The organism is Sphingomonas adhaesiva, from assembly GCF_002374855.1.
Taxonomy (GTDB): Bacteria; Pseudomonadota; Alphaproteobacteria; order Sphingomonadales; family Sphingomonadaceae; genus Sphingomonas; species Sphingomonas adhaesiva.
Genome location: NZ_NWVC01000001.1, coordinates 1 through 222,060 on the forward strand (window position 1 = coordinate 1; position 222,060 = coordinate 222,060).

The 222,060-nt window shown below is 69.2% G+C and carries 228 protein-coding genes, 2 tRNA genes, 1 other RNA gene and 1 pseudogene (1 of these 232 only partly in view); 102 read left to right on the forward strand and 130 right to left on the reverse strand.

Translation table 11 applies throughout. The features are described 5' to 3' along the window. Window positions 1-340, reverse strand: a pseudogene (locus COA07_RS00005) (IS21 family transposase); the annotation flags it as partial. 187 nt (window positions 341-527) lie between these two features. Between COA07_RS00005 and COA07_RS00010 the strand changes: the two are divergent. Together COA07_RS00010 and COA07_RS00015 are read left to right on the forward strand one after the other, a co-directional pair. Further along, the gene (locus tag COA07_RS00010) at window positions 528-1,019 is read left to right on the forward strand and encodes a hypothetical protein (protein WP_066709131.1); all 492 of its coding nucleotides are present in this window, start codon (window positions 528-530) and stop codon (window positions 1,017-1,019) included. A gap of 597 nt (window positions 1,020-1,616) precedes the next feature. Further along, complete coding sequence (locus COA07_RS00015) at window positions 1,617-2,747, forward strand: hypothetical protein (RefSeq protein ID WP_141396447.1); 1,131 nt, start codon at window positions 1,617-1,619, stop codon at window positions 2,745-2,747. Between the two features lie 238 nt (window positions 2,748-2,985). Here COA07_RS00015 and COA07_RS00020 read toward each other — a convergent pair. The 7 genes from COA07_RS00020 to cysS all read right to left on the reverse strand — a co-directional run bounded on the left by COA07_RS00020 (window position 2,986) and on the right by cysS (window position 9,077). After that, window positions 2,986-3,061, reverse strand: a tRNA-Glu gene (locus tag COA07_RS00020). Between the two features lie 183 nt (window positions 3,062-3,244). Next, window positions 3,245-4,618 (reverse strand): class II 3-deoxy-7-phosphoheptulonate synthase, encoded by a 1,374-nt coding sequence (locus COA07_RS00025; RefSeq protein WP_066709135.1) that lies wholly within the window; start codon window positions 4,616-4,618, stop codon window positions 3,245-3,247. A 70-nt stretch (window positions 4,619-4,688) separates the two neighbouring features. After that, window positions 4,689-5,468: an SDR family oxidoreductase gene (locus tag COA07_RS00030; RefSeq protein ID WP_066709138.1), complete on the reverse strand. Its 780-nt coding sequence runs from the start codon at window positions 5,466-5,468 to the stop codon at window positions 4,689-4,691. A gap of 114 nt (window positions 5,469-5,582) precedes the next feature. Beyond that, a complete protein-coding gene (locus COA07_RS00035) occupies window positions 5,583-6,086 on the reverse strand; it encodes a hypothetical protein (RefSeq protein ID WP_245841931.1) in 504 nt (167 codons plus the stop codon). A 205-nt stretch (window positions 6,087-6,291) separates the two neighbouring features. Further along, complete coding sequence (locus COA07_RS18125) at window positions 6,292-6,432, reverse strand: hypothetical protein (RefSeq protein WP_157085189.1); 141 nt, start codon at window positions 6,430-6,432, stop codon at window positions 6,292-6,294. A gap of 168 nt (window positions 6,433-6,600) precedes the next feature. Continuing rightward, window positions 6,601-7,539 (reverse strand): D-2-hydroxyacid dehydrogenase, encoded by a 939-nt coding sequence (locus COA07_RS00040; protein ID WP_066709144.1) that lies wholly within the window; start codon window positions 7,537-7,539, stop codon window positions 6,601-6,603. Between the two features lie 107 nt (window positions 7,540-7,646). After that, window positions 7,647-9,077 carry a cysteine--tRNA ligase gene (cysS, locus tag COA07_RS00045; protein ID WP_066709147.1) on the reverse strand — a complete coding sequence of 477 codons (1,431 nt, stop codon included), beginning with the start codon at window positions 9,075-9,077 and terminating at the stop codon, window positions 7,647-7,649. Between the two features lie 68 nt (window positions 9,078-9,145). Here cysS and COA07_RS00050 point away from each other — a divergent pair, with 68 nt between their 5' ends. The 3 genes from COA07_RS00050 to COA07_RS00060 all read left to right on the forward strand — a co-directional run bounded on the left by COA07_RS00050 (window position 9,146) and on the right by COA07_RS00060 (window position 10,943). Then, complete coding sequence (locus COA07_RS00050) at window positions 9,146-9,979, forward strand: carbon-nitrogen hydrolase family protein (RefSeq protein ID WP_066709150.1); 834 nt, start codon at window positions 9,146-9,148, stop codon at window positions 9,977-9,979. A 103-nt stretch (window positions 9,980-10,082) separates the two neighbouring features. Beyond that, window positions 10,083-10,289: a 30S ribosomal protein S21 gene (rpsU, locus tag COA07_RS00055; protein ID WP_007404630.1), complete on the forward strand. Its 207-nt coding sequence runs from the start codon at window positions 10,083-10,085 to the stop codon at window positions 10,287-10,289. Between the two features lie 105 nt (window positions 10,290-10,394). Beyond that, on the forward strand, window positions 10,395-10,943 hold the full coding sequence (locus COA07_RS00060; protein ID WP_066709154.1) for an FKBP-type peptidyl-prolyl cis-trans isomerase: 549 nt from the start codon (window positions 10,395-10,397) through the stop codon (window positions 10,941-10,943). Window positions 10,944-11,198: 255 nt separating this feature from the next. Here the strand turns inward: COA07_RS00060 and COA07_RS00065 are convergent, their stop codons facing one another. The 3 genes from COA07_RS00065 to COA07_RS00075 all read right to left on the reverse strand — a co-directional run bounded on the left by COA07_RS00065 (window position 11,199) and on the right by COA07_RS00075 (window position 13,548). Beyond that, the gene (locus COA07_RS00065) at window positions 11,199-12,221 is read right to left on the reverse strand and encodes a DUF2268 domain-containing putative Zn-dependent protease (RefSeq protein WP_066709157.1); all 1,023 of its coding nucleotides are present in this window, start codon (window positions 12,219-12,221) and stop codon (window positions 11,199-11,201) included. Between the two features lie 150 nt (window positions 12,222-12,371). Next, window positions 12,372-12,617, reverse strand: coding sequence for a hypothetical protein (locus COA07_RS00070; RefSeq protein ID WP_066709160.1), 246 nt, complete (start codon window positions 12,615-12,617; stop codon window positions 12,372-12,374). A gap of 169 nt (window positions 12,618-12,786) precedes the next feature. After that, on the reverse strand, window positions 12,787-13,548 hold the full coding sequence (locus COA07_RS00075; protein ID WP_066709163.1) for a metallophosphoesterase family protein: 762 nt from the start codon (window positions 13,546-13,548) through the stop codon (window positions 12,787-12,789). A 149-nt stretch (window positions 13,549-13,697) separates the two neighbouring features. Between COA07_RS00075 and galU the strand changes: the two genes are divergently transcribed. Next, the gene (gene galU, locus COA07_RS00080; protein WP_066709166.1) at window positions 13,698-14,567 is read left to right on the forward strand and encodes a UTP--glucose-1-phosphate uridylyltransferase GalU; all 870 of its coding nucleotides are present in this window, start codon (window positions 13,698-13,700) and stop codon (window positions 14,565-14,567) included. 22 nt (window positions 14,568-14,589) lie between these two features. On the opposite strand, the gene COA07_RS00085 is transcribed toward galU, so the two are convergent. The 8 genes from COA07_RS00085 to COA07_RS00120 all read right to left on the reverse strand — a co-directional run bounded on the left by COA07_RS00085 (window position 14,590) and on the right by COA07_RS00120 (window position 21,141). Then, a complete protein-coding gene (locus COA07_RS00085) occupies window positions 14,590-15,354 on the reverse strand; it encodes a HesA/MoeB/ThiF family protein (protein ID WP_066709170.1) in 765 nt (254 codons plus the stop codon). Continuing rightward, window positions 15,351-15,725, reverse strand: coding sequence for a hypothetical protein (locus COA07_RS00090; protein WP_066709173.1), 375 nt, complete (start codon window positions 15,723-15,725; stop codon window positions 15,351-15,353). The genes COA07_RS00085 and COA07_RS00090 overlap by 4 nt, the downstream gene beginning before the upstream one ends. Further along, entirely contained in the window at window positions 15,722-16,168 is a 447-nt protein-coding gene (gene dut / locus COA07_RS00095) for a dUTP diphosphatase (protein WP_066709176.1), read from the reverse strand. The genes COA07_RS00090 and dut overlap by 4 nt, the downstream gene beginning before the upstream one ends. A gap of 24 nt (window positions 16,169-16,192) precedes the next feature. Beyond that, the gene (locus COA07_RS00100) at window positions 16,193-16,576 is read right to left on the reverse strand and encodes a VOC family protein (RefSeq protein WP_066709182.1); all 384 of its coding nucleotides are present in this window, start codon (window positions 16,574-16,576) and stop codon (window positions 16,193-16,195) included. Between the two features lie 69 nt (window positions 16,577-16,645). Then, window positions 16,646-17,833, reverse strand: coding sequence for a bifunctional phosphopantothenoylcysteine decarboxylase/phosphopantothenate--cysteine ligase CoaBC (gene coaBC / locus COA07_RS00105; protein WP_066709179.1), 1,188 nt, complete (start codon window positions 17,831-17,833; stop codon window positions 16,646-16,648). Next, a complete protein-coding gene (locus COA07_RS00110) occupies window positions 17,830-18,861 on the reverse strand; it encodes a hypothetical protein (RefSeq protein ID WP_141396448.1) in 1,032 nt (343 codons plus the stop codon). The genes coaBC and COA07_RS00110 overlap by 4 nt, the downstream gene beginning before the upstream one ends. 13 nt (window positions 18,862-18,874) lie before the next feature. Beyond that, on the reverse strand, window positions 18,875-20,413 hold the full coding sequence (ubiB, locus tag COA07_RS00115) for a 2-polyprenylphenol 6-hydroxylase (protein WP_096640311.1): 1,539 nt from the start codon (window positions 20,411-20,413) through the stop codon (window positions 18,875-18,877). Continuing rightward, window positions 20,410-21,141: a class I SAM-dependent methyltransferase gene (locus COA07_RS00120; protein WP_066711191.1), complete on the reverse strand. Its 732-nt coding sequence runs from the start codon at window positions 21,139-21,141 to the stop codon at window positions 20,410-20,412. Before COA07_RS00120 ends, ubiB begins: the two co-directional genes overlap by 4 nt. Window positions 21,142-21,187: 46 nt before the next feature. On the opposite strand from COA07_RS00120, the gene mutM reads away from it, so the two are divergent. The 3 genes from mutM to dnaA all read left to right on the forward strand — a co-directional run bounded on the left by mutM (window position 21,188) and on the right by dnaA (window position 24,232). Beyond that, window positions 21,188-22,003: a bifunctional DNA-formamidopyrimidine glycosylase/DNA-(apurinic or apyrimidinic site) lyase gene (gene mutM / locus COA07_RS00125; protein WP_066711189.1), complete on the forward strand. Its 816-nt coding sequence runs from the start codon at window positions 21,188-21,190 to the stop codon at window positions 22,001-22,003. A 97-nt stretch (window positions 22,004-22,100) separates the two neighbouring features. Continuing rightward, the gene (gene rpsT, locus COA07_RS00130) at window positions 22,101-22,364 is read left to right on the forward strand and encodes a 30S ribosomal protein S20 (protein WP_066711187.1); all 264 of its coding nucleotides are present in this window, start codon (window positions 22,101-22,103) and stop codon (window positions 22,362-22,364) included. A 488-nt stretch (window positions 22,365-22,852) separates the two neighbouring features. Then, window positions 22,853-24,232, forward strand: coding sequence for a chromosomal replication initiator protein DnaA (dnaA, locus tag COA07_RS00135; protein WP_245841932.1), 1,380 nt, complete (start codon window positions 22,853-22,855; stop codon window positions 24,230-24,232). A gap of 15 nt (window positions 24,233-24,247) precedes the next feature. Here the strand turns inward: dnaA and COA07_RS00140 are convergent, their stop codons facing one another. From COA07_RS00140 to secB, 5 genes are all read right to left on the reverse strand, one after another. Continuing rightward, the gene (locus COA07_RS00140) at window positions 24,248-24,538 is read right to left on the reverse strand and encodes a PspC domain-containing protein (protein WP_066711183.1); all 291 of its coding nucleotides are present in this window, start codon (window positions 24,536-24,538) and stop codon (window positions 24,248-24,250) included. Window positions 24,539-24,712: 174 nt separating this feature from the next. Then, window positions 24,713-25,255, reverse strand: coding sequence for a DUF922 domain-containing protein (locus tag COA07_RS00145; RefSeq protein WP_083956874.1), 543 nt, complete (start codon window positions 25,253-25,255; stop codon window positions 24,713-24,715). A gap of 5 nt (window positions 25,256-25,260) precedes the next feature. Continuing rightward, on the reverse strand, window positions 25,261-26,268 hold the full coding sequence (trpS, locus tag COA07_RS00150) for a tryptophan--tRNA ligase (protein WP_066711195.1): 1,008 nt from the start codon (window positions 26,266-26,268) through the stop codon (window positions 25,261-25,263). 5 nt (window positions 26,269-26,273) lie between these two features. Then, window positions 26,274-27,863, reverse strand: a complete 1,590-nt coding sequence (gene murJ, locus COA07_RS00155; RefSeq protein ID WP_066711180.1) for a murein biosynthesis integral membrane protein MurJ — start codon at window positions 27,861-27,863, stop codon at window positions 26,274-26,276. 27 nt (window positions 27,864-27,890) lie between these two features. Further along, window positions 27,891-28,400 (reverse strand): protein-export chaperone SecB, encoded by a 510-nt coding sequence (gene secB, locus COA07_RS00160; protein ID WP_066711178.1) that lies wholly within the window; start codon window positions 28,398-28,400, stop codon window positions 27,891-27,893. A 157-nt stretch (window positions 28,401-28,557) separates the two neighbouring features. On the opposite strand from secB, the gene COA07_RS00165 reads away from it, so the two are divergent. From COA07_RS00165 to COA07_RS00180, 4 genes are all read left to right on the forward strand, one after another. Continuing rightward, the gene (locus COA07_RS00165) at window positions 28,558-29,202 is read left to right on the forward strand and encodes a Tim44/TimA family putative adaptor protein (RefSeq protein ID WP_141396449.1); all 645 of its coding nucleotides are present in this window, start codon (window positions 28,558-28,560) and stop codon (window positions 29,200-29,202) included. 33 nt (window positions 29,203-29,235) lie between these two features. After that, window positions 29,236-30,552: a murein transglycosylase A gene (gene mltA, locus COA07_RS00170; protein ID WP_096640313.1), complete on the forward strand. Its 1,317-nt coding sequence runs from the start codon at window positions 29,236-29,238 to the stop codon at window positions 30,550-30,552. A 121-nt stretch (window positions 30,553-30,673) separates the two neighbouring features. Then, window positions 30,674-31,081, forward strand: coding sequence for a Smr/MutS family protein (locus tag COA07_RS00175; RefSeq protein WP_342747635.1), 408 nt, complete (start codon window positions 30,674-30,676; stop codon window positions 31,079-31,081). 70 nt (window positions 31,082-31,151) lie between these two features. Continuing rightward, window positions 31,152-32,795, forward strand: coding sequence for a putative bifunctional diguanylate cyclase/phosphodiesterase (locus COA07_RS00180; RefSeq protein ID WP_169924214.1), 1,644 nt, complete (start codon window positions 31,152-31,154; stop codon window positions 32,793-32,795). Here COA07_RS00180 and dapE read toward each other — a convergent pair. Together dapE and COA07_RS00190 are read right to left on the reverse strand one after the other, a co-directional pair. Then, window positions 32,770-33,894 (reverse strand): succinyl-diaminopimelate desuccinylase, encoded by a 1,125-nt coding sequence (gene dapE / locus COA07_RS00185; RefSeq protein WP_066709047.1) that lies wholly within the window; start codon window positions 33,892-33,894, stop codon window positions 32,770-32,772. The genes COA07_RS00180 and dapE overlap by 26 nt on opposite strands. Further along, complete coding sequence (locus COA07_RS00190) at window positions 33,894-34,556, reverse strand: glutathione S-transferase family protein (RefSeq protein WP_066709044.1); 663 nt, start codon at window positions 34,554-34,556, stop codon at window positions 33,894-33,896. Before COA07_RS00190 ends, dapE begins: the two co-directional genes overlap by 1 nt. Window positions 34,557-34,725: 169 nt before the next feature. On the opposite strand from COA07_RS00190, the gene COA07_RS18130 reads away from it, so the two are divergent. Beyond that, window positions 34,726-34,893: a hypothetical protein gene (locus tag COA07_RS18130; protein WP_157085187.1), complete on the forward strand. Its 168-nt coding sequence runs from the start codon at window positions 34,726-34,728 to the stop codon at window positions 34,891-34,893. A 24-nt stretch (window positions 34,894-34,917) separates the two neighbouring features. Here COA07_RS18130 and yihA read toward each other — a convergent pair whose 3' ends face one another. From yihA to COA07_RS00220, 6 genes are all read right to left on the reverse strand, one after another. After that, window positions 34,918-35,532, reverse strand: coding sequence for a ribosome biogenesis GTP-binding protein YihA/YsxC (gene yihA, locus COA07_RS00195; protein ID WP_245841995.1), 615 nt, complete (start codon window positions 35,530-35,532; stop codon window positions 34,918-34,920). A gap of 68 nt (window positions 35,533-35,600) precedes the next feature. Then, window positions 35,601-37,304, reverse strand: coding sequence for a membrane protein insertase YidC (gene yidC / locus COA07_RS00200; RefSeq protein ID WP_066709041.1), 1,704 nt, complete (start codon window positions 37,302-37,304; stop codon window positions 35,601-35,603). Between the two features lie 19 nt (window positions 37,305-37,323). Then, the gene (gene yidD, locus COA07_RS00205; RefSeq protein ID WP_066709037.1) at window positions 37,324-37,536 is read right to left on the reverse strand and encodes a membrane protein insertion efficiency factor YidD; all 213 of its coding nucleotides are present in this window, start codon (window positions 37,534-37,536) and stop codon (window positions 37,324-37,326) included. Continuing rightward, the gene (gene rnpA, locus COA07_RS00210) at window positions 37,533-37,892 is read right to left on the reverse strand and encodes a ribonuclease P protein component (RefSeq protein ID WP_066709035.1); all 360 of its coding nucleotides are present in this window, start codon (window positions 37,890-37,892) and stop codon (window positions 37,533-37,535) included. Before rnpA ends, yidD begins: the two co-directional genes overlap by 4 nt. Window positions 37,893-37,918: 26 nt before the next feature. Further along, on the reverse strand, window positions 37,919-38,053 hold the full coding sequence (gene rpmH / locus COA07_RS00215; protein WP_028056723.1) for a 50S ribosomal protein L34: 135 nt from the start codon (window positions 38,051-38,053) through the stop codon (window positions 37,919-37,921). Window positions 38,054-38,138: 85 nt separating this feature from the next. Continuing rightward, window positions 38,139-38,417 carry a hypothetical protein gene (locus COA07_RS00220; RefSeq protein ID WP_066709063.1) on the reverse strand — a complete coding sequence of 93 codons (279 nt, stop codon included), beginning with the start codon at window positions 38,415-38,417 and terminating at the stop codon, window positions 38,139-38,141. 99 nt (window positions 38,418-38,516) lie between these two features. Here COA07_RS00220 and COA07_RS00225 point away from each other — a divergent pair, with 99 nt between their 5' ends. Then, window positions 38,517-40,025: a YifB family Mg chelatase-like AAA ATPase gene (locus COA07_RS00225; protein WP_066709032.1), complete on the forward strand. Its 1,509-nt coding sequence runs from the start codon at window positions 38,517-38,519 to the stop codon at window positions 40,023-40,025. Window positions 40,026-40,203: 178 nt separating this feature from the next. Here COA07_RS00225 and COA07_RS00230 read toward each other — a convergent pair whose 3' ends face one another. Both COA07_RS00230 and COA07_RS00235 read right to left on the reverse strand, forming a co-directional pair. Further along, window positions 40,204-41,526 carry a dicarboxylate/amino acid:cation symporter gene (locus tag COA07_RS00230; protein WP_066709028.1) on the reverse strand — a complete coding sequence of 441 codons (1,323 nt, stop codon included), beginning with the start codon at window positions 41,524-41,526 and terminating at the stop codon, window positions 40,204-40,206. Between the two features lie 109 nt (window positions 41,527-41,635). Next, window positions 41,636-42,538, reverse strand: a complete 903-nt coding sequence (locus COA07_RS00235) for a hydrogen peroxide-inducible genes activator (protein WP_066709025.1) — start codon at window positions 42,536-42,538, stop codon at window positions 41,636-41,638. Between the two features lie 155 nt (window positions 42,539-42,693). On the opposite strand from COA07_RS00235, the gene COA07_RS00240 reads away from it, so the two are divergent. Continuing rightward, a complete protein-coding gene (locus tag COA07_RS00240) occupies window positions 42,694-43,239 on the forward strand; it encodes a peroxiredoxin (protein WP_066709022.1) in 546 nt (181 codons plus the stop codon). Between the two features lie 150 nt (window positions 43,240-43,389). After that, entirely contained in the window at window positions 43,390-43,911 is a 522-nt protein-coding gene (ahpD, locus tag COA07_RS00245) for an alkylhydroperoxidase, AhpD family (RefSeq protein WP_066709060.1), read from the forward strand. A gap of 12 nt (window positions 43,912-43,923) precedes the next feature. Here the strand turns inward: ahpD and COA07_RS00250 are convergent, their stop codons facing one another. Next, window positions 43,924-44,694 (reverse strand): sulfite exporter TauE/SafE family protein, encoded by a 771-nt coding sequence (locus tag COA07_RS00250; protein WP_066709057.1) that lies wholly within the window; start codon window positions 44,692-44,694, stop codon window positions 43,924-43,926. Between the two features lie 180 nt (window positions 44,695-44,874). On the opposite strand from COA07_RS00250, the gene epsC reads away from it, so the two are divergent. After that, window positions 44,875-45,570, forward strand: a complete 696-nt coding sequence (epsC, locus tag COA07_RS00255) for a serine O-acetyltransferase EpsC (protein WP_066709020.1) — start codon at window positions 44,875-44,877, stop codon at window positions 45,568-45,570. Then, on the forward strand, window positions 45,570-45,914 hold the full coding sequence (locus COA07_RS00260; protein WP_066709018.1) for a DUF2794 domain-containing protein: 345 nt from the start codon (window positions 45,570-45,572) through the stop codon (window positions 45,912-45,914). Before epsC ends, COA07_RS00260 begins: the two co-directional genes overlap by 1 nt. Here the strand turns inward: COA07_RS00260 and COA07_RS00265 are convergent, their stop codons facing one another. From COA07_RS00265 to COA07_RS00310, 10 genes are all read right to left on the reverse strand, one after another. Further along, the gene (locus COA07_RS00265) at window positions 45,915-47,132 is read right to left on the reverse strand and encodes a serine hydrolase domain-containing protein (protein ID WP_083956788.1); all 1,218 of its coding nucleotides are present in this window, start codon (window positions 47,130-47,132) and stop codon (window positions 45,915-45,917) included. Then, entirely contained in the window at window positions 47,132-48,031 is a 900-nt protein-coding gene (locus tag COA07_RS00270) for an SDR family NAD(P)-dependent oxidoreductase (RefSeq protein WP_066709015.1), read from the reverse strand. The genes COA07_RS00265 and COA07_RS00270 overlap by 1 nt, the downstream gene beginning before the upstream one ends. Before the next feature lie 87 nt (window positions 48,032-48,118). Next, on the reverse strand, window positions 48,119-48,568 hold the full coding sequence (locus COA07_RS00275; RefSeq protein ID WP_096640317.1) for a hypothetical protein: 450 nt from the start codon (window positions 48,566-48,568) through the stop codon (window positions 48,119-48,121). Window positions 48,569-48,706: 138 nt separating this feature from the next. Further along, entirely contained in the window at window positions 48,707-49,399 is a 693-nt protein-coding gene (phoB, locus tag COA07_RS00280) for a phosphate regulon transcriptional regulator PhoB (protein ID WP_066489380.1), read from the reverse strand. Beyond that, a complete protein-coding gene (phoU, locus tag COA07_RS00285) occupies window positions 49,399-50,085 on the reverse strand; it encodes a phosphate signaling complex protein PhoU (RefSeq protein ID WP_066708770.1) in 687 nt (228 codons plus the stop codon). Before phoU ends, phoB begins: the two co-directional genes overlap by 1 nt. 22 nt (window positions 50,086-50,107) lie before the next feature. Further along, window positions 50,108-50,854, reverse strand: coding sequence for a phosphate ABC transporter ATP-binding protein PstB (pstB, locus tag COA07_RS00290; RefSeq protein WP_096640319.1), 747 nt, complete (start codon window positions 50,852-50,854; stop codon window positions 50,108-50,110). Between the two features lie 20 nt (window positions 50,855-50,874). After that, on the reverse strand, window positions 50,875-52,152 hold the full coding sequence (pstA, locus tag COA07_RS18385; protein ID WP_066708776.1) for a phosphate ABC transporter permease PstA: 1,278 nt from the start codon (window positions 52,150-52,152) through the stop codon (window positions 50,875-50,877). Then, a complete protein-coding gene (gene pstC / locus COA07_RS00300; protein WP_066708778.1) occupies window positions 52,145-53,521 on the reverse strand; it encodes a phosphate ABC transporter permease subunit PstC in 1,377 nt (458 codons plus the stop codon). The genes pstA and pstC overlap by 8 nt, the downstream gene beginning before the upstream one ends. Then, window positions 53,521-54,573 (reverse strand): substrate-binding domain-containing protein, encoded by a 1,053-nt coding sequence (locus tag COA07_RS00305; protein ID WP_066708788.1) that lies wholly within the window; start codon window positions 54,571-54,573, stop codon window positions 53,521-53,523. Before COA07_RS00305 ends, pstC begins: the two co-directional genes overlap by 1 nt. A 73-nt stretch (window positions 54,574-54,646) precedes the next feature. Then, entirely contained in the window at window positions 54,647-55,876 is a 1,230-nt protein-coding gene (locus tag COA07_RS00310) for an ATP-binding protein (RefSeq protein WP_066708791.1), read from the reverse strand. Between the two features lie 123 nt (window positions 55,877-55,999). Between COA07_RS00310 and COA07_RS00315 the strand changes: the two genes are divergently transcribed. From COA07_RS00315 to COA07_RS00330, 4 genes are read left to right on the forward strand one after another with little or no spacing between them, the layout of a single operon-like run. Beyond that, complete coding sequence (locus tag COA07_RS00315) at window positions 56,000-56,413, forward strand: hypothetical protein (RefSeq protein ID WP_066708795.1); 414 nt, start codon at window positions 56,000-56,002, stop codon at window positions 56,411-56,413. Window positions 56,414-56,417: 4 nt separating this feature from the next. After that, window positions 56,418-56,708: an HPr-rel-A system PqqD family peptide chaperone gene (locus tag COA07_RS00320; protein ID WP_066708798.1), complete on the forward strand. Its 291-nt coding sequence runs from the start codon at window positions 56,418-56,420 to the stop codon at window positions 56,706-56,708. Window positions 56,709-56,722: 14 nt separating this feature from the next. Beyond that, window positions 56,723-57,559: an HprK-related kinase A gene (locus COA07_RS18390; protein WP_373853877.1), complete on the forward strand. Its 837-nt coding sequence runs from the start codon at window positions 56,723-56,725 to the stop codon at window positions 57,557-57,559. Further along, window positions 57,544-58,575, forward strand: coding sequence for a nucleotidyltransferase domain-containing protein (locus tag COA07_RS00330; protein ID WP_066708804.1), 1,032 nt, complete (start codon window positions 57,544-57,546; stop codon window positions 58,573-58,575). Before COA07_RS18390 ends, COA07_RS00330 begins: the two co-directional genes overlap by 16 nt. Here COA07_RS00330 and COA07_RS00335 read toward each other — a convergent pair. Together COA07_RS00335 and COA07_RS00340 are read right to left on the reverse strand one after the other, a co-directional pair. Further along, the gene (locus COA07_RS00335; RefSeq protein ID WP_066708807.1) at window positions 58,538-58,891 is read right to left on the reverse strand and encodes a VanZ family protein; all 354 of its coding nucleotides are present in this window, start codon (window positions 58,889-58,891) and stop codon (window positions 58,538-58,540) included. The two genes, COA07_RS00330 and COA07_RS00335, sit on opposite strands and share 38 nt — an antisense overlap. After that, window positions 58,888-59,556: an HAD-IA family hydrolase gene (locus COA07_RS00340; RefSeq protein ID WP_066708809.1), complete on the reverse strand. Its 669-nt coding sequence runs from the start codon at window positions 59,554-59,556 to the stop codon at window positions 58,888-58,890. Before COA07_RS00340 ends, COA07_RS00335 begins: the two co-directional genes overlap by 4 nt. Before the next feature lie 63 nt (window positions 59,557-59,619). Between COA07_RS00340 and glmU the strand changes: the two genes are divergently transcribed. Genes glmU through COA07_RS00360 form a run of 4 tightly spaced genes read left to right on the forward strand, consistent with a single transcriptional unit; the run spans window position 59,620 to window position 64,853 of the window. Beyond that, entirely contained in the window at window positions 59,620-61,005 is a 1,386-nt protein-coding gene (glmU, locus tag COA07_RS00345; RefSeq protein WP_066708827.1) for a bifunctional UDP-N-acetylglucosamine diphosphorylase/glucosamine-1-phosphate N-acetyltransferase GlmU, read from the forward strand. A gap of 1 nt (window position 61,006) precedes the next feature. Next, on the forward strand, window positions 61,007-62,830 hold the full coding sequence (gene glmS, locus COA07_RS00350; RefSeq protein ID WP_066708812.1) for a glutamine--fructose-6-phosphate transaminase (isomerizing): 1,824 nt from the start codon (window positions 61,007-61,009) through the stop codon (window positions 62,828-62,830). 6 nt (window positions 62,831-62,836) lie between these two features. After that, entirely contained in the window at window positions 62,837-63,511 is a 675-nt protein-coding gene (locus tag COA07_RS00355; protein ID WP_066708814.1) for a response regulator transcription factor, read from the forward strand. Window positions 63,512-63,521: 10 nt separating this feature from the next. After that, window positions 63,522-64,853 (forward strand): sensor histidine kinase, encoded by a 1,332-nt coding sequence (locus COA07_RS00360; RefSeq protein WP_066708816.1) that lies wholly within the window; start codon window positions 63,522-63,524, stop codon window positions 64,851-64,853. A gap of 49 nt (window positions 64,854-64,902) precedes the next feature. Here COA07_RS00360 and COA07_RS00365 read toward each other — a convergent pair whose 3' ends face one another. After that, on the reverse strand, window positions 64,903-67,380 hold the full coding sequence (locus COA07_RS00365; RefSeq protein WP_096640321.1) for a TonB-dependent receptor: 2,478 nt from the start codon (window positions 67,378-67,380) through the stop codon (window positions 64,903-64,905). A gap of 238 nt (window positions 67,381-67,618) precedes the next feature. After that, complete coding sequence (locus COA07_RS00370) at window positions 67,619-68,083, reverse strand: Lrp/AsnC family transcriptional regulator (RefSeq protein ID WP_066712841.1); 465 nt, start codon at window positions 68,081-68,083, stop codon at window positions 67,619-67,621. Between the two features lie 94 nt (window positions 68,084-68,177). Between COA07_RS00370 and putA the strand changes: the two genes are divergently transcribed. Beyond that, on the forward strand, window positions 68,178-71,807 hold the full coding sequence (putA, locus tag COA07_RS00375; protein WP_096640323.1) for a trifunctional transcriptional regulator/proline dehydrogenase/L-glutamate gamma-semialdehyde dehydrogenase: 3,630 nt from the start codon (window positions 68,178-68,180) through the stop codon (window positions 71,805-71,807). Between the two features lie 7 nt (window positions 71,808-71,814). Here the strand turns inward: putA and COA07_RS00380 are convergent, their stop codons facing one another. Next, window positions 71,815-72,360 (reverse strand): (2Fe-2S)-binding protein, encoded by a 546-nt coding sequence (locus tag COA07_RS00380; protein WP_066706197.1) that lies wholly within the window; start codon window positions 72,358-72,360, stop codon window positions 71,815-71,817. A gap of 107 nt (window positions 72,361-72,467) precedes the next feature. Here COA07_RS00380 and COA07_RS00385 point away from each other — a divergent pair, with 107 nt between their 5' ends. Continuing rightward, a complete protein-coding gene (locus COA07_RS00385; protein WP_066706200.1) occupies window positions 72,468-73,757 on the forward strand; it encodes a sugar MFS transporter in 1,290 nt (429 codons plus the stop codon). A gap of 33 nt (window positions 73,758-73,790) precedes the next feature. Here the strand turns inward: COA07_RS00385 and COA07_RS00390 are convergent, their stop codons facing one another. From COA07_RS00390 to COA07_RS00405, 4 genes are all read right to left on the reverse strand, one after another. Next, window positions 73,791-74,912 carry a CaiB/BaiF CoA transferase family protein gene (locus COA07_RS00390; protein WP_066706031.1) on the reverse strand — a complete coding sequence of 374 codons (1,122 nt, stop codon included), beginning with the start codon at window positions 74,910-74,912 and terminating at the stop codon, window positions 73,791-73,793. A gap of 76 nt (window positions 74,913-74,988) precedes the next feature. Then, window positions 74,989-75,402, reverse strand: coding sequence for a PilZ domain-containing protein (locus tag COA07_RS00395; protein ID WP_066706033.1), 414 nt, complete (start codon window positions 75,400-75,402; stop codon window positions 74,989-74,991). Between the two features lie 36 nt (window positions 75,403-75,438). Further along, a complete protein-coding gene (locus COA07_RS00400; protein ID WP_066706035.1) occupies window positions 75,439-75,789 on the reverse strand; it encodes a DUF6285 domain-containing protein in 351 nt (116 codons plus the stop codon). Further along, complete coding sequence (locus tag COA07_RS00405) at window positions 75,783-76,793, reverse strand: phosphotransferase family protein (protein WP_066706038.1); 1,011 nt, start codon at window positions 76,791-76,793, stop codon at window positions 75,783-75,785. The genes COA07_RS00400 and COA07_RS00405 overlap by 7 nt, the downstream gene beginning before the upstream one ends. Window positions 76,794-76,862: 69 nt before the next feature. On the opposite strand from COA07_RS00405, the gene COA07_RS00410 reads away from it, so the two are divergent. Both COA07_RS00410 and COA07_RS00415 read left to right on the forward strand, forming a co-directional pair. After that, window positions 76,863-78,224 carry an acyl-CoA dehydrogenase family protein gene (locus tag COA07_RS00410; RefSeq protein WP_083956642.1) on the forward strand — a complete coding sequence of 454 codons (1,362 nt, stop codon included), beginning with the start codon at window positions 76,863-76,865 and terminating at the stop codon, window positions 78,222-78,224. A 79-nt stretch (window positions 78,225-78,303) separates the two neighbouring features. Beyond that, window positions 78,304-79,299, forward strand: a complete 996-nt coding sequence (locus COA07_RS00415) for an NAD(P)H-dependent flavin oxidoreductase (protein WP_066706041.1) — start codon at window positions 78,304-78,306, stop codon at window positions 79,297-79,299. A gap of 257 nt (window positions 79,300-79,556) precedes the next feature. On the opposite strand, the gene COA07_RS00420 is transcribed toward COA07_RS00415, so the two are convergent. The 3 genes from COA07_RS00420 to COA07_RS00430 are packed head-to-tail and all read right to left on the reverse strand — an operon-like array spanning window position 79,557 to window position 81,184. Beyond that, a complete protein-coding gene (locus COA07_RS00420; RefSeq protein WP_066706044.1) occupies window positions 79,557-80,012 on the reverse strand; it encodes a cytidine deaminase in 456 nt (151 codons plus the stop codon). Then, window positions 80,009-80,686 (reverse strand): glycoside hydrolase family 25 protein, encoded by a 678-nt coding sequence (locus COA07_RS00425; protein ID WP_066706046.1) that lies wholly within the window; start codon window positions 80,684-80,686, stop codon window positions 80,009-80,011. The genes COA07_RS00420 and COA07_RS00425 overlap by 4 nt, the downstream gene beginning before the upstream one ends. A gap of 15 nt (window positions 80,687-80,701) precedes the next feature. Further along, on the reverse strand, window positions 80,702-81,184 hold the full coding sequence (locus tag COA07_RS00430; RefSeq protein WP_066706049.1) for a UPF0262 family protein: 483 nt from the start codon (window positions 81,182-81,184) through the stop codon (window positions 80,702-80,704). 107 nt (window positions 81,185-81,291) lie between these two features. Here COA07_RS00430 and COA07_RS00435 point away from each other — a divergent pair, with 107 nt between their 5' ends. Further along, on the forward strand, window positions 81,292-82,779 hold the full coding sequence (locus tag COA07_RS00435) for a replicative DNA helicase (RefSeq protein WP_066706052.1): 1,488 nt from the start codon (window positions 81,292-81,294) through the stop codon (window positions 82,777-82,779). A 62-nt stretch (window positions 82,780-82,841) separates the two neighbouring features. On the opposite strand, the gene COA07_RS00440 is transcribed toward COA07_RS00435, so the two are convergent. From COA07_RS00440 to COA07_RS00455, 4 genes are all read right to left on the reverse strand, one after another. Beyond that, window positions 82,842-84,278 (reverse strand): DUF4403 family protein, encoded by a 1,437-nt coding sequence (locus COA07_RS00440; RefSeq protein ID WP_245841933.1) that lies wholly within the window; start codon window positions 84,276-84,278, stop codon window positions 82,842-82,844. A gap of 97 nt (window positions 84,279-84,375) precedes the next feature. Next, the gene (locus COA07_RS00445) at window positions 84,376-85,311 is read right to left on the reverse strand and encodes a DUF808 domain-containing protein (RefSeq protein WP_066706058.1); all 936 of its coding nucleotides are present in this window, start codon (window positions 85,309-85,311) and stop codon (window positions 84,376-84,378) included. A 36-nt stretch (window positions 85,312-85,347) separates the two neighbouring features. Continuing rightward, entirely contained in the window at window positions 85,348-86,757 is a 1,410-nt protein-coding gene (astD, locus tag COA07_RS00450; protein WP_066706060.1) for a succinylglutamate-semialdehyde dehydrogenase, read from the reverse strand. A 19-nt stretch (window positions 86,758-86,776) separates the two neighbouring features. Next, window positions 86,777-88,159 (reverse strand): protein adenylyltransferase SelO family protein, encoded by a 1,383-nt coding sequence (locus COA07_RS00455; protein WP_066706062.1) that lies wholly within the window; start codon window positions 88,157-88,159, stop codon window positions 86,777-86,779. A 71-nt stretch (window positions 88,160-88,230) separates the two neighbouring features. Between COA07_RS00455 and COA07_RS00460 the strand changes: the two genes are divergently transcribed. From COA07_RS00460 to COA07_RS00480, 5 genes are all read left to right on the forward strand, one after another. Next, on the forward strand, window positions 88,231-89,109 hold the full coding sequence (locus tag COA07_RS00460; protein ID WP_066706064.1) for an alpha/beta fold hydrolase: 879 nt from the start codon (window positions 88,231-88,233) through the stop codon (window positions 89,107-89,109). 39 nt (window positions 89,110-89,148) lie between these two features. Beyond that, on the forward strand, window positions 89,149-90,285 hold the full coding sequence (locus COA07_RS00465) for a glycoside hydrolase family 130 protein (RefSeq protein WP_066706067.1): 1,137 nt from the start codon (window positions 89,149-89,151) through the stop codon (window positions 90,283-90,285). 50 nt (window positions 90,286-90,335) lie between these two features. Further along, window positions 90,336-91,472 carry a glycosyltransferase gene (locus COA07_RS00470; protein ID WP_066706202.1) on the forward strand — a complete coding sequence of 379 codons (1,137 nt, stop codon included), beginning with the start codon at window positions 90,336-90,338 and terminating at the stop codon, window positions 91,470-91,472. Between the two features lie 76 nt (window positions 91,473-91,548). Continuing rightward, window positions 91,549-92,952, forward strand: a complete 1,404-nt coding sequence (locus COA07_RS00475) for an NAD(P)H-dependent flavin oxidoreductase (RefSeq protein WP_066706070.1) — start codon at window positions 91,549-91,551, stop codon at window positions 92,950-92,952. Next, on the forward strand, window positions 92,952-93,383 hold the full coding sequence (locus tag COA07_RS00480) for a hypothetical protein (protein ID WP_066706072.1): 432 nt from the start codon (window positions 92,952-92,954) through the stop codon (window positions 93,381-93,383). Before COA07_RS00475 ends, COA07_RS00480 begins: the two co-directional genes overlap by 1 nt. A gap of 166 nt (window positions 93,384-93,549) precedes the next feature. Here the strand turns inward: COA07_RS00480 and COA07_RS00485 are convergent, their stop codons facing one another. From COA07_RS00485 to COA07_RS00495, 3 genes are all read right to left on the reverse strand, one after another. Then, entirely contained in the window at window positions 93,550-93,867 is a 318-nt protein-coding gene (locus COA07_RS00485; protein WP_066706075.1) for an STY0301 family protein, read from the reverse strand. A gap of 78 nt (window positions 93,868-93,945) precedes the next feature. Continuing rightward, a complete protein-coding gene (locus tag COA07_RS00490) occupies window positions 93,946-94,137 on the reverse strand; it encodes a hypothetical protein (RefSeq protein WP_066706078.1) in 192 nt (63 codons plus the stop codon). Between the two features lie 91 nt (window positions 94,138-94,228). Then, window positions 94,229-95,227, reverse strand: coding sequence for a 2-hydroxyacid dehydrogenase (locus COA07_RS00495; RefSeq protein ID WP_066706081.1), 999 nt, complete (start codon window positions 95,225-95,227; stop codon window positions 94,229-94,231). A gap of 94 nt (window positions 95,228-95,321) precedes the next feature. Between COA07_RS00495 and COA07_RS00500 the strand changes: the two genes are divergently transcribed. The 4 genes from COA07_RS00500 (at window position 95,322) to COA07_RS00515 (ending at window position 97,848) form a co-directional block, all read left to right on the forward strand. Further along, window positions 95,322-95,801: an SH3 domain-containing protein gene (locus COA07_RS00500; protein WP_066706084.1), complete on the forward strand. Its 480-nt coding sequence runs from the start codon at window positions 95,322-95,324 to the stop codon at window positions 95,799-95,801. After that, window positions 95,798-96,643: a carboxylating nicotinate-nucleotide diphosphorylase gene (gene nadC / locus COA07_RS00505; RefSeq protein ID WP_066706087.1), complete on the forward strand. Its 846-nt coding sequence runs from the start codon at window positions 95,798-95,800 to the stop codon at window positions 96,641-96,643. The genes COA07_RS00500 and nadC overlap by 4 nt, the downstream gene beginning before the upstream one ends. A gap of 72 nt (window positions 96,644-96,715) precedes the next feature. Continuing rightward, a complete protein-coding gene (locus COA07_RS00510; RefSeq protein ID WP_066706089.1) occupies window positions 96,716-97,141 on the forward strand; it encodes a hypothetical protein in 426 nt (141 codons plus the stop codon). Continuing rightward, window positions 97,138-97,848, forward strand: a complete 711-nt coding sequence (locus tag COA07_RS00515; RefSeq protein ID WP_066706091.1) for a ribonuclease T2 family protein — start codon at window positions 97,138-97,140, stop codon at window positions 97,846-97,848. The genes COA07_RS00510 and COA07_RS00515 overlap by 4 nt, the downstream gene beginning before the upstream one ends. Window positions 97,849-98,061: 213 nt before the next feature. Here the strand turns inward: COA07_RS00515 and COA07_RS00520 are convergent, their stop codons facing one another. The 8 genes from COA07_RS00520 to COA07_RS00555 form a co-directional block, all read right to left on the reverse strand. Beyond that, on the reverse strand, window positions 98,062-99,240 hold the full coding sequence (locus COA07_RS00520; RefSeq protein WP_066706094.1) for a vWA domain-containing protein: 1,179 nt from the start codon (window positions 99,238-99,240) through the stop codon (window positions 98,062-98,064). Window positions 99,241-99,302: 62 nt separating this feature from the next. Continuing rightward, the gene (locus COA07_RS00525; RefSeq protein ID WP_083956645.1) at window positions 99,303-99,839 is read right to left on the reverse strand and encodes a CHAP domain-containing protein; all 537 of its coding nucleotides are present in this window, start codon (window positions 99,837-99,839) and stop codon (window positions 99,303-99,305) included. Between the two features lie 65 nt (window positions 99,840-99,904). Beyond that, a complete protein-coding gene (locus tag COA07_RS00530) occupies window positions 99,905-100,912 on the reverse strand; it encodes an AraC family transcriptional regulator (protein WP_066706100.1) in 1,008 nt (335 codons plus the stop codon). Window positions 100,913-100,976: 64 nt separating this feature from the next. After that, complete coding sequence (locus COA07_RS00535; protein WP_066706103.1) at window positions 100,977-101,831, reverse strand: AAA family ATPase; 855 nt, start codon at window positions 101,829-101,831, stop codon at window positions 100,977-100,979. A gap of 74 nt (window positions 101,832-101,905) precedes the next feature. Continuing rightward, window positions 101,906-102,598, reverse strand: a complete 693-nt coding sequence (locus tag COA07_RS00540) for a DUF6975 family protein (protein ID WP_245841934.1) — start codon at window positions 102,596-102,598, stop codon at window positions 101,906-101,908. 257 nt (window positions 102,599-102,855) lie between these two features. Then, window positions 102,856-104,883 carry an RNA polymerase sigma factor RpoD gene (rpoD, locus tag COA07_RS00545; protein WP_066706106.1) on the reverse strand — a complete coding sequence of 676 codons (2,028 nt, stop codon included), beginning with the start codon at window positions 104,881-104,883 and terminating at the stop codon, window positions 102,856-102,858. Next, window positions 104,883-106,778: a DNA primase gene (gene dnaG / locus COA07_RS00550; protein WP_066706109.1), complete on the reverse strand. Its 1,896-nt coding sequence runs from the start codon at window positions 106,776-106,778 to the stop codon at window positions 104,883-104,885. Before dnaG ends, rpoD begins: the two co-directional genes overlap by 1 nt. Window positions 106,779-107,015: 237 nt before the next feature. Further along, on the reverse strand, window positions 107,016-107,468 hold the full coding sequence (locus tag COA07_RS00555) for a GatB/YqeY domain-containing protein (RefSeq protein ID WP_066706111.1): 453 nt from the start codon (window positions 107,466-107,468) through the stop codon (window positions 107,016-107,018). A 107-nt stretch (window positions 107,469-107,575) separates the two neighbouring features. Here COA07_RS00555 and carA point away from each other — a divergent pair, with 107 nt between their 5' ends. The 5 genes from carA to COA07_RS00575 all read left to right on the forward strand — a co-directional run bounded on the left by carA (window position 107,576) and on the right by COA07_RS00575 (window position 113,639). Beyond that, window positions 107,576-108,742 carry a glutamine-hydrolyzing carbamoyl-phosphate synthase small subunit gene (gene carA / locus COA07_RS00560; RefSeq protein WP_066706113.1) on the forward strand — a complete coding sequence of 389 codons (1,167 nt, stop codon included), beginning with the start codon at window positions 107,576-107,578 and terminating at the stop codon, window positions 108,740-108,742. Further along, the gene (locus COA07_RS17660; protein ID WP_141396450.1) at window positions 108,742-108,966 is read left to right on the forward strand and encodes a methionyl-tRNA formyltransferase; all 225 of its coding nucleotides are present in this window, start codon (window positions 108,742-108,744) and stop codon (window positions 108,964-108,966) included. The genes carA and COA07_RS17660 overlap by 1 nt, the downstream gene beginning before the upstream one ends. Further along, window positions 108,966-112,298, forward strand: a complete 3,333-nt coding sequence (gene carB / locus COA07_RS00565) for a carbamoyl-phosphate synthase large subunit (protein ID WP_066706115.1) — start codon at window positions 108,966-108,968, stop codon at window positions 112,296-112,298. Before COA07_RS17660 ends, carB begins: the two co-directional genes overlap by 1 nt. A 76-nt stretch (window positions 112,299-112,374) precedes the next feature. Next, window positions 112,375-112,851 (forward strand): transcription elongation factor GreA, encoded by a 477-nt coding sequence (gene greA / locus COA07_RS00570; RefSeq protein WP_066706117.1) that lies wholly within the window; start codon window positions 112,375-112,377, stop codon window positions 112,849-112,851. An 11-nt stretch (window positions 112,852-112,862) separates the two neighbouring features. Beyond that, window positions 112,863-113,639, forward strand: a complete 777-nt coding sequence (locus COA07_RS00575; protein ID WP_245841998.1) for an APH(3') family aminoglycoside O-phosphotransferase — start codon at window positions 112,863-112,865, stop codon at window positions 113,637-113,639. A 36-nt stretch (window positions 113,640-113,675) separates the two neighbouring features. Here COA07_RS00575 and COA07_RS00580 read toward each other — a convergent pair whose 3' ends face one another. The 5 genes from COA07_RS00580 to COA07_RS00600 form a co-directional block, all read right to left on the reverse strand. Then, window positions 113,676-113,906 (reverse strand): DUF4170 domain-containing protein, encoded by a 231-nt coding sequence (locus COA07_RS00580; RefSeq protein WP_066488252.1) that lies wholly within the window; start codon window positions 113,904-113,906, stop codon window positions 113,676-113,678. A 208-nt stretch (window positions 113,907-114,114) separates the two neighbouring features. Continuing rightward, window positions 114,115-114,564 (reverse strand): hypothetical protein, encoded by a 450-nt coding sequence (locus COA07_RS00585; RefSeq protein WP_066706208.1) that lies wholly within the window; start codon window positions 114,562-114,564, stop codon window positions 114,115-114,117. A gap of 11 nt (window positions 114,565-114,575) precedes the next feature. Beyond that, window positions 114,576-114,890: a DUF3618 domain-containing protein gene (locus COA07_RS00590; protein ID WP_066706121.1), complete on the reverse strand. Its 315-nt coding sequence runs from the start codon at window positions 114,888-114,890 to the stop codon at window positions 114,576-114,578. Further along, the gene (locus COA07_RS00595) at window positions 114,887-115,216 is read right to left on the reverse strand and encodes a phage holin family protein (RefSeq protein WP_066706123.1); all 330 of its coding nucleotides are present in this window, start codon (window positions 115,214-115,216) and stop codon (window positions 114,887-114,889) included. The genes COA07_RS00590 and COA07_RS00595 overlap by 4 nt, the downstream gene beginning before the upstream one ends. A 3-nt stretch (window positions 115,217-115,219) precedes the next feature. Continuing rightward, complete coding sequence (locus COA07_RS00600; protein WP_066706126.1) at window positions 115,220-115,711, reverse strand: hypothetical protein; 492 nt, start codon at window positions 115,709-115,711, stop codon at window positions 115,220-115,222. A gap of 149 nt (window positions 115,712-115,860) precedes the next feature. On the opposite strand from COA07_RS00600, the gene eno reads away from it, so the two are divergent. Both eno and COA07_RS00610 read left to right on the forward strand, forming a co-directional pair. After that, window positions 115,861-117,144: a phosphopyruvate hydratase gene (gene eno, locus COA07_RS00605; RefSeq protein ID WP_066706129.1), complete on the forward strand. Its 1,284-nt coding sequence runs from the start codon at window positions 115,861-115,863 to the stop codon at window positions 117,142-117,144. Further along, window positions 117,144-117,503 (forward strand): FtsB family cell division protein, encoded by a 360-nt coding sequence (locus COA07_RS00610; protein WP_083956643.1) that lies wholly within the window; start codon window positions 117,144-117,146, stop codon window positions 117,501-117,503. The genes eno and COA07_RS00610 overlap by 1 nt, the downstream gene beginning before the upstream one ends. A 53-nt stretch (window positions 117,504-117,556) precedes the next feature. On the opposite strand, the gene rpoH is transcribed toward COA07_RS00610, so the two are convergent. Next, window positions 117,557-118,459, reverse strand: a complete 903-nt coding sequence (gene rpoH / locus COA07_RS00615) for an RNA polymerase sigma factor RpoH (RefSeq protein ID WP_066488244.1) — start codon at window positions 118,457-118,459, stop codon at window positions 117,557-117,559. Between the two features lie 72 nt (window positions 118,460-118,531). Continuing rightward, window positions 118,532-119,479 (reverse strand): RluA family pseudouridine synthase, encoded by a 948-nt coding sequence (locus COA07_RS00620; RefSeq protein WP_066706221.1) that lies wholly within the window; start codon window positions 119,477-119,479, stop codon window positions 118,532-118,534. Window positions 119,480-119,501: 22 nt separating this feature from the next. Between COA07_RS00620 and COA07_RS00625 the strand changes: the two genes are divergently transcribed. The 10 genes from COA07_RS00625 to COA07_RS00670 all read left to right on the forward strand — a co-directional run bounded on the left by COA07_RS00625 (window position 119,502) and on the right by COA07_RS00670 (window position 127,584). Further along, window positions 119,502-119,957 (forward strand): M67 family metallopeptidase, encoded by a 456-nt coding sequence (locus COA07_RS00625; protein ID WP_083956646.1) that lies wholly within the window; start codon window positions 119,502-119,504, stop codon window positions 119,955-119,957. Between the two features lie 8 nt (window positions 119,958-119,965). Then, window positions 119,966-120,616, forward strand: coding sequence for a histidine phosphotransferase family protein (locus tag COA07_RS00630; RefSeq protein WP_066706132.1), 651 nt, complete (start codon window positions 119,966-119,968; stop codon window positions 120,614-120,616). 97 nt (window positions 120,617-120,713) lie between these two features. Continuing rightward, complete coding sequence (locus COA07_RS00635; RefSeq protein WP_066706135.1) at window positions 120,714-123,026, forward strand: chemotaxis protein CheA; 2,313 nt, start codon at window positions 120,714-120,716, stop codon at window positions 123,024-123,026. After that, complete coding sequence (locus tag COA07_RS00640; protein ID WP_066706138.1) at window positions 123,023-123,466, forward strand: chemotaxis protein CheW; 444 nt, start codon at window positions 123,023-123,025, stop codon at window positions 123,464-123,466. The genes COA07_RS00635 and COA07_RS00640 overlap by 4 nt, the downstream gene beginning before the upstream one ends. Window positions 123,467-123,545: 79 nt before the next feature. Further along, the gene (locus COA07_RS00645) at window positions 123,546-123,911 is read left to right on the forward strand and encodes a response regulator (RefSeq protein WP_066706141.1); all 366 of its coding nucleotides are present in this window, start codon (window positions 123,546-123,548) and stop codon (window positions 123,909-123,911) included. Between the two features lie 75 nt (window positions 123,912-123,986). Continuing rightward, window positions 123,987-125,015 carry a chemotaxis protein CheB gene (locus COA07_RS00650; protein ID WP_066706142.1) on the forward strand — a complete coding sequence of 343 codons (1,029 nt, stop codon included), beginning with the start codon at window positions 123,987-123,989 and terminating at the stop codon, window positions 125,013-125,015. Window positions 125,016-125,017: 2 nt separating this feature from the next. Continuing rightward, on the forward strand, window positions 125,018-125,896 hold the full coding sequence (locus COA07_RS00655) for a CheR family methyltransferase (RefSeq protein WP_342747636.1): 879 nt from the start codon (window positions 125,018-125,020) through the stop codon (window positions 125,894-125,896). A 78-nt stretch (window positions 125,897-125,974) separates the two neighbouring features. Beyond that, on the forward strand, window positions 125,975-126,664 hold the full coding sequence (locus COA07_RS00660) for an N-acetylmuramoyl-L-alanine amidase (RefSeq protein ID WP_066706147.1): 690 nt from the start codon (window positions 125,975-125,977) through the stop codon (window positions 126,662-126,664). Between the two features lie 43 nt (window positions 126,665-126,707). Continuing rightward, an RNA gene (gene rnpB / locus COA07_RS00665) (RNase P RNA component class A) lies at window positions 126,708-127,105 on the forward strand. 158 nt (window positions 127,106-127,263) lie between these two features. Further along, the gene (locus COA07_RS00670; RefSeq protein WP_066706150.1) at window positions 127,264-127,584 is read left to right on the forward strand and encodes a hypothetical protein; all 321 of its coding nucleotides are present in this window, start codon (window positions 127,264-127,266) and stop codon (window positions 127,582-127,584) included. 20 nt (window positions 127,585-127,604) lie between these two features. Here COA07_RS00670 and COA07_RS00675 read toward each other — a convergent pair whose 3' ends face one another. Continuing rightward, the gene (locus tag COA07_RS00675) at window positions 127,605-128,441 is read right to left on the reverse strand and encodes a 23S rRNA (adenine(2030)-N(6))-methyltransferase RlmJ (protein WP_066706153.1); all 837 of its coding nucleotides are present in this window, start codon (window positions 128,439-128,441) and stop codon (window positions 127,605-127,607) included. Then, window positions 128,438-129,022 carry a pseudouridine synthase gene (locus COA07_RS00680; protein WP_066706156.1) on the reverse strand — a complete coding sequence of 195 codons (585 nt, stop codon included), beginning with the start codon at window positions 129,020-129,022 and terminating at the stop codon, window positions 128,438-128,440. The genes COA07_RS00675 and COA07_RS00680 overlap by 4 nt, the downstream gene beginning before the upstream one ends. 110 nt (window positions 129,023-129,132) lie before the next feature. Between COA07_RS00680 and COA07_RS00685 the strand changes: the two genes are divergently transcribed. From COA07_RS00685 to COA07_RS00720, 8 genes are all read left to right on the forward strand, one after another. Then, window positions 129,133-129,681, forward strand: coding sequence for a J domain-containing protein (locus COA07_RS00685; protein WP_066706161.1), 549 nt, complete (start codon window positions 129,133-129,135; stop codon window positions 129,679-129,681). Continuing rightward, window positions 129,678-129,998: a hypothetical protein gene (locus COA07_RS00690; RefSeq protein WP_066706164.1), complete on the forward strand. Its 321-nt coding sequence runs from the start codon at window positions 129,678-129,680 to the stop codon at window positions 129,996-129,998. The genes COA07_RS00685 and COA07_RS00690 overlap by 4 nt, the downstream gene beginning before the upstream one ends. A gap of 60 nt (window positions 129,999-130,058) precedes the next feature. After that, window positions 130,059-131,099, forward strand: coding sequence for a COX15/CtaA family protein (locus tag COA07_RS00695; RefSeq protein WP_066706167.1), 1,041 nt, complete (start codon window positions 130,059-130,061; stop codon window positions 131,097-131,099). Window positions 131,100-131,119: 20 nt separating this feature from the next. Beyond that, window positions 131,120-131,851: a hypothetical protein gene (locus COA07_RS00700; protein ID WP_066706171.1), complete on the forward strand. Its 732-nt coding sequence runs from the start codon at window positions 131,120-131,122 to the stop codon at window positions 131,849-131,851. Between the two features lie 131 nt (window positions 131,852-131,982). Continuing rightward, on the forward strand, window positions 131,983-132,462 hold the full coding sequence (gene rplM / locus COA07_RS00705; RefSeq protein ID WP_082741059.1) for a 50S ribosomal protein L13: 480 nt from the start codon (window positions 131,983-131,985) through the stop codon (window positions 132,460-132,462). Continuing rightward, window positions 132,462-133,010, forward strand: coding sequence for a 30S ribosomal protein S9 (gene rpsI / locus COA07_RS00710; RefSeq protein ID WP_083956644.1), 549 nt, complete (start codon window positions 132,462-132,464; stop codon window positions 133,008-133,010). Before rplM ends, rpsI begins: the two co-directional genes overlap by 1 nt. A 235-nt stretch (window positions 133,011-133,245) precedes the next feature. Continuing rightward, window positions 133,246-133,881: a class I SAM-dependent methyltransferase gene (locus COA07_RS00715; RefSeq protein ID WP_245841935.1), complete on the forward strand. Its 636-nt coding sequence runs from the start codon at window positions 133,246-133,248 to the stop codon at window positions 133,879-133,881. After that, the gene (locus tag COA07_RS00720; RefSeq protein WP_245841936.1) at window positions 133,878-134,522 is read left to right on the forward strand and encodes a hypothetical protein; all 645 of its coding nucleotides are present in this window, start codon (window positions 133,878-133,880) and stop codon (window positions 134,520-134,522) included. The genes COA07_RS00715 and COA07_RS00720 overlap by 4 nt, the downstream gene beginning before the upstream one ends. A 148-nt stretch (window positions 134,523-134,670) precedes the next feature. Here the strand turns inward: COA07_RS00720 and COA07_RS00725 are convergent, their stop codons facing one another. After that, a complete protein-coding gene (locus tag COA07_RS00725; protein ID WP_066706179.1) occupies window positions 134,671-136,329 on the reverse strand; it encodes an aminotransferase class III-fold pyridoxal phosphate-dependent enzyme in 1,659 nt (552 codons plus the stop codon). Between the two features lie 65 nt (window positions 136,330-136,394). On the opposite strand from COA07_RS00725, the gene asd reads away from it, so the two are divergent. Then, window positions 136,395-137,249, forward strand: coding sequence for an archaetidylserine decarboxylase (gene asd / locus COA07_RS00730; protein WP_245841937.1), 855 nt, complete (start codon window positions 136,395-136,397; stop codon window positions 137,247-137,249). On the opposite strand, the gene COA07_RS00735 is transcribed toward asd, so the two are convergent. From COA07_RS00735 to COA07_RS00760, 6 genes are all read right to left on the reverse strand, one after another. After that, a complete protein-coding gene (locus COA07_RS00735; protein WP_066706185.1) occupies window positions 137,221-139,053 on the reverse strand; it encodes a family 43 glycosylhydrolase in 1,833 nt (610 codons plus the stop codon). The genes asd and COA07_RS00735 overlap by 29 nt on opposite strands. A 2-nt stretch (window positions 139,054-139,055) precedes the next feature. Next, window positions 139,056-139,733: a DUF6445 family protein gene (locus COA07_RS00740; RefSeq protein ID WP_066706188.1), complete on the reverse strand. Its 678-nt coding sequence runs from the start codon at window positions 139,731-139,733 to the stop codon at window positions 139,056-139,058. A 58-nt stretch (window positions 139,734-139,791) separates the two neighbouring features. After that, the gene (locus tag COA07_RS00745) at window positions 139,792-142,818 is read right to left on the reverse strand and encodes a TonB-dependent receptor (RefSeq protein ID WP_245841938.1); all 3,027 of its coding nucleotides are present in this window, start codon (window positions 142,816-142,818) and stop codon (window positions 139,792-139,794) included. A gap of 259 nt (window positions 142,819-143,077) precedes the next feature. Continuing rightward, window positions 143,078-144,610, reverse strand: a complete 1,533-nt coding sequence (locus COA07_RS00750; protein ID WP_066706231.1) for a tryptophan halogenase family protein — start codon at window positions 144,608-144,610, stop codon at window positions 143,078-143,080. Further along, a complete protein-coding gene (locus tag COA07_RS00755; RefSeq protein ID WP_096640327.1) occupies window positions 144,607-146,028 on the reverse strand; it encodes a glucoamylase family protein in 1,422 nt (473 codons plus the stop codon). The genes COA07_RS00750 and COA07_RS00755 overlap by 4 nt, the downstream gene beginning before the upstream one ends. Window position 146,029: 1 nt before the next feature. Continuing rightward, window positions 146,030-146,986 carry a LacI family DNA-binding transcriptional regulator gene (locus tag COA07_RS00760; protein ID WP_245841939.1) on the reverse strand — a complete coding sequence of 319 codons (957 nt, stop codon included), beginning with the start codon at window positions 146,984-146,986 and terminating at the stop codon, window positions 146,030-146,032. A gap of 195 nt (window positions 146,987-147,181) precedes the next feature. Between COA07_RS00760 and COA07_RS00765 the strand changes: the two genes are divergently transcribed. After that, window positions 147,182-149,485 carry a glycoside hydrolase family 3 N-terminal domain-containing protein gene (locus tag COA07_RS00765; RefSeq protein WP_066710986.1) on the forward strand — a complete coding sequence of 768 codons (2,304 nt, stop codon included), beginning with the start codon at window positions 147,182-147,184 and terminating at the stop codon, window positions 149,483-149,485. A 42-nt stretch (window positions 149,486-149,527) separates the two neighbouring features. Here COA07_RS00765 and COA07_RS00770 read toward each other — a convergent pair whose 3' ends face one another. The 4 genes from COA07_RS00770 to COA07_RS00785 all read right to left on the reverse strand — a co-directional run bounded on the left by COA07_RS00770 (window position 149,528) and on the right by COA07_RS00785 (window position 154,604). Beyond that, complete coding sequence (locus COA07_RS00770; protein WP_066710985.1) at window positions 149,528-150,313, reverse strand: SDR family NAD(P)-dependent oxidoreductase; 786 nt, start codon at window positions 150,311-150,313, stop codon at window positions 149,528-149,530. Window positions 150,314-150,324: 11 nt separating this feature from the next. Further along, entirely contained in the window at window positions 150,325-151,506 is a 1,182-nt protein-coding gene (locus tag COA07_RS00775) for a zinc-dependent alcohol dehydrogenase (RefSeq protein WP_066710983.1), read from the reverse strand. Then, window positions 151,503-152,069, reverse strand: a complete 567-nt coding sequence (locus COA07_RS00780) for an SRPBCC family protein (RefSeq protein WP_066710981.1) — start codon at window positions 152,067-152,069, stop codon at window positions 151,503-151,505. Before COA07_RS00780 ends, COA07_RS00775 begins: the two co-directional genes overlap by 4 nt. A 498-nt stretch (window positions 152,070-152,567) precedes the next feature. Beyond that, a complete protein-coding gene (locus COA07_RS00785) occupies window positions 152,568-154,604 on the reverse strand; it encodes an NAD(+) synthase (RefSeq protein ID WP_066710979.1) in 2,037 nt (678 codons plus the stop codon). Between the two features lie 75 nt (window positions 154,605-154,679). Between COA07_RS00785 and COA07_RS00790 the strand changes: the two genes are divergently transcribed. Continuing rightward, window positions 154,680-157,562, forward strand: a complete 2,883-nt coding sequence (locus COA07_RS00790; protein ID WP_141396451.1) for a PAS domain S-box protein — start codon at window positions 154,680-154,682, stop codon at window positions 157,560-157,562. 243 nt (window positions 157,563-157,805) lie between these two features. Here COA07_RS00790 and COA07_RS00795 read toward each other — a convergent pair whose 3' ends face one another. From COA07_RS00795 to COA07_RS00805, 3 genes are all read right to left on the reverse strand, one after another. Then, entirely contained in the window at window positions 157,806-159,422 is a 1,617-nt protein-coding gene (locus COA07_RS00795) for a choline dehydrogenase (protein WP_066711733.1), read from the reverse strand. Window positions 159,423-159,483: 61 nt separating this feature from the next. Beyond that, the gene (locus tag COA07_RS00800; RefSeq protein WP_066711732.1) at window positions 159,484-160,446 is read right to left on the reverse strand and encodes an NADPH:quinone oxidoreductase family protein; all 963 of its coding nucleotides are present in this window, start codon (window positions 160,444-160,446) and stop codon (window positions 159,484-159,486) included. Continuing rightward, the gene (locus COA07_RS00805; RefSeq protein WP_096640487.1) at window positions 160,443-161,024 is read right to left on the reverse strand and encodes a TetR/AcrR family transcriptional regulator; all 582 of its coding nucleotides are present in this window, start codon (window positions 161,022-161,024) and stop codon (window positions 160,443-160,445) included. Before COA07_RS00805 ends, COA07_RS00800 begins: the two co-directional genes overlap by 4 nt. A gap of 83 nt (window positions 161,025-161,107) precedes the next feature. Here COA07_RS00805 and COA07_RS00810 point away from each other — a divergent pair, with 83 nt between their 5' ends. From COA07_RS00810 to COA07_RS00830, 5 genes are all read left to right on the forward strand, one after another. Beyond that, window positions 161,108-162,367 (forward strand): acetyl-CoA C-acetyltransferase, encoded by a 1,260-nt coding sequence (locus COA07_RS00810; RefSeq protein ID WP_066711730.1) that lies wholly within the window; start codon window positions 161,108-161,110, stop codon window positions 162,365-162,367. A gap of 65 nt (window positions 162,368-162,432) precedes the next feature. Further along, on the forward strand, window positions 162,433-164,022 hold the full coding sequence (locus tag COA07_RS00815) for an acyl-CoA synthetase (RefSeq protein WP_211280939.1): 1,590 nt from the start codon (window positions 162,433-162,435) through the stop codon (window positions 164,020-164,022). Window positions 164,023-164,132: 110 nt separating this feature from the next. After that, the gene (locus COA07_RS00820; protein WP_211280932.1) at window positions 164,133-165,113 is read left to right on the forward strand and encodes an RcnB family protein; all 981 of its coding nucleotides are present in this window, start codon (window positions 164,133-164,135) and stop codon (window positions 165,111-165,113) included. A 58-nt stretch (window positions 165,114-165,171) separates the two neighbouring features. Then, entirely contained in the window at window positions 165,172-165,879 is a 708-nt protein-coding gene (locus COA07_RS00825; protein ID WP_066710801.1) for a prolyl hydroxylase family protein, read from the forward strand. Beyond that, window positions 165,837-166,547, forward strand: a complete 711-nt coding sequence (locus COA07_RS00830; protein ID WP_066710798.1) for an HPP family protein — start codon at window positions 165,837-165,839, stop codon at window positions 166,545-166,547. Before COA07_RS00825 ends, COA07_RS00830 begins: the two co-directional genes overlap by 43 nt. A 15-nt stretch (window positions 166,548-166,562) precedes the next feature. On the opposite strand, the gene COA07_RS00835 is transcribed toward COA07_RS00830, so the two are convergent. From COA07_RS00835 to COA07_RS18135, 9 genes are all read right to left on the reverse strand, one after another. Then, the gene (locus tag COA07_RS00835) at window positions 166,563-167,237 is read right to left on the reverse strand and encodes a hypothetical protein (RefSeq protein ID WP_141396452.1); all 675 of its coding nucleotides are present in this window, start codon (window positions 167,235-167,237) and stop codon (window positions 166,563-166,565) included. A 412-nt stretch (window positions 167,238-167,649) separates the two neighbouring features. Continuing rightward, window positions 167,650-168,096, reverse strand: coding sequence for a SufE family protein (locus tag COA07_RS00840; RefSeq protein ID WP_066710790.1), 447 nt, complete (start codon window positions 168,094-168,096; stop codon window positions 167,650-167,652). A 41-nt stretch (window positions 168,097-168,137) separates the two neighbouring features. Then, window positions 168,138-168,383: a hypothetical protein gene (locus COA07_RS00845; RefSeq protein WP_066710788.1), complete on the reverse strand. Its 246-nt coding sequence runs from the start codon at window positions 168,381-168,383 to the stop codon at window positions 168,138-168,140. 37 nt (window positions 168,384-168,420) lie between these two features. Next, window positions 168,421-168,675 (reverse strand): hypothetical protein, encoded by a 255-nt coding sequence (locus COA07_RS00850; RefSeq protein WP_066710785.1) that lies wholly within the window; start codon window positions 168,673-168,675, stop codon window positions 168,421-168,423. Between the two features lie 29 nt (window positions 168,676-168,704). Next, window positions 168,705-168,992, reverse strand: coding sequence for a hypothetical protein (locus COA07_RS00855; RefSeq protein WP_066710782.1), 288 nt, complete (start codon window positions 168,990-168,992; stop codon window positions 168,705-168,707). Between the two features lie 27 nt (window positions 168,993-169,019). Further along, window positions 169,020-169,400, reverse strand: a complete 381-nt coding sequence (gene pspC / locus COA07_RS00860; protein WP_066710779.1) for an envelope stress response membrane protein PspC — start codon at window positions 169,398-169,400, stop codon at window positions 169,020-169,022. Next, a complete protein-coding gene (gene pspB / locus COA07_RS00865) occupies window positions 169,400-169,684 on the reverse strand; it encodes an envelope stress response membrane protein PspB (RefSeq protein WP_066710774.1) in 285 nt (94 codons plus the stop codon). Before pspB ends, pspC begins: the two co-directional genes overlap by 1 nt. 5 nt (window positions 169,685-169,689) lie before the next feature. Continuing rightward, a complete protein-coding gene (gene pspA, locus COA07_RS00870; RefSeq protein ID WP_066710771.1) occupies window positions 169,690-170,352 on the reverse strand; it encodes a phage shock protein PspA in 663 nt (220 codons plus the stop codon). A gap of 87 nt (window positions 170,353-170,439) precedes the next feature. Beyond that, window positions 170,440-170,586: a hypothetical protein gene (locus COA07_RS18135; protein WP_169803521.1), complete on the reverse strand. Its 147-nt coding sequence runs from the start codon at window positions 170,584-170,586 to the stop codon at window positions 170,440-170,442. Between the two features lie 167 nt (window positions 170,587-170,753). Between COA07_RS18135 and pspF the strand changes: the two genes are divergently transcribed. The 3 genes from pspF to COA07_RS00885 all read left to right on the forward strand — a co-directional run bounded on the left by pspF (window position 170,754) and on the right by COA07_RS00885 (window position 174,538). After that, entirely contained in the window at window positions 170,754-171,842 is a 1,089-nt protein-coding gene (gene pspF, locus COA07_RS00875; protein ID WP_066710768.1) for a phage shock protein operon transcriptional activator, read from the forward strand. A gap of 84 nt (window positions 171,843-171,926) precedes the next feature. Next, window positions 171,927-172,538: a superoxide dismutase gene (locus tag COA07_RS00880; protein WP_066710765.1), complete on the forward strand. Its 612-nt coding sequence runs from the start codon at window positions 171,927-171,929 to the stop codon at window positions 172,536-172,538. Window positions 172,539-172,711: 173 nt separating this feature from the next. Beyond that, window positions 172,712-174,538, forward strand: a complete 1,827-nt coding sequence (locus COA07_RS00885) for a methyl-accepting chemotaxis protein (RefSeq protein WP_066710764.1) — start codon at window positions 172,712-172,714, stop codon at window positions 174,536-174,538. 28 nt (window positions 174,539-174,566) lie between these two features. On the opposite strand, the gene COA07_RS00890 is transcribed toward COA07_RS00885, so the two are convergent. The 3 genes from COA07_RS00890 to COA07_RS00900 are packed head-to-tail and all read right to left on the reverse strand — an operon-like array spanning window position 174,567 to window position 177,396. Further along, entirely contained in the window at window positions 174,567-175,283 is a 717-nt protein-coding gene (locus tag COA07_RS00890) for an inner membrane-spanning protein YciB (RefSeq protein WP_066710762.1), read from the reverse strand. Continuing rightward, entirely contained in the window at window positions 175,280-176,215 is a 936-nt protein-coding gene (gene ftsY, locus COA07_RS00895; protein WP_066710760.1) for a signal recognition particle-docking protein FtsY, read from the reverse strand. Before ftsY ends, COA07_RS00890 begins: the two co-directional genes overlap by 4 nt. Continuing rightward, window positions 176,212-177,396, reverse strand: coding sequence for a MiaB/RimO family radical SAM methylthiotransferase (locus tag COA07_RS00900; protein WP_096640331.1), 1,185 nt, complete (start codon window positions 177,394-177,396; stop codon window positions 176,212-176,214). Before COA07_RS00900 ends, ftsY begins: the two co-directional genes overlap by 4 nt. Before the next feature lie 16 nt (window positions 177,397-177,412). Here COA07_RS00900 and COA07_RS00905 point away from each other — a divergent pair, with 16 nt between their 5' ends. From COA07_RS00905 to COA07_RS00935, 8 genes are all read left to right on the forward strand, one after another. Beyond that, window positions 177,413-177,967 carry a DUF924 family protein gene (locus tag COA07_RS00905; RefSeq protein ID WP_066713393.1) on the forward strand — a complete coding sequence of 185 codons (555 nt, stop codon included), beginning with the start codon at window positions 177,413-177,415 and terminating at the stop codon, window positions 177,965-177,967. Window positions 177,968-178,122: 155 nt separating this feature from the next. Next, the gene (ffh, locus tag COA07_RS00910) at window positions 178,123-179,631 is read left to right on the forward strand and encodes a signal recognition particle protein (protein WP_096640333.1); all 1,509 of its coding nucleotides are present in this window, start codon (window positions 178,123-178,125) and stop codon (window positions 179,629-179,631) included. Window positions 179,632-179,749: 118 nt separating this feature from the next. Continuing rightward, window positions 179,750-180,175 carry a 30S ribosomal protein S16 gene (gene rpsP / locus COA07_RS00915; RefSeq protein WP_066713501.1) on the forward strand — a complete coding sequence of 142 codons (426 nt, stop codon included), beginning with the start codon at window positions 179,750-179,752 and terminating at the stop codon, window positions 180,173-180,175. A gap of 57 nt (window positions 180,176-180,232) precedes the next feature. Further along, the gene (locus COA07_RS18500) at window positions 180,233-180,382 is read left to right on the forward strand and encodes a hypothetical protein (RefSeq protein ID WP_245841940.1); all 150 of its coding nucleotides are present in this window, start codon (window positions 180,233-180,235) and stop codon (window positions 180,380-180,382) included. A 13-nt stretch (window positions 180,383-180,395) separates the two neighbouring features. After that, window positions 180,396-180,839, forward strand: a complete 444-nt coding sequence (gene rimM, locus COA07_RS00920) for a ribosome maturation factor RimM (protein WP_066713504.1) — start codon at window positions 180,396-180,398, stop codon at window positions 180,837-180,839. A 70-nt stretch (window positions 180,840-180,909) separates the two neighbouring features. Beyond that, a complete protein-coding gene (locus tag COA07_RS00925) occupies window positions 180,910-182,121 on the forward strand; it encodes an MFS transporter (protein WP_096640335.1) in 1,212 nt (403 codons plus the stop codon). Further along, complete coding sequence (locus COA07_RS00930) at window positions 182,112-183,845, forward strand: sensor histidine kinase (RefSeq protein ID WP_245841941.1); 1,734 nt, start codon at window positions 182,112-182,114, stop codon at window positions 183,843-183,845. Before COA07_RS00925 ends, COA07_RS00930 begins: the two co-directional genes overlap by 10 nt. After that, complete coding sequence (locus COA07_RS00935) at window positions 183,842-185,170, forward strand: sigma-54-dependent transcriptional regulator (RefSeq protein ID WP_096640336.1); 1,329 nt, start codon at window positions 183,842-183,844, stop codon at window positions 185,168-185,170. Before COA07_RS00930 ends, COA07_RS00935 begins: the two co-directional genes overlap by 4 nt. On the opposite strand, the gene COA07_RS00940 is transcribed toward COA07_RS00935, so the two are convergent. Both COA07_RS00940 and COA07_RS00945 read right to left on the reverse strand, forming a co-directional pair. Next, entirely contained in the window at window positions 185,171-186,937 is a 1,767-nt protein-coding gene (locus COA07_RS00940) for a M14 family metallopeptidase (RefSeq protein ID WP_066713015.1), read from the reverse strand. A 5-nt stretch (window positions 186,938-186,942) separates the two neighbouring features. Next, window positions 186,943-188,808: a gamma-glutamyltransferase family protein gene (locus COA07_RS00945; protein ID WP_096640338.1), complete on the reverse strand. Its 1,866-nt coding sequence runs from the start codon at window positions 188,806-188,808 to the stop codon at window positions 186,943-186,945. Window positions 188,809-188,942: 134 nt separating this feature from the next. Between COA07_RS00945 and COA07_RS00950 the strand changes: the two genes are divergently transcribed. The 3 genes from COA07_RS00950 to COA07_RS00960 are packed head-to-tail and all read left to right on the forward strand — an operon-like array spanning window position 188,943 to window position 192,065. Further along, on the forward strand, window positions 188,943-189,680 hold the full coding sequence (locus COA07_RS00950) for a hypothetical protein (protein ID WP_066713966.1): 738 nt from the start codon (window positions 188,943-188,945) through the stop codon (window positions 189,678-189,680). A gap of 41 nt (window positions 189,681-189,721) precedes the next feature. Then, window positions 189,722-191,059: an ABC1 kinase family protein gene (locus tag COA07_RS00955; protein WP_096640340.1), complete on the forward strand. Its 1,338-nt coding sequence runs from the start codon at window positions 189,722-189,724 to the stop codon at window positions 191,057-191,059. Between the two features lie 10 nt (window positions 191,060-191,069). Further along, window positions 191,070-192,065, forward strand: a complete 996-nt coding sequence (locus tag COA07_RS00960) for an MBL fold metallo-hydrolase (RefSeq protein ID WP_066713240.1) — start codon at window positions 191,070-191,072, stop codon at window positions 192,063-192,065. Between the two features lie 195 nt (window positions 192,066-192,260). Here COA07_RS00960 and COA07_RS00965 read toward each other — a convergent pair whose 3' ends face one another. From COA07_RS00965 to COA07_RS01000, 8 genes are all read right to left on the reverse strand, one after another. Then, window positions 192,261-192,932: a spermidine synthase gene (locus COA07_RS00965; RefSeq protein ID WP_066713231.1), complete on the reverse strand. Its 672-nt coding sequence runs from the start codon at window positions 192,930-192,932 to the stop codon at window positions 192,261-192,263. After that, entirely contained in the window at window positions 192,933-193,295 is a 363-nt protein-coding gene (locus COA07_RS00970; protein ID WP_096640342.1) for a DUF6481 family protein, read from the reverse strand. Between the two features lie 102 nt (window positions 193,296-193,397). Then, window positions 193,398-193,473, reverse strand: a tRNA-Lys gene (locus COA07_RS00975). Between the two features lie 104 nt (window positions 193,474-193,577). Then, window positions 193,578-194,684 carry a rod shape-determining protein RodA gene (rodA, locus tag COA07_RS00980; RefSeq protein WP_066711667.1) on the reverse strand — a complete coding sequence of 369 codons (1,107 nt, stop codon included), beginning with the start codon at window positions 194,682-194,684 and terminating at the stop codon, window positions 193,578-193,580. Then, on the reverse strand, window positions 194,681-196,810 hold the full coding sequence (gene mrdA, locus COA07_RS00985) for a penicillin-binding protein 2 (RefSeq protein WP_066711666.1): 2,130 nt from the start codon (window positions 196,808-196,810) through the stop codon (window positions 194,681-194,683). The genes rodA and mrdA overlap by 4 nt, the downstream gene beginning before the upstream one ends. Then, window positions 196,810-197,352, reverse strand: a complete 543-nt coding sequence (gene mreD / locus COA07_RS00990; RefSeq protein ID WP_307718172.1) for a rod shape-determining protein MreD — start codon at window positions 197,350-197,352, stop codon at window positions 196,810-196,812. The genes mrdA and mreD overlap by 1 nt, the downstream gene beginning before the upstream one ends. Next, window positions 197,349-198,263, reverse strand: coding sequence for a rod shape-determining protein MreC (mreC, locus tag COA07_RS00995; protein ID WP_066711665.1), 915 nt, complete (start codon window positions 198,261-198,263; stop codon window positions 197,349-197,351). Before mreC ends, mreD begins: the two co-directional genes overlap by 4 nt. A gap of 21 nt (window positions 198,264-198,284) precedes the next feature. Then, a complete protein-coding gene (locus COA07_RS01000) occupies window positions 198,285-199,325 on the reverse strand; it encodes a rod shape-determining protein (RefSeq protein WP_066711664.1) in 1,041 nt (346 codons plus the stop codon). 146 nt (window positions 199,326-199,471) lie between these two features. Here COA07_RS01000 and mutL point away from each other — a divergent pair, with 146 nt between their 5' ends. The 3 genes from mutL to COA07_RS17665 all read left to right on the forward strand — a co-directional run bounded on the left by mutL (window position 199,472) and on the right by COA07_RS17665 (window position 202,004). Next, the gene (mutL, locus tag COA07_RS01005; RefSeq protein WP_096640343.1) at window positions 199,472-201,280 is read left to right on the forward strand and encodes a DNA mismatch repair endonuclease MutL; all 1,809 of its coding nucleotides are present in this window, start codon (window positions 199,472-199,474) and stop codon (window positions 201,278-201,280) included. A 103-nt stretch (window positions 201,281-201,383) separates the two neighbouring features. Beyond that, the gene (locus COA07_RS01010; RefSeq protein ID WP_066711052.1) at window positions 201,384-201,575 is read left to right on the forward strand and encodes a hypothetical protein; all 192 of its coding nucleotides are present in this window, start codon (window positions 201,384-201,386) and stop codon (window positions 201,573-201,575) included. A gap of 48 nt (window positions 201,576-201,623) precedes the next feature. Next, a complete protein-coding gene (locus COA07_RS17665) occupies window positions 201,624-202,004 on the forward strand; it encodes a hypothetical protein (RefSeq protein ID WP_141396453.1) in 381 nt (126 codons plus the stop codon). A 149-nt stretch (window positions 202,005-202,153) separates the two neighbouring features. On the opposite strand, the gene COA07_RS01015 is transcribed toward COA07_RS17665, so the two are convergent. After that, a complete protein-coding gene (locus COA07_RS01015) occupies window positions 202,154-202,678 on the reverse strand; it encodes a GAF domain-containing protein (protein ID WP_169924215.1) in 525 nt (174 codons plus the stop codon). 96 nt (window positions 202,679-202,774) lie between these two features. On the opposite strand from COA07_RS01015, the gene COA07_RS01020 reads away from it, so the two are divergent. Next, window positions 202,775-202,999, forward strand: a complete 225-nt coding sequence (locus tag COA07_RS01020; protein ID WP_141396454.1) for a hypothetical protein — start codon at window positions 202,775-202,777, stop codon at window positions 202,997-202,999. A gap of 133 nt (window positions 203,000-203,132) precedes the next feature. Here the strand turns inward: COA07_RS01020 and rplI are convergent, their stop codons facing one another. Genes rplI through rpsF form a run of 3 tightly spaced genes read right to left on the reverse strand, consistent with a single transcriptional unit; the run spans window position 203,133 to window position 204,376 of the window. Further along, the gene (gene rplI / locus COA07_RS01025) at window positions 203,133-203,726 is read right to left on the reverse strand and encodes a 50S ribosomal protein L9 (RefSeq protein WP_066711057.1); all 594 of its coding nucleotides are present in this window, start codon (window positions 203,724-203,726) and stop codon (window positions 203,133-203,135) included. A 12-nt stretch (window positions 203,727-203,738) separates the two neighbouring features. Next, window positions 203,739-203,963 carry a 30S ribosomal protein S18 gene (gene rpsR, locus COA07_RS01030; protein WP_007403456.1) on the reverse strand — a complete coding sequence of 75 codons (225 nt, stop codon included), beginning with the start codon at window positions 203,961-203,963 and terminating at the stop codon, window positions 203,739-203,741. Continuing rightward, complete coding sequence (gene rpsF / locus COA07_RS01035) at window positions 203,963-204,376, reverse strand: 30S ribosomal protein S6 (RefSeq protein WP_066711059.1); 414 nt, start codon at window positions 204,374-204,376, stop codon at window positions 203,963-203,965. The genes rpsR and rpsF overlap by 1 nt, the downstream gene beginning before the upstream one ends. 217 nt (window positions 204,377-204,593) lie before the next feature. On the opposite strand from rpsF, the gene fabD reads away from it, so the two are divergent. From fabD to COA07_RS01070, 7 genes are all read left to right on the forward strand, one after another. After that, complete coding sequence (fabD, locus tag COA07_RS01040; protein ID WP_066711061.1) at window positions 204,594-205,553, forward strand: ACP S-malonyltransferase; 960 nt, start codon at window positions 204,594-204,596, stop codon at window positions 205,551-205,553. After that, complete coding sequence (locus COA07_RS01045; protein ID WP_245841942.1) at window positions 205,553-206,011, forward strand: GxxExxY protein; 459 nt, start codon at window positions 205,553-205,555, stop codon at window positions 206,009-206,011. Before fabD ends, COA07_RS01045 begins: the two co-directional genes overlap by 1 nt. A 1-nt stretch (window position 206,012) precedes the next feature. Beyond that, window positions 206,013-206,756: a 3-oxoacyl-[acyl-carrier-protein] reductase gene (gene fabG, locus COA07_RS01050; protein WP_066711063.1), complete on the forward strand. Its 744-nt coding sequence runs from the start codon at window positions 206,013-206,015 to the stop codon at window positions 206,754-206,756. 201 nt (window positions 206,757-206,957) lie between these two features. After that, complete coding sequence (locus COA07_RS01055; protein WP_066486348.1) at window positions 206,958-207,194, forward strand: acyl carrier protein; 237 nt, start codon at window positions 206,958-206,960, stop codon at window positions 207,192-207,194. Between the two features lie 162 nt (window positions 207,195-207,356). Then, on the forward strand, window positions 207,357-208,613 hold the full coding sequence (gene fabF / locus COA07_RS01060) for a beta-ketoacyl-ACP synthase II (RefSeq protein ID WP_066711065.1): 1,257 nt from the start codon (window positions 207,357-207,359) through the stop codon (window positions 208,611-208,613). A 12-nt stretch (window positions 208,614-208,625) separates the two neighbouring features. After that, complete coding sequence (gene mltG / locus COA07_RS01065) at window positions 208,626-209,594, forward strand: endolytic transglycosylase MltG (RefSeq protein ID WP_066711067.1); 969 nt, start codon at window positions 208,626-208,628, stop codon at window positions 209,592-209,594. A gap of 50 nt (window positions 209,595-209,644) precedes the next feature. Beyond that, complete coding sequence (locus COA07_RS01070; protein ID WP_169924216.1) at window positions 209,645-210,037, forward strand: NUDIX domain-containing protein; 393 nt, start codon at window positions 209,645-209,647, stop codon at window positions 210,035-210,037. Here the strand turns inward: COA07_RS01070 and eda are convergent. From eda to COA07_RS01110, 8 genes are all read right to left on the reverse strand, one after another. Further along, window positions 210,034-210,618 (reverse strand): bifunctional 4-hydroxy-2-oxoglutarate aldolase/2-dehydro-3-deoxy-phosphogluconate aldolase, encoded by a 585-nt coding sequence (eda, locus tag COA07_RS01075; protein ID WP_066711075.1) that lies wholly within the window; start codon window positions 210,616-210,618, stop codon window positions 210,034-210,036. The genes COA07_RS01070 and eda overlap by 4 nt on opposite strands. A 17-nt stretch (window positions 210,619-210,635) precedes the next feature. Further along, the gene (glk, locus tag COA07_RS01080; RefSeq protein WP_066711071.1) at window positions 210,636-211,604 is read right to left on the reverse strand and encodes a glucokinase; all 969 of its coding nucleotides are present in this window, start codon (window positions 211,602-211,604) and stop codon (window positions 210,636-210,638) included. A gap of 56 nt (window positions 211,605-211,660) precedes the next feature. After that, the gene (gene edd / locus COA07_RS01085) at window positions 211,661-213,490 is read right to left on the reverse strand and encodes a phosphogluconate dehydratase (RefSeq protein WP_096640344.1); all 1,830 of its coding nucleotides are present in this window, start codon (window positions 213,488-213,490) and stop codon (window positions 211,661-211,663) included. 110 nt (window positions 213,491-213,600) lie between these two features. Next, the gene (pgl, locus tag COA07_RS01090) at window positions 213,601-214,305 is read right to left on the reverse strand and encodes a 6-phosphogluconolactonase (RefSeq protein ID WP_066711926.1); all 705 of its coding nucleotides are present in this window, start codon (window positions 214,303-214,305) and stop codon (window positions 213,601-213,603) included. 140 nt (window positions 214,306-214,445) lie between these two features. Continuing rightward, complete coding sequence (zwf, locus tag COA07_RS01095; RefSeq protein WP_066711924.1) at window positions 214,446-215,909, reverse strand: glucose-6-phosphate dehydrogenase; 1,464 nt, start codon at window positions 215,907-215,909, stop codon at window positions 214,446-214,448. Window positions 215,910-215,935: 26 nt separating this feature from the next. Further along, entirely contained in the window at window positions 215,936-216,865 is a 930-nt protein-coding gene (argC, locus tag COA07_RS01100; RefSeq protein WP_066711921.1) for an N-acetyl-gamma-glutamyl-phosphate reductase, read from the reverse strand. Further along, window positions 216,862-217,155: an SH3 domain-containing protein gene (locus tag COA07_RS01105; RefSeq protein ID WP_245841943.1), complete on the reverse strand. Its 294-nt coding sequence runs from the start codon at window positions 217,153-217,155 to the stop codon at window positions 216,862-216,864. The genes argC and COA07_RS01105 overlap by 4 nt, the downstream gene beginning before the upstream one ends. Before the next feature lie 10 nt (window positions 217,156-217,165). Next, a complete protein-coding gene (locus COA07_RS01110) occupies window positions 217,166-217,489 on the reverse strand; it encodes a MarR family transcriptional regulator (protein WP_066487590.1) in 324 nt (107 codons plus the stop codon). Window positions 217,490-217,753: 264 nt separating this feature from the next. Between COA07_RS01110 and secG the strand changes: the two genes are divergently transcribed. Both secG and COA07_RS01120 read left to right on the forward strand, forming a co-directional pair. After that, on the forward strand, window positions 217,754-218,137 hold the full coding sequence (gene secG / locus COA07_RS01115; RefSeq protein ID WP_066487581.1) for a preprotein translocase subunit SecG: 384 nt from the start codon (window positions 217,754-217,756) through the stop codon (window positions 218,135-218,137). Window positions 218,138-218,222: 85 nt separating this feature from the next. Continuing rightward, window positions 218,223-219,857, forward strand: coding sequence for a CTP synthase (locus COA07_RS01120; protein ID WP_066712493.1), 1,635 nt, complete (start codon window positions 218,223-218,225; stop codon window positions 219,855-219,857). A gap of 421 nt (window positions 219,858-220,278) precedes the next feature. On the opposite strand, the gene COA07_RS01125 is transcribed toward COA07_RS01120, so the two are convergent. Further along, window positions 220,279-220,746 (reverse strand): Hsp20 family protein, encoded by a 468-nt coding sequence (locus COA07_RS01125; protein WP_066712495.1) that lies wholly within the window; start codon window positions 220,744-220,746, stop codon window positions 220,279-220,281. A gap of 200 nt (window positions 220,747-220,946) precedes the next feature. On the opposite strand from COA07_RS01125, the gene COA07_RS01130 reads away from it, so the two are divergent. After that, window positions 220,947-222,060 carry the 5' portion of a TonB-dependent receptor gene (locus tag COA07_RS01130; protein WP_096640345.1) on the forward strand. It continues 1,358 nt past the right edge of the window, so only the first 1,114 of its 2,472 coding nucleotides appear in the window; the start codon lies at window positions 220,947-220,949; its stop codon lies off the right edge, out of view.

Genomic DNA, 222,060 nt, shown 5'->3' on the forward strand with positions numbered 1-222,060 from the left:
GACGTCGCGCCTGCCGCCAGCGGGACGCATAACGCCGCACCGCGTCGTACGAGCCGTCGAACCCCTCGCGTAGCAGCAGGTCGTGGATGCGCGTGAGGCGCAGCTTCTCGCGCCGCGGTCGTGCCTCATCTTCCTCCAGCAACGCATCCAGTCGCGCCTGAAACGGCCCCAGCTTCGGCAGCGGCTGCACCTCCCGTCGGTAGCCCATGTCCGCCTCCGGCGCCCGGATCGCCTTGCGCACCACCTTGCGCGACAGGTGCAGGTCCCGCGCTATCGCCTTGATGGCCTTCCCCGACGCGTGCTCGCGCCGGATCCTCAACACCGTCTCCAATACCAGCATCCCGATCTCGCCGCCTGACACACCGCCAAGCGAACAGCCTAGACCACCGGGATGAGGGGTCCCTTTTCGACGCCGATCACCCCGTTACCGGGGTCCCTTTTCCACGCCGATCCACAACCCGCGTCGTCTGCTCGCGGCATTTCGTCAGGCGCTATACCGTTGTGGGGCTCGCGACGCTGAAGGTTGGTTGATCGCCTTCATCGACGGTGACTTCGACCGCGACACCGAGCGTTTCCAGTTGCATCTCCACATCGCGGTCGCTGGCGAAATGCGAGAGGTCCTGCGCAGTGTAGGGCGTAAGGGCAAGTTTCGCAGCGAGCGGCCAGGAGGTCGTAAGCAGGGCCCGATCTACCAGAAGGTCCAGGTGACCTCGAAGCCGCTGTATCAGTCGGCTTATGCACTGACGTATCTGCTGAAGAGCATGTGGTCGTTGACGCGGGTAGGGGTCGACGGGGACCTCGGTGGTCAGCAGGCGGTCGATGACGAGGGGGATTCCCAGAGTCCCCGATGTACCCGCCACCGTATGCCGGGTCGTATCCCCGAGCCGTATCACAGTGTGATGTTGCTGTGGCTGAATCGCCAGCGGCTCCAGGACATCACGTTGCTGGTCAAGTTGAGCGTGGCTAAAAAGGGTCTGACGCTCACGAAACCGGCAAAGCCGCGTAAACGAAAGCGGTGAAGTGGTGATGAGTTACCACCACTGTCACCCTCCGTAGAGGATGAAATAGCCCATATACGACCAGTAGCCTGTAAACACTGGTTAGGCATGTCTTACTCATACGCAGGTGCCAATATGAAAGCCCGACATGCCGGGTGCATAGGGGACTCTGCGTGCAAAACGGAATATACCACGATGTCGTTCATACAAGATGTAAAATTTGCCTATAGCGGCAGTGATGACAGTAGTGATGAGAAATACTATCGCTTTGCTACCTCTACCAGTGGGTTCTGGCTCTCATACGCTATCGCCAATGGACCGGAGGCCCAGCTGGGGCGTGCGCTCGCGAACGAGGGTGTCGACATTAGCGATAGTGGGAGTCGCCGAGAAGTAATGGGATTGATTGGGCAGGCACGGCTTTACGCTGGGCCTCCGCCTATTGACCGGTGCGGGTGGGCAGGCGCTCACTTTGCATTTTCGGACGGGGTCCTCGTTTCCCCTGCGGGAGAGCCGGCCGGGCCCTTCCTGCGCTCACACTCCAACATCGAACGGCTCTGCGGCACGTTTAATGATTGGAAAGTCGCGGTGAGAGAGGGGCTAAGCCACCAGAGCTTGCCCGTGGTTGTCATCATCTTGGCACTCGTCGGTCCGGTAATGAAGCTCGGCCTGTTGCGCAGTCCTGTCATCTTCGAGATCATCCTGCCGTCCGGCCGGGAGGCTCATACCCTTCTTGCACTCCTCCGCTCGGCCATGGGCCAGATGTCCCGGCAGGCAGCAGGTGGCGCGCTGCAGTTCAAAGATGTACTGGACCAGACCTCGTCCAATGGGGATGCTTACAACGATTTGGTGCACCCAATCATCGATAGCGATCTAGCTCTGTCGGCGGTCGGTGCAACCGCTCGCGCGGCGCTCATCGCACGCTTCCTTTCGGCGGCCAATCAGCGCTCCGTGCCCCAGGTCTATATGATCTTCAGTACGAAATCGCTCGCCGAACTCGCCGGGGTCGATAGTGACATCGCTGCACTTGCTGAAGCTCGTACTGTCACGTTGACGGTGGGCGATGATCGACCGCTTGGCATCTTCGATTGCCTGCCCGAAGGAGATACCCTGTCAACGTTCACGCATCGGATTGAGGCCGAGGCTGAGCGCAATCAGGGCCACTTGCTGCATCAGTTCGTATCGAACTTGACCCAGGAGCTCGCGGACGACGAAGGCCGGCTGCGCGCTGTGCTCCGGAAGCGCATGAGCGACTTCAAGCGTCGGGCAGGGGGCGATGACGGGAACGCCTGCGCCCATGCCAACGAAGAGGTATTCGCGCTGATCTACGCTGTCGGTCGGCTGGCCAAGGATTGGGGCTTGCTCCCCGGCACTATTGTCGTCGGACGCGCGGTTGAAGGCTGTTACAGGCACTTTTTGCAAACGCCACCGCCGCGGCTCTCGTTTGATGAGCTGCTCACCTCCTTGGCGGATGCTCCCGATACGGTGCACCTCGGATACAAGCAGGCTTATCGCGACGCTGAGGACGTCAAAGCGGCGAACGTCGTGGTGAGGCATCACAAGGCCAAACGCGAGCTCATGGTGCGCGTCAGCGCGATCGAGCGGGTCATCCCGCACTGGTCAGCCCGTCGCACGATGCCGGAGGTCATGGAGCGGCTGGTTCGTGAGGAGAAGCGCCTCCAGGTGAAGCGCCGCCTGGTAACTGGTCAGAAGCCGGAGCTGGTCTACTGCTTCAAGCTTCCGAGCCACTAACGGGGTCAAGCCGGCGGGGTGCACCCCGCTGGCTCTATTCGATGGCCGGCGGACTCTGAGGTCGTTTGTCGCCGAAGCGCAGCGGATGCCATGATCCTAGACGGGCTGTGCAACGCCACGGCATTCGACTCGAACATTGGTCACGAACTGTGCGCCAAAATCCGCCGGCTTCCGCGACCGTATATTTGACCGATATTTGATGATCCGACCGCTCCCTAACCTAAGCCGTTAAAAAGTCTGGTGACCCCTACGGGACTCGAACCCGTGTTTTCGCCGTGAGAGGGCGACGTCCTAGACCGCTAGACGAAGGGGCCGTGTGCGGTGTGGAGGCGCGCTGTTAGGGGGTGGGGCGGGGGGCGTCAAGCGGTTTGCGGGGGGTGGGGCACGTCCCCGATACCCCGGGCGCGACATTCATGCGCGGTGCGTACGAGGAGGGGCACGAAAACGGCCGCGGTGCGGACGCCTTTCGTGCCCCTGGATCGCGCGATCGGTGGCGGTCAGGCGGCGGCCTTGCGGCGTTCCGCCATCTCCGCATTGAGCATTTCGGCGAGGAGGAAGGCCAGCTCGAGGCTCTGCCCGGCGTTGAGCCGCGGATCGCAATGCGTGTGGTAGCGGTCCGCCAGGCTCTGTTCCGTGACGTCGATCGCGCCGCCGGTGCATTCGGTGACGTTCTGCCCGGTCATTTCCGCATGGATGCCGCCGGCATGGGTCCCCTCCGCACGGTGCACCGCGAAGAAGCCGCGCACCTCCGCCAGGATGCGGTCGAAGGGGCGGGTCTTGTACCCGGTCGCAGCCTTCACCGTATTGCCGTGCATCGGATCGCACGACCAGATCACCGGATGCCCTTCGCGGGTCACCGCGCGTACCAGCCGCGGCAGATGCGCCTCGATCTTGTCATAGCCGTAGCGGGTGATGAGCGTCATCCGGCCCGGCACGCGCCCCGGATTGAGCGTGTCGAGCATCCGCAGCAGCGCGTCGGGTTCCAGCGATGGCCCGCACTTGATGCCGATCGGGTTGCCGATGCCGCGCAGGAACTCGACATGCGCCGACCCGTCGAAGCGGGTGCGATCGCCGATCCACAGGAAGTGCGCCGACGTATCGTACCAGTGGCCGGTCAGCGAATCCTGCCGCGTCATCGCCTGTTCGAACGGCAGCAGCAGCGCTTCGTGGCTGGTGTAGAAGGTGGTCTGCGACAGCTGCGGCACGGTATCCGGGTTGATCCCGCACGCCGCCATGAAGTCCAGCGCCTCGCCGATGCGATCGGCAGTCTCGGCATATTTCGCGGCCCACGGGCTGCGGCCCATGTAATCGTGGGTCCAGCGATGGACCTGGTGCAGGTTCGCATAGCCGCCCTGCGCGAAGGCGCGCAGCAGGTTGAGCGTGGCCGCGGCCTGCGAATAGCCGCGCAGCATCCGTTCGGGATCGGGCAGCCGCGATTCGGCGGTGAAGCCGATGTCGTTGACATTGTCGCCGCGGTAGCTGGGCAGCTCCACGCCGTCGATCGTCTCGGTCGGAGCCGAGCGCGGCTTGGCGAACTGGCCCGCCATGCGGCCGACCTTCACCACCGGCAGCTTCGAGGCATAGGTGAGGACGACCGCCATCTGGAGGATGACGCGGAAGGTGTCGCGGATGTTGTTGGGGTGGAATTCGGCAAAGCTTTCCGCGCAGTCGCCGCCCTGGAGCAGGAAGGCCTGCCCCTCCGCCACGCGCGCCAGATCGGCGGTGAGGTTGCGCGCCTCACCCGCAAACACGAGCGGCGGATAGGACGACAGTCGCTGCGTCGCCTGCGCCAACGCGGCGGCGTCGGGATAGTCGGGGAGCTGGCGCGCCTCTGCCGCGGTCCAGCTGTCGGGGGCCCAATTCGTGGCCATGCGTCATCTTCCTTACCAATGCGGGCGCCGCCATGAACGAATCGTGCGCGCCGCGCAAACAAGTTCCGGTTTATAGAACCCCCGGAAATGCCCCGCCATCGACCAGCAGGCTTTGCCCGGTGATGAACCCGGCCTGCGCCGAGCACAGGAAGGCGCAGGCGTCGCCGAATTCGGCCGGATCGCCGAACCGCCCGGCGGGGATGCGCGCGCGGGCGCGCTGTTCGGCTTCCTCGACGCTGATCCCCTGCGCCTTGGCGGTGAAGGCGTGGACGCCCTCCAGCCGGCGGGTCGCGAACAGGCCCGGCAGCAGGAAGTTGATCGTGACGTTCGCGCCCGCCGCCTGCCGCGCCACGCCGGCCAGAAAGCCGGTCAGCCCGATGCGCGCGCCGCTCGACAGGTCCAGCCCCGCCACCGGCGATTTCACCGATCCGGAGGTGATGCACACGATGCGGCCGAAACGGCGTTCGATCATGCCGTCGATCACCTTTTGCACCATGCGGATCGGGACGACCATGTTGGCATCCAGGCCGGCGTGGATCGCGTCGGCATCCAGCTGCCGGAAATCGCGCAGCGGCGGGCCGGCATTGTTGTTGACGAGGATATCGGGCGCACCACCCGCGGCATCGACCAGCGCACGCTGCACGCCGTCGTCGGCGATATCGCCCGCGACCGTCTCCACCTTGATCCCGGTCGCGCGAAGATCGTCCGCGGCGGCGCCGAGTGCAGCGGCATCGCGGCCGTTGAGCACCAGATCGCACCCCGCGGCGGCAAGCGACGTGGCACAGGCGCGGCCCAGCCCGTGGCTGGAGGCGCAGACGATCGCGGTGCGGCGGGCGAGGCGAAGATCCATGGCGGTCGGTGGCTCCGGTGGGATGGGTGAGGGCGGTTTACGCCAGGATGCGGGGGAGAAGAAGGCTGGATGGGGTTACACGGTCCCGATCCCTGGGCGGATCGAGAACATGCCCTAGAAGAGCAACGGGGCGATATCCGGTTCCACCCAGTTCCGGCGGGCTGGCACACCGAACAGCAGATCGCGGCTCCAGTGGCTGAGGAGCCAGCCCGGATCACCGTAGCGGGACGCCATCAGGGCCGAATGCACGACATGGAGAGGCGCGTCGCGCGAATAGCCGGCGAGATGGTCGGCCGCTCCGCGCATCGAGGCCAGCGTGATGGTGTGGTGATAGCCGCCGGTGTCGGTGTTCGCGGTACCGGTGGCGTCGTTGTAGCGGGAAATGAGCGTCCGTATCGCGTCCGCTTCGGTCAGGTCGGGCCGATGGCGGCACAGCCACAGGGCGGCGGCGAAATGCCCCGCATGGGTCCATTCGCGCTTCGGCAGGGTATGATCGATCACGCCCAAGGCGATCCGCTCGATCGCGGCGTCATCCGGCATATCCATTGTCCAGTCGTCCTCATGAACAGGCCCGACCGGCACAAAAAACCCCGCCGATCGGGCGGGGGTGGTCGTCAACAGGCTGACGGGGGCGGTTCCTAGCCGTCCCGTGAGCCGAGCGCGCGCACCGACACCGCCGCAGGATGACGGCGTTGTTGCTTGGTGGGCGCGACGCTGCGGGTCATGTGGGGGTCGTAACAGGGCGCATCGTGGCGCTCAAGCCGCGCCCGCTTCATGGCGACAGCGATGGTGCGCGCGCCCCTTGCGGACGGGTTCCCGCGGCCTAGCGGCGCTGGTCGAGCTTGATCCCGCGCATCCGCAGCCGCCGGGCCGCGCGGCGGCGCTGGGACAGGATCAGGCCCACGGCGGTCGCCACCACCAATACCGCCAAGATCGTGTAAGCGATGACCAGTCGCAGTTCCACCATGCACTCCCACTCGGTCGTCCCGTACCGCGTCGCTATGGCAGCGCGATCCCGGCGTTTCAATCGACGTGGGCGGTGCGATTGCCCGGATAGATGAAAAGCGGATGATGCGTGGGCGACGTGCGACGGGCCGTGCCCGCGCCGGACGATGCCGGCAATAACATGCGTTCAATAGCCCGCGTCGAGATCGGCGACATTCTCCATCGCGGTGCCCGCGCGGAACGCCGCCAGGTTGCGCAGGAACAGCGCGGCGGCGCGCTGGAACATCTTCGTCTGCGCGCGCCCGGACAGGTGCATCGTGACGATCGCGTTGGGGGCGTCCCACAGCGGATGGTCGGCGGGCAGCGGTTCGGGTGTGGTCGGATCGAGGAAGGCGCCAGCGATCGTGCCGTCGGCCAGCGCGGCGATCAGCGCGTCGTCGTCGATCATGTCGCCGCGCGCGATGTTGATGAGCCAGGCGCTGCGCTTCATCGCGGCCAGTTCCGCCGCGCCGATCATCGCCTTGGTCGCGTCGGTGGAGGGGGCCGCCAGGATCACCCAGTCGAACTCGCCCAGCCGCGCGCGCCACGCATCGGGGGCGATCGTGCCGTCGCGCGCGGAGCGGGTGACGCCGGTCACCTCCACCCCGAACGCCGCCAGCCGATCGCCGATCAGCCGCCCGATCGCGCCATAGCCGACGACCAGCGCGCGCGATTCAAGCAGCTCCACCTTGCCGGGGGCGTCGGCGAGCCATTCGTGCCGGTCGTGCGCGCGCAGCACCGTGTCGAACCGCTTCGCCCCGACCAGCACCCCCATCACGGCATATTCGGCGACCGCGATGGCGTTGATCCCCGCGCCGTTGGTGACGATCGCGCCGCGCCGCCGCAGGTCGTCGAGCGGGAAGGCGTCCAGCCCGGCATAGAGCGTCGATACCCATTTGAGCTGCGGCCCGGCGCCGCGAATCGCGGTTCCTATATGCGTGGCCGGCGACATGTCGATCCACGCGATATCGGCGTCCGCGATCATCGCGGCGGCATCGCCGGGCGTGCGGAACCATGCGACGTCGAGGTCGGCGGGCAGCGCCGGTTCCAGCAGCGGGCGGGCAAGCGCGGGCAGCACGGCCTTCATCGGCGCGTCGCCTTCGTCCGGGGCATGATGCGTGCGGCCATGGCGCCTCTCCTGTTCATCGTCGTCCGGCCTTTACCGACCGGTACGACCATCTGCCTTTACGTCATTCAGATCGCGAGTTTCCAGTCCCAGCCGAGCGGATCGCCGTCCATCACCTCCACCCCCGCGGCGGCCAGTTCGTCGCGGATCGCGTCGGACCGGGCGAAGTCCTTCGCCGCGCGCGCCTCGCGCCGGTCGGCGAGCCGCGCGGCGATCGCTTCCTCGTCGATCGTCGCATCGGCGGGGCGGACGCGCAGCGCCTCGCGCGACAGCGTCAGCAGGTCGAGGCCGAGGACGGCATCGAAATCGGCCAGCGCCGCCAGCCGGTCGGCGGGGGGCAGCTTCTTGTCGGCCAGCAGCGCGTCGAGCACCGGCAGCGCGCGCGGCGTCGCCAGATCGTCCGACAGCGCGGCGTCCAGTTCGGCGCGATAGGCCGACGCATCCTTGCCGGTCGGCGCCTCGGCACGGGCCTTCAGCGCGGTGACGGCGTGGACCATCCGCTTCAGCCGCACCTGCGCGGCCGCCAGATTGTCCCAGGAGAATTCCAGCTCGCTGCGATACTGCGCCTGAAGGCACATCAGCCGGTAGGCGAGCGGGTGGAAGCCGCGGTCGACCAGCCGTTGCAGCGTCAGGAACTCGCCCGACGACTTGCTCATCTTGCCGGTACGATCGACAAGGAAATTGTTGTGTATCCAGAAGGTTGCGCCGGTATCCTCACACTCGCAATACGCTTGGTTCTGCGCGATTTCATTGGGGTGGTGGATCTCGCGGTGGTCGATCCCGCCGGTGTGGATGTCGAACGCCGCGCCCAGATACTTGCGGCTCATCACCGAACATTCCAGGTGCCAGCCCGGCGCGCCGCGGCCCCAGGGCGAATCCCATTCCATCTGGCGCGTCTCGCCCGGCGGGGTGGTGCGCCAGATCGCGAAATCCTGCGGCTGGCGCTTGCCCGCCACCGCGTCGATCCGCGCCTGCGCGGCATCGTCCGCCGCGCCCGCCAGCCGGCCGTAATCGGGGACGGTGCTGGTGTCGAAATACAGGCCGTCGGGCAACAGATAGCAATGGCGCTCGGCGATCGCGACGCCCCATTCGATCATCTGTGCCACATGATCGGTCGCCAGCGGCATGTGGGTGGGGCGGCGGATGTTCAGATCGTCGAGGTTGCGCGTGAAGGCATCGGTGTAATGCCGTGCGATCGCCCAGATATCCTGGCCGCTGCGCCGCGCCGCCGCCTCCATCTTGTCATCGCCCGCATCGGCATCCGATGTCAGGTGGCCGACGTCGGTGATGTTGATGACATGCGTCAGTGGCCACCCCTTCCACGTCAGTACGCGCGACAGCGTATCGGTGAAGACATAGGCGCGCAGATTGCCGATATGCGCGTAATGATAGACGGTCGGCCCGCACGAATAGACGCGGACGTTGGCGGGATCGATCGGGCGGAACGGCTCCAAACGGCGCGTCAGGCTGTTGTAGAGGACGAGCGGGGTCGAGGTCATGGCTCGCGTCATGCGAGCGCGGGCGGACCGGCGCAACCCCGCACGATATCGGGAAGGGTCAGAGCAGAGTGCACGTAACGAAGATCGCCGTCGTCCAGACCACCACCGGTATCGACCCCACCGCCAACGCCGCCGCACTGGTCGCCGCGATCCGCGAGGCGGCGGCGAACGGCGCGGCGATGGTGTTCACGCCGGAAATGTCCGGGCTGCTCGACCGCGACCGCGCGCGCGCCGCGGCGCATCTGGTCAAGGAGGACGAGGATCGCGTGCTGCTGGCGGTGCGCGAGGCGGCGGCCGAGGCGGGGGTGTGGGTACACCTGGGGTCGCTGGCGCTGCGCCGCAACGATCCGCGCATGGCCAACCGCGGCTTCGTGATCGACGCGCAGGGGCATATCCGCGCGCGCTACGACAAGATGCATCTGTTCGACGTCGACCTGCCGACCGGCGAAAGCTGGCGCGAATCGGCCGCCTACGCCGGGGGCGACCGCCCGGTGCTGGTGACGACGCCGCTGGGCGCGATGGGGCTGTCGATCTGTTACGACATGCGCTTCCCGGACCTGTATCGCGCGCTGAGCGACGCGGGCGCGCGGGTGTTGTCGGTGCCGTCGTCGTTCACGCGGCCGACCGGCGCCGCGCACTGGCACGTCCTGCTGCGCGCACGGGCGATCGAGGCGGGCGCCTATGTCGTCGCGGCGGCGCAGACCGGGGTGCACGCGGACGGGCGCGCCACGTTCGGCCATTCGCTGGTTGTCGATCCGTGGGGCGAGGTGGTGCTGGACATGGGCGAGGCGCCGGGCATCGGTTATGCCACGGTCGACCCCGCGCGGGTGGACGAGGTGCGCGCCCGCGTCCCTGCGCTGCGCCACCGCCGCGCGATCCCCGCGCCCAAGCTGGTCGGCTGACGTGTGGGTTGCGATGCGGACGGGTTGCTGTTAGAGGCGGTTCGTTCGGCGCGGGCCATGCCCGCCGCCGCTTTACCTGTTTTACCCGGAGTGTGACGGTTTTATGCAGATCATCGTTCGCGACAATAACGTCGACCAGGCCCTTCGCGCGCTCAAGAAGAAGCTGCAGCGCGAGGGTGTGTATCGCGAAATGAAGCTGCGCCGTCACTACGAGAAGCCGTCGGAAAAGCGCGCCCGCGAGCGTGCGGCTGCGGTGCGTCGTGCCCGCAAGCTGGAGCGCAAGCGCGCCGAGCGCGACGGCGCACGGTAAGACCCGTGCCCTGCCGGCCGCCGTGTTGAGGGTGGCCGGCGACGATCCCTTCCCACTGCCGACCGGCGGCCGATGCCGGCCGCGCCAACCGGGGTTTGCCGCACCATGTCGACCGTGACCGCCGTTCCGCTCCAGCCCGTGAAGCGGGCCTATGTGTTGTGGCTGGTCGTGGGGCTGGTGCTGGCGGCGATCGCTGGGGTAGCGCTGGCGCGCGCCGGTGACACGGGGGTCGTCAGCACCCCGTCGGGACTGCGGTACAAGGTCGTCGTGCCCGGCGACGTGACCGGCGCCAGGCCGACCGACGCCGATGTCGCGCTCATCAATTACGAAGGCAAGTTGATGGACGGCACCACCTTCGACAAGTCGCAGCAGCCGACGCCGCTGCCGGTCGCGGGCGCGGTGCCGGGCTTCTCCGAAGGGTTGAAGCTGATGCACAAGGGCGCGAAGTACCGCTTCTGGATTCCGCCGAACCTGGGGTATGGCGCGAAGGCGAACGGCCCGATCCCGGCCAATTCGACGCTGGTGTTCGACGTCGAGCTGCAGGACTTCATCCCCGAGGCGACGCTGCGCCAGCTGCAGATGCAGCAGCAGATGATGGGCGGGATGCCGCCGCGCGGTGCGCCGGGCGCGGGAGCACCGCCCGCCGGGAACTGAGCCGACCGCATTGCGATGCGGATCGCGGGAAATGGGGCGCTGCCGATCGGATCGGCGGCGCCCTTTTTCGTCGTCAGGCGCGTGCGGTGAGAGAATGGTGCGCGACGCCGGCTGGGCATTGCTACCGGGGCGGCGTGGCGACGCCGACGATCGTCGCGATGATCCGGCAGCATTGCCACACATCAAGCATCGCTGCCGCGATACCGGGACGCGCGGCCGACGACTGCCGCCACGCGACGGGTGCGGCGCATGTCGCTACCGGCCGGAGATCGCGCCGCGATATCCGCTGGTGCGCAGGATCAGTTCGGGATCGTGCCAGATCAGCATGTCGGCGATCGCACGATGCTTGTCAGTGGCTTTGGCATAATATGACGTCCAGATCCGCATGCCGACCCAATAGCCGGCCTCCCCCGGCCACCCCGGCGGTGCCGACTTGTAATTGTGCAGCCATCTGTTGACCGCCTCGACCGCTTTGGCGGATGGCTTGTCCCCAACGCTCGCACGGCTGACGGGCATGTCCTTGCGGAACTGGTCCCAGAGCATTTTCTCACGCGGCAGTGCCCATCGCGCGCGTTCCGGCTCCGGCATTTCGCCCGTCACCAGGGCTGCGATGAAGTCCGCCGCTCCCTCGACCAAGGCTTCGCCCAGCAGGGGGGAGGTTTCGATCCCGGAAACATCCTGCTGGAAGGTGTGGACGGTTTCGTGCGCGAAGAAGCGGCGAAGCGCCATCCTGAACCCCGCGGGAGAGGGGTTTTCCCGGCACAGCACCTCCAGGCCGATCACCTGGGCACCGGGACCGGCGGTCCCGCCCGAATTGCCGGCGCCGATCACGACATAGATGTGCGGCAGCGGCCGGTCGGGCAGCAATCCGTGCAGCGCGAGGTAGATCGCGCGCAGATCGGCCGTGGCGGTCTTCACGCGCGGGAGGCATTCGCTGACCGCGCGACGGTACAGGTCGGGGTCGGCGCGAACCTTGTCGGCGAGCCGGGCTGCATCGCCAATCCGTCCGGGCGTGAAGATCGCCACGCCACGCGACGCATTGTCCAGATAGCCGCGCTGCACGTCGGACGCGCCTGGTTTCCCGTTGGTCGCCGACAGCAATCGGGCAAACCGTTCGGCATCCTCCACATGTATTTCCGCCGTCAGCGGATCGACCCCCGCGGTCGTCGCTGATCGACCGGGCGGTGGCGTGTCGGCGGGTTCGGCATGGGCCATCGGCCCGAGGCCGGACATCGCCAGAAGCAGCGTGACGATTCGGCGCATTCGTCTGGTGGGCATCTTCCGCTCCGGGTTGTCGGCCAGGGCCCCGCCGGGTAGCGCGCGACGGCGGGCGATGCGGTGAACGTTCGTCGTCGCCGATCCCGTGCAGGCAAAAAAATAGCGGCCCTGGGGCCGCTATTCCTTCGTCCCGGAGGAACGGAGCAACTCTTAGTTGCTGTCCGCCTTCGAGTCTTCGTCAGCGACGACGACGATGCCGGCGACAACCGCGGCAGCCGCCAGGATCGCGACGATCACGCCGCCACCGGCGACGTCGTTCTTCTTGGCCGACGCGGACGAGGCGCGAGCCGACTTGGCGACCGACAGGCTGGCGGCGGGGTTGGCCGGAGCGGCCATCGCCGGGGCAACCGCCATGGTGGCGGCGGCGGCGGCGAGCATGTACTTCGCAAGACGCATGTGAAACTCCCTTTGCATTCGAGCTTCCTCTTACCCCGAAAGTATTAAAGATCAATAGTGCGCGGTGCGCCCAAGCCACGAAAATCGGCCGGTTCCGCTGCCTTTTCGTACAGTATCGCTGACATGAAACCGTAACGATCGCGGCGTTCCGCGCCGTTGCCATGGTGGTTCAGGTGTTAAGTACCCAGCTTTCCGTTCCTTCCAGCCCCAGCGCGGACAGGCGCCCGGTGGAATAGGCGCCGGTATCGACGCCGATCCGGTTGGGCTGGCGATCGACCTCCTCCGAAATGGTGTGGCCGTGGACGATCATCTTGGGATGCGCGTTGCGATAGGAAAGGAAGCTGCTGCGGATCCAGCGCAGTTCCGCGGCATGCTGCTGTTCCAGCGGGACGCCCGGGCGGACCCCGGCGTGGACGAAGGCATAGTCGCCCGAGAGGACCATGTCCTCGAACGCGGTCAGGAAATCGCGATGTGCGGCGGGCACGATCGCCTCCATCCGCGCGGCCAGTTCGGGATAGTCGAGCCCGTCATATTCGGCGCCGCCGAGGCCGTAGCTTAGGATCGTCTCGCGCCCGCCGATCCGGCAGAACAGCCGCAGTGCCTCCATATCGCCGTCCAGCGCGCGCAGGAAGATCTCTTCGTGATTGCCCTTGAGAAAGCGCGTGTCGGGGCGGGCATGCGACAGGTCGAGCAGCCGGGTCACCACCCCGGCGGAATCCGGCCCGCGATCTACTAGGTCGCCCAGGAACACCAGCTGCGTCTGAGCGCCGGCGCCACGGGCGGCATCATCGTCGTCGATCATCGCCAGCAGCTGGTCGAGCTGCGTCAGGCAGCCGTGGATGTCGCCGATGGCGTAGACGCGCATCCCCTCCGCAACGGCGGGCATGGCGAGTGGGGGGGCGCGGCGCGCGCGCAGGAATTTATTGAACATGGATGAGTGGCCGCAACGATCGAGCGAGGCGCCGGTTCCTACCTGTCGCGCCGCGCCGCGGCAAGCAGCGGATGCTGCGGTGCACAGCGGAAGCAATTGCAGCCTATCATCACTATGGGTATTGAGCCGCCGCCACACAGGAGGGACGAATGACGATCAAGCCGATCCGCAAGGCCGTGTTCCCCGTCGCGGGGCTGGGCACGCGCTTCCTGCCCGCCACCAAGGCGATGCCGAAGGAAATGCTGACCGTCGTCGACAAGCCGCTGATCCAATATGCGGTCGAGGAAGCGCTGGAAGCGGGGATCGAGCAGATCATCTTCGTCACCGGACGCGGCAAGGGGGCGTTGGAGGACCATTTCGACATTTCGTTCGAACTGGAAACCACGATGCGCGCGCGCGGCAAGAGCCTGTCGGTGATCGAGAATATCCGCCAGCAGCCCGGATCGCCGGTGTACGTCCGCCAGCAGGAGCCGCTGGGGCTGGGCCATGCGGTGTGGTGCGCGCGCGAGATCGTCGGCGACGAACCGTTCGCGGTGCTGCTGCCCGACGAACTGATGGTCGGCACCCCCAATTTCCTGGCGCAGATGGTGGCGGCCTATAACGAGGTCGGCGGCAATGTGATCGGTGCGCTGGAAGTCGCGCCCGAGGATACCGACAAATACGGCATCATCTCGCCGGGCGCGCGCAACGGCGCGCTGACCGAGGTGGCGGCGCTGGTCGAGAAGCCGGCGAAGGGCAGTGCGCCGTCGAACCTGATGATCCCGGGCCGCTACATCCTGCAGCCCGAGGTGATGCAGATCCTGGACGCCAAGGAAACCGGCGCGGGCGGGGAGATCCAGCTGACCGACGCCATGGCCAAGCTGATCGGCAAGCAGCCGTTCCACGGCTTCACGTTCAACGGCGAGCGGTTCGACTGCGGCGACAAGACCGGGTTCATCATGGCGAACCTGGCGCTGGCGCTGGATCGCGCGGACATCGGCCCGGCAGTGCGCGCGTTCGCGAAGGCGCGGGTCGGCTGAGCGAGGCGGGCTGGGCGCGCGGTCAGTCCGCCCCGGCGCCGCACGCGCGGCAACCCGGGTCCTTGGGCAGCGCCAGCGTGCGGAAACGCAGCGACAGGAAGTCCATCAGCACCAGCCGCCCCGCGCTGTCGTCGCCGAACGGCGCGATCTGGCGGATCGCCTCCAGCGCGGCGAGGCTGCCGAGGATGCCGGTGACCGGGCCGAGCACGCCTTCCTCCGCGCACGTCAGCCCCTCGCGCGCTGGGGCGTCGCCGACGAAGCAACGGTAGCAGGGGCGGGACGATTCCCAACCGCGGAACACGCCCAGCTGCCCCTCGAACCGGCCGACCGCGGCGGATACCAGCGGGACCCGCGCCGCCAGCGCGGCGTCGGCGACGGCCAGCCGCGTCTCGAAATTGTCGCAGCCGTCGATCACCACATCGGCATCGCGCAGCAGCGCGGGGGCGGTGGCGGCGTCGATGCGGACCGCGTGCGGCACGACGTCGACATGCGGGTTGAGGCGCGTCAGAGCGGCGGCGGCGGCGGCGACCTTCGCGGTGCCGGCATCGGCGGTGGCGAACACCGTCTGGCGTTGCAGGTTGCTCGCCTCGACCCGGTCGTCGTCGATCACGGTCAGCCGTCCGACACCGGCGGCGGCGAGATACTGGAGCACCGGCGAGCCGATGCCGCCCGCGCCGATCACCGCGACATGCGCGCGCCGAAGCCGCAACTGCCCGGCCCCGCCGATTTCCGGCAGGACGATATGGCGGGCATAGCGCGCCAGCTCGTCGGGGGAGAGCGGGGTCACCAGGCGAAGTCGACGGAGGTGCGGTACCAGGTGTCGGCACCCGGCGCGCGCAGCGCCGCGCGGGTCAGGTTGAGTGCGATGCCCGAGGCATATTGTTCGACCGTCGCGCAGCCGATCGCACGCGGCACGATGCGGCGTACCTGACCGCCGGCGCCGACCAGCACCGCCAGATCGACCGACAGGGCATGGCCGCGCGCCGTCGCCATCGCGGCGGTGCAGCGGCCGGCGGCGACTTCGTCACGGACGAATTGCGACAGCGCGGGGGCGGGCGCGGCCGGGCGCTGGATCGGCAGCGGGGCCAGCGTGCTCCAGTCCGCCGGCGGGTTGATCGCGGCGGTGACCGCCGCCTGGGCGAAGAGCGCGGCGATCATCGGCCGGTCGACCCGAACCCGCCCGCGCCGCGCGCGGTATCGTCGAGCGAATCGACCTGCGCCAACGTCGCGCGCAGCACCGGGGCGGGCACCAGTTGCGCGATTCGTTCGCCGCGCACCACCGTGAACGGCGCGGTGCCCAGATTGGCGAGGATCACCTTCACCTCGCCGCGATAGTCGCTGTCGATCGTGCCGGGGGTATTGAGGCAGGTGATGCCGTGCTTGAGCGCAAGGCCGGAGCGCGGGCGCACCTGCACCTCATAGCCGTCGGGGATCGCCATCGCGAAGCCGGTGGCCACCGCATGGCGCGCACCCGGGGCGAGCGTCACGTCCTCCGCCGCCACCACGTCCATCCCCGCGGCACCGGCGGTGGCATAAGCGGGAAGCGGCAGGCCGGCGCCATGGGGCAGGCGCCGGATCGCGATCGTCATCGATTGGGTCATGGCGCGCAATCTAGTGCACGATCATCACGTATTGAAGACGATCGCGAGTTTGTTGCCGTCGGGATCGCGGACATAGGCCGCGTACCAGCCCGGCCCGTAATGGTCACGCGGCCCCGGCGCGCCTTCGTCGCTGCCGCCATGCGCCATCGCGACGGCGTGGAAGGCGTGGACCTGATCGGTCGAGGTGGCGGCGAAGCCCACCATCGTGCCGTTCCCCGCAGTGGCGGCGGCGCCGTCGAACGGCGTCGCCAGCCACAAGGTCAGCCCGGTGCCGGCGCCCCCGGCCGAATAGGCGCGCCAGCCCGGAAACTGCATGTGCGACGACCAGCCGATCGTGGCCAGCGTCGCATCGTAGAAGCGCGCCGCCGCGTCCGCGTCATTCGTGCCGAGCGTGATGTAATGGTCCACCGTCATCCCTCCGTCCGTGCGGGAACGGGATGCCCGGAAAATGAGAACATTAAAAGAACAAAATGTCGTTCAGCCCAGCGTGGCGGCGATCCGGTCGGCGAGCCGTGCCGCCACTTGGTTCTTGGGGAGCAATTCCCAGCTTTCGACGCCATCGGCGGTGACGACGTGGACAGTATTGGCGTCGCCGCCCATCACGTCGCCCGATACGTCGTTGGCGACGATCCAGTCGGCGCCCTTGCGCGCGCGCTTGGCAGTCGCGTGCGCGACGATCTGTTCGGTTTCCGCCGCGAAGCCGATCAGCAGCGCGGGGCGCCGCGGGCTGCGTGCCAGCGTGGCGAGGATGTCGACATTCTCGACCAGCCGCAGCGGCGCGGGCGGTTCGCCGGGACGCTTCTTGATCTTCTGCCCGGCGGCATCCTCCGCGCGCCAGTCGGCGACCGCGGCGACCATCACCGCCGCATCGGCGGGCAGCGCGGCGGCGACCGCATTCGCCATGTCCTGCGCCGATTCGACGTCGATGCGATCGACCCCGGCGGGGGTGGGGAGCAGGACCGGCCCGGCGACGAGCGAGACGCGCGCGCCCAGCGCCGCCAGCGCGCCGGCGATGGCGAACCCCTGTTTCCCCGACGAGCGGTTGGCGATGTAGCGCACGGGGTCGATCGGCTCGTGCGTAGGGCCGGCGGTGACCAGGATATGACGCCCCGACAGTGGCTTGGCGACACTTCCTGCCAGCACCTGCTCGATGCGTGCGACGATGACGTCGGGTTCGGGGAGGCGGCCGGGGCCGAACTCGCCACAGGCCATCGCCCCTTCATCCGGCTCCATCACGGTCACGCCGTCGGCACGCAGCTGTTCGACGTTGCGGCGGGTGGCGGGGTGCTGCCACATCCGCACGTTCATCGCCGGCGCCGCCAGCACCGGCTTGTCGGTGGCGAGCAGCAAGGTGGTGGCCAGATCGTTCGCCAGCCCGCCGGCCATGCGCGCCAGCAGGTCCGCGGTGGCGGGCGCGATGACGACCAGATCGGCTTGGCGACTGAGCTGGATATGCCCCATCTCCGCCTCGTCCTTCAGATCCCAAAGGGTGGTGAAGACCTGATCCTCGCTGAGCGCGGCGAGCGTCATCGGGGTGACGAAATGGCTGCCGCCCTCGGTCAGGACGCAGCGTACGGCATGGCCGCGGCGGCGCAGCGTGCGGACGATCTCGCACGATTTGTACGCGGCGATGCCGCCGCCGACGATCAGGAGGATGCGGCTCATCGCGGGAACCTTGTCACGGTGAAGCGGCGTCTGTCGAGCGCGCCGCGGTAGAGATCCGCCACCGCATCGGGCGCGAGCGCGAGGCCGGGCGCGACGAGCAGCGTCGCCAGTGTCGCGGTGCCCGCGCCGAACACGCCGTCGCACGCCACGCCCGCCGCCAGGATCGCCAGCACACGCAGCCCCAGCGGTCGCGACAGCGCACCCCAGCCGAGCGCGGCGAGCAGCAGCAGCGGCGCGGCGAGCGCGGCGGGGACGCCCGGCAGCGCGGCGGCGATCAGCCGCGCGGCGCCGCCGATGTGCAGCGAGGCCCATTCCTCCGACAGCGGCAGGCCGAGCCGCACCAGCGCGAACAGATGCGCGCCCAGCACGGCCAGCGCCAGCACCCCGGCCGCGGCCCAGCCCGCCGCCTCGCGCCGCGACCCGTCGAACAGCGCGATGAACGCGAGGATCCCGCTGGCGAGGATCGCAGCGGGATCGACGATCGCCGCCAGCGCGCCCAGCGCAGCGGCGCCGACCCAGCGATCGTTGCGCCGCACCAGCACTGCGAGCGCGACCAGCAGCGCGGCCCAGCCGGCGTGCGGCGAATCGGCCCACAGCAACGCGCCGGCGATCGCGCCGAGGGCGAGCAGCGCGATCGCCAGCGCCTGCGCGCCCCCGCGCGCGAACAGCGGGACGAGGCGCAACATGCCGATCCACAGCCATCCGGTCAGCGTCGCCGCCAGCAGCAGCATCGTCGTCCAGCCGGGCAGCGTCGAATCGACCACCGCGAGCGCGGGCGGGAACAGCCCCATCGGGCGCGCGGCCGGATCGGCGCGCAACAGGTCGGACAGCCCGTCGTAGAAACCGCTGCCGTAGCGCATCCCCGACAGCAGCGCGGCATAGAGCGGCTCGCCCGCCGCATCGTCGCGCGGGGCGGCGATGGCGGCCAGCAGCAGCATCACAAGCAACGCCAGCAGCGCCCAGCGCCGCTGGCGCGCGGGCAGCGCGGCCAGCCGCGTCGCTCCCGCCTGCCACAGGGGCGCCGTCACGCCGCCCGGCCCGTTACCGCCAGAGCGCGGCGAGCGCGCCGGCGACGCCCGCGGCCACCCCCAGCATCCCGACGAGGGCATAGCGCCAGCCGCCGCCGACGCGGACGACCTGGATATCGCGCAGCGGCGGGGCGGGCGGCGCGCCGCCGGGGGCGGGGAAGCGCGCCTCGATCCGGCGGACCAGTTCGGGCAGGCGCGCGAGCGTGCGCATGTCGGTGACCAGCCGGTCGGCGATCGCCGCCTCCGGCCCCAGTTCGGTGCGGATCCAGTCCTCCACCAGCGGCGCGGCGGTGACCCACAGGTTGATGTCGGGATCGAGCGCGGTCGCGACGCCCTCCACCATCACCATCGTCTTTTGCAGCAGCAGCAGGTGCGGCTGCGTCACCATGTCGAAATCGCGGGTGATGCCGAACAGCCCGTCCAGCATCATGCCGATCGACATGTCCTTCACGGGAAGGCCGCGCATCGGCTCCCCGACGGCCCGCAGCGCGGTGGCGAATTCCTCCACGCTGTGGTGCGCGGGGACATATTGCGCCTCGAAATGGATTTCGGCGACGCGGCGATAGTCGCCGGTGATGAGGCCGTAGAGGATTTCCGCCAGCCACACCCGCGCGCGCCGGTCGATCCGCCCCATGATGCCGAAATCGATTGCGGCGACGCGGTTGCCCGGCAGCGCGAACAGATTGCCCTGGTGCATGTCGGCGTGGAAGAAGCCGTCGGCGATCGCCTGCCGCAGGAAGGCGTGGACCAGCGTCTGGGCGAGCGCGGGCAGATCGTAGCCGGCGGCGACCAGCGCCGCACGGTTCGACAGCTTGATCCCGTCGATCCATTCGATCGTCAGCACGCGGCCCGTGGTACGCGCCCAGTCGACCGCGGGGACGACGAAGTCCGGCTCCGACGTCATCGTCTCGGCCAGTTCGGACGCGGACGCGGCCTCGCGCGTGAAGTTCAGCTCGCGCGCGGTCCAGCGCTTGAACGTTTCGATGACCAGCCGCGGCTGGAGGCGCGCGATCTCGCCGCCCATCGGTTCGACCTGCGCCGCGGCCCATTCGTAGGTGGCGATGGCGCGCGCGAAATCATCCTCGACGCCGGGGCGCAGCACCTTGACCGCGACCTGCCGGCCGTCGGTGGTGATCGCGCGGTGGACCTGTGCGATCGAGGCGGCGCCGACCGGCTCCTCCTCGATCTGCGCGAAAAGCGTGTCGAGCGGGCGGCCGAAGCTTTGCTGCATCACCGCGCGGATCGCCGCGAACGGGACCGGCGGCACCGCATCCTGCAACCGCAGCAGGTCGCTGGCCGCCGCCTCGCCGACGATATCGGGGCGGGTGGCGAGCGTCTGGCCCAGCTTGATCGCGGCCGGGCCGAGCGCCTCGAACGCATCGGCGTAGCGCGGCACGTCGGGAACGCGCGCGCCCAGCCGCGCCAGCCGCAGCAGCCGGCGCAGGTTGGCGGGCGTGTGCGGATCGCGCTCGATCCCGCGCAGCGCGCCGTGGCGCGCCAGCGTACGGCCCCATTTCAGGAGCCGCCAGGTGTGGACGATCGGGGAGGTCAAATCTTCCAGCCGCTGTGGATCGCGACCAGCCCGCCCAGCATCGGTTCGACGCGCGTCTGCACGAAGCCGGCATCCTCGATCATCCGCTTGAACGTCGGCATGTCGGGGAAGCGGCGGATCGATTCGACCAGGTAGCGATAGCTGTCGGCATCCTGCGCCAGCAGCTGCCCCAGCTTCGGGACCAGCCGATGCGAATAGGCGTCGTACACCTCCGCGAAGCCGGGCCATAGCGTGGTGGAGAATTCGAGGCAGAAGAACCGCCCGCCGCGCCGCAGCACGCGATGCGCCTCACGCAGGGCGGCGGGAATGTCGGTCACGTTGCGGATGCCGAACGCGATCGTATAGGCATCGAAGAACCGGTCGGGGAAGGTCAGCACCTCGGCATTCGCCTCGGTCCACACCAACCCATCGATGCCGCGCTGCTGCGCGCGGCCGATGCCGACCTCCAGCATCTCCGGGTTGATGTCCGCGACCGTTACCGATGCGCCGCCCGCCGCCAGCCGGAACGCGATGTCGCCGGTGCCGCCGGCCATGTCGAGGATCTGTTCGCCCTCGCGCGGCTTCACGCGGCGGACGAACCGGTCCTTCCACAATCGGTGCATCCCGCCCGACATGGCATCGTTCATCACATCGTAGCGGCTGGCCACGCTGGAAAAGACACCGCGCACGCGCGCGGTCTTTTCCGTGGGGGAGACATCTTCGTAACCGAAGGAGACAGTATCGCTCATGACCGGTGCTCTAGCGAGGCGCGGGCCGAGCGGCTAGGGGGCGGGGATGCCGGAATTGCCAGAGGTGGAAACGACCGTGCGCGGGCTGGCCCCCGTGCTCGACGGTCAGGTGCTGACGCTGGTCGAGCCGCGACGCGGCGACCTGCGCCGGGCGTTCCCCGCGGACCTGCGCCAGCGGTTGACGGGTGCGCGCGTCACCGCGCTGTCGCGGCGCGCCAAATACGGGCTGATCGCGACCGATCGCGACGATACGATGATCTTCCATCTGGGCATGTCGGGGCGCTGGCGCGTCGACCCGGGCGAGATCCTGCCGCACGACCATCTGCTGATCGAAACGGCCGCAGGGCGACGGCTGGCGCTGAACGATCCGCGGCGGTTCGGATCGGTGGACCTGTGGCCGACCGCGCAGCTGGCCGGCTTTCCCGCCTTCGCCGCGCTGGGGCCGGAACCGCTGGGCGCGGACTTCACCGCCGCGCATCTGGTGCGGGTGCTGGCGGGCAAGAGGGTGTCGATCAAGCTGGCGCTGCTGGACCAGCGGATCGTCGCGGGGCTGGGCAATATCTACGTCTGCGAGGCGCTGTACCATGCGCGAATCGCGCCGCAGCGCGCCGCCGGGGAGATTTCGCGCGCGCGGCTGGAACGGCTGGTCGCCGCGGTGCGCGACGTCCTGCTGTCCGCGATCGAGGCGGGCGGATCGAGCCTGCGCGACTATGCCCGGCCCGACGGCGAACTGGGCTATTTCTCCAAGCAGTTCGCGGTCTACGGGCGGGAAGGCCAGCCGTGCGGATGCGGCGGCACGGTGGCGCGTTATGCCGAGGGCGGGCGCTCCACCTTCTGGTGCCCGGCGTGCCAGAAGCGTTGACGCGCGACGCCAGTCTCGCTATGGGCGGCGCCTTCGAGGGCCAACGGGTCATCCGCTGCGCCCCTTTTCATCGTTTCGAACAGATCAGAGGACGTTCATGGCGAATACGCCGCAAGCCAAGAAGCGCATCCGTCGCAACGAGCGTCGGGCCGAAATCAACGGTATCCGTGTCGGCCGTATCCGCACCTTCGTGAAGAAGGTCGAAGCGGCGCTGGCGTCGGGTGACAAGGCGGCGGCGGCGAGCGCGCTGCAGGCGGCCCAGCCGGAGCTGGCGCGCGGCGTGGCCAAGGGCGTGCTTCACAAGAACACCGCCTCGCGCAAGTTCGCGCGGCTGACCAAGCGCCTGTCCGCGCTGGCCTGATCCGTCGTTACTGACGGTGGAAAACGCCCGCCGGGTTCGTCCCGGCGGGCGTTTTTGCGTGTGTGCCATGTGGCCATCGGGGACGCGTCGGATGGTGTTCGGCGGAACAAAATGGGACCTGTTGGAAAGCATTGGAAATCCCGCGATTCGCGATTGGGGATGATCGGGCGGCAGCGATATTATGTCGATAAAACAGGTGCTTATAAGAAATTCGACGCATTTGTGCGGCTGATGGCGAGTCAATGCGCTTTATTTCGTTTTTGTGTCCGCCAGCGGGCTTGATCGACTCATGCCGCTGTTCCTAATCCTGTGCTCCCGACGACGACCGTCGTTCCGGGAACAGGGTAACGTCTGATGACGACCGCGATGCATTCGCGGGCCGGGGGAAGATTGTTTTGTCGACGTGGCACGACGCAGGCAGGGGGCTTGCGCCGGCGGGAGAGTAATGCGTGGCGTCAGGGCGGGATCAGGGTGGCGGGACGAGCGCCGTGGCACAGGCATGGGCCTGTGTCCGCGCGAACCTGCGCCTGTCCGCCGGTGCGCGGCTGTTCGACCAGTGGCTGGCGCCGATCGCGCTGGTCGATGGCGAGGACGTCCAGGACATCCGCCTGACGCTGCCGTCCGCGTTCATGACCACCTGGGTCAAGAGCCACTATGCCGACCGGCTGCTCCACGAATTCCGCGCCGTCCTGCCGGGCGTGCGCAGCGTCGAGATCGATACCGCGCCGCGCGTCGCGCCGGTACAGGTGATCGCGGCGCCGGTGGTGGAGGCTGCCCCGGCCCCGGCTGTCGTGGCGCCAGTCGCCGCCCCGATCGCGTCGCAGGACGGCGGCGAGGCGGCCGAGCGCCCCGCGCTGGACCCACGGCTGACGTTCGACCGGTTCGTCGTCGATCCGTCGAACATGGTCGCGCTGAACGCCGCACGCGCGCTGGCACAGCCCGGGCCGGTACGGTTCAGCCCGCTGTTCCTCCATGGCGGCACCGGGCAGGGCAAGACCCACCTGATGAACGCGATCGCGCATGATTTCCTGGCATCGCACCCGAACGCGCGGGTGATGCTGATGTCGGCGGAGCGGTTCATGTTCGAATTCGTCGCGGCGATGCGCGCGCGCGACACGTTCGCGTTCAAGGCGCGGCTGCGCAGCTGCGACCTGCTGCTGATCGACGACCTGCAGTTCATCGCCGGCAAGGACGCGACGCAGGAAGAGTTCTTCCACACCGTCAACGAGATCATGGCGGCGGGCAAGCGGCTGGTGATCGCCGCCGATCGCGCGCCACAGGCGCTGGACGGGGTCGAGCCGCGCATCCTGGGCCGGCTGTCGGCGGGGCTGGTGGCGGATATCCGTCCGTCCTCGCCCGAGCTGCGCCATGCGGTGCTGATGCGCCGCATCGCGGACATGCCCGACGTGAAGGTGCCGGGCGAGGTGATCGAGATGCTGGCATCGCGCATCACCAGCAGCATCCGAGAGCTGGAAGGCGCGCTGACCCGCGTCACCGCCTATGCCATGCTGACCGGCGAGACGATCGACATGGCGTTCGCGCAGGCGACGCTGGGCGACATGCTGCGCGGCGCGCAGCGGCGCGTGACGATCGACCAGATCCAGAAGGCGGTCGCCGACCATTTCGAGATGAAGCCGCTGGACCTGGTCTCGGCCCGCCGCGCCCGTGCCGTCGCCCGCCCGCGGCAGATCGCGATGTATCTGGCCAAGCGGCTGACCACCCGCTCGCTGCCCGAGATCGGCCGCAAGTTCGGCGGGCGCGACCATTCGACGGTGATCCATGCGGTGCGCCGTATCGAGGAACTGCGCGACACCGATCGCGACGTCGACGGCGCGGTCCGTGTTCTGCTGGGCCAGCTGGAAGGCTGACCCGGCCTGCGGCGGCTAGGCCGCCTGGCGATATTTCGGCGCCGGCAGCGGCGCGTGATCGACGACGGGCGCGGAGGTGGACGCCTCGACAGCGTGCCCGCGGCGCCGCGACGGGACGATCAGGCGGCTGACCAGCACCAGCAGCCCGAGCGCGGCATAGGCCATCAGCACATGTTCGAGATCGAACAGCAGCGCGATCGCGAAGCCGATGCGCAGCCATAGCGGATCGAAGCCGAAATCCTCCCCCAGCGCGGCACACACGCCGAACAGATGATCCTTGGGGGCAGGGTGGGTGGTGGCGGTCATGATGGCGAACTCCGTTGCTGAGCGTCGCTAAGCAGGCGGCGTGCCAATTTCGTTAAGTGACGGAATTACCTTGCGTTGTCCCGGACGGGCGGGAGATGGCGGGTCGCCGATCGGCGCAACTCGCCAGATGTTGGCGAGCCGCGCGGCGCTTTCCGCCGAACCGGCCGGGACCGCTCAGCCGAACGGCGGGATGATATCCGCGCCATGGCGGGTCGTCTTGTCATAGGCGGCGTCATGCTCGCCGATCCGGCGTAGCACGGCCATGCCGGCGTCGTTGATCCGATCGCAACCGGCGGCATTCATTACCGCGACCACCTCACCGCGATGGTCCCACGCGTAGCGGACGTGACCGTCCTCATGCGCGAGCAGCGTCGCGCGGAACCGGTCGAATTGCGCGCGAACGCCGGCGGGCACGTCAGGGTCGGAAAGGCGCGGCACGGTGACGACGGCGGAGAACGTGATCGCGTCCAGCGTGGTCGTGCAGGTGCCCGCCGCATCACGCCGCCAGCGCCAGTTGATGTTCCAGCGCGTCAGGCCATCGACTCGCTGGTGGTCATTCGGATCGGTCGGCCGCGCGGCGTCGATCGAGTGGCGGATCGCCGCGACGCTGCGGCCGCTGACGGGATAATCCTCGATCCGCACATTGGGGATGCCCGCGAACGGCGTGGTCGCGCCTTGCAACGCGAGGAGAGTAGCGGCGGTGATGGCGGTCCGCATGGATCCTAGACCAGCAGCCCCATCGCCTCCTGCGTCCGGCGCAGCATCGGCGTGGCAAGCGCGGCGGCCTTCTCCGCGCCGTCGCGCAGAATCGCGTCGATCGCGCTGCGATCCGCCAGCAGGCGCAGCATCTCGTCGCGGATCGGCGCGAGCCTCGCGACCGCCAGGTCGGCGAGCACGGGCTTGAACTGGCCGAAGCCCTTGCCGGCGAACTCGCCCAGCACGTCGTCGGCGGTGCGATCCGCCAGCGCCGCGAAGATGGTGACGAGGTTGCGAGCCTCGGCCCGGCCCTCCAGCTCCGTTATGGTCGCGGGCAGCAGGTCGGGATCGGTCTTGGCCTTGCGGAACTTGTCGGCGATCGTCTCGTCCGAATCGACCAGCTTGACCAGCGACTGTTCCGACGGGTTCGACTTTGACATCTTCGCCGACGCATCGCGCAGCGACATGATGCGCGGCGCGGCGGCGCTGACCAAAGGTTCGGGCAGGGTGAACAGCTCGGTCGCGTAATCGTTGTTGAACTTGGTCGCGATGTCGCGCGCCAGTTCCAGATGCTGCTTCTGGTCCTCGCCCACCGGGACATGCGTGGCGTTGTAGAGCAGCACGTCGGCGGCCATCAGCACCGGATAGTCGTACAGGCCGACGCTGGCGCCCTCGCGGTTCTTGCCCGCCTTGTCTTTGAACTGCGTCATGCGGTTCAGCCAGCCGACCCGCGCGACGTTGTTGAGCAGCCACGACAGCTCGCTGTGCGCGGGCACGCGCGCCTGGTTGAACAGGATCGAGCGCGCCGGGTCGATCCCGGCGGCGACCAGCGTCGCGGTCATCTCGACGGTATTGTCGCGCAGCTGGTCCGGGGCGATCCACTCGGTCAGGCCGTGGAGATCGGCGATGAAGTACATCGTCTCGCCGCCCGATGCCTGGATATCGTCCTGCATCGCCACCCACTGCTTCACCGCGCCCAGGTAATTGCCCAGGTGGAGGTTGCCGGTCGGCTTGATACCGGAAACGACGCGCATGTTGGTCATCGGGAAGAGGCTCTGCGACGAAGGAGGGAACGAAGGTCCGCCACGCGGAACGCGCCGGTGGCGAAGCAGGCGAGCACATAGATGGCGACGCCCGCGCCGACCAGCCCCGCGAGCGCCGCGCCGCGCCGCACCAGCGAGCCGGTCAGGAACGGATCGACCCAGGGCGTGACGAGCAGCAGCGACGCGCCCATCAGCAGCGCGGCCAGGATCAGCCGCGGCACCTTGCGCTTCACCTGCGGATCGAGCGCGAAATGGCCGCGGCGCGACAGCACGACATAGAGCGACGCCACGTTGACCGTGGAGGCGAGCGCGGTGGCGAGCGGCGGGCCGATCTGCCCGATGTTCCAATGCGCCAGCGTGGGTATGAGGATGAGGTTGCCGACCAGGTTGATCGCGACCGACCAGAGCGCCAGGCGCACCGGCGTCTTCGTGTCGGCGCGCGCGTAGAAGCCGGGGGTCAGCACCTTGACCAGCACATAGCTGGGCAGCCCGATCGAGAAGGCGGCCAGCGCCTGCGCCGCGCGGGTCGTGTCGGCGGGGCCGAACGCGCCGTGCTGGAACAGGCCGCGCACGATCGGTTCGGCGGCGAAGACGAAGGCGGCGGTCGCCGGCAGGGTAAGGAACAGCGCCAGTTCCAGCCCGCGGTTCTGCGTCTCCATCGCCTCCGCGTCCTTGCCCTCCGACAACAGGCGCGAGACGACCGGCAGCAGGATCGTGCCCAGCCCGATCCCGATCAACCCGAGCGGCAGCTGGTTCAGGCGATCGGCATAATAGATCGCCGAGATCGACCCCGCCGACAGCAGCCCGCCGGCGAGCGCGGTGGAGATGGCCAGATTGATCTGCGCCGCGCCCGCGCCGGTGGCGGCGGGGACGATCAGCTTGAGCATCTGCTTCACGTCGTCGTCGATGCGCGGGCGTCGGAGCTTCAGGCTGACGCCGGCGCGGCGGCACGCCCACCACAGCCACGCCAGTTGCAGGACGCCGCCGACGGTGACCGAGATCGCCTGCGCCCGCGCGGTGGCGTAAGGGTCACCGCCGTGGAAGAAGATCAGCGCGCCCACCATCGCGACGTTGAGCAGGATCGGCGCGGCGGCATTGACCCAGAAACGGTGCAGCGAGTTGAGGATCCCGCCCAGCAGCGAGACGAGCGAGATCAGCAGCAGATAGGGGATGGTGAAGCGCGACAGCATCACCGCGAAGGCGAATTGCTCCGCGCTGGGATGCTGGCGTTCGAACCCGCCGGACAGCGCCCAGGTGATCGGCCAGGCGGCGATCAGCATCCCGGCGGTGAAGACCAGCAGTACCGGCAGCAGCAGCGCCAGCGCGCGCTCGGCGAAATCGACCCCCGCCGCCGTCCCGCCGCCTTCGGCCACCTTGCGGTTGAACAGCGGGATGAACGCGGCGGAAAAGGCGCCCTCCGCGAACAGCGCGCGGAACATGTTGGGCAGCCGGAACGCGACGAAGAAGGCGTCGGACGCGAAGCCCGCGCCGACATAGCTTGCCTGCAGCGTGTCGCGGACGAGCGCGAGCACGCGGCTGGCGAGCGTCAGCCCGCCGACCGAGCCGAGCGCCTTGACGAGGTTCATGCCGTGCGCCCGCCGCGACGATCGCGATCAGGCGTGGCCGACCTCGTCACCGAACTGGATGCCCTGGGCCTGCGCCTGCTGGAGGAACAGCGCGTTGAAGTCGATCGGCTCCAGCAGCAGCGGCGGGAAGCCGCCGTCGCGGATCGCATCGGCGACGACGCGGCGCGCGAACGGGAACAGCAGCCGCGGGCCTTCGCCCAGCAGGAACGGCTGGATATGTTCGGCCGGCACGTTGCGCAGCCCGAACAGCCCGGCATAGGACAGTTCGGCGATGAACGCGGTCTTCCCCGCGGAGGTCGCGCGTACCTCGATCTTCAGCGTCACTTCGTGCACTTCGTCGCCGACCTGAGCGGCGGCGATATCGAACTGGACGTTGATTTCCGGGGGCTGCTGTTCCTGGAAGACCGCCGGGGCGTTCGGGTTCTCGAACGACAGGTCCTTCACATATTGCGAGATCAGCCCGGCCGCCGGTGCGGTGTCGGCGCCGTTCGCCAGCGGTTCGCCGCCGGTGGCGTTCGGATTGCCCTGTTCGTCCATTTCCTGTCCCTTCGCATGGCGGCACGCCCGGTCCGGCGGGCGGCGCGTAAGTGACGGGCGGTTAGCAGCGCGATCGGCGGGATACAATGCGAGCGTCGATGATTTGAAAGTCAGCGCTTCGACGCCTATGTGATACGTTCAGCATAGTGGAGTTGCCGTGTTCTACGTTGTCCTACTCGCCATGGTCGCGGCCTTCCTGGCGCTGCGCCTGTATTCGGTGCTGGGAAAGCGCGGTGGGCACGAGCAGCCGCTGCCCCGCGCCGCGGAGGACCGCGTGCCGGCGCCGGCGATGCCGCGCCCCGTCGATGCCGCACCCGAGGTCCGCGAGCCGGCCGTCCGTCCGTTCGAGGGCGCGGCGGAATCCGGGTTGCGCACGATCGTGCAGGCCGAGCCGGGGTTCGACGTCGCGCGCTTCGTAGAAGGGGCGAAGGGGGCGTACCGGATGGTGCTGGAAGCGTTCTGGCGCGGCGACGAACAGGCGCTGCGGACGTTGGTGACCGATGACGTCTTCGCCAGCTTCTCTCAGGCGATTGCCGACCGGCGAGAAGCGGGGCACGTTCTGGACAACCGCCTGGTCACGATCGAGCGGGCGATGATCTCCGCCGCGTCGGTCCAGAATGGCGAGGCGCGGATCACGGTGCGGTTCGATGCGGACATTGCCGCGGTGACGCGCGATGCCGAGGGGCAGGTGATCGCCGGTTCGACCAGCGACGCGATCGAGACGCATGACGTGTGGACGTTCGTGCGAACCGTGCGCAGCAGCGATCCCAACTGGCTGCTCGCCGACACCGACGAGGCGTAATTTCGCCTGCGGGTGGGCGATCAAGGGGGTTCGATGACGAGAAGCGGCATGATCGCGCTGGCGGGGGCGCTGGCGCTTGGCGCGTGCGTCGGTCCCGGGCGTCTACCCGATACCGCGGGGCACCGGCCGCCGTCGCGTCCCGGCACGACGGCGCCGTGGACGCCGTCCCATCCGCCCGCCCGGCAGCCGACCCCATCGGTCCCGCTGCCGCCCGTGGCGGGCGGCGTCGTGCCCGCTGGTGCGGCGAATGCCACGGCGGCAGGACTGGTGCGCGGGCCCGATGCGCTGAGCCTGCCGTTCGATTCGGCGCAGGCCGCCGGTGCGTTGGCAGCGTTTCGCGTCAGCTGCCCCAGCCTGATCCGCCGCGCCGACACGTCGGGGCTGGCGAACGGCGCCGACTGGCAGCCGGCCTGCACCGCCGCGGCGCAGACCGCGCCGCGCGATGCCGCCACCTTCTTCCAGCGGTGGTTCGAGCCGGTGCAGGTCGGCGACGGCCGCGCCTTCGCCACCGGTTACTATATCCCAGAGATCGCCGGATCGCGTGAACCGCGCGCCGGCTATGCGCCGGTCTATGCGCGGCCGGACGATCTGGTCGATGTCGACCTGGGCACCTTTTCCCCGGCACTGGCGGGAAAGTCGATCCGCGGGCGTGTGGAAGGCCGCAAGCTGGTGCCCTATTACGATCGCACAGCGATCGAGGAAGGCGCGCTGAACGGGCGTGCCCGCATTCTTGGCTATGCCGTCGATCCGGTCGAGCTGTTCTTCCTGCAGGTGCAGGGATCGGGGCTGGTGCGGATGCCGGACGGGTCGATCCTGCGCATCGGATACGACAGCCAGAACGGCCGCGACTATACCGGCATCGGTGCGCTGATGAAGAGCCGCGGGCTGCTCCAGCCCGGGCAGACGTCGATGCAGGGGATCGTCGCCTGGCTGCACGCCCATCCTGAGGAAGGGCGCGCGATCATGCGCGAGAACAAGAGCTACGTGTTCTTCCGCGAATTGTCCGGCGCGCCGCTGGGCGCGCTGGGCCTGCCGGTCAGCGGCGGGGCGACGGTCGCCGCCGACCCGGCGTTCATCCCGCTGGGCGCGCCGGTGTTCCTGTCGATGGACCGCGCCGACGCCAACGGGGTGTGGATCGCGCAGGATACCGGCGGGGCGATCAAGGGCGCGAACCGTGTCGATACCTTCTGGGGCGCGGGCGAGGAGGCACGCGCGATCGCCGGCGGGATGAGCGCGCGCGGCACCGCGTTCGTGCTGCTGCCGATCGGCAGTTATGACCGCTGGCTGGCGCGGGGCGCAAGCGCGGCGGCAACCGGGGGCCGCGGTGGCGGGTCGACGCCTCGGCGCTGACGAGGAGGCGCTGTGGGCGCGGGTACGCGCGACGGTGCGCGCCCTGCCGGGACGCCGTAGCGGCGACGCGGCAACGCCGGCCCCGGCGGCGCCCGTTCAGCAGCCCTTGCGGGGGCCGCGGGTGGCGGCGCCCGCCGCGATGCCGACCGTGTCCTTTCCCGCGCGCGCGCCGGGCCACACGCTGGACGGCGGCTGGGACCGGCGCCTGGCGAGCGGCGTGGTCGCGCCGGACCGGACCATCGACCTGCACGGCCATACGCTGTCGTCCGCGCATGCCGCGCTGGACCGCGGCGTGGCGCAGGCGATCGCGCATGGCGACCGCGTGATCCTGCTGGTGACGGGCAAGCCGCCGCGCCCCGAAAGCCACCGCCCGCACGCGCGCGGCGCGATCCGCGCGTCGATCGAGGACTGGCTGCGGCTGTCGCGCCATGCCGGGGCGATCGCGGCGATCCGCGGCGCCCATCCCCGTCACGGCGGGACGGGCGCGCTGTACGTTATCCTTCGCCGGCAGCGCGCGACCAACTCTTAACCTTTCGCTGTCAAACCCCTGCGCCACTACCAGCAAGGTTGATGACGAGGGGGTCGCGACGTCGATGGCGATGGCCGGGCACAAGAAGGTGAGGCTGCTCGGCCTGGCGACCGCGGGCGCGCTGGCCACGCCGCTGGTGGCGGTGATCGCGGTGCCGCGACTTCGCCTGGAAAGCCTGCTGATCGCGACGCTGCCGTGCCTGGCGATCGGGTGCCTGCTGGCGACCTACTGGCTCATTCGCGTCCGCGTGGCGATTTCCGCCGCGGTCGAGCGGCTGGAGAGCGCATCGCGCGGCGACCTGGCGGCGCCGATCCCACCCGAATCGACCGCGGTGACCCCGCGGCTCGCCTATGCGATCGACACGCTGTTGGCGCGGCTGCGCGACGATCTGTCGCAGGCCAATGACAGTGCGGCGCGCGATGCGCTGACCGGGCTGGCGAGCCGTGCCCACTTCCTGCGCCAGGCCGAGGAGACGATCGCGCGGATGCCGGCCGATGGCGCCGCGGCGCTGTTCTTCGTCGATCTGGACCGGTTCAAGGCGATCAACGACACGCGCGGCCATGCGTGCGGCGACCGCCTGCTGGCGAAGGTGGCGGACCGGTTGCGCGCGATCACCTCCACCGTCTGCCCGGACGGATCGCTGATCGGGCGGCTGGCGGGCGACGAATTCACGCTGATGTGCCCCACGCTGGACGACGACGCGACCATCGACACCATCGGGCAGGCGATCCTGACGACGCTGGAGGCGCCGTTCGCGATCGACGGCGCCTCGATCGCGGTGGGGGCGTCGGTGGGCGTGGCGTGCTACCCCGATCACGGCGTGACGTTGCGCGACCTGATGGCTGCGGCCGATGCGGCGATGTACCATTCGAAGGCCGGCGGGCGCGCGCGCGTGTCGCGCTATGACGCGAAGCTGGCGTCCGAGCTGGACGAGCGCAACCGGCTGGACCGCGAGCTGCGCGCCGCCGTCCGCCACGAACAATTCGCGCTGGCGTTCCAGCCGCAGATCGCGCTGGCCGATGGCGCGTTGCTGGTCAGCGAGGCGCTGCTGCGCTGGCGCCATCCGACGCAGGGGCTGCGCCCCGCCGCCGAATTTCTGTCGCGTGCCGAGATAACCGGGCAGATGGGCGCGATCAGCGACTGGGTGGCGCACCATGCGGCGATCACCGCCGCGCGCTGGCACCGCGAAGGGCGGGCAGGGCGGCTGGCACTGAACGTCGGGCGCCAGCAGGTGGACGACACGACGTTCCTGGCGCGGTTGATGGAGGCGTTCGCCGACGCCCGCGCCCCGCTGGAGCGGCTGGAGGTGGAATTGCCCGAAAGCGTCGCCATGTCCTGTTCGCCGGCGGCGCTGGCGATGCTGGCGACGCTGCGGCGCGCGGGTGCGCGGATCACGATCGACGATTTCGGGATCGGCGAATCGAACGTCCAGCGGTTGCGCGCGCTGCCGGTCGATCGCATCAAGCTGGACCGCGTGCTGGTGCGCGACGTGGCGGTCGATCACGGCGCGCGTACGATCCTGCACGCGCTGGTCGGGCTGGTCCACGGGCTGGGATGCGACGCGGTGGCCGAGGGTGTTGAGACCGACGCGCAGATCGACGTGCTGCGCGTGATGGGGTGCGATGCGGTCCAGGGCTATGCGATTGCGCGCCCGATGGAGGATGAGGCGCTGGCGCGGTGGATCGGCGTCAACGCGGCGCGAGCGCGCGCGTGATGATGCCGGCGTAGATCCGGGTCAGCTGTTCCAGATCGGCGATCGCCACCGCTTCGTCGGCCTTGTGCATCGTCGCGTTGAGGAGGCCGAATTCCACCACCGGGCAGACCGCGCGCAGGAAACGCGCGTCGGACGTGCCGCCGGTGGTCGACAGTTCGGGCACGATGCCGGTCTCCGCCTCGATCGCGGCGGATACCAATGCGGACAGCGCGCCCGGCTCGGTCAGGAATGCCTCGCCGGAGATGCGGGGGGTGACGACCGCCTCGGGCGCGTGCGCGTGGACGATCGCGGCGACCCGCTGCGCCAGACCCGCGCCGCTATGCCGGTCGTTGAAGCGGATGCTGATCCGCGCGCTGGCCCGCGCCGGAATGACGTTGGTGGCCGGATTGCCGACGGTGATGTCGGTGATCTCCAGGTTCGACGGCTGGAACCAGTCGGATCCGTCATCCAGCACCAGCGCGTCCAGATCGCGCAGGATCGCCACCAGCCGCGGGATCGGATTGTCGGCCAGATGCGGATAGGCGACGTGCCCCTGCCGCCCGGGCACCTCGATCCAGATGTTGACCGACCCGCGCCGGCCGACCTTCACCATATCCCCCAGCGCGGCGACGCTGGTCGGTTCGCCGACGACGCACATGTCGGGGGCAAGCCCGCGCGCGCGCATCCGCTCGATCAGAGCGACGGTGCCGAACGTCGCCGGCCCTTCCTCGTCACCGGTGATGATGAGCGTCAGGCGCCCGGTCGCGGGGGCGTGCGGGATGGCGGCGACGAAGGCTGCGATCGCCCCCTTCATGTCCACCGCGCCGCGCCCGTGGAGCATTCCGCCGCGCACGTCGGGAACGAACGGCCCGGCGGTCCAGCCCTCGCCCGGCGGGACGACGTCTACATGCCCCGCGAAGGCAAGGTGCGGGCCGGTGTCGCCGCGGGTCGCCAGCAGGTTCTCGACCGGGCCGTCGGGCGCGTCGCCGACGACGAACCGCTCCACGGCGAAGCCGAGCGGGACGAGCGCGGCCTCCAGCACGTCGAACACCTGCCCGCGCGCGGGCGTGACGCTGTCGGCGGCGATCAGATCGCCGGCCAGCCGGAGGACGTCGAGCATCAGGCGACCGGCTGTTCGAACTTCTCGATCACCCATTCCTCCTCCTGCGCGGCGGCGATCCAGTCTTGCAGGAAGGGGTGGCCCAGCACCGCGGAGATATAGGCAACGGCGAAGCGCGGGGCGGGCAGCGAATAGGTGACGATGCGCGTGCACACGGGCGCGAACATGATGTCGGCCGCGCCGAACGTGCCGAACAGGAAATCGCCCTCGCCGCCGAACCGTGCGCGCGCCTGCGCCCACAGTTCGAACAGGCGCGCAAGGTCGGCGCGCACGTCGGCATCCGGGGGCACCGGATCGAACGCGCGGCGGATGTTCATGCTGTGCTTGCGGCGCAGCGCGACGAAGCTGGAATGCATTTCCGCGGCCATCGACCGCGCCATCGCGCGCGCCGCTTCGTTCGCGGGCCAGAAACGGTCGCGTCCGACCTTGTCGGCGAGATAGTCGACGATCGCCAGACTGTCCCACACCACCGCGTCGCCGTCCCACAGGATCGGCACCTTGCCGGATGACGGCGCGAACTCGGCCCCTTCGCGGCGGCGGTCCCATTCCTCGTCGTACAGAGGGACGACGACTTCCTCGAACGACAGCCCCGACTGGCGACATGCGAGCCAGCCGCGCAGCGACCAGGAGGAATAGGCCTTGTTGCCGATGATGAGCTTCATGCGCCGTGGTTAGGCGGTGGCGCGCGGCAGGGCAACATTCCGCGCATCGTCAAATCGGGTAGCGGCGGGGGTGGTGAGGCGCGCGTTAACCGCGCTTCTCCATCGGGCGGAAGCGGGGTCGGCATAGGTTAGGGCTGTCATCGGGACCAATGAGGGGGACGATCCTGCCATGCTGAATGCGACCAACGACACCATCGCCTGCACCGCATCGCTGTCTTCGCGTGCGCCCGCGTTCCTGCGGGAACCCAGCTTCGTGTTCGAACGCCCGCTGCCGGTGCCGAGCCGTTCGGAGCAGCTGCGCGCGCAGATCGTCGCGGCGCAGCAGACGCGCCGCTGATCCCGGCCGGCCCGGGCGCGGTCGTCAGCTGATCGCGTCGAGGACCGCGGCGCGCAGTTCGGGGATGCCCATCCCCAGCTCGCTCGACGTCGCGATGATTTCCGGATGCGCGGCGGGGTGCTTGCGCGCCTCGTCCGCGGTCGCCTGCGTCACGGCGGCCAGATCGGTCGCCTTGACCTTGTCGGCCTTGGTCAGGACCAGGCGGTAGCCGACGGCCGCCTTGTCCAGCATTTCCAGCACCTCGCGGTCGACATCCTTGATGCCGTGGCGGCTGTCGATCAGCACCAGTGCGCGCTTGAGCACCTGCCGCCCGCGCAGATAGTCGTTCACCAGGAAGCGCCACTTCTTGACCATGTCCTTGGGCGCCTTGGCAAAGCCGTAGCCGGGCATGTCGACGAGACGGAAGGCGAGCGGCGCGCCGACGTCGAAGAAGTTCAGCTCCTGCGTACGCCCCGGCGTGACCGAGGTGCGCGCCAGCGCCTTGCGCCCCGCCAGCGCGTTGAGCAGCGACGACTTGCCGACGTTCGAGCGGCCCGCGAAGGCCACTTCCGGCGCGTCGGGCGCGGGCAGGAATTGCAGCGCGGGCGCCGACTTCAGGAAGTCGATCCGGCCCGCGAACAGCCGGCGCCCGGCCTCGATCCGCGCCGCCGCGGCGGCGGGATCATGATCGGGGGCGGGCGTGGACGCGGGCTGGGGGATATCCTCGGTCACTTGGCGGCCGCTTCCTTAAGCTGCGGATGGCGGCTGTACAGGAACTTCTGCTGCGCGATCGAGACGCAGTTGGTGGTGATCCAGTAGATCTGCAGCCCGACCGCGAACGGCGCCATCACGAACATCAGCACCCACGGCAGGATCGCGAACACCTGCTGCTGGGTCGGGTCCATCTGCTGCGGGTTCAGGCGGAACTGGAAGAACATCGAGATGCCCAGCAGCACCGGCACCACGCCGATCGCCAGGATATGCGGCAGCGTGATCGGGATATAGCCGAACAGGTTCAGGATCGTCGCGGGATCGGGCGCGGACAGATCCTTGATCCACAGGATGAACGGCTGGTGGCGCATCTCGATCGTCAGCATCAGCGCCTTGTACAGCGCGTAGAAGATCGGGATCTGGATCAGCGTCGGCAGGCACCCGGCCAGCGGATTGACCTTTTCCGCCTTGTACAGCGCCATGATCTCCTGTTGCTGGCGCTGCTTGTCGTCCTTGTAGCGTTCCTGGATCGCCTTCATCTTCGGCTGGAGCGCGCGCATCGCCGCCATGCTGGCGAACTGGCGCTGCGCGATCGGGAAGACCAGCGCGCGGATCGTCAGCGTCAGGATGATGATCGCGACGCCGAAGTTGCCGATCAGGCGGAACAGCCAGTCGAGGTAATAGAAGATCGGCTTTTCGACCAGACGGAACCAGCCCCAGTCGATCGCATAGTCCAGCTTCACCACCGCGCCGGTGTCGGTGTAGCGGTCGAGCAGCTTCACTTCCTTGGCGCCGGCGAACATCTTCGCGGTCTGCGTTACCTGGCGACCGGGCGGCAGCAGCTGCGCGGCGCTGGTGAAATCGGCCTGATAGGCGTTGTTCGCCCCGGCGCGGAACTGGCCGTCGAAGGCGCGCGACTGATCGGGGACCAGCGCGGCGAGCCAGTATTTGTCGGTGAAGCCCAGCCAGCCGCCGGTGGTGGTGAAGCTGGTCGGCGCCTCGTCAACATCCTTGAAGTTCGGATTGTAGTGCGCCGCGCCGTTGCTGACCGACATCGGGCCGGTGTGGATCGTCCAGCTGTCCGGATCCTTCGACACGCCGATCCGGTTGACGAGGCCATAGGCCGCGACCGGGACCGGCGCATTGCCGGCGTTGGCGACGGTCTGCTTCACGGTGAACAGGTAGTCGTCGTCGACCGCGATCTGGATCGCGAAGGTCTGGCCCTTGCCGTTCGACGCCGTCAGCGTGACCGGCGTGCGCGGGGTCAGCACCGGGGCGGAGGCGGTCCACACGGTGTCGGCGGTGGGCGGGGCCAGCCCGGCGTCGCGCCAGCCGAACGAGGCGAAATAGGCATCGGGCGCGCCGGCGGGCGAGAACAGCCGGATCGGCGGCGAATCCTTCGCCACCGTTTCCTTGTACCGGGTCAGCACCAGATCATCGATCCGCGCGCCGCGCAGGTTGATCGACCCCTTCAACGCGGGCGTGTCGATGCGCACGCGCGGCGTTTCGGCCAGCACGACCTGGCGGCTGCGAATCGCGGCGGGCGCGTCGGCGGTTGGATCGGCCGCCGGATTGGCGACGGGCTTGTTCTTGCCGTCGACCATCTTCGTCGCCGGCGGATTCGCCGTCGGGAAGAAGCGGTTCTGGACCAGCGGCCATCCGAACAGGATCAGCGCCGCGATCACCGCGAACAGCACGAAATTCTTGGTCTCGTCCTTCACCTGGACCCCAATTCTGTTGTCACGGCACCGGATCGTGGCCGTGCCCGCCCCATGGATGGCATCGCGCGATGCGCCGCGCCGCCAGCCATCCACCCTTTACCGCGCCATAGCGGCCAAGCGCCTCGATTGCATAGGCGGAACATGACGGCTGGAACCGGCACGACGGCGGCAGGACCAGTGACGGCCCCAGTTGCCAAGCCCGCGCGACGAGGATCATCAGCCGGGCGATCATCGCCGGCGCGCGCCGGGCGGGCGACGCGGCGGCAGATCGCCGGAGATCGCGCGCGCCAGCGCCTTATCGAGATCGGCGACCAGCGCGGACCAGTCGCGATCCAGTGCGGGCGCACGGCCGATCAGCACATGATCCGCCCCCGCCATGCCCGCGGCCGGCAGCACTTCACGCGCCAGCGCGCGGAACCGCCGCTTGATGCGGTTGCGCACCACGGCATTGCCGATCTTCTTGGTGACGGTGATGCCGATGCGCATCGCGGGATCATCGTCCTCGCGCGGGCGCACCAAAAGTACGAAGCCGGGCATCGGAGACCGACGCCCGGCATTCGCGGCCAGATAATCCGATCGCTTCGTCATCCGGCCGATCACGGCCGGACGCCGAATTACGCCGACAGCTTCTTGCGGCCGCGCGCGCGACGCGCCCGGATCACCGCACGGCCGCCGACCGTCGCCATCCGCGCGCGGAAGCCGTGACGGCGGGCGCGCACCAGATTGCTCGGCTGAAAGGTCCGCTTCATGGTTCATATCCCGAATTCAAATGTCAAAAGGCCGCCACAAGGACGGCCCGTAGATGGCGGCGCCTAAGCGATGCACGCCCCAAAGTCAACGTGCCGCCGCCGCCCGATCGCGCGCGCGCCGGCGCAGCGCGCTGCGCCGGCGCATCGCGGTATCCGCCAGCCGCCCGGCGCGCGGCCAGCGCCGCTTGATCCGCGCGAACCGCACCCGCGCGGCGTGCGAATTGCGCAATACCAGCACCAGCCCGCCCGCGAAGGCCAACGTTCCCGCCGGCCCCGGCAACGGCGCGACGACCGGCGCGGCCAGCATCAGCAGGATGCCGGCGGACAGTTGCGCGTAGCGGGAGGCGGGGTGGCGAACGGCCATGGGCTCCATGTGGGGCACGTGTGTTAAACCCGCAAGACACTACGGGCGACATTCCCAACCCTGCCAAAGCGGCTATGAACGGGCGGTGACGGGGGGAACATGGTCGCGATCGTATCGACGGTAGCCTATCTGGGGCTGGAGGCGCGCAGCGTCGAGGTGCAAGTGCAGCTGATCCCCGGCCTGCCGGCGTTCAACGTCGTCGGGCTGGCGGACAAGGCGGTCGGCGAAAGCCGCGAGCGGGTGCGCGGCGCGATCGCGTCGATGGGGCTGTCGCTGCCGCCCAAGCGGATCGCGGTGAACCTGTCGCCCGCCGACCTGCCCAAGGAAGGATCGCATTTCGACCTGCCGATCGCGCTGGGGCTGCTGGCGGCGATGGGCGTGGTGGATGCCGAGGCGCTGGCCGATTACGTGATCGTCGGCGAACTGGGGCTGGACGGGCGGCTGGCGCCGTCGCCGGGCGTGCTGCTGGCCGCGATCCACGCCGGGGCGGAGGGCAAGGGGCTGATCTGTCCCGCGGCGCAGGGGCCGGAGGCGGCGTGGAGCGGCGGGATCGAGGTGGTCGCCGCGCCCGACCTGCTGGGACTGCTCAACCACCTGAAGGGGCAGGGGCTGCTCGCCGCGCCGCAACCGGGCGAGGTGAACGAGCGCGCGGGCGGGCCGGACCTGCGCCAGGTGAAGGGACAGGAGGTCGCCAAGCGCGCGCTGGAGATCGCCGCGGCCGGATCGCACAATCTCTTGATGGTCGGGCCGCCGGGGGCGGGCAAGTCGCTGATGGCGGCATGCCTGCCGGGCATCCTGCCGCCGCTCGACCCCGCCGAGGCGCTGGAAGTGTCGATGGTCCAGTCGGTCGCTGGCGCGCTGCCCGGCGGCACGCTGACGCGCACGCGACCGTTCCGCAGCCCGCATCATTCCGCCAGCATGGCGGCGCTGACCGGCGGCGGGCTGAAGGTGAAGCCGGGTGAGGTCAGCCTGGCGCATATGGGCGTGCTGTTCCTGGACGAGCTGCCCGAATTCCAGCGCGCGGTGCTCGATTCGCTGCGCCAGCCGCTGGAGACGGGGACGGTCAGCGTCGCGCGCGCCAACGCGCACGTCACCTATCCGGCGCGGGTGCAGTTGATCGCGGCGATGAACCCGTGCCGTTGCGGGCATCTGGGCGATGCCTCGCTGGCGTGCGCACGAGCGCCCAAATGCGCGGCGGATTATCAGGCGAAGGTTTCGGGACCGCTGCTGGACCGCATCGACCTGCATGTCGAGGTGGCGGCAGTGAGCGCGGTCGACCTGACGCTGCCGCCGCCCGCGGAAGGATCGGCCGAGGTCGCGGCGCGCGTCGCGGCGGCGCGCGCGGTGCAGGCAGCGCGGCTGGTGGGCACAGGGGCGCGCACCAATGCGGAGCTGGAGGGGGAAGTGCTGGAACGGTTCGCCTCGCCCGACGAGGCGGGGCGTGCGTTGCTGGCGCAGGCGGCGGCGACGATGAAGCTGTCGGCGCGGGGGTATATGCGCATCCTGCGCGTGGCGCGGACGATCGCGGACCTGGCGGGCGCGGAGGCGGTCGGGCGGATTCATGTCGCCGAGGCGCTGGGGTATCGGCGGCAGCCGCCGCGGAATTGAATGCGCGCGAAGACGCGAAGACGCGAAGAAGTCGGTTCATGCGGAGGCGCGGAGGTGTTGTGAGCGGTGGCGCGTAGCGCCCTTTATTCTCCACGCGGAAAATTGATGAGCCGCCCGTGGCGGCTCGGGACATCGCGGCGGGCGCGACGCCTCCGCGTCTCCGCGCCTCCGCGTGAACCTACGGCTTGCGGAAGCTGTCGACGTCGCGCGCCGGGCCGGCGCCCGATGGGGCCGCGGGTGGTTCGATTGCGACGGGTTCCTTCGTGTCGAACCCGCCCTCCCATTTCGCGATTACGGCGCTGGCGACCGCGTTGCCGATCACGTTGGTGGCGGTGCGGCCCATGTCGAGGAAGTGGTCGATCGCCAGGATCAGCAGCAGCCCCGCTTCCGGCAGGTTGAACATGGGCAGCGTCGCGGCGATCACCACCAGGCTGGCGCGCGGTACGCCGGCGATCCCCTTCGACGTGACCATCAGCACCAGCAGCATCGTCACCATCTGCCCCAGCGACATGTCGATGCCATAGGCCTGGGCGATGAAGATCGACGCGAAGGTCATGTAGATCATCGACCCGTCGAGGTTGAACGAATAGCCCAGCGGCAGCACGAAACTGGCGATGCGCGGCGGTACGCCGAACCGGTCGAGCGCCTCCAGCATCCGCGGATAGGCGGCCTCCGACGAGGCGGTGGAGAAAGCGACCAGCAACGGTTCGCGCACATAGCGGATCAGCTCGCGGATGCGCGGCCCGATGAACAGGAAGCCGATCGTCAGCAGGATCGCCCACAGGCAGAGCAGGGCGAGGTAGAAGCTGCCCATGAAATAGGCCAGCTGCCCGATCACCGCCGGCCCGCGCTCCGTCAGCGTGCCCGCCACCGCGGCGAAGACGGCCAGCGGGGCGACGCGCATGACGTAATCGGTCACCTGCAGCATCACATGCACCAGCGCGTCGACCGCGCGGACCAGCGGCGCGGCCTTTTCGCCCACCGCGGTGATCGCGACGCCGACGAAGACGGACATGACGACGATCTGCAGGATCTCGTTCTTCGCCATGGCATCGACCATCGATGCCGGGACGATATGCGCGAAGAAATCCTTCAGGTTGAAGGCCGCGGTTTCCAGCCCGGCCGAACTGTTGGCGGCCGGCAGCGCCAGCCCCAGCCCGACGCCGGGCTGCAACAGGTTGACCATCAGCAGCCCCAGCGAGAGCGACAGCAGGCTGGCGGCGATGAACCAGCCCAGGCTGCGCGCCCCGATCCGGCCCAGCGCGGCGGTATCGCCCATCTGCGCGATGCCCGACACCAGCGTCGCAAACACAAGCGGCGCGATGATCATCTTGATGAGGCGCAGGAAGATCGTGGTGACGATCGAGAAATAGCCCGCGATCCGCGTCACCAGTTCCTTGCCCGCAGGAGAGCCGTCGTCGAGCCAGCCGTTGAGGATGAGGCCGGTGACGAGGCCGAGCGCCAGCCCGGCAAGGATATACAAGGTCAGCCGCTTGGCCATTCGATGCTCCCGCTTGATGCGTGCGAGGGAAAGGAGATTGCGCGGGCGCGGTCAAGCGCCTGTTGACCGATTACCGCCCGTCATCATGACGCGGGGGCGGCGCGGCCCCTCACGCCGCGGCCGTCAATACCTCGCCCAGCAGCCGGAAATCACGTTCGCGCGGGGAGGCGCGGCGCCACACCAGCGCCAGCGTTCGGCTGGGATGATCGGCATCGAGCGGGCGGGCAACGACGTTGGTGTGGTCGAGGATGCCGGCGTCGAGCGCGATCTTGGGCAGCATCGTCACCCCCAGCCCGTTGTCGACCATCTGCACCATCGTGTGCAGCGAGGTGCCGAGCATCGTGGCCTCGGCGCGCAGTTCGGCGCGGTTGCACGCCGCCAACGCATGTTCCTTCAGGCAATGGCCATCCTCCAGCAGCAGCAGCCGGGTCTCGTCGATGTCGGCGGGGCGCACCGGGGCGGGGTCGGCGGGCATCTCGCCTTCGGGGAAGGCGAGGAACAGGTGATCGTCGAACAGCTTCATCGCGGTCACCTCGCCGCACGCATAGGGCAGCGCGAGCAGCACGCAGTCGGTGCGGCCGTTGTGGAGCGACTCGCACGCCGGGCCGCTCGGCTCCTCGCGCAGGAACAGCTTCAGGTCGGGATAGTCGCGGCGCAGGCGCGGCAGGATGCGCGGCAGCAGGAACGGCGCGATCGTGGGGATGACGCTCATCCGCATTTCCCCAGACAGCGGGCGCCCGGCGGCACGCGCCATGTCGCCCAGTTCCTCCGCCTCGCGCAGGACGACGCGCGCCTTGGCGGCGATCTGCTCGCCGAGCGGGGTGAAGCGGACGACGCGGCGCGTGCGCTCCACCAGCGTCACGCCGATCAGCGTCTCCAACTCGCGCAACCCCGCCGACAGGGTGGATTGCGTGACGAAGCACGCCTCCGCCGCGCGGCCGAAATGGCCGTGATCCTTCAGCGCGACCAGATATTGCAGCTGTTTCAGGGTAGGCAGGTAGGTCGCAGCCATTCATCGCTCCGGTCGATCACTAGTCTTGTCATAGTCGATTGGATCAATCACGCCAAACGCCTATATTCGTCGTCACAGCATGGATGGCGCCGCACGAACGGCAGCCGCCTGCGGAGAGGATGGCTGGAAAACCCATTTCCAAGAGGAGCCATTCGATGCTGACCATCGGCGATACCTTCCCCGCCATCACCGTTCCCGTCCAGCAGGGCACCGACGCGCTGCCGGCCGGCGAGACGCTGGACCTGACCACCGCCTATCCGGGCAAGTGGAAGGTGCTGTTCTACTGGCCGAAGGACTTCACCTTCGTCTGCCCGACCGAGATCGTCGGCTACAGCCAGATCAAGGGCGATTTCGAGGACCGCGACGCGGTGCTGATCGGTGCGTCGACCGACACCGCGCACGTTCACCTCGCGTGGCGCAAGTCGGATCCGGATCTCGCAGCGGCCGATTTCCCGTGGCTGGCCGATAACGGCGCGAAGCTGGCCGATGCGCTGGGCATCCTCGACAAGAACGAGCATGTCGCGTTCCGCGCCACCTTCATCGTCGACCCGGACAACGTCATCCAGGCGGTGCAGGTCAATGGTCTGAACGTCGGCCGCAACCCGGCCGAGACGCTGCGCGTGCTCGACGCTCTGCAGACCGACGAACTGTGCCCGTGCAACTGGAACAAGGGCGACGACGTGCTGAGGGTCGCGGCCTGATCCCGCCGGGGCGGGGGCAGCGCGGCTCCCGCCCCGCATCCTTTCGTCACCCACCCGTCCCGTCGTCACCCCAGCGGAAGCTGGGGTCTCTCCATAACCGGGAGACCCCAGCTTCCGCTGGGGTGACGCTTTTCGCCTGAAGGAATGATGATGGCGCTCAAGGATTTCGCGGGCACGCTGCCCGATTTCGCCAAGGACATCCGCCTCAACGTCGGCTCGCTGCTGAACGAGACGGTGCTGAACGACCAGCGCAAGTACGGCACGCTGCTGGCCTGTGCGCACGGTACCGGGCACAGGCCGCTGGTCGAGGCGACCGAGGCGGAAGTCGACGGCAAGCTGTCCCCGGAGGCCGCCAATGCCGCGCGTGCGGCAGCGGCGGTGATGGCGATGAACAACGTCTACTACCGCTTCACGCACCTGGCCTCGAACGAGGAATACAGCCGGATGCCCGCCAAGCTGCGGATGAACGTGATCGGCGCGCCGGGCATCGACAAGGTCGATTTCGAGCTGTTCAGCCTGGCGGTGAGCGCGATGAACGGCTGCGGCATGTGCATCGACAGCCACGAACAGGTGCTGAAGAAGGCGGGCGTCACCGCCGAGGTGATCCAGTCGTCGGTGCGCATCGCATCGGTGATGAAGGCGGTGGCGACGGTCCACGCCGCCGTCGCCTGACGCCCGCAACGGTTACATCAGCACCGCACGGACGAAGCCGTAGGTGCTGGTGACCGTCAGGACGATCCCGACCAGGACCAGCATGACCTTGGTCGGGATCCGCTTGGCCATGAAGGCGCCCAGCGGCGCGGCCAGCACGCCGCCGATCAGCAGACCGACCGTCGCCGTGGCGAAATCCCTCAAGCCCAGGTGATAGATGAACGCCGCGGAGACGGTGGCGGTCAGGAAGAATTCCACCGAATTGACGGTGCCGACGACCTTGCGCGGCTCCACCCCCTGCACCAGCAGGTTGGAGGTGACGATCGGCCCCCAGCCGCCGCCGCCCGCCGCATCCATGAATCCGCCGATCAGCCCCAGCGGTTCCACCACGCGCGGCTTCTGCGTCTTGGGCGGAAACAGCAGCCCGCGGATCAGCAGGTACACGCCGATCGCAACCAGATAGGCGAGCACGAACGGCTTGACCGTCGCGGCGTCGATATTGGTGAGGACATAGGCGCCGGTGACGCCGCCGATCACGCCGGGCACCAGCAGGCGTAGGAACAGCTTTTTGTCGATATTGCCGTGCAGCGCGTGGCTGATCCCGGATACCGCGGTGGTGAACGTCTCCACGATGTGCACGTTGGCGGAGGCGCGTGCGGGCGGCAGCCCGATCACCGCCACCAGCAAGGTGTTGCAGATGACGCCGAACGCCATGCCCAGCGCGCCGTCGACCACCTGTGCGCCGAACCCCACGGCGATGAACGGCAGCAGCGCGGAAAGATCGATGTCGGCGAATGTCGGCATGAAGGTCTCCGGCGGGCGGTGGTGCCCGAACCCGTTCATGCGGCATACCCCACGAACGCGATAGGGAAATACGGTTTAGACCGGCAAAGCGTTGCTTATGGAAACCGCCGCCGGGCATGCCTACATGGCGGGACGGACACGACCGGCGCATGCCGGCATACGCGTTTACAGGGGCACGGCATGTCGCGACTGACCGACTATCTCGATTCGATCCGATCGCGCGACCCGGCGCCGCATTCGCGGCTGGAAATCCTGACCTATCCGGGCGTGTGGGCGCTGGCGTGGCATCGCGTTGCGCATCGCCTGTACCGGTCGCGGCTGTTCCTGCTGGCGCGGGTCGTCAATCACTTCTCGCGCGCGACGACCGCGATCGACATCCATCCGGGCGCGAAGATCGGGCGCAATTTCTTCATCGACCACGGTTTCGTGGTGATCGGCGAGACGGCGGAGATCGGCAATGACGTCACCATATACCAATGCGTGACGCTGGGCGGTACCAGCCCCGACGACGGCGTGGCGGGCAAGCGCCATCCGACGATCGCCGACGGCGCGATCATCGGTTCGGGCGCGCAGGTGCTGGGTCCGATCACCGTCGGCCCGCGCGCCCGCGTCGGCGCCAATGCGGTGGTGACGCGCGACGTGCCCGCGGGCGCGGTGATGGTCGGCATCCCGGCACGGCCGACGATGGTGGAGGGCGGTGCGGCGCCCGAACGCCGTTTCGTTCCGTATGGCACGCCCTGCAGCGAGACGTTCGATCCGCAGACGCAGAAGGTCGAACTGCTCCGTTGCGAGCTGGAGGCGATGAAGCGGCGGCTCGATGCGCTGCTGGGCGAACAGGGTGCGGCACCGGACGAGGAGGTTCGCGACCGCGCCTGATGGGCATCGTTACCCCCTTTCCCGCGAACGGACAGCGACCGGGCCAGGTCGGCTTCGACCGGATCGAACTGACCCGCATCCTGGACCTGTACGGCCGGATGGTGGCGGCGGGGCATTGGCGCGACTATGCGATCGACCTGGGGCGCGACGCGGCGGTCTTCGCCGCCTTCCGCCGCGCCGCCGAGCGGCCGGAATACCGGATCGAGAAGCATCCCGCGCTCCGCCAGCGGCAGGGGATGTGGGCGTTGGTGGGCGAGGGTGGGCAGGTCATCAAGCGCGGGCATGAACTGGGGCCGGTGCTGGCCCCGGTCGAACGCCGGCTGATGAAGCTGGTCGAGGAATGATCAGCGGCGCCCGCGCGCGATCATTTCCTCTTGCAGCGAAAAGGCCGAACGCGTCGACCGCGCTCTTTCGGGAACCGCGGTGACGAAGAAGGCGACGCCGCGCCCGGTAGCGGGGTCGATCCACAGGCCCGAGCGCAGGCCATAGGCATCGCCGGCATGGCCGAAACGCGCGACGCCGTCACCGAACAGGTCGTCGCGACATCCGGCCTGCGGCGTCGCCAGCGTCTGCATCGCCAGGCCGTAGCGGCAGTCGAACCCGTCGCCGGTATCGCCATTGCGCCCGTCGTAGCGCCATTCCGGCCCGCGCAGCATCGCGACCGAGGCGGGGGTGAGCAGGCGGACGCCGTCGACCTCGCCACCGCGCGCGAGCAGCCGGCCGATCGTGGCCAGATCGTGCATCGAGATGCGCAGCCCGCCCTGTGGCGAAAACAGCGCGCCATTCTCACCCGGCCGCCATTGCGACAGGTCGCACGCGCCGCCCGGGCCGGCGACGACCGGGCAGGCGGGGCGGCGGCCGTGGAGATCGTCGGTCTGCGCCGTGCCGTCCGCGCCGTAGAGGACCACCGCGTGCGCCACGGTCGCATCCGGGCAGCTGGCCCAATTGAAGCAGGCGTCCAGCTTCAGCGGCGCCAGCACCAGCCGCTGCATCAGCCGGTCGAACCGTTCCCCCGTGGCGCGCTCCATCACCGCGGCGACGACCGGGAAGTTGAGGTTGGTGTAGCGATAGAAGGCGCCCGGCGCGTGATCGGCGTCCCAGGCGCGCGGGTCCGCCAGCCGATCGGCCAGCCGCGTGCCGAGCGGAACGATATAGCCGGCATCGTCGCGCAAGCCGGAACGGTGCGACAGCAGCAACCGCAGCGTCACCGGCACATCGGGATAACGCGGGTGACGCAGGCGATAGCCGAGCAGGCCGGAGACGTCCGCATCGAGATCGAGCGTGCCCGCCTCCACCAGTCGCATCACCCCGATCGCGGTGACCAGCTTGGAGATGGAAGCGATGCGGACCGGATCGCGCGCCGTCACGCGGCGTTCGGTCGCGCGGTCGGCGAGGCCGTGCGCCGCGACGGCGCCGATGCGATCGCGGTCGAACGCGACGCGTACGCTGGCGGGCGCCGCGACCGGGGCAGTGGGCGGCGTGACGGTCGCACAGGCGACCAGCGTCGCCGCCGGCAACAGGCAGGCGAGCGTGCGCAGCCGCCGCGCGCCTGCCCGGTACATCACTGACCCTGCAGCTTCGCGCCAATCAGCATCGACTGGCCGGCGCCGGAATCGGGGACGATCTCCCCGGTGCGATCGGTGATCTCGGCCCAATGGCTCGCCACGCCTTCGGGCGACAGGTCGTCGCCGGTCAGCAGCTTGCCCTGCGTCAGCGTGACATAGCTGGCCTGGAACACGCCGGCGCCCGCGCCGACGATCTGGTTGGTCGGCGCGTCCTCGCTGACCAGGAACAGCGCGGCGGGAACGACCTTTTCGGGGGCGAACGCCTGGAACGCCTGTTCCGGGAACAGATCCTCGGTCATGCGGGTGCCGGCGACCGGGGCGATCGTGTTGACCTTGATGTTGTTCTTGGCGCCTTCGAGGTACAGCGTCTTCGTCAGGCCGGCGAGGCCGAGCTTGGCTGCGCCATAGTTCGCCTGGCCAAAATTGCCGAAAAGCCCGGTCGACGACGCGGTCATCAGGACGCGGCCGTAATTCTGCTCTCGGAAGGTTTCCCAGCACGCCTTGGTCGCGTTGGCCGAGCCGAGCAGGTGGACGTTGACGACGAAGGCGAAATCGGCCGGCTCCATCTTAGCGAAGGTCTTGTCGCGCAGTACGCCGGCGTTGTTGATGAGGACGTGGACGCCGCCCCACTTTTCCTTGGCCCTGGCGACCATCTCGACCATCTGGTCATATTCGGTGACGCTGGCGCCGTTGGCCATCGCCTGACCGCCGGCCGCCTCGATTTCCTCGACCACCTTCAGCGCGGCGTCGGACGCGCCCTGACCGGTGCGGTCGCCGCCCAGATCGTTGACCACGACCTTCGCACCGCGACGTGCGAGTTCCAGGGCATATTGACGGCCCAGACCGCCGCCGGCGCCGGTGACGATGGCTACCTTGTCGTCGAAACGAATGGACATGGAAAAGGCGCTCCCTCCCGATGGATAGAGCGCCCTTCCATACTCACAGTTCGAACGGGCGCAATGCCCGTTCGTCTGTGGCCGCGATCAGCGGCGTGCCTTGCGCTTGCCGCGCGCGTCGCTTGCCTGCATGCAGCCGTCGTACTGGCCCTTCTTGCAGATCGGATAGCTTTCCTTCGGCGCGGGGGCCGGGAATGCCTGCGACGGCGAGGGTGCGGGCTGGAAGCGCACGGTCGCGCCCGGTGCCGGCGTGCCCTGCAGGGCGGGGCCGGCGGGCTGGTAGCCGCCGGCGGTTTCGGTACCCATCGCCCCGCCGGTGGTCTGCGCCGGCGCCTGCATCGGCTGCTGCTGCATCGCCGGATCGGCGGCCGGCGCCGTCGCCGGAGCGGTGGCGGCCGGGTCAGCCGGGGGCGGTGCCGCCGGATCGGTCGCGGGGGCCATCGTCCCCGCGGGCGGCGGGGTCTGCATGGTGTCCTGCGCTACGGCGATGGACGGAAGGGCAAGCGCGGCCGCGGCCGCCAGAAGCATCGTCTTCATATCTGTCTCCTGCCATTATGGTCGGTCAGACTGCGTTATCGTTACGCGGGGCGGCCAACGCGCCATGACGGCGAAAGGCTCCCTCGTTGCGACGACGAATCGAACCGGGCGGCAGGAAAAGCCGCGCGGGCGAGCCGATCAGTGCCCGGTGTCGAGCGCGTAACCGGCGGAGCGGACGGTGCGGATGATATCCGGGCGCCCCCCTTCGTTGATCGCCTTGCGCAGGCGGCGGATGTGGACGTCGACGGTGCGGCTTTCGATGTCGCTGTCATGGCCCCACACGCTGTCGAGCAGCCGCTCGCGCGAGAAGACGTGGCCGGGATGTTCCAGAAAATGCTTCAGCAGGCGGAATTCGGTCGGCCCCAGCGCGATCACCTCGCCGCCGCGGCGCACCTTGTGGCCGACGGTATCCATCTCGAGGTCGGCGTAGGTGAGCTGCTCGCCCGCCAGCGCGGGGCGGACGCGGCGCAGCACCGCGCCGACGCGCGCGACCAGCTCGCGCGGTGAAAACGGCTTGGTGACGTAATCGTCGGCGCCGGTTTCCAGCCCGCGCACGCGATCCTCTTCCTCACCGCGCGCGGTCAGCATGATGATCGGCACGTTCTGCGTCTCGGTCGCGCGGCGCAGCCGGCGGCATACCTCGATCCCGGAAATCCCCTCGACCATCCAGTCGAGCAGGACGATGTCGGGCGGGGTTTCCTTGGCCATCAACAGCGCCTCTTCGCCGTCGATGGTGTGCTGGACATCGAAATGTTCCCGCGTGAAATGCCATACGAGCAGCTCGGCAAGGCTCGCATCGTCCTCCACCAGCAGCATCCGGGCCTTGGCCATCACTCGCTTCCCTTCTCGCGCTCTACCATCCGCGTCCCCGTCGCGGCGAAATAGACCATCTCCGCGACGTTGGTCGCGTGATCGCCGATCCGTTCCAGATTCTTGGCGATGAACAGCAAGTGCGCGCACTGGCTGATCGTCTTGGGATTTTCGACCATGTAGGTCACCAGCGTCCTGAAGATGCTGTCGTAGAAATCGTCCAGCGCATGGTCGCGCTCGCACACCGCCAGCGCGGCTTCGGGATCGCGCGCGGCAAAGGCGTTGAGCACGTCGGTGACCATGTCGGCGGCCATGCGCGCCATCGCGGGCAGCATCGACACCGGTTCGATGCGATGGTCGCTTTCCAGCTGCGGCACGCGCTTGGCGATGTTCTTGGCATAATCGGCGATGCGTTCGACGACCCCGGCGATCTTCAGCGCCGCCACCACCTCGCGCAAGTCGTTGGCCATCGGCGCGCGCAGCGCGATGATGCGCACCGCGGTCCGCTCCACCTCCGCCTCGATCGCATCGATGCGACGGTCGTCCTGGCGGATGCGGTCGGCCAGGTCGACGTCGCCGCGCTGCAACGCGATCATCGACTGCGCGATCGCGCTTTCGGCCAGCCCGCCCATCTGCGAGATCAGCCCGCGCAGCTGGCCGATGTCCTGGTCGAACGCCTTCACGGTATGTTGCTGGCCGACTGTCATGGCCCGATCCTCTTCTGCCGGCTCAACCATAGCGGCCGGTGATATAGTCTTTGGTCCGTTCCTCACGCGGGTTGGTGAAGATGTCGGACGTGTCGCCGTATTCGACCAGTTGTCCCAGATGGAAGAAGGCGGTGCGCTGGCTGACGCGGGCGGCCTGTTGCATGTTGTGGGTGACGATCACGATCGCGTAGCGGCCGCGCAGTTCGTGGATCAGCTCCTCGATCCGCGCGGTGGCGATGGGGTCCAGCGCACTGCAGGGTTCGTCCATCAGGATCACCTCGGGATCGACCGCGATCGCGCGGGCGATGCACAGCCGCTGCTGCTGGCCGCCCGACAGCGCGGTGCCCGAATCGTGCAGCCGGTCCTTCACCTCGCCCCACAGCCCGGCGCGCACCAGCGAGCGTTCGACGATCTGGGCAAGGTCGGCCTTCGACCGCGCCAGCCCGTGGATGCGCGGGCCGTAGGCGACGTTCTCGAAGATCGACTTGGGGAAGGGGTTGGGCTTCTGGAACACCATGCCGACGCGCGCGCGCAGCTGCACCACATCCATCGCGCGGGCGTAGATATCCTCGCCGTCCAGCCGGATGTCGCCTTCGACCCGCGCGCCCGCGATCGTGTCGTTCATGCGGTTGAGCGTGCGCAGGAACGTCGACTTGCCGCAGCCGGACGGGCCGATGAAGGCGGTCACGTCCTCCTGCCGGACGTCGATCGACACGTCGCGGATCGCCTGCTTGTCGCCATAGAAGACGTTGACCCGGCTCGCGGTCATCTTGGGGGCGGAATTGCTTGTCACCAGCGGGTCTCGAAACGGTTGCGGAGGTAGATGGCGATCCCGTTCATCGCCAGCAGGAAGGCCAGCAGCACGATGATCGCGGCGGACGTCTTCTCGACGAACCCCTTCGCCACTTCGTCGGACCACAGGAAGATCTGCACCGGCAGGGCGGTGGCGGGATCGGTCAGCTTGTCGGGCGGCGCGGCGATGAAGGCGCGCATCCCGATCATCAGCAGCGGCGCGGTTTCGCCCAGTGCGCGCGCCATGCCGATGATCGTACCGGTCAGGATCCCGGGCAGCGCCAGCGGCAGGACATGGTGGAAGACGACCTGGATCGGCGAGGCGCCCAGACCGCGCGCGGCATCGCGGATCGACGGGGGCACGCCCTTGATCGCGTTGCGCCCGGCGATGACGATGACCGGCATCGTCATCAGCGCCAGCGTCAGCCCGCCGACCAGCGCCGCCGAGCGCGGCATGTGGAAGGTGTTGAGAAACACCGCCAGCCCCAGCAGGCCGAAGATGATCGAGGGCACGGCCGCGAGGTTGTTGATCGACACCTCGATCAGGTCGGTCCAGCGGTTCCGCGGCGCATATTCCTCCAGATACAGAGCGGAGAGGACCCCCACCGGGAAGGCGAGCGCCAGCGTCACCAGCATCGTGAACAGCGATCCCTTCAGCGCGCCCCAGATGCCCGCGCGGGTGGGATCGGTGGCGTCCGCGCCGGAGAAGAAGCTGAGGTTCAGCCCCTTCGACAGGCGCGGGCGCAGCGCGGAGACGATGGCTTCCGATTCCGGCGTGCCGTCGCCCTTGAGCGCGACGTCGATGTCGGTGGCGACGGGGACGTCGATCGTCGCCGGGCGGGACAGCAGCGAGGGATCGCGTTTGACCGCGTCGCGCACGCGCAGCCACGCGCCGTCCGACAGCACTGCGGCACCGCCCTGTTGAGGGAAGGCGGCGTTGGCGGCGGCATCGACCGCGCCCTCCAGCCCGGCGCCTGCGAGCGCGAGGTCGCCGCCCGGCCCGGCAAGCCGCGCGGGCGGGACGTCGACCTTCGCCGCGCGCAGGTCGATCGGCAGCGCGATGCGCGTTTCGAGGAAGCCGTTCGCCCCCTGGCCGATCATCGTGGCCAGCAGGAAGACGAGGAACGCCGCCGACAGCGACACCGCGCCCAGCCCCAGCCAGCGAAAGCGCCGTTCCGCGGCGTAGCGGTGGCGGATGCGCCGCTGCATCGCGGGGCTTTGCCAGTCGGTGGGCGTGCGCACCGGCGCGGCCGGGGAGGGGGGCGCGCTATTCATAGGATTCCCGGTAGCGGCGCACCACGATCAGCGCGACGACGTTGAGCAGCAGCGTGATGACGAACAGCGTCAGCCCCAGCGCGAAGGCGGCGAGCGTCTTGGCCGAATCGAACTCCGCCTCGCCGGTCAGCAGATCGACGATCTGTTTCGTGACGGTGGTGGTGCTGGCGAACGGGTTGAGCGTCAGCGTGGCGACGCCGGAGGCGGCCATGACGACGATCATCGTCTCCCCGATCGCGCGGCTGACCGCCAGCAACACGCCGCCGACGACGCCGGGCAGTGCGGCGGGGACCAGCACCTTCTTGATCGTTTCCGACGGGGTGGCGCCCATCGCCAGGCTGCCGTCACGCATCGAATCGGGGACGGCGGACAGCGAATCGTCGGCCATCGAGGACACGAACGGGATGATCATCACCCCCATCACCACGCCCGCCGCCAGCGCGCTTTCCGAACTGGCCCAGCGCACGCCGATCGCCACGCCCAGATCGCGCACCGCCGGCGCGACCGTCAGCGCCGCGAAATAGCCGTAGACGACGGTCGGTACGCCGGCCAGGATCTCCAGCATCGGTTTCATCCAGCGGCGCGTGGTGTGGCGCGCATATTGGGTGAGGTAGATCGCGCTGAGCAGCCCCAGCGGGATCGCCACCGCCATCGCGATGATCGCGCCGATGAAGAACGTGCCCCAGAACAGCGGCACCGCGCCCAGGCTGGCACCCGGATCGCGCGCGTCGATGACCTGCGGGCTCCAGTGCGTGCCCAGCAGGAAATCGCCGATCGGCACGATGCGGAAGAAGCGCGCGCTTTCGAACAACAGGCTGGCGACGATGCCGATCGTCGTCAGGATCGCGATCAGCGAGGCGCCCAGCAGCAGCCCCATGATGACGCGCTCCACCTGCGTGCGCGCGGAGAAGGCGGGGCGGACCTGGAGGAAGGCGAACGCCCCGCCGGCGAAGGCGAGCAGCAGCGCGGCTGCGGTGGCGATCCAGTCGAACCGCGCCTGCGCCGCGGCATAGGCGGGGGCCAGAACCTCCGACAGCGGGTGGAAGGCGCCGTAGCCGCTGCCCTCCGCCAGCCGACGTGCCTCCGACAGGACCGCGGCGCGATCGAAGCCGGGCGGCGGCAGTTGCGCCGAGGCGGGGGTGGCGAGCACCGCGTCGGTGACCAGCGCGGGGGAGGTGAAATGCCACACCGCCAGGAACAGCAGCGGCGGCAGTAGCGTGCACAGCACGACGAACCAGCCGTGATGTTGGGGCAGCGAGCTGAACCGCTGCGTCGTGCCGGCGCGGAACCGCAGCGCGCGCGCGCGCGCGGTGACCCAGCCGATCAGCGCAAGCGCGGCGATCAGGAAGACGAGCGCGAGCGGCGACATTATTTAAGCTCCGCCGGATCGAGTGCGATCTCGCCCGCGACGATCGCGGCCGACCGCTGCTGGATCGCCGCCGGTGCCGCGATCAACCCGCGCTTCACCAGCGGGCCGCCGCGATCCCACGCCTGCGCATATTGGCGCAGGAACGCCCGCAGCCCGGGAATGGCGCGCAGATGCGCCTTCTTCACGTAAATGTAGAGCGGACGCGCGCCGGGATAGGCGCCCGATGCGATCGTGTCATAGGTGGGGGCGACCCCGCCGATCGGCACGCCATCCACCGCGCGCGCATTCTCCTCCAGATAGCCGTAGCCGAAGATGCCGAGCGCATTGGGATTGGATTGCAATTTCTGGACGATCAGATTGTCGTTCTCGCCCGCGTCGATATAGGCGCCGTCCTCCCGCACGCGCAGGCAGCGCGCGTTGAACGCGTCCGGGGAATGGTCGCGCACCGCCTTCATCGCCGGGTCCACCGCTTCGCACCCCGTCGCCAGGATCAGTTCGGCCAGCGCATCGCGCGTCCCGCTGGTCGATGGCGGGCCATAGACCTGGATCGGCACCGCGGGCAGCGCGGGGTTGACGTCGCGCCACGTCCGCGCGGTGTTGCGGCGTCCGCCCGGCGCGGCGGCGAGCGCGCGATAGATGTCGGCGGGGGTCAGCGCCATCTTCGGCCCGTTGCGCGCCTCCGCGAAGGCGATGCCGTCGATGCCGATCTGCACCTCCAGCACGCCGTCCACGCCGTTGCGCACGCAGATGTCATATTCGTTGCGCTTCATGCGCCGTGACGCATCCTCGATATCGGGATGGGCGGCACCGATGCCGGCGCAGAACAACTTCATCCCCGCGCCGGTGCCGGTCGATTCGACCACAGGGGGGCGCGCCTGCGGATTGTTGGCCAGATATTGTTCGGCGGCGATCGTGGTGAAGGGATAGACGGTGGACGATCCCACCGCCCGGATCTGTTCGCGCGACCCCGCGCCGCCGCCGGCGGCCTGATCGACGCAGCCGGCCGCGCCGAGCGGCAGCATGGCTGCAAGCGCCAGGACCCAACGCGACATGAAACCCCCGAGCCGCCGATGGCCGGAATGGCGATCGTGCTGCGGGGGCGCATGTGACATGGGCGTTACGGCTTCATGACAGCGGCTCCGGCGCTGCCGACGCCGCGTCCCGATCGCGGATCGCCGGCAGCGTCACCGTCACGCGCGTCCCCACGCCCACGGCGCTGGCGATATCGAGCCGGCCGCGATGCCGCTCCACCACATGCTTGACGATCGCCAGCCCCAGCCCGGTGCCCCCCAGCGACCGGCTGCGCCCTGCGTCGACGCGGTAGAAGCGTTCGGTCAGCCGCGGCAGGTGTTCGGGGGCGATCCCGTCGCCTTCGTCCGCGACGACGACCGACAGCTGGTCGGCGCGCGGCGTCAGCGTCACCGTCACCGGCGTGCCGTGCCGGCCGTATTTCATCGCATTGCCGATCAGGTTGTAGAGGAGCTGCGACAACTGCCCCTGATCGCCGGGCACGCGCGGCAGGTCGTCGGCGATGTCCATCGCGATGTCCGCGCCGCGATTGCCGTGCGTGGTCAGCAGCGAATCGCGTACCTCGCGCGCGACGGCGGCCAGATCGACCTCGGTCCTGGGCGGGCGGAATTTCTCCGCCTCGATCCGCGACAGGCTCATCAGATCCTCGACCAGCCGCTCCATCCGCCGCGCCTCGTCGAAGACGACGCCCAGGAACCGCTGGCGCAGGGCGGGGTCTTCCCCCGCCTCGTCGGTCAGCGTTTCGACATAGCCCAGGATCGAGGCGAGCGGGGTGCGCAGTTCGTGGCTGGCGTTGGCGACGAAATCGACGCGCATCCGCTCCGCGGCATATTGCCCGGTCTGGTTCGACAGATGCACCAGCCGGCTGTCCGGTCCCAGCTGCGACACGCGCATCTGCCACCGTTGGTCGAGCGTGCCCAGCCCGACCAGATCGACCGGGAAGGACGATCCGTCGGCGACATGTTCCGCCGCGCCGGGATGGCGGATCGCGACGCGCGCGTCCTCGCCGACGATATGGCTGCCCAGCAGCTGGCGCGCGGCGGCGTTGGCGACGGTGACGCGCCCGTGGTGGACGACCAGGATCGGCTCGCCGATCGCTTCCAGCGCGGCATCGACCGGCAGGTCGCCGTTCGCCGCCGGTTCGTCCGTGCGGTGATCGGGCGTCTCCTCCGGAATGGTGGCGATGATGACGACCAGCGCGGTCGCGCCGGCGACGGCGGCCAGCGCGGTCTGCCAGTCGTGGCCGGACAGCATGAACACCACCACGCCCGTCGCGACCGCGATGGCGAAGGCAAGCCAGGTGCGAAGCGGAATCTCGTCGATCACGCCGCAGGGGATAGCCAATCGCGGGCGCGATGGGCAGTGGCTTCGATGCGGCGTCCCGATGCGAAACAGTCGCCGTGCGACGCGTTAGTGATATGGAAGGCGCCATGTGCGACACGGGGCAGCATGGACGATCACCATCCGAGCGACGGACCGGCGGGCCGGGGCGATGCGCCGACGCGGCGGCGCGCGCTGCTGCTGGGGGCGGTCGGTGCGGCATCGGTGGTGTCGATTCGACCCGCGCTGGCGCAGGCGACCGGATCGGTGATGCTGTGCGAGATCCCGGTACCCGACCCGCGGCGCAGCGGCAGTTTCATCACCAGCCAAGGCGACGTGGTGCCGGCGGGCACCGCCAATGCCTTCGCCCCGCCGTCCCGCCCGTTGAAGGGCGAGGAGGTGCGGCGTGCGATGGCGAGCGGCGGCAACCTGCCCGGCTACGATTACGATCGCAGCCGCGCCTATCTGAAATACGTATCGCGGTTGCAGCGCGGGACCGCGGGCTTCACCTGTTTCGCATCGGTGCAGATGCTGCGGAAGTGACGGCGTGAGCGACGGCCGGAGTGACGGGGCGACGCGGTTCAGCGCGCCACCCGACGGCTATCGCATCGTCGCGCTGGACGAATTGTCGGCCGTGTACCACCGCGCGTCGGGCATCACCCATGTGGTCGCGTCGCCGGCGCCCGAGATCCTCGATGCGCTGTCCGGCCCGGCGATGAGCGCGGACGCGCTGCTGATGGTGCTGACGATCCGCTACGACCTGGCCGATGCCGATCCCGCGGCGCTGGCGGCGCGGCTGGACGAGCTGCTCATGGCGGGGCTGGTGGTGGCGCAGTGAAGCATCAGTTCGCGATGCGCGTCGGCCCGGTCGGCTTTCGTATCGGCAGCGCATGGCGCGCGCCGGTGGAGCAGCTGGCAGCGCTTTACGCCGGCTATCCCGGGGCGGACGTGCCCGATTTCACCGTGCGGCTGGGGCCACCGTCGCCATGGCGCCGCTGGCTGCGCCCGGCGGTGGCGCTGGCGGGCGACTTCACGCTGCCGGACACCGCGCCGCTTCCGCTGGCGCATGCGCTGCTCGCCGCCGAGATGGGGATGAACCTGCAGGTCGCGCTGGGGCATCGCCGGCACCTGCTGCTCCATGCTGCCGCGGTCGAGCGCGGTGGGCGGGCGATCGTGATGACGGGCGAATCGGGGGCGGGCAAATCGACGCTGGCGACCCTGCTGGGCGCGCGCGGATGGCGTTTCATGGGGGACGAATTCGTCCTGCTGGACCCGGCGACCGGGATGATCCACGCCTTCCCCCGGCTGGTCAGCCTGAAGAACCGGGCGATCGACGCGGTGGCGGCGGCGCTGCCCGATGCGCGGTTCGGCCCGCTGCTGACGGGCACGCCCAAGGGCGACATCCGCCATCTGGTGCCCGATGCGCGCGCGGTGGCGGCGATGGACGATCCGGCGATGCCTGCGTTGCTGCTGTTCCCGCGCTTCGGTGCCGATGCGGCGGTGCGCCCCGTGGCGGCGGGGGAAGCGTTCGTGCGGCTAACGCAGGCGTCGACCAATTACGTCGCGTTGGGCGAACGCGGCTTCGACACGCTGACCCGCTTCGCGCGCGACGTGCCCAAGGTGGCGGTCGACTATCCCGACGGCGAGGCGGCGATCGCGCAGGTGGAGGCATTGTGGGCGGCGCTGTAACGCTGGCGGCGCTGCTGGCCGCGCCGGCCAAGGCGGACGCGCTGCCGCAGGAGAAATGGGCGGGGGTAATCGCCGCGGCGCGTGCCGAGCAGCTGCTGGGGGCGCTGGCGTGCCGGTTGTCGGGGATCGCCGTGCCCGAGCGGGTGGGTGCGATCCTGCACGATGCGCGCGACATGGCCGCCGAATCGCGCCGAGCCGCCCTGTGGGAGGCGGAGATGGCGCGCCGCGTGCTGGCGCCGCTGGCGGTGCCGGTGGTGCTGTTGAAGGGCACGGCGTTCGTCGCGGGCGGGCTGGCGGCGGGGCAGGGGCGGATGATCGGCGACCTGGACGTGCTGGTACCCCGCGCCGCGCTGGACGATGTCGAGCGTGCGTTGCTGGCGACGGGGTGGGAATGGGCCAAGCCCGATGCCTATGACGACGTTTATTACCGGCGCTGGATGCACGAGCTGCCGCCGCTGCTGCACCGCGACCGCGACCGGTTGATCGACGTCCACCACACCATCCTGCCGCCGACCGCGCGGATCACGCCCGATGCCGACGCACTGCTGGCGGGGGCGCGACCGCTGGGCAACGGCCTGTCGATCCCAGCGCCCGAAGACATGGTGGTCCATGCCGCGATCCACCTGCTGGCGGACGGCGATCTGGCGGGCGGCTTGCGCAACCTGTGGGATATCGACCGGCTGCTGTTCGAATTCGGCGAGGAGGACGGCGCCTTCTGGTCGCGGCTGCGTGCGCGTGCGGCGCTGCATCAGGCGGTCGGGGTGGTGGCGCGCGCGGTGCGATTGTCGCACGCGCTGTTCGCCACCGCGGTGCCGGACGATTGGCGCGGCCTGCGCGCGGGCGATGCGTGGTTCCGCCGCCGCCTGCTGGCGCGCGACGAATGGGGACGCGAGACGCGCGCGGCGACGCGGGCGGCGTTCTATATCCGGTCGCACTGGATGCGGATGCCGCCGCCGTTGCTGGCGCGGCATCTGGCGATCAAGGCGTGGAAGCGCGTCGCGCCCGCACGATCCTGACCACCAACAGCACGCCGACGATCACGGCGGTGTCGGCGATCCAGTCCATGATGTCGCAATCGCGGTGCAGCGACGGGATCGACTGCAACACCTCGATCAGCGCACCCAGGAACGACAGTCGTTCCCCGATGCGCAACAGCGATTCGCGCGGGAACGCCAGGCAATAGAGGATCGTCAGCGTCCCGAACGCGGTCATGTGCTGGATCTTGTCGTTCACCTCCAGCACGTTGGGCGGATGCGGCAGCAGCGCCATCACGACGGCGAAGATCGCCGCGGCGAGCAGCGCGAGGCGGAACAGGGACGTATAACGGGTCACAGGCGTTCCAAAGTCGGGATCAGCTGGTCGAAGCCGTCGATGATCGCATCGGCGCCCAGTTCTTCGACCGGCTGCATCAGGAAGCCGAAGCGGCACGCGACGGCGGGGATGCCGGCGGCATGCGCGGCGGCGACGTCGAAGATCGAATCGCCGACGAACGCGGCGGTGCCGCCGCCGCACCGCTCGATCATCGCGTCGATCGGCTTGCGGCTGGGCTTGCCGTTGCCCGGCCCCATCGTGTCGCCGCCGATGATGCAGGCGAAGCGATCGGTCAGCGCCAGATCGCCCAGCACCGCCCGCGCGAACCGTTCCAGCTTGTTGGTGACGATCGCCAGCCTGATGCCCGACGCGGCCAGCCGGTCGAGCGTGTCGAGCGCATGGGGATAGGGATGCGTCAGGCGGGAGATGTTCGCTTCGTAATAGTCGAGCAGGCGGCGGTGGAGCACGTCCAGCTCGGCATCGTCGCACCCGCCGGTAGCGGCCATCCCCTGCGCCAGCATGTGGCGCGCGCCGCCGCCGATCATCGGCTTCACCTGCTCCACGGTCAGCAGCGGGCGGCCGGCGGACGCGAGCGCGTGATTGACCGCGGCGGCCAGATCGCCCGACGTGTCGAGCAACGTGCCGTCGAGGTCCAGTCCAATGATGTCGAAGCGAAGATGGGCCATGCTGCACCCGCGTTGCCCGCGCGCACTGGAATTGGCAAGCGGACGGTGGCAGGGCGTGCGATCATGACGACCACCCCTGTCGCTTTCGCTCCCGCGTCCGCCGCCGCGCCCCGGCCCGTCGCCATCGTCGTCCTTGCCGCGGGCAAGGGCACGCGGATGAAATCCGACCTGCACAAGGTCCTGCACCCGATCGCCGGGCGGCCGATGCTGCTGCACCTGCTGGACAGCGCCGCGGCGCTGTCGCCGGAGCGGGTCGTGGCGGTGGTCGGTGCCGGGCGCGAACAGGTGGAGGCGGCGGTCGCGCCGCTGGGCGCCGCGATCGCGCATCAGGCCGAACAGCTGGGCACCGGCCATGCGGTGATGCAGGCGGAGGCGGCGCTGGCGGGCTTCGATGGCGACGTCCTGATCCTGTATGGCGACGTGCCGCTGGTCGGCAGCGCGACGATGCGCGCGATGCTGGACCGGCTGAACGCCGCCGATGCGCCGGCGGTGGTGGTGCTGGGCTTCCGCCCTGCCGATCCGGGCGCCTATGGCCGGGTGATCGTGACGCCGGGCACCGACCGGGTCGAGCGGATCGTGGAGTTCAAGGATGCCAGCCCCGCCGAGCGGGCGGAAACGCTGTGCAATTCCGGGTTGATGGCGGCGCGGTCGGCGGACCTGTTCGCGCTGCTGGCGCGGCTGGGCAACGACAATGCCGCGGGCGAATATTATCTGACCGACATCGTCGCGCTGGCCGGCGGCGCCGCCGCGATCGAAGTGGCCGCCGACGAGGTGGCCGGCGTCAACAGCCGTGCCGAGCTGGCGGGCGTGGAGGCCGCGTGGCAGCAGGCGCGCCGCGCGCGCGCGATGACGGAGGGCGCGACGCTGATCGCGCCCGAAACCGTGTGGTTTTCGCACGATACGCAATTGGGCCGCGACGTGGTGGTCGAGCCGAACGTGGTCTTCGGCCCGGGCGTTACCGTGGCGGACGGCGTCACCATCCATGCGTTCAGCCATCTGGAGGGCGCGCGCGTCGAGAGCGGTGCCGAGCTTGGCCCCTATGCGCGGCTGCGCCCGGGCGCGGTGATCGGCGCGAATGCCAAGGTCGGCAATTTCGTGGAGATCAAGAAGGCGACGCTGGGCGCCGGCGCCAAGGCCAACCACCTGTCGTACATCGGCGACGCCGATGTCGGGGCGAAGGCCAACATCGGCGCGGGGACGATCACCTGCAACTACGACGGCTTCTTCAAGTATCGCACCGTCATCGGCGAAGGCGCGTTCGTCGGTTCCAATTCCGCGCTGGTCGCGCCGGTGTCGGTCGGCAAGGGCGCGATCGTCGGGGCCGGATCGGTGGTTGTCCGGGATGTTACCGATGATTCACTTGCCGTGGCACGCGCCCGGCAGGAAGAGCGCGGTGGATGGGCGGCACGGTTTCGTGCGGCGATGAAAGCCAAGAAGGACGGCAAGTAAGATGTGCGGCATCGTAGGCATCCTGGGCACCGACGACGTGGCCGACCGTCTGCTCGACGGGCTGAAGCGGCTGGAATATCGCGGCTATGATTCCGCCGGCATCGCCACCGTGGTGGACGGCGCGATCGAGCGGCGGCGCGCGTCGGGCAAGCTGGTCAACCTCGCGAAGGAACTGGCCTCGCATCCGCTGCCCGGCACGACCGGCATCGCGCACACGCGCTGGGCGACGCATGGCGGCCCGACCACCAACAACGCGCACCCCCATTCCACCGGCGAGGTGGCGGTGGTGCACAACGGCATCATCGAGAATTTCAAGGCACTGCGCGAGGAACTGCAGGCGCGCGGCCGCACTTTCACGAGCGAGACCGATACCGAGGTGGTCGCGCATCTGGTGAGCGAGAAGGTCGAGGGCGGCCTGTCGCCCGAGGACGCGGTGCGCGAGGTGCTGCCGCGGCTGCATGGCGCGTTCGCGCTGGCGATCCTGTTCCGCAGCCATCCCGAGCTGCTGATCGGTGCGCGGCTCGGCTCGCCGCTGGTGGTCGGGTACGGCGACGACGAGACGTATCTCGGTTCCGACGCGCTCGCGCTGGCGCCGCTGACGCAGCGGATCGCCTATCTGGAGGAAGGCGACTGGGTCGTCTGCACCCGCGATGGCGCGCAGGTGTACGATCGCGACAACCAGCCGGTGGAGCGGCCCGTCACCATTTCCGGCGTGATCGGGGCGCTGATCGACAAGGGCAATCACCGCCACTTCATGCAGAAGGAGATCTACGAACAGCCGATCGTCGTCGCCCAGACGCTGCGCGGCTATCTCCACCGCTTCGACGGGCAGGTCGCGCTGCCGATCCCCGATTTCGACCTGTCAGGCATCCGCCGCGTGACGATCGTGGCGTGCGGCACCAGCTTCTACGCCGGGATGGTCGCGAAGTACTGGTTCGAGCAGTTCGCGCGCGTGCCCGTCGACCTGGATGTCGCCAGCGAGTTCCGGTACCGCGCACCGGTGATGGAGGAGGGCGGCCTGGCGCTGTTCATCAGCCAGTCGGGCGAAACCGCCGACACGCTGGCCGCGCTGCGCCACGCCAAGTCGGAGAAGCAGACGATCGCGGTCGTCGTCAACGTGCCGACCAGCACGATGGCGCGCGAGGCGGACCTGCTGCTGCCGACCCATGCCGGGCCGGAGATCGGCGTGGCGTCCACCAAGGCGTTCACCTGCCAGCTGGCGGTGCTGGCCGCGCTGGCCGCCAACCTTGCCAAGGCCAAGGGGCGGCTGAGCGAGGCGGAGGAACGCCAGATCGTCCGCCATCTGGCCGAGGCGCCCGCCGCAATCAACGGCGCGCTGGCGTACGACGAATCGATCGAGGCGATGGCCGGCACGATCGCGGGGGCGCGCGACGTCCTGTACCTGGGGCGCGGGACGGATTATCCGCTGGCGCTGGAAGGCGCGCTGAAGCTGAAGGAAATCAGCTACATCCATGCCGAAGGCTATGCCGCGGGCGAGATGAAGCACGGGCCGATCGCGCTGATCGACGAAAGCGTGCCCGTCGTGGTGATCGCCCCGTCCGGCCCGCTGTTCGACAAGACCGTCAGCAACATGCAGGAAGTGCAGGCGCGCGGCGGCAAGGTCGTGCTCATCAGCGATTACGACGGCGTGGTCGCGGCCGGCGACGGCTGTATCGCGACGATCACGATGCCCAAGGTGCACCCGCTGATCGCGCCGATCGTCTATGCCGTGCCGGTGCAGCTGCTGGCCTATCACGTCGCGGTCGCCAAGGGCACCGACGTCGATCAGCCGCGCAACCTGGCAAAAAGTGTCACGGTGGAGTGATGCGCGATGGACCTGTTGCTTGTCGAGGATGATGCCGATTACGCCGACACGCTGCGGTCGGAACTGACCGCGCTCGACCATCGCGTGGTGGTGGCGCCGACCGGCCCGGCCGCGCTGGTGGAGATCGAGCGCGACCGGTTCGATGCGGTGATCCTGGACCGGATGCTGCCGCATCTGGACGGCGCGTCGGTGGTGCGGCGGCTGCGCGACAACGGCCACCGCCTGCCGGTGCTGATGCTCTCGGCGCTGGGCCAGTCGGACCAGAAGATCGACGGGCTGGAATCCGGCGCCGACGATTATGTCGTGAAGCCGACCCCGGCGGCGGAGCTGGACGCGCGGATCAAGGCGCTGGTGCGCGCGCGCGGGTGGATCGACGATGGCGCGGAGACGCTGCGCGCGGGCGATATCACGATCAGCCCCGGCCAGTTCCGCGCGTGGCGCGACGGGCGCCCGCTGGACCTGGCGAAGCTGGAATTCAAGCTGCTGACCGAACTGGCGCGGCATGCGGGCAGTTTCCTGACGCGCGCGATGCTGATCGAGCGGGTATGGGGTTACGACTTCGAACCGGCCACCAACATCGTCGATGCGCAGGTGCGGATGCTGCGCCGCAAGCTGACCGCCGATGGCGCGGACGACCCGATCGTGACGAAGCGCGGCATCGGCTACATGCTGCGCGTCTGAGGCGCGCGCGATGGCGTCGCTGCGCACGCTGACCGCCGCATTCCTGGGTGCGTTCGGCGCGGCGACGGTGGCCACGGGCTACACAACCTATACCGCGACGCGCGGTGCGATCGTCCGGCTGGTCGATGAACGCATCCAGGCGGTCAGCGGCGTCCTGCTGAGCGAGGCGCGGCCGGGCGATGCGGCGACGATCCTTGCGGGGATCGACGCCTTCGCACGACGGCGCGACAGCGGCGACATCGGATTCGAACTGCGCGACGCGCGCGGGCGGCGGCTGGGCGGCAACGTGATGGTCGCGCGCGCGCTGCCGGTTGGTACGTTCGACTTGCACGGTGGCGATGGTATCGCCGGGCTGACCGCGGGGCGCGCGCTGGTGCGCGATGCGGGCGCCGGCCTGCGGCTGGTGACGATCGCGGAGACCGAGCCGATCGACGGGCTGGGGGCGGCGCGGCTGCGCATCTATCTGTTCGGTTTCGGCGCAATCGTGCTGATCGTTGCGGTGGGGACGGGGGCGTTCGGACTGCTGGTCCGCCGCCGTATCGCGGAGGTGCGCGCCACTGCCGAGGCGATCATCGACGGCGACATGGCGCGCCGCGTGCCCGTCGACCCGCGCGGCGGCGTGTTCGCGGCGCAGGCGGTGGCGTTCAACCGGATGCTGGACCGGATCGCGGCGCTGCTGGAAAGCGTGCGCAACGTCAGCAGCGACATCGCGCACGACCTGCGCACCCCGCTGGCGCGGCTGCACGCGCGGCTGACGCGGCTGGCCGCGCGCGCGGAATCGGAGGAGATCGCCGACGAGCTGGATGCGGCGCTGGCGCAGTGCGACGAGCTGATGGCGATGTTTGCCGCGATCCTGCGCATCGCCGAGGTAGAGGGCGAGCGCCGCCGCGCCGCCTTCGCCGCGGTCGATCTCTCCGCGATCGTGGCGGAGGTGGCGGAGGCGATGGCCCCCGTCGCGGCCGAGGGGGAGCGGCGGCTGATCGTGGAGGCTGCCGGCGATGTGCCGCTGCGCGGCGACCGGCAGCTGTTGAGCCAGGCGGCGTTCAATCTGGTGGAAAATGCGCTGAACCACACGCCGCCGGGAACGACGGTGCGGATCGGTGCGGCACGTACCGGCGGTCGTGCGATGCTGTCGGTGCGCGACGATGGCCCCGGGATCGCGCTGACCGATCACGCGGCGGCGCTGCGGCGCTTCGGGCGGCTCGACGCCAGCCGGCACCAGCCGGGCTATGGCCTCGGCCTGCCGCTGATCGACGCGGTCGCGCGGCTGCATCGTGGCACGCTGACGCTGGCGGACGGTGCGCCGGGGCTGATCGCGACGCTGGACCTGCCGGCATCCTGACGTGCGAAAAGGCCCGGTCCGTCGCGGGACCGGGCCTCTCGCTGATCGGTTAGAAGTTCAGCGTGCCTTCGACGCCGAAGGTGCGCGGCGGGTTGAAGTTGGCGTAATCGCCGAGCACGCCGCCATAGTTGAGCGAACCGTCATTGTTGACGGTCGGCGACGAGTTGGCGGCCGAACGGCGGTAGATGTAGCTTTCGTTCAGCAGGTTGCGGCCCCACAGCGACACGGTCAGCCGCTGGCCGTTGTCGTTCAGCGGAATGTCGGCCAGCGCGATGCGACCGTTCATGACGAAGCTCTTATCCGTACGGGTCGTCTCGTTCTGGAAGCTGTAGACCGGGTCGGCGTAATTGCCGTCCAGGTGGAAACGCAGCCGCATGTCGCCGCTGCCCACCGGCACTTCGTAATCGGCGAAGGCGGAACCGGCGTTGCGCGGCGTGAACACCACGAACACCTGGGTCAGCGGGTTGCCCGGCAGCAGCGTGTTGGGCGTCGCCGGCACGTTGGTGTAGGTATAGGCGTAGGACGCGCCCAGCGTCAGCCCTTCGGCCGCCTTGACGGTCAGGTCCGCCTCAAGCCCGCGGATTCTCGAAGTGCCCGGCGCGTTGCGGGTATTTTCGGTATGCTTGGTATAGTTCGGGTTGGCTGTGCGCCCGTCCGCCAGGAACGGGTTGGTATCGACGAAGTCGAAATCGATCTGCGTCCCCGTGCGGTCCATGATATAGCCCGCCAGGTTCAGGCGGACGTGCCGGTCGAGCAGGTCCATCTTCGCACCGACTTCGTACGACTTCACCGCTTCCGGGCCGAACGCGCCGAAGTTGCTCGACCGGGCATTCGCGCCGCCGGCGCGATAGCCGGTCGCATATTTGGCGTAGAGGTTGACGTTCGGCGCGGCATCGAACGCGATCGTCGCCATCGGATCGAAGCGGCTGTTGTCGTAGGTGAAGGTGTACGGGGTCGCCACGCCCGAGATCATCGTCAGCGCGCCGCGGCGCTTGTCCTTGGTATAGCGGCCGCCGAGCGTGATGTGGACGACGTCGAGCGGCGAATACGTCGCCTGGCCGAATGCGGCATAGCTGTGCGCGACGGCGTTGCTGTCACGCTGGCGCAGCCAGTTGGCCATGTTCCACGTCTGCGCATCGTTGATCGTATAGGCGGTGCCGGTCGCGTTCCACTTGTTGGTGGTCGGCGTCGCCGCATATTCGCGGGCGCGTTCGGTGAAGTAATAGAGGCCGACCGCGTAATCGAGATGCTCCGCGCTGCCGACCGCCTGGAATTCCTGGCTGAACTGCGTCTGGCGCAGGTAGGACAGGCTGTAGCGGCTGAAATTGGTGTTCGGCGCGAAGATCGAGCGGTGTGCGCCGCCCGAATTGTCCCACTGGTCGGTGGTCACCCCGCGCCATGCCGTGATCGAGCGCAGCTGAAGGTGCGGGGCGACATCGTACTTCAGCGTCGCGGCGGTGCCGTGCGTACGATCGACGCTGACCTGCTGCGGCACGCCGATGTCCGCGTCCGACATGCGGTTGCCGCCGCTGACCGTCACCAGTGGCGACAGCGGCGCGATGCACGGATTGGTGGTGACGCCGTTCACCTTCACGTTGCACGCCGCACCGTTGAAGGTGAGCACGTTCGCGCCGTTATAGGCGCCGACGTTGTAGCCGTTGGGATTGTAGCTGACGAGCTGGCTGTAGAAGGGCGTATTTTCGTCCTTCGCCTGATCGTAGGAGATTTCGGCGGAGAAGCCGTCGACCGGCTTCCACAGCGCGGTGATCCGGCCGCCGACGCGCTGATACTGGTTCCAGCCGGCCTGACCGCTCAGCGGGTTGCGCACGGTCGGGTCCTGATGCTGGACGACGCCGTCGAGCTTGACGGAAACGTTGCTGACCTCCGGCAGGTCGAGGTGCAGTTCGCCGTTGTAGCTGCCGTAATTGCCGACCCCGGCGACCGCGCGGCCACCGAATTCGCCCGACGGCCCCTTGGTGACGATGCTGAGCGCGCCGCCTTCGGTATTGCGGCCGAACAGCGTGCCCTGCGGCCCGCGCAGCACTTCCAGCCGGGCGACGTCGAACAGCGCGGCGTTCAGCCCCTGCGACCGGCCCAGGTACACGCCGTCGATATAGACGCCGACGCCGGTGTCGCGCGCGGTCTGGTTCTGGTCGAACGGCACGATGCCGCGGATGCCGATGGTCAGCGCCGACTGGCGCGCCTCGAACGTGGCGACGCGCAGCGACGGGACGGTGCCGTCGGCCAGGTCGATAAGGCTCTGGACGTGGCGGTCCTTGATGACGGTGGGGTCGATCACCGAAATGGCGATCGGCGTGCGCTGAAGGTTGGTTTCGCGGCGCGTCGCGGTGACGACGATATCGCCAAGCCCCTGCGCCGGATCGGCGGCGGGCGCCTCGGCGGTGGAGGCGGGTTCGGCGGCGGCGGCGGGCGCGGCCGCTGCCGGCGCGGCCTGGGCCACGGCCGGGATGGTCAGCGCGGCGATACCCGAGAGCAGACACCAGCGGGTGCGTGCGGAAAACAGCATGTTGGTTCATTCCCCTTACGGCCATCGGGCCGACAAGGGCGCGCTAGGTCGATTCGGGGGCAGCGTGATGACGGTTCGATGACAGGGCAAGACCCGCCCGCATCATCCGTTTTTCATTTTCACGACGCGCAAGTGTTGCGGTCGTCCTGATAAAACGGAGCCAAGGACTGTCGATCGACGTGCTGGCGGATCTGTTATTCGGGCGATGAATTCTAGTACCGATATCTTCCCGTCTGCTTCATACTGCCGCTTCGCGGATCGCCTCCATTGCGACGAAGGTGGACGTATGTGCAACATGGGGCAAGGCCGAAATGCGTTCGCCCAGCACCTCGCGATAGCGGCGGATATCGGCGGTGCGGACCTTCAGCAGATAGTCGAAGCTGCTGGCGATCATGTGGCATTCCTCCACTTCGGGTATCTTCAGCACCGCGCGGCGGAAATCCTCCAGCGCCGCCTCGCGCGTGTCGGACAGCTTAACCTCGGCGAAGGCGACGTGATCCAGTCCCAGCCGCGCGGGGTCGATCACCGCGCGGAAGCCGAGGATGTAGCCGTCCGCGATCAGCCGCTTCAGCCGCACCTGGCACGGCGTCTTCGACAGGCCCACCTGTCGCGCCAGATCGGCGACGGACAGGCGCCCGTCGGCGCGCAACGCCGCGACGATGCGCAGGTCGAACGGGTCGAGAGGATCGGTTCTGGCGGCCATACGAACTGTGTCCCTGCGCGATTGAAGGCTAATCGGTACGTCGAGTACCCCGCTATGGTCTGATCGCCGTAACGCTTTCTGATATGGGATCGGCATGACCGACGCCACGCCCCTGTTCGCCGCCTTCGCGCCGCCCGTCCGCCAGCCGACCGCGTTGCGCGCCGCGATCACTGCCGCCTATCGCCGCCCGGAAGGCGAGGCGATGGCGCCGCTGCTGGACGAGGCGACGCTGCCCGATGCGGTGCGCGAGGCGGCGGCACGCACCGCGACCGCGCTGGTCACGGCGCTGCGCGCCAAGCACAAGGGCAATGGCGTCGAGGGACTGGTGCAGGAATATGCGCTGTCCAGCCAGGAAGGCGTCGCGCTGATGTGCCTGGCCGAGGCGCTGCTGCGGATTCCCGACACCGCGACGCGCGACGCGCTGATCCGCGACAAGATCGCGGGCGGGGACTGGCGCTCGCACGTCGGCGACGGGCGCTCGCTGTTCGTCAACGCGGCCAGCTGGGGGCTGGTGGTGACCGGCAAGCTGACCGGCAGCGTCAACGACAGCGGGCTGTCGGCGGCGCTGACCCGGCTGATCGCGCGCGCGGGCGAGCCGGTGATCCGCCGCGGCGTCGACATGGCGATGCGGATGATGGGCGAGCAGTTCGTCACCGGCGAGACGATCGCCGAGGCGCTGCGCCGCGCCCGCCCGCTGGAGGCGCGCGGGTTCCGCTACAGCTACGACATGCTGGGCGAGGCGGCGACCACCGCCGCTGATGCCGACCGCTATTACCGCGATTACGAAGCGGCGGTCCATGCGATCGGCGCTGCCTCCGCCGGGCGCGGCGTCTACGAAGGGCCGGGGATCTCGATCAAGCTGTCGGCGCTCCACCCGCGCTATGCCCGCGCGCAGGCGGATCGGGTGATGGCGGAGCTGCTGCCGCGGGTGAAGGCGCTGGCGCTGCTGGCGCGGCAGTACGACATCGGCCTCAACATCGATGCGGAGGAAGCCGACCGGCTGGAACTGTCGCTCGACTTGCTCGAAAGCCTGGCGCTCGATCCCGAGCTGAAGGGCTGGGCGGGGCTGGGCTTCGTGGTGCAGGCCTATGGCAAGAGGTGCCCGTTCGTCATCGACTGGATCGTCGATCTGGCGCGCCGCGCCGGGCGGCGGATCATGGTGCGGCTGGTCAAGGGCGCCTATTGGGATGCCGAGATCAAGCGAGCGCAGGTCGACGGGTTGCCCGATTTTCCGGTCTACACCCGCAAGGTGCATACCGACGTCGCCTATATCGCGTGTGCGCGGCGGCTGCTGGCGGCGGAGGATGCGGTGTTCCCGCAGTTCGCGACCCACAATGCGCAGACGCTGGCGACCATCCACCACATGGCGGGCGAGCCGTTTTCGACCACCCGCTACGAATTCCAGTGCCTGCACGGAATGGGCGAGCCGCTTTACGATGAGGTGGTCGGTGCCGACCGACTGGACCGCCCGTGCCGCATCTATGCGCCCGTGGGCACGCATGAGACGTTGCTGGCCTATCTGGTCCGTCGCCTGCTGGAAAACGGCGCCAATTCGTCGTTCGTGAACCGCATCGCCGATCCCGAGGTGGCGATCGGCGATCTGGTCGCCGATCCGGTGGCGGTGGTGCGCGCGATGGCGCATCCGGGGCAGAAGCATCCGCAAATCGCCTTGCCGCGCGACCTGTACGGTGCGCGGCGCAATTCCGATGGCCTGGACCTTAGCGACGAGGGCGTACTGGCGACGCTGGGCGAAGCGATGCGGCAGGGCGCGCATGCGGACTGGCGCGCGGGCGAGGCCGGCGCGGTGCGGGCGGTGCTGAACCCCGCCGACCATCGCGACCGTGTGGGCGTGGTGCACGAGGTCACGCCGGAGCAGGTGAAGGCGGCGGCAACGCGGGCGGCTAGTGCGGCGGCGCGCTGGGCGCAGGTGCCGGTGGCGGAGCGCGCCACCTGCCTCGACCGTGCGGCCGATTTCATGCAGGCGCGGATGCCGCAGCTGCTGGGCCTGATCGTCCGCGAGGCGGGCAAATCGCTGCCCAATGCGATCGCGGAGGTGCGCGAGGCGGTCGATTTCCTGCGTTACTATGCGGCGCAAGCGCGTGGAACGCTGGGCGCGGCGCAGCGGCCGATCGGGCCGGTCACCTGCATCAGCCCGTGGAACTTCCCGCTGGCGATCTTCACCGGGCAGGTCGCCGCCGCGCTGGTCGCGGGCAATCCGGTGCTGGCCAAGCCGGCGGAGGAAACGCCGCTGATCGCGGCGCAGGGTGTCGCGATCCTGCACGAGGCGGGGGTGCCGGCCGACGTCCTCCATCTGCTGCCAGGCGACGGCGCGGTCGGGGCGGCGCTGGTCGCCGCGCCGGAGACGATGGCGGTGATGTTCACCGGATCGACCGAGGTCGCGCGGTTGATCCAGCGCGAACTGGCCGGGCGGCTGCTGCCCGATGGTGCGCCGATACCGTTCATCGCGGAGACCGGCGGGCAGAATGCGATGATCGTCGATTCGTCGGCGCTGGCCGAGCAGGTGGTCGGCGACGTCATCGCATCGGCGTTCGACAGCGCGGGGCAGCGGTGCTCGGCGCTGCGCGTCCTGTGCCTGCAGGAGGATATTGCCGACCGCACGCTGGCGATGGTGAAGGGGGCGCTGCGCGAATTGTCGATCGGGCGCACCGATCGCCTGTCGGTGGATATCGGCCCGGTCATCACCGCGGAGGCGCGCGACACGATCGAGGCGCATGTCGAGCGGATGCGCGCGCGCGGCCATGCGGTCGAGCGAATCGTGCCGGCGGGCGACACCGCGCACGGGACGTTCGTGGCACCGACGATCATCGAGATCGACGACCTCGCCGATCTGGAGCGTGAGGTGTTCGGCCCGGTGCTGCACGTCGTCCGCTTCCGCCGCGCGGGGCTGGACCGGTTGATCGACCGGATCAACGCCACCGGCTACGGCCTGACGTTCGGCCTCCACACGCGGCTGGACGAGACCATCGCGCAGGTGACCAGCCGGGTGAAGGCGGGCAACCTCTACATCAACCGCAACGTCATCGGCGCGGTGGTGGGCGTGCAGCCGTTCGGCGGGCGCGGGTTGTCGGGCACCGGGCCGAAGGCGGGCGGGCCGCTGTATCTCGGCCGGCTGGTGACGGGCGCGCCGCTGCCGCCGCCGCTGGTGTCGGACGCGGCCGACCCGGCGGCGCGCGATCTGGCGCGCTGGCTGGAGGAGGCGGGCGACGCCGCCGGCGCGGAGCGGGTGCGCGAGGCGATCCGTGGCGCGCTGCTGGGCGGTGCAAACGAACTGGCGGGGCCGGTCGGAGAGCGCAACCTGTACGCGCTGCACCCCCGCGGGCGTATCCTGTTGTCGGCGCAGACCCGCGACGGGCTGATCGAGCAGCTGGCGGTGACGCTGGCGGCGGGGAATGAGGCCGTCGTCGCAACCGGCGCGCAGCTGCGCGACGGGTTCGCCGATCTGCCCGACACGGTCGCGCACCGCATCCGCTGGGCGGACGACTGGCGCGGCGACGGCCCGTTCGCGGGGGCGCTGATCGAGGGCGACGACGCGGCGGTCCGGGCGGCGCTGCGCGCGCTCGCCGACCTGCCGGGACCGATCGTCCTGCCGCAGGCGGCGTCGGCGGGCTATCGCCCCGAATGGCTGGTGGAGGAGGTGTCGACGTCGATCAACACCACCGCGGCGGGCGGCAACGCCAGCCTGATGGCGATGGCCCCGGCCTGACGCTTCACTAGCGCCGTGCCGCGCCGTCTAGCGCGGGCACGATCCGTGCGGCCTCCGCCGGTTCGATGCCGGGGCGGGGCGGGGCGGGGATCGTCTCCTCCCCGCGGATCGCGCGGCCGGCGCGCAGGATCGCTTCGGTCAACCGCGGGTAGATGCCGCAGCGGCAGATGTTGGTGATCGCCGCAGCGACCGCATCCTCCGATGGCGATGGATCGCGCTTGAGCAGCGCGGCGGCGGCCATGACGATGCCGGGGATGCAGAAGCCGCATTGCGGCACCCCCTCGGCGATCAGCGCGAGTTGGACCGGGTGCGCGCGTTCGCGCGACAGCCCCTCGATCGTGGTGACGAACGCGCCCTCGATCGTGCCGATCGTCACCTGGCACGCGCGCACCGCGCGGCCGTCGACATCGACGGTGCACGCCCCGCACGAGCCGCTGCCGCAGCCGTATTTCGCACCGGTCAGGTTCGATGCATCGCGCAGCGCCCACAGCAGCGGCGTGTCGGGTGGCAGGCGGTATTCGATCGCCTCGTTATTGACGGTCAGCCGGGTCATCGCGGCCGGCATAGACGATTTGTGACCGTTGCACACTTTCCCGATGCGCCGCGCCGCGCTAGGGCGCCGCCTTCGCCTGAGCGCGAGAAAGAGGGAGGATGCGGCTGATGCACGTCAACACCACCAACGCGGCGGCCGCGGGCGATGCCCAGCACGGCTACGACGCGCCGGACCTGCGCGTCTTCGTATTCGCGCTGTTCTTCATCTTCGGCGGGATCACCTCGCTCAACGACATCATCATCCCAAAGCTGAAGGAGCTGTTTACGCTCGATCACGCGACGGCGATGCTGGTGCAGACCGCCTTCTTCCTGGCCTATGCGCTGTTCTCTCTGCCGGCCGCCGCGATCGTGCGCCGGTTCGGCTATATGCGTACTGCCTCGATCGGGCTGGTGACGATGACCGCGGGCTGCCTGCTGTTCATCCCGGCGTCCGCCAATGCGGCGTTCGGCATGTTCCTGTTCGCGCTGTTCGTGCTGGGCGCGGGAATCACCATCGTTCAGGTGGTGGCCAATCCGCTGATCTCGCTGCTGGGCAAGCCGCAGACCGCGTCGAGCCGCCTGACCTTCGCGCAGGCGTTCAATTCGCTGGGCACCACGCTGTTCCCGCTCGCCGGGTCGGCGCTGATCCTGGGCGGGCTGGCCAATGTCAGCGCGGCGACGCTGACCGGTGCCGCGCTCGACGCCTATCGTGCGGAAAGCTCGCGCACGATCGTCCACACCTATCTGGGCCTGGCGGTCGCGCTGCTGGTGATCGCTGCGGTGGTGTGGACGCGCCGCAACCGCCTGCAGGAGGAGCAGGACCACGAAGGGTCGATCCTGCGCGCCTTCACGCTGCTGGCGCGCCCGCGCTTCGCGGTCGGTGTGCTTTGCATCTTCCTGTACGTCGGCGCGGAGGTGTCGATCGGCTCGCTGATCGTCAATTACCTGATGCAGCCGAGCGTGATGGGTCTGGCCGACAAGGCGGCGGGCGATCACGTACCCTTCTACTGGGGCGGTGCGCTGCTCGGCCGGTTCGTCGGCGCGTGGGTGCTGACCAAGGTATCGCCGGGCAAGGTGCTGGCGACCGTCGCGATCGGCGCGATCGTGCTGATCGCGATCTCGGCGAACACCGCCGGTTTCGTGTCGGGCTGGTCGCTGCTGGCGATCGGGCTGATGAACGCGATCATGTTCCCGACCATCTTCAGCCTGGCGAGCGAGGGGCTGGGCAAGCGCGCGGCCGAGGGTTCGGGCGTCATCGCCACCGCGATCGTCGGCGGTGCGGTGGTGCCGTACATGACCGGCGCGCTGGCCGATGCGACCCACAGCCTGCAACTGGCGCTGGTGTTGCCGGCGGCCTGCTACGCGGTGATCGCGGGCTACGGCGTGTTCGCGCGCAAATCGGCGGTGGCGGTCGGCTGATCCGCGCCGCCGGGTAGGACGGCGCGCGCCGGATCAGTGACCCAGCGCCGCCACCTCCTCTGGCGAAAAACCCAGATCGGCGAGCACCGCGGCATCGTCCCGCGCGCCCGGCATCTGCGGCGCGACGGTGCCGCTGACCGAATAGCGCGGCGCGGGTGCCGGCTGATCCACCCCGTCGACGGTGACGAAGGTGCCGCGCGCCTTGTTATGCGGATCGGCCAGCGCCTCGTCGAAGCTCAGCACCGGCGCGAAACAGACTTCATGCCCTTCGAACGCGGCGACCCATTCGTCGCGCGTCTTCGTCAGGAACAGCCGGGTCAGTTCCTCCTTCAGCGCCGGCCATTGCCGCGGGTCCATCTGCGCGTCCCAGCGCGGATCGGACAGGCCCATGACGGTACGCAGCCCGGCGTAGAATTGCGGCTCGATCGCGCCCAGCGAGACATGGCGGCCATCGGCGGTTTCGTAGGTGTCGTAGAAATGCGCCGCGGTATCGAGCAGGTTGGTGCCGCGCTGGTCGGACCAGCGACCCATCGCGCGGAACCCCCACATCATCGACATCAGCACCGCCGAGCCGTCGGTCATCGCGGCGTCGACCACCTGACCTTCGCCGGTACGCTGCGCGTGGAGCAGCGCGGCCAGCATCCCGAATGCCAGGAACATCGCCCCGCCGCCGAAATCGCCCGCCAGGTTGATCGGCGGGGTCGGCTTCTCGCCCGCGCGGCCTAGGGCGTGGAGCACGCCGGAGATCGCGATATAGTTGATGTCGTGGCCCGGCTGCGGCGCCATCGGCCCGGTCTGTCCCCAGCCGGTCATGCGGCCATAGACGAGGCGCGGATTGTCGCCCAGCAACACGTCCGGTCCCAGGCCCAGCCGCTCCATCACGCCGGGACGGAACCCCTCGATGATCGCGTCGGCGTCCTTGACGATGCGGCGCACCGCGGCGATCGACGCGGGGTTCTTCAGGTCGAGCGATATCGAGCGGCGGTTGCGCAGCAGCGGATCCTTCGCATCGGTCGAAAAGCTCAGCCCCGGACGCCCGCGGTCGATGCGGATCACCTCGGCGCCATGATCGGCCAGCATCATCCCCGCGAACGGCCCCGGGCCGATGCCCGCAAATTCGACGATCCGAATGCCGTGCAAGGGTCCGTTGGCCACGCCTGTCTCTCCGCTGCGATGTTCTGACCCTGTCGATTAGAACGAAGCGGCGGCCGGCACAACAAAAGTTATGTCGTTATTTGCGACGATAGGGGTCGCGAATATGCTCCATCCAGCCGGCGTGTATTTCCTGCGAGGGCGCGGGGGGCGGGGGGCGGTCGGCCGGTGCGGACGAACGCTGCCCAGCGAAGCTGGTCGTCGGCGCCTTGGCCTTCGCCCGCGGCAGGCGCGCGGCGGCGACGTCGATCGAACGATGGAAGTGCAGGCCGGCGCGCTCGTCCTTCGACCAGGCGACATCCGCCTCGATGTGGCCGACCGCGCCGATCGAAAGGTGCAGATGCGCCCCGTCCGTCAGCGCGATGCTGTTGTCGATGCACGCGCCCTGTTCGGAAATGTTGCGGACGCGGCAGTCGATCGGGTCCGGTTCCGCCTCGACTCGGGCGTACAGGAACACGCTGTTGCGCGGGGCACGATCGGGGGGCGTCGCCATGCGGCGATGATATCCGCCAGTTGCGTTAGCGTTTCGTTAATCCGCCGCCAGTTCATGCACGTATCGCGGCTGATCGATCGCCAGATGATCGAGCGTGCTGGCGACCAGATGCGCGATCAGTCGGGGATCGTCGGGGGCGATCGTGCCAGCGCGGATCGACGCCACCAGTGCGCGGTCGAGCGCGTCGCGCGAACCCGTCTGGCCCAGGATCGCGGCGATCCGCTGCGCCGCGCGTTCGTCCGCCGCCGGCCCCAGCGCCATGTCCCGCGCGGCGATGTCGAGCGCGTTGCGGGCGACGCGCAACGCGAACGGGCTGGCGCTGCCGTCGAGCGGCAGCCACGCCGCGACCCCCTCGACCAGCGCCTGCGCGGTGGGATGCGTCAGCATGGCCGCGACGCGCGTTGCAGCAGCGCGACGATATCCGCCTCCGCCTCCGACAGGCGCCGCCCGATCACGCCGCGTTCCGGCCCGGCGGCGGGATCGTCGGCAAAGCTGCGGTGCATCTGCATCGTCATCACCCCCCATTTGAGGCTGGCGATCATCTGCCAGAAGTCGATGCGTGCCGGCTCGATCGGATCGCCGCCCGCCGCGACATAGCCGGCGAGCAGATCGTCCAGATCGCCGAACCCGCCGACGCGCGCATGCGCCTGGGCGAAGCGCCAGCTGTTGCAGCATATCCAGCCGATATCCTCCGCCGGATCGCCGATATGCGCCAGTTCCCAGTCGAGCACCGCGACCAGCCCGCGATCGGCATCGACCATCAGATTGCCGTTACGGAAATCGCCATGGACCAGCCGAGGCGTCGCCGGCACGCGCGGCAAATGGGCTTCCAGCCAGCGGAAGGCCGCCTCGATCGCGGGGCGCACCGCACCGCTCTGGCGCCAAATCCGTTCATAGCGCGCCAGCGTTTCGGCGGCGTTGACCGTGTCGAGGCCGGGCGGCGGCGGGGTGGTGTGAACCCGCGCCAGCGCCGCGCCGCACTGCCGCGCCAGCACGTCGCGCGCGGGCGCGAAGGCCGGGTCGGTGGCGATCCGCTTGCCCAGCGTCTCCCCGATCAGGCGGCGCATGACATAGCCTTCGCCCAGGCCGTCATCGGGGGAGCAGACGTGAACCACCTCGGGCGCCGGAACGCCGCCGGCAATCGCGGCGGCGATCACCTGCGCCTCGCGCGCCAGCGGGGGGCTATCCGGATCTGGTGCGACCGCGCGCGCGCGCAGGATCAGCGGGACCGCCGCGCCGGCACCCACCGTCACGTCGAACGCGAACGTCGCCATGCTGGCCCCGCCGGTCAGCCGCCGCAGCGATTCGACCCCGGTGGCGTCCGCGACCAGCCGCGGCGCCAATGCCGCCAGCCGCGCCGCGACCGTCGCTTCGTCGAGCCTCTCCGTCATCGGGGGGATGTAAAACGGTGCGGCACGCGCTACGCAAGTTAAAAGAAGCGACTTAGATCGGAGAGGGCCATGGATTTCGCGTTGCCGCCGGAGCTGAAGGAGTATCTGGCCGAGCTGGACCGCTTCATCGAGGCGGAAATCCGCCCGCTGGAGGAGGCGGACGACAATGTCCGCTTCTTTGACCATCGCCGCGAATATGCGCGCACCGATTTCGAGCGCGGCGGCCTGCCGCGCCACGACTGGGAGGCGTTGCTGCGCGAGGCGCGGGTACGCGCGGATCGCGCGGGGCATCTGCGCTTCGCGATGGATCCCAAGTTCGGCGGCAAGGGCGGGTCCAACCTGTGGATGTGCGTGATCCGCGAATATCTGGCCGCCAAGGGGCTGGGGCTGCACAACGACCTGCAGAACGAACATTCGATCGTCGCGAACAATCCCTTTGCCAAGATGTTCGACGATTTCGGCACGCCGGAGCAGAAGGAGGAATTCCTGGCCGGGATGCTGGACGGGACGAAGCGGATCACCTTCGGCCTGACCGAGCCGCGGCATGGCTCCGACGCGACGCACATGGAAACGCGCGGTGTCCGGACCGAACGCGACGGGCGCAGCGGGTGGCTGCTCAACGGCGAGAAGATGTGGACGACGGGAATGCACGTCGCCACGCATTGTGCGCTGTTCGCGCGGACGAACGGCGAGGACGGCGCGGCGCGCGGCATCACCTGTTTCCTGGTGCCCGCCGATGCGCCGGGCGTGCAGGTGGAGGAATATCTGTGGACGTTCAACATGCCCACCGATCACCCGCGCGTCAGCTTCACCGACGTCTGGGTGCCCGACAGCGCGATCTTCGGCGAGCCGGACAATGGCCTGCCGCTGGCGCAGAGCTTCGTCCATGAAAACCGCATCCGCCAGGCGGCGGGCAGCCTGGGCGCGGCGACCTATTGTATCGAGGAAGCGGTGCGTTACGCCCGGCAGCGCCAGCCGTTCGGCGAGGATCTGTCGCGCAACCAGGCGATCCAGTTCCCGCTGGTCGAACTGGCGACGCAGGCGGAGATGCTGCGGCTGCTGATCCGCAAGACCGCGTGGCAGATGGACCAGATGGCGCACAAGGAGGTCGAGCGCCGCCTGTCCGACAAGGTGAGCATGTGCAATTACTGGGCGAACCGGCTGGCGTGCGAGGCGGCCGATCGCGCGATGCAGGTCCATGGCGGGATCGGCTATTCCCGGCACAAGCCGTTCGAGCACATCTATCGCCACCACCGCCGCTATCGCATCACCGAGGGGGCGGAAGAGATCCAGATGCGCAAGGTGGCGGCGTTCCTGTTCGGGTACATAGGGCCGCGGCGCAGTGAGTTCGATGCGCTCGACTGGGACGACGTCGACTATCGCGTCGAGCCGCAAATCCGCCCGCGCAGCGGCTGGCAGGCGCTGTCATAAACAAGCGGCGTAAAGGGACTTGCGGTCCGGGTGGATCGCAGCATAACAGATGTTACGTAAGGGATAGGGGAGAGGCACGATGCTGAAGACGCGGTTCACCGAGGCGTTCGGGGTGGAATATCCGATCGCGCAGGGCGGGATGCAGTGGGTCGGCAAGGCACAGCTGGTCGCCGCGGTCGCCAATGCCGGTGCGCTGGGCTTCATCACCGCGCTGACCCAGCCGACGCCGGAGGAGCTGGCGAACGAGATTCGCCGCACCCGCGACCTGACCGACAAGCCGTTCGGCGTGAACCTGACGATCCTGCCGACAATCAACCCGCCGCCCTATGCCGAATATCGCCGCGCGATCATCGAGGGCGGCGTGAAGATCGTCGAGACCGCGGGCTACAAGCCGCAGGAGCATATCGACGATTTCAAGACGCATGGGGTCAAGGTGATCCACAAGTGCACCGCGGTGCGCCACGCATTGTCGGCGGAACGCATGGGTGCGGACGCGATCAGCATCGACGGCTTCGAATGCGCGGGGCATCCGGGCGAGGACGATATCCCCGGCCTGATCCTGATCCCCGCCGCCGCCGACAAGGTATCGGTGCCGATGCTGGCGTCGGGCGGCTTCGCCGACGGGCGCGGGCTGGTCGCCGCGCTGGCCCTGGGCGCGGATGGCGTGAACATGGGCACCCGTTTCTGCGTGACGCAGGAGGCGCAGATCCCCGACAGCTTCAAGCAGCGGATGGTAGCGAACGACGAGCGGCAGACCGACCTGATCTTCCGCACGCTGCACAACACCGCGCGCGTGATGAAGAACAAGGTGTCCGAGGAGGTCGTCGCGATCGAGCGCGCGGGAGGCGCGAAGTTCGAGGACGTCCAGCATCTGGTCGCGGGCAAGCGCGGCGTGGCGGCGATGGAGCGCGGCGACACCGACGACGGCATCTGGTCCGCCGGGATGGTGCAGGGGCTGATCCACGACGTGCCCACGGTGAAGGAACTGGTCGACCGTATCGTCGCGGAGGCCGAGGAGATCATCGACCGCCGGCTGGCGCGCATGGTCGAGCGGCTGGCACACGCCGCGGCGTGAGCTGGCGGTCGGCCTACGTTCGCTGACCTGCAATGGCCTGGCGTCGGCCTGGATCAGGTCGAGACGCCGGCCAGTCCCTGCCCGTCATGCCGGACTTGTTCCGGCATCCACTGTGCCGCAGATCCGCAAGGTGTTGATTTCGTGGCGCGGTGGACCCCGGAACACGTCCGGGGTGACGGTTCGCGCCGGACATGCGTCGTGCCTATAGCAGGTGGGTGCAGCAGGACGGCAGACCGCCTCCCCACGCCCCCGACCTGTCAGGCGATCCCGAGATCCGCCGGCCCGAACGCATCGGGCAGCAGGTCCGACAGGCGATAGCTGGCGATCCGCTCGCCCTCGGCCCCCGCGCAATGGACGCGCAGGTCGTTACCGCTGAGCTGCGCTGCCTCGTTCAGGACCTGCCGGCAGCGGCCGCACGGGCGCACCGGATCGTGGCCGGTCGCGCGGCCGTCCGCGTCCATCATCCCGCCGATGACCCCCACCGCGGCCACCTCGCGCAGCCGCCCCTGCGCCGACACGGTCGCGATCGCGACGGTTTCGGCGCATAGCGACAGGCCGTAGCTGGCGTTTTCGACATTGGCGCCGGTCACCACGCTGCCGTCGGTCAGCAGCACCGCGGCCCCCACGGCAAAGCGCGAATAGGGGGCATGGGCATTCGCCGCTGCCGCGCGCGCCAGTGCGATCAGTCGCGCCGCTTCGTTTCCGTCCGTCATTGCGCCACCGCCACGTCCCAGTTCACCGGCCCTTCCACCCCGTCGATACGCCGCACGTCGCTCGCGCGCCACATCCGCCAGGCGCGGGCGCCATAGCCGGGTTTCATGAAATTGCCCTCCGCCCACAGGCTGCGGCGGAAGGCTTCGGTCAGGCGATAATCCCCCTCCACCGCGCGCGCCACCTTCAGCAGCACGGGCTTGCCGGTGTGCGATTCGATGCGGCGGATCATCTCCGCCACGTCGGCGACCATCGCGGCGCGGTCCGGCCGGTCGGCGCAACCGTCCTCATAGGAAAAGTCTATCGCCGCGGGCAGCGCGGTGGGATCGCGCGGGACGAGGGTGTTGAACGCATCGGCCTGCGCGCGTGCGGGCTGGCAGAAGGAGAAGACGTGGATCGCGCCGCGCCGCACGCCCGCCGCCGCCATCGCATCCCAATGGGTCAGGAACGCATGGTCGCGCTGCCCCGCGCCGGTCGTCGCCACGGCATAGCCGAAATCGGCACCGGCGCCCTTCAGCACCGGCCAGTCGATCGCGCCGGTGCGTTCCGACACGTCGACGCCCTGCGCCGGATAGGTTTCGGTCGAGGGATGCCAGCGCTGCGCCACCCGCCATGCCGCGACGCCGGACAACGCCAGCGCAGCGACGATCAGCACGAACCGTCCCAGACCCCACATGAATGATGTACCCGTCTATGCCTTGATGTGCAGCACGCAGATCAGCGTGAACAGCCGTCGCGCGGTGTCGAAATCGATCTCGATCTTGCCGTCCAGCCGCTCCATCAGCAGCGTCGCGGCATCGTTGTGGATGCCGCGCCGTGCCATGTCGACCGTCTCGATCTGTTGCGGGGTCGACTGACGGATCGCCTGGAAATAGCTGTCGCAGATCGCGAAATAGTCGCGGATCGGGCGGCGGAAGCGGCCGAGGCCCAGCACCAGCACCTCCAGCGGGGTGCCGTCCTCGCGCCTGATCTCGATCGCCAGCCGGCCTTCCTCCACGGACAGGCGGACGCGGTACGGGCCGGCATAGCCGTCCGGTTGCTCGCGCTGGGGCGCGAAGTGATTGCCCTCGATCAGGTCGAAGATCGCGATCCGGCGTTCCTGCTCGATATCCGCCGACCGCCACAGGATGGTGCGTTCGTCCAGTTCGATGTCGATGATCCGCGGATCGGCCATGCGCCTGCCGATAAAGGCGAACGGTCCGCCCGACAATGCAGGCTATCCACAGCTTTCGCGCCGGCGGGGCTGTCCCACGCATCGCCGGGCGCGCTATACGCGCGGATATGGCGACTCTGGCGTTCCCGCAACCGGCCCCGGCCGAACCCGTTCAGCTGCCCCGCAACGTCGAGGCGGAGGCCGCGATGCTGGGCGCGATGATGATCGACAACCGGCTGGCCGACGACATCGTCGACCGGTTGGAGCCGGTGCATTTCTTCGAGCCGGTGCACGGCCGCATCTTCGCCGCGATCAAGTCGCTGCGCGCGCAGGACATGCTGGCCACCCCGGTGACGCTGCGACCGATGTTCGAGGCGGACGAAGGGATGCGCGAGCTGGGCGGGGTCGGCTATCTCGCCAGCCTGACCGGGTCGGGCGCGGGGCTGATCGGCGCGCGGCAGTTCGCGACGCAGATCTACGACCTTGCGATGCTGCGCGCCTTGGTGTCGGTCGGGCACCAGATGGTCGACCGCGCGATGGACACCAGCCAGGAGGTGAACCCGCGCGCGCAGATCGAGGCCGCCGAGGAGGAGCTGTTCCGCGTGTCCGCCGAGGGCGCGACGGAAAGCAGCGTCAAAAGCTTCGCGCAGGCCAGCACGATGGCCGTGAAGATGGCCGAGAAGGCGCTGAACTGGGGCGGCAACCTGTCGGGCGTCACCACCGGTCTGGACACCGTCAACGCCAAGATCGGCGGCATGCACCATTCCGACCTGATGATCCTGGCCGGGCGGCCGGGCATGGGCAAGACGTCGCTGGCGACGAACATCGCGTTCAACGCGGCGCAGCGGTGGATGCGCGACATGCGCGACGGCATCCCGCCCAGCAAGTCGGTGGGCGCCAAGGTCGCGTTCTTCAGCCTGGAAATGAGCGCCGACCAGCTGGCCACCCGTATCCTGGCGGAACAGTCGCGGATCAGCTCCGAGGCGCTGCGCATGGGCAAGATCAGCAAGCAGGAGTTCGAGCAGCTGGCGGCGGCGGCGGCGGAACTGGAGAACCTGCCGTTCTTCATCGACGATACCGGCGGCCTGACGATCGGGTCGCTGCACACGCGCGTGCGGCGGTTGCAGCGGCGGCACAACAACGAGATCGGGCTGGTGGTGGTCGATTACCTCCAGCTGCTGACCGGATCGGGCAAGGGCGACGGCAATCGCGTGCAGGAAATCTCAGAAATCTCGCGCGGGTTGAAGACGTTGGCCAAGGACATGAACGTCCCCGTGCTGGCGCTGTCGCAGCTGAGCCGTGCGGTGGAAAGCCGCGAGGACAAGCGCCCGATGCTGTCGGACCTGCGCGAATCGGGGTCGATCGAGCAGGACGCGGACATGGTCTGGTTCGTGTTCCGCGAGGATTATTACATCGCCCAGCGCGAACCGAAGCGCCCGATGGAGGGCGATGACGCCAAGGTGTTCGAGGAACACGCCCGCTGGGCGGCGGAAATGGAGCGCGTCTATGGCCTGGCGGAGCTGATCGTCGCCAAGCAGCGTCACGGCGCGACGGGCAAGGTGGTGCTGAAATTCGACCCCACGATCACGCGATTCAGCGACTACGCGGGCTTCTGACGCGCACCGACGGGGGCAGAACGCGCGGTGCGGCGCGAGTCGGACGCCCCCGATGCGACGATTCAGCGCGGACGGTATTCGATCCGCGCGCTTCCTTCCGCCCGGACGGGCATGAACAGGCCCGCGCCGGTCACCTGCAGCTGGCCGTTGGTGACGCGCGTGACGTCGGTCGACAGCAGGAATTCGCCTTCCTGGCGATGACCGATCGCGCGCTGCGCCTTGCCGATCACCTTCTGATAGTCGGGCGCGAAATCGTGCTGGAGCGCCAGCGCGATCGCGTCATGAACCTGCGCATCGTCGAAGAGATGGACGAGCAGGTCGACCGCGGCCGAATCGGTGCGGGTCACCAGCGACACGTCGCGCGCGCGCACCAGCTGCGATCCGGGATCGTTATAGGGCTGCGCCGACAGCCATACCTCGCCGCTGGTCGGCCCCATCGACCCGTCATGCGCGCGCACCTTCGCGGTCACGCCGATTGCCAGCCGCCCGCCGGTGGTGGCGTAGATGGTGACCTTTCCGAATTCGGCATCGACGCGGCCGATCCCGGCGAGCGTGATGCCGCGCGCCGCCAGCTTGCCCAGCGTGCGCTGCACCACCGGTTCCAGTTCGGCATAATCGGCCAGCACGGGCACGAAGAAGCGCAGCCCCGGCTGACCGGCGACCCGCCCCGGCGGGGGCAGGGGGGTGACGGGCGGATCGGCGGGCCGCTGCCCGACGAAGGTCTGCGTCAGCGCCTCCGCCGAGAGCAGCAGCGTCAGCCGCCGGCCCTCGATCCGGTAGCCGCCGAAGCCGAGCGTGCGCGGGGCGATCCGCAGCCAGGCGGGCGGGTTGCGCTTGCTCAGCTCGATCGAGGTGAACGCCTTGGCCCAGATGTCCGCCAGCTGCGCGCGCAGCCCCAGCTTCGCCAGATGGCGCGGCAGGTCGCGTTCCAGATCGGCGACGACGCGCTTCAGCTTCTCGTCCGCCTTCGAGGTGAAGGTGATCCGCTGGCCGGCGATGTCGATGCCCGGTTCCTCGCGCCAGTCATAGTCGAGGTCGACGGTCGCGGTCGGTTGCCAGTTGCCGACGATCCGCAGCCGCGCGGTGGCGCGCACGGTGGCGCTGCCGGTGGCGGTTTCGCTGACGACGCCGCCCACCTTCTGCGCGGAGATCGCCGCGCGCACCGGCATGACGATCCGCAATTGCTGCCCGCTGCCCGACAGCGCAATCGCGCCGCGGGTGACGCGCCCGACCAGCCGGCAGCCGAGGTCGGGCGTCACCTTGATCTTGCCGATGCGCCGCCCGGCGACGCAGCGGTCGCGATGTTCGTCGATGGTCCACAGCGTGCGGGGCAGTTCCTTTTCCAGCCCGCGTTCCAGCTGCCCCAGATCGGCGACGACCGGTACGGTGATGGTCGAGGACTGGTCCGGCAGCCTGGCGTTTTGGGTTTCGATACGCGGCGGGGCGGGATGATCCTGCGCGCGGTGACATCCGGCAACGGGCAGGGCCAGGGCCAGCAACAATATACGGCGCACCCGATCGTCCCCCCATCCTCATCCCTGGTGATGGTTCTCAATCCGTAACGACCGATTTCGATCCCTGATGCCGACGCGAGCGTTAATGCGCGCGGGCGGCGTGCAGGCGGTGGACCGCCAGCGCGATCGCGCCGCCGATCGCCAGCCCGATGATTCCGGAGGCGAGCGCGGTGACGATCCATGCCAGCGCACCGCCGATCGCGGGGGCCAGATGCGCGGCGGCTTCGGCGGTGTCGTGGACGAGATGCGCGGGCGCGGCCAGTCCCAGTTCCTCCGCACCGTGCAGCAGGATGCCGCCGCCGACCCAGATCATCGCGGCGGTGCCGATCACCGCCAGCCAGCGCATCAGCACCGGCACGCCCTTCACCAGACCGCGCCCGATCGCGCGCAGCGCGCCCGACCCGGTCTTTGCGAGATAGAGGCCGACATCGTCCGCCTTCACGATCAGCGCGACCACGCCATAGACGCCCGCGGTGATCGCCACCGCGACCACCGCCAGCACGACCCCTTGCGTCAGCAGCGGGGAATCCGCGACCTGCGACAGTGCGATCGCCATGATTTCGGCCGACAGGATGAAGTCGGTTCGGATCGCGCCGGACACCTTCTGGTTTTCCAGCGCGACGGGGTCGAGGCCGGCGTCGGCCGCTTCATCCTCATGCCCGCCGGACAACGCCTCGATCACCTTTTCCGCGCCCTCGAAACACAGATAGGCGCCGCCGACCATCAGCAGCGGGGTGATCGCCCATGGTGCGAGCGCGCTGAGGATCAGCGCGGCGGGCAGCAGGAACAGCAGTTTGTTGCGGATCGAGCCGAGCGCGATCTTGCCGATGATCGGCAGTTCGCGCTGCGGCGACAGGCCGACGACATAGCGCGGGGTGACCGCGGTATCGTCCACCACCACCCCTGCGGCCTTCACCCCCGCCTTGCTCGCGGCGGCACCGACATCGTCGAGCGAGGCCGCCGCCAGCCGGGTCAGCCCCGCGATATCGTCCAGCAGTGCGACCAGTCCGCTTGCCATGCCCGTCTTTCCCCCGTGATGCCCGTGTCGGGCGCGTCAGCCGTCGGCCAGCCCGATGCCGATCGCCGCGCGCGCCGCGTCCGCCTCGTTCGAGACGACCGGATAGGCGCAGTAATCGGCTGCGTAATAGGCGCTGGGCCGGTGATTGCCGGACCAGCCGACGCCGCCGAACGGCGCGGACGACGACGCGCCATTGGTCGGCTTGTTCCAGTTGACGATCCCGGCGCGCGCGCCGGCCCAGAAACGGTCGAACAGCGCCGGCGTCTGGCTGACCAGCGATGCCGACAGGCCGTAGCGGGTATTGTTCGCCTCCGCGATGGCGGCGTCGAAATCGTCGATGCGGATGACCTGGAGCAACGGGCCGAACAGCTCCACGTCCGGGCGGCCGGGCATGTCGGTGACGTCGATGATGCCGGGGGTGACGAACGGGCGCGCCGGATCGGGGCGCGCCATGTGGCGGATCGGCCGCCCGCCCTTCATCAGCAGCGCCAGGAAGCTTTCGGCCAGGCCGTCCGCGGTTTCGTTGTCGATCACCGGCCCCATGAACGGTTGCGGATCGTCATGCGGCGCGCCGACGATCAGCCGCCCGGTCAGCCGCGCCAGTTCCGCCAGCAGCGCATCGGCCAGCTGTTCCTGCACGATCAGCCGGCGCGCGGCGGTGCAGCGCTGGCCCGCGGTGGTGAAGGCCGATTGCGCCACCAGCACCGCCGCGGTGTGCAGATCGGGAGTATCCCACACCACGATCGGGTTGTTGCCGCCCATTTCGAGCGCCAGGATCTTCTCCGGCATCTCCGCGAACTGGCGGTTGAGCGCGATGCCGGTGCGCGCCGATCCGGTGAACAGCAGACCGTCGATATCGGGATGCGCGGCCAGCGCCTTGCCCTCCGCCGGGCCGCCGACCAGCACGCGCACGGCCTCTTCCGGCACGCCGGCGGCATGGTAGCATTCCACCAGGAACGCGCCGGTCGCCGGGGTCTTTTCCGACGGCTTGAACACCACCGCATTGCCCGCGATCAGCGCGGGGACGATGTGGCCGTTGGGCAGGTGCGCGGGGAAATTGTAAGGGCCGAGCACCGCGAGCACGCCATGCGGCTTGTGACGCAGCGCCATGCGGCTGTTCATCGGCGCGTCCATCCGCCGCTGCGCGGTGCGTTCGGCGTAAGCGGTGATCGAGATATCGACCTTGGCGATGACGCTGTCGACCTCGGTACGCGCTTCCCACAGGGGCTTGCCGGTTTCGCGCGCGATCAGATCGGTGAAGGCATCCGCGCGCTGGCGCACGACATTGGCGAAGCGGCGCAGCGTCTCGATGCGGAACGCCAGCGACCGCGACGCCCAGGGCATGAACCCGTCGCGCGCGGTCGCCACCTCCAGGTCGACATCGCCCTTCTCACCGCGCCACAGTTCGGCGCCGGTGGCCGGTTCGTACGAGATCACGTCTGCCATGGCGCCGTCTTAGCCGCGTCTATCCGCGCTGCGGAAGGGGGCAGCGCGCCAGCGCCTCACGCATTTCATTGATGCGGGTGACTTTCGCATGGAACGGTGCCCAGTCGTCACGCTCGTCGATCGCCGACCAGATCGCCTCCACCTCGTCGATCAGCATCGAACAGGGGGCGCCGGACCAGAAGGAATGGCTACGGTCGCCAATTACCGGGAAGGCGGCGAGCGCGGCGCGCGCCTCCTCCCACCCGGCGCCATAGTCGGCCGGCAGATCGCGGGCGTAGGCGTCGAAGAAGAAGCGGTCGATCGCGGTGCCGGTGCCCCGCAGCGCGCGTTCGACCGCCTGCACCAGCGCGCGGTCGCGCCCGGCATCGAGCGGCGCGCGGCCCAGCCGCCACAGGATCGCGTGCGCGACGGCGGGCTGGTAAAGGTCGCCGAAGGTGTCGAGGATCGCGATCAGCGGCTCGGCATCGGCCAGCGGGCGCAGCGACACCGCCAGCTGCATCGCATCCCAGTGGATCGCCTCCGGCTGGCGGCCGAAGGCGTAGAGGCCGGCATGGTCGAAATAGGCGGCGACGAACGCGGGGTCCCATGTCGGTGCGAATCGCCACGGGCCGTAGTCGAAGCTTTCGCCGGTGACGTTGATATTGTCGGAATTGAGCACGCCATGGACGAAGCCGGCGGCCATGTACGACGCCGCCAGCCGCGCGGTACGCTCGACCACCAGCGCCAGCAGGCGCAGCGGGTCGTCGCTATCCTCCCCGTACAGCTCGCGCAGGGCATAGGCGGTGAGACGGCGCAGCCCGTCCTCGTTGCGGTGATACGCCAGCCGCTGGAACGTGCCGATGCGGATATGCCCGTGGCTGAGCCGCACCAGCACCGCCGAGCGGGTGGGGGAGGGTTCGTCGCCGCGGTCCAGCGCCTCGCCGGTCTCGATCAGCGAGAAGCTGCGCGAGGTGGGGACGCCCAATGCCTCCAGCATCTCGCTGGCCAAGACCTCGCGCACCCCGCCCTTCAGCGTCAGCCGCCCGTCGCCGAAGCGGCTCCACGGCGTCTGTCCCGACCCCTTGGTGCCCAGGTCCATCAGCCGGCCGTCCGCATTGCGCAGCTGCGCGAAGGTGAAGCCGCGGCCGTCGCCCAGATCGGGGTTGTAGGTGCGGAATTGGTGGCCGTGATAGCGCAGCGCCAGCGGCGCATCGAGCGAGCCCGGCAGTGGCTGGAAACGGCCGAAGTGGCGGACCCATTCGCCATCGTCGAGCATGTCCAGTCCGACCTGCCGCGCGGCGCGATCGTTACGGAAACGCAGCCGCGTCTCGGGGAAGTCCGCCGGGGCCACGCGATCCCAGAAACCGTCGCCCAGCGACAGGATCGCGCGTTCCGGCCGATATGCTTGCGGGGGGAACACCATGCGGCGATATGGGGGGCGAGCGGCCAAGGGTGCAATGGGTCGCACGACAACGGGCAGGGCGCAGCGACATCATGGCCGACTATCGCGATCTTTTCTGGTGGTCCGCCGACGGCATCCGGCTGCATGCGCGCGACTATCCCGGCCCGGCGGAGGCCGAGGGCGCCGCGCCGGTGCTGTGCATGCCCGGCCTGACCCGCAACGCGCGCGATTACGACGGGCTGGCTAGGCGGCTGGCGGCGGGGCGCCGGGTGATTGCGGTGGAATTCCGCGGGCGCGGCGACAGCGGCTATGCCAAGGATCCGATGACCTACGTCCCGCTGACCTATGCGCAGGACGTGGCGGCGCTGCTGGACCAGGAGAAGATCGGGCGGTTCGCGGCGATCGGCACGTCGCTGGGCGGGATCGTGACGATGTTGCTGGCGGGGATGCTGCCCGGGCGGATCGCGGGCGCGCTGCTCAACGATATCGGGCCGGAGATCGAGCCGGCGGGGCTGTCGCGGATCCGCGGCTATGTCGGCAAATCGAGCACCTATCCGACATGGATGCACGCCGCGCGCGGGGTGCAGGAAGCGAACGAGGACGTCTATCCCGGCTGGACGATCGAGCAATGGCTGGGGATGGCCAAGCGGCTGTACCGGCTGAATTCGGCGGGGCGGATCGTCCTGGACTATGACATGAAGATCGCCGAGCCGTTCCGCCTGCCGGGCGGGGAGGCGGGGCCGGACATGTGGCGCGCGCTGGCGGCGTTGGCCGGGGTGCCGGTGCTGGTGGTGCGCGGCGGACGGTCGGACATCCTGTCGGCCGCGACCGCCGGGCGGATGGTCGCGGCGCTGCCGGGTGCGGAACTGCTCACCCTGCCGCAGGTCGGGCACGCCCCGACGCTGGACGAGGCGGGGGTCGGCGAGGCGATCGACCGATGGCTGGCGCGCACGTCGGAACCGCGCGTCTAGCTCGTTCGTCTCGGCGGTTCGGCGGACGGTGGAGTGACGATGGCCTATCCCCATGACGCGATCGTGTTCGATCCGCGCGACATCGACCTTTCGCGATCGCCGCTGGCGGGGAAGGTCGATGCCGAAACCTATGTGCTGGGTGCGTTCAACCCCGGCCTGACGCGGCTGCCCAATGGCAACCTCCTGATGATGGTGCGCGTCGCGGAGGCGCTGCGCCAGCCGATCCGCGATGCACATATTCATGCGATCCGCTGGGATGACGGGCGCTACGTGCTCGACGCCTGGCCGCTGACGCTGGTCGACACGTCCGATCCGCGCAAGTTCATGATGCGCGGCGGCGGGTGGCGGGTGATGGCGCTGACGTCGCTGTCGTGGCTGCTGCCGGTAGAACTGGACGCGGACGGGCGGCGCGTGGTGGCGGTCCATTGCGATCGCGCGATCGTGCCGCGCGAACCCTATCAATGCTATGGCGTCGAGGATGCGCGGATCAGCCGTATCGACGGGCGCTATTACATGACGACCTGCTCGGTCAGCCCGGAGCGCCATTCCACCACGCTCTATTCCAGCGACGATGCGCTCGACTGGACGCTGCATGGTATCGTGCTGGACCACCAGAACAAGGACATGCTGCTGTTCGAGGGGAAGGTGGACGGCGCATTCTGGGCACAGACGCGGCCGCTGGGCGACCTGTATTTCGCCTATCCCCCCGACAGCCCGTGGCGCGCGGGACCGTCGATCAACCTGGCGACGTCGCCCGACGCGCTCCACTGGAAGCCGCACGACCGCCCCGGTATCCGCCCGCATGCCGCCACCACCGCCACCGCGCGGATGGGTGGCGGTGCGCCGCCGGTGCTGGCGGAGGTGGACGGGCAGCGCGGGTGGCTGACGCTGTGGCACGGGGTCGAGCCGTCCGGCGTCGTGGGTATCTATCGCACCTATTGGACGCTGCTGGATGAACATGACCCGTCCCGCACGATCGCGACCAGCCATGCCCCGCTGCTGGAACCCGCGCCGGAGCTGACCGCGCCGCTGGCAGACCTGATGTATCTCGACGACGTCGTGTTCACGACCGGCGTGGTCGACGGCGGCGCGCACTGGATCGTGGCGAGCGGCGAGGCGGACCTGGCGTGCCGGATCACGCACGTGCCCAAGGAGGCGCTGACTGCCGGCGCGTGACCGATGAGCCTGCGTTGCGGGGCGCGGGGCACAGCGGCTATGGCGCGGGCATGTCGCAACCGCTGTCGATCCTGCACCTTCATTCCACGTTCGACCTGGGCGGGAAGGAAGCGCGCGCCGTCCGGCTGATGAACGCCTTCGGTGACCGCGCCCGCCATGTCATCGTATCGGGGATGCCGGGCCGTTACGGCGCGCGCGAGCGGATCGCCAAGGGCATCCGCTACGAGATCGCGCAGAACCCGCCGCCGCTGACCGGGCGGCCGTCCGTGGCGCGGTACGAGGCGATCGCGCGGTTCATGCGCGGGTTCGACCTGGTGCTGACGTACAATTGGGGCGCGATCGACGGGGTGATGGCGCGGCGGGTGTTCGGGCGCGGTACGCCGCCGGTGATCCACCACGAGGACGGTTTCAACGAGGACGAGGCCGGCGGGCTGAAGCGCGAGCGCAACCTGTACCGCCGCTTCGCGCTGAGCGCCGCCAGCGCGCTGGTGGTGCCCAGCGACGTGCTGGAGCGGATCGCGCTGGAGACGTGGAAGCAGCCGCGCGCACGCGTCCATCGCATCGGCAACGGCATCGCCACCGCGCTCTATGCGCAGCGCCCCGATCCAAAGGCGATCCCCGGCTTCGTCCGCAACGAACGCGAAACGGTGATCGGCAGCGTCGCGGGACTGCGCGCAGTGAAGGATCTACCGGCGCTGGTGCGCGCGGCAGGCGGCCTGTCGGCGCGGTTCCGGCTGGTAATCGTCGGCGAGGGGCCGGAACGCGCCGCGATCGAGCAGGCGGCACTGGCGATGGGCATCGACGACCGCGTCGTCCTGCCCGGCTTCCTCGACCGGCCGTACCGGTTCATGGGATTGTTCGACATGCTGGCGCTGTCGTCGCGGTCCGAACAGGCGCCGATCAGCGTGATCGAGGCGATGGCCGCGGGCCTGCCGGTGGTCAGCCCGCCGGTCGGCGACGTGGCGCGGATGGTGTCGGCGGAAAACCGCCCGTTCATCACCGAGCATCACGGCGAGGTGCGACTGCGCGACGCGATGCAGGCGCTGGCGGGCGACCGCGACCTGCGCCAGCGGGTGGGCGCGGCCAACCGCGCCAAGGCGGTGGCTGAGTTCGACGAGGGCGTGATGATCGACCGCTACGCTGCGCTCTACGCCGGGGCGGTGGGGCGGCCCGGCTGCCTGGGATGAGTCGCAATTTTGTCGCGTTGCGGCCCGATTGGTTTATACGGACGCGCGTTGTCATTCTGGTGAACTGGGAAATCGCGTGTTCAAGGGGCTGAAGCCGATCGTCTATGCCGGCCGCGAGGTGTGGCCGCTGGTGGAGGGTGGAAAGGGCGTCGCCGCCACCAACCATGCCTCCGCCGGGGCGTGGGCCGCGGCGGGCGGGATCGGCACGGTATCGGCGGTCAACGCCGACAGCTACGATCCCGACGGCAAGATCATCCCGCAGGTCTATCGCGCGCTGACCCGCCGCGAACGGCACGAGGAACTGGTCGCCTATGCGATCGAGGGCGCGGTGCAGCAGGTACAGCGCGCGTGGGAGATCGCGGGCGGCAAGGGCGCGATCAACATCAACGTCCTGTGGGAAATGGGCGGTGCGCAGCGTGTGCTGCAGGGCGTGCTGGAGCGCACCCGCGGGCTGGTGGCGGGCGTCACCTGCGGCGCGGGGATGCCGTACAAGCTGAGCGAGATCGCGGCGTCGTACAACGTCAACTACCTGCCGATCGTCAGCTCCGGCCGTGCGTTCCGCGCGCTGTGGAAGCGTGCCTATTCCAAGGTATCGGACTTGCTGGGCGCGGTTGTCTACGAGGATCCGTGGCTGGCGGGCGGGCATAACGGCCTGTCGAATGCCGAAGACCCGCTGAAGCCGGAGGATCCCTATCCCCGCGTCAAGGCGCTGCGCGACACGATGCGCGAGGGCGGCATCCCCGACAGCGTGCCGATCGTGATGGCGGGCGGCGTCTGGTATCTGCGCGACTGGAACGAGTGGATCGACAACCCCGAACTGGGGCAGATCGCGTTCCAGTACGGCACGCGCCCGCTGCTGACGCAGGAAAGCCCGATCCCCGACGGATGGAAGGCCAAGCTGATGGAGATCGAGGAGGGCGAGGTGTCGCTCCACCGTTTCTCCCCCACCGGTTTCTATTCGTCGGCGGTGCGCAACCCGTTCCTGCGCGTGCTGGAGGCGCGATCCGACAGGCAGATCGCCTTTTCGACGCAGGAGGCGGGGGACCATGTCTTCCAGCTGGACGTTGGCGTGAAGGGCAAGAATTTCTGGGTGACGCGCAACGACCTGCTGCGCGCGCGCCAGTGGTTCGGCGAAGGCTTCACCGACGCGCTGAAGACGCCCGACAATACGCTGGTGTTCGTGTCGCCGGGCGAAAAGGCGGAGATCCGCAAGGATCAGGCCGATTGCATGGGCTGTCTCAGCCAGTGCCTGTTTTCCAGCTGGGCGGATACCGAGACGAACTCGACCGGACGGCTGGCCGATCCGCGCAGCTTCTGCATCCAGAAGACGTTGCAGGAGATCGCGCACGGTGCCGATACCGACCGGAACCTGATGTTCGCAGGACATGCGGCGTATAATTTCAAGCGCGATCCCTTCTATTCCAATGGCTTCGTGCCGACGGTGAAGCAGCTGGTCGATCGCATCCTGACCGGCGACTGATGCTGGACGCCACGCTGGCGCGCGTCGCGGCGGCGATGGCGCAGGCGGGCGCGCGCGACCCCTGGTGGATCATCGGCAGCGCGGCGGTCGTGCTGCACGGCGTCGACACGGCGGTGGCGGATGTCGACCTGCTGCTGTCGCCTGCCGATGCCGCGCGAGTGCTGGCGGTGTGGCCGGGCGGGGTGGGGCTCGGTACGGCGAGCGAGCGGTTCCGGTCCTACCCTTATGCGCGGCTGGACGGTGCGCCGTTGCCGGTGGAGATCATGGCCGGGCTGGAAGTGTTCGTCGACGGCATGTGGCAGGCGATCCGCCCGGTGACGCGCGAGGGGCGGCGCGGGGTGTTCGTGCCGGGGCGTGCCGAGCTGGTGGATATCCTGCGGATGTTCGGGCGCGAAAAGGACCTGCGTCGCGCGGCGGCGTTGGTTGATTAGGGTTCACGCGAAGACGCGAAGACGCGAAGAAGGGGGTTCACGCGGAGTTGTCGTGTGGCGACGCGGAGCGCCCGCCTATTTTCAAGTACCGGTAATTTGGGCCGCTTCGGCGGCCGAGGGTGATCCACCTTCCCGTCTTCGCGGCTTCGCGTGAACCCGATGGACGCTAACGACAGGACAGCGAGGGGCCGGCGGCGTGCCACCTTGCCTGGCACATGGTCATCCGGCGCGCGACCGGGACGAACAGCGGCGGGCGGCGCGGATAATCGCAGCGCAGGGTGAGCGAGCGCCCGGCGCGATAGACGCCGTCGACCCGCCACGTCTGCACCAGCACGCCGTTCCTGCGGCGTGACGTGTCGGGGGCAAGGACAGCATTGTCGGCGACGGGACCGTCGAAAAGGGCGAAGCCGACCAGCGGAGCGGCGTCGCGCGGGGACGGGCAGGTGACCGCGACCGCGGTGGTCAGCATCAGCATGGCGATCATCGTAGCTCCTTCCCCGCGCAAGCGAACGGCGCGCCGCCGGGGTGGCGACGCGCCGTCATGCTAGCGGCGGAGCGGCGGTCAGTCGATGACGGTGCCGGCCACGGCGCCGGCCGCGCCGCCGACGGCCGCACCCTTCTCCACGCTGCCGCCGGTCACGGCTGCGACGCCGGCGGCGCCCGCACCGCCGATCGCGGCACCACGCAGCGTCGAACACGCCGACATCGACACGGCCGACGCAACCAGCAGGGCGGAGATGGCGATCTTCTTCATGGAGGCTTCCTTTCCGGGGTGGGTGACCCCCGTCAAAAGGTTCGCGCGTCCATGGGTTCCCGTGGGAAACTTTTCGTCACATGTCCGCGTGTTAGGCCCAGCCCTCCAGCACCTGGTCGGGCGGGCGATGGCCATCGGCCCACATGCGGATATTGGCGACGACACGCTCGCCGCTGGCCACGCGGCCCTCGTAGGTGGCGGACCCCATGTGCGGCGTCATGACGACATTGGGCAGCGACAGCAGGCGCGGGTCGATCTGCGGTTCGTGGCGCCACACGTCCAGCCCGGCGCCCGCCAGCCGCCCGCCCTCCAGCGCATCGACCAGCGCATCCTCGTCCAGGATGCCGCCGCGGCTGGCGTTGATGACGAAGACGTGCGGACGCAGCAGCGCGATGCGGCGCGCGTCGATCAGGTCGCGGCTGTCGGCGTTGAGCGGGGTGTGCAGCGTCAGGATGTCGATCGCGCCCAGCATCTCGTCGAGATTGGGGTGCCATTGCGCGCCAAGCTCCGCCTCCACCACCTTGGGCAGGCGGTGGCGGTTGTGATAGTGGATCGACAGGCCGAACGCGCGCGCGCGGCGCGCCACCGCCTGGCCGATGCGGCCCATGCCGACGATCCCCAGCGCCTTGCCGCCGATGCGATAGCCCAGCATCCCGCCGGGGCTCCACCCGCTCCACTGGCCCGACCGGACCAGCTTCTCGCCCTCCGCCAGCCGGCGCGGGACGGACACGATCAGCGCCATCGTCAGGTCGGCGGTATCCTCGGTCAGGACGCCGGGGGTGTTGGTGACGATGATCCCGCGGGCGCGCGCGGCCTTCAGGTCGATATGGTTCACGCCGGCGCCGAAATTGGCGATCAGCCGCAGGCGCTCGCCCGCGCCCTCGATCAGCGTGGCGTCGATCGTGTCGGTGACGGCCGGGACCAGCACGTCGCAGGTCGCCATCGCGCGCGCCAGTTCGTCGCGCGTCATCGGGCGGTCGCCGCGGTTGTTGGTGGTGTCGAACAATTCCTCCAGCCGCCGCATGACGACATCGGGCAGTTCGCGCGTGACGATCACCGTGGGATGGGCGGAGCGTCGCGTGTCGGCCATGCCAGCGGATTGGCGCAGCCGGCGGGGCGCGTCAACGGTTGATGCGGGCGCGGTCCGGGCGCTACAGGCGGTGGATGACCAGGGGTATCGGGTAATGCGGGCGGGCATGTGGATGGTCGCGGCGGCAGTGGCGGCGACGACACCGGTCGAGGCCGCGCCTGCCGACCGCAAGCCGCCTTATTACGCATCCATCGCCCCGGCGCGCGCGCGGATGCGCACCGGGCCGGGGCGCACCTTTCCGTCCAGCTGGCTGTATGTGCGCGCCGGCCTGCCGGTGCGGGTGGTCGACACGTTCAAGGAATGGCGCAAGATCGAGGACCCCGGCGGCACGCAGGGGTGGATGCTGGGCACGATGATCAGCAACACCCGCGCCGCGATCGTACAGGGCGGCGACCCGGCGGAAATGCGCGACAAGCCCGGTGGGCCGCACATCCTGTTCCGCGCGCAGCCCGGCGTCGTCGGGCGCGTCAGCCAGTGCGGCAACGGCTGGTGCCGGTTCGACGTGAAGGGGCAGGCGGGCTTCATCCAGATCGACCGGCTGTGGGGCGTCGAACCGGAAGAGGTATTGCCATGACGTTCGTCCTCGACGGGTTCGACACCGAGGCCTTCGTCACCGCGACGCTGGCGGAGGACATGGGGGAGGGCGGCGACGTCACCTCCGCCGCGGTCATTCCCGCCGCCGCGCGCTTCGCCGCCGTGATGGACAGCCGCGATGCGATCACGGTGTGCGGGCTGGAGATCGCGGCCGCCTTCTTCCGCCGGATGGACCCGGGCGCCGCGATCGACCTGCTGGTCCGCGACGGCGCACAGGTGGCGCCGGGGACCGCGCTGATGCGGATCACCGGTGCGGCGCGCGCACTGCTGACCGCGGAGCGATCGGCGCTCAACACCGTCCAGCATCTGTCGGGGATCGCGACGCTGACGCGCGCCTATGTCGATCGGATCGCGGGCACCGGCGCGACGCTGCTCGACACGCGCAAGACCATCCCCGGGCTGCGCCGGCTGGAGAAATACGCCACCCGCACCGGCGGCGCGAAGAACCATCGCATGGGCCTGTGGGATGCGGCGATGATCAAGGACAATCACGTCGCGGTCGCCGGCGGGGTCGGCCCCGCGGCGGCGCTGGCCAAGGCGGCGGGGATCGCCGACATCATCGTCGAGGTCGACCGCATCGACCAGATCGTGCCGGCGCTGGATGCGGGCGCGACTCATCTGCTGCTCGACAACATGCCGCCCGCGGTGCTGCGCGAGGCGGTGGGGATCGTCGGCAGACGCGTCCCTACCGAAGCGTCGGGCGGCGTCACGCTAGAGACGATCCGCGCGATCGCGGAAACCGGCGTCACCTATGTCAGCGTCGGGCGGATCACCCAGTCGGCGCCGGCGGCGGACATCGGGCTGGATTTCGCCGCGGCATGACCGCCCCGGCTTGCGCCGCGCACGATCCGGGCGCAGGGGCGTTCCGTAACGTCAACGGGAAGTGAACCGCGCGTGCGTCCGCCTGCCATCGTGTTTTTCGAGCGTCTGTACCTTTCCTCGCTGGGGCTGTCGGTGATCGGCTGGGCGATCAGCTGGCCGGCGCTGTCGGCGCGGATGGCGGCCGATCCGCGGACCGCCGGGTTCGGCTGGCTGCTGCCGGCCGGTCTGGCGCTGTCGGTGGCGATCACGCTGGCGCTGTGGTTCTGCGTCGCGCGCCGCGCCAGCCGCGTCGCCCGTACGATCGCGGTCGTGCTGGCCGCATTGTCGGTGCTGCGGTTGCTGCTGAACCTGCCCGCGATGCTGAGCGGGGCGATGCCGCCGCTGGCCGCGATCCTCTCCATTGCCACCGTCGCGCTGGGCGTGGTGGCGGTGGTCGCTTTGTACCGCCCGGACGCGCGCAGCTGGTTCGGGGAAGATTGGGAAGGAGACGCCGCATGATCGTCCGCTCGCTGGCCGCGATGGCCCTGATGTTGCCGGGCGTGGCGGGGGCGCAGGTCCTGTCCTGCGCGATCCCCGGCGCCATCCCGCGCCCGCATCCCGACCTGCCCAGCGAAAGCCAGCCCGCGCGCCGCCTGCCGATCGGCAGCTACACGCTGGCGATCACCTGGAACCCGGAATTCTGCCGCAACCGCGGCGACGACGCGGCCAACCGGTTCCAGTGCGGCGGCACCAACCGCTTCGGCTTCACGCTGCACGGGCTGTGGCCCGACGGAATCGGGAAGGACTGGCCGCAATATTGCCGCGCCACGCCGATCCTGTCGCGGCAGGTGATCCGCCGCCACCTGTGCTCCACCCCCTCGGCGCAGCTGATGCAGCACGAATGGGCCAAGCACGGGACGTGCATGGCCGGATACACCCCCGACCGCTACTTCGCGCGGTCGACCACGATGTACGGCCGGCTGCGCTTTCCGGACATGGACGCGCTGTCGCGCCAGACGCTGACCGCGGGCACGCTGGCCGATGCGATCGCGCGCGCCAATCCGGGGATGGCGCCCGACATGATGCGGATCACTGCGACGCGGCAGGGGTGGCTGGACGAGGTGTGGCTGTGCACCGACCGCCGCTTCCGATACACGCGCTGCCCGGCGCACCAGGGCGGGCTGTCGCCCGATGCGGCGGTGAAGATCTGGCGCGGGCGGCGGTAAGCGCGACGGGATTTTTGCGGACGTCCGCTCCGTCATGCCGGACCTGTTCCGGTATCCACGGCACCGCATACCCCGACGGGGAGACGGTCTACCCGCAGCTGTCCCGCGCCAATCAGGCGCCGAAGCGGATGCGGCGCGGTGGATGCCGGAACAAGTCCGGCATGACGGGTGGTAGATGCCGGAACAGGTCCGGCATGACGGGGAGGGGGCGGCCTATCGCTTGCGCGTCAGTTCCCGCATCCCGGCGTCCAGCCCCGCCAGCGTCAGCGGGTACATGCGGTCGGTCATCAGCTCGCGGATGATCTTCGCCGATTGCGAATAGCCCCATTGCGATTCCGCCACCGGGTTCAGCCACACAGCGGCGGGATAGGTGTTGGTCAGCCGCTGCATCCACACCGCGCCGGCTTCCTCGTTGAAATGCTCTACCGAGCCGCCGGGATGGGTGATTTCATACGGGCTCATCGCCGCGTCGCCGACGAACACCAGCTTGTAGTCGTGGCCGTATTTGTGGAGCACGTCCCAGGTCGGGGTGCGTTCCTGGAAGCGGCGCTTGTTGTCCTTCCACACGCCCTCGTACGGGCAATTGTGGAAGTAGAAGAATTCGAGGTTCTTGAACTCGCTGGTCGCGGCCGAGAACAATTCCTCGCACAGCTTGATGAACGGGTCCATCGATCCGCCGACGTCGAGGAACAGCAGCAGCTTCACCGCATTGCGGCGTTCCGGGCGCATATGCACGTCCAGCCAGCCCTGCCGCGCGGTGCCGTCGATCGTGGCATCCACGTCCAGCTCGTCCGCCGCGCCCTCGCGCGCGAACTTGCGCAGCCGGCGCAGCGCGATCTTGATGTTGCGGGTGCCCAGCTCGCGCGTGCTGTCGAGGTTCTTGAACTCGCGCTGGTCCCACACCTTGATCGCGCGCTTGTGCCGGGATTCGCCGCCGATCCGCACGCCTTCCGGATTGTAGCCCGCGTTGCCGTAGGGGCTGGTGCCGCCGGTGCCGACCCATTTGTTGCCGCCCTGGTGGCGTTTCTGCTGTTCCTCGAGCCGCTTCTTGAGCGTCTCCATGATCTCGTCCCAGGATCCCAGCGACTTGATCGCGGCCATTTCCTCGGGCGTCAGGTATTTTTCGGCGATCGCCTTCAGCCAGTCCTCCGGCACCTCCGCGCCTTCCTGCGCAAAGGTGGTTTCCAGCCCCTTGAACACCTTGGCGAAGACCTGGTCGAAGCGGTCCAGCAGCCCTTCGTCCTTCACGTAGACCGAGCGGCTGAGATAATAGAATTGCTCGGGCGTGCGGTCGATGACGTCCGCCTGCAACGCCTCCAGCAGGATCAGATGCTCCTTGAGGCTGGCAGGGATGCCGGCGGAGCGCAGTTCGTCGAGAAAGGCCAGGAACATGCGTGCATGATGCCCCCGGCATGCGCCCGTGTCGAGTTGCTATCGAAAACCGGGTCCGGCGATCAGCGCGACGCGACCGCCCCGGGGACATAGGCGTCGATCAGCGCGCCGACGTCGTCGGGATGCTCGCCGCTGAGCTCGGCGGAAGGCGGCGCGTCGCCATAGATGAAGCCCGCGACCGGATAGATGCTGCTGCCCAGGCCGTTCGAATCGCGATACCAGACCTTCACCTGGCTCCAGTCGTTGCTGGGCGACACGTCGTAGAGCGTCACGTCACGTTCGGCATGTCCGCGGCGCCCGTCGCGGCGCGACCAGTTGGCGTGGGTGAGCATGACGACGCGGCGTTCGACGACGCGGCTGACCACCGCGACATGGCCGAGCCGCAACTGTCCGCTCTGCTTGAAGACGATCACCGCGCCGACGCGCGGCCGGTGCCCGCGGCGATAGCGCCCGTCCGCCTGATCCCACCAGGTCCAGGCATCGCCATAGATCTGGATCCCCGATGCCGAGCGCGCGAACGGCACGCATTGCCCGACATAGTCGAGCAACGACGGACCGGCGACCGCCGTGCCGGGCAGGGCAAGGAGCGAGGCGGCCAACGCAAGCGGGAACCGGAGGCGAATCACGACGCGCCGACGCTACGTCGCGGTGCGATCCCAAAGGGTTAAGAGCTGGCCAGCTTTTCGACGGAGCGGGATTCCGCCGCGACCAGCCGTGGCCGGGCGGCGCCGGCGCCCCGCTGGACCGTGTCGGCCCGGCGGACCTCCGCCAGTCCGTTGAGGCAGGCGATCAGATAGCGATGATCCTGTTGCAGGAACCGCCGCGGCGTCATCCCCAGGAAGCGATCGGCATCGCGCAGGAAATGCGATGCGTCGAAATAGGTGGGGGCCATCGCGGCATAATTCGCGCCGCCGCCGGCCAGCATCATCCGTACCAGCGACCGGACGAACCGGGTCCGGATCAGCAGCGTCTTGGGCGGAAAACCGAAATAGCGCGTCGACAGCCGCCGCAGCGCCGCGGGCGACATGCCCAGCGACGCGGCGGCACTGGTCAGGTCGCGCGTGTCCTCATCGGCGATCAGCCGGTGGAGCGCGACGATCTGATCGTCGTCGCGGCCCGGCGGGCGGACGATCGCCAGCAGCAGGTCGTCGAGGATCGCCTTGACCTGCGTCGACCGGTCGGAAGCTCGCAGCCGGTCGAGCGCGCAGGCGACCCAACCCGCGGGAAGCAGCGTGTCGAGCGGCACCACGCGGTCGCGATGGTCGTCGGCGCGCGCATCGAACAGCCGCGACCAGCCGAGCGGCGTGAGGTCGACGCCGATCGTCACGCCGCCGTGAGTCGTCATCTGCATCGCGCGGCTGGCATTGCCGTAGAGCGCGGCGACCGGCATCGGATCGTAACGGCGCGAGCCGATCGTCAGCGCGATCGTATCGGGCGCCAGGATGAAGCGGATCGCGGGCCATGACGGCAGCAGCCACGGCTTCACCCCGTCGCGCCATTCCTTCTCGGAATCGAAGACATGGTAACTGCCGACCAGCCCGCGCAGCGCAGGCGCGGGCATTTCGAACCGGGCGGCGGTGTGATCGGGCAGGCCGAACCGCTCCACCCGTACCCCAGGGGTCAGCGACCCGCTTTCGATCATTCCCGACACCGCCTGCACCGCATGAGACATGGGATGTAGCGCGGTGAAGATGCGGGAAACAATAGCGAAGGCGGGGGCGGCGCCGGCGGGGTCGTCAGCCCTTGTTCGCCTGGCGCTTCGCCATGAAGGCCAGCCGTTCGAACAGCATCACGTCCTGCTCGTTCTTCAGCAGCGCGCCGTGCAGCGGCGGGATCGCCTTGGTCGGGTCGCGGTTCTGAAGGACGTCGAGCGGCATGTCTTCGTGCAGCAGCAGCTTCAGCCAGTCGAGCAATTCACTGGTCGACGGCTTCTTCTTCAGCCCCGGCACGTCGCGCACGTCGTAGAAGATGTCCATCGCGCGGCTGACCAGCAGCTTCTGGATGCCGGGGAAGTGCACGTCGACGATCGCCTGCATCGTGTCGCGGTCGGGGAACTTGATGTAGTGAAAGAAGCAGCGGCGCAGGAACGCGTCCGGCAGCTCCTTTTCATTGTTCGACGTGATGACGACGATCGGCCGTTCCTTCGCACGGACCGTCTGCTTGGTTTCGTAGACGTGGAATTCCATGCGATCCAGCTCCTGGAGCAGATCGTTCGGGAATTCGATGTCGGCCTTGTCGATCTCGTCGATCAGCAGGACGGCAGGGGTGTCGCGCTCGAACGCCTCCCACAATTTGCCCTTGCGGATGTAGTTGGAGATGTCGTGGACGCGCGGATCGCCGAGCTGGCCGTCGCGCAGCCGTGCGACCGCGTCATATTCGTACAGACCCTGCTGCGCCTTGGTCGTCGACTTGACGTTCCATTCGATCAGGTCGGCGCCGACCGCCTTGGCGATCTCCTGCGCGAGCACGGTCTTGCCGGTGCCCGGCTCGCCCTTCACCAGCAGCGGGCGGCGCAGCGTGACCGCGGCGTTGACCGCGACCTTCAGATCGTCGGTGGCGACATAGCCTTCAGTGCCCTCGAACCGCTGCATCACCTTGCCCCGCCATCCTGTCGAACTTCGGGTATGGTGTAGCGGCAGGATGGGGCCGGGCGCAAGCGTGCGGCTTAATTCGGCTCCCGCGCAGCGGCGCGCGATTCGAGCAGCGCCCACAGGCCGCGATGCTGCGCCAGCACCTGTTGCGCGCCGAACGCGAGCGCGCGTTCGACACCGGGCGCCGCGTCGATGGCGTGAAGGAACGCGCCGGCGGCGTGCACGACCGGCGCGAAATCGCGACCGCCGGCGATCCCCAGGCGCGCGGCGCAGCCGTCCAGCACGACGCGGACGGTTTCCCAGTCGAGCACCAGTGCCAGCGCGGCGCCGGTGCCGCAGCCGGCGCGATCGGACGTCGCCAGCATCGCCAGCGCCTGACGCTGGCCGATGATCGCGGCTTCCGCGGCGGCATGGCCGGGGGTGGAGGGCAGGGGGCCGACCGCGGCGGTCAGGCGCGCCAGATACGCGCGCTCGGCGCGCATCGCGTCGGCCGCATCGGTCAGCCACGCCAGTGCGGCATGATCGCCCGCGCGGGTCAGCGCATGATCGACGACGCCCGGCGCGGAGCCATGGACGACGCACAGGGCATAGACCGCATCGGCCAGGTCGCGCAGCACCGCCGCGGGCGAGGCGAGCAGCGTCGCATAGGGCGCGACGGCGCTGCCGTCGGCGGCCAGCAATCCGCGGATCGTTGCCGCGGCCCCTGCCGTCTGCCGCGACGAAGCCGCCGCCGCGACGGCCGTCGGGCCGTCCACCATCACCGCCATCACCGCGACTCCCGATATTGTGCGACCAACCGGAGCGACCACCGCGTCCCGTTGCCCCTCAGGTAAGCGATCGACGTAAAGAGCGGGTTTACGCCCGGCGGAATTTTGCCGGTGCGTGATCGTTCCGGTGCCGAAACGGCAGGATATTGCCGCCGCAGGGCGGCAGATTGGTGCGCGACACGCGAAAGACCCCAGCTTCCGCTGGGGCGACGTGCGAGTGACATTGCCAGGGGTGCTCCACGAGGGGGCGCCCGGCGTTACTGGTCGAGGAAGCTGCGCATCTTGCGGCTGCGCGACGGGTGCTTCAGCTTGCGCAGCGCCTTCGCCTCGATCTGGCGGATGCGCTCGCGGGTGACGCTGAACTGCTGCCCGACCTCTTCCAGCGTATGATCGGTGTTCATCCCGATGCCGAAGCGCATGCGCAGCACGCGCTCCTCACGCGGGGTGAGGCTGGCGAGGACGCGGGTGACGGTTTCCTTGAGGTTCGCCTGGATCGCGGCATCGACCGGGATGACCGCGTTCTTGTCCTCGATGAAATCGCCGAGGTGCGAATCCTCCTCGTCGCCGATCGGCGTTTCGAGGCTGATCGGCTCCTTGGCGATCTTCATCACCTTGCGCACCTTTTCCAGCGGCATGGAGAGGCGCTCGGCCATCTCCTCCGGGGTCGGCTCGCGGCCCTGCTCGTGCAGGAACTGGCGGCTGGTGCGGACCAGCTTGTTGATCGTCTCGATCATGTGGACCGGGATGCGGATCGTGCGTGCCTGGTCGGCGATCGAGCGGGTGATCGCCTGACGTATCCACCACGTCGCATAGGTGCTGAACTTGTAGCCGCGGCGATATTCGAACTTGTCGACCGCCTTCATCAGGCCGATGTTGCCCTCCTGGATGAGGTCCAGGAACTGCAGGCCGCGGTTGGTGTATTTCTTGGCGATCGATATGACGAGGCGCAGGTTCGCCTCGACCATTTCCTTCTTGGCGATCCGCGCCTCGCGCTCGCCCTTCTGCACCATGTTCACGATGCGGCGGAATTCGGCCAGCGCCATGCCGGTCTGCTGCGAAATCTCGCTGATCTCGGTACGGATGCGGTCGACCGCGGCCGCTTCGTTGGTGGCGAAAGCGGTCCACTTCTTGTCGAGGCCGTTGACCGCGTCGAGGAAGCCCTCGTCCAGCTCATGGCCCATGTAGCGGTCGAGGAAGTCCTTGCGCGCCACCTTGTGCCGCTCGGCCAGGCGCAGCATCTGCCCGCCCAGCGCGGTGAGGCGCCGGTTGTAGCTGTACAGCTGGTCGACCAGATATTCGATCTTGGTCTGGTGGAACTGGACGCTCTCGACCTCCGCGGTCAGGTCCTCGCGCAGCTTCTGGTACTTGCGCTCCTCGGCCGCCGACAGCTCGGCACCCGCGGCCATGGATTCCAGCCGCGATTCCTGCATCTTAGAGAATTTGCGGTAGATCGCGGTGATGTTGGCAAACTTCTCCAGCGCCTGCGGCTTGAGCGTCTCCTCCATCTGCGCGAGGCTGAGGGTATTGTCCTCCTCGTCATCGTCTGACGGGCGCGGCGCGCGGCGCTCGGTCAGTTCGTCGTCCTCGTCGGCGGAGGCCTCTTCCGGCTCGTCCTCCTCCTTGAACTGCGGCCCGGCGTTCGACGCGCTGATCTCGCCATTGTCCTCCTCTGCGCCCTCGACCTGCTCGGCCGACGGACCCTTGGACAGCATCGCGTCGAGATCGACGATCTCGCGCAGCTGCATCGTCCCTTCGTTGAGCGCGGTGGACCAGTCGATGATCGCGTTGAAGGTGATCGGGCTTTCGCACAGCCCCAGGATCATCGTGTCGCGCCCGGCTTCGATCCGCTTGGCGATCGCGATCTCGCCCTCGCGCGACAGCAGCTCGACCGCCCCCATCTCGCGCAGGTACATGCGGACGGGATCGTCGGTGCGGTCGATCGTCTCCTTCTTCTTCTCGACGACGGGCGCACTGCCGTCGTCGGTCGAATCGGTGGCATCGACCTCATCGTCGTCGGCGCGCTCCTCGCTCTCGCCGTCCTCGCCCTGTTCCTCGTTCTCGACGATGTTCACGCCCATTTCGTTGAGCGCGGACATGATATCTTCCAGCTGGTCGGACGACATCTGGTCCTGGGGCAGGGCCTCGTTCAGCTGGTCATAGGTGATGTAGCCGCGCTTCTTGGCACGGGCGATCAGCTTCTTGACGTTCGCATCGTTGAGGTCGATCAGCGGGGCATCGGCCACTTCCGCGCCATCGTCCGTCCCGCCACCGTTCATCTTCGCCATCAATCGTCCTCAAGTCCAAGCGCGCGGGCGTCTTCGTTTGCCTGCACGAGATTTGCAAGACGCTGGTCCAGCGCCCGCTGTTCGTTCACCAATGCCACCTGCCGCTGGAACGCCTCGTCGGTGAAGCGTTCCATCATCGCGGAGGTGGCCTCCGCCAGAGCCGCATCCACTTCCGGCCGCGTCACCAGGATCGCGATCGCCTCGTCCAGATCCTCACGCGCCTGGTTCGCATCCGCATCGGCGCGGGTGAACGAATAGGGCATTGCATCGGCACGCAGCAGATCATGGGCGATGGTGTCGAAACCGGATTGCGCCAATATGGTGACAAGCCGTCCGCTATCAAGCGGCGCGGCGCGCGTGTCGGCCAGCGCGACCTCGACCACCGCCTCGAACAAGCGCCCCAGCGCGCCATCGGCGAGCTTGAGCGAGCCGAGCACCTCCATATGGCGTGCGATTTCCGCCGGGTGGCGCAGGAGGCCGGCAACGACCGCCTTCGACAGGATCGGGTCGATCCCGCCGGCGGCGCGAAGGCGGCGCGCATCCTCGGTCACGGGGGGCAGGGGGGGCGTCCACTTCTGTCCCGGCTTGCGCTGCGCGATCGGGTAGAAGGGCTGGCGTTGCTGGAAGGGCTGGCGCGTCCGCGCGAATTGTTCGTCGAAGCGGTGGCGGAATTCGGCGATATATTCCGACTTCACGGACGTATCGGCGATCGATCCGGCCAGATCGGCAAGCCGCCGCTTCAGCCCCGCGCGCTGCTCCGGCGTGTTGAGCGGTTCGGCGGCCAGCTCATGCTTCCATAGCCGATCGACCAGCGGCTCGGCCTCGCGCACCAGCGCCTCGAACGCGGGCTTGCCCTTGGCGCGCATCAGGTCGTCGGGGTCCTGCCCGTCGGGGAGCGTGACGAACGCGAGGCTGCGGCCGGGTGCCAGCATCGGCAGCGCGCGATGCGCGGCGCGGATCGCGGCCTTCTGCCCGGCGCCGTCGCCATCGAGGCACAGGATCGGCACGTCGACGACGCGCCACAGCCGTTCCAGCTGGTGTTCGGTCAGCGCGGTGCCGAGCGGCGCGACCACTTCGCCCACGCCGCCCTGCGCCAGCGCGATCGCGTCCATATAGCCTTCGACCACGAACAGCCGGTCGGTCTTGCGCGCGGCGGGCGCGGCGCGCTCGAGATTGTAGAGCGTGCGCCCCTTGTCGAACAGCGGCGTGTCGGGGGAGTTGAGATATTTCGGCTCGCCCTCCCCGATGATCCGCCCGCCGAACGCGATGACCCGCCCGCGCGGATCGCGGATCGGGATCATCAGGCGGCCGCGGAACCGGTCGTACGGCTCCTTGCCGTCGACCTGGATCAGCAGCCCCGCCTCGATCAGCATGGCGTCGCCGAAATCCTTGAGCGCGGCGCGCAGGCGGCCGCGCGAATCGGGCGAATAGCCGAAGCCGAAGGCCTGCGCCGTCGCCGCCGACACGCCGCGGCGTTCCAGCAGTGCGCGCGCCGTGGCGCCCTCGATCCCGCCGAGTTGCTGGGTGAAGAAATCGGCGGCGGCCTGCATGACGTCGTGCAGCGACTTTGCCCGTTCGGCCCGCTGCGCGGCGCGCGCGTCCTGTTCGGGCATGTCGAGGCCGGCGGCGGCGGCGAGTTCCTTCACCGCATCGATGAACGGCAACCCCTGGTGATCGGTCATCCAGCGGATGGCATCGCCATGCGCCGAACAGCCGAAGCAATGGTAGAAGCCCTTGTCGTCGTTGACGTAGAAGCTGGGCGTCTTCTCGTTATGGAAGGGGCAGCAGCCCTTCATCTCGCGCCCGGCGCGGGTCAGCTTCACCGTCTTCCCGACCAGCGCGGATAGCGAGGTGCGCGCTCGCAATTCGTCAAGGAAGGCGGGAGTAAGGCTCACGCGCGATTGTAACCCGCCCTGTCATGGGAGGGCGGAAATTGCAATGATTCTGTTCGCGCGGCGTCGTGAGGGCGCGAAGAGAGAAGGGGTTCACGCGGAGGCGCGGAGACGCGGAGATGTCGCCCCCGCCGCGCCGATCCGAGCCGCCTCGGCGGCTCCTTCGGACGCACCGTCGCGATAGGAGGTGCGCTGGGGCGCAGCGCAACCTCTCCGCGCCTCCGCGTGAACCCCTTCTTTTTACGCCAGCGCCGCCTTCACCAGCCCGCTTGCCTTGCTCATGTCGAGCGTGGTGGCGTGGCGGGCCTTCAGTTCGGCCATCACGCGGCCCATGTCCTTCATGCCGGACGCGCCGAGGTCGGCCTTGATCGCCTCGATCGCCGCTTTCGTCTCCCCCTCGCTCATCTGCGCGGGCAGGAAGCGTTCGATCACCGCGACCTCGGCGGCCTCCGCCGCGGCCAGTTCGGCGCGCCCGCCCTGTTCGTACATGGCGATCGATTCGCGGCGCTGTTTGACCATCTTCTGAAGGACTTCGATGACCAGCGCATCGTCGTCGGCGGGGGCGCCGCCGGTGCGCGCCTCAATGTCGCGGTTCTTGATCGCGGCCTGGATCAGGCCGATCGCGGCGCGGGATTCCTTGTCGCCCGCCTTCATGGCGGCGATCTGGGCTTGCTTGATGTCGTCTCGAATCATGTCGACCGCGATAGCGATGCTGGACGGTTGACGCGAGGGGGTCGGGTGTCTAGCGGGCGGGGCTTAGCGACATTGCTGCAAACCAAGCTGAGGAGTGCTTGCCGACCATGGCCGAGCCGGACATTTCGCGCGTCCCGCAACCAGAGGGTGCCACCGGCGTCCTCGTCCTGGCCAATGGCGAGGTGGCGTGGGGCCGTGGCTTCGGCGCCGAGGGCGCGGCGGTGGGCGAGGTGTGCTTCCACACCGCGATGACCGGTTATCAGGAGATCATGACCGACCCGTCGTTCGCGGGCCAGATCATCACCTTTACCTTCCCGCACATCGGCAACGTCGGCGCGAACCCGGATGACGTCGAGGCGGACAATCCCCACGCGCTGGGGATGATCGTGCGCGAGGATCCGACCGCGCCGTCGAACTTCCGCGCGATGGAGAACCTGGACGGCTGGATGAAGCGCCACGCGCGCATCGGGCTGGCCGGGATCGACACACGCGCGCTGACGCGCCGCATCCGCACCGGCGGCGCGCCCAACGGGGTGGTCGCGCATTCGCCGACGGGCGCGTTCGACCTGCCCGCGCTGCTGCAACAGGCGCGCGGCTGGCCGGGGCTGGAGGGCATGGATCTCGCCAAGGACGTGACCCGCGAGACGCATGGCACGTGGGAGGGCGGCATCTGGCGGCTGGGCTTCGGATACGGCGCCGCGGAAGCGGGTGAGAGGCCGCATGTCGTCGCGATCGATTACGGCAGCAAGCACAATATCTTCCGCAACCTTGTACAGGCCGGGGCGAAGGTGTCGGTGGTGCCGGCCGAAGCGACGTTCGAGCAGATCATGGCGCTGAATCCGGACGGCATCTTCCTGTCGAACGGCCCCGGCGACCCTGCCGCGACCGGCGACTATGCGGTGCCGGTGATCCGGCAGTTGCTCGACACGGGCAAGCCGCTGTTCGGCATCTGCCTGGGGCACCAGCTGCTCGGTCTCGCGGTGGGAGCGAAGACCACCAAGATGTTCCAGGGCCATCGCGGCGCCAACCACCCGGTCAAGCGGCTGAGCGACGGCGCGGTCGAGATCACCAGCATGAACCACGGCTTCGCGGTGGAGCGCGAGACGCTGCCGGCGAATGCGCGCGAGACGCATGTGTCGCTGTTCGACGGTTCGAATGCGGGGCTGGAACTGACCGATCGCCCGGCGTTCTCGGTTCAGTATCACCCCGAGGCGTCGCCGGGGCCGCAGGATAGCTTCTATCTGTTCGAGCGGTTTGTGGGGGTGCTGCGGTAATGGCGACCGTCCGCGATCTTCAACTTTCTGATGGTGCCGGTGCACGTCCGCACACTGATGTTTCTGCTAAGTTGCGTTTGATCGAATTGAACGGAGAGAAATTCGTTCAAATCGACACCTATGGCAGTGATGACCGACAGGAAGTTGGCAAGCAGTCCCAGTCTGTGCGGCTTAGCAAGACCGCCTTCGATCAGCTCATTCAGCACGGAAGTAAGCACTTCTAATGCCCAAACGCACCGACATCTCCTCCATCCTCGTCATCGGCGCGGGGCCTATCGTCATCGGTCAGGCGTGCGAGTTCGATTATTCGGGCACGCAGGCGATCAAGGCGCTGAAGGAAGAGGGCTATCGCATCGTCCTGGTCAATTCGAACCCGGCGACGATCATGACCGATCCCGAACTGGCCGACGCCACCTATGTCGAGCCGATCACGCCCGAGGTGGTCGCCAAGATCATCGAGGCGGAGCGGCCCGATGCGGTGCTGCCGACGATGGGTGGGCAGACCGCGCTGAACACCGCGCTGGCGCTGTTCCGCGACGGCACGCTGGAGAAGTTCGGCGTCCAGATGATCGGTGCCGATGCCGATGCGATCGACAAGGCCGAGGACCGGCTGAAATTCCGCAACGCGATGGACAAGATCGGGCTGGAATCGGCCCGCTCGTCGATCGCGCATACCGAGGCGGAGGCGCTGGCCGGGCTGGAGAAGGTCGGGCTGCCGGCGATCATCCGCCCCAGCTTCACGCTGGGCGGCACCGGCGGCGGCGTCGCGTACAATCGCGAGGAGTTCATCGAGATCGTCCGCAAGGGCCTCGACGCCTCGCCCACCACCGAGGTGCTGATCGAGGAATCGCTGCTCGGCTGGAAGGAATATGAGATGGAGGTGGTCCGCGACCGCGCGGACAATTGCATCATCATCTGCTCGATCGAGAACGTCGATCCGATGGGCGTCCACACGGGCGATTCCATCACCGTCGCGCCGGCGCTGACGCTGACCGACAAGGAATATCAGATCATGCGCAACGCCAGCATTGCGGTGCTGCGCGAAATCGGCGTGGAAACAGGCGGTTCGAACGTCCAGTTCGCAGTCAATCCCAAGGACGGCCGGCTGATCGTGATCGAAATGAATCCGCGCGTGTCGCGGTCGTCGGCGCTCGCGTCCAAGGCGACCGGCTTCCCGATCGCCAAGGTCGCGGCGAAGCTGGCGGTCGGCTACACGCTGGACGAGATCGAGAACGACATCACCGGCGCGACCCCGGCGTCGTTCGAGCCGACGATCGACTATGTCGTCACCAAGATTCCGCGCTTCGCGTTCGAGAAGTTCAAGGGCGCGCAGGCGACGCTGGGCACCGCGATGAAGTCGGTCGGCGAGGTGATGGCGATCGGCCGCAACATCCACGAATCGATGCAGAAGGCGCTGCGCGGGCTGGAGACGGGGCTGTCGGGCTTCAACCAGGTCGACCGGCTGGTCGGCGCGCCGCGCGCGGAGATCGAGGCGGCGCTGGCGTCGCCCACGCCCGACCGACTGCTGGTGGCGGCGCAGGCGCTGCGCGAAGGCTTCACCGTCGCGGAAGTGAATGCGATCGCCAAGTTCGATCCCTGGTTCCTCGAGCGGATCGCTGAGATCGTCGCGGCCGAGGCCGAGGTGATGAAGGACGGCCTGCCGATCGACGCGGGCGGTATGCGCCGGCTGAAGGCGATGGGCTTTTCCGACAAGCGTCTGGCGTGGCTGGCGCTGCAATCGGCCAACCTGCGCGGCATGGAGCGCGGGATCGCACGCGGATCGGGGCTGATCCACGAAGCGGTCAAGGCGATGACCGGCGGCGTGACCGAGGAGGAAGTGCGCGAGCATCGCGTGAAGCTGGGCGTGCGGCCCGTCTTCAAGCGGATCGACACCTGCGCCGCGGAGTTCGACGCGAAGACGCCGTACATGTACTCCACCTACGAGGCGCCCAGCTTCGGCGAGCCGGAGAACGAGGCGCAGCCGTCCGACCGGCGCAAGATCGTCATCCTGGGCGGCGGGCCGAACCGCATCGGGCAGGGGATCGAGTTCGATTACTGCTGCTGCCACGCCTGCTTCGCGCTGGCGGACGCGGGCTATGAGACGATCATGGTCAATTGCAACCCGGAGACGGTGAGCACCGACTATGACACGTCCGACCGGCTGTATTTCGAGCCGCTGACCGCCGAAGACGTGCTGGAGATCCTGCATGTCGAGCAGCAGGCGGGCGAGCTGGTCGGGGTGATCGTCCAGTTCGGCGGGCAGACCCCGTTGAACCTGGCGCGCGCGCTGGAGAAGGCGGGCATCCCGATCCTGGGCACCAGCCCCGACGCGATCGACCTGGCCGAGGACCGCGAGCGGTTCGCCGCGCTGGTCAACAAGCTGAAGCTCTTGCAGCCCGCCAACGGCATCGCGCGCAGCCGCGACGAGGCGCTCGCGGTGGCCAACCGCATCGGTTACCCGGTGCTGATGCGCCCCAGCTATGTGCTGGGCGGGCGCGCGATGGAGATCGTCGACAGCGACCAGCAGCTGGACGATTACATCCAGACCGCGGTGCAGGTGTCGGGCGACGCCCCGGTGCTGATCGACCAGTATCTGCGCGACGCGACCGAGGTGGACGTCGATGCGATCTGCGACGGTGACGACGTGGTCGTCGCAGGCGTGCTTCAGCATATCGAGGAAGCGGGCGTCCATTCGGGCGACAGCGCCTGTTCGATCCCGCCCTATTCGCTGTCGGCGGAGATCGTCGCCGAGATCGAGCGGCAGGCCGAGGCGCTGGCGCGCGGGCTGAACGTCGTCGGGCTGATGAACATCCAGTTCGCGGTGAAGGACGGCCGGGTCTATCTGATCGAGGTGAACCCGCGCGCCAGCCGCACCGTACCGTTCGTCGCCAAGGCGATCGGCGCGCCGATCGCCAAGATCGCGAGCCGCGTGATGGCGGGCGAGAAGCTGCGCGACCTGCCGCCGATCGACCGCAACATCGGATACTATGCGGTCAAGGAAGCGGTGTTTCCGTTCAACCGCTTCCCCGGGATCGACCCCGTGCTGTCGCCGGAAATGAAGTCCACCGGCGAAGTGATGGGGATATCGACCGATTTCACCACCGCCTTCGCCAAGTCGCAGTTGGGGGCGGGCACCGTCCTGCCGACCGAGGGCGCGGTGTTCGTCAGCGTCAAGGACGGCGACAAGGCCGCGATCGTCCCCGCGGTGGAGGCGCTGGTCGCGGCCGGCTTCACCATCGTGGCGACCGGGGGCACCGCCGATCACCTGTCGCGCGCCGGCCTGCCGATCGAGCGGGTGAACAAGGTGGCACAGGGGCGCCCGCATATCGTCGACCGGATCAAGGACGGCGGCATCGCGCTGATCTTCAACACCACCGAAGGGTGGCAGAGCCTGAAGGATTCGCAGCCGATCCGCGCCTCCGCGGTGAACGGAAAAATCCCGTATTTCACCACCGCATCGGCAGCGGTGCAGGCGGCGGAGGCGATTCGGACCGCAACAACCCGCAAGCTTGAAGTGAGGCCGTTGCAGTCTTATTATTCACGGCCGCACGACTGATCCCCCACATATTTGGATGGTGCGGGCGGCCCTCGGGGAGGGGGCCGCTCGGGGAAGCGTTTTTGAAGGATAAGCGATGGCGACCGTCGAGAAGATGCCGATGCTGCAGGAAGGCTATGAGAAGCTGACCGCAGACCTGAAGCGCCTCAAGATCGAACGCCCGCAGATCGTCGATGCGATCGAGGAAGCGCGTGCGCACGGCGACCTTTCGGAAAACGCCGAATATCATGCCGCCAAGGAGCGTCAGGGCCAGGTAGAGGCGACGATCGCCGATATCGAGGACAAGCTGAGCCGCGCGCAGATCATCGACCCGAAGGACCTGTCGGGCGACAAGATCGTATTCGGCGCGACCGTGACGCTGATGGACGAGGACGACAAGCCGGTCCGCTATCAGATCGTCGGCCAGACCGAGGCGGACGCCAAGAGTGGGCGGATCAGCTACAATTCCCCGCTCGGCCGCGCGCTGATCGGGCGCAGCGTCGATGACGAGGTGGAGGTGTCGGTGCCGGCGGGCGACCGTTACTACCTCGTGTCGAAGATCGAGTTTATCTGACACGGCATGTCCTGCCGGCGTCGTGGGATGCCCGGCTCGCCGGATATGAATGGCACCGCGACGAGGCGGGCGAATCGGGCGGTGTCATCCATCGCCTGACGCGGGATGGCGCCCCGTCCCTTTATCTGAAATACGGAACGGGCGCGGTCGCGGAGGCGGTCGTGGACGAGGCGGTGCGGCTGCGCTGGTTGCAGGGGGGCGTCCCCGTTGCGCGACCGGTCGCCTTCGTGGACGAGGGCGACGCCGCCTGGCTGTTGACCGCTGCGGTGGCGGGGCGGACGGGCGACGCGTGGCTGGAGCATGATCCGGCGATGCTGCCCGTCATCATCGCCGCTTTTGCCGGTTTCCTGAAGCGGCTTCACGCGCTGCCGGTCGACGATTGCCCGTTCGAGGCGGGCGCGGCGCTGCGGCTGGCGGCCGCGCGGCGCCGCGTGGCGGCGGGGGAGGTGGACGTCGACGATTTCGACGACGATCACCTCGGCTGGGATGCGGCGCGGATGCTGGCGCATACCGAGGCGCTGTACGACCCCGACCTGCACCGGCGCGTGGTGACTCACGGCGATTTCTCGCTCGGCAATCTTCTGATGGACGAACATGGTCAGGTGACCGGCTGCCTCGACGTCGGCCGGATGGGCGTAGCCGACCCGTATCAGGATATCGCGATCCTGTGCGCCAATCTGGCGGAGATCGACCCGGCGGCGGAGCGCGCGTTCCTCGCTGCGATCGGCGTCGCCTCACCCGATCGGCAGCGGATGGCGTTCCACCGCTGCCTCGACGAATTGTTCTGACCGGCCCCTCCGGTTCGCAAAGGGGCCGGGAGAAGCTTACTGTGCCGGCTTGGCGAGAAGGTCGGGTTCCAGCAGCCGGTGCAGGTGCACCACCACATATTTCATCTCGGCATCGTCGACGGTGCGCTGCGCGGCGGCGCGCCACGCTTTTTCGGCGCTGGCATAGTCGGGAAAGATGCCGACCACCTCGATCGAGGAGAGATCGTTGAAGTCGAGCGTACGCGGATCGTTGACGCGCCCGCCGAACACCAGATGCAATTTGCTCATGCGCGGTTCCTGAGGGAGGGAAGGATCGCAAACACGGCTGGCAGCGATCACCCCGGAACGGAGAAGAGGAGATCGCTCCGGCTGCGTGCCGCCGGTGCGATCTCCTCTCCCGTTCAGCGCGGCGACGTGCTGCCCGACGTCGCTTGTGCCGGATGCTCTATCGCGAAGTGGCGCGGGTTTGAAGACCCGCGCGCGCCTTCGTCGGTGATCAGCCGCCCTTGACCTGTTCCTTGCCCGCCTGCGCGGCAGCGGTGCCGGCCGAGGTTGCCGCCTTCACCACGCCCTGCAACAGCGATTTGGCCTGATCCTTCGCTGCGCCCTTGTTGAGGCCCAGCTGATCGAGCTCGGCGCGGCCCGCTTCCTTGGCGGCAGCCAAGCCGGCGACGGCGGCGGCGGCGACCTTGCGCCCTACCGGGGCGAGCAAATCCTTCTCGCGCTGTCCGCGCGGCACCACCAGCGCGACCAGCGCGCCGAGCGCCATGCCGCCGACGACGACGCCGAGCGGGTTGGTTTCCAGCGTCTGCACGGTCGCCTGTGCCGCGTCGCTCGCCTTGTGGCGCGCGGCGTCATAGGCGCTGGACGCCTTGTCCGCGGCGGTGTCGATGCCGTCGCGGATGCGGCCGTGGTGCTCCGCATGGGTGTCGTGGTGGTCGGTCATCATCGGTTCCTTCATCGGCCGTGGTCGGACGAACGCTTGATGGAGAGGAGCGGTTTCCGTTTGGCGGGGCGCGAAAACAGCGCCGCGATGCGCTTGCGATTGAACGCGGCCAGCAGCACCGCGGCGGCGCCCGCCACCGCGACGGGGTTGCGACGCGCCGCCTCTACCGAGGCCTGCGCCGCTCGGGTGCCGGTTTCGCTGACCTCGCTGACCGCGCGGCGCGCGATCCGTTCGGGGGCAAGCTGCGTCTGGAGCGTCTCGACCGTGTCGGTCAGGCGCTGCCGCGCCGCCTCTGCGCGGGCCTGTGCCGCTGCGACGTCGCTCATCGCGACAGCCTCACCGACCCGGCATAGCCGAGGCCACCAGCGACGGCGAGCGTGATGCCCACTACCGCGAGGGTGGCGAGACCCGGACCGATCAGCGTCGCCAGCGCGAGGATCAACCCCACCAGCAGCGCGATCAGCGCCGCCAATGCCAGCACCCCGGCGACGACGAAGTAGATCGCCGCCGCCCTGTAGCGGGATACCATGTCCCCCGCCTTCGCCTTGGCCAGTGCAATCTCGGCCTGCGCAACCTCGCGCGCGTCGCTGGTCAGGCGCGCGAAGAGATGCGGGATGCTGTGATCCTCCAGCAGCGGTTCGCGAAGCCCCATGGATCAGGCGTCGCGGTGGTCGAGGCCGGAAGACAGCAGCCGTGCCACGACGAAGCCGATGCCGGCGGCCACGCCGACCGCGACCGCGGGGCTTTTCTTTACCAGTTCGCGCACGTCGGCGACCAGATCGTCGACCGTCTTGGCGTCGATCGAGCTGGACAGCCCCTGGACGCGATCGGCGGCCTGCCGGGCATATTGGCCGTATTGCTCACCGATCTTCTCATCCACCTGCGCGGCGGCATCGTTCAGCATGGTCGACAGCTGGCCCAGCGCGCTGGTGGCGCGGGCCTTGCCGTCCTCGGCATAGAGGCGTGCCTTGTCGGTGGCCTGTTCGCGCCCCTTGGCGACATTGTCGGCCAGCGTCTGGCGCGCCGTGGCGAAGGTGCCGCCCGATGCCGGCTCGGCAGCATTGGTTTCGCCGATGGGCGCCGTCGCCGCCGGGGTGTCGATATCGCTCGTCGAAGGAGCCGCGTCGTGATCGTGTTGATCGGCCATGATCCATTCCTTCCCTGGTCGAAACGAAACAACCCGACGATGGCATGTCGGGTTCCCGCGCGGTGCGCCATCGCGTTGCGGCGACGCACCATGCCCGCTAGAGGCGGAACGCGCTGCCGCTCCGGGCAAACAGATAAGGGGATCGTTTCGTGACCGCAATCATCGACCTTCACGGCCGCCAGATCATCGACAGCCGTGGCAACCCCACCGTCGAGGTCGACGTGCTGCTGGAAGACGGCAGCTTCGGTCGCGCCGCGGTGCCCTCCGGCGCATCGACCGGCGCGCATGAAGCGGTCGAGAAGCGCGACGGCGACAAGAGCAAATGGGGCGGCAAGGGCGTCGAGATCGCGGTCGACGCGGTCAATTCCGACCTGGCCGAGGCGCTGATCGGGCTGGACGCCGAGGACCAGATCGAGATCGACCGTGCGATGATCGCGCTGGACGGTACCGAGAACAAGAGCCGGCTGGGCGCGAACGCGATCCTGGGCGCCAGCCTGGCGGTCGCCAAGGCGGCGGCGGATGCGCGCGGGCTGCCGCTGTACCGCTACGTCGGCGGCGCGGCGGCGCACGTCCTGCCGGTGCCGATGATGAACATCATCAACGGCGGCGAACATGCCGACAACCCCATCGATTTCCAGGAGTTCATGATCATGCCGGTCGGCGCGCCGACGCTGGCAGACGCGGTGCGTTGCGGATCGGAGATCTTCCACACGCTCAAGAAGGGGCTGCACGACAAGGGGCTGGCGACCGCGGTGGGTGACGAGGGCGGCTTCGCCCCGAACCTGGCGAGCACCACCGACGCGCTCGACTTCATCATGAAGAGCATCGAGGCGGCGGGCTACACCCCCGGCGACGACGTGATGCTGGCGCTCGATTGCGCGGCGACTGAGTTCTTCAAGGACGGCAAGTACGTCATCTCCGGCGAGAACCTGACGCTGGAGCCGGGCGCGATGGCCGACTACCTCGCCGATCTGGTCGCGCGCTATCCGATCCTGTCGATCGAAGACGGCATGGCCGAGGACGATTTCGAGGGGTGGAAGGCGCTGACCGATGCGGTCGGCCGCAAGGTGCAGCTGGTCGGCGACGACCTGTTCGTGACCAATCCCAAGCGTCTGACGATGGGGATCGAGAAGGGGCTGGCCAATTCGCTGCTGGTGAAGGTCAACCAGATCGGCACGCTGACCGAGACGCTGGAGGCGATCCGCATCGCCGAGCGCGCCGGCTATACTGCGGTGATGTCGCACCGGTCGGGCGAGACCGAGGATTCGACGATCGCCGACCTGGCGGTCGCGACCAACTGCGGCCAGATCAAGACCGGCAGCCTGGCGCGGTCCGACCGGCTCGCCAAGTACAACCAGCTGATCCGCATCGAGGAAGAGCTGGGCGACGTGGCGCATTACGCCGGCCGCGACATCCTGCGGCGGCGCGGCTGATGGCGCTTGCCAAGGGCACGGCGGCGCGCGACAGTCGCGGCGCCATGCCCCGCAAGCCCCATCCGCTGAAAGCCACGCTGCGCCGGGCGCTCGCCCCGGCGATCTTCATGGCGGTGCTGGTGTTCTTCGGCGCCTATGCGGTGCTGGGGCCGAACGGCGTGCTGGCGCTGGGCGATTACAAGCGGCAGCTGGCGCAGCGCGAGAAACAATATGCGACGCTTGATCAGCGGCGTGCGATGCTGAAGAACCGCGTCACGCTGCTCGATCCGCGCCACGCCAACCCGGACATGGTCGATGAACTGGTGCGCAAGGAACTGAACGTCGCGCACCCGGACGAGGTGATCGTTCCGCTGAAATGAAAAAAGGGCGGCCCGTCGGGACCGCCCTTTTCGTTCCTGCCTGCCAGCGCCGGTCAGGCGGTGAGCAGACGCTTTTCGCCCGCCAGCCGCATCATCGCGCGCTGCAGTTTCTCGAACGCGCGCACCTCGATCTGGCGGACGCGCTCGCGGCTGACGCCATAGACCTGGCTCAGCTCCTCCAGCGTCTTGGGATCGTCGGTCAGCCGCCGCTCGGTCAGGATATGCTTTTCGCGATCGTTCAGATCCTCCATCGCGGACACGAGCATGTCGTGACGCACGTCGGCTTCCTGCTGATCGGCGACGACGCTGTCCTGAAGCGGCGAATCGTCGGCCAGCCAGTCCTGCCACTGGCCCTCGCCATCCTCGCGCATCGGCACGTTGAGCGACGTATCGCCGCCCATCGCCATGCGGCGGTTCATGCTGACCACGTCTGCCTCGGTCACGCCCAGATCGGTGGCGATCTTCTCGACATCCTCCGGACGCAGATCGCCGTCCTCGAACGCATCGAGGCGCGCCTTCATCCGGCGCAGGTTGAAGAACAGCTTCTTCTGCGCGGCAGTGGTGCCCATCTTCACCAACGACCAGCTGCGCAGGATAAATTCCTGGATCGAGGCGCGGATCCACCACATCGCATAGGTGGCGAGGCGGAAGCCGCGATCCGGCTCGAACTTCTTCACGCCCTGCATCAGGCCGATATTGCCCTCGGAAATCAGCTCCGACACCGGCAGGCCGTAGCCGCGATAGCCCATCGCGATCTTCGCGACGAGCCGCAGGTGCGACGTCACCAGCTGCGCCGCAGCGTCGGTGTCGCCATGTTCCTGGAAACGCTTGGCGAGCATATATTCCTGCTCGGGCGCCAGGATCGGGAATTTCTTGATCTCGGAAAGGTAGCGATTGAGGCTTTGCTCCCCGCCAAGGGCAGGAATCGTCGCCGGGACGTTGCTGCGGGTTGCCATGATCCTTTGTCTCCCTTCCTCGCGGAGAACGCCGGGCCGCCCTGATGCGGCACGATCCGGCGTGGTCCGAACCTATACGACAAGCTGACTGAACAGTTCCTGCATGTCTGCCGGCATCACGCTTTCGAACGACAAAGCGTGGCTTGTTATCGGGTGGATGAACCCGAGCCGTGCGGCGTGCAATGCCTGGCGACGGAAATCCAGGGTTTCCAGAACGCGCTTGTGAGCCTGTTTTGTTCTACCATAGACCGGGTCGCCCAGCAAGGCGTGGCCGATCGACGCCATATGGACGCGCACCTGATGCGTGCGTCCGGTTTCCAGCCGGCATTCGACCAGCGCCGCCTCGCGCAGCAGGTGGAGAGTGCTGTAATGCGTGACCGCGCGCTTGCCGCCCGCGACGATCGCCACCTTCTTGCGATTGTGCGGCGAACGGGCCAGCGGCGCGTCGACGCTGCCGGCCGGCGGCATCGGCCGTCCGCCGACGATCGCGCGGTACCGCCGGTCGATTGAGTGCGCGGCGAACTGCTTCGCCAGCCCTTCGTGCGCGCGGTCGGTCTTGGCGGCGACCATCAGGCCCGACGTATCCTTGTCGATGCGGTGGACGATGCCCGGCCGCGCGACGCCGCCGATCCCCGACAGCGACCCGTCGCAGTGGTGCAGCAGCGCGTTGACCAGCGTACCGTCGAGATTGCCGGCGGCCGGATGCACGACCAGCCCGGCCGGCTTGTCGACGACGATCAGATGTTCGTCCTCGAACGCCACCACCAGCGGGATGTCCTGCGCCTCGTTATGCGCCGGGGCGGGGGCGGGGACCGCGACCGCGAACGCCTCGCCGCCGCGCGACTTGCGCGAGGGATCGCGCACCGCCAGCCCGTCTTGGGAGACATGGCCGGCGTTGATCAGCACCTTCAGCCGCTCCCGCGACAGCGTCGGCACCGCGTCGGCCAGCGCGCGATCGAGCCGCCAGCCGTCGGCGGCCGGCGCGATCGTCGCTTCGATGATGGAAACCCCCCGGTTCATTGTCCTGTGGTAGATGGCGACGATGATCGGCATTTCAATCGCGCATCGCAACGAACTGATCGCGCTGGCGCGGGCCAGTCCGGTCGAGGTGTGCGGGCTGCTGCTCGGCTGCGCCGGGCAGATCGCGGACATCGTGCCGTGCGCCAATGTCGCGGACGATCCGGCGATCCGCTTCGAGCTCGATCCGCGCGCGCTGATCGCGGCGCATCGCGCGGCACGCGGCGGCGGGCCGCAGGTGATCGGCCATTATCATTCGCACCCGTCCGGCCGGGCCGAGCCGTCGCCGCGCGATGCCGCCGATGCAGCGCCGGACGGCAGCATCTGGATCATCGTCGCCGGTGAGGAGGTGACGGCGTGGCGCGCGGTGGCGGACGGTGCGATGCACGGACGCTTCGCTGCGGTGACGCTTGCCACATTAGGTTGCGAAGGCGGCGGGCAATCGCCACAAGGCAGCCATCCTGCGACGTCCTCAAGGTAAATTCACCCATGACCATCAGCCCGGTCGACTTCGCGAGCCTGCTGTGCTCGCGGTTGTGCCACGACCTCCTGTCGCCGATCGGCGCGATGAGCAACGGGCTGGAACTGCTGGCGGACGAAACCGACCCGGCGATGCGCACCCGCTGTCTGGAACTGCTCAGCGAGAGCGCGCGGGCGTCGGCGAACAAGCTGAAGTTCTTCCGCCTGGCGTTCGGTGCGGCGGGCGGCTTCGGCGATCGGGTCGACATGCGCGAGGCGCGCGGCGCGGTCGAGGGGCTGCTGGCGGAGAACAAGCGGCTGACGCTGCACTGGGCGGTCGAGGAGCCGGAACTGCCCAAGGCGGCGGTCAAGGTGCTGCTGAACCTGGCGCTGATCGCGGGCGACACGCTGGTGCGCGGCGGCACGGTGACGATCGGCACCGAGGAGGGCGAGCATACGACCGAGATCGTGCTGCGTGCCGAAGGGCCGCGCGTCATCCTGGACCCGGACCTGCGCGCCACGCTGACCGACGGGTCGGGCGGCGAATCGGTGACGCCACGCGCGGCGGCGGCCTTCCTGGTCCATGCGATCGTCGCCGATGCGGGCGGATCGGTGATGGTCACCGACCCGGTCGACAACACTTTGTTGTTCGGCGCGACGCTGCCGTCGCGGCTGGCGTGAGGCGGCCGGCCTGAGGCGACCGGGACCACCGACGCGGTAAAGGCGGTTTTAACCCCCGCCATGCCAGTACCGGCGCGAACGGACGCGACGGGACTGCATGGACGACCTTCTTCAGGAATTCATCGCCGAAACGCGCGAGACGCTGGCGGCGCTGTCGGGCGAGATCGTCGGGTGGGAAGCCGACCCGCGCGACCGCGCGCGGCTGGATGCGATCTTCCGCTTCGTCCACACCATCAAGGGCAGCTGCGGGTTCCTGGACCTGCCGCGGCTGGCGCGGCTGAGCCATGCGGCGGAAGATGCGCTGGCATCGGTGCGCAGCGGCGAGCGCATGCCCGACGCCGCGCTGGTCAGCGCGATCCTGGCGATCATCGACCGCATCGGCGAGATCGTGGAGGCGATCGACGCGGACACCTCCGTGCCGGAAGAGGGCGAGGACGCGCTAATCGCGGCGCTCGACAATGGCGTGCCGGTGGAGGCGGTGCCGATCGTCGGCGCCGTGCCGCCGGGCGAGCGGGCGGGAAGCGACCGCCGCGCGGCCGGTCCGCGCGCGGGGACGCGATCGGTGCGGCTTTCGGTCGACCTGCTCGACCGGATGATGAGCGGCGTGTCCGACATGGTGCTGGCGCGCAACCAGCTGGGCAGGCACCTGCGCCAGATCGACGACCCGCGGCTGGAAGCGATGCTGGAGCGGCTGAGCATTTCGGTCGACGACCTGCGCGACATCGTGACGCGCACGCGGATGCAGCGGGTGGAGGGACTGTTCTCCGCGCTGCCCCGGCTGGTGCGCGATGCCGCCCATGCCGCGGGCAAGACCGTCAACCTGGTGGTCGAGGGCGGCGACGTCGAACTAGACCGCGAGATGATCGAGCTGCTGCGCGATCCGCTGGCGCACATGGTCCGCAACGCGATCGACCATGGCATCGAATCGCGCGCCGACCGCATCCTGTCGGGCAAGCCGGGGGCCGGCGAGCTGCGCGTCGTGGCGCGGCAGGCCGGCAATCTCATCATCATCGAGATCGCGGACGACGGGCGCGGGGTGGATGTCGACGCGCTGGTCAACAAGGTGGCGCTGGCGCAGCCCGCGCGCATCGCGGCGTTGCGCGCGATGGACGAGGACGAGACGCTGGCGCTGATCTTCGAACCGGGGCTGTCGTCGCGCGATGACGTGACGACGCTGTCGGGGCGCGGTGTCGGCATGGACGTGGTCCGTTCGAACGTCGAGCAGATCGGCGGCCGCATCGCGCTGTCGAACCGGCCGGGACAGGGGCTGACCGTCACCCTGGAGGTGCCGCTGACGCTGGCGATCCTGAACGCGGTGCTGGTGCAGGTGGCGGGCACACGCTTTGCCATCCCGCGCCAGTCGGTGGACGAGATCGTGCAGGTCGGGCAGGGCGGGACGCGTATCGATCGTGTCGGCGGGCACGGCGCGTTGGCGATGCTGCGCGGCGAGCGGTTGTCGATGGTGTCGCTGCCGGAGGTGATCGGCATGGCGCACGGCGTCGCATCGCCGCGCTATCTGGCTGTGGTGTCGCTGCGCCAGGGGCGGTTCGCGCTGGCGATCGACGCGGTCGACGATACCCAGGAACTGGTGGTGAAGCCCGCCGCGCCGCCGGTGATGCGCGCCGGAATCTATGCCGGACAGATGCTGCCCGACGACGGCGTGCCCGTGCTGCTGCTGGATTGCGCGGGGATCGCGCAGCGCGCCGGGCTGGTGTTCGAGACGGTGCGCGAGCAGGTGGCCGACGTGGCGGTCGCGCAGGGCGTGCCGGCGCTGCTGTTCGACGACGTGGACGGTGCGCGGCGGATGATCGTTTCGGACGCGGTGGATCGCATCGAACGCATCGAACCGGGCGCGATTCGCGCCGTTGCGGGGGGACTGTGGCTGACCGTCGAGGGGCGGTCGGTGCCGGTGTGGAATGGGCAGAAGGTGCGGGCCGAGACGATCGCCAAGGTGCTTCGCCTGCAACTGGACGGTCAGGAACTGGCCTATCCGATCGCCGAGCCGATCGAGATCATGCCGTTGCCCGAGGAGATCGCGCCCGCGCCGGCCGATGCGGGGGCCGGGGCGGTCGCCGGGCTGGTGGTGATCGAAGGCGAGCCGATCGAACTGGTCGACCCGCTGATGCTGTTCACCGACGTCCCGGTCGCCAGCGAGCGCCCGTTGTGCCTGCTGCACGGCAGCCACAGCGCGTGGATGGAGACGTTCCTGAAGCCCGCGATCGAGCAATCGGGCTATCGCGTCGTACGGGCGTTGCCGCCGGGCGAGCGCGCGACCGTCGCGCTGGCGATCGAGGAGGAGGCGGACACGGCGCCATGCCCCGCGATCCGGCTGAGCCGGACGCGCGGCCAGCCGCTGTACCGCTATGACCGCGCCGCGCTGGTCGCGGCGCTGAAGGAGCATCGCGCGTGACCGATACCCTGCACCTGATCGCGCATGTCGGCGGCTGCGGCGTGATGTTCAACACCGATCGCGTCGCGTCGGTAGTGGAACTGGACCGCGCGGTGCCGGCCCCCGGCGCGGGACCGGCGGTGATCGGGCTGGCGGCGATGCGCAGCCGCGTCGCCACGGTGCTGGACGTGCGCCAATTGCTGGGCGTGCCGCCGCGGCCCACGGGGGACGGCGCGATCGGCCATGCCGTCGCGACGATGGTCGACGGGCATCTGTACGCGATCGCGGTCGACATGCTGGAGGACGTGGAGGCGGTGGAGATCGCGCCGCGGCCGCCCGGCATGGGCGGCGCGTCCGACGCGGCCTGGGACTTCGTGTCGGGGGTGGCGGAACGCGGCCAGGAAACGTTGCTGGCGCTGGACATCGACCGCCTGGTCGCCCGGGCCGGTGCAATCGAATGATGGCCGGCGCGCATTAACGCCAAAACAACATGTTACCGCGCATACTGCCGCCGTGTGCTGAGTAAGCTGGGACCGCGTCATGAAGACCTGCCTGATCGTCGATGATTCGAAGGTGATTCGGAAGGTCGCCCGTCATATCCTGGAAACGCTGGACTTCACCGTGGCGGAGGCCGCCGACGGGCGCGAGGCGCTGGAACAATGCCGGCTGTCGACGCCCGACGTCGTCCTGCTGGACTGGAACATGCCGGTGATGAGCGGGATGGAGTTCCTGCGCGCGCTGGGCACCGAAACGCTGTCGCACCGGCCCAAGGTGGTGTTCTGCACCACTGAGAACGGCATGGCGCATATCCGCGCCGCGATCGAGGCGGGGGCGGACGAATATGTCATGAAGCCGTTCGACCGCGAAACGCTGCACAGCAAGCTGCAGATCGTCGGCGTGGCCTGACCCGCCGACGCGACGCCTTTGAGGCAGCCCGAGGTGCATAGTTCTCTTTCCACTGCGAAGGCCGCCGGCGGCGTCGTGCCGCGGGTTCTGATCGTCGACGATTCGGCGGTCGCGCGCGCGGTGCTGTCGCGGTTCGTGACGTCGGAGAATCGCTTCGCCCTGGCCGCCGCGGTGCCGGACGCGCGCCGCGCGCTGGAATTCCTGTCGCGCGAGCGGGTCGACCTGATCCTGCTCGACCTGGAGATGCCGCATACCCATGGCATCGACGCGCTGCCGCAGCTGATCGCCGCGGGGCAGGGCGCGCGCGTGCTGGTGGTGTCGAGCGCCGCGGCCGACGGCGCCGCGATGACGATGCGCGCGCTGGCGCTGGGTGCCGCCGACACGCTGGTGAAGCCCGACGCCGGCGCCTTCGCCAGCCGGTTCGGCGAGGTGTTGCTGGCGCGGCTGGACATGCTGACGCGTCCGCCGACATCGGCCGTCGAGGCGCCGCGCCGCGCGATCCACCCGCCGGTACCGCTGCCGGCGTTCGATGCGATCGCGATCGGCGCGTCCACCGGCGGCATCCACGCGCTCGCGTCGTTGCTGGGCGAAGTGCCGGAGGATGTGCGCCAGCCGATCTTCGTGACGCAGCATCTGCCGCCCGCCTTTTCCCCCTATTTCGCCGCCCAGGTACAGATGTCGGCGCGCCGCCCGGCGGCGATCGCCACCGATCGCGCGCGCGCCGTCGCGGGCCAGCTGCTGGTCGCGCCGGGTACCGCGCATCTGACGGTGAGCGGGCGCGCGCCGGAGGATGCGGTGGTGCGCCTGTCGAACGCCACGGTGCCCACGGGCAACCTGCCGTCGGTCGACCCGATGTTCGCCAGCCTGGCGGCGGTCTACGGCCCGCGCCTGCTGGCGATCGTGCTGAGCGGCATGGGACGCGACGGACTGGAGGGCGCGCGGGCGGTACGCGCGGCCGGTGGCACCGTGCTGGTCCAGGATCGCGCGACATCGGTGGTATGGGGAATGCCGGGCGCGGTGGCTGACGCCGGGCTGGCGCAGGCGGTCCTGCCGCCCGACGCGCTGGGCCGGTCGATCGCCGCATCGGCGGGGCGCATCGCATGAACATGGCGGTGCCCGCGGCCGACCCGGGATGCGCGCGGCTGCTGGCCGGCCTGCTGGAGCAGCGCACCGGGCAGCGGATCGCGCCGAACCGCAGCTGGCGGCTGGACACCGCGCTGAAGCCGTTGCTGGCCGGCCTGTCGATCGACGATGTCGCCGAACTGGCCCGGCGGCTGCGCGCGGGACGTGACGAGGCGCTGGCGGACAAGGTCGTCGACCTGCTGCTGAACCAGGAAACGTCGTTCTTCCGCGATGCCGGGGTGATCGAATCGGCGGTCCAGGCCGTGGCGGAGCCGCTGGCGGCGGGGATGCCGGTGCATATCTGGTGCGCGGCCTGCGCGACCGGGCAGGAGGCGCTGTCGCTGGCGATGCTGTTCGCGGAGCGCAAGGCGGCGGAAAACTGGCCGCGGATGCCGGAAATCGTCGCCACCGACGTATCGGGCGCGGCGATCGCGCGGGCGCGGCAGGGCGCCTATTCGCAGTTCGAGATCCAGCGCGGCCTGCCGGTCCGCCGGATGATGCAATGGTTTTCGCCCAACGCGGACGGCCTGTGGGCGGCATCCCGGCCGCTGTTGAACGCCGTCACCTATCGGCGGCACAATCTGGTCGCGGAACCGCCCCCGGCGGGGCGTTTCGACCTGATCCTGTGTCGCAACGTCCTGTTCTATCTGGTGCCGCGCCTGCGCGGACAGGTGCTGGAGCGACTGGCCGGTGCGCTGAAGCCCGGCGGGCTGCTGCTGCTGGGCGCGGGGGAGACGGTGATCGGCCTGTCGGACGAACTGCGCCCCAGCCGACGCGCGCGCGGCTTCTACGAGGCGAGCGGACATGCCCCGTCGGCACCCGGCGGTGCGGCGGAGGTGGCGTCGGGCGCACAGTCGTCATAAGGAAGCCCCTCGCACGGCAAGGATGCGGGGGGTTGCGGGCGTGATCGGACGGACACGGGCACAGGATCGGCGCACGCGATGAACTGCGTTGAGATGCCGTCGCCCAATTTCAACGACCGCCGGCTGCCGATCACGATGATCGTGCTGCATTATACCGGCATGAAGACCGCGCAGGAGGCGATCGACCGGCTGTGCGATCCCGCGGCCGAGGTATCGGCGCATTACCTGGTCGACGAGGACGGCGCGATCATCCGGCTGGTCGACGACGACAAGCGCGCCTGGCACGCCGGCAAGAGCCACTGGCGCGACATCGACGACGTCAATTCCGCATCGATCGGGATCGAGATCGTCAATCCCGGCCACGAACATGGCTATCGCCGCTTTCCCGAACCGCAGGTCGATGCGGTGGTGCGGCTGGTCGCGCACCTGAAGGACCGATACGAGATCACGCGCGGCAACATCGTCGGCCATTCCGACGTGGCGCCGGTGCGCAAGCGCGATCCGGGCGAGCTGTTTCCGTGGCACCGCCTGTCGCGGCTGCGGCTGGCGCTGCCGCGCCCGACCAAGAACCTGATGGACCCGTTCTGGGGAGAGGCGGCGTTCTGCCTGGCGCTGGAGCGCTTCGGATACGACGTCAGCGACCGGATGGCCGCGATCATGGCGTTCCAGCGGCGTTTTCGCCCCGAACTGATCGACGGAGAAATCGACGCGGAATGTCGCATGATCCTGCTGGCGCTGTTGCTGCCGCGTCCGCAGGGCGACGATTGACGCCGCTTCCCTAACCGGCGCCGGCACGCTAGGGGCAGGCGCGTCAGAGGGCCGGGCGGCCGCGTCATGTAGCGATACATGCCGAGGAAAGTCCGGGCTCCGCGGAACGACGGTGGCGGGTAACGCCCGCCGGCCAAGGGCGCGAGCCCGCGGTCAGGGACAGTGCAACAGAGAGCAGACGGCCTGGGCCTCGGCCCGGTCAAGGTGAAAGGGTGCGGTAAGAGCGCACCGCGCGCGCCGGTAACGGCCGCGGCACGGTAAACCCCACCGGGAGCAAGACCGAATAGGGGCGGCATGGGCGCAGCGATGCGTCCGGGGCGTGTTCCCGCCCGCTGCCCGGGTTGGTTGCTGGAGCGTGTCGGCAACGGCACGCCGAGAGGAATGGTCGCCCATCTTCCTTCGGGGAGTGGACAGAACCCGGCTTACAGGCCCTCTGACGTTTTCGTTGCCGCTGCCCCGTCCGTGTCGCGCGCAGGCGCGGGGCGTGCCCCCGGCCAACTGGTTCGGGCTGCACATCAACAACCCGTCCGTGTCGCGCGCAGGCGCGGGGCGTGCCGCTGCCAGCTGTCCCGATCGCGCCGACATGCTAGGGGCGCGGCATGTCAAAGTCCCATAGCAGCGGCGGCAGCGTCGAGGTGGATGGTGCCACCTACGACTGGCACCTTCAACGCGAACCGCATCAATCGGATGACGAAGGCTGGAAGGGGATGACGATCGCCCTTCAGCAGCGCGATGCCCGGCGCGAGGCGTGGGTGGAATTCCCGCCGCCCAAGCGGCTGTTGAAAGGCTTGCCGCGCGGTCGTCTTCCGCTGGACGATGCGACGATCACCCGATGCGTGCGGGCCGCCCTGTCGGCCGGCTGGGAGCCGGCGACGCGCGGCAAGCCAGTGGTGTTCACGGTCGACGCCGACGGTAACTGACGCGGCCGGCGGCGGCGCCGTTAGCGCGCGTCGGCCAGCCAGTCCGCGGTGATCGCGCCGCGGTGTCCCTCCGGCGCCAAGGCGGTGCGGAGCGCCTCCAGCAACGGCGGCAGCGCCTGCGTGAAGGCATAGGGTGGGTTGACGATGAACAGCCCGGCGCCGTTGTAGATGCCGGGCTGATCGGCGTCGTACAGCCAATGTTCGACGACCAGAAACTTCGGAATGCGCAGCGCGCGAAGGTGATGCTTCCACCGCTCGTGCGCGGTACGGTCCTTCAGCGGATACCAGATGACCGTCACGCCATGCGCCCATTTGCGGTGCGCGGCGGCGAGCGTCGCGGTGATGCGGTCGCGCTCGTCGGTCTGTTCATACGGCGGATCGACCACCACGATGCCGCGAGCGGTCCGCGTCGGCAGCATCGCCAGCCATAATTCATAGGCGTCGCGCTCATGGACCGCGGCGGGTGTGGAGCGCATCGCACCGCGCAATGCGCGGGCGTCCTCGGGATGTCTCTCATTCAGGATCAGCACGTCCTGCGGACGCAGCAGCTGCGCCAGGAACCGCGGCGAGCCGGGGTAGAGACGCGGTTCCGGCCCGACGTTCACCGCCCGGACGGCGGCGCGATAGTCGTCCAGCAGCGGGTTGGCGTCGGCAAAGGCGCGCAGCACGCCATGTGCCGCCTCGCCGGTGCGTAGCGCCTGTTCGCCGCCAAGGTCGTACAGCCCGCAGCCGGCATGGGTGTCGATCAGGGTCAAGGCGCCCGGCTTTTGCTGCAGCGCGCGGACAAGCTCGATCAGCAGGCGGTGCTTCACGACGTCGGCACTGTTGCCGGCATGGAAGGAGTGGCGGTAATTCATGGCCGTTCGAAACCCTGTCGATCAACGCCTGTGCCGGCGTGCGCTTCCTCGAACCGGCCCGGTGCGATGCCGTCGACCGACCAGTCGCCGATCGACCAGCGGACCAGCCGCAGCGTGGGCAGCCCGACCGCCGCCGTCATCCTGCGGACCTGCCGGTTGCGCCCTTCGCGGATGGTGATGCGCAGCCAGCTGTCGGGAATGAGCCTTCGCTCCCGGATCGGCGGCGTGCGCGGCCACACGTCCGGCGCGTCGATGCGCGCGACATCGGCAGGCAGCGTCATGCCGTCCTTGAGCCGGACGCCCTGCCGCAGGCGCGCCAGTTCCTGTTCCTTCGGATCGCCTTCGACCTGGACGAGATAGGTCTTGGGCATTTTGAAGCGCGGGTCGGCGATGCGCGCCTGCAACCGCCCGTCATCGCACAACAGCAGCAACCCCTCGCTGTCGCGATCGAGCCGCCCGGCAGGATAGACGCCCTTTACGTCGATGAAGTCCGACAGGGTCGACCGGACGGTCGGCGAACCACGGTCGGTGAATTGCGACAGAACGCCGAAGGGTTTGTTGAACAGCAGCAGCCGGGCCATCGCCGGCTCATATCGCCGGGCGGCGGCCATGTCTTCCGGCGCGTGCCGCGACAGCGGGCCACCCGTTGCACGCTTGGCGAGTGCGGCGCGCGCTCCTATGTGCGGGAGGAATGGCACGTATTCCCTCCCGATCGAACGACTGGGGCTTTCCCCGCTGGCGCGGCTATGGCGCCAACCGGGAAGCGACGACCGTGCGGTTGTGCGACCGCCACGGGTGCGAGGAACCGGGCGACTGCCCCGCGCCGAAATCCCCCAACAGCCCGGACCGCTGGTATTTCTGCCAGACTCACGCCGCCGAATACAATCGCGGCTGGAACTACTTCGAGGGGCTGTCGGCGGAGGAAGCCGCGCAGCGCGAGGCGGACGAGCGGCGCGATGCCGGCGGCTTCACCCAGTCGCGTCATCAGCAATGGGCCGGGCCGGGCGACGGCACCCGCTCACGCGACGAGATGCGCGCGCTGGAGGTGCTGGAGCTGGAGGTCGACGCGACGTTCGACGACGTGAAGCTGGCGTGGCGGCGGCTGGCCAAGTCGCATCACCCCGACGTGCGCCCCGGCGACGCGGATGCCGCGGCGCGCTTCCATGCGATCCAGGCGGCGTACGAGGTGCTGCGCAGCGCCGAGGACGCGCGCACCTGGCGCCCCGGGCCGGCGGAATGAAGGACCACGTCCGTTCCCATTGGGACGCCGCGCTATTGGTGTGCGGCAAATGTTCGAAGAAGATCGGCGGCGGGTTCGGCCCCAGGGGCAAGCGATCGCTGACGAAGGCGCTGCGCGACGAACCCGGTTTCGGCAAGGGGCGCAAGGCGGCGATCGGCGTGGTCGAGACGCGCTGCCTGGGCATCTGTCCCAAGGGGGCGGTGACGCTGGTGGACAGTCGCCGGCCCGGACGCTGGCGGATCGTGCCCGCGGGCGCGGACGTCACCGCGCTGACGCAGCTATTGGATCAGGAGGCGGTGTCCCAGGCGGCGGAATGACGCCCCCGGGATGATCCGCCGCGGGATGGCGGGGGGCGGTGCGATGCGCTACACGGCGCCATGCTTCAGGCCAGTTCCGGATACTCCGTTTCCGCCCGTCCCGCGACCGTCGCGCGGTGGCTGTACATGGTCGCGGCGCTGATCGTCGCGATGGTGATCGTCGGCGGGATCACCCGGCTGACCGAATCGGGGCTGTCGATCACGCAATGGAAACCGATCAGCGGCATCGTGCCCCCGCTGAACGATGCGCAATGGCAGGCCGAATTCGCCAATTACCAGCGCATTCCGGAATATCAGGAACTGAACCGCGGCATGACGCTGGCAGGGTTCAAGGCGATCTTCTTCTGGGAATATGTCCACCGGCTGCTGGGGCGGGTGATCGGCCTGGCGTTCGCCCTGCCGCTGATCTGGTTCGCGGTGCGGCGGCGGATCCCGCGCGGCTATGGCTGGCGGCTGACCGCGCTGCTGGCGCTGGGCGGGCTGCAGGGGGCGATCGGCTGGTGGATGGTCGCCAGCGGCCTGTCGGTGCGTACCGACGTCAGCCATGTGCGGCTGGCGGTGCATCTGGGGACCGCGCTGTTCATCCTGGCGGGGATCGTGTGGACCGCGCGCGACCTGCGCGTACTGGCCCGCAACCCGCTGGCGCGGCCCGCGCGGCTGCGCGGCGTGGCGGTGGTGGCGCTGGCGGCGCTGGCGGTCCAGATCGTGTTCGGGGCGTTCACCGCCGGGCTGGACGCGGGCTATGCCTTTGCCAGCTGGCCGCTGATGGGCGACGCGCTGTTCCCGGCGAACGTGCCGATGCTGGCCCCGGCATGGACCAATGCGGTCGACAATCCGGTGGTTGTGCAGTTCATCCACCGCTGGCTGGCGTTCGCCGCCGCGGGGGCGCTGGTGTGGCTGGCGGTGCGGGCGCGCCGGGCAGGCGCGCCGGGCGTGGCGGCGGCGGTCGTCGCGCTGGTGGCGGCGCAGATCGTGCTGGGGATCGCGACGCTGCTGACGGGCGTGCAGATCGTCGTCGCGGTCGCGCATCAGGCGAATGCCGCGCTGCTGCTGATCGCGGCGGTATCGGCGGCGCATGTGGTGGGCCGCCGCCCGGCATGAGGCGATCGGCATGGCTGGCGATGGCGGCTTTCCTTGCCGCCGCGCCCGCCGATGCGCGCTTCGCACCCGCTGCCGGCGCCTATCGGCTGGAACGGATCGAGGAGCGCGACGACGGGCGGCAGGTACGCCGCTTCGCGACGACGCGCATCGTGACGTTCGCGCGTCACGGCGCCGGCTATACCGCGACGATGCGGATCGTGCCCGACAGCGTCGCGGGCGACGACGGCTATCGCGCGGTACAGCGCGCGATGGCGGCGGTGCCGGTGGAGGTCGAGCTGGACCGCGAGGGGCGGCTGACCGGCGTGCGCGATCGCGACGGGGCATGGGCGCGCTTGCGCGCCGCGCTGTCGGCGATCGGGACGGCGAACGCCGCGGCGCTGCGGCTGCACGACGCGGTGCCCGCCGCGCAGCGCGACATCATCCTGGCCGAGCCGCTGACCGCGGCGATTGCGGCGGACCTGACGTCGCGCAAGCCGGGTGAGCGTCCCGTCACGCTGCCATATGCGCGCCATGACGGCACGTCGGGCCGGGCGAGCGGGGTGGAGACGACCGAGGTCATCGGCAACGCGATCATCGTCGCGACGGATGTCGCCGGGGCGGACGGCCAGGCCGTGTTCGCGCTCCGCCGGCGGGTACGCCTCGCGCCACGGTCGGGACTGGCGCAAGAGGTGGTGGAGCAGCGCCGGTCGCGTGACGGCGCGGCGTCGCTGGTGAAGACCGTCACTCTCCGCCTGACCCCTGTGGTATCATAATACCCGTCAGGAATGCCCCCGAAATGTTGACTTTCGCGCGGCGCGGCGGCAATGCGACCGCCAACGGCGCGCATGTCCGGCGGGATGGCGCGTCTTTTTCTTTTCGACGCGAACATAAGGTCTGAAGCCCCATGAAGGCGCTGATGAAGACCACCAAGGCGGCCAAGCCGCACGAGGTGGAGAAGAAGTGGCACATCGTCGACGCCACCGACCTGGTGGTCGGCCGCGCCGCAGTGGTGATCGCCAACGTCCTGCGCGGCAAGCACAAGCCGTCGTTCACCCCGCACGTCGATTGCGGTGACAATGTCATCGTCATCAACGCGGACAAGGTGCGGTTCACCGGCAACAAGCTGACCGACAAGGTCTATTACAAGCACACCGGCTATGCCGGCGGCATCAAGGGCATCACGCCGCAGAAGGTGCTGGAGGGCAAGTTCCCCGAGCGCGTTCTGGAAAAGGCCGTGGAGCGCATGATCCCGCGCGGGCCGCTGGGCCGCCAGCAGATGCGCAACCTGCGCATCTTCAAGGGCGCCGAACACCCGCATGAGGCGCAGAACCCCGAAGTCCTCGACATCGCCGGCATGAGCCGCAAGAACAAGGTGGGCGCATAATGTCCGACAACCGCCAGTCCCTTTCCGATCTGGGCGCCGCGCTGCAGCAGCAGCGCGAGGGCGCGGTCGAGCAGGCCGACGCCTCCGCCGAGGCCTATCTGGCCGGTGAGGTCGAAGCCCCGGTGCAGCGCGCGCCGCTGCGTCCGCAGGAACTCGACAAGTACGGCCGCGCCTATGCCACCGGCCGCCGCAAGGACGCCGTCGCGCGCGTCTGGCTGAAGCCGGGTTCGGGGAAGATCACCATCAACGGCCGCGACCAGGAAATCTATTTCGCGCGTCCGACGCTGCGTCTCGTCATCAACCAGGTGTTCGGCATCACCGAGCGCGAAGGTCAGTATGACGTCGTCTGCACCGTCAAGGGCGGCGGCCTGTCGGGTCAGGCCGGCGCGGTGAAGCACGGTATCAGCCAGGCGATCACCAAGTACGAGCCGGCGCTGCGCGCGCCGGTGAAGGCCGCCGGGTTCCTGACCCGCGACAGCCGCGTCGTCGAGCGCAAGAAGTACGGCCGCGCGAAGGCGCGTCGCAGCTTCCAGTTCTCGAAGCGCTAAGCTCTCCCCGGATCGCCATGCGATCCGGCAGGATGGGAAACGAAGGGGCGATCCGGCGACGGGTCGCCCCTTTCGCGTGATGTGTCAGTCGCGCGTCGTTTCGGTGACGGCGCCGGTAACCCAATCGTCGTCACGGTGACATGAAAACCGGCGACAGCATCCTTACGACGTCGGGTCGCGAACCGGCCCCGCGCGCAGACTAGCGTAAGGTTGAGCGGCTGACATGACAGCGACGATGACGACGGCGGGCGTGGCCCAGGCCTATGACCGGTGGGCCCCGATTTACGACCTGGTGTTCGGGCCGGTGTTCCGCCAGGGGCGGGCGAGCGCGATCCGCGCCGCCGACCGGATCGGCGGACGTATCCTGGAAGTGGGCGTGGGCACGGGCATCTCGCTGCCCGGCTATGCCGCGGGCAGCCGGGTGACCGGTGTCGATATCTCCGAGGACATGCTGGACAAGGCGCGCGACCGCGTCGCGCGGCTGGGCCTGCGCAACATCGACGCGATCCGCGTCGGCGATGCCGAGGCGCTCGACTTCGCCGACCAGAGCTTCGACGTGGTGGTCGCGCAATATGTCGTCAGCGCGGTCGCCAATCCCGCGCGCGCGCTGGACGAATTCGCGCGCGTGTGCCGCCCGGGCGGGGAGATCATCATCACCACCCGGGTCGGCGCCGAACAGGGCGTGCGCGGCGCGATCGAGAAGACGTTGATGCCGATCACCAGCCGGCTGGGGTTCCGCACCGACTTCCCGTTCGCGCTCTATACCGACTGGATCGCGACGCGCGGTGACGTCGAACTGATCGAGAAGCGCGAGATACCGCCGCTGGGGCATTTCTCGCTGGTCCGTATCGCCAAGCGGGAGAATGCATGATGCCGGCGATCCGCAAGCTTCGTTTCGAGGACGAACAGGGAAATCCCGGTTTCCGCGCGCAGCTGGCCGAGCAACGGTGGGACGACCACCGTTTCTATCACCACGATCTGGTCAACCAGAGCCTGCATTTCGTCAGCGCCTGCACCTTCATGACCGCCTACGCGCTGCTGTTCGTCGACGTCGCGCTGGCCAGCCTGCTGGCGTGGGGCGTGGCGATGACCAGCCGGCAGGCCGGGCACTTCTTTTTCGAGCCGAAGGGCTACGATCACGAGAATGACGTGACGAACGAATATAAGGAAGAGGTGAAGGTAGGCTACAATCTGATGCGCAAATACGTGCTGATGGGGCTGTGGCTGGCGGTGCCGGCGGTGCTGGCGGCTCAGCCGACGCTGTTCGGCATGCTGGACGAACCGGCGGGGACGATGGGCTTCCTGCGCCATGTCGGGTTCGGCTGGCTGTTGCTGGGCGTGGGCGCGATCGTGCTGCGGGTGACGCAATTGTGGATCCAGCGCGATCTGGAAACCGGGATCGTGTGGGCCACCAAGATCGTCACCGATCCGTTCACCGATTTCCGCCTGTATCGCACGGCGCCGGTCAAGCTGCTGAAGGGCCAGCGATCGGATCACCACGCCGCGGTGTGAGACGGGGCGGGGGTGCGCGACATCGCCCCAGCGCGGGCTGGGGCCTCCCGCGGCTCCCGTGCCGCGTGAACGGCGAAAGATCCCAGCCTTCGCTGGGATGACGTTGCGGGTGAGGGTGCGCAAAGGGGCCGAGCGTCTGGCCGAGGCGCTATCGCCCCAGCCGGGCGCGCAGCGCCTCCTTCAGCGCGCGGCGGCGCAGCTGTTTGTCGGTCGTCTCCGGGCCATCCCACCAGCCGTCCGCCTGCATCGCGCGCGCGGCGGCGACGAAGCGGCGCGCGATCTCGTCGAACAGCGCCTCGTCGATATCCAGGCTGAAGATCAGCCGCCCGGTGCCGACCCAGCTGAGCGCCAGCCCCTCGGCGCGGAGGTAATATTGCAGCATCCAGTTGTAGCGCGACGGGCGGGTGTAGAGCACCGTCCAGATCGTCGAGAGATTGGCGACGCCGACCGGCAGTCCGGCGTCGGCGAGCATGACGTTGAGCCGCGCGGCGCGCGCGTCCCAGCGTTCGTCCACGCCGTCGTACAGCGCGCGGATCTCGGGCGTTTCCAGCCGGCGCAGGAAGGCGTTGGTCGCCGCCATGACATAGGCGTGCGAGTTGAACGTGCCGCGCGCGAAGCAGATGTCGATCGGGCGATCGTCGCGCCACCGCTTCATCAGGTCCGCGCGCCCGGTCAGCACGCCGATCGGCAGGCCGCCGCCCAGCGTCTTGCCCCAGGTGATCATGTCGGGTTGCAGGCCGAAACGGCGTGCGACGCTGCCCGGCGCCAGGCGGAAGCCGACGAACACCTCGTCCATGATAAGCATGATGCCGTTGGTGCGGCATACCGCCGCCAGCCGCCGCAGCCAGCCGGCATAGGCCTCCAGATCGGCACCCGCGCGGCGTCCGCTGTCGACCAGCTGGCTGTCCGACGGGGCGCCGGCATTGGGGTGGAGCGCCTGAAGCGGGTTGACCAGCACGCAGGCGATATCCTTGCGCGTCGCCAGCACCTCCAGCGTGCGTTCCGACATGTCGGCCAGCGTCAGCGTGTTGTCGGCGGGGACCGGATTGCCGATGCCCGGCTGCACATCGCCCCACCAGCCGTGATAGGCGCCAGCGAAGCGGACCAGCCGGCGGCGCCCGGTGTGATAGCGCGCCAGCCGCACCGCCTGCATCACCGCTTCCGTACCGGACATGTGGAACGACACCTCGTCCAGCCCCGACAGGTCGCGCAGGCGCCGGACATTGTCGGCGACGATCGGGTGGAACGCCCCCAGCACGCCGCCCAGCGGCTCGGCGGTCTCCAGCGCCTCGCGCATCGTCGCCTTGTAGAAATCGTTGCCGAACAGGTTGACGCCATAGGAGCCGGTCAGGTCGATCAGACGGTTGCCGTCCAGGTCGACCAGCCACGCGCCGTCGGACCGTTCCAGGAACGCGCCGCTGGGCAGCTTGTCGCGGACGACCGCGCTGAACGGGAAGGGGACGCGGTAGCGGCCGGTGAATTGCAGGTCGGACAGGCCGGCGCGCGTCTCCGCGGTCAGCGCCAGCGTCTGCGGAAACCGCTGCGCGAACAGCGTCGACAGGCGTTGCAGGCCGTCGCGGCGGCGGGCGGCGACCGCGTCGTCGGCGCCGTCGGCGCGGAAGAAGGATTCCTCCGGGTGGGTGTAGAAGGGGATCTGCCCCGCCACCCGCTTGGCCATGCGGACATGCCCGCCCAGCGACGGATGCTTGGCGCGCGACAGGCGCAGGCGCGTGCGCGCCTTGGCGACGGCGACGATCCCGGCGGCGGTACCGGCGGCGATGGCGGCGGCAAGCTTGCTGTTCTGCATGGCGCCTTCCACTCCCTCACGATGACGCAGGTGTGACAATGCGCGGTGCTTTCCTTCGCCTCTTGATGCAGGAAGACCTGAATTTCCTGCTGACCAACCGTATTCCGCGGCGGCTGGCGACGCGGATCGTCGGGCGGATCGCGGCGATCGAGCATCCTTTGATCGCGCGGCCGGCGGTGGCGGCGTGGCGGTTCTTTTCCGACGTCGACCTGTCGGATGCGGAAACGACCCGCTTCGCCAGCCTGCGCGACGGCTTCGTCCGGCGGCTGCGCCCCGGTGCGCGCGCGTTCGATGCCGATCCGGCGGTGATCGCCAGCCCGTGCGATGCGATCGTCGGCGCGCATGGGCGGATCGAGGGCGACCGCGTCTATCAGGTGAAGGGCTTTCCCTATCGCCTGGGCGATTTGATCCCCGATCCGGCGCTGGTCGAGCGGTATCGCGACGGGTCGTTCGTCACGCTGCGGCTGACCGCGGCGATGTACCACCGCTTCCACGCGCCCGCGGACCTGACGGTGGAGGGGGTGACGTATCTGTCGGGCGACTGCTGGAACGTGAACCCGATCGCGCTCAAGCGGGTCGAGCGATTGTTCTGCCGCAACGAACGTGCGGTGATCGAAACGCGGCTGGACGCGGGCGGCACGCCGATGCTGCTGGTGCCGGTCGCCGCGATCTTGGTAGCGAGCATCCGGCTGTCGTTCATGGACACCCGACGGACACTGCGCGAGCAGGGCGGCGCGCGCGTCGCCTGCACGGCGCGCGCCGCCAGGGGGGACGAGATGGGCTGGTTCGAGCATGGCTCCACCATCATCGTGTTCGTGTCGCGCGGCGTGACGCTCGACCCCGCGCTGGTCGAGGGCGCGCCGATCCGCGCCGGCATGGCGCTGGCGCGGGTCAGCGGCGCAGCGGGCGACGCTGGCTGAGCGGAGAGACGCCGCTGTCGTTGAACGCCTCCACCGCGACGACATAATCCTGCCCGACGTCGAGCGCGCGCAGGTCGAGATACGCGCGGCCGTTGTCGCTTTTTAACGTATCGGCGAAGACCTGATAGGTCAGCGCGAGGCGATCGGGGCGGATACCCCAGCGGACATTGTAGCCGGTCGCCCCCTTCACCGGCGCCCAGGCGATACGCGCGTTGCGGGTATCGCGATCGCGCGTCGCGGTGACGCTGGCGGGGCGGGCGGGCGCCGTGCCGCCGCCGTTGCCGAATATGCGAATGTCGCTGATCGCCAGATGGGCGGCGCCGACATGGCCGTGGACGTAGCGCACATAGCGCAGGCGGGCAGGGCGCGGCAGTTCGAAATAGGCGTTGGGCCGGTCGCGCCGGCCTGCGCCGTGATCGGTCTGCGCGATCGTTTCCCATTGCGTGCCGTCCCGCGAGCCTTGCAACCGGAATTCGGTGTAGATGTCGTCCGCGTCGCCGAACCGGCCGGACTTGTAGTCGGCAAAGTTCACCTGTACCGCGCGCGCGGTCTTGATGGTGCCCAGGTCGAGCGTCAGCGTCTCGCCCGCGCGGTTGGCGCCGGCCAGCCAGAAGGTGCGCGGGTTCTCGTCGGTGACGTCGGCGGCGGGATGCTCCCCTTGGGTGGACGAGGCGATGGCGCTCGCGCGGTAGGACAGCAGCATCCAGCCGGTGAACAGCGATTCCGGATCGCCGACCGGGCCATCCGGCATCCGGTGCGGAAAGTCGCCGAAGCGGGTTGAGACCGACATCTGCCCGTCCGCGGCGAACGCCGCCGGCCACAGGCCGACGCGCCGTTCGAACGTCCAGTTATAGCCGATCCATGGCGTGCCGGTGTTCCACCAATTGCCATAGGCGTCCTGGAAGGTGGAGCCGTGCCCCGCGCCCTGTACGAACCCGCCGGGCTTGTACCCGACCGGGTTGTAGGGGGCGTAGGTGAACGGCCCCATCGCCTTGTCCGACACGTACACGCCGGTGGCGTAAACGTTATATTCCGTCCCCGGCGCGCCATATTGCAGGTAATAGCGCCCGCCGACCTTGTTGACCCACGCCCCTTCCATGAACGGCTTGATCGGCGTGCCGTCGGGCAGCCCGCCGCTGTGATCCTGACCGAAGCGTTCCCAGCCGTGCACGTCGGGGTGGAGCGACAGCAGCGGCGCGGCCGGCGCGTCATAGGTCATCCGCCCGTCGGCGAAGGTCACCGGCGCGCCGTACAGCGGGAAGACGTTCGAGGAATTCCAGTAGAGATACCAGCGCCGGTCGTCGTCCTGGAACAGCGCGGGATCCCATGGCCCGGGCGGGATCTGACCCGGCCTGATCGTATCCTCCAGCCCCGATTTCACCGCCCCGGGCAGCACCGGCATCCGGCGCACGAAGAAATCGAGCTTCCCGCTGGCCGGGTCGCTGGTCGACAGGATCGTCCCCTGATCGGTCATCGACGGCATGATGAGCAGCCGCTCGCCATCCGAGGTGACCGCGGGCGCGACGATGCTGTTCATCGGCCAGCGACTGGGCGTGACGAAGAGCCAGCTCACCAGATCGTCGGAGCGCCAATAGCCGTCCGCCAGCGTCAGGCAGAGGTAATAGGCGCCCTTGAACCGGACGATCACCGGGTCGGCGCCGGTGCGATAGGAGATGCCCTCGTTCGTCTGTTCGAAATTGTAGCGGTAATCGACGTCGATCGGGTTGGCGTAGGTCTTGGCGAGGACGGGGGTGGGGGCGGCAACGAGTGCCGCCATCGCGGTCGCTGGCAGGAAGCGGTACATGGTCAGTGCCCCTTGACGAACAGATTGGCGGTCAGCCGCCCGCGACGCGGATCGGGGTCGAGCGGCAGATCGGGCGGAATGATGCCGGAATGGAGCAGCGCGCCCTGATAGATGAGGACGCGGCCGGGCGCCGCGGCGACGCGCCCGATCTCCTCGAACGCGGCGTTGCTGCCGTCGATGTAGCCGGCGAGCGTCCCGGATTCGCGCCGTGCCGCCGCGACGAAGGTGGCCAGGGTGGCGGGCGTCACCGCCTCGATCCCGGTCGATCGCTGGCGGTAGAAAGCGGTGCCGCTGCCCGCCACCCCGCCGAGGAAGTGCATTACCGCCAGATAGCGCGGATCGGCGGAATCGACATGCGGCGCGCGCTGCGCCGGCGCGAGCCGGTCGGGAGCGGTGGTGACGATCGAGAAGCTCGCCTCGATCAGGTCAAAGCCGTCCATGTCGAACGCCCCGCCGATATAGGGCGCGCACGCCTCCAGCAGCGCACAGGCATAAGCGAAGGCGCCGGTATCCGCCTCGCGCAGGACGCGGCGGACACCGGGATAATTGGGGTTCGGCCCGCGCGGAAAGGGCGCCAGCGCGGCGGCGATATCGACCACGCCGGCAGGGTCGATATCCAGCCCGTCGAGCTGGACGACGCGATGCTCGCCCCTCCCGAAGCGCAGCAGCTGCGGGACCATCGCCGCTCTCCCGGTGCAACAGGGGCGGGGCGACCGCCAGGCGATCGCCCCGACCGGATTAGAAGCGGTACTTCAGCCCCGCCTGGAACGAACGGGCGTTGCCGACCGTGCCGTTCTCCTCGAACGTCGGGTTCTGGCCCGAACCGGCGCCCCATGCCGAATAGTTGCGGTTGACGGTGTCGAACACGTTGAAGGCGGCGAAGCTTGCCTCCAGATCATGGCCCCACGGCATTTCGAACGTCTTTGCGACCCGCAGGTCGAGGTTCGAATAGGCGAAGGTTTCCTTCGGGTAGAACTTCCCGCCCAGGTTGCCGAAGCAGCACGCTTCCTGGGGCTGGTTGGGCAGGCCGAAGACGATATTGCCGAACGACGGCCCGGACCCGAGGGTCAGGGTGCCCGAGAAGCGGACGTCGAACGGCAGCTTGACGATACCGGTGCCGACGAAGCGATACTTCTCGGTGCCCGGCACGTTCTGCCAGCCATAGACGCGCTGATCGGGGCCGTTGAAGAATTCGTCCGAACCCAGTTCCTGCGCGACGTTGGTGCGCGGACGCTGCAGCGTCAGCGAGGTGGTGAAGCCCCAGCCCGAGGCATCCGAATACGGCTTCTCTGCGGTGATGTAGATCGCGTTGTACACCGCTTCGCCATCGTTGCGGCCGATGTTCAGCTTGCCGTTGTAGCCGGCCAGATCACCCGCCTTCGCCGGACATGCAGCGAAGTCGACATCGGGCATCTGGTCCTGGATCCAGGTGTTGCCGCCATCGGTGCAGCCGATCACGTTGCCAGCCCCGTCACGCTGCAGCAGGCGCGTGTACCAGCCGTTCGAGTAGCGGTTGCCGCGGACGAACTGGAAGATGTTGTGGCTGCGGATGTGGCTGAACGCCAGCGACGTTTGCACCGGGCCGAACCGCTTGCGGATGCCGATGTTGAACTGGTCCGAATAGGGCAGCTTCGTATCGTTGTTCAGCAGCCAGACGTCGCCGCCCTGTCCCTGGGCGATCGCCGCGGCGCGGAGCGTGTCGACGTTCTTGAACGCCGGATTGTATTGCGTGTAGCTGCGCGGCAGCGTCCCGCCGCTGGCCGCGGCCACCGCGACGCAGGTCGGCTGGTTCGGGCCGTCGCAGAAGTTCAGGCGCGACGTCGACTGATAATAGGATTTGATGGTCTCGATGCCGGCGGTGATGAACAGCGGGCGGTCGAAATAGCGGCCGGCACCGGCGAACAGGATCAGGTCGCGGTCGCCTTTGACGTCGTAGGAGACGCCGATGCGCGGCTGGAACGCCTTCCAGTACGGACGACGGTTGTCGCCATTTGAGATGTAATCCTCCGCGTTGATCCCGGCAGCCTGCCAGCCGGCATAGTTGCGCAGCGCATTGGCGATCGCCGACGGGGTGACGAAATTCTCGTTCTTGGCGTCGGTTTCGAAATCCCAGCGGATGCCGGCGTTGACCGTCCAGTGATCGTCCGGCGTCCAGTCGTCCTGGATGAACACGCCGACCTGGGTGTTGTTGGTCTGTGCCGCGCGTACCGGGACGGTCGATACCTCGGCGGCGAACGGTGTCGAGGCATCGAAAGAGGTGTAGTTGGGGCCTTCGAAGAAATAGGTTCCGTTGCCGCGGAAGTCTTCCTCGCGCGACAGCTTGTTGAACGCCAGGCGCAGGCCGCCCTTGATGATGTGGGTGTCGCCGGTCAGCGTGACGTTGTTCTTGATCGTCAGCGTGCGCTGCTTGTCATATTGTTCGAACGACGCGCCACCCAGTGCGGCGATCGTGTCCGTGCTCGGCTGAAGAGCCGGGGGGACACGACCGGGGGTCAGGATCTGCTCCGGCGCCTGCGTGACGCGCGGCGTGCCGTTCTGCACCTTCTGATAGGCGACGGTGAATTCGTTCAGCCAGTTGGTGCCGCGGTGCGCCCATTCGAACTGGAACAGGTCGTTGTTGCTTTCCAGCGTGCGGCCATGTTCCGGGACCGAGGTGCCGCCGAAGTCGGACAGGTTGCTTTCACGCCGCAGGAAGGTGCTGAGGTTCACCGTGTCGGCGTCGGTGGCGAAGAACGTCAGCTTGCCGAAGTACAGCCGCTGGCTGAAATCCTTCGGTGCGGTGCCGTTGTAGCGGCTGGCGATCGCGGCGGGCACGCCCTGCGACGTCTGCAGGTTGATCGCGTCGGAGGCCAGCTTCTGGTCGGTACCCTCGAAGGCGGCGAAGAAGTGGAGCACGTCCTTGATGATCGGGCCGCCCAGGTCCGCCCCATATTGCCAGCGGTTGTAATCCGGCTTGGCAATGGCGCCGGTAGGATTGTTGGCATTGCCCGGGCGATCGAAGAACGGACGGCCGATGAACGATTTGGGCTGCCACTCGCCGAAGGCGCCGCCGTGGAATTCGGTGCCGCCCGTCTTCGTGACCGCTGTAATGATCGCGGAGCCGGCCTGCTCATATTCCGCCTTGAAGTTCTGGGTATCGACCTTGAACTCCTGGATTGCGGACTGCGGGAAGGGGTTGCCCAGCGAGAAGTTCTGGCCGGCGACGCCGCCGTGGTTGACGGGGTTCTTCAGGCTGAGGCCGTCGATGAAGACGTTGATGTTGTCCGCACTGGTCGCGCCCGCCTGAACCCGGCGCGCACCGGCGGACGGCGAGACGTTGACGCCCGGCGCCAGCGCGGCGAAGTTGAGGAAGTTACGGTCGTTCTGCGGCAGGTTTTCGATCTGCGCCTGGCTGACGCTGGTCGAAACGGTCGCGCTGCGCACTTCCTGCTGGCGGGTGCCGACCACGACGATGTCGTTGCCGCTGGCCTCTGCGGGCGCCCCCGCACCGGCGCCCTCGGCAGGCGCGCCGCCCTCCGGGACATCGAACGTGATGGTCAGGCCGACGGGCAGCACGACGCTGCGCGGCTGGCGACCCTCAACCTCGATGCGGTAGGTGCCCGGACGCAGGCCGGTAATGGCGTACGTGCCGTTGGCACCGGTACGTGCGGTGATGCGCTGACCGGTATTGCCGTCGATCGCCGTCACGGTGGTGCCCGGGCGCGCGCCGACGACGGTGCCGCGGACGGCGGAGGTGGCCTGAGCGATAGCCGCTGACGGCGCCATCAGCGCGGCGCCAAGCGCCAGTGACGAAATGCCGAGTGCCAAAGCGTGACCCGAAGGCAAACGAGACCGCATGTTCAGTTCCTCCCCAGACCGGCCCTGTGAAACCGGTTACAGTTCGTTATCAAGCAACGGTTCGGATGTGCCTCCGTAACCGGTTACAACTCGCGACGAAGCAACCCCTGTTCCGTCGCGTTCTGGAAGCGCCAATGCCGGTCGAAAGTCAATCCGGTTCGGGCATATGTCGTTACGGCCGTGCCGCTCAGCGCGCGGGTGTGGCCGCCGCGCTACAGTTGCGCGCCACAAAGGCGGCGTGATCGGGCATCCGCGCGGCGACGTCGTCGATCACCGCTTCGATATCGCGCAGGTACGCGAGCGCGTCGGCGTCGGGGATCAGATCGACCATCGGATCGTGCCGCATCGCCAGCCCCTGGCCGATCAGTACCTGCACCCAGCTTTCCTCGCGGAACAGCTCGGCGCGCGAGTGCAGGAAGAAGCGCGCCGAGGTGCGGAACAGCTCCAGCCGCTCGGCCAGCGAATCCGGGATCGCCATGTGCTTGACGTAGGCCCAGAACGGCGTGTCCTCGCGCTCGGTCACCTTGTAGTGCGCGATGATGAAGTCGCGGATGTCGGCCATCTCGAACGCGGTCTGGCGATTGTATTCGGCGACGTCGGCGGGCTTCACGCCCTCGCCCGGGAACAGCGCGACGATCCGCAGCAACGCGGTCTGGATCAGGTGGATGCTGGTCGATTCCAGCGGCTCCAGGAACCCGCTCGACAGGCCGATCGCGACGACGTTCTTCTCCCACGCGCGCAGGCGGCGGCCGGGCGCGAAGCGCACCGGGCGCGGGTCGGCGAGCGGCGCGGCATCGAGGTGCGCGAGCAGCGTGGCGGCGGCATCGTCGTCCGAGATGTGATCGCTGGCGTAGACATGGCCGTTGCCGATGCGGTGCTGAAGCGGGATGCGCCATTGCCACCCGGCATCGCGCGCGGTGGAGCGGGTATAGGGGGTCAGCGGCGCGACGCTGGCGCACGGCACCGCCAGCGCACGGTCGCACGGCAGCCAGTGGCGCCAGTCCTCATACCCCACGCCCAGCGCCTGGCCGAGCAGCAGCGAGCGCATCCCCGAACAGTCGATGAACAGGTCGCCGTCCACCGTCCGGCCGTCCGCCAGCACGACATGGTCGACATGCCCGTCCTCGCCGCGGCAGACGATGTCGACGATCCGCCCCTCGATCCGCGTGACGCCGCGGGCCTCCGACTGGGCGCGCAGATGCCGGGCGAACAGCGAGGCGTCGAAATGATAGGCATAGTCCAGCCCCGCCAGCGGCGAACCCGGGTTGCGCGCGTCGGGCATGCAGAAGCGGTTGCGCCGCGCCGCCAGGCAGTTGAGCGCGTAGAAATCGAACGGCTTCGCCTGACCGCGCGCGGCATATTTGAGCCAGAACTGGTGGGTATGCAGCCACAGCAGATCCTGCCCGATCGTGCCGAAGCCGTGGATGTAGCTGGTGCCCTTCGCGCGCCAGTCGACGAATTCGATCCCCAGTTTGAACGTCGCCTGGGTCGCGCGGATCATCTCCACCTGATCCAGCCCGGCCAGTTCCAGGAAGGTGCGGATCGCGGGGATCGTCGCCTCGCCGACGCCGATCGTGCCGATCTCGTCCGATTCGATCAGGCGGATATCGAACCCCCCGCCGGCGAACAGCCGCGACAGCAGCGCCGCCGCCATCCACCCCGCCGTGCCGCCGCCGACGATCGTGACCTTGCGCACCGCGCGCGCCAGCCCGTCGTTCATCGCGCCAGCCACCCGCCGGTGAAGCCCGCGCGCTCCAGCCCGCGGCGGATCACGGGGGAGCGGCGCATGACACGCCAGACGCCTTCGTTGCGGGTATTGGCGATCGCGCCCAGGATCGCGCCCTGGTCGATGCCCAGATAATCCTTCGCCACCCAGCCGCTGGTCTTGCTGACGGTGCCGGTCGATACCTTGGGCACGTCGTAGCGGAAGCTGGGGTTGAAGCTGTCGAGGAAGCCGTAGCGGCCGTACAGGCCCGGCCAGCGGCGCATCGCATTGGCGGCCGGCACGACGATGTCGGGCGCGAACGCCAGGCTGCCGAGCGCGGCGGTGGGGGCAAGCGTGCCGTCGTCGCGCTCGTCCGGCTGGCCGAGCGGGCCGCGGGCGGAATAGCCGAAGAAGGTCGCCTGCCGCCCCTTGAACGGCAAGGTGACGTCGGCGGGGCCGTCGCAGGCGGTCAGCCCCCAGATATCGCGGCCATACCCGTCCCAGCGCATCGGATTGGCGATGCAATAGGCACGGTTGGCATAGGTGGCGCGGCGGCTGTTCTCGAAATAGTCGAGCCGCTCGCGGCGCATCGTGGCATCGCGGATGCCGCGGAAGTCGATCCACATCTGGCTGTACTGATGGCCGAACAGCGGGGCGAAGGCGAGGTGGCGCGTGGCGCCTTTGCCGCGCCAGAACGCCGAATAGGTCGACGACCAGGCGTCCCACGCGCCATCCGCCAGTGGCCGCGCGCCAGAGCCCAAGCCGACGATATAGACCATCATCCCTTCGTTATAGCCGTCCCACGCGCGTTCGATGAAGCCGCGTTCGGGGTGCCAGCCCATCGACACCGTGCCGCGATCGTTGGTGAACCAGCGCCAGTCGGCACGGTCGACGATGCGCTGCGCCAGTCGGCGGATCGCCGCCTCGTCCGCGTCGGCGCCGTCGAACCATGCGCCGGCGAACAGGATGCCGAGGAACAGCAGGGTCGTATCGACGCTCGACAATTCCGTCTCGCGAAAGCGCAGCCCGGTTTCCATATCGAGGAAGTGGTAGAAGAACCCCTTGTGCCCGGCGGTGCCGCTGCGCGCATCGCCCTGCGGCAGGGTGTCGAAGGTGCGCAGCGTCGCCAGCGTGCGGGCGCGGGCCTGGGTGCGGGTGATCCAGCCGCGCTCCACGCCGATCGGATAGGCCGTCAGTCCGAAGCCGACCGCCGCGATCGAGGAGAAGGCCGGCGTCGGCCAGCGATCCGGCACCAGTCCGTTTCGCGGATTGGCGGTGTTCCAGAAGAAGTCGAAGGTGCGCCGTTCGAGGTCGCCGAACCACGCGGGCAGCGCCGGCGCGGCCGGCGCGCCCGCGGCGACGGGGGCGAAGCTGGCGGCGCCGACGGCCATGGCCCCGCCGATCAGCGCGCGGCGGTCGGTGACGATGGTCATGTCAAAGGGTCTCCGGAGCGCCGCTGCTGCGACGGACGATCAGTTCGGGAATGATGAGGTCGGGGTCGCGCGCGCCGTGCGTGGCGGATGACAGGCCGGGCGAGATCAGCGCCAGCAGCCGGTCGATCGCGCGCGATCCCATGTCGACCAGCGGGACGTGCGCGGTGGTCAGGCCCAGGTAGCGGGCGAGCGGCACGTCGTCGAACCCGGTCACTGCTACCTGCTCGGGCACTTGGCGCCCGGCATCGCGCAGCGCCTGCAGCGCGCCGAACGCCATCATGTCGTTGGCGGCGACGACCGCGTCGAACGGCGTGCCCTCCGCGACCAGCGCGGCGACCGCCGCGGTGCCGGATTCCTCGAAGAAGTCGCCTGCGACGATCCGTACCGGCGCGTCGGGGAAATGATCGCGCATCGCGGCGGCAAAGGCGTCGCGGCGCGCGACCGCATCGACATTGCCGACCGGGCCGGCGATATGCACCGGCGCGCGTCGTCCGGTCGCGGCCAGATGCGCGACGGCGGCGCGGATGCCGGCGGCATTGTCGACGCGTATCCCCGCGCGATCGCCCGACGGAACGGTATTGAGCATGACCGTCGGCAGCCCACGCGGCAGCGCCGCCTCCAGCGCATCGGCGGTCAGGTGCGGCGCCATCACGATCAGTCCGTCGACCCGGCCGCGCATCGTGCGCATCGCCTGTGCCGCCAGTTCGGCATCGGCGTGCATGTTCGACAGCAGCAGGTGATAGCCCGCGGGCGTCACCGCGCGATCCATGCCGCGCACGATTTCCGAGAAGAACTCCCCGTGCAGGTCGGGCAGGACGACGCCGATCGCCTGTGTACGCGCCAGCGACAGGCTGCGCGCACCGGCATGGGGCACATATCCCAGCGCCGAGATAGCGGCACGGACCCGCTCGCGCGTGTCGGGATGGACGTTGGCGTGATCGTTGAGCACGCGGGACACGGAGGCGACCGATACGTCGGCGGCGCGGGCTACATCGCGAATCGTCGACGACGCCATGATCCTGCCACGCTCCCCTTCCAAAAACCGTTTGCCGCATTTGCCCGGCAACGGCTACGTAACCGGTTACATGGCGCGGCGAAAGCGATTTCGAATCGCGCGCCGGCCCGGCCCGGGGCCGTCAGGGAGAGAGATGCGATGAGCGATACCACCACCACCACGCGCCCGGCGTCCGGCACGATCACGCGGCGCGGCGCGCTGCTGGGTGCCGGTGCGATCGCGGCATGGGCGGCAAGCCCCGCGCGCGCGATGCTGGATGCGGCGGAGGCGGGCGGCCTGCCGGCGTCGGTCGAGGCGCTGATCGGGCGGATGACGATCGAGGAGAAGTGCGGGCAGCTGAACCTGATGCCCGCCGCCTGGGGCGGGGGCGTGGCCACCGCGTTGAACCCGCCCACTAACGGCCCCAGTTTCGACGGGCAGCTGGCCGATGTGGTCGCGGGGCGGATCACCGGCGTGTTCAACGGCAATGGCGCGGAGATGGCGCGCCGGATGCAGACCGCGGTGATGCGCCAGTCGCGGCTGAAGATCCCGCTGATCTTCGCCGCGGACGTCATCCACGGCCATCGCACGATCTTCCCGGTGCCGGTGGGCGAGGCGGCGAGCTTCGAACCCGATCTGGCGCGTCGCACCGCCCGGGTCGCCGCATACGAGGCGGCGGGCGCGGGGATCGACTGGACGTTCTTCCCGATGGTCGACATCGCGCGCGACCAGCGGTGGGGCCGGACGATGGAGGGCGCGGGCGAAGACCCGCGGCTGGGAGAGCTGTTCGCGGTCGCGCGGGTCAAGGGGTTCCAGGGCGACGACCTGACCGCGAACGATGCGGTGATGGCGTGCGTCAAGCATTTCGCGGCCTATGGCGCCGGGGAATCGGGGCTGGATTACAATAGCGTCGACCTGTCCGAACGGACGCTGCGCGAGGTGTATCTGCCGCCGTATCGCGCCGGTTTCGGTGCGGGGGCGGGCAGCGGCATGGCGTCGTTCAACGAGATCGCCGGCATCCCCTCGCACGGCAATCCGTGGCTGTTGCAGAAGATCCTGCGCGACGAATGGGGCTACAAGGGCTTCATCGTCGGCGATTATACCGGCGACGAGGAAATGATCGCGGCGGGCTTCGCCAGGGATTCGCGCGACGCGACGCGGATCGCGTTCCTGGCGGGCGTCGACATGTCGATGGCCAGCAACAATTACTGGCTGCACCTGCCCGGGCTGGTGCGCGACGGCACCGTCCCGCAGGAAGTGCTCGACCGATCGGTCCGCCGCGTGCTGGCCGCCAAGCACATGCTGGGGCTGTTCGACGATCCGTTCCGCCGCATCGACGCCAAGCGCGAGAAGGCGCGTACCCGCGCCAAGCCTAGCCTGGCGCTGGCGCGGGAGGCGGCGCGGCGGTCGATCGTGATGCTGAAGAACGACGGCGACGTGCTGCCGCTGTCAAAATCTGCGAAGGTCGCGCTGATCGGGCCGTTCGCCGAGGGGCAGCACGACCTGAACGGACCGTGGGTCGTCTATGGCGACAATGCGCAGGCGGTCGATCTGGCCACCGGCGTGCGCGCGGCGGGCGTGGCGAGCGTGACCGTCACCGCCGGGTCGGGTGTCGAGCAGGCGCTGCCGGGCGGGATCGCGGCGGCGGTGGCGGCGGCGCAGGCGGCGGACGTCGTCGTGCTGGCGATCGGCGAGTCGGAAAGCATGTCAGGCGAGGCGCAGTCGCGGACTGAGATCGTCGTGCCCGCGCCGCAACAGGAACTGGCTGAGGCGGTGGCGAAGACCGGCAAGCCGGTGGTCGTCGTCCTCAAGAACGGGCGCGGGCTGGCGCTGGCGGGCGCGGTGCGCGCGGCGCCGGCGATCCTGGTGACGTGGTTCCTGGGGTCGGAGAGCGGCCATGCGATCGCCGACGTGCTGTTCGGGGCGTACAGCCCGTCGGGGCGGCTGCCGTGCAGCTTCCCGTACGAAAGCGGGCAGGAGCCGTATCACTATGCGCACAAGGCGACCGGGCGACCGGCCGCAACGCTGACCGAGCCGTACAAGGCCAAGTACCGCACCACGTTGAACGAGGCGCTGTACCCGTTCGGTCATGGTCTGACCTATGGCAAGATCGCCTATTCGGACCTGCGCGTGCCCGCCACGATGGCGTGGGACGGGACGCTGGAAGTGTCCGCCACGGTTGCCAACACCGGCACGCGCGCGGCGGAGGAGGTGGTGCAGCTGTACGTCCACGACCGGGTCGCCAGCATCACCCGGCCGGTGCGCGAGATGAAGGCGTTCCGCAAGGTTGCGCTGGCCCCCGGCGCGCGCGAGACGGTGACGTTCCGGCTGACGCGTGCCGACCTGGAGTTCATCGGGCTGGAGATGAAGCCGACCGTCGAGCCGGGGCAGTTCGACCTGTGGATCGCGCCATCGGCACAGGCCGAGGGGGTGAAGGGGACGTTCGAGCTACGCGCAGCCTGACCGCGCGGCGCCCCTTCGCCGCGGCGGGGTGGGGGGGGGGCGTCAGTCCTTCGCAGTGCCCGGTTCGGCCATGTTGCGGTGCATCCGGGCGGTCACCTCGGGCGGGACGACGTGCGCGACGGCGGCCTGGAGCTTGTTCTTCCAGCCCGACACGATCAAGTGGCGCCCGGCCATCAGCGCGTCCCAGCCGTCCTGCGCCACCTTCGCCGGATCGGACTTGCGATCCGAGGTGCCGACGTCGGTGTCCATCATGTCGGCCCGGTCGAAGAATTCGGTGTCGACCGGCCCCGGCATCAGCGTGGTCAGCGTGATCCCCTTGCAATCGCGCAATTCGTCGCGCAGCGCATCGGTGAAGCTGTCCACGAACGCCTTCGTCCCGTTGTAGACCGCCTGGAAGCTTCCCGGGATGAAGCCGGCGATCGACCCGGTGACCAGCACCTTGCCCGCATCGCGCGCGGTCATGTCGCGCAGTACGCGCTGGAGCAGATAGAGCGTACCGGTGATGTTCGTGTCGACGACGCGGCGCCAGTCGGCAACGTCCTGTTCCAGGAACCCGCGCCCCAGCCCGCGCCCGGCATTGGCGCACAACAGGTCGACCTGCCGCCCCTGTGCCGCATCGAGCAACCGGTCGACGCCCTGGATGGTCGACAGGTCGGCCTCGACCGGCGTCACCCCGGTGCCGAACTGGCGGAAGTCGGCGGCGGCGGCGTCGATCAGCGGCTCGTCGGCGACGACCAGAATGTCGTAGCCGTTCTTCGCCGCCAGTGTCGCCAGTTCGAACCCGATACCGGTCGATGCGCCGGTGATGATCGCGAATTTATTGGCCATGTCGGCTCTCCTCAGCGGTCCATGCCGGGTTTCAGGACGATCTTGGTCACCTCGTCCTGCTGATCGTGGAACAGGCGATACCCCTCCGGCCCAGCGCTGAGCGGCATGCGGTGCGAGATGAGGAAGGTGGTGTCGATCTTCCCCTCCAGGATCGCGGTCAGCAGCGCGGGCAGGTAGCGTTGCACATGGGTCTGCCCGGTCTTGAGCGTCAGCCCCTTTTCCATGAACGCGCCCAGCGGCCATTTGTCGACGAACCCGCCATAGACCGCCGGCATCGACACGCGGCCGCCCTTGCGACAGGCGATGATCGCCTGGCGGTTGGCGTGCGCGCGGTCGGTGCCAAGGAAGGTCGATGCCTTGATCTGGTCGATGACGTTGTCGACGAAGAAGCCGTGCGCCTCCAGCCCGACCGCGTCGATGACCGCGTCGGGGCCGATCCCGCCGGTCATCTCCATCAGCGCGTCATAGACGGCCGTTTCCTCGTAATTGACGATCTGCGCGCCGAAGCGTTTGGCGAGCGCGAGGCGGTTGGGGAAATGGTCGATCGCGATCACTCGCTCGGCACCCATCAGGAACGCCGACTGGATCGCGAACAGCCCCACCGGGCCGCAGCCCCATACCGCCACCGTGTCGCCCGGTTCGATATCGGCATTCTCCGCCGCCATCCAGCCGGTGGGCAGGATGTCGGACAGGAACAGGACCTGTTCGTCCTCCACCCCGTCGGGCACGACGATCGGGCCGACGTCGCTGAACGGCACGCGGACATATTCAGCCTGCCCGCCGGCATAGCCGCCGGTCATGTGGCTGTAGCCGAACAGCCCGCTCATCGGCTGGCCGTACAATTGCTGGGCAATATCCTGATTGTCGGCGGGCAGGCCGTTGTCGCAGGCGGAAAACTGCTGCTTTCCGCAATGGTAGCAACTGCCGCACGAGATGGTGAAGGGGACCACGACGCGCTGGCCCTTCTTCAGCGTCGATCGGGGGCCGACGTCGACCACCTCGCCCATGAATTCATGGCCCAGGATGTCGCCCGACTGCATCGTCGGGATATAGCCGTCGTACAGGTGCAGGTCGGAGCCGCAGATGGCGGTCGACGTCACCTTGATGATGGCGTCGCGCGGGTTGATGATGCCGGGATCGTCGACGGTATCGACGCGCACGTCGTGCTTTCCATGCCAGGCGATCGCTTTCACAGCCCCATCTCCTCGAACTGGCGCAGGTTCATCGCCGGGGTGGCGATCTCGCCGGTTTCCATCAGCTGCTTGAACCGGCGCAGGTCGCGGCGCGCCTGGATCGCGGGTTCGCGCTGGAACATCTTGGCGATCACCTTGCCCACGATCCCGCCGGGCGGGTCGTAGACGATCGTGGCGGTCACCACCGTGCCGCGCGCGCCGGCATCGCGGAAGGTGACGCGGCCCGAATTGGGGACGTCGGCGCCTTCCTCGCTGGTCCATTCCAGCAGGCTGTTCGCCTCCTGCGCGGTCAGCCGCGCGTCCCATTCGACCGTGCCGCCGCCGGGCGCCTTGACCACCCAGTGCGAGCGGGCGTCTTCCAGCAGATCGACCGAGACGACATTTTCCATGAAGGTCGGCAGGTTGGTGAAATCGCGGAAGAAGGCATAGACCTCGCCCACCGGGCGGTTGATCGTCACCGCCTGCGCGGTGATCGCGTCGCCGGTATCGTGCGCGAAGGCGTCGCCAGCGGCGCGCCGGTGCTTGGAGGCGGCGGCAGACCCGTCGTCGTGCTGTTCGGCCATGGGGCGGCTCCGTTGTTGCGAAGCCGGTCAAGCGCGGGGTGGGCCATCCTGTTCCGATGAAAAATCAAAGCGTTGATGTGGATCAGCATGTCTGTCGGCGGCGGGGGGCGGCCGGCGAATGTTGCGAATGTTGAGACGCTGGCGGGGTCGGCGGCGAATGTTGAGGGGCGGGCGAGGGGCATCGCCACGGGGTAGCGCGGCGGGGCTGGTGTAGGACAGGGCGGGGGTGATCCGTCGTGGCGGACGTGGCCTGGGTTCGGCTGTGCGGCCGGTCGCAGGCGGTGGTGTTTGCGGGACGGTGGACCCCGGAACACGTCCTGGGTGACGGGAGTGGGTTTTGCGACGGTCTCGTGTTCGCCGGGGTGACGGTGTGGGTGGGGCTGCGCGCTTGTGAGGTGACGTTGCCGCTGGAGCCTCCGGGAGGCCCCAGCTTTCGCTGGGGCGACGGTTTGGGGCTAGGGCGACGGTTTGGGCGACGTGTCGGGGTGATCTTCGGGCTTACGGGCCGTTGGCGGCCAGTTCCGCGAGCCAGACGTCGGCAGTGCCGTCCGACGGGGCGCGCCAGTCGCCGCGGGGGGAGAGGGCGCCGCCGGACGATACCTTCGGCCCGTTGGGGATCGCCGAGCGCTTGAACTGGCTGATCTGGAAGAAGCGGAACAGGAAGCGTTCCAGCCAGTGGCGGATCATGTCGAGATCGTAGGCGACGCGCGCGCCGTCCGGGTAACCGAGCGGCCACGCCCCCGCGCCGGCATCGCGCCACGCATGCCACGCCAGGAACGCGACCTTCGACGGGGCGAGGCCATGGCGGATCACGTAATGCGCGAAGAAATCGTTGAGCGCATAGGGGCCGATGCGGCTTTCGGTGCTTTGCAGCTCCGCACCCGGCACCAGTTCGGGCGAGATTTCCTGGTTGAGGATCGCGTCCAGCACCGCGTCGGTCGCCGCATCATATTGGTCGGTGGCGATGCACCAGCGGATCAGGAACTGGATCAGCGTCTTGGGCACGCCGGCATTGACCGCATAATGGCTCATCTGGTCGCCGACGCCATAGGTGCACCAGCCCAGCGCCAGTTCCGACAGGTCGCCGGTGCCGACGACCAGCCCGTCGCGCTGGTTGGCGATACGGAACAGGTAATCGGTGCGCAGGCCCGCCTGCACGTTTTCGAACGTGACGTCGTACACCGGCTCGCCCCGGCCATAGGGGTGGCCCATGTCCTGCAGCATCCGCGTGGCGGCGGGGCGGATGTCGATTTCCTCCGCGGTGACGCCCAGCGCGCGCATCAGCGTCCAGGCATTGCCCTTCGTCCCCTCGCTGGTGGCGAAGCCGGGCATGGTGATGCCCAGGATATCGGTGCGCGGGCGGCCGAGCCGGTCGAGCGCCTTGGCCGCGACGATCAGCGCATGGGTGCTGTCCAGCCCGCCCGACACGCCGATCACCAGCCGCCGTGCGCCCGACGCGACCAGCCGCTTGGCGATGCCCTGTACCTGGATGTTGAACGCCTCATAGCAATCCTCGTCCAGCGCGGCGGGATCGTTGGGCACGAACGGGAAGCGGCGCAGGTCGCGGCGCAGCCCGACGTCGGCGCCCGACGGTGCGAACGCAAAGGCGATCCGGCGGACGCGCGTTTCGGGATGCCCGGCGAGGCGCGCGGCATCGTGGAAGGTGCCGTTGCGAAGGCGTTCCTGTACCAGCCGTTCCAGATCGACGTCGGCGGCGACCAGCCCCGCCTCACGCGCGAAGCGGGGCGATTCGGCCAGCAGCTCGCCCAGTTCGTGCACGCTGCCCTGGCCGTCCCATGCCAGATCGGTGGTGCTTTCGCCCGGCCCGGCCGCCGAATAGACATAGGCGCAGGCCGCGCGCGCCGATTGCGCGGCGGACAGCATCATGCGTTCGCGCGACTTGCCGATGACGACGTTCGACGCCGACAGGTTGCAGCACACCAGCGCACCGGCCAGCGCGCCGAGCGTAGAGGGCGGGGTGGCGGCCCAGTAATCCTCGCAGATTTCGGCGTGGAAGACGAAATCGGGCATCGCATCGGCGGCGAAGATCAGGTCGGTGCCGAACGGCACGTCGGCATCGCCCACCCGCATCGTCAGCCCGGTCAGCCCGGCGCCGGGGGCGAACCAGCGCTTTTCGTAATATTCGCGGTAATTGGGCAGGAACGTCTTGGGCACCACCCCCAGCACGCGCCCCCCCGCGATCGCCACCGCGCAGTTGTAAAGCCGTCCCCCGCGTTCCAGCGCCGCGCCGACCAGCAGCACCGGGCGCAGCGACGCGCTGGCCGCGCGCACCGCCTCCACCGCGTCGCGGGTCGCCGCCTGTAGCGCGGACTGCAGGTGCAGGTCGTCGATCGCATAGGAGGTGAGGCTGAGTTCGGGGAAGACGACCAGGTCCACGCCCTCGTCATGCGCGCGGCGGGCTAGCGCGATCGCCTCGGCCGCGTTGCGCGCGGGATCGCCGACGGTCGCGGCCGGGGTGGCGGCGGCGACGCGCAGCAGGCGGTGGTGGTGGAGCGTGGGGAAAGCGGGGTTCATGCCGTTCGAATTACGCCGGTTCGGCAGCGTTTGCCACCTTCGCGCCGGGCAATGGCTGCGCTAGTCTGCGCGGCGATGACACAGCCCCCCGCCGCTCCGCGCGATCCCCTGGCATTCACGGTGCGCGGCGGCGACATGGGGCGGCGGATCGCCGCGCATGACTGGGCCGCCACGCCGCTGGGGCCGGTAGAGGACTGGCCGGCGGTGCTGCGCCACACGCTGGCGGTGATGCTGCCCGCGCAGGCGGAGATCGTGCTGTTCTGGGGGCCGCAGCAGGTCGCGCTGTACAACGATGCCTATGCGCCGACGATCGGGAACAAGCATCCCGCCGCGCTGGGCCGCCCGGCGTGCGAGACCTGGGCGGAATTGTGGGACGATCTGGAGCCGTTGCTGACGCATGTGCGCACCACCGGCGAAACCTATGCCGCGAAGGACCGCCCGTTCTACATCGAGCGCGCGGGATATGGCGAGCAGGTGTATTTTGACATCTCCTATTCGCCCGTCGCGCTGGACGACGGCAGCGTCGGCGGCGTGCTGTGCATCGTGTCGGAGACGACCGGGCGGGTGCGCGCGGCGCGCGAACTGTCGGAGGACCGCGCGCGCCTGCACCAGATGTTCGACCAGGCGCCCGGCTTCGTCGCGGTGCTGCGCGAACCGGGGCATGTGTTCGAACTGGCCAATGCCGCGTATCGCATGCTGGTGGACGGGCGCGAGGTAATCGGGCGCAGGGTGGACGACGCACTGCCAGAGGTGGTGTCGCAGGGGCTGCTTGGGCTGCTGGACGAGGTGCAGGCCACCGGCGCGGCGTTCCGCGGCGTCGACATGCCGGTGACGGTGCTGCGTGCCGACGGCACGCCGGAGGAGCGGCGGCTGGACTTCGTCTATCAACCGGTCACCGACGCGCAGGGGCAGGTGACGGCGATCTTCGTGCAGGGCATCGACCTGACCGAGCAGCATCGCGCGCTGGCCGCGCTGGCGCTGAGCCGCGACTCGCTGGAACTGGCGACGCGGATGGGGGAGATCGGGACGTGGGAATATGACCTGCGCACCGGCACCTTCACCGGTTCCGAACGCAATTGGGCGATGCACGGCTATCCGCCCGACACGGTCGCCACCCGGGCGCAGTTCCTGGCCGCGATCCATCCCGACGACCGCGCCGCGATGGCGGCATCGTTCGCGGCGGCGATCGACCCGGCGGTGCGCGCGCTGCACGACGTCGAATATCGCATCTTCCAGCCCGACGGGACGATGCGCTGGGTCGCGGTCACGGGGCGCGGCGTGTTCGATGGCGATGTGTGCACCCGCGCGATCGGCACGATCACCGACGTCACCGCGCGGCGCACCGAGGCGGATGCATTGCGCGAGAGCGAGCAGCGGTTCCGCGCGCTGGCCGACGAGATGGAGGCGCTGGTCTGGATGACCGACGAGACCGGGCGGTTCGTGTTCGCCAATGCCGGTTTCCAGAAGATCCTGGGCGTCGCGCCGGAAACGATGCTGCGCCACGGCTGGGCGCCGCTCCTGCGCGAGGAGCATCGCGCGATGCTGGCAGAGCGCATGCCGCTTTACTACCGCGAACCGCGCCCGTTGCGCGGGGACTATCCGCTGACGACCGCCGATGGCGGCACGATCTGGGCGCATGGCGTGTCGCAGCCGCGATATTCGGGCGACCGCTTCCTGGGCTATGTCGGCTGCGCGGTGGACGTGACCGAGCGGCATCTGGCGGGTGAGGCGCTGGAGGAACGGGTCGCCGAGCGTACCGCCGAACTGACCCGCCAGATCGCCGAGCGCGAGCGTGTCGAGGAGACGCTGCACCAGATGCAGCGGCTGGAGGCGGTGGGGCAGCTGACGTCGGGCGTGGCGCACGATTTCAACAATCTGCTGACCGTGGTGCTGGGCAATATCGAGATGATCGCCCATGCCGCCGCGAACGGCCCGCTGGACGCGCGCGCGCTGCAGCGGCTGGAGCATGTGCGGATCGCCGCCGAGCGCGGCGCGACGCTGACCGCGCAGCTGCTGGCCTTTTCGCGGCGGCAGCGGCTGGAGGCCAAAACGGTCGACCTGAACGACACCGTGCGCGCGCTGGCGCCGTTGATGGCGAGCACGCTGGGCCGCTCGATCGCGATCGAACAGGAGCTGGCGGACGGGATCTGGCCGGCGCTGGTCGACCCGACACAGATCGAGCTGATCCTGCTGAACCTGGCGATCAACGCGCGCGATGCGATGGCGGGCTGCGGCCGGCTGACGCTGTCGACCGCCAACGTCAGCCTGGATGCGCCGCAGCGCCCCGAGGAGCCGGTGGCGGGCGATTACATCCGCGTCGCGGTAAGCGACACCGGCACGGGCATGACCGACGAGGTGCTGGCGCGCGCATTCGAGCCGTTCTTCACCACCAAGGAAGTGGGCAAGGGTTCCGGCCTGGGGCTGGCGCAGGTGTTCGGTTTCGCCAAGCAATCGGGCGGCGGCGTGCGGATCGACACCGCGCCGGGGGAGGGGACGACCGTCAGCGTGTACCTGCCGCGCGCGCGCGATGCCGCCGCGGCGGCGGCGGTGCCCGCGGCCCCGGCGACGACGGCGGCGCCGATCGCGGGACGATGCATCTTGGTGGTGGATGACGAGGACAATGTGCGGCAGGTGACCGCCGACGCGCTGCGCGCGGCGGGATGCCGCGTGGTGGAGGCGGTGGACGGCGACACCGGGCTGCGCGCGCTGGCGCACACGCGCGGGATCGAGGCGGTGGTCGCCGACGTGGCGATGCCGGGGATGAACGGCGTCGAATTCGCCCGGCGGGCGCGGCGGCGGCACCCCGACCTGCCGGTGCTGTTCGTTACCGGCTATGCCGATATGGCGGCGATCGCCGACGTGCCGGAGGAACAGATCATCCGCAAACCCTATGCCCGCGACGCGTTGCTGGCGCGGGTGCGGCAGATGCTGGACCGTCCGGCGGCGGCGGGGGGCTGATCACCTTTCGATTGTCAGACTGTCGTGATCGGGTGAGCAGCGTCACCTGCGTATTCGGAACGTTGGCGATCACCTTCGCCGTCATGCCGGACTTGTTCCGGCATCCACCGTGCGGCATACGCATAAGCGATTGCGTTTGCGGCACGGTGGACCCCGGAACAAGTCCGGGGTGACGCATCGAATGCGATTGATCGAGCACGTTTCGCGAAGGTTTCCAACAAGTCCGGGATGAGGGCGCGGCGGTCAGGCGGCGAGGGCCGTGCCGACGCCGCGGATCATGTCCGCCGCCTTTTCCGCGATCATGATCGTCGGCGCGTTGGTGTTCGACCCCACCAGGGTCGGCATCACCGAGGCGTCGACGACGCGCAGGCCGTCCAGCCCCCGCACGCGCAATTGCGCGTCGACCACCGCCAGCGCATCGCCGTCCGCGCCCATCCGGCAGGTGCCGACCGGGTGGTAGATGGTTTCCGCCGCCGCGCGCACCCAGGCGTCGATATCGGCATCGCTGCGCACCGACGCGCCGGGATAGAGTTCGTCCGCGCGATAGGGATCGAGCGCGGCCTGGCTGGCGACGTCGCGGCCGATCTTGACGCATTCGCGCATCACGCGGCGATCCTCCGGCGCGGCGAGGTAATTGCCGTAGATGAGCGGATCGGCGAGCGGATCGGCGGAACCGGCGGCGATCCGCCCGCGGCTGTCGGGGCGCAGCTGGCACAGGTGGAGCGAGAAGCCGTCGCGGTCGGCGCGCTCCTTTCCGTGATCGCGCATGATCGCCAGCACGCCGTGTATCTGCACGTCGGGGCGCGACAGCCCTTCGCGCGAGGAGACGAACGCCCCCGATTCCAGGAACTGCTGCCGCCCCAGCCCGCGCCGGCCGAGCAGATATTGCACCCCGGTGGTCAGTTGCCGCAGCCCCCGCGTCGCGGAAAAGGCGGTGACCAGCCCGCGCGACGACCAGTTCATGATGACGTCGAGATGATCCTGGAGGTTCTCGCCGACGCCGGGCAGCGCGTGGACCGGCGCGATGCCTACGTCGCGCAGCCGCTGCGGATCGCCGATGCCCGACAGTTGCAGCAGGTGCGGGCTTTGCACCGCGCCCGCGCACAGGATCGCCTCGCCCGCGACCGCGACGCGTTCCGGCGTGCGCCCGCGCAGATATTCGACCGCCACCGCGCGCCCGCGTTCGACGACGATCCGCGTCGTGCGCGCGTTGGTGATGACGGTGAGGTTGCGGCGCGCCATCGCGGGATAGAGATAGGCCGCCGCCGCCGACCAGCGCTGCCCGTCGGCAATGGTCAGGTCGTAGCGGCCGAACCCTTCCTGCGACGCGCCGTTGAAATCGTCGGTCACGGGGTAGCCGGCCTGTCGCCCCGCCTCGATCAGCGCATCGTGGAACGGGCTGTCGCTTTCCCCGCCGGAGATCGACAGCGGCCCGCCCGCGCCGTGCAGCCCGCCGCATTCGCCGCGGTGATGCCCCTCCAGCCGGCGGAAATAGGGGAGGACGTCGTCCCACGACCAGCCCGCCAGCCCCATCTGGCGCCATTCGTCGTAATCCTGCGGATGGCCGCGGGTATAGACCATGCCGTTGATCGCGGACGATCCGCCCAGCCCCTTGCCGCGCGGCCACCACAGGCGGCGGTTGTCGAGATGCGGTTCCGGTTCGGTCCAGAACCCCCAATTGTGTTTGCCCTTCGCCTTGATGAGGTTGCCGACCCCGGCGGGCATGCGCACCAGCACGTCCTTGTTCGCGCCGCCCGCCTCCAGCAGGCAGACGGTGGCGGTCGGATCCTCGCTCAGCCGCGCGGCGAGCGCGGACCCAGCCGATCCGCCACCGATGACGACATAATCATATCCGGCCATCCCAACGTCCTCTACCTTGTCGCGCCACCCGCTCTGATCGCGGCAGGTTGGCGGTTTTTCGTCACGGAACCAGTATCAGCTTACCCACCATGTCGCTGCGCGCCATCGTGTCGAACGCGGCGCGCCAGTCGGCCAGCGGATATTCGGCATGGACGCGCGGGCGGATCCGCCCCGATGCCGCCAGCGACCAGATCGCGTCGAGATTCTCGCGCCCGCGATCGGGGAAGCGCCGGCCATATTCGCCGGCGCGCACGCCGATCACCGAAAACCCCTTGATGAGCGGCATGTTGGTGGAAACGGTCGCGATCCGCCCGGAGGTGAAGCCGACCACCAGCAACCGCCCGCCGAACGCGATGCAGCGCGTCGATTCGTCGAACACGTCGCCGCCGACCGGATCGAACACCATGTCGGCGCCGTCGCCGCCGGTCAGTTCCTTCACCGCATCGCGAAAGCCGGGGGCGGGCAGCGTGGCGGCGACGGGATAATCGGCGGCCAGCGTCGCCAGCTTTTCCGGGGAGCGCGACGTGGCGATCACCCGCGCGCCCAGCGCATGCGCGAGATCGACCGCCGCCAGCCCGACGCCGCCGGTCGCGCCATGGACCAGCAGCCATTCGTCGGGGCGCGGCGCGCCCAGCCGCACCAGCGCGACATAGGCGGTGAGATAGGCGGCGCCCACCGCCGCCCCTTGTGCGAACGACAGGTGCGGCGGCAGCGCGCGCACCGCCGCGACATCGACTGCCACCACATCCGCAAAGCCGCCCAGCCGCGTGCCGGCGACCACCGCGGTGCCGGCCGCGAAGCCGTCGCCGGCCAGCACCTCGCCCGCCACCTCCATGCCGGGGGTGAAGGGCAGCGGCGGTTTCAGCTGGTATTCGCCGCGCGTCATCAGCAGATCGGGATAGTTGAGCGCGGCGGCGCGCACGCGGATCAGCACCTTGTCCGCCGCCTCCTGCGGTTCGGGAACGTCGGCCAGCGCGGTGCCCGACAGATCGGGCGACAGCGCGGAGACGACCAGCGCCTTCACGCCGCCGGCGACCGCTGCGTCATGATCTCCAGCAGGCGATCGAACAGCGATTCCATGTCGAGATGGGGGGCGTGCACCTTGCTGAGCCCCAGCGTGATGAGGCCGTAGGCGCGCACCTCCGCATCGCGTCGCTCGAACCCGGCTTCGGTCAGGCAGCGGGCGAGGAAGTCGAGCATCAGCGAATCGTGCCGCTCCACCGCCTCTCGCGCGCGGGGATCGCTTTCGGCCCAGGCGCGCATCGCGATCGCCAGCCGCGACGACCCGCGCCGCCGCACCGTCTGCCCCAGCAGGCGGATGCGCGCGATCGGATCGGCGGTGGCGCGTTCCAGCGCCTCGATCAGGCCGGTCAGCTGCGCTTCGGCGAAATAGCGCGCGAGCTGCCCCTGATAGGCGTCGAAGTCCGCGAAATGATGATAGAAACTGCCGGTGGAGACGCGCAGCTCCTCCGACAGGGGGCGCAGTTTCAGCGCGCGCAATCCGCCGCGCCGAAGCAACGACTGACCGGCCTCCAGCCAATCCTGTGGAGTGAGGTCCGGCGCCCGTGCGGGGGCGGCGGAGGACGGTGACACGCTTGACATCCCGGCGACCATAACGAAGGTTATGTCGGAAAGCGGCGCCCGTAAAGCGCCGTGTGAGCAAGATCGCAGATTGGAGACATTCGATGGGAGAGGCTTATATCATCGACGCCGTGCGGACCCCGCGCGGCATCGGCAAGCAGGGCAAGGGCGCGCTGGCCGACCTTCACCCGCAGCATCTGGCCGCGACCGTGCTGAAGGCGCTGAAGGAGCGCAACAACCTGAACACCGCCGAGGTGGACGACGTGATCTGGTCCACCTCGACGCAGCGTGGGCCGCAGGGTGGCGACCTGGGCCGGATGGCGGCGCTGGACGCCGGGTTCGACGTCAAGGCATCGGGCGTGACGCTGGACCGCTTCTGCGGCGGCGGCATCACCGCGGTGAATTTCGCCGCGGCGCAGATCATGAGCGGGATGGAAGACCTGGTCATCGCCGGCGGGACCGAGATGATGAGCCTGACCGCCGCGATGCAGCAGGAGGACATGGAAAGCGGCAAGCCGATGCTGGGCATGGGATCGGGCAACCCGCGCCTGAACGTGTCGCATCCGCAGAGCCACCAGGGCGTGTGCGGCGACGCGATCGCCAGCATGGAGGGCATCACGCGCGAGGAACTGGACGCGCTGGGGCTGGAGAGCCAGCGCAAGGCGGCGGTCGCGATCGCCGAGGGCCGGTTCGACAAGTCGCTGGTGCCCGTCACCGACGATGACGGCAACGTCATCCTCGACCGTGAGGAATTCCCCCGGCCGCAGACCACCGCCGAGGGGCTGGCCAGCCTGAAGCCGTCGTTCGCGGCGCTGGCGGACATGCCGTACAACAAGTCCGGCGACACGTTCCGCAAGCAGATCAACCTCCGCTATCCCGACCTGGAGATCCAGCATTTCCACCATGCCGGCAATTCGTCGGGCGTGGTCGACGGCGCGGCGGCGGTGCTGCTGGCGTCGAAGGACTATGCCGAGGCGCACGGGCTGACCCCGCGCGCGCGGATCGTGGCGATGGCGAACGTCGGCGACGATCCCACGCTGATGCTCAACGCGCCGGTCCCCGCGGCGAAGAAGGTGCTGGCCAAGGCGGGCCTGACCAAGGACGACATCGACCTGTGGGAGATCAACGAGGCGTTCGCGGTGGTGGCGGAGAAGTTCATCCGCGACCTCGACCTCGACCGGTCGAAGGTGAACGTCAACGGCGGCTCGATCGCGCTGGGCCATCCGATCGGCGCGACCGGCGCGATCCTGATCGGCACGGTCGTCGACGAACTGGAGCGGCAGGGCAAGCGCTATGGGCTGGTGACGATGTGCGCGGCGGGCGGGATGGCCCCGGCGATCATCGTCGAGCGCATCGGCGCCTGACCCACCGGACGACGTGACGGGGGCGGGGCCGACAGATGCCCCGCGCCCCAGGAGAGAGAATGACCATGCTGCATCCCGTCGCGCACGCGCGCACCCGCCCGGACAAGCCCGCCTATATCATGGCGGCGACCGGAGAGACCGTTACCTATGGCGAGCTGGACCGGCGTGCCAACCAGGGGGCGCACCTGCTGCGCGAGCTGGGTGTGGGGCGCGGCGACGGGATCGCCATCATGCTGGACAACCATCCGCGCTATCTGGAGATCATGTGGGCGGCGGAGCGGATCGGCGCATACGTCACCTGCATCTCGTCCAAGCTGATGGTCGACGAGGCGGAATATATCGTGCGCGACGGCGAGTGCCGCGTGTTCATCGCCTCCGCCGGCGTATCCGGCTGCGCGCAGCAGCTGGGGCCGCGGATCGCGGACCTGGCGCGGTTCATGGTCGGCGGGACGATCGACGGGTTCGAGAGCTACGAGGCGGCGCGCGATGCGCAGCCCGACACGGCGGTGGACGACCCGGCGCACGGGCAGGTGATGCTGTATTCGTCGGGCACCACCGGCAAGCCCAAGGGCGTGCGCTTCCCGCTGCCGGAGGAGGCGTTCGGCGCCTATGTCTCGCCGCTGGTCGGGCTGGGGCGCGCGCTGTACGGCTGGGCGGAGGACATGGTATATCTCAGCCCGGCGCCGATGTACCATGCCGCGCCGCTGCGCTGGTCGATGGCGGTGAACCAGATCGGCGGCACCGTCGTCATCATGGAAAAATTCGATGCCGAACGCGCGCTGGAGCTGATCGAGCGCCATCGCGTCACCCATGCGCAATGGGTGCCGACGCATTTCATCCGCATGCTGAAGCTGCCGCTGGAGATCCGCGCGCGCCACGACCTGTCGTCGCTGAAGGCGGTGTGGCATGCCGCCGCGCCGTGCCCGATCCCGGTCAAGGAGGCGATGATCGACTGGTGGGGGCCGATCGTCCACGAATATTATGCGGGGACGGAGGGCAACAGCTTCCACGCGATCAGCGCCGCCGAATGGCTGACGCACAAGGGATCGGTGGGCCGCAACCTGACCACGATCACCCACATCTGCGACGAGGATGGCAATGAAGTGCCGCCGCGTACCGAGGGCGCGATCTATTTCGAGGCGCCCGGCGGCGGGCGCACGTTCGTCTATCACAACGACCCGGACAAGACCGCGGAGGGCACCAACCGCCACGGCTGGACCACGTTGGGCGACGTAGGCTGGATGGACGAGGAGGGGTATCTGTACCTGACCGACCGCAAGAGCTTCATGATCATTTCCGGCGGCGTGAACATCTATCCCGCGGAGATCGAGAACCTGCTGGTCACCCATCCCAAGGTGGCGGACGTCGCGGTGATCGGCGCGCCCAACGACGAAATGGGCGAGGAAGTGGTCGCCGTCGTCCAGCCGCGCGACATGGCGGAGGCAGGCGCGGCGCTGGCGGCGGAGCTGACCGAGTACGCGCGCACGCACCTGAGCCACGTCAAGGCGCCGCGGCGCGTCGACTTCCGCGCCGAACTGCCACGACACGACACCGGCAAGCTGTACAAGCGGCTGCTGCGCGACGAATATTGGGGCAAGACGCCCGTTACCGGCGCGCCGACCCCGGATCGTGCCGCGGCCGGACAGGCGGCGTGAAGCTTTCATTTCGCTGACGGGGCAATTCAGCCATCGTTCCACCGCACCCGCGCATAACACCGGCATCGTGGGGCCGGCTTGTGCGCCGGCAGGTGGAAAGACGACGCGAGATGATGAAGGCGTTGATTGCAGGATTGCTGGCGGCAACCGCGGCGCTGCCGCAGGTCGCGATGGCACAGGAAGGCGCGCGCGAAGGCACGCTGCGCGACGTGATGCGCGCGCGGATGGAGGCGCGGGTCGAGGCGCAGGGCCGGTCGGCCGACGCGGGGCGCTGGCAGCGACCGGAACGCCTCGAGCGTCCGCAGCCCCCGCAACCGATGCCGCAGGCGCAGCCGCGCCCGCAGCCTGGCCCGCAGCCGGATCGCGGCGGCTGGCAGGGCGAGCGTCCGCGCGGCGACTGGCAGGGCGGGCGGCCGGACGGGCAGCCCGGCGGCTGGCGCGGCGACCGCGGGCCGCGGCCAGACGGCGGCTGGCGCGGTGACGGGCAGATCCGGGGTGACGGGCAGGTGCGGGGCGAATGGCGCCGCGATACGCCGCCGCCCCCGCCGCCCGGCGCGCAGCCCGGCCCGGACCCGCGCCGCGATCCGCGGGCGGGCAACGGACGCTGGGACAATTGGCGCAGCGACCGGCGCGACGACGATCGGCGCTGGGACGACCGGCGCGGTGACGATCGCCGCTGGGACGATCGCCAGCGCGCCCAGGGCGCCTGGGGCCGGGGTGACTGGAACCGCGGCGACTGGAATCGCGGCGACTGGAACCGGGGCAACGACGATCGGCGCGGGTGGAACCGCGGGTGGCGCAACGACCGGCGCTACGACTGGAATCGCTACCGGATCGACAATCGCAGCGCCTATCGCCTGCCGCGCTACTACGCGCCGTATGGCTGGAGCCGTGGCTATACGCGGTTCAGCATCGGGGTGCGGATCGCGCCGATGTTGTTCGGGCAGAATTACTGGATCTCCGATCCGTGGGCGTATCGCCTGCCCGACGCCTACGGCCCGTACCGCTGGGTACGCTATTACGACGATGCGTTGCTGGTCGACGTCTACAGCGGGCAGGTGGTGGACGTGATCTACGGCATTTTCTGGTGATCCTGCGGCGTCCGGAGGCTTGAACCCGCGCGTGCGCCGCGCAAGAGACATGTCCGTCATGGCGATCTCTACCCAAGCCCCCGGACGCCCCTCCGCCGACCGCGCCGCCATCGGCAGCGCGGTGGCGGCGCGGCTGGATGCCGACCCGCGGATGCAGCGGCTGCCCAGCGCGCAGGTCGATGCGTGGCGCTGCCCCGCGTTCCTGGACGAGGCGAATTGCGACTGGCTGGTGCAGGTGATCGACGCCAACCGCCGCCCGTCGACACTGCTGTCTGACCGCGGCACCAGCGCGAACCGTACCAGCGAAAGCTGCGACATGGATCGCAACGCGCCGGGCATCCGCGAGATCGACCGCTTCATCGCCGACGCCTTGGGGATCGACCCCGATCATGGCGAGACGATGCAGGGCCAGCGCTATGCCCCCGGCCAGCATTTTCGCACGCATCACGATTATTTCCACGAAGGCGAAAGCTACTGGCCGCGGATGCAGGCATCCGGCGGGCAGCGGACGTGGACGGCGATGATCTACCTCAACGAGGTGGAGGAAGGCGGCGCCACCTGGTTCCCGCAAGGCGGCTTGCGCGTCGCGCCGCGCAAGGGATTGCTGCTCGTCTGGAACAATCTGGCCGCCGACGGCAGCCCCAACACGGCCACCCTGCACGAAGGCATGGCGGTGGTGGAGGGGACCAAATACATCGTCACCAAATGGTTTCGCGAGCGGCCATGGGCGATGGCGGCGCGCGCGGCGACCGGCAGCCCGGCGTGAGCGCGTGGTTCCGCCCGATCCTGGCGGGGGCGCAGGCGCGCGACCGGTCGATCGCGGCGCTGGGTGCGGTCGCGGGGATCGCGCTGACGATGTGGCTGGGCGCACAGGTGCCGGCGCTGGCCGACGGCCTGCCCGCGATCGTCGCGCCGCTGGGCGCATCGGCGGTGCTGGTGTTCGCCGTGCCCGCCAGTCCGCTGGCGCAGCCGTGGCCGGTGATCGGCGGCAACACCATCTCCGCGCTGGTCGGGATGGCGGCATTTCGCTGGGTGCCCGACGCGACGCTGGCGGCGGGCGTCGCGGTGGGCGCGGCGATCGCGGTCATGTCGCTGCTGCGCTGCCTCCACCCGCCGGGCGGCGCGGCGGCGCTGACCGCGGTGATCGGCGGGCCGGCGATCCATGCCGCGGGCTTTGCGTTCGCGTTCGTGCCGGTGGCGGTCAATTCGATGGCGCTGGTGGCGCTCGGCTGGCTGTTCCACCGCGCGACGCGGCGATCCTATCCGCACCGCGCGGTGCCCGTCCCCGCGCCGCTGCCGCCGGGCTTCCACCTGGCCGATATCGACGCCGCGCTGGCGGAGATGGGCGAGGGGTTCGACATCGCGCGCGAGGATCTGGACGCGCTGCTGACCCGTGCGGAGCAGCACGCGCGGCGGCGAGGCGGCGCGCGCTGACCGGCGGTCGTCCGCTCAGTTGAGCGGGACGTGCATCTGTTCCGCGCGATCCTCCAGCGGCTTGGCGAAGCCGTCGGCGATCTTGCCCAGCGCGTGGACATTGTCGAGCGTGCGCGGCGAGGCGCCGGACAGATACGCCGCATTGTACGCCAGCCCGGAGATCGGGCCGCCGGTGATCCGGTCGACATGCCGGGTGACGTCCGCCAGCGACTTGTCGAGCGCGGCCTGTTGACGGTCGGGGTTGCCGACCGAGGCGACGCGCTCGCCGGAGGCATCGACCAATTGCCCCTGCGCATTGTAGCTGTAGGCCGGATTGACCTGCGTCACGTCGGGCGCGAGCGCCGCGGGAGTGGTCACCTGCTGCGGCAGCGACGGCGTGGTCAGCGCGGCGGCGTCGATCGCGCTATGCAGCCGCCCGACATCGACCGCGGACAGATCGCGCTCGATCGCGGCCTGAACCTGCGCACCGAAGGCGGGGTTGGTGGCGTTCAGCCCGGCGACCAGCCCGCCGAGCGCGTCGGTGTTCACCCCGTTGGGGCCGCGCACCGCATCGACCATCGCCTCCGCGACCCGATCGGCATCCGGCCCGCGCGAGGCGGCGGCGGCCTGTTCGGCGGCGTTCGCGCCGCTGCTGGCGCTGCTGGCGCCGACACCTCCGACCCCGCCGACGCCATCGTTCGAATCGCTCATCGTCTTCTCCTGTGCGACCATGGAAGAGTGGGGCGATAATGGGGGCGATCGGGCGGATTGGCGCTAGTCGATCCGACTAAGCGGGGTGGGGGCGCGGGAGCGGTCGGCTTTGCGAGACCTTTGCCGGCGCGGTTTTTGTGCTGGTCTTCGTCGTCACCTTGGCGAAGGCGGGACCTGTGCAAAACCCCCGCCGTCATGCCGGACCTGTTCCGGCATCCATCTTTCCGCATACGCGCAAGCACCTGCTTTTGCGGAACAGTGGACCCCGGAACAAGGCTCTCCTGAGCGAAGTCGAAGGGTTCGGGGTGACGAAAGGGAGCGGCCTGTGCGTTCGTTGCACCGTGGATGCCGGAACAGGTCCGGCATGACGGGGTGGCTTTTACGGAGGCCGGTTCGACAGGCCGGGCCGCGATCAGGCGGCGTAGCGCTCCGCGGTGTCGCGGATCAGCGCGATCATGTTCGGGATGCCCTGCGTCCGGTTGGAACTGAGCTGCGATTTCAGGTCGAACGGCGCCAGGGCGGCGGGGATGTCGGTGGCGGTGATGGCGGCGGGCGCGCGGTCCTGCACGGTCAGCAGCACCAGCGCGATGATCCCCTTGGTGATCGCGGCGTTGCTGTCGGCCAGGAAATGCAGCGTGCCGTCGTCGGCGACGGTGGGATAGACCCATACCGACGCCGAACAGCCGCGCACCAGGGTGGCATCGGTCTTCAGCGCGTCGGGCATCGGTTCCAGCGCGCGGCCCAGCTCGACCAGCAGCCGGTAGCGATCGTCCCCCTCCAGGAATTCATATTCCTCGCGGACGTCATCGAGCGTGGGCTGGGGAGGGGGCGGGGTCGCAGCGTCGGTCATCGCCCGCATCGCCTACCCGCGCGCCGCGCGGGCGGCAACTGTCGCGGGCGTCACAGGTCGACGCCCGCGGCGATCGCCTCCAGCTTGCGGATGCGTTCCTTGAGGTCCGCGATCTCGATCCGCGCGCTGGCGGACGGGGCGGCGATGCGGGGCAGGTGCCCCTCGCCATCGGCGCGCAGCTGCTGCTGCTTGAGCTGGAGCCAGCCGCGCCAGCCGTTGAGCGTGGCGGCGATCAGCATCGCCAGCCCGGCCAGCGTCGCGGTGGCCATGATGACGTAGAATACGGGATCGGACATGACGGCCTTATCCTTCCGGCGGACGTTCGCGGGGCGATCAGCGGTCGCGCAGCTGCTCGATCTGGCGTTCCAGATCGGCGTTCGCGTGCTGATCGGTGATGACGCGTTCCAGGACGGCGACGCGTTCCTTGAGCTGGCGGACCTCGTCCTGCGCGCGCATCGCATCGGCAGGCTGAAGGTGCGGGGTGCCGCCCTGGTCGGCGATCCGCGCCATCGCGCGATAGCGTTCCTGCAGCACCCGGCCGATCATCGCGATGAACACGATCGCGACGACCATCGAAAACGGACCCATGTGTGAAACTCCCTCCTCTGGCGACGCGCTCAGTTGAGCCGGTCGTCGCGCAATTGCTCGATCTGGCGATGCAGGTCGGTGCCGCTGTCGGTGGCGATCCGTTCGAGGACGCGCACCCGCGCCTCCAGCCGTTCGGTCTGCGCGGCATATTGCGCCGCCTTCTCCGCGGTGGCGGCGGTCAGCGCACTGGCCATCCGTTCCTTGTGCACCAGCCAGCGTTTGAACATCTCGCTGCCCACGCCCAGGATCACCGGCAGGCCGATGACGACGAACGCCAGCATGAAGATGGTGAAACCGTTCAGGTGATCGACGTTCATCCCAGCCTCCGTCGTGGCGCCAGCGTCCTAGCGCAGGCTCTCGATCTCATTGGCCAGCGCGCTGTTGCGGCTGGTATAGTGCAGCTCGATATCGGCCAGCCTGCGGTCCAGCTCGCGGAACTTGGAGCGGACCTCCGCGGTGGAGCGCGTCGGATTGGTGCGCACGCCCTGCCAGAATTTCTGGTCGGCGCGGTCCTGGTACAGGCCCAGCGGCTTGGGCTCGGCCATCCACGCGATCAGCGCATAGGCGATCAGCGTCCAGGGAAAGCCGCCGGCGAGCGTCAGCAGGATCATCGCGATGCGGACCCAGATGACCTCGATCCCGGTATAGTCGGCGATCCCGGCGCACACGCCCTTCCACTTGGCGTCCTGCTTATCGAGATAGAATTTGGTGCGGCTGTCGGACATCAGTTCCTCCGCTGCGACGGGGCGTCGAGGCGATAGTCGGGCTGCGAGCGATAGTCGGCCATGCCCGGGCGGAAATCGGGATTGTCGGCGGCGACGATCCGCTCGACGGTGGTGACGCGGTCCTCCAGCCGGCGGGCGAGATTGTACATCTCGTCCAGCAGCCGTTCGTCCTCGTCGGTGATCCGCGGCGCGGTCTTCCACCGCGTGACGTAATGCAGGATCACCCACGGCAGGCCGATGAAGATCGAGGTGATCGCGATCAGCGGTACGACGATATCTTCCATGCCCCTCAACCTTCCTTGTTCATGCGGGCCTTGAGCGCGGCCAGTTCGGCGTCGATCCTGTCGTTGGAGCGCAGATCCTCGAACTCGTCCTCCAGCGTGCGGGGCGCCAGGCCCATCGCCTCGGCGCGGCCCTCCGCCTCGTCGGCGCGGCGTTCCAGGATGTCGAAGCGGCTGAACGCCTCATGCGTCTTCGGCCCGTTCCACATCTCGCGCAGGCGCGCCTTGGTGTTGGCGCTTTCCAGCCGGGTGGCGATCGCATTCTGCTTCGCGCGCGCCTCGCGCAGCTTGTTCTGCAGTTTGGCGATATCCTCCTCGGAACTGCGCAGCGCATCCTCCAGCACCGTCACCTCGGACGTCAGCTGAGCGGCCATTTCGGCAGCCTTGCGGCGTTCGACCAGCGCGGCCTTGGCCAGATCCTCGCGGTTCTTGGACAGCGCCAGCTCGGCCTTTTCGGTCCAGCTCGCCTCCAGGTCCGCCAGCTTCTGGATGTGGCGCCGCATCTCCTTCTGGTCGGCGATGGTGCGCGCGGCGGAGGCGCGCACCTCGACCAGGGTCTCCTCCATTTCGAGGATGATCATGCGAACCATCTTCGCCGGGTCGTCCGCCCTGTCGAGCAGCTCGGCCATGTTGGCGGCGACGATGTCGCGGGTGCGGGAGAAAATGCCCATTCGATACGGACTCCTGGGGTTACGCGATCCATCCTAGCGGATCGGACGGGGCACGGGGAGGGTCTGTTCCCGTGCCCCGCCCTGCGTTCACGCCACCGCGTGAACGGTCGCGGACGGTGCGCCGACCGGGGCCGTCGCCGGGCCGACCGCGCCCAGCACCATGGTGGTGCTGACGATGACGGTCAGGGCGATGGCGGCCAGTCGCGCGCCGAAGCTGTTGGTGGTGTTGGTCATGGCGGTATCTCCTCGATCTGAACCTTGTGCGCCGTCGTTGCGGCGCCGATGCCCATTGCATTGCACGGGGCGTGCCAATTGCAAAAACGGCGGATTTGCGTGGGCTGCGCGCAATTGTTGATCTTTGCGGTTGCCACCGCTTGGGGAATCGCGCCAGATATTGGCATATGAAGCGGACGAAGCAGGTCATCGGTCAGTCGGGGGCGTTCCTGGACGCGCTGGAGCGCGCCAGCCGTGCCGCGATGCTCGACCGGCCGGTGCTGGTGATCGGCGAGCGCGGCACCGGCAAGGAACTGGTCGCGGAACGGCTCCACCATCTGTCCGGGCGCTGGGACCAGCCGCTGGTGACGATGAACTGCGCCGCGCTGCCCGAGACGCTGATCGAGGCGGAACTGTTCGGGCACGAGGCCGGGTCGTTCACCGGCGCCAGCAAGGCGCGCGTCGGGCGGTTCGAGGAAGCCGACGGCGGCACGCTGTTCCTCGACGAGCTGGGCACGCTGTCGATGGGGGCGCAGGAGCGGCTGTTGCGCGCGGTGGAATATGGCGAGGTCACGCGGATCGGCTCGTCACGCCCGATCCGCGTCGACGTGCGCATCGTCGCGGCGACCAACGAGCATCTGCCCGACCGGGTGGAGGCCAACACGTTCCGCGCCGATTTGCTCGACCGATTGTCGTTCGAGGTGGTGACGCTGCCCCCGCTGCGCGCGCGGCGCAGCGACATTCCGGTGCTGGCCGACCATTTCGGGCGGCGCATGGCCGCCGAGCTGGAACGCGAGGAGTGGGACGGCTTCACCGAGGAGGCAATGGCGGCGATGCTGGACTATCGCTGGCCGGGCAACGTGCGCGAATTGCGCAACGTGGTGGAGCGCGCGGTCTATCGCTGGGATCGCGGCGGCGCGGTGGGGGAGGTGGAGTTCGACCCCTTCGCCTCACCCTATCGCCCCGCGACGCCCAACCGTCAGACGGTGCCCGCCGCCGCGCCCGAGCAGCGCGAGCTGTCCGCCCCGCGATCCGCGCAGGCCGCCGCGGCAGGGCCGGCGGAGCGCGCGCCGGAGGGCGATGGCGACGACGTGGCGGCGTGCGACGTCGGCCCGTCCGATTTCAAGAGCCGCGTGGCGCTGTTCGAACGCGACCTGCTGGCGCGATCGCTGGCCGAGCACCGTTTCAACCAGCGCGCCACCGCCGAGGCGCTGGGGCTGACGTACGACCAGTTGCGCCACGCGTTGCGCCGCCACGACCTGATCGGCAGCGCCTGACGCGATCGGAGCGGTTGCGTAACGAGCCGGGGGGAGCCATTTGGGGCGCGTCGCGTTGCCTGACGCGGATCAAAGGAGGATTCCATGGCTTTCGAACTCCCGCCGCTTCCCTATGCCTATGACGCGCTGGAGCCGGTCATCTCCAAGGAGACGATGACCTTCCACCATGACAAGCACCATGCCGCCTATACCGCCAAGCTGAACGAGGGCGTCGCCGCCGATCCCAAGCTGGAAGGCAAGTCGATCGAGGAGATCCTCGGCATGATCTCGACGCTGCCGCCGCTGGTGCGCAACAACGGCGGCGGTTTCTGGAACCACGACTTCTTCTGGAAGATCATGGCGCCCAAGGGTTCGACGCAGCCGTCGGGCAAGCTGGCCGAGGCGATCGAGGCGTTCGGCGGCTTGGACAAGCTGAAGGACGAGTTCAACACCAAGGGTGCGGGCCAGTTCGGTTCGGGCTGGGCGTGGGTGATCGCGGACGCCTCGGGCGCGCTGAAGGTCACGTCGACCCCGAACCAGGACAACCCGCTGATGGACGATGCCAAGGAAAAGGGCACGCCGATCCTGGGCAACGACGTGTGGGAACACGCCTACTACCTCACCTACATGAACGACCGCCCCGGCTATCTGAAGGCGTGGTGGGACGTGGTGAACTGGGACGAGGCCGGCCGCCGGTACGACGCCGCCGTCGCCTGATGACGCGCCGCGATCCGGCCGGATCGCGGCGAGAAGGGGGCCGGGCGACCGGCCCCCTTTTTCACGCCCGGGCGGCGGCGCCGTGGCGGGCGGGGACGGGTCAACGCGCCATTTACCGGATATTACACTTGTGAAGGCATGTTCCCGGCGACCTATCGGAGAACCGGGCCGCCATGCTGACTTCCCTGCCCATCTCGCGAAAGCTCGCGGGGGCGTTTGCCATCATCATCGCCGTCGTGCTGGCGATGATGCTCGTGCTGTGGGGCGTCCTGGGGCGGATCGAGAGCACCAGCACCAGCAGCGTGCGCGGGCAGGACGTGCTGGCGCAGACGCTGGAGATGGAGATCGCCATCCTGCGGCAGAACAGCCAGATGCGCGGCTTCCTGATTACCGGCGACGAATCCTACCTGACGCAGTATCGCGAGGCGGTCGAGCAGGGCGGGGCAGCGGTCGCCAAGCTGAACGGCTTCCTGGCCGATGCCCCGGAGGATCTGGCCAAGGTGGCGCAATCGCAGCGCAAGAGCGTCGAATGGCGCGAACGTTTCGGCAACCGGCTGATCGCGCTGTCGCGTGGCGACCGGATGGAGGCGCAGGCGGAATTGCGCGCGGTCAGCAAGCAGGCGACCGTGCTGCCGGTGCTGGCGCCGCTGCGCGCGCTGCGCAAGCAGGAAGTGGAGCGGAGCGAGATCGCCCGCAGCGATCGCGAGGCGGCGCTGGCGGGCGGCAAGATCGCGCTGGTGCTGGGCGCGCTGGTCATGATCGGTGGCGCCGTGGCGGTGTCGATCGTGCTGACGCGGCTGCTGGCGCGGCCGATCGTGCGGCTGACCGGCGTCATGGACACGCTGGCCAAGGGCGGCAACAGCATCGAGGTGCCCGACACGGAGCGCGGCGACGAAATCGGCAGCATGTCGCGCGCGGTGGAAGTGTTCCGCGCGGCGGCGATCGCCAAGGCGGCGGCGGATGCCGAACAGGAGGCGGTGGTGGCGGAAGTCGGCCAGGCGCTGTCGCGGCTGGCGGATTCGGACCTGCGGGTGGAGATCCGCAACTTCCCGCCCGCCTACACGTCGCTGGAACGCGACTTCAACACCGCGGTATCGCGCCTGTCGGCGGCGCTGAGCACGGTGCGCGGCAGCGCCGGCGGGATCGCCACCAGCACCGCCGAAATGCATGCGGCCACCAACGACCTGGCGCAGCGCGCCGAGCAGCAGGCCGCCGCGCTGGCGCAAAGCGCCGCCGCGGTGGGGGAGATCGCATCGTCGGTGCGCGGAACCGCCGACCAGGCGCAGACTGCGGCCGGCGCCGTCCGCCGCACGACCGACAATGTGCGCAAGAGCGAGGACATCGTGCGGCGCACGGTGACCGCGATCGGCGATATCGAACGGTCGTCGAACGAGATCGCGGAGATCATCGCGCTGATCGACGGGCTGTCGTTCCAGACCAACCTGCTGGCGCTCAACGCCGGGGTCGAGGCGGCGCGCGCGGGCGATGCGGGCAAGGGCTTCGCGGTGGTCGCCAGCGAGGTGCGTGCGCTGGCCGAACGCTCCGCCAATGCCGCGCGCGACATCAACGCGCGGATCACCACCACGGTCGACCGCGTGCGCAGCGGCGTGCAGCTGGCGCAGGAAACCGACCAGTCGCTGCGCGCGATCACCACCGGCATCGACGAGATCGCCGGCGTCGTCACGATCATCGCCGACAGCGCGGAATTGCAGGCGTCGAGCATCGGCCAAGTCAACATCGCGATCGGCGAGATGGACAGCGCCACCCAGGCCAATGCCGCGATGGTCGAGGAAGTGACCGCCGCCTGCCGCCTGCTGACCGACGAGACGGTCACGCTGGAGCAGCAGGTCAACCGGTTCCAGACCAAGGACTCCGCGCCCGCCGCGGCCCGTCCGCGCAGCGCCCCGGTGCGCAGCATCGCGCCGGTGCGACCGCGCGCGGCGGCGGCGCGTACCAGCGGCAACCTGGCGGTCAAGGACGACGACTGGAACGAATTCTGACGTGTGCCGCCGTCCCGGTGCGGGGGCGTCAGCCCTCCGGCGGGACGGGCGCGTCGTCGCCCAGCGTCAGGCCGTGGCGCATCAGCATCGGCACGTTGGCGACCGCGAACAGCAAGGTCAGCGGGATCACCACCCACACCTTGTAGATCGCCCACAGATCCCAGCCGCGCGCGGTGCCCAGCGCGGTCGCGCTGCCGCGCCACACCGCCTCGTTCATGACGGCCATCACCACGAAGAACCACGTCCAGTTGATCGTCAGCCGCCGCCACCCGGCCTCCGACAGGCCGGGATAGGCGCTGCCCATCAGCTGCTGGAGCAGCGGGCGCCCGGTCGCCACCCCGAAGCCCAGCGTCGCGGCGAGCAGGACGTAGACGATCGTCGGCTTCATCTGGATGAAGCGCGGATCGCGGAAATACATCGTCAGCCCGCCGAACAGGATCACCAGCCCGGCGGAGATCAGCAGCATCGGCGGCACGCGGCGCAGTTTCACCCGCGCCAGTACCAGCGCGGCGATGCTGGCCAGCACGAACACCGCGGTGGCCAGGATGACGCGCGCCAGCAACAGCGCCTCGACCTGTTTCAGCGTCGACAGCATCGGCGTGAACTGCGCCACGATCCGCCGCGCGACATCGGCCGGGACCAGGAAGTTGGCGACGAAGAACAGCGCCAGCGGGCCGTAATCGATCAGCGCGCGGATGCCGCCGTGGCCCTCGCCGGCGGCGCGGGGTGCCGCATCCGCGCTCATCGCCCGCGCCCCGTGTCGTCGACCCCGGCGATGATCCGGCTGACCTCGCGCGCGTCGAACGGGCGCAGGTCGTCCATCGTCTCGCCCACGCCGATCGCATGGATCGGCAGGCCGTAGCGTTCCGCCGCCGCGACCAGCACGCCGCCGCGCGCGGTGCCGTCCAGCTTGGTCATCACCAGCCCGGTGACCCCGGCCACTTCCTTGAACACCTCGATCTGGTTGAGAGCATTCTGGCCGGTGGTGGCGTCCAGCACCAGCAGCACGTCATGCGGCGCGGCGGGGTTGAGGCGGCCGAGCACGCGGCGGATCTTCGCCAGCTCGTCCATCAGTTCGCGCTTGTTCTGCAGCCGGCCGGCGGTGTCGACGATCAGCACGTCGGTGCCGATCGCGGTCGCCTGCTTCACCGCATCCCACACGATCCCGGCGGCGTCCCCGCCCTCCGGCCCCGTCACGATCGGTACGCCGATCCGCTCGGCCCAGGTCTTCAGCTGGCCGATCGCGGCGGCGCGGAACGTGTCGCCGGCGGCCAGCATCACCTGATAATCCTGTTCCATGAACAGGTGCGCCAGCTTGGCGATGGTGGTGGTCTTGCCCGATCCGTTGACGCCGATCACCAGCACCACCTGCGGGCGGGGGAAGGCATCGATGCCGATCGGGCGCGCGACCTGCGCCAGCACCTTCTCCACCTCCTCGGCGACGACCAGGCGGATGCCCAGTTCCTCCATGTCGCGTTCGAACGTCCCTTCCGACAGGCGCTGGCGCACGCGGCCGGCGGTTTCGGGGCCGAGATCGGACGCGATCAGCGCCTCCTCCACCTCGTCCAGCGTGGCGTCGTCCAGCCGCGCGCCGCCAAGGCCCGCGAGGTTGCCGACCAGCCGGTCGGACGTGCGGCGGAAACCGCCCAGGAGCTTGTCGTGCCAGCTCGTGCTCATGCGATGATCGTTCCGGTCAGATGGTCGGCCGTGGCCGCGGTGATGGTGACGCGCGCGATATGGCCGACGGGATGGGGGGAGGAAAGACGTACCTCCGAAAAGTCCGGGGCATGGCCGCGGGTTCCGGGGCGCTCGACCAGCACCGGCTGCACCGTGCCGACCTGCGCCGCCAAGTGCCGCGCCAGCCGCGCCGCGGCGGCATCGCGCAGTCGCGCGGCGCGCGCGCGGGCGACGTCGGCCGCCACCTGCGGCATCCGCGCGGCGGGCGTGCCGGTGCGCGGCGAATAGGGGAAGACGTGCGCGTGGCTGACGTCGCCCGTGTCGACCAGCGACAGCGTGTTGGCGAACATGCCGTCATCCTCGGTCGGGAAGCCGGCGATCAGGTCGGCGCCGATCGTGATCGCGGGGCGCGCCGCCTTCAGCCGGGCGATCAGGTCCAGCGCCTGCGCGCGCGAATGGCGGCGGCGCATCCGCTTGAGGATCAGGTCGTCGCCCGCCTGTAGCGACAGATGGACGTGCGGCATCACGCGCTCCTCCTGCGTCAGCAGTGCGAACAGCGCATCGTCGATCGCGAAGGGGTCGAGCGAGGACAGCCGCAGCCGCGCCAGCCCCGGCACCTCCGCCAGCAGCCGCGCGACCAGCGACGACAGCGGCGCGCCGCGATCGTCGTAGCTGGCCAGATCGACGCCGCTCAGCACCACCTCCTGCTGGCCCGCCTCCACCAGCGCGGCGACGCGCAGCACGACCTCAGCCACCGGATCGGCGCGGTTGCGGCCGCGCCCCTGCGGGATGGCGCAGAAGGTGCAGTGATGGTCGCAGCCGTTCTGCACGCCGACGAAGGCGCGCGTCTGGCGGCGCGGACGGGGCGCGTTGGGGCGGGCGCCCCAGCTGGCGGGCAGCAGCTTGGCGGCATTGGGGACGATGCGGTCGACCTCCGGCATCGCGGCGAAGGCGGCGCGATCCATATCGGAGGCGCAGCCGGTGACGACCAGTTCGGCGTCGGGCCGCGCACGGCGCAGCCGGCGGATCGCGGCGCGCGTCTGCTTCACCGCCTCGTTCGTCACGCCGCAGCCGTTGACGACCGCGACCTGCGCGCCCGCCAGCTGGCGGATCGCTTCGCTTTCGGCGATGTTGAGACGGCAGCCGAGGGTCACGACCTCGGGCTGGGGCGAGCACGACATGGAGGGCGATCTAGTTATGACCGGCAGCGAAGTCGACTCCGCGACCGACGCGGTGATCGCGTTCTGGTTCGCGCTGACCACCGAGCAGCAGTTCGCGAAGGACGATGCGCTGGACGCGGCGATCCGCGAACGGTTCGCGGACCTGCGCGATCATGTGCTGGCGACGGGGGCGGCGGCGTGGCGCGACGATCCCCGGCACCTGCTGGCAGCGGTGATCGTGCTGGACCAGTTTTCGCGCAACCTGTTCCGCGGGCGGGCGGAGGCGTTCGCCGCCGACCCGTTGGCGCGAAAGCTGACCGAGCTGGCGATCGCGCGCGGATGGGACGCTCGCCTGCCGCCGGAGCAGCGCGTGTTCCTGTACATGCCGTTGATGCATGCCGAGGATGCCGCCGGACAGGCGCAGAGCGTCGCGATGTTCGAGGCGCTGGGCATCGAGAACAACCTGAAGTTCGCCCGCGATCATGCCGACGTGTTCGCGCGCTTCGGCCGCTTCCCGTCGCGCAACGACGCGCTGGGGCGCGAGACGACGGCGGAGGAGCGCGCGTATCTGGAGGCGGGCGGGGGGTGGTAGCGCGAAGCGTCTTGCCCTGCGGCGTGCATTCCGCTATCGCCCCGCCCCAGTTCCGTTGTTGAACGCACAGGACAAGCGCCCATGTGGTGCACGCTGGCCGGCGAGGTTTCGCCCGCCGGCGCTTTTGCGTTTGGCGGCGGGTGAAAGGAGTTTCGATGTTCGATAGCCTGAGCGATCGTCTTGGCGGCGTGTTCGACCGGCTGCGCGGCCGTGGCGCGCTGACCGAGGCGGACGTGCGTCAGGCGATGCGCGAGGTGCGTGTCGCGCTGCTGGAAGCGGACGTGGCGCTGCCCGTCGCGCGCCAGTTCGTCGACGACGTGACCGAGGAGGCGATCGGCCAGAACGTCCTGCGATCGGTCACGCCGGGGCAGCAGGTCGTCAAGATCGTCAACGACGCGCTGGTGCGGATGCTGGGCGGGGACGAGCCGGAGGGCGCGGACCTCAACCTGAACGTCGCGCCGCCCGCGGTGGTGATGATGGTCGGCCTGCAGGGGTCGGGCAAGACGACCACCACGGCGAAGATCGCCAAGCGGCTGTCGACGTCGTCGATGACCGGGCGGTCGGCGAAGAAGGTGCTGATGGCGTCGCTGGACGTCAATCGCCCCGCCGCGCAGGAACAGCTTGCCACCCTGGGCACGCAGGTGAGCGTCGCGACGCTGCCGATCATTGCCGGGCAGCAGCCGGTCGAGATCGCGCGCCGCGCGATGCAGGCCGCCAGGCTGCAGGGCTTCGACGTCCTGATGCTCGACACCGCCGGTCGCCTGCACGTCGACCAGGCGTTGATGGACGAGATGAAGGCGGTCGCCGACGTCGCGTCCCCGCAGGAGATCCTGCTGGTGGTCGACAGCCTGACCGGCCAGGACGCGGTCAACGTCGCGCAGAATTTCTCCGAACAGGTGCCGCTGACCGGTGTGGTGCTGACCCGCATGGACGGCGATGCGCGCGGCGGCGCGGCGCTGTCGATGCGTGCCGTCACCGGCAAGCCGATCAAGTTCGCGGGCACCGGCGAGAAGCTGGACGCGCTGGAGGCATTCCACCCCAGCCGCGTCGCGGGGCGCATCCTGGGGATGGGCGATGTCGTCTCGCTGGTCGAGCGCGCCGCCGAATCGATCCAGCAGGAAGATGCCGAGCGGATGGCGAGCCGGCTCGCCAAGGGTCAGTTCGACATGAACGACCTGCGCAGCCAGCTGGCGCAGATGAAGCGCATGGGCGGGCTGGGCGCGCTGGCCGGGATGCTGCCGGGGATGAAGAAGGCGCAGGCGGCGATGGACGCGGTGCCGGGCAGCGACAAGATGCTGGTCCACCTGGACGCGATCATCGGTTCGATGACCGTCAAGGAGCGCAGCAAGCCGGAGCTGATCAACGCCAAGCGCAAGATCCGCATCGCCAAGGGTTCGGGCACGACGGTGCAGGAGGTCAACAAGCTCCTGAAGATGCACCAGGAAATGTCCACCGCCATGAAGAAGATCAAGAAGATGGGCGGGATCAAGGGCATGATGGCGATGCTGGGCAAGGGCGGGCTGGGCGGCCTGGGCAATGCCATCGGCGGCGCCGACATGGGCGACATGATGGGCAAGCTGGGCGGGCCGGGCGGTGGCCCGGGGCTTCCCGGACTGCCCGGCAACCTTCCGGGCGGCCCCGGCGGGTTCAAGTTCAAGAAATAGCCCCGACACCCGTCACCCCGGCGAAGGCCGGGGTCTCGGGCGGCAAGGGCGGAACGACCATCACGAAAAGACCCCAGCCTTCGCTGGGGTGACGAATAGAAGAAGGAAGACGACTACAATGGCACTCAGCATTCGCCTGTCGCGTGGCGGCTCGAAGAAGCGTCCCTATTACCGCATCGTCGTGGCCGATGCGCGGTCCCCGCGCGACGGCAAGTTCATCGAGAAGATCGGCAATTACAATCCGCTGCTGGGCAAGGACGACGAGAAGCGCGTGGTGCTGGACGCCGAGCGCGCCAAGCATTGGCTGGGTGTGGGCGCGCAGCCGACCGACCGTGTCGCCCGCTTCCTGGATGCGGCCGGCGTGAAGGAGCGCGCGGCGCGCAGCAACCCGAAGAAGGCCGAGCCGGGCGAGAAGGCCAAGGAGCGCGCCGAGGAGCGTGCCGAGAAGCTGAAGGCGCAGCAGGAGGCCGAGGCCGAGGCGGCGAACGCGCCGGCCGCGACCGAGGAGCCGGCGGCCGATGCCGCCGAGGCGACCGCCGAGTAACAACGCACCCGAACGGGTCGTCATGCGTTGGCGCTGTTCCCCTGTGAACAGGAGCGCATGATGACCCAGGATGCCGGCCCCACCCCCGATCCGCGAACGGCCCCCGAGGATGACGAAGACGCCACCAACCACGGGGTCTCCAGCGAGCAGCCCGCCGAGGGCGCGGACGACGTCCCCGCGGGCGACGGCGGCTCGCCCACGGACTGACGCCGGCGACACGATCGTGCTCGCCGTCGTCACCGGCGCGCACGGGATCGCGGGCGACGTCCGGCTGAAGGTGTTCGCGGACGATCTGTCGCGGCACCGCACGTTCAACGGCGGTGCGCTGACGCTGGCGAAGCTGCGCGACGGTACGATCGCGCGCTTTGCCGAGATCGCCGATCGTACCGCGGCGGAGGGGCTGCGCGGCACCGAACTGACGGTGCCGCGCGACGCGCTGCCGCCGCTGGACGACGGCGAATATTATCACGCCGACCTGCTGGGGCTGGCAGTGGTATCGACCGAGGGCGAGCCGCTGGGCCGCGTGATCGCGGTCGAGAATTTCGGGGCCGGCGACGTGATCGACATCGAGCGGCCGACCGGCAAGACCTTCATGGTTCCCATCCATGCGGTGCCCGAATGGGACCGCGAGCGGTTGGTCGTCGACGCCGCGTTCGTCGACTGACGCGATGCGCCAGCGCGCGCCGTCATACCGCGATTGCCGGGCCTGCCGTTCGCGGGCAGGGTAGCCGGGCATGTCCGTTTCCGCCCCGCTTCCGTCGCGTCGCCCGTCCTGGCTGGCGATCATGGCGCTCGCCAATGCCGGCGGGGTGCTGGCGTATCTGCCGCTGCTGACGCTGCTGCTGCCGATCCGTATCGAGGCGATGAACCCGGCCGAGCGGATCGGGCTGTTCGCGGCGACCGCGGTGGTCGGCGCGATCGCCGCCAGCATCGCCAACATCGTCTTCGGCGCGCTGAGCGACCGGTCGCACGCGCGCGACGGGCAGTGGGGCCGGCGCGGCTGGATGGCCGCGGGGCTGGTCGCGATCGCGGCCAGTTATGCGGTGCTGGCGCGCGCCACCACGCCCGCGACGCTGATCGGTGCGATCGTGCTGTTCCAGATCGCGGTCAACGCGCTGCTGGCGCCGCTGTCGGCGGTGATCGCGGAGGAGGTGCCGGATGCGCAGAAGGGGCTGGCCGGCGGGCTGATCGCGCTGGGCGCGCCGCTGGCGTCGGGCGCATCGGCGCTGCTGGTGGGGATGGCGACCTTGTCCCCCGACGCGCGCTTGGCGGTGATCCCGGTCGCGGTCGCGCTGTGCGTCGCGCCGCTGCTGCTGACCCGTGCGCGCGCGGCGGTGGTGGCCGCCCCCGCCGCGAGCGAGGGGGCCGCGACGCCGCCGCGCCGCGACCTGATCGTCGCGGGGCTGTCGCGGTTGCTGGTGCAGGTCGCGGCGGTGGTGACGCAGGCGTATCTGCTCTATTATTTCGAAAGCATTATGCCCGTGGCGGAGCATCGCGGGCTGCCGGTGCGGATCGGGCATCTGCTGGCGTGGACGTTCCTGGCGCCACTGCCCGCCGCGCTGGTGCTTGGCCGGCTGTCCGACCTGACGCGGCGGCGCACGCCGATCCTGCTGCTGGCGGCGGGCGTGGCGGCGGCGGGGCTGCTGGGGATGGCGGTGGCGGAAGGGTGGACGCAGGGCGCGCTCGCCTATGCCGTCTATGCCGCCGGGTCGTCGGTGTTCGTGGCGTTGCAGGCGACGTTCGCGATGCAATTGCTGCCCGATCCGCGGCGCAGGGGCCGCGACCTGGGGCTGCTGAACCTGACCAACACGCTGCCGTCGCTGCTCGGCCCGCCGCTGGCGTGGCTGTTCGCGACGCCGGACGATTTCGCGGCGGTGATGATCGGGCTGGCGATCCTGACCGCGGCGGGCGGCACGTTGATGCTGGGGGTGCGCGCATGGCGATAGCGCCGCGCCGCGCGATGTCGCTGGCGGTTCGCGCGGCTGCGGCGCTGCTGCTGGCGGCGCTGGTCGCGATGATCGCGGGGCATGTCGCCGAACGCCGCGCGCGCCGCGACGTGCAGCAGGGGGTGGCTGCCGACGCGCGGCTGCGCCAGGCGCTGCTGACCAGCGAGATCGAGCGGTTCCAGCTGCTGCCGATGGCGTTGGGCGACGATGTCGACGTGCGCGCCGCGCTGGCCGACACGCCCGGCGCGCGGGTGCGGCTGAACGCCAAGTTCGCGGCGATGGCGCGGGAAACCGGCGCGGCCGCCATCTATCTGATCGCGCCATCGGGGCTGGCGATCGCGGCCAACAATGCGGGCACGCCGTACAGCTTCGTCGGGCGCGACTATCGCTTCCGCCGCTATTTCGGCGATGCGACGCGCACCGGCACCGGATCGCAATTCGCGCTGGGCACGGTCAGCCAGCGGCCGGGCCTGTACCTGGCGCGGCGCACCGGTGTCGGCGGGGTGGTGGTGGTCAAGCTGGAGTTCGACCGGCTGGAGCGCGCGTGGCGGGCGGCGGGCGGCGACACGTTCGTCACCGACCCCGATGGCGTGATCCGGGTGACGACGCGCCCGGGCTGGCGCTTCGCCGTGACGCGCCCGCTCAGCCCGGCGCGCGCGCAGGTGGTGCGCGCCGACAGCGGCGTCGCGACGCTGCGCCAGTCGCCGATCAGCGCGACACGCGACGGCGAGCCGCGGATCGCGGGGATGAGTGGTCCGGTGGTGCTGGCCGAGGCGCCGGCGGGCGCGTTCGGATGGCAGGTGCATCTGGCGATCCCCGCCGGGCCGACGATCCGCCCCGTGGTCCGCGCGGCGCAGGCGGTGGCGGGGGTGTCGTGCCTGGCGCTCATCGCGCTGGTCTGGGCGTGGCGCACCCGCGCGCGCCGCCGCGCGGAGCGGACCGCGGTGCTGGAGGCGGCGGTGCAGGAACGCACCGCCGCGCTGCGCCGCGAGATCGACGACCGCATCGCCGCGGAGGCGCGCGCCGCCGACCTGCGCGAGGGGCTGCGCCAGGCCAACCGGCTGGCCGCGCTGGGCCAGATCACCGCCAGCGTCGCGCACGAAACCGCGCAGCCGGTCGCGGCGATCCGCACCTATGCCGCCAATGGCGAATTGCTGCTGGATCGCGGGGCGTTGGACGATGTGCGCGCGAACCTGCGCGCGATCGCCGGGCTGACCGACCGGATCGGCGCCGTCACCGCCCAGCTGCGCGGCTTTGCGCGCAAGGGCAGCGGCGCGGTGCGTGCCGTCCCGCTGGCCGATGTGATCGCGGGCGCGCGGCTGATGTTGAAGGAGCGGCTGCGCGCGATCGACGTGCGCGTCACCCCGATCGATCCGGCGCTGGCGGTGATGGCGGGGCGCATCCGGCTGGAACAGGTGCTGGTCAACCTGTTGCAGAATGCGATCGAGGCGCTGGAGGGGCGCCCCGCGCCACGGATCGACATGGCGGTGGTGGCCGCCGACGACACGGTGACGGTGACGGTGCGCGACAACGGCCCGGGCATCGCGCCGGAGATCGCCGACCGGCTGTTCACCCCGTTTGCCACCAGCCGCCCGGCGGGGCTGGGGCTGGGGCTGGTGATATCGCAGGATATCATGGCCGACCTGGGCGGTTCGCTGCATGTCGCCGCCGGTGAGGCAGGGGCCGGTGCGACATTCGTCGTCACGCTGAGGCGGGCGGCATGAACAGGGCCGCGTCCCGTGTCGCGCTGGTCGAGGACGACGATGACCTGCGTGCGTCGCTGGCGCAATCGCTACAGCTGGCGGGGCTGGACGTCGATGCGTTCGATGCGGTGCCGCCCGCGCTGGCCGCGATCGACGCGGACTATCCGGGCGTGGTCGTCACCGACGTACGCCTGCCGCTGGTATCGGGGATCGAGCTGTTCCGCACGCTGGCGACGCGCGACGCGGCGCTGCCGGTGATCCTGATGACCGGGCATGGCGACGTGGCGATGGCGGTCGATGCGCTGAAGGCGGGGGCGTGGGATTTCCTGACCAAGCCGTTCGACCCCGCCGACCTGATCGCCAGTGTGACCCGCGCCGGACAGACCCGCGCGCTGGCGCTGGAGAACCGCCGCCTGCGCGCCGCGGCGGAGGCGGAGGAGAGCGATGCGCTGATCGGCGCATCGCCCGCGATCCGCCGGCTGCGCGCGATGATCGCGACGCTGGCGGGGGCGGACATCGACCTGCTGATCGAGGGAGAGACGGGCACCGGCAAGGAATTGCTCGCCCGGCTGATCCATGGCGGCGGGCGGCGGGCGCGGCGGCGGTTCCACATGCTGGCCTGCGCCGCGCTGCCCGAGGCGCTGGTGGAGGGCGAGGTGTTCGCGACCGTCGGCGACGGCAGCATCGTGGCGGCGGACGGGGGCACGTTGTTCCTGGACGATATCGACCGCGCCTCGCCGCGGTTGCAGGACCGGCTGGCGCAGCTGATCGAGACGCGCGCGCTGCCCGCGCGCGGCGGCGACCGCGTGCCGGTGGACGTGCGCGTCATCGCCACCGCGCGCGAGGAGCCGCAGCGCGCATCCGACGCGATCGACCCGGCGCTGCTGTACCGGCTGGCGGCGGTGCGGCTGCGGATGCCGCCGCTGCGCGAACGGCGCGAGGATGTGCCGATGCTGTTCGGGCATCTGGTGGCGCAGGCGTCGGCGCGGCTGCGCGCGCCGGTGCCGCGGCTGACGGACGCGGCGCGCGCGCATCTGTTGCGCCACGACTGGCCCGGCAATGTCCGCGAACTGGCGCATTTCGCCGAGCGGCTGGTGCTGGGGCTGGACCCGCTGGGGCAGGGAGCGGGCGACCCGGCGGCGGGCGCAGGCGACGATGAGGCGCCGCTGCCCGAGCGGATCGATGCGTTCGAACGCGCCGCGATCGTCGAGGCGCTGGCGCGATCGAACGGAGAGGTCGGCGCCGCGATCGCGCGGCTCGGCATCCCGCGCAAGACCTTCTATTACAAGGTCCAGCGGCTGGGCATCGACCTGGCGACGTTGCGCCGCCGCGCGGCCGGTGACTGATTACCGGCCGGCCAGCTCCCGCCCGACGGGATACAGCAGGTAGCGGTCGTCATAGTATGGCGTGCGGCGATAGAACCACGCCAGCCGCTTCGCCGGATCGGCGGCGAGCGCGGGATCGTCCGCCAGCGCGCGGTCGAACGCGGCCTTCAGCGCCGGATCGCGCGCCAGCATCGCGTCGGCCAGCGGCGCGATCGCATAGCCTTCCATATATTCGGTGCGCTGGAGGATGTCCGGGAAGAAGCCCCATTGCAGCAGCGAATCGGGGCTTTCCGCCTCCAGCAGCGTCGCCGCCAGCAGGCCCAGCGGCTGGTCGGCGGGCACGCGCACCGACCCGGGCATCATCGTTTCGCTGCGCGCTTCATGCGCGAAGCGGGCGCGCAGCGGCACATGCCCTTCGTTGGCGGGTTGCAGCGCCGGCGCGGACAGTCGCACCATGTCGAGCGACAGCGTGCGCGGCATCGCGATCGTTTCCATCGCGATGCCGTGCGCCTTCAGCCGCTCGATCGTCGCAGTGGCGGTGACGGGCACCCACCAGGCGCGCGGCAGCGTGACCGAGACGTCGGGGGCCGAGCCGTAGACCGGCATCGCCTGCGTTACCGGGCGGCCCAGCCAACGCACCACCGGCGCGCCGGCGGCGACCGAGCGATAGGTGTCGTGCGCGATGCCGCGATAGGTGACGGTGTAGAGCGGCTTGGGATCGGGCTTCCACGTCACCACCAGGTCGCGTGGGCGATCGGCGCGGTCGGCGGCGATCGCGCCGGCCAGCGCCGCGCCCTGTTCGCCGACCAGCCGCAATGCCTCCTCGACGAAGACATAGGTGCCCAGCACGCGCTGGCGGTACGGCTTGAGCGAATGCGTCTCCAGCAGCACGGTGGGGACATGCGCGGTATCGCCATAGCCGGTGGAGAAACGCAGCTGGTCGGGATCCTGCATGATCCCGGCGTCGGGATCGGCATCGTCCTTCAGGCTGACGTAGTAGAAGGGGTTGTGCCCGGCACGCGTCAGCGCGGCGTCCATCGCCGGGCGCAATCGCGTGTCCAGCCAGCGCCCGATCGCGCGCGAGCGGGCGTAATAGCCGCGCCAGCCGGCGAAGGCGTAGGTGATGTCATATTGGTGATCGACGCCGTCGGTGACGTGCAGGTCGAGGTATAGCGCGGGATCGACGAGGCGGATCAGCGCCAGCATCGCGCGCATCTCGGGCGTATCCGCCTTTCCGTAATCACGGTTGAGGTTCAGGTTCTGCGCCGTCGTGCGCCACCCCATCGAGCGCGGGCCGCGCTGGTTCGGACGGTTCCACGGGCTGGCGCGTTCGTGGCCGTCGGCGTTGAAGATCGGCACGAACACCAGATCGGCATGGTCGAGCAGCCGGTCCTTGCCGCGCAGCGCGATGTCGCGCAGCAGCATCAGCCCGGCATCCTTGCCGTCGATCTCGCCCGCGTGGATGCCCGCCTGGACCAGCAGCACCGGCTTGCGCGCGCCGCCCTTGCCGGCGCGGACGTAATAGAGCGGGCGGCCCTGCGCGCTGGTGCCGAAGCGTTCGATCGACAGCAGCGGCGAGGCGGCGACCAGCCGGTCGAGCCACGCGCGCGTCGCGTCGTAGCTGGGCGTATCGTCGAAATGCGCGCGTTCCGCCGGGGTGACCCATGGATCGTCGTCGCGCACGATCAGCTGTTCGCTGGCGCCGTGCCATGGCAGCAGCGGCGGCAGCGGCGCGGCGATCGGGGACGCGGCGGCGGCGGCGGGGGCGAGCAGCCAGAGCGGGAGCATCGCCATCAATAGGCCAGCGCGCAGCCGTCGGCGCGCATCTCGCTGGCGGCGGCGTAGACGCGGGTGTCCCCGTCCATGCGATGTTCGACGCATTCGTAACGGCCGAACCCGCCGTCCGGCTTGCCGATCGTCCAGCCCAGGTCGGCCAGCGCCACCTGCGTGGCGCGCGGCACGCCGCTTTCCAGCCGCAGCAGCCCGGTGGGGCCAAGGCCCGCGGCATCCTCCCCCATCGACTGCGACGATCCTTCGTGGTGCCAGCGCGGCGCATCGCCGGCCGACTGGATTTCCAGCCCGTAATCGACGCGGTTGACGACGATCTGGGTCTGCCCCTGCGGCTGCATGTCGCCGCCCATCACGCCGAAGCTCATCCACGGCGCCCCGTCACGCGTGGCGAAGCCGGGGATGATCGTCTGGAACGGGCGCTTGCCGGGTGCATAGATATTGGGATGCCCGTCGCGCAGGCTGAACAGCTGCCCGCGATCCTGGAACATGAAGCCCAGGCCATCGGCGACCAGCCCCGATCCCATGCCGCGGAAATTGGACTGGATCATCGACACCATCATCCCGTCCTTGTCCGCGCAGCTGAAATAGGTGGTGTCGCCGCGGCTGGGCGCCTGGCCGGGATAGACGGGGGTGAGGATGCGGTCGGTGCGGATCAGCTTCGCCCGCTGGCGGGCGTACTCCTTCGAGATCAGCCATTCGACCGGCACCTTCGCGAAATGCGGGTCGGCGTAGAAGCGCGCGCGATCCTCATAGGCGAGCCGCTTGGCCTCCGCCTGGAGGTGGATCGAGCGCGGCGACTGGAAACCGGCATCGCCCATGTCGAAGGTTTCGAGGATGTTGAGCATCTGCAACGTGGCGATGCCCTGCGTATTGGCGCCCAGCGCGTGGATGTCGGCGCCGCGATAGCCGGTCCGGTGCGGTTCGACCCATTCGGAACGGTGCGCGACCAGATCCTCGCGCCGCAGCCACCCGCCGATGCGGCGGAAATAGCGGTCGATCGTCGCGGCGATCTCTCCGGTATAGAAGGCGTCGCGCCCGCCCGTCGCGATCGCGCGCAGCGTGCGGGCGAGGTCCGGATTGCGGAACACCTGGCCGGTGCGCGGCCCCTTGCCGTCCGCCATGCCCCAGGTGCGCAGCGCGTTGGCGGTTTCCTCTATCCCGGTGCCCGGCCGCGCGAACGCCGCCATGCTGCGGCGGATGTAATAGGCGATCATGTCGGGCACCGGCGCGCCGTTCTCCGCCAGCGCGATCGCGGGTTCGAGCAGGCTGGCCCAGGGCAGGCGGCCGTAACGCTGGTGCATCGTCCACCACGCATCGACCGTGCCGGGCACCGATACGCTGATCGCGCCCAGCGGCGGCAGCGCGCCGCCCCGCGCACGCGCCCGCACCGTCTCCAGGCTCAGCCCGCGCGGCGAGGCGCCCGATCCGGCGAGGCCGACGACCTTGCGCGTCTTCGGGTCCCAGATCATCGCATAGGCATCGCCGCCGATGCCGTTCGACGTCGGCTCCAGGAAGCCCAGGCAGGCGTTGATCGCGATCGCGGCATCTACCGCCGATCCGCCGCGGCGCAGGATGTCGATCCCCGCCTGCGTCGCCAGCGGGTGCGCGGTGCCCGCCGCGCCGTTCATCCCATAGGCGGCGGTGCGCGAGGCGAAGCTCGCGCCGACCGGCCGGTCGCCCGCCGATACGTCGGGGCGCAGGAAACGGTCTTCCCCGGCGACCCAGCGCGGCGGCAGCGACGGGTCCGCGGCGGGGGCGCCGCCCTGGCCGGGGCCGTCGGGCGCGCGCGGCGCGGCGGCCTGTGCGTTCGCCGCACCGGGAATGAGGGCCGCGCCGGGTAGGGCGGCGATGAAGGTACGACGACGCATGACAGGAAGCTCCGATGGCGTGGCCGGCGATCCTCGCGCCCCGCGTCGCGGTTGACAAGCGCCGCTGTCGCCACGGGATAATCACGGCTATCCCGTGCGTTGCCGCCTGTGTCGCCTATCCCGGAGAGTTTCCTATGATCGCCCGTCGCGCCGCCATCACCCTGCTGCCGATCCTTGCGCTGGGCGCGTGCGGGCAGCGTGCCGAGCCGGCGGTCGCGGTCGCCAATAACAGCACGCCTGCACCGACGGCGGCCGCGGCGACGCCGATCGCGCGTCCGGCGCCCGCACCCACCGCGATCCTGACCTGCCGCGCGCAGATCGGCGCGGCGGCGGCAGCGGCGAAGGTGGCGACGTGCCGCAACGTTTCCCCCGCGACGCATCCGCCGTGCAATGCGGCCAACAGCTGTGCGCTAATCGACGACGAGATCGCGCGCAGCTGCGCGCTGTTCGCCGGCGACGGCGCGCCGATGGCGGGATGCACGGTCGATCCGAAGAGCGCGAAGGCGGCGGCGGACGTGGTGCGGCGCTATTACGACGCGATCGGCGCGCGCGATTACGCCACCGCCTGGGCGCAATGGGGTGAGAACGGACGGCCGGGGCAGACGCTGGAGGGGTTCACGCGCGGCTTCGCCGACACGCGCGCCGTCCGCGTGACCATCGGCACCCCGGGACAGGGCGATGCGGCGGCGGGATCGATGTACCAGCCGGTGCCCGTCACGGTCGACGCGACGCTGGCCGATGGGCGGCGACAGCGGTTCATCGGCACCTATGTGCTGCGCCGGGTCAATGACGTCGACGGCGCGAGCGCGGCGCAATTGCGCTGGCACATCGATTCGGCGAAGCTGCGCGAGACGCCGCCGGCCGCGCAATAGGCCGCGCCGGAACCGGGGGCGCGCTGCGGCGCTGTGCCGGCATGAACGACGATAGCGATACGCCGCCCCACCGCCACCGTGCCGTGCCCAGCGGGCGGCTGGCGCGGCTGGGCGGGTTCGGGCGGCTGGCCGGGGGCGTCGCCGGCGGGATGCTGGCGGAGGGCGCGCGGCGGCTGGCGGCGGGCGAGCGGCCGTCGATGGGCGACCTGCTGCTGACCCCCGCCAACGCCACGCGCGTCGCCGACCGGCTGTCACACCTGCGCGGCGCGGCGATGAAGCTGGGGCAGATGATCTCGATGGACGCGGGCGACATGCTGCCGCCCGAACTGTCGACGATCCTGGCGCGGCTGCGTAACCAGGCGTACCGGATGCCGCCGGCGCAGCTGGACCGGGTGCTGCGGCAGGAATGGGGCGCCGACTGGCGACGGCGCTTCCGCCATTTCGAGGCATCGCCGATCGCCGCCGCCTCGATCGGGCAGGTCCACCGTGCGACATTGCCAGACGGGCGCGTGCTGGCGATCAAGGTGCAATATCCCGGCGTCGCCGACAGTATCGACGCCGATGTCGACAATGTCGCCACGCTGCTGCGCGTTTCCGGCGTGCTGCCCCCGTCGATCGACCTCACGCCGCTGCTGGCCGAGGCGAAGACGCAGCTGCGCGACGAGGCGGATTACGTGCGCGAGGGCGCGCAGCTGCGCGCCTATCGCGAGCGGCTGGCGGGCGACCCGCGCTATGTCGTGCCCGAGCTGGTCGAGGAACTGACCACCGCGCGCGTGCTGGCGATGACCTTTGTCGAGGGGCGGGCGGTGGAGACGCTGGCCGACGCCCCGCAGGACACGCGCGACGCGGTGATGACCGCGTTGGTGACGCTGGTGCTGCGCGAGCTGTTCGAATTCGGGGTGATGCAGACCGACCCCAATTTCGCCAATTACCGCTGGCAGCCGGAGACCGGTGCGCTGGTGCTGCTGGATTTCGGTGCGGTGCGCGACGTCCCGGCGGACACCGCCGCCGCCTATCGCCGGCTGATCGAGGCGGGGCTGGCGCGCGACACCGATCGCATCCGCGACGTGGCGGTGGAGACGGGCTTCGTCGGCGCGGCGGCGGCGGGGGCGCATCGCGCCGCGCTGGACCGGATCATCGCCGCGATCGACGTGGCGCTCAACCGGCCGGGGCCGTTCGATTTCGGCGATCGCGCGTTCGTGCCGGTGGTGCGCGAAGAGGCGAAGGCGATGATCGCCGACCGCGCGACCTGGCATGTGCCGCATGTCGAGACATTGTTCGTCCAGCGCAAGGTCAGCGGCACCGCGCTGCTCGCCGCGCGGTTGAAGGCGCGGGTCGAGGTGCGCGGGCTGGCGGCGGCGGCGGCGATCGGGGCGTAGGCGCACGGCCATGGCGCGCGATCCCTATTACACCGGCCCGGTCAGCGACCATTTCGACGGCACGCGCTTCTTCAACCCGGGACAGGAGCGGACCGACCGCGGCCTGGGCGCGGTGTTGCGGTGGAAGCTGGCGGGCGGCGCGGCGCGGTGGCCGCGGTCGGTGCCGGTGGTGACCGCGCGGCCCGCGGCACGGGTCGATGACGGCATCCGCGTGACGATGGTGGGCCATGCCGCGCTGCTGGTGCAGGTGGCGGGGGTCAATATCCTGACCGACCCCGTCTGGTCGGATCGGGCCAGCCCGTTCCGCCGCATCGGCCCGCGTCGCGTGACCGCGCCCGGAATCGCCTTCGGCGATCTGCCGCCGATCCATGTCGTGGTGCTGAGCCATGGCCATTACGATCATTGCGACGTCGCGACGCTGCGCCGGCTGCATGATCGCGACGCGCCGCTGATGGCGATGCCGCTGGGCAATGACGCGATCGTGCGCGCGGCGGTGCCGGGGGCGCGATGCGTCGCGGGCGACTGGTGGGACCGGATCGACCTGGGCGGCGGCGTCGCGACGACGATCACCCCGGCCTATCACTGGTCGAACCGCTGGCCGTCGGACACGCGGATGATGCTGTGGGGTGGCCATTACCTGCATACCCCCGCCGGAAGCCTGTGGTTCGTCGGGGATACCGGGTTCGGCGACGGTGCGATCTTCGGCGAGGTGCGCGCGCGGCTGGGGGCGCCGGATGCCGCGCTGATCCTGATCGGCGCCTACGAACCGCGCTGGTTCATGGCGGCGCAGCATGTCGACCCGGCGGAGGCGGTGCGGATCTTCACCGATGCGGGCGTCGGCCGCGCGCTGGGCATCCACTGGGGAACGTTCCAGCTGACCGACGAGGCGCGCGAGGCACCGCGCTACGCGCTGGCGACGGCGCTGGCGGCGGCGGGGATCAACCCGGTCCGCTTCGTCGCGGCGGAGGCGGGTGGGGTGTATGACGTGATGGCGGGTTTGGGTTGATTCACGCGAAGACGCGAAGACGCGAAGAAGGGGGTTCGCGCGGAGGCGCAGAGGTGTCTCGTCCGTGATGCGCGAAGCGATTCCATCGGCAGCAGCGGATTGGAAGGATGACGCTTCGCGTCGTCGATTCATCTCCGCGCCTCCGCGTGAACAAATATTCTCCGCGTCTTCGCGCCTTCGCGTGAACGAATCGAGCTACCGCGGCGTGGCGAACCAGATGACGTGGTGGGCGCCCTTGCCGTTATCGCGGGCGCGGGTGCGGACTTCGTCCACCGCGAAGCCGCCACGCGCCAGACGCCGGGCGAAGGCGGGGTCGGGGGCGGCGGACCAGATCGCGAGCACGCCGCCGGGGCGCAGCGCGGCGCGCGCCTCGTACAGCCCGCGCGCGGAATAGAGGCCGTCGTTGGCGGGGCGGGTCAGCCCGTCGGGGCCGTTGTCGACGTCCAGCAGGATCGCGTCATATGCGCGCGGCGCCGCGCGAATCGCATCGCCGACGTCACCCATCCGCAGCGTGACGCGCGGATCGTCGAGGCAGCCCGCGGTCAGCTCCGCCATCGGCCCGCGCGCCCATTCGATGATGCCGGGCACCAGCTCCGCCACGGTCACGCGGCCGGCGGCGTCCAGTCGCTCCAGCACCGCGCGCAGCGTGAAGCCCATGCCATAGCCGCCGATCAGCAGGTGCGGGGCATTGCGCCCCGCCAGCCGGTCGCACGCCATCGTGCCCAGCGCGATTTCCGACCCGTTCATGCGCGTGCTCATCAACTCGTTGCGGTCGAGCACGATCATGAAGTCCCGACCGCGCCGGAACAGGCGCAGCGGGTCGCCGCCGGGCACGTCGGCCACGCCCAGCAGCTCGCGCGGGGTCACTTACTTGCCCTGACGCGCCTTGCGCGCGGCGTAGCGCGCGTCGCGGGCCGCCTTCAGCTCGGCGGCGGTGGGGACGGCCGGCGGGCGCTTGGCGGCGGCGGCGGCCGCAGCGGCGGCCTCGGCCTCCTCGCGTGCCTTCACGCGGGCTTCCTCGCGCGCGGCCTTTTCGGCGGCGATCGCGGCCTTATGCGCTTCGCGTCGCTCGGCCTCGGCGGCCTCGCGCGCGGCGCGGGCGGCGGCGCGGGCGGCGACCGCCTCGGGATCGGGCGCGGCCTTGTTACGCAGCTTTTCGAGCGCGCTGGCCTTGGCGTCGCGCGACGCGGCGGCGCGCTGGCTGAAATCGGGGGTCTTGTATCCGGCCATATCGTCTTCCGTCTGGGGGCCATGGTGCGGGGGGGCGCCCCCCCGGTGTACCATGTCCCAATGCACAACGGCCCCGCATCGCTGCGGGGCCGTTGAAAAAACTGGTGGACGCACTTGGGCTCGAACCAAGGACCCGCTGATTAAGAGTCAGCTGCTCTACCAACTGAGCTATGCGTCCGGTGAAGCGCGGTGGAAGCGGACCGTGAAGGGCCGCCCGCGTTCGGGAAGCGCGCCTCTAGCAACCTCTCCGGTGGTTGCAAAGCCCTTTTTCGACATTTTTCGTCACCACCGCTGCGGACGGCGGGTGGAACGGTCGATCCCCATCATGATGCCGAGCGAGATCAGCACTGTCATCTGCGCCGATCCGCCGAAGCTGACCAGCGGCAGCGGGATGCCCACCACCGGCGCCAGCCCCATCACCATCATCAGGTTGATCGCCATGTAGAAGAAGATCGTCGTCGCCAGCCCGGCCGCCGCCAGCTTGGCGAAGCGATCCTCCGCGCGGACGCCCACGTTGATCCCCCAGCGGATCACCAGCAGGAAGGCGACGATCAGGAACGCGCCGCCCAGCAGCCCCCATTCCTCCGCCATGGTGGCGAAGACGAAGTCGGTGTGCCCCTCCGGCAGGTAATCGAGGTGGCTTTGCGTGCCGTTCATGAAGCCCTTGCCGAACAGCCCGCCCGATCCGATCGCGATCTTCGACTGGCTGATGTGATAGCCGGTGCCCAGGGGGTCGCTTTCCGGGTCCAGGAAGATCAGCACGCGATGGCGCTGGTAATCGTGGAGGACGTAATTGACCGCCAGCGGGATGGCGAGCGCGGCGCCCACCGCGCCGCCGACGAACAGGCGCAGCGGGATGCCCGCCAGGAACATCACCGTCGCCCCGCCGAAACAGATCATCAGCCCGGTGCCGAGGTCCGGCTGCATCATCACGAACGCCGCGGGCAGGCCGATCAGTACGCATGCCGGCCACACCGCCTGGAACCGCCGCGTCTCGGCGGCGGGCAGCATGTCGTAGAAGCGTGCCGTCGCCAGCACGATCGCCAGCTTCATCATCTCCGACGGCTGGATGCGGATCGGGCCGAAGCCCAACCATCGCTGGCTGCCGCCGCGCACCGCGCCGAGCAGTTCGACCAGCACCAGCAGCACCAGGAACAGGCCGTAGATCCAGAAGGCGTAGCGTCGCCAGAATTCCATCGGCACGCGCGAAATGGCAATCGAGCCGACCAGGAACACCGCAAAGCGCGTTCCCTGCGGCAGCACCCAGGGGCGCACGCTGCCGCCCGCCGCGGAATAGAGGACGACCAGCCCGAACCCGCCGATCGCGGTGACCAGCAGCAGCACCGACCACGGCAGGCGCGCGACGGGGGCGGGGACGAAGCCGCTCATCGCGGCGGCCCCACGTCGCGGTCGGCGGGGGCGGCGCGGCGTTCGGCGTCGGTTTCCGGTTCGGGAGAGCCGGTGCGTGCGGGGCCGGCGCCGGCGGCGACGTCGTTGGCGATCGCCTCCGCACTGGCGTTGGTCGCGTCGGTCGCCGCCGCGACGGCGCGCGCGTCGGTGGCGGGCGTTTCGTCCACCTCCTCGGTCACGGTCGCCGGGGTGGCATGCGCGGCGCGATAGGCGGCGTCCTGCGCCGCCATGCGCGTGCGGATGTCGCCCCCCCACGTCGGCTCGACCTCCGCCAGGCTCTTCATCGCGCGCTCGCGGTCGAACAGATAGGTCATGATGTCGCGCCCGATCATCGGCGTGTCGAGGTTGCGGACGGTGTGGCCGTTATGTTCCAGCACCACCGCCGCGGCATAGCGCGGATTGTCATAGGGGGCGAAGCAGACGAACAGCGCATGGTCGCGCAGCTTGAACGGCAATTGCCCGTTCTTGAGCACGCCCGAGCGGCGTTCGGCCATGGTGATGCGGCGGACCTGCGCGGTGCCGGTCTTGGCCGCCAGCCCGATGCCGGGGACCAGCATCCGCGCCGCCCCGCCCGTGCCGCCGCCGTTGACCACGCCGTTCATCGCCTCGCGGATGATGCGGAAATGCTCGGGGTCGATCGCCATCGCCTCGGCATGGGGCTTGAATGGATCGCGGATGATCGTCGGCACCAGGTTGCGCCCCGACGCGATCCGGCTGGACATCACCGCCAACTGCAACGGATTGGCGAGCACATAGCCCTGGCCGATCGAGGCGTTGAGCGAATCGGCGACCTTCCAGTCGGTCTTGTACTTGCGCTGTTTCCACGCGCTGTCGGGCACGGTGCCGTAGCGTTGGGTGACCAGCGGCAGGTCGAACTTCTGCCCCAGCCCCAGGGCGCGTGCGACCGGCGCGATCCGATCATAGCCGACGCGGCGTACCATTTCGTAGAAATAGATGTCGCAGCTCTGCATGATCGCGTTCTTGAGATCGAGTGGCCCGTGCCCGCCACGCTTGTGGCAGTGGAACACGCCAGTGCCCACGCGCATCGCGCCCGAACAGAATACGCGCTCGTCGGGGCTGACCCCGGCGGCCAGCAGGGCAAGGCCGTTCATCGGCTTCACCGTGGAGCCGGGCGGGTACAGCCCCTGCGTCACCTTGTTCATCAGCGGGACGTGATCGTCCTCGCTCAGCATCTTCCATTCGCTCTGGCTGATGCCGCTGGAAAAGCTGTTGGGGTCGTAGGCGGGCATCGACACCATCGCCAGCATCTCGCCGGTCTGGCAGTCGAACACCACCGCGGAGCCCGAATTGGTGCCCAGCCGGCGCGCGGCATATTCCTGAAGCCCCGCGTCGATCGTCAGCCGCAGCGTGCGGCCCGGCACGTCGGGGCGGGTCGCCAGTTCCTGCACCAGCTTGCCGCGCGCGGTGACCTCCACCCGCTTGGCGCCGGCCTTGCCGCGCAGCAGCGGCTCCATGGTCTTCTCAAGCCCGTCCTTGCCCAGCTTGAACCCGGGGGTGTTGTAGAGCGGGTCGCGCGTCGCCTTATACTGTTCGGCGGAGGCCGCGCCGACATAGCCGGTCAGGTGCGCGACCGCCGCGCCCGCGGGATATTGGCGCGCGAAGCCGCGGGTCGGCGCGACGCCGGGCAACTCGGGCTGGCGCACCTGCACCGCGGCGAACCGGTCCCAGTCGATATTCTCCTTGATCTCGACCGGGCGGAAACCGACTGCCTTCTTCAAGTCCGCCTCGATCCGCGCCATGTCCTCGTCGGTCAGCGCGAGGATCTGGCGCAGCAGCGCGAGCGTGCGGTCCTTGTCCTCCAGCCGGTCGGGGATGACGTCGACGCGGAAATCGGCGCGGTTGTTGGCGATCGGCTGGCCGTGGCGGTCGACGATCCAGCCGCGGCGCGGCGGGATCATCGTCATGCTGACGCGGTTGCTTTCGGACAGCAGGTTGTAATGTTCGTTCTCGGCGATCGCCAGCCAGCCCATCCGCCCGATCAGCAGCCCGCCGACCCCGGCCTGCGCCGCGCCGAGCAGCCATGCGCGGCGCGAGAAGCTGTACGCCTGCGCCGCCTGCGTCATGATCCGGGGAGCGCGCGCCATTACGGCGCCCGCTTGAGGTCGATCCACGCGACGAGGCGCGCGGCGAGGGGGAACAGCAGGATCGAGATCACGATCTGGAGCAATAGCACGCTGTCGACGTGCGCGCCCAGCCGCGTCGCCACCAATCGCCCGCCCGCCAGGCAAAAGGCGATCGACACCGCCGCGATCGCCCAGTTCTGCGCGAAGTCGCGCACGCCGGACCGCGCGTCCATCGCCTCCACCAGGAAGAACGACAGCGTCCATAGCAGCATCGCGCTGCCCAGCGGCTGGCCGGACACCAGGTCGTCGAACAGTCCCAGCAGCGCGGGCGCCCAGACGCGCAGCGACAGCGGGGCGAGCAGCCGCCACGCCAGCATCATCAGCAGCCCGAACGGCGGCAGCAGCGCCAGCGTCGCGCCCCACGGCAGGATGGTGACCAGCGAACCGGCCATCACCGTCGTCCACGGCAGCAGCCGCGCGCTGCCCGGCGTCAGCGGCTCGTCGAACGGACGGCGCGCCGAGGACAGGCGGGACGCGGAGAAGCGCTGCGACGGAAGCGTCACTGGTCGGCGTCCGCCGCCGGCTTCTTCGTCGGCGTGGGGCTGGGGGCGGGCGCCGGCGCGGGGGGCGGGGGCGGCATGAACGCGCGGTGGACGATCGCCATGTCGAGCGCGCTGGGCCGCGCGAACGGGCGCGCCGGCGCGCTGTCGGTGCCCTTGTGCAGCACCCGCGCCACGGGCACGCCGGGGACGAAGATGCCGCCGGTGCCGGAAGTGACGAAGACGTCGCCGGGGCGGAAGTCGCCGTCGGCGGTGTCGATGGTACGCACGTCGATCAGCCCGTCGCCGCGCCCCGCCGCCAGCGCCGGCCGCCCGTCGCGCAGCCGATAGACCGGCACGACGCTTTCGGCATCGGTCAGCAGCAGCACGCGAGCGGTGTTGGGGCCGGTATAGAGGACGCGGCCGATCAGCCCCTCCGGCCCGCTGACCGGCTGGCCATCGGCCACTCCCTGCCAGCTGCCGGCGTTGAGCAGGCCGTAGCGGCGCGTGCTGGACGCGGTGGTGCTGACGATCCGCGCGGCCACCACCACCTCGCCGGTGCGGTCGCGCAGCGCCAGCAGGCGGCGCAGGCGGGCGTTTTCCAGCTGCGCCTCGCGCCCGATCACCAGTGCGCGGCTGCTGCGCTCCACCTGTGCGCGCAGGCGGGCGTTTTCGTCATGGACGAAGAAATAGCTGCCGATCGTGTCGGGGACGACCGACAGCCAGCGCACGCCGGTGGCGACCGCGCCCGATACCGGCGCGGTCAGTTCCGCCACCCCGGCGCGCAGCATCGCGAAGGCCGCCGGCTGGAACGTCGACAGCGCGAGCAGCACCGCCCCCATCACCGCGCCCGCGATGCCGAGGATATAGGCGAGGAACAGACTGTATTGCGCGCGCCGCGAAAACCCCGGCCGCCGGTCCTTCGACGGCGCCATTGCCGTCCTCTCCCGCCAGGGTTAGCCGTTCTGCAGCACCGCGCGGAACATCGGATCCTCCAGCGCGCGGCCGGTGCCGATCGCGACGCAGGTCAGCGGATCGTCGGCGATCGTCACCGGCAGCCCGGTTTCGTCGCGCAGCACCTCGTCCAGCCCCTGCAGCAGCGCGCCGCCGCCGGTCAGCACGATGCCCTGGTCGACGATGTCGGCGGCCAGTTCCGGCGCGGTGTTTTCCAGCGCGATTCGCACGCCGTCGACGATCGTCGCCACCGGCTCGCTCACCGCCTCGGCGATCTGCGCCTGGTTGATCTGGATTTCCTTGGGCACGCCGTTGACGAGGTCGCGGCCCTTGATGTGGATGGTCTTGCCGATGCCGTCGACCGGCGGCTTGGCGCAGCCCAGTTCCTGCTTGATCCGTTCCGCGGTCGCCTCGCCGATCAGCAGGTTGTGGTTGCGGCGCACGTAGCTGACGATCGCCTCGTCCATCTTGTCGCCGCCGACGCGGACCGAGGTGGTATAGGCCAGGCCGCGCAGCGACAGGACCGCGACCTCGGTGGTGCCGCCGCCGATGTCGACCACCATGCTGCCGATCGGTTCCGTCACCGGCATGTCCGCGCCGATCGCGGCGGCCATCGGCTCCTCGATCAGGTAGACCGCGCTGGCGCCGGCGTTCTGCGCCGCGTCGCGGATCGCGCGGCGCTCCACCTTGGTCGCGCCCGACGGCACGCAGATGACGATTTCGGGCCAGCGCATGAAGCGGCGGCGGCCGTGCACCTTCTCGATGAAGTGCTTGATCATCTGTTCGGCGACGTCGATGTCCGCGATCACGCCGTCGCGCATCGGGCGGATCGCCTCGATCGTGCCCGGCGTCTTGCCCATCATCAGCTTGGCATCGTCGCCGATCGCCTTGACGCGCTTCTGCCCGTTGATCGTCTCCACCGCCACCACCGACGGTTCGTTCAGGACGATGCCGCGCCCGCGCACGTAGACGACGGTGTTCGCCGTGCCGAGGTCGATCGCCATGTCGTGCGATGTCATCTTGAACAAGCGCGAGAATATCATTGACGTTGCTGTCCGTTGTTCGGGTCGCCGGCGCAGCGCCGGCAAGGTTCGCCTGTATCCCGACCACGTGACACCATCGGGTATCATGTCGAACGAAGGCGTCTGCGGGGTCGCGGGATGCGGCGGCTTGGGCTAGGGACTGCCTCGTGTCAATACGCCGTCTCCCTTCGCATCTGGTCAATCGTATCGCCGCCGGTGAAGTGGTGGAAAGACCGGCCAGCGCGTTGAAGGAGCTGGTCGAGAATGCGATCGACTCGGGCGCGGGGCGGATCGCGGTTGCGCTGTCCGCCGGGGGCGTCGAGCGGATCGAGGTCGCCGACGACGGGTGCGGGATGACGCCGGACGAGATCGCGCTGGCGCTGGAACGCCACGCCACCTCCAAGCTGCCCGACGAGGATATCGACCGCGTCGTCACGCTGGGGTTCCGGGGCGAGGCGCTGCCGTCGATCGCCTCGGTCGCGCGGCTGACGATCGAGAGCCGCCCGGCCGGACGCGACGGCTGGGCGCGCACCGTCGACAATGGCGTCGTCGAGCGCGACGGCCCCGCCGCGCTGCCGCCGGGGACGCGCGTTTTGGTGGAGGAGCTGTTCGCGCGGGTGCCGGCGCGGCGCAAGTTCCTGCGCTCGCCGCGCGCCGAATATGCCGCCTGCCTCGACGTCGTGCGGCGGCTGGCGATGGCGCGGCCCGATATCGCCTTCTCGGTCGAGCATGACGGGCGCCGCGTCCTGTCGGTGGCGGCGGCGGCGGACGGGCGGCCGGAGCGGGTGGCGGCGCTGACCGATCGCGCGCTGGCCGACAATTCGGTGGCGATCGACCTGGAGCGCGAGGGCCATGTGCTGGGCGGGGTCGCCGGGCTGCCGACCTTCCATCGCGGGGTGGCGGACCATCAATATCTGTTCGTCAACGGCCGCCCGGTGAAGGACCGGCTGCTGATCGGCGCGATTCGCGGCGCCTATGCCGAGATGATGCCGCGCGATCGCCACGCGGTGGTCGCGCTGTTCCTGGACGTGCCGCCCAGCGAGGTCGACGTGAACGTCCACCCCGCCAAGACCGAGGTGCGCTTCCGCGACCCGGCGCTGGTGCGCGGGATGATCGTATCCGGCCTGCGTCGCGCACTGGACACCGCCGGCCACCGCGTGGCGCATGATGCGCCCGCCGACGTGATGGCATTGTGGCGGCCGGAGCAGACAGTCTCCCTCCCTGCCGGGGAAGGGGTTGGGGGAGGGGCCGGTGTCTCACCGGGCGATCCGTTCGTGGCTGCCCCTTACCCATCGGGGGGCGGTTCATATCTCAACGACCGTCGCCCGACCTTCTTCGCCCCGCCGCCCGCCGCGCGGGCCGAGCCGGCGTGGCACGCCCCGCCCGAGGGCGCCGACTTCCCGCTGGGCGTCGCACGCGGGCAGGTAGCGAAGACCTATATCGTCGCGGAGGCGGCGGACGGGCTGGTGCTGGTCGACCAGCATGCCGCGCACGAACGGCTGGTGCTGGAACGGATGCGCGCGGCGCTGGCGGGCGGGCGCGTCGCGGCGCAGGCGCTGCTGCTGCCCGAGGTGGTCGAACTGGACGAGCCGGCGTGCGACCGGCTGGAGGCGCGGATCGCCGAGCTTGCCGATTTCGGGCTGGAACTGGAACGGTTCGGCGCGCGCGCGATGCTGGTCCGCGCCACGCCCGCGCTGCTGGGGCAGGGCGACCCCAAGGGGCTGGTCACCGATCTGGCCGACGAACTGGCCGCCTACGACCAGGCGCTGTCGCTGCGCGAGCGGCTGGACGCGGTGGCCGGGACGATGGCCTGCCACGGCTCGGTCCGCGCCGGCCGCGTCCTGTCGGTGGCCGAGATGAACGCGCTGCTTCGCGAGATGGAGGCGACGCCGCATTCGGGCCAGTGCAACCACGGCCGCCCGACCTGGGTGAAGTTGCAGATGGGGGACGTGGAGCGGCTGTTCGGGCGGAAGTGAGGCGGCGGCGGCGAGAGCGTCGCGCGCTTGCGGGGCGGCTGGTGGTACCTCATGCCCAAAATGTGAAATATTCAATCAAGGCCGGTTGGGATAGGATCGCCCCATGTGGACCTTCTTCCTGTGGAAAATCGCTGCACTGGTTGCCGCCATTTACTGCATAGTCAGGGCTGTGATCGACCTGCGTAGGCGAAGGTATGGCTGGGGAATCGTTGGCCTCCCAAGCGCCTTGATGTTCCTGATGACGCCGATCCAAACACACGCGGTGAAGGTTTATCTGCCTGCCGCTGGTTCGTGATTGCCAATGCCCAGTAGCGAACAGTCACCCTGCTGGTATGAGTGGCGGATGCGAAAGGCATGGATTTTGTTGCTTGCAGCTCTGTCAGGATGCGATCCGCTTCAGACAACATCTGACAAGCCAACTTTATTCGTTATCAATCAGATTGAGAGTAAATTACGCTCCGTCAAATGTATTGCGCCTCTTACTAAGTGGGAACGCAGCTACTGGTATTCGCGCGATGGAAACGGAGACATAAATCATAACTCCGTCGAAATTGATTTTCGCCAAGCGGGATTTGAGGAGTTCAAGCACGGGCGTTACGTTTTGGAAGCACCTCCGATACGTCAATTCGATGTGGACGATCGAGACTACCAGATCGTTTTTGGCAGCTTCAACGTGTCAAAAAAGCGTCTCAGCTTGCAAGCCTGTGGCAGGAACATCAGCTGAGTTTTCGTCCGCCAACCTCCATTCCCGGCCATTCTCACCTCGAAGAGCACATACTTTCGGGAGTAGCCACCAGCGCCAGATGAAAAGCCCCTTCGCCGGCGAATGACCACCCTTCAAGGGCGCGGCCCCGGCGACGGGCGACAGCCCGCTCAAACCGGCCGCAGCTGTTCCAGCCGCTTCACCGCGCGTTGCGCCAGTTCCGACAGGTGGCGGCGTTCGGCGGGGCGCAGCGGGTCGCGGGGGGTGGAGTCGATGACGCACAACATGCCCAGCGTCAGTCCCTCGTCATCCAGCAGTGGTGCGCCGGCGTAGAAGCGCAGCAGCTGCGTGCCGGCCAGCATCGGATTGTCGGCGAAGCGTGGATCGCGCCAGGCATCGGGGATGCAGAACACCTCCTCGGGCGTGTCCGCCGCCAGGATCGCATGACCGCACAGCGAGGCGCGGCGGCTGTACGGGCCGGTCGGCATGCCTTCCGCCGCGATCAGATACTGCCAGTCGCGATAGACGATCGATACCGCCGCCATGGAGGTATGCAGCGCCGCGCGCGCCTCCGCGACCAACAATTGCAGCGGCCGGTCGTTGCGAATCAGCAATGCGCCCGATCGTTCGACCGCGCGTTCGCGCCGCGGCTCCTCCGGTGAACGGGAGGGCGGCTCATATATAGTCACTCCCATCCGCGTTCCCCGCGTGTGTGCGGACAGGTTCTGCCATGGCGGTTGGGGCAGGGCCAGTGACATTTGTTCCAAAACGGCAGCGATTACAGCGCGTTCATGCGCGGCGCCGTTCCTGCGTCGCAGCCGCAGGGCGCGTCCGCCGCGCGCCGGCGCGCCGGCGATTTTCCGTACGCCGACCGCAACCTTTGCGCGCCACCGGCATTGAGCACCTCGAAACCGGTCACCGGTTGTCGAAGGGCAGACATGAAGCAGATTTTCCCCTTGGTCCTGGCCATCGTCCCGCTCGTCGCCGTGCTCGGCGCGTGCGTGGCGGTGCCCTGACCCCACCGGCCCCCCGGGCGTCGCATCCCCCCCCCGCTAGCGGCGCCCAACGGAAAGGCCCGCCTGGAGCGATCCAGGCGGGCCTTTTTGTATCCCGGTCCCGCGGCAGGCGGGGAAGGGAAAGCGCGGGGGATCAGCCCTGCGCTTCCTCCTCCTGAACCTCGGCGGTGGCGCCCGGCTCGGCATTGGGATCGTAATCCTCGGTGAAGCCGCCCTGGTCGCGGCCTTCCTCGAAGACCTGCGCCATGACGTCGACGCCGGCCGCCTGCATCTCGGCCTCTTCGGGCGAGCGCGCGACGTTCACCTTGACGGTGACGGCGACTTCCGGGTGCAGCTGCACGCGCACGTCGTACACGCCGATCGCCTTGATCGGCCGGTCGAGCACGATCTGGCTCTTGGTTACCTTGTGACCTTCGGCCTGCAGCGCGTCGACCAGATCGCGGACCGCGACCGAGCCGTACAGCTGGCCGACGTTCGACGACTGACGGATCAGCGTGACCGACGCGTCCTTGAACGAACCGGCTTCCTTCTCCGCGTCGGTACGACGCGCGGCGTTGTCGCTTTCGATGCGGGCGCGGTTGGCCTCGAACACCTTGCGGTTGGCTTCGTTGGCGCGCAGCGCCTTCTTGCGCGGCAGCAGGAAGTTGCGGGCGAACCCGTCCTTCACCTTCACCACGTCGCCGATGCCGCCGAGCTTCTCGACGCGCTCAAGCAGAATGACGTCCATCTGCTCTTCTCCTTACTTCACGACGTAGGGCAGCAGGCCCAGGTGGCGGGCGCGCTTGATCGCCTGCGCCAGCTCGCGCTGCTTCTTGGCGCTCACCGAGGTGATGCGCGACGGAACGATCTTGCCCCGCTCGGACACGAAGCCCTGCAGCAGGCGGACGTCCTTATAGTCGATCCGGGGCGCATCCTTGGCGCTGAACGGGCACGACTTGCGGCGGCGGAAAAACGGGCGCGCCATTATGCGTTCTCCTCTTCACGGTCGCGACGCGGACGCTCGCCGCGGTCACCGCCGCGCTCGCCACGATCGGCGCGACGCTCGCGGTCGCGCTCCTGCTTGCGCATCATCACCGACGGGCCGGCTTCGTGGCCGTCGACGCGGACGGTCATGTAGCGGATCACGTCTTCGTTGATGCTGGTCTGACGCTCCAGCTCGGCGACGGTGTCGCCCGGTGCGTCGATCTCGAGCATCACGTAATGCGCCTTGCGGTTCTTCGCGATGCGATACGCCAGGCTGCGCAGGCCCCAGGTCTCGGTCTTGACGACCGTGCCGCCGTGGTCGGCGACGATCTTCGTGGCGGCTTCCGCCAGCGCGTCCACCTGCGCCTGTGCCAGATCCTGGCGCGCAAGGAACACGTGCTCGTACAGAGCCATGTCTTTCCTCTATGTTGGCCGATCGCTGACATGGCCCCGTGCCATGCCCCTCCGGCTGTCGTCTTCGTTCTCAACGGCAAACGGGCGGGAACGGCATGGCCATCCCGCCCGAAGCGGCGTGCCCTATGGCGCATCGCGGCGGCAAAGGCAAGCCGTGCGCGGTTGACCGGCGGCGCCGGTGCGGCCTAGCAGCGCGCCACTAGCAGGAGTTCTGGATATGCGCGCGTTCATCTTTCCCGGTCAGGGCAGTCAGGCGGTCGGCATGGGCGCGGCGCTCGCCGATGCCTCCGCGGTGGCGCGCGAGGTGTTCGGCGAGGTGGACGAGGCGCTGAGCCAGAACCTGCGCCGGCTGATGGCCGAGGGGCCGGCGGACGAGCTGACGCTGACCGAGAATGCGCAGCCCGCGATCATGGCTAACGCGATCGCGACGCTGCGCGTGCTGGTGCACGAGGGCGGCGTGACGCTGGCGGAGAAGGCCGATTACGTCGCGGGTCATTCGCTGGGCGAATATAGCGCGCTGTGCGCGGCGGAGGCGCTGGACCTGTCCACCACCGCGCGGCTGCTGAAGCTGCGCGGCCGGGCGATGCAGGCGGCGGTGCCGGTGGGCGAGGGCGCGATGGCCGCGCTGCTGGGCGCCGATGTCGAAAAGGCGCAGGTGATCGCCGGCGCCGCGGTCGATTCGATTCTGGCTGAGGGCGGGGCCGAGCTGGTCTGCACCGTCGCCAACGACAACGATCCGTCGCAGGTCGTCATCTCCGGCCATCGCGTCGCGGTGGAGCGCGCGGTCGCGCTGGCCAAGGAGATGGGCGCCAAACGCGCGGTGCTGCTGCCGGTGTCGGCGCCGTTCCACTGCCCGCTGATGGAGGATGCCGCGCGCGCGATGGAGGCGGCGCTGGCCGACGCCGACCTGCGCGCGCCGCTGGTCCCCGTCTTCGCCAACGTCGATGCGGCGGCGGTCGCCGATCCCGGCGCGATCCGCGCGCTGCTGGTGGAGCAGGTGACCGGGCGGGTGCGGTGGCGCGAATCGGTCCTGGCGATGGTCGCGGCCGGAGTGACCGAGTTCGTGGAGTTCGGCGGCAAGGTGCTGTCCCCGATGGTCAAGCGCATCGCACCCGACGCCGAGGCGATCAGCGTCGTTTCGATGGACGATATCGAGGCGTTGCTTAAAAGGATGTGATGTTCACGCGAAGCCGCGAAGACGCAAAGACGATGGATCTCGAGGCCGCCGCCGCGGATGTCATCGACGTCGCGTTCCGGTTGCATCGTGACCTGGGGCCAGGCTTGCTGGAGAGCGTCTACGAGACCGTGCTCGCAGCAAAGCTGGCCCGTATGGGCCATGAGGTCCAGCGGCAATATCCCGTATCATTCTCATTCGACGGGATGGATTTCGATGCCGCGTTTCGCGTCGACCTGATCGTCGGCAGGCGGTTGCTGGTGGAGATCAAGTCGGTCGAGCGGCTGAACGCCGCTCACGGCAAGCAACTGCTGACGTATCTCAGGCTGACTAGGCAGCCGCTCGGGCTGCTTATCAATTTCGGAGGCGCGACGCTCAAGGAAGGGCTGCGGCGTGTCGTGAACGGCCACGACACCTTTGCGTCTTCGCGGCTTCGCGTGAACCAAATCAACGGAGAATAGAATGTTCGACCTTACAGGCATGACCGCGCTGGTGACCGGCGCATCGGGGGGGATCGGGTCGGCGATCGCGAAGGGGCTGGCGGCGCAGGGGGCGCGGCTGGCGGTGTCCGGGTCGAACGTCGCCAAGCTGGAGGCGTTCCTGGGCGAACTGGGCGGGGAAGGCCATGTCGCGGTGCCGTGCGACCTGTCGGATGCCGCCGCGGTCGACGCGCTGGTGCCGCAGGCGGTCGAGGCCCTGGGCGGGCGGATCGATATCCTGGTCAACAACGCCGGCGTCACGCGCGACAATCTGGCCATGCGGATGAAGGACGACGAATGGGATCAGGTGATCCGCGTCAACCTGGAGGCCGCGTTCCGGCTGATCCGCGCCGCGGCCAAGCCGATGATGAAGCAGCGGTTCGGCCGCGTCGTGTCGATCACCTCGGTCGTCGGGCAGACCGGCAATCCCGGGCAGGCGAACTATGCCGCGTCCAAGGCGGGGCTGGTCGGCATGTCCAAGGCGCTGGCGCAGGAACTGGCCAGCCGCAACATCACGGTCAATTGCGTCGCGCCCGGCTTCATCCGCTCGGCGATGACCGATGTGCTGCCCGACGCGCAGAAGCAGGCGCTGACCGCGCGCATCCCGGCGGGCGACCTGGGCACGGGGGAGGATATCGCCGCCGCGGTCGTCTATCTGGCGTCGAAGGAAGCCGGCTACGTCACCGGCCAGACCATCCACGTCAACGGCGGGATGGCGATGGTTTGAGGGTCGTTCGAAACGTGCGAAATGCACGTTTCGCGGCACCGGCCCGAAAACTCGCTGACGGCGAGTTTTGACGCGAACTGACCCCCGATACGGGTGGGATCGCCGGTGCATGAGGCATACACACCCTTGTCAGGCCGCGCCCCCCGTTCTACCTGCGTTCAGCAATTACCCATTTACCCCCCAAGTTAGAGAGGGAATGACATGAGCGAGACCGCCGACCGCGTGAAGAAGATCGTCGTCGAGCATCTCGGCGTCGAAGCCGAAAAGGTGACCGAGGACGCCAGCTTCATCGACGATCTGGGCGCGGACAGCCTCGACATCGTCGAGCTGGTCATGGCGTTCGAGGAAGAGTTCGGGGTGGAAATTCCGGACGACGCCGCCGAGAAGATCTCGACCGTCAAGGACGCGATCACCTACATCGACGAGCACAAGGGCTAAGCCCGAAGCGCCGGGCGGGCAGGGCACGCCCTTGCCAACCCCCGGCCATCGACCGATGTGAGCGGCTTCCCATCCTTTGCAGAAAGGGGTGGGAAGCCGTTTCATTTTGAAGAACCGTCCGTGCAGGGGAGTGGCGCGGGATACGGTAGTGAAGGGAAGCCTATGCGTCGCGTCGTCGTCACCGGACTTGGCCTCGTCACCCCGCTGGGTGCGGATGTGGAGACCGTCTGGGCCAATCTGATCGCCGGAAAGTCCGGGGCCGGGCCGATCACGCGCTTCGACACCACGGGGCAGAAGTGCACCATCGCGTGCGAGGTGAAGCCCAAGGATCACGAATATGGCTTCGACGCCGACAAGCGCGTCGACCACAAGATCCAGCGGCAGGTCGATCCGTTCATCGTCTATGGCATCGATGCCGCCGGACAGGCGCTGGAGGATGCCGGGCTGACCGACATGGACGAGGCGACGAAGCTGCGCGCGGGCGTGTCGATCGGATCGGGCATCGGCGGGCTGCCGGGGATTGAGATCGAATCGGTCAACCTGCACGAACGCGGGCCGGGCCGGGTCAGCCCGCATTTCGTCCACGGGCGGCTCATCAACCTGATCTCGGGTCAGGTCAGCATCAAATACGGGCTGATGGGGCCGAACCATGCGGTGGTCACCGCCTGCTCCACGGGCGCGCATTCGATCGGCGACGCCGCGCGGATGATCAAGGATGACGATGCCGACATCATGCTGGCGGGCGGCGCGGAAAGCACCGTCAACCCGCTGGGCGTCGCCGGCTTCGCGCAGGCCCGCGCGCTCAACATGAGCATGAACGACCGCCCGACCGAGGCGAGCCGCCCGTACGACAAGGATCGCGACGGCTTCGTGATGGGCGAGGGCGCGGGCGTCGTCGTGCTGGAGGAGTATGAGCACGCCAAGGCGCGCGGCGCGAAGATCTATGCCGAGGTGGTCGGCTACGGCCTGTCGGGCGATGCCTATCACGTCACCGCGCCGCACCCGGAGGGCAAGGGCGCGGAGAATGCGATGCGCATGGCGCTCCGCAAGGCCGGCATGGAGCCGGGCGATATCGACTATATCAACGCGCACGGCACCTCGACCATGGCCGACACGATCGAGCTGGCCGCGGCCAAGCGCGTGTTCGGCGACGACCTGTCGGGCGCCTCGATGTCGAGCACCAAGTCGGCGATCGGCCACCTGCTGGGCGGCGCGGGCGCGGTGGAGAGTATCTTCTGCATCCTGGCGCTGCGCGACCAGGTGGTGCCGCCGACGCTGAACCTGCACAACCCGGACGAGGGGACCGAGGGCGTCGACCTGGTGCCGCTGGTCGCGAAGAAGCGCCCGGTGCGCGCGGTGCTGAACAATTCGTTCGGCTTCGGCGGGACCAACGCCTCGCTGGTGATGAAGGCGGTCTGAGGAGGCGATCGGATGCGCAGGGTCGGCTGTATCGGGCTGATCGCCGGCCTGCTCATCGTCATCGCCGGATGGTGGGCGGTGCACGGATGGAAGGGCCATGGCCCGTCCGAACGCGCCACCACCGTCACGATCGCGCAGGGCGCGACGCTGGCGGCCGCGGCCCGCGAACTGGAGCGCACCGGCGTCATCGCATCGGCCGGGCGGTTCCGCACCCAGGCGCGGCTGTTCGGTGCGGGCACCCCGATCAAGGCGGGCGAATATGCCTTCCCTGCGAAGGTCAGCGCGTCGGAAGTGCTGTCGATCCTGCAGGGCGGGAAGGCGGTGCAGCGCGTCGTGATCGTCCCCGAAGGGCTGCCGTCGGTGATGGTCCATGACGCGCTGATGAAGGCGGACGGACTGACCGGCGACGTGAAGGTGCCCGCGGAAGGATCGGTGCTGCCCGACGGCTATGCCTTCGAACGCGGCGATACGCGCGCGGCGGTGCTGGCGCGGATGCAGGCGGCGATGACGCGGTACCTGACGGCGGCGTGGAAGGCGCGCAAGCCGACCACCGTCGTCACCAGTCCGAAGCAGGCGATCATCCTGGCCTCGATCGTCGAGAAGGAAACCGGCAAGCCCGAGGAGCGCCGCGCGGTCGCGGCGGTCTATTCCAACCGGCTGCGGCTGGGTATGCCGCTACAGGCCGATCCGACCGTGATCTATCCGATCACCAAGGGACGCCCGCTGGGCCGCCGCATCCGCCAGTCGGAACTGCGCGCGAAGAATGGCTACAACACCTATGCCAGCCCAGGCCTGCCGGTGGGACCGATCGCCAACCCCGGGCGGCTGTCGATCGACGCGGTGCTCGACCCGGCATCGTCCAAGGCGCTGTATTTCGTCGCGGACGGCAGCGGCGGGCATGTGTTCGCCGACACGCTGGCGGAACATAACGCCAATGTGAAGAAATGGTACGCGATCCGCCGCGCGCGCGGGGAGATGTAGCACGGTTTGGCGCATCATGCATGACTGATCCCATCGGAGCCGCCGTCGCGGTGGGCGCGATCATCGCACGGGATGGTCGCCTGCTATTGGGCTTGCGATCGCCCTATCGCCGGCGCTGCCCCGGCAGGTGGGATCTGCCGGGCGGGCATGTCGAGGATGGAGAGACGGTCGTCGAGGCGGCGAGGCGCGAACTGATGGAGGAAATCGGCATCATCGCCGAACGCATCGGCTTGCTCGTCACGCTCAACTTGCTGGACGTCGGCGGTCGGCCGATGCTGCTCTCGATCATGCGGGTCGCTGAATGGAGGGGCAGCCCGACGCTTCGCGATCACGAGCATGTCGCGCTTGGCTGGTTCACGCCGGACGCGGCCGCCGAACTGCCCGACCTTGCGGTCGATGCCTATCGTCCGGTATTCGGACGGCTCCGGCTGAACTCGTTCTAGCGACGCATCGCTGCCGCGGCGCGGGCGCGCGCCTCGATTTCCGGTAGCGTGCCCTCGGTCACCCAGCTGCCGCCCACGCACAATACGGGGTCGAGCGCGAGCCAGTCGGGTGCGCTCGCCTCGGTGATGCCGCCGGTCGGGCAGAAGCGGCACTGGTAGAAGGGCGCGGCCAGCGCCTTCAGCGCCTTGATCCCGCCGCTGGTCTCGGCCGGGAAGAACTTGAAGTGCGACAGCCCCATGTCCAGCCCGCGCATGATGTCGCCCGCAGTGGCGACGCCGGGGAGCCACGGGATGCCGGCGGCGGCGATCGCTTCGCCCAGCGGCTGCGACAGGCCGGGGGAGACGATGAACTCCGCGCCCGCGGCCTTCACCTCGTCGACCTGCTGCGTCGTCACGACGGTGCCCGCGCCGACGATCGCGCCGGGCACCTGCTTCATCTCGCGGATCGCATCCAGCGCGGCGGGGGTGCGCAGCGTCACCTCCAGCACCTTCAGCCCGCCGGCGACCAGCGCCTCGGCGAGCGGGCGCGCCTGCGCGGCGTCCTTGATGACCAGCACCGGGATGACGGCGCTGGTCTGCATGATCGCGGCGATATCGGTCAACGTGCGTGCTCCTGGGCAAAGGCGGCCGCGGCCCCGAACAGGCCGGGCTGGGGATGGGTGATGAGCTTGACGGGCAGCCTGGCCATCATCTGCTGGAAGCGGCCCTTGGCGACGAACCTTTGGTCGAAGCCGGAACGCAGCAGCTTGTCCTTGATGCGCAGCCCCAGCCCGCCGGCGATCACGACGCCCTTCGCGCCATGCGCCAGCGCCAGGTCGCCCGCCACCGCGCCAAGCGCCAGGCAGAAGCGGTCGAGCGCGGCGTTGGCGATCGAATCGGTCCCTTCCAGCGCGGCGGTCCAGATCGCCTTATCGTCGCGCAGCACGACCGAGCGCCCCTCCATGTCGGCGAGCGTTTCGTAGATGGCGACGATGCCCGGCCCGGCGACGATCCGTTCGGCCGACACGCGCGTATAGGTCTTGCGCAGCCGCTTGAGCAGCGCGTCCTCGATCCCGTCGAGCGGGGCGTAGTCCATGTGCCCGCCCTCCGTGGACAGGACATGGTATTCGCCGTCGTGGCGGAACACCTGCGCCACGCCCAGCCCCGTGCCGGGGCCGCAGACGGTGGTGATCCCCTCGTGGGGCAGCGGTTCGTCCGGGCCGCACAGATGCTCGAAATCCTCATGCGGCAATTGCGCCACCGCATGGCCGATCGCGCCGAAATCGTTGATGATCGTCCAGGTGTCGGCGCCCAGCCGCTCGGGGATCAGCGACGGGCGGATCACCCAGGGGTTGTTGGTCAGTCGGATGACGTCGCCGGTGATCGGCGAGGCGACCGAGATCGCGGCGGCGCGGGGCAGGGTGCCGCCCTGCCGCTCGCGATAGGCTTCCCATGCGGTCTGCAGGCTGGCGTGATCGGCGGTCTTGAGCGTGACGGGTTCCCCCAGTGACACGACGCGCCGGTCGGCGACCTCCGCAATGGCGAAGCGCGCGTGCGTGCCGCCGATATCGACCGAAACCACCTGCATGAACGTCTTCCCTCTCATCCATCGTCACCCCGGCGACGGCCGGGACGGCGGGGTCGTTACAGCCCGGCGCCCGCCAGGATCGCGCTGGCGCCCTTTTCGGCCTCGTCCGCCAGCCCGCGGAACATGCCGAACAATTCGCGGCCCATGCCGGTCGCCGCGGGCGGCGCGGCGGCGGGCGTGCGCGCGGCCCATTCGTCGGCGGGCACCAGCGCCTCCAGCGTCCCCGCCTCGGCATCGACGCGGATCAGGTCGCCGTCGCGGATCAGCGCGATCGCGCCGCCGACCCCGTCCCGTCCCGGCAAGGCTTCGGGCGAACAGTGGATCGCGCACGGCACCTTGCCGCTCGCCCCCGACATCCGCCCGTCGGTGACCAGCGCGACGCGGAAGCCGCGGTTCTGGAGCACGCCGAGCGGCGGCGTCAGCTTGTGCAGTTCGGGCATCCCGTTGGCGCGCGGCCCCTGGAAGCGGACGACGACGACGACGTCGCGTTCCAGCTCGCCGGCCTTGAACGCCTCCAGCACCTCCAGCTGGTCGGCGAAGACGCGCGCGGGCGCCTCGACCACCCAGCGGTCGCGCTCCACCGCCGACACCTTGATGCAGGCGCGGCCGATATTGCCCTGCAGGATGCGCATCCCGCCATCGGGCGAGAAGGGCGCGGCGGCCGGGCGCAGGATCGTGTCGTCGCGCGTCGGGCCGGCGGGCGCCCAGGTCAGCGCATCGCCGTCCAGCGTCGGTGCGCTGCCGTAATCGGTCAGGTCGCCGCCAGCGACGGTCATGATGTCACGGTGGAGGTAGCCCGCGTCGAGCAGCTCGCGGATCACGAACGGCATCCCCCCCGCCGCCTCGAACCCGTTCACGTCCGCCGATCCGTTGGGATAGACGCGCGCGAGCAGCGGCACCGCGGCGGACAGGCGGTCGAAATCCTCCCAGTCGATCACGATCCCCGCCGCACGCGCGATCGCGGGGACGTGGAGCAGGTGGTTGGTCGATCCGCCCGTCGCCAGCAGGCCGACGGCGGCGTTGACGATCGCCTTCTCGTCCACGCAGCGGCCCAGCGGGCGGTAATCGTCGCCGTGCACACCGATCCGCGGCAGGCGGTGGACCGCCGCGCGGGTCAGTTCCTGGCGCAGCTTCGTGCCCGGATTGACGAAGGCCGCGCCGGGCATGTGCAGCCCCATCACCTCCATCATCATCTGGTTGGTGTTGGCGGTGCCGTAGAAAGTGCAGGTGCCCTGCGTGTGATAGGCCTGGATTTCGGCATCCAGCAGTTCGTCGCGCGTCGCCTGCCCCTCGGCGAAGCGTTCGCGCACCGCGGCCTTCGCCTTGTTGGGCAGGCCCGACGGCATCGGGCCGCCGGGGATCAGGATCATCGGCAGGTGGCCGAAGCGCAGCGCGCCCATCAGCAGCCCCGGCACGATCTTGTCACAGATGCCCAGCAGCGCCGCGCCCTCGAACGTGCCGTGGCTGAGCGCGATGGCGGTGGACAGCGCGATCGTGTCGCGGCTGAACAGCGACAGCTCCATCCCCGGATAGCCCTGCGTCACGCCGTCGCACATCGCGGGCACGCCGCCCGCCACCTGCGCGGTCGCGCCGACCTCGCGCGCCCAGACCTTCATCTGTTCGGGATAGCGGTAATAGACCGCATGCGCCGAGAGCATGTCGTTATAGGCGGTGACCAGGCCGATGTTCATCGCCTGCGTCTGCGTCTTCATCGCGTCGCGATCCTCGGGCGTGCCGGCATAGGCATGCGCCAGGTTCGCGCAGCCCAGCCGCGGACGCCCGATCCAGCCGTCGCGCTCGCGCTCGATCAGCGACAGATAGGCGCTGCGCGTGGGGCGCGAGCGTTCGATGATCCGATCGGTGACGGCGCTGACGGCAGGGTTCATGCGATAAGCCTTAGCGAGGGGCGAAGCAGGTGCGAAGTTGCCGCGACCGTCACCCTGTTCGATGCGGCCCGGCGGCCTCCTGATAACGTTAACTCAACCGTGCGGAAACGTCACGGCGCCCAGTGGATGTCGACCGGCAGCTCGACGTCGGCCAGCACCCGCCCGATCGGATAGGGCGAGCCGGCGCCTTCCTTGATCGCATCCTCGATCACCTTGCGCTTGGCGTCGCCGGTCACCGCCAGCATCAGCGCGCGCGCGCCGGCGATCGCCTGGCGGCTGAGCGTGACGCGCGCGACCGGGGCCTCGGGCGGCAGCGGATCGGGCATGACGCCCAGCGCGCGGCGTTCCTTCGGGCCGTTCAGCGCCTCGTCGTAATCGGGGCCGGGGAAGATCGACGCGGTATGCCCGTCGCCGCCCACGCCCAACAGGCACAGGTCGAGCGGCCAGTGCAGGTCCTGCATCAGCGCGTCGGCGGAACGGCCCGCCGCCTTGTAATCCTCGGTCGCCTTGGGGACGATCGGCATCACCCGCGCGCCCTTCGGGATGAAGATCTTGCCCAGCGCGGTGACGTTCGACAGCGGATCGCCCAGCGGCACGATCCGCTCGTCACCCGGGATGATCGTCACGCGCTTCCAGTCGAGCTTGGCCTTCGCCAGCTTCTCATAGGCGGGCAGGGGGGTCTTGCCGCCCGCCAGCGCGATCACCGCGGAGCCGCGCGCGTCGATCGCGCTTTCGATCACGAACTGGATGTCGCCCGCGACCGCATCGGCCAGCTCGGCGGCGTCGTCATAGTCCCACCATTCGATTTCGGTCATGTTCACTTCCAATGCCGTTCGGTTCGAGCAGCCGTCGAGCGACGTCGAGACGGCGTGTCGAGGATGTCTCGATACGCGCCCCCGGCTCCGCTCGGTCGCTACGCGACACGAACGGGGCGGGGGGCACGGGGTTCAGTGCATCAATCGTCCTGCCACGTCACCCCGTCGCGCTCGGTCAGCGCGATCGCGGCGGACGGACCCCAGGTGCCGGCGGGATAATGTTTGGGCTTCATGCCGTTCGCGGCCCAGCCGGCGCGGATCGCGTCGGTCCAGATCCACTGCGCCTCCACCTCGTCGCGGCGCACGAACAGCGTCTGGTCGCCCTCGATCAGGTCCAGCAGCAGCCGTTCGTAGGCGATGCGGCGGCGCGTGCCGGCGAATTCGGCGTCCAGGCTCAGCTTCAGCGGCACCTCGCGCAGGCGTACGCCGTCGCGGTCCAGCCCCGGTTCCTTCGCCATCACCAGCAGCTCGATATATTCCTCGGGCTGGAGGCGGATGACCAGGGTGTTGGGCTGGAGCAGCCCGCCGCGCCCGGCGAACATCGAATGCGGCACCGGCTTGAACTGGATCGCGATCTCGCTGCGCCGCACGGGCATCCGCTTGCCCGTGCGCAGGTAGAAGGGCACGCCCTGCCAGCGCCAGTTGTCGACGTGCGCCTTGATCGCGACGAACGTCTCGGTGGTCGAATCGCGGCCCAGTTCCTCGTCATAGCCCTTGACGATCTCGCCCTTCACCGCGCCGCCGACATATTGGCCGGTCACGGTACAATGCGGCACCTCCTCGGGCGGGATCTGGCGCAGCGAGCGGAACACCTTGGCCTTTTCGTCGCGCACGTCGGTGGGGGTGAAGCGCGCCGGCGGCTCCATCGCGATCAACGCGACCAGCTGGAGCATGTGGTTGGTCACCATGTCGCGCAGCGCGCCCGCACCGTCGTAATAGCCGGCGCGATCCTCCAGCCCGACCGTCTCGGACACGGTGATCTGCACATTGTCGATCCCGCGCGCGTTCCACACCGGTTCGAAGAACGAATTGCCGAAGCGCAGCGCCAGAATGTTCTGGACGGTTTCCTTGCCTAGATAATGGTCGATGCGGAAAATCCGCTCCTCGGGGAAGACCGCGGCGACGGTGTCGTTGATCTCGCGGCTGGACGCCAGGTCGTAGCCCAGCGGCTTTTCCAGCCCGATGCGCACGGTCGGCCCGGCCAGTCCGACCTTCTCCAGCCCCTTCACCGCCGGTTCGAACAGCGACGGCGCGGTCGACAGGAAGATCGCCAGCCCGCCGGACACGTCGCCGATCTTCTCCGCCAGCGGCGCGAAGGTGTTCTCGTCCGACAGGTCGACCGGCTGGAACTGCAACCGCTTCAGGAAGCCGGACAGCGCGGCCTCGTCCTTGCGATCGGCGGGCAGGAATTCGTCCAGCGCCTTCTTCGCCTCGGCGCGAAAGCCGTCGTCGTCCAGATCGCCGCGCGCCGATCCGGTGATCGTCAGCCCGTCGGGCAGCAGCCCGTCGGCGTGCAGGCCGTAGAGCGAGGGCAACAGCATCCGCCGGGCCAGATCGCCCGTCGCGCCGAACAACAACAGCTTGCCGACCGGATTGCGCTCCACCGGAGTCTCCTAGGCTGAAAGAGGGGTCAGAGGGTCAGGCCGGCGACGGGATCGAGACCGGCCATGATGTTGAGGTTCTGGACCGCCGCGCCCGCCGCGCCCTTGCCCAGATTGTCGAGCGTGGCGACCAGCCGCAGCTGTCCGGTGCCGGCATTGCCGAACACGCGCAGCGTCATGCGATCGGTGCCCGCGTCCGCCTCGATCGCGACGGTCGCGACATCGCCGGCGGCGACGCGGACCAGCGCGCTGCCGGCGTAGGCATCCGCCAGCGCGGCGCGCACGTCGTCGATCGTCGTGCCCGCGGCCAGCTGCGCGGCATGCAGCGGCACCTCCGCCACCATCCCGCGATAGGTGTTCGCGACCGCCGGCTGGAAGATCGGCGGATGCGCCAGCCCGGCGTGGCGCTGCATCTCCGGCACATGCTTGTGCGCGAGCGACAGGCCATAGGGGCGGAACGCGGTGCCGGCGGCGCCGCTTTCGAATTCCTCGATCATCGCCTTGCCGCCGCCGGAATAGCCCGATGCCGCATTGACGCCGACCAGCGCGTCGGCCGGCAGCAGCCCGCCGCGCACCAGCGGACGGACCAGCGCCAGGAAGGCGGTGGGATAGCAGCCGGGGTTGCTGACGAAGCGCGCGGTGGCGATCCGCTGCGCCTGGTCCGGCTCCAGCTCGGCAAAGCCGTAGGTCCAGCCGTCCGCGACGCGATGCGCGGTCGATGCGTCGATCACGCGCGTGCGGTCGTTGGCGATCATCGCTACCGCCTCGCGTGCGGCATCGTCGGGCAGGCACAGGATGACGATATCCGCCTGGTTGAGCGCCGCGGCGCGCGCGGCGGCATCCTTGCGGCGATCGTCGTCCAGCGTGTGGAGCGCGATTTCGGGCCGCGCCGACAGCCGCTCGCGGATCTCCAGCCCGGTCGTACCCACCGCGCCGTCGATGAAGACGGCGACCGTCACGAGGCCAGCGCCCCGGCGTCGAGATAGCCGACCAGCCCCGATTCGACCGCGATGCCCCACGCGATGCCGCCGGTGACGTCGAACAGGTCGAATGCGTCGCCCGCGGCGAGCGTGACGACGGCGGGGGAATCGGCACCGCGCTGTTCGCGCACCACCGCATCATGCGCCAGCGTGCGGCGGGCGGGGGCGGCGTAATGCGGGGCGAAGACGCGATCGGCGAGGCGAACGTCGGCGATGTCGGGGCGCACCGCATGGGTGCGCGGATCGAGCGTGACGGAGCGCCCGGTCAATGCGAATCCGCTACGCGCCAGCGGCCCGCGCTGCGGACGGTGGCTCGCCGTCGCCGATGAACTGCCCGAACTCCTCAAGAAAATCTGCCCCTTCGGAAGTGCGCGCGACGAAGATGTTGCGCTTGTCGCTGTCGTCGCGTTGGCGGCGCAGATAGCCGAGAGCGCCCAGCCTGTTCAAGGCGCGCGTGACGACCGGCTTGGACACGTTCAATATCCGCGCCAGCCCGCGCACCGTATGGGGGCCGGGGCGCAGGTAGACGACCAGCAGCAGCGCCATCTGGCGGTTGGTGAGGTCGGGCTCGCCGGAGCGGACATAGTCCACCAGCGCCTTCATCCATGAATTGAGTTCGGGCTGCGCAAAGGTCGCCACGTCTTTGTCCCGTCTCTGTTACAACGCTGCCGGAACGTTCCGGATTCGTGCGAAATAACGCCCGCCCGCGCGGCTGGTTTCAGTCATGTTACGAATTTGCCACGCGTTATCGGGTTCGACGTGCGCCGGTTGATTGGCGGCGACGCGGCGACTATGTGGCGGCGGTCCGGGGTGCGGGCTTCGGCCTGCTTGCCCGCTTTCTTTCATTCCGGGATCGTTCGCGCCGCCATGTTCACCTTTCTGCTTGTCGTCCAGGCCATCATCGCGGCGGCCCTCGTTACCGTGATCCTGATGCAGCGGTCGGAGGGCGGCGGTCTGACGTCGTCGGGCAGCCCGTCGGGGCTGATGTCGGCGCGCGGCGCGGCGGATTTCCTGACCCGCGCCACGTCGGTGCTGGCGGGCGTGTTCATCGCGATGAGCGTGCTGCTGGCGTTCCTGGCCGCCAGCCGCAGCGCGACCAGCGTCGACACCTCGCTCCAGCGCCGCGCGCCGGCCGCGCAGGCGCAGACCGCGCCCGCCCCGGCCGACGACGCGCTGGCCGGCGCCGCCGCCAATGCGGCCGCGGCGCAGCAGCCCGCGCGGGCCGACAACGGCGTCCCGCTCGCCAACTGATCGTCGCACCCATCGTCGTTTCATCGCGCGCGGCGCGTCCGCGCGCTTGCCCTCGTTCGTATTTAAAGGTTAGGCGTTCACCCCCATGGCGCGGTACATCTTCATCACCGGCGGCGTGGTTTCCTCGCTCGGCAAGGGTCTCATGGCGGCAAGCCTCGCGGCGTTGCTGCAGACGCGCGGATACCGCGTGCGCATCCGCAAGTTCGACCCCTATCTGAACGTCGATCCCGGCACGATGAGCCCGTATCAGCACGGCGAGGTGTACGTCACCGACGACGGTGCGGAGACCGACCTGGACCTGGGCCATTACGAACGCTTCACCGGCGTCGCCAGCCGCCAGTCGGACAACATCACCTCGGGCCGGATCTACAAGACGATCATCGAGCGCGAGCGGCGCGGCGACTATCTGGGCGCGACGGTGCAGGTGATCCCGCACGTCACCGACGCGATCAAGGCGTTCGCGCGTGCCGAAACCGACGACCTGGACTTCGTGCTGTGCGAGATCGGCGGGACGGTGGGCGATATCGAATCGCTGCCGTTCATCGAGGCGATCCGCCAGCTGAAGAACGAGGTCGGGCGCGGCAATGCGATCAGCATCCACGTCACCCTGGTGCCGTACATCGCGGCGGCGGGCGAGCTGAAGACCAAGCCGACGCAGCATTCGGTGCGCGAACTGGCGGCGCTGGGCGTCCAGCCGGACGTGCTGGTGTGCCGCTGCGAGCATCCGCTGCCCGAATCGGAACGTGCGAAGATCGCGCTGTTCTGCAACGTGCCCGAAACTGCGGTCATCCCCGCGCTGGATGCCAAGAGCATCTACGCCGTGCCGCTGCAATATCATGCCGAGGGGCTGGATTCGGAAGTGCTGCGCGCGTTCGGCATCACGCCGTCGTCGCCCCCGGACCTGACCCGCTGGGAAGAGATCGTCGAGCGGCTGATGCACCCGGAGGGCGAGGTGACCGTCGGCGTCGTCGGCAAATATGTCGGCCTGCAGGATGCGTACAAGTCGCTGAACGAGGCGCTGGTCCATGGCGGCATCGCCAACCGCGTGAAGGTCAATATCCGCTGGATCGACGCCGAATTGTTCGAGGGCGACGATGCCGAAATCGCCGCACATCTGGAGCCGTGCCACGCCATCCTGGTCCCCGGCGCGTTCGGATCGCGCGGGGCGGAGGGCAAGATCGCCTCGGTCCGCTTCGCGCGCGAACGGCGCGTGCCCTATTTCGGCATCTGTTTCGGGATGCAGATGGCCTGCATCGAGGGCGCGCGCGATCTGGCCGGCCTGCCGCAGGCGTCGTCGACCGAATTTGGGCCGACCGATGAGCCGGTCGTCGGCCTTATCACCGAATGGATGGGCGAGCGCGGGCTGGAAACGCGCGCCGCCAACGGCGACCTGGGCGGCACGATGCGGCTGGGCGCTTATACCGCCGCACTGACGGGCAACAGCGTCGTCGCCTCGATCTACGGCAGCGACGAGATTTCGGAGCGCCACCGCCACCGCTACGAGGTCAACACCTCGTACCGCGATGCGCTGGAGAAGGGCGGGCTGGTCTTCTCCGGCATGTCGCCCGACGGCACGCTGCCGGAAATCGTCGAGCGGCCGGACCATCCGTGGTTCGTCGGCGTGCAGTTCCATCCGGAACTGAAGAGCAAGCCGTTCGACCCGCACCCGCTGTTCGCCAGCTTCATCGCCGCTGCGGTGAAGCAGAGCCGGTTGGTGTAGGGCGACGGCCGCCAAGCGCCATCCCGAAGGCTGGGATCTGCTCCTTGTCGGTCGTGATACGCGCCACCGGGAGACCCCAGCCTTCGCTGGGGTGACGAATTGGTCGGGATGACGAACTGTCCGCGTCTCCTCCGTCATCCCAGCGTAGGCTGGGATCTGCTGCTTGTCGGGCGTAGCGCGTGCCAACAGGAGACCCCAGCTTTCGCTGGGGTGACGCAGGGGGGCGGTGACGCAGGGGGCGGTGAGGCAGGGGGCGGTGAGGCAGGTGTCGTGGGGCGGGTGGCACGACGCGCTTGCCCGATACCTCAGCCCCCCAAAAACAGGAAAGGCGCCCGGGCCTTGTTCAGGCCCGGACGCCCCCACCGGCGCTCCGAAAGGGAGCAAAGGAACGCCGATATCGCGCGGCGCGGTGCGGCCGCCGTTACGCGGCCTTCGCCTCGTCGCCGCTCTTGCTTTCGACCGCGGCCAGCGGTGCGCCGGTCTTGATCGCGATGCTCTTGGGCTTCATCGCCTCGGGCACCTCGCGGACCAGGTCGATCACCAGCAGGCCGTCGTTCAGCCGCGCATCCTCCACGAACACGAAGTCGGCCAGCTCGAACCGCCGTTCGAAGCTGCGGTTGGCGATGCCGAGGTGGAGGAAATTGCCGTTGTCCGCCTTGTCGTCCTTCTTGCCGGTCACCATCAGCAGGTTCTGCTGCGCGACGATCTCGATCTCGTCACGGCCGAACCCGGCAACCGCCAGCGTGATGCGGTAGCGGTCGTCGGCGACTCGCTCCAGGTTGAACGGCGGGTAATTTTCGGACGCGCTCCGGGCGTTGGCCTCGATCATGTCGAACAGGCGATCGAAACCGATCGTGGAGCGGCGATAGGGGGTAAGGTCGAAACGCATGGTCAAATCCTCCAGCGAGCTATTTGAACAAAGGCGCCCGGGCATCCGCGGCGCCCTTCACCGTGCGGCCCCTGATGGGCACCGCACGCCAGCAAAATGGGAAATCGGCCAAGCGATTCAAGAGGTGGGGTAAACTCCTACTTTCTTGATCGGGTTTGTCGGCGCGTTGATGATGCCCGGACGAGGAAAGGGGTCCGTTCATGTCCATCACGCTCGCCACGCTGCTGCTCCAGGCCGCATCGACGCCCGCCGCGCCGCCGGTGGAACCGCCGCCCGCCGCGCAGGAGGACGCCGCGACCTCCGCCACCGGACGGCTCGGCCCCGCACAGCCGGCGGGGGGCGATATCGTCGTCACCGCGCGCCGCCGCACCGAAAGCGTGCAGACCGTGCCGCTGGCGGTATCGGTGATCGGCGGCACCGCGCTGTCCGATACGGGCGCCTATAATGTCAGCCGGCTGACGCAGATCCAGCCGACGCTGCAATTCTATTCCACCAACCCGCGCAATTCCGCCGCGAACATCCGTGGGCTGGGCGCGCCGTTCGGGCTGACCAACGACGGGATCGAACAGGGCGTCGGCATCTATGTCGACCAGGTCTATTACAGCCGCATCGCGTCGGCGACGTTCGACTTCACCGATACCGAGCGGATCGAGGTGCTGCGCGGACCGCAGGGGACATTGTACGGCAAGAACACCACCGCCGGCGCGATCAACATCACCACCCGCAAGCCCAGCTTCACGCCGGAAGCGCGCGTCGAGTTCAGCACCGGCAACTACGAATTCATCCAGGCCAAGGCATCGGCATCCGGACCGCTGATCGCCGACACGCTGGCGATCCGCCTGTCCGCGTCGGTCACGTCGCGGCGGGGCACGATCCACAACGTTCGCACCGGTGCGGACGTGAATGCGCAGGACAACAAGAGCCTGCGCGGGCAATTGCTGTGGCAGGCCGCGCCGAACCTCGATCTGACGCTGTACGCCGACTACAATCACCAGGATCCGGACTGCTGCGCGCAGATCTTCGCGCGGGTCGGCACCACGCAGCGTCCCGTCTGGCGTCAGTATGACGCGCTGGCCGCCGCCTTCGGCTACCAGCCGCCGTCGCGCAACGCGTTCGACCGGCTGACCGATCTCGACACGCCGCTGCGCGCGAAGCAGGAACTGGGCGGCGCCTCGCTGGTGGCGAACTGGGATCTGGGCGCGGCGACGCTGACGTCGGTGTCCGCCTATCGCTTCTGGGACTGGGATCCGTCGAACGACCGCGACTTCATCGGGCTGCCGATCACCACGGTGTCGGCCAATCCGTCGCAGCAGA

Excerpts from the sequence above, each read along its gene's own strand:
- COA07_RS00885 (WP_066710764.1), top strand. The coding sequence starts at position 172,712 with ATGCTGACTTCCCTGCCCATCTCGCGAAAGCTCGCGGGGGCGTTTGCC.
- pstA (WP_066708776.1), bottom strand. The coding sequence starts at position 52,152 with ATGAATAGCGCGCCCCCCTCCCCGGCCGCGCCGGTGCGCACGCCCACC.
- putA (WP_096640323.1), top strand. The coding sequence starts at position 68,178 with ATGACCGACGCCACGCCCCTGTTCGCCGCCTTCGCGCCGCCCGTCCGC.
- COA07_RS00950 (WP_066713966.1), top strand. The coding sequence starts at position 188,943 with ATGATCGCCCGTCGCGCCGCCATCACCCTGCTGCCGATCCTTGCGCTG.
- COA07_RS00340 (WP_066708809.1), bottom strand. The coding sequence starts at position 59,556 with ATGGCCCATCTTCGCTTCGACATCATTGGACTGGACCTCGACGGCACG.
- pspB (WP_066710774.1), bottom strand. The coding sequence starts at position 169,684 with ATGGAAGATATCGTCGTACCGCTGATCGCGATCACCTCGATCTTCATC.
- COA07_RS00275 (WP_096640317.1), bottom strand. The coding sequence starts at position 48,568 with ATGAAGACGATGCTTCTGGCGGCCGCGGCCGCGCTTGCCCTTCCGTCC.
- COA07_RS00690 (WP_066706164.1), top strand. The coding sequence starts at position 129,678 with ATGAAGGACCACGTCCGTTCCCATTGGGACGCCGCGCTATTGGTGTGC.
- glk (WP_066711071.1), bottom strand. The coding sequence starts at position 211,604 with ATGCAGGTGGTTTCGGTCGATATCGGCGGCACGCACGCGCGCTTCGCC.
- asd (WP_245841937.1), top strand. The coding sequence starts at position 136,395 with ATGCAGGAAGACCTGAATTTCCTGCTGACCAACCGTATTCCGCGGCGG.
- COA07_RS00270 (WP_066709015.1), bottom strand. The coding sequence starts at position 48,031 with ATGTCCATTCGTTTCGACGACAAGGTAGCCATCGTCACCGGCGCCGGC.
- COA07_RS00430 (WP_066706049.1), bottom strand. The coding sequence starts at position 81,184 with ATGGCCGATCCGCGGATCATCGACATCGAACTGGACGAACGCACCATC.
- COA07_RS00660 (WP_066706147.1), top strand. The coding sequence starts at position 125,975 with ATGAACTGCGTTGAGATGCCGTCGCCCAATTTCAACGACCGCCGGCTG.
- rodA (WP_066711667.1), bottom strand. The coding sequence starts at position 194,684 with ATGAGCGGCTTCGTCCCCGCCCCCGTCGCGCGCCTGCCGTGGTCGGTG.
- rpsF (WP_066711059.1), bottom strand. The coding sequence starts at position 204,376 with ATGGCTCTGTACGAGCACGTGTTCCTTGCGCGCCAGGATCTGGCACAG.
- rpsR (WP_007403456.1), bottom strand. The coding sequence starts at position 203,963 with ATGGCGCGCCCGTTTTTCCGCCGCCGCAAGTCGTGCCCGTTCAGCGCC.
- COA07_RS00935 (WP_096640336.1), top strand. The coding sequence starts at position 183,842 with ATGAACAGGGCCGCGTCCCGTGTCGCGCTGGTCGAGGACGACGATGAC.
- COA07_RS00890 (WP_066710762.1), bottom strand. The coding sequence starts at position 175,283 with ATGAGCGCGGATGCGGCACCCCGCGCCGCCGGCGAGGGCCACGGCGGC.
- COA07_RS00815 (WP_211280939.1), top strand. The coding sequence starts at position 162,433 with ATGCTGCATCCCGTCGCGCACGCGCGCACCCGCCCGGACAAGCCCGCC.
- epsC (WP_066709020.1), top strand. The coding sequence starts at position 44,875 with ATGTCGCGACTGACCGACTATCTCGATTCGATCCGATCGCGCGACCCG.
- rpsT (WP_066711187.1), top strand. The coding sequence starts at position 22,101 with ATGGCGAATACGCCGCAAGCCAAGAAGCGCATCCGTCGCAACGAGCGT.
- COA07_RS00580 (WP_066488252.1), bottom strand. The coding sequence starts at position 113,906 with ATGAGCAAATTGCATCTGGTGTTCGGCGGGCGCGTCAACGATCCGCGT.
- COA07_RS00305 (WP_066708788.1), bottom strand. The coding sequence starts at position 54,573 with ATGTCGCGTTGGGTCCTGGCGCTTGCAGCCATGCTGCCGCTCGGCGCG.
- fabD (WP_066711061.1), top strand. The coding sequence starts at position 204,594 with ATGCGCGCGTTCATCTTTCCCGGTCAGGGCAGTCAGGCGGTCGGCATG.
- COA07_RS00620 (WP_066706221.1), bottom strand. The coding sequence starts at position 119,479 with ATGAACCGGGGGGTTTCCATCATCGAAGCGACGATCGCGCCGGCCGCC.
- COA07_RS00790 (WP_141396451.1), top strand. The coding sequence starts at position 154,680 with ATGACACAGCCCCCCGCCGCTCCGCGCGATCCCCTGGCATTCACGGTG.
- COA07_RS00220 (WP_066709063.1), bottom strand. The coding sequence starts at position 38,417 with ATGGCCGTTCGCCACCCCGCCTCCCGCTACGCGCAACTGTCCGCCGGC.
- glmS (WP_066708812.1), top strand. The coding sequence starts at position 61,007 with ATGTGCGGCATCGTAGGCATCCTGGGCACCGACGACGTGGCCGACCGT.
- rpsI (WP_083956644.1), top strand. The coding sequence starts at position 132,462 with ATGTCCGACAACCGCCAGTCCCTTTCCGATCTGGGCGCCGCGCTGCAG.
- COA07_RS00190 (WP_066709044.1), bottom strand. The coding sequence starts at position 34,556 with ATGAAGCTCATCATCGGCAACAAGGCCTATTCCTCCTGGTCGCTGCGC.
- COA07_RS00520 (WP_066706094.1), bottom strand. The coding sequence starts at position 99,240 with ATGTTCCTGGCCTTTCTCGACGAACTGCGCTCCGCCGGCATCCCTGCC.
- rnpA (WP_066709035.1), bottom strand. The coding sequence starts at position 37,892 with ATGACGAAGCGATCGGATTATCTGGCCGCGAATGCCGGGCGTCGGTCT.
- COA07_RS00755 (WP_096640327.1), bottom strand. The coding sequence starts at position 146,028 with ATGACCATCGTCACCGACCGCCGCGCGCTGATCGGCGGGGCCATGGCC.
- coaBC (WP_066709179.1), bottom strand. The coding sequence starts at position 17,833 with ATGAGCCGCATCCTCCTGATCGTCGGCGGCGGCATCGCCGCGTACAAA.
- murJ (WP_066711180.1), bottom strand. The coding sequence starts at position 27,863 with ATGAACCTCGTCAAGGCGCTCGGCTCGGTCGGCGGGCTGACGCTCGCC.
- COA07_RS00360 (WP_066708816.1), top strand. The coding sequence starts at position 63,522 with ATGGCGTCGCTGCGCACGCTGACCGCCGCATTCCTGGGTGCGTTCGGC.
- COA07_RS00655 (WP_342747636.1), top strand. The coding sequence starts at position 125,018 with ATGGCGGTGCCCGCGGCCGACCCGGGATGCGCGCGGCTGCTGGCCGGC.
- COA07_RS00090 (WP_066709173.1), bottom strand. The coding sequence starts at position 15,725 with ATGATCGCCGCGCTCTTCGCCCAGGCGGCGGTCACCGCCGCGATCAAC.
- greA (WP_066706117.1), top strand. The coding sequence starts at position 112,375 with ATGGCGACCGTCGAGAAGATGCCGATGCTGCAGGAAGGCTATGAGAAG.
- COA07_RS00880 (WP_066710765.1), top strand. The coding sequence starts at position 171,927 with ATGGCTTTCGAACTCCCGCCGCTTCCCTATGCCTATGACGCGCTGGAG.
- rpoD (WP_066706106.1), bottom strand. The coding sequence starts at position 104,883 with ATGGCGAAGATGAACGGTGGCGGGACGGACGATGGCGCGGAAGTGGCC.
- COA07_RS18500 (WP_245841940.1), top strand. The coding sequence starts at position 180,233 with ATGATGACCCAGGATGCCGGCCCCACCCCCGATCCGCGAACGGCCCCC.
- COA07_RS00465 (WP_066706067.1), top strand. The coding sequence starts at position 89,149 with ATGGCCTATCCCCATGACGCGATCGTGTTCGATCCGCGCGACATCGAC.
- COA07_RS00645 (WP_066706141.1), top strand. The coding sequence starts at position 123,546 with ATGAAGACCTGCCTGATCGTCGATGATTCGAAGGTGATTCGGAAGGTC.
- COA07_RS00180 (WP_169924214.1), top strand. The coding sequence starts at position 31,152 with ATGGCCGGGCACAAGAAGGTGAGGCTGCTCGGCCTGGCGACCGCGGGC.
- COA07_RS00695 (WP_066706167.1), top strand. The coding sequence starts at position 130,059 with ATGCTTCAGGCCAGTTCCGGATACTCCGTTTCCGCCCGTCCCGCGACC.
- COA07_RS00825 (WP_066710801.1), top strand. The coding sequence starts at position 165,172 with ATGGCGATCTCTACCCAAGCCCCCGGACGCCCCTCCGCCGACCGCGCC.
- COA07_RS00145 (WP_083956874.1), bottom strand. The coding sequence starts at position 25,255 with ATGCGGACCGCCATCACCGCCGCTACTCTCCTCGCGTTGCAAGGCGCG.
- COA07_RS00585 (WP_066706208.1), bottom strand. The coding sequence starts at position 114,564 with ATGACCGACCACCACGACACCCATGCGGAGCACCACGGCCGCATCCGC.
- COA07_RS00075 (WP_066709163.1), bottom strand. The coding sequence starts at position 13,548 with ATGTTCAATAAATTCCTGCGCGCGCGCCGCGCCCCCCCACTCGCCATG.
- COA07_RS00415 (WP_066706041.1), top strand. The coding sequence starts at position 78,304 with ATGCTGAAGACGCGGTTCACCGAGGCGTTCGGGGTGGAATATCCGATC.
- COA07_RS00945 (WP_096640338.1), bottom strand. The coding sequence starts at position 188,808 with ATGCGTCGTCGTACCTTCATCGCCGCCCTACCCGGCGCGGCCCTCATT.
- COA07_RS00395 (WP_066706033.1), bottom strand. The coding sequence starts at position 75,402 with ATGGCGACGCCCCCCGATCGTGCCCCGCGCAACAGCGTGTTCCTGTAC.
- rpmH (WP_028056723.1), bottom strand. The coding sequence starts at position 38,053 with ATGAAGCGGACCTTTCAGCCGAGCAATCTGGTGCGCGCCCGCCGTCAC.
- COA07_RS00925 (WP_096640335.1), top strand. The coding sequence starts at position 180,910 with ATGTCCGTTTCCGCCCCGCTTCCGTCGCGTCGCCCGTCCTGGCTGGCG.
- COA07_RS00850 (WP_066710785.1), bottom strand. The coding sequence starts at position 168,675 with ATGGGTCCGTTTTCGATGGTCGTCGCGATCGTGTTCATCGCGATGATC.
- COA07_RS01000 (WP_066711664.1), bottom strand. The coding sequence starts at position 199,325 with ATGATATTCTCGCGCTTGTTCAAGATGACATCGCACGACATGGCGATC.
- COA07_RS00425 (WP_066706046.1), bottom strand. The coding sequence starts at position 80,686 with ATGTGGGGTCTGGGACGGTTCGTGCTGATCGTCGCTGCGCTGGCGTTG.
- COA07_RS01120 (WP_066712493.1), top strand. The coding sequence starts at position 218,223 with ATGGCGCGGTACATCTTCATCACCGGCGGCGTGGTTTCCTCGCTCGGC.
- COA07_RS00490 (WP_066706078.1), bottom strand. The coding sequence starts at position 94,137 with ATGAAGAAGATCGCCATCTCCGCCCTGCTGGTTGCGTCGGCCGTGTCG.
- COA07_RS00040 (WP_066709144.1), bottom strand. The coding sequence starts at position 7,539 with ATGAAGGCCGTGCTGCCCGCGCTTGCCCGCCCGCTGCTGGAACCGGCG.
- COA07_RS00460 (WP_066706064.1), top strand. The coding sequence starts at position 88,231 with ATGGCCGACTATCGCGATCTTTTCTGGTGGTCCGCCGACGGCATCCGG.
- pspA (WP_066710771.1), bottom strand. The coding sequence starts at position 170,352 with ATGGGCATTTTCTCCCGCACCCGCGACATCGTCGCCGCCAACATGGCC.
- COA07_RS00830 (WP_066710798.1), top strand. The coding sequence starts at position 165,837 with ATGGGCGATGGCGGCGCGCGCGGCGACCGGCAGCCCGGCGTGAGCGCG.
- COA07_RS00535 (WP_066706103.1), bottom strand. The coding sequence starts at position 101,831 with ATGCAGCGGTTCGAGGGCACTGAAGGCTATGTCGCCACCGACGATCTG.
- COA07_RS00315 (WP_066708795.1), top strand. The coding sequence starts at position 56,000 with ATGGACGATCACCATCCGAGCGACGGACCGGCGGGCCGGGGCGATGCG.
- secG (WP_066487581.1), top strand. The coding sequence starts at position 217,754 with ATGTTCACCTTTCTGCTTGTCGTCCAGGCCATCATCGCGGCGGCCCTC.
- COA07_RS00370 (WP_066712841.1), bottom strand. The coding sequence starts at position 68,083 with ATGGCCGCCAGAACCGATCCTCTCGACCCGTTCGACCTGCGCATCGTC.
- COA07_RS00410 (WP_083956642.1), top strand. The coding sequence starts at position 76,863 with ATGGATTTCGCGTTGCCGCCGGAGCTGAAGGAGTATCTGGCCGAGCTG.
- ahpD (WP_066709060.1), top strand. The coding sequence starts at position 43,390 with ATGGCGCTCAAGGATTTCGCGGGCACGCTGCCCGATTTCGCCAAGGAC.
- COA07_RS00025 (WP_066709135.1), bottom strand. The coding sequence starts at position 4,618 with ATGGCCACGAATTGGGCCCCCGACAGCTGGACCGCGGCAGAGGCGCGC.
- mrdA (WP_066711666.1), bottom strand. The coding sequence starts at position 196,810 with ATGGCGCGCGCTCCCCGGATCATGACGCAGGCGGCGCAGGCGTACAGC.
- trpS (WP_066711195.1), bottom strand. The coding sequence starts at position 26,268 with ATGCGCGTCGTTTCCGGTATCAAGCCGACCGGCAACCTCCACCTGGGC.
- COA07_RS00405 (WP_066706038.1), bottom strand. The coding sequence starts at position 76,793 with ATGACGGAGAGGCTCGACGAAGCGACGGTCGCGGCGCGGCTGGCGGCA.
- COA07_RS00725 (WP_066706179.1), bottom strand. The coding sequence starts at position 136,329 with ATGCAGAACAGCAAGCTTGCCGCCGCCATCGCCGCCGGTACCGCCGCC.
- COA07_RS00795 (WP_066711733.1), bottom strand. The coding sequence starts at position 159,422 with ATGGCCGGATATGATTATGTCGTCATCGGTGGCGGATCGGCTGGGTCC.
- pstB (WP_096640319.1), bottom strand. The coding sequence starts at position 50,854 with ATGACCGCGAGCCGGGTCAACGTCTTCTATGGCGACAAGCAGGCGATC.
- COA07_RS00265 (WP_083956788.1), bottom strand. The coding sequence starts at position 47,132 with ATGTACCGGGCAGGCGCGCGGCGGCTGCGCACGCTCGCCTGCCTGTTG.
- nadC (WP_066706087.1), top strand. The coding sequence starts at position 95,798 with ATGACGTTCGTCCTCGACGGGTTCGACACCGAGGCCTTCGTCACCGCG.
- COA07_RS00970 (WP_096640342.1), bottom strand. The coding sequence starts at position 193,295 with ATGGCCGGATACAAGACCCCCGATTTCAGCCAGCGCGCCGCCGCGTCG.
- COA07_RS17665 (WP_141396453.1), top strand. The coding sequence starts at position 201,624 with ATGCGAAAGGCATGGATTTTGTTGCTTGCAGCTCTGTCAGGATGCGAT.
- COA07_RS00225 (WP_066709032.1), top strand. The coding sequence starts at position 38,517 with ATGGTCGCGATCGTATCGACGGTAGCCTATCTGGGGCTGGAGGCGCGC.
- COA07_RS00455 (WP_066706062.1), bottom strand. The coding sequence starts at position 88,159 with ATGGTGTTCCCCCCGCAAGCATATCGGCCGGAACGCGCGATCCTGTCG.
- COA07_RS01015 (WP_169924215.1), bottom strand. The coding sequence starts at position 202,678 with ATGGGAGTGACTATATATGAGCCGCCCTCCCGTTCACCGGAGGAGCCG.
- COA07_RS00855 (WP_066710782.1), bottom strand. The coding sequence starts at position 168,992 with ATGAACGTCGATCACCTGAACGGTTTCACCATCTTCATGCTGGCGTTC.
- carB (WP_066706115.1), top strand. The coding sequence starts at position 108,966 with ATGCCCAAACGCACCGACATCTCCTCCATCCTCGTCATCGGCGCGGGG.
- fabG (WP_066711063.1), top strand. The coding sequence starts at position 206,013 with ATGTTCGACCTTACAGGCATGACCGCGCTGGTGACCGGCGCATCGGGG.
- rpsP (WP_066713501.1), top strand. The coding sequence starts at position 179,750 with ATGGCACTCAGCATTCGCCTGTCGCGTGGCGGCTCGAAGAAGCGTCCC.
- COA07_RS00805 (WP_096640487.1), bottom strand. The coding sequence starts at position 161,024 with ATGTCAAGCGTGTCACCGTCCTCCGCCGCCCCCGCACGGGCGCCGGAC.
- COA07_RS00480 (WP_066706072.1), top strand. The coding sequence starts at position 92,952 with ATGCTGGACGCCACGCTGGCGCGCGTCGCGGCGGCGATGGCGCAGGCG.
- COA07_RS00720 (WP_245841936.1), top strand. The coding sequence starts at position 133,878 with ATGATGCCGGCGATCCGCAAGCTTCGTTTCGAGGACGAACAGGGAAAT.
- dapE (WP_066709047.1), bottom strand. The coding sequence starts at position 33,894 with ATGCTCGACGTCCTCCGGCTGGCCGGCGATCTGATCGCCGCCGACAGC.
- COA07_RS00635 (WP_066706135.1), top strand. The coding sequence starts at position 120,714 with ATGGACGACCTTCTTCAGGAATTCATCGCCGAAACGCGCGAGACGCTG.
- edd (WP_096640344.1), bottom strand. The coding sequence starts at position 213,490 with ATGAACCCTGCCGTCAGCGCCGTCACCGATCGGATCATCGAACGCTCG.
- rpoH (WP_066488244.1), bottom strand. The coding sequence starts at position 118,459 with ATGGCAACCCGCAGCAACGTCCCGGCGACGATTCCTGCCCTTGGCGGG.
- COA07_RS00685 (WP_066706161.1), top strand. The coding sequence starts at position 129,133 with ATGGCACGTATTCCCTCCCGATCGAACGACTGGGGCTTTCCCCGCTGG.
- dut (WP_066709176.1), bottom strand. The coding sequence starts at position 16,168 with ATGACCCAATCGATGACGATCGCGATCCGGCGCCTGCCCCATGGCGCC.
- secB (WP_066711178.1), bottom strand. The coding sequence starts at position 28,400 with ATGGACGAACAGGGCAATCCGAACGCCACCGGCGGCGAACCGCTGGCG.
- COA07_RS00380 (WP_066706197.1), bottom strand. The coding sequence starts at position 72,360 with ATGACCCGGCTGACCGTCAATAACGAGGCGATCGAATACCGCCTGCCA.
- COA07_RS00810 (WP_066711730.1), top strand. The coding sequence starts at position 161,108 with ATGGGAGAGGCTTATATCATCGACGCCGTGCGGACCCCGCGCGGCATC.
- COA07_RS00680 (WP_066706156.1), bottom strand. The coding sequence starts at position 129,022 with ATGGCCCGGCTGCTGCTGTTCAACAAACCCTTCGGCGTTCTGTCGCAA.
- COA07_RS18135 (WP_169803521.1), bottom strand. The coding sequence starts at position 170,586 with ATGACCAACACCACCAACAGCTTCGGCGCGCGACTGGCCGCCATCGCC.
- galU (WP_066709166.1), top strand. The coding sequence starts at position 13,698 with ATGACGATCAAGCCGATCCGCAAGGCCGTGTTCCCCGTCGCGGGGCTG.
- COA07_RS00735 (WP_066706185.1), bottom strand. The coding sequence starts at position 139,053 with ATGTACCGCTTCCTGCCAGCGACCGCGATGGCGGCACTCGTTGCCGCC.
- ffh (WP_096640333.1), top strand. The coding sequence starts at position 178,123 with ATGTTCGATAGCCTGAGCGATCGTCTTGGCGGCGTGTTCGACCGGCTG.
- COA07_RS00260 (WP_066709018.1), top strand. The coding sequence starts at position 45,570 with ATGGGCATCGTTACCCCCTTTCCCGCGAACGGACAGCGACCGGGCCAG.
- COA07_RS00780 (WP_066710981.1), bottom strand. The coding sequence starts at position 152,069 with ATGGCCGAACAGCACGACGACGGGTCTGCCGCCGCCTCCAAGCACCGG.
- COA07_RS00715 (WP_245841935.1), top strand. The coding sequence starts at position 133,246 with ATGACGACGGCGGGCGTGGCCCAGGCCTATGACCGGTGGGCCCCGATT.
- COA07_RS00765 (WP_066710986.1), top strand. The coding sequence starts at position 147,182 with ATGAGCGATACCACCACCACCACGCGCCCGGCGTCCGGCACGATCACG.
- cysS (WP_066709147.1), bottom strand. The coding sequence starts at position 9,077 with ATGACCTCGACCCCGCTCGTCCTCTACAACAGCCTGACGCGCCGTTTG.
- COA07_RS01010 (WP_066711052.1), top strand. The coding sequence starts at position 201,384 with ATGTGGACCTTCTTCCTGTGGAAAATCGCTGCACTGGTTGCCGCCATT.
- COA07_RS00385 (WP_066706200.1), top strand. The coding sequence starts at position 72,468 with ATGCACGTCAACACCACCAACGCGGCGGCCGCGGGCGATGCCCAGCAC.
- COA07_RS00030 (WP_066709138.1), bottom strand. The coding sequence starts at position 5,468 with ATGGATCTTCGCCTCGCCCGCCGCACCGCGATCGTCTGCGCCTCCAGC.
- fabF (WP_066711065.1), top strand. The coding sequence starts at position 207,357 with ATGCGTCGCGTCGTCGTCACCGGACTTGGCCTCGTCACCCCGCTGGGT.
- pgl (WP_066711926.1), bottom strand. The coding sequence starts at position 214,305 with ATGACCGAAATCGAATGGTGGGACTATGACGACGCCGCCGAGCTGGCC.
- COA07_RS00600 (WP_066706126.1), bottom strand. The coding sequence starts at position 115,711 with ATGGCCGATCAACACGATCACGACGCGGCTCCTTCGACGAGCGATATC.
- astD (WP_066706060.1), bottom strand. The coding sequence starts at position 86,757 with ATGGCAGACGTGATCTCGTACGAACCGGCCACCGGCGCCGAACTGTGG.
- COA07_RS00250 (WP_066709057.1), bottom strand. The coding sequence starts at position 44,694 with ATGCCGACATTCGCCGACATCGATCTTTCCGCGCTGCTGCCGTTCATC.
- COA07_RS00365 (WP_096640321.1), bottom strand. The coding sequence starts at position 67,380 with ATGCTGTTTTCCGCACGCACCCGCTGGTGTCTGCTCTCGGGTATCGCC.
- COA07_RS00495 (WP_066706081.1), bottom strand. The coding sequence starts at position 95,227 with ATGGCCGACACGCGACGCTCCGCCCATCCCACGGTGATCGTCACGCGC.
- COA07_RS01125 (WP_066712495.1), bottom strand. The coding sequence starts at position 220,746 with ATGCGTTTCGACCTTACCCCCTATCGCCGCTCCACGATCGGTTTCGAT.
- COA07_RS00530 (WP_066706100.1), bottom strand. The coding sequence starts at position 100,912 with ATGTCTCATGCGGTGCAGGCGGTGTCGGGAATGATCGAAAGCGGGTCG.
- COA07_RS00610 (WP_083956643.1), top strand. The coding sequence starts at position 117,144 with ATGGCGCTTGCCAAGGGCACGGCGGCGCGCGACAGTCGCGGCGCCATG.
- COA07_RS00435 (WP_066706052.1), top strand. The coding sequence starts at position 81,292 with ATGGCGACTCTGGCGTTCCCGCAACCGGCCCCGGCCGAACCCGTTCAG.
- COA07_RS00355 (WP_066708814.1), top strand. The coding sequence starts at position 62,837 with ATGGACCTGTTGCTTGTCGAGGATGATGCCGATTACGCCGACACGCTG.
- COA07_RS00675 (WP_066706153.1), bottom strand. The coding sequence starts at position 128,441 with ATGAATTACCGCCACTCCTTCCATGCCGGCAACAGTGCCGACGTCGTG.
- pstC (WP_066708778.1), bottom strand. The coding sequence starts at position 53,521 with ATGTCGCCGCTCGCGCTCGTCTTCCTGATCGCCGCGCTTGCGCTGATC.
- COA07_RS00540 (WP_245841934.1), bottom strand. The coding sequence starts at position 102,598 with ATGGCGGTGATGGTGGACGGCCCGACGGCCGTCGCGGCGGCGGCTTCG.
- glmU (WP_066708827.1), top strand. The coding sequence starts at position 59,620 with ATGACGACCACCCCTGTCGCTTTCGCTCCCGCGTCCGCCGCCGCGCCC.
- pspC (WP_066710779.1), bottom strand. The coding sequence starts at position 169,400 with ATGTCCGACAGCCGCACCAAATTCTATCTCGATAAGCAGGACGCCAAG.
- mltA (WP_096640313.1), top strand. The coding sequence starts at position 29,236 with ATGACGAGAAGCGGCATGATCGCGCTGGCGGGGGCGCTGGCGCTTGGC.
- COA07_RS00785 (WP_066710979.1), bottom strand. The coding sequence starts at position 154,604 with ATGAACCCCGCTTTCCCCACGCTCCACCACCACCGCCTGCTGCGCGTC.
- COA07_RS00905 (WP_066713393.1), top strand. The coding sequence starts at position 177,413 with ATGACCGGCAGCGAAGTCGACTCCGCGACCGACGCGGTGATCGCGTTC.
- rpsU (WP_007404630.1), top strand. The coding sequence starts at position 10,083 with ATGCAGATCATCGTTCGCGACAATAACGTCGACCAGGCCCTTCGCGCG.
- mutM (WP_066711189.1), top strand. The coding sequence starts at position 21,188 with ATGCCGGAATTGCCAGAGGTGGAAACGACCGTGCGCGGGCTGGCCCCC.
- COA07_RS00485 (WP_066706075.1), bottom strand. The coding sequence starts at position 93,867 with ATGATCGCCATGCTGATGCTGACCACCGCGGTCGCGGTCACCTGCCCG.
- COA07_RS00120 (WP_066711191.1), bottom strand. The coding sequence starts at position 21,141 with ATGAGCGATACTGTCTCCTTCGGTTACGAAGATGTCTCCCCCACGGAA.
- COA07_RS00420 (WP_066706044.1), bottom strand. The coding sequence starts at position 80,012 with ATGACGGACGGAAACGAAGCGGCGCGACTGATCGCACTGGCGCGCGCG.
- COA07_RS00745 (WP_245841938.1), bottom strand. The coding sequence starts at position 142,818 with ATGGCGCCGTCAGCGGCTATCGCTCAGGCCACCTCCGCCGTCCGCGGC.
- phoU (WP_066708770.1), bottom strand. The coding sequence starts at position 50,085 with ATGACAGTCGGCCAGCAACATACCGTGAAGGCGTTCGACCAGGACATC.
- mreC (WP_066711665.1), bottom strand. The coding sequence starts at position 198,263 with ATGGCGCCGTCGAAGGACCGGCGGCCGGGGTTTTCGCGGCGCGCGCAA.
- COA07_RS00630 (WP_066706132.1), top strand. The coding sequence starts at position 119,966 with ATGACCATCAGCCCGGTCGACTTCGCGAGCCTGCTGTGCTCGCGGTTG.
- COA07_RS01020 (WP_141396454.1), top strand. The coding sequence starts at position 202,775 with ATGCGCGGCGCCGTTCCTGCGTCGCAGCCGCAGGGCGCGTCCGCCGCG.
- COA07_RS01110 (WP_066487590.1), bottom strand. The coding sequence starts at position 217,489 with ATGAAGGCGCTGGTGGACTATGTCCGCTCCGGCGAGCCCGACCTCACC.
- COA07_RS00955 (WP_096640340.1), top strand. The coding sequence starts at position 189,722 with ATGAACGACGATAGCGATACGCCGCCCCACCGCCACCGTGCCGTGCCC.
- COA07_RS00445 (WP_066706058.1), bottom strand. The coding sequence starts at position 85,311 with ATGGCAAGCGGACTGGTCGCACTGCTGGACGATATCGCGGGGCTGACC.
- COA07_RS00770 (WP_066710985.1), bottom strand. The coding sequence starts at position 150,313 with ATGGCCAATAAATTCGCGATCATCACCGGCGCATCGACCGGTATCGGG.
- COA07_RS00230 (WP_066709028.1), bottom strand. The coding sequence starts at position 41,526 with ATGGCCAAGCGGCTGACCTTGTATATCCTTGCCGGGCTGGCGCTCGGC.
- COA07_RS00595 (WP_066706123.1), bottom strand. The coding sequence starts at position 115,216 with ATGGGGCTTCGCGAACCGCTGCTGGAGGATCACAGCATCCCGCATCTC.
- COA07_RS00590 (WP_066706121.1), bottom strand. The coding sequence starts at position 114,890 with ATGAGCGACGTCGCAGCGGCACAGGCCCGCGCAGAGGCGGCGCGGCAG.
- carA (WP_066706113.1), top strand. The coding sequence starts at position 107,576 with ATGGCCGAGCCGGACATTTCGCGCGTCCCGCAACCAGAGGGTGCCACC.
- COA07_RS00960 (WP_066713240.1), top strand. The coding sequence starts at position 191,070 with ATGGCGCGCGATCCCTATTACACCGGCCCGGTCAGCGACCATTTCGAC.
- COA07_RS01055 (WP_066486348.1), top strand. The coding sequence starts at position 206,958 with ATGAGCGAGACCGCCGACCGCGTGAAGAAGATCGTCGTCGAGCATCTC.
- COA07_RS00400 (WP_066706035.1), bottom strand. The coding sequence starts at position 75,789 with ATGCTGACGCATCCCACCGCGCAGGCGCTGGTCGAGGGGGTCGCGGCG.
- COA07_RS00235 (WP_066709025.1), bottom strand. The coding sequence starts at position 42,538 with ATGGCTGCGACCTACCTGCCTACCCTGAAACAGCTGCAATATCTGGTC.
- COA07_RS00750 (WP_066706231.1), bottom strand. The coding sequence starts at position 144,610 with ATGAACGACGGGCTGGCGCGCGCGGTGCGCAAGGTCACGATCGTCGGC.
- COA07_RS00140 (WP_066711183.1), bottom strand. The coding sequence starts at position 24,538 with ATGACCGCCACCACCCACCCTGCCCCCAAGGATCATCTGTTCGGCGTG.
- COA07_RS01045 (WP_245841942.1), top strand. The coding sequence starts at position 205,553 with ATGTTCACGCGAAGCCGCGAAGACGCAAAGACGATGGATCTCGAGGCC.
- COA07_RS00700 (WP_066706171.1), top strand. The coding sequence starts at position 131,120 with ATGGCGGCTTTCCTTGCCGCCGCGCCCGCCGATGCGCGCTTCGCACCC.
- ftsY (WP_066710760.1), bottom strand. The coding sequence starts at position 176,215 with ATGAGCACGAGCTGGCACGACAAGCTCCTGGGCGGTTTCCGCCGCACG.
- COA07_RS00070 (WP_066709160.1), bottom strand. The coding sequence starts at position 12,617 with ATGCGTCTTGCGAAGTACATGCTCGCCGCCGCCGCCGCCACCATGGCG.
- yidD (WP_066709037.1), bottom strand. The coding sequence starts at position 37,536 with ATGATCGCCCGGCTGATGATCCTCGTCGCGCGGGCTTGGCAACTGGGG.
- COA07_RS00820 (WP_211280932.1), top strand. The coding sequence starts at position 164,133 with ATGATGAAGGCGTTGATTGCAGGATTGCTGGCGGCAACCGCGGCGCTG.
- COA07_RS00555 (WP_066706111.1), bottom strand. The coding sequence starts at position 107,468 with ATGATTCGAGACGACATCAAGCAAGCCCAGATCGCCGCCATGAAGGCG.
- eda (WP_066711075.1), bottom strand. The coding sequence starts at position 210,618 with ATGCAGACCAGCGCCGTCATCCCGGTGCTGGTCATCAAGGACGCCGCG.
- COA07_RS00060 (WP_066709154.1), top strand. The coding sequence starts at position 10,395 with ATGTCGACCGTGACCGCCGTTCCGCTCCAGCCCGTGAAGCGGGCCTAT.
- COA07_RS00515 (WP_066706091.1), top strand. The coding sequence starts at position 97,138 with ATGATCGTCCGCTCGCTGGCCGCGATGGCCCTGATGTTGCCGGGCGTG.
- rplI (WP_066711057.1), bottom strand. The coding sequence starts at position 203,726 with ATGGACGTCATTCTGCTTGAGCGCGTCGAGAAGCTCGGCGGCATCGGC.
- COA07_RS00930 (WP_245841941.1), top strand. The coding sequence starts at position 182,112 with ATGGCGATAGCGCCGCGCCGCGCGATGTCGCTGGCGGTTCGCGCGGCT.
- COA07_RS00500 (WP_066706084.1), top strand. The coding sequence starts at position 95,322 with ATGCGGGCGGGCATGTGGATGGTCGCGGCGGCAGTGGCGGCGACGACA.
- COA07_RS00840 (WP_066710790.1), bottom strand. The coding sequence starts at position 168,096 with ATGCGGGCGATGACCGACGCTGCGACCCCGCCCCCTCCCCAGCCCACG.
- COA07_RS00940 (WP_066713015.1), bottom strand. The coding sequence starts at position 186,937 with ATGCTCCCGCTCTGGCTGCTCGCCCCCGCCGCCGCCGCCGCGTCCCCG.
- COA07_RS00740 (WP_066706188.1), bottom strand. The coding sequence starts at position 139,733 with ATGGTCCCGCAGCTGCTGCGCTTCGGGAGGGGCGAGCATCGCGTCGTC.
- COA07_RS00670 (WP_066706150.1), top strand. The coding sequence starts at position 127,264 with ATGTCAAAGTCCCATAGCAGCGGCGGCAGCGTCGAGGTGGATGGTGCC.
- COA07_RS00065 (WP_066709157.1), bottom strand. The coding sequence starts at position 12,221 with ATGCCCACCAGACGAATGCGCCGAATCGTCACGCTGCTTCTGGCGATG.
- COA07_RS00900 (WP_096640331.1), bottom strand. The coding sequence starts at position 177,396 with ATGTCGTGCTCGCCCCAGCCCGAGGTCGTGACCCTCGGCTGCCGTCTC.
- phoB (WP_066489380.1), bottom strand. The coding sequence starts at position 49,399 with ATGGCCAAGGCCCGGATGCTGCTGGTGGAGGACGATGCGAGCCTTGCC.
- COA07_RS00835 (WP_141396452.1), bottom strand. The coding sequence starts at position 167,237 with ATGAGCGATTCGAACGATGGCGTCGGCGGGGTCGGAGGTGTCGGCGCC.
- rplM (WP_082741059.1), top strand. The coding sequence starts at position 131,983 with ATGAAGGCGCTGATGAAGACCACCAAGGCGGCCAAGCCGCACGAGGTG.
- COA07_RS17660 (WP_141396450.1), top strand. The coding sequence starts at position 108,742 with ATGGCGACCGTCCGCGATCTTCAACTTTCTGATGGTGCCGGTGCACGT.
- COA07_RS00470 (WP_066706202.1), top strand. The coding sequence starts at position 90,336 with ATGTCGCAACCGCTGTCGATCCTGCACCTTCATTCCACGTTCGACCTG.
- pspF (WP_066710768.1), top strand. The coding sequence starts at position 170,754 with ATGAAGCGGACGAAGCAGGTCATCGGTCAGTCGGGGGCGTTCCTGGAC.
- COA07_RS18390 (WP_373853877.1), top strand. The coding sequence starts at position 56,723 with ATGCGCGTCGGCCCGGTCGGCTTTCGTATCGGCAGCGCATGGCGCGCG.
- COA07_RS00625 (WP_083956646.1), top strand. The coding sequence starts at position 119,502 with ATGATCGGCATTTCAATCGCGCATCGCAACGAACTGATCGCGCTGGCG.
- COA07_RS18130 (WP_157085187.1), top strand. The coding sequence starts at position 34,726 with ATGCTGAATGCGACCAACGACACCATCGCCTGCACCGCATCGCTGTCT.
- COA07_RS00240 (WP_066709022.1), top strand. The coding sequence starts at position 42,694 with ATGCTGACCATCGGCGATACCTTCCCCGCCATCACCGTTCCCGTCCAG.
- COA07_RS00845 (WP_066710788.1), bottom strand. The coding sequence starts at position 168,383 with ATGTCCGATCCCGTATTCTACGTCATCATGGCCACCGCGACGCTGGCC.
- mltG (WP_066711067.1), top strand. The coding sequence starts at position 208,626 with ATGCGCAGGGTCGGCTGTATCGGGCTGATCGCCGGCCTGCTCATCGTC.